Source organism: Pseudomonas sp. NFIX10 (assembly GCF_900111955.1).
GTDB lineage: Bacteria > Pseudomonadota > Gammaproteobacteria > Pseudomonadales > Pseudomonadaceae > Aquipseudomonas > Aquipseudomonas fluorescens_AA.
On sequence record NZ_FOKH01000005.1, the window covers coordinates 57672 to 250177 of the forward strand.

Below are 192506 nucleotides of genomic sequence, written 5' to 3' on the forward strand. Positions count from 1 at the left end.
AATCGGCGGCAACTCTTCCAGGCTGATGGGCGGCTGATGGAAACGCTTGGGGCCGACCCATTGCACCGGTGAAGCACGTTCGGAGAACACCGGGTCGGTCAGCCAGAACTTGTCCCGCAGCTTGAGCAACACGGTGGAGTGGCCGAGACGGAAGACGCTGTGATTGGGCGCGGCCAGCAACGCGGCGCGCGTCAGCGGTTGAACCTCTATGGCGCCCGCGGGCCGGGTAGCGCGCGGCTTGTGGAAGGTCATGTTCCAGATGATGCGCAGGGTCGTGCCGAACCCTTGCCGCGGAGTGAAGGCGTGATTGCGATACTTGCCCTGTTCGTGCCGGGATAAATGTTGGGCAGCCGGGCTATCGGTCGGAAAAGAGGGAATGGTCATGGTGCGATAACTCCAAGGACGTCGTCGCAATTGCGCTTCGCCGTTGTGGGACGCTGGATGGCCGTTGCATGCACGCTCAGCCGTTCGACACAGAAACTACACCATTCGGTGTAGTTTCTAGATTGCATGAATGCCGGAAGCAAGTAAACTGCCGAGTGTAATTTCTCTCCTCTCAACCGACGAATGCCCATGACCGTACCGCAGCGCCTTACCGAGCGAAAACGCGAAGCCATCCTCCAGGCCGCGATTGCTGAATTTCGTAGCAGCGGTTTCGAGATCACCAGCATGGACAAGATCGCGGCGACTGCCGGCGTATCGAAGCGCACGGTGTATAACCATTTCCCGAGCAAGGAAGAACTGTTTGCCGAAATTCTGAATCGGTTATGGAACAGCATTACCGCAGAACAGGACATGCCCTACAGCTCGCAAACGCCGCTACGGGAGCAGCTTCAAACGTTGCTGCAAGCCAAACTGCACCTGCTGGCGGACGAGAATTTCCTCGATCTGGCGCGCATCGCCATCGCCGCAACGATTCACTCCCCGGAGCGGGCCCAGGACATGGTGTCGCGCATGGGCCAGCGTGAAGAAGGCCTGACGGCCTGGATTCGCCAGGCCCAGGCCGATGCTCGGTTGAAGCCCGTGGAGCCGGCATTTGCCGCCCAGCAAATGCATGGGCTACTCAAGACGTTCGCCTTCTGGCCGCAGGTTTCGATGGGGCAACCGAGCCTGACCCAGGAGGAGCAGGCCCGGGTGATCGAATCGGCCCTCGACATGTTCCTGAGTCGTTACCAGGCCTGATTGGCTGGCGCATCCCGCTGGATGGGGGGCTATTGCAGCGATGGGTTGTGCACAACCTTCTGGTGCATTTCGGTGGTCAAGCTGTCGATTCGCTCGGTCAACGCCTTGGTCATTTCCGTCAAGCGGGTGTTCTGCTCCAACAATTGGAGCAACTGCGCCGTGTTCTGCGCGGCCTGGGCCTGGCGCTCGCTGTTGGCGACGGCCAAGGCTTCGCGATGTTGCGCATCGGCTTCCGCCTGGGCCTTGTCCCGAGCGGCCTGCCGGGTTTGCGCCAGCAAAATCAGCGGGGCGGCATAGGCCGACTGCAGGCTGAACGCCAGGTTCAGCAAGATGAACGGGTAAGCATCAAAGTGAAAGACCCCCATCAGGTTCAGGCTGACCCATAGCAGCACGATCAAAGTCTGCGCACCGAGGAACATCGGCGTCCCGAAAAAACGCGCGAACGCCTCCGCCCTCAGCGCAAAGCGATCATTGCCAAAAGTCGGCGCCAGATGAGCGTGAGGACGATGAAAACGCAAGTGGTCAACAGGTGCGGAGGGCGTGGTTTGGGAAGACTTCGTCATCGTGATGTTCTCTGCCAGGGGCTGGTGCTCAAGGCACTATAACCGTTGGGGGATCATCATCCATTGGGTCATGCACAGCCTGCACGTTAAAAGTCAGCGCCACCGCAGATTGCGCCCCAACTCATCGAACAAGGTCACCACCGAACGCAGGGCCCGGCAGTCCGGACGGGTCAGGAGCCACAGAGCCGTGTCATAGCCCTGCAACGGTTCACCGAGTGGCATCAGGCCCTGGCTTTCGTCGATCAGAAAGTCCGGCAGCGCCGCCACCCCCAAACCCGCCCGCACCAGTTCGGTGACCGAAAGCATGCTGTTGCAACGATAGGCGGGCACTACGCCGGGTAAATGCTGACGACGCCAGGCCACGGTGGGGTGATCAGGGAGAAAATCGTCCGGCGCGATCCAGGTCATGCCGGCCAGGTCATCCACATTCGCCGGGCGCAGGTACGTGGCACCGACACATACCCGGAACGTCACATTGCCGAGGTTGCGACCAACCAAGTGCTCCGGCGGCGTACGGGTCAGTCGCAACGCAATGTCGGCATCGCGGCGGCTGAGGTTGGCGAAGTCATTCGAGGTGCTCAACTCGAGGCTCAACGCCGGATAAGCAGGCATGAAACGCGCCAGCGCCGGCAGCAACAACGCTTGCAGGACTGAATCACTGCACGTCAGGCGCACCGTCCCGCTGATGACCTCGCCGCCCTGCTCCACCCCCACCCGCGCCGCCTCCAAAGCCTGCTCGGCGCGCTCGGCTTGTTCGGCCAATGCCTGGGCCAGGCTCGTGGGCAAGTACCCGGAACGACTTTTCTCGAACAAGGGCTGACCCAGGGCTGCCTCCAGCCGACGTACCGAACGAAACACCGTGGACACGTCCACCTGCAGCAGCCGAGCGGCCCGGGCCAGCGAGCCGCCACGGACTAGCGCCAGGATCAGGGACAGATCGGGATAGTCCAGACGATAGTGCGTTGCTGCATTGTTCACTTGGATAAACGCCAATATTGATTGCGTGAACGCCAATCTATAGTGGCCACCAGAAATCAACAAGCGGCGAGCCTCCCATGGAAAAACAGCATCCGTTAAACATCGCCCTGGTCGGCGACCACGACCCACGCATCACCGCTCACCGGGCGATCCCCCTCGCACTTGAGCTGGCAGGCAAACAAACCGGCCATGCCATTCGCCTGCAATGGCTGGCAACGCCGCTCATTACCGACAACGCTGTGCTGGAGGGTTTCGACGGTGTCTGGTGCGTGCCCGGCAGCCCCTACCAAAACGAAGCCGGCGCCTTGCAAGCCATTCGTTTTGCCCGCGAACAGCGTCGTCCGTTCCTGGGTACCTGCGGTGGTTTTCAGCATGCCGTGCTGGAATATGCCCGCCACGTGATGGGCTGGGTCGACGCCGTCCATGGTGAAACCTCTCCCGAGGCTGAACGGGCGTTGTTGACGCCGCTGAGCTGTGCCTTGGTGGAAACCATCGACAGCCTTCAGCTCGAGGCGGGCTCATTGATCGCCAAGGCCTATGGCCTACAGACGGCGTTCGAGGGTTACCATTGCCGCTTCGGGGTCAATCCGGATTTTGAAAAAGACTTGCTGAGCCAGAGCCTGCACGCCGTCGCCCGGGATTCGGCCGGCGGCCTGCGAGCGGTGGAGCTGCAGGGCCATCCGTTCTTTGTCGCCACGCTGTTCCAGCCTGAACGAGCTGCGTTGGAAGGCCGGGTGCCGCCACTGGTCCGCGCGTTTGTCGAAGCCTGCGCGAGGAAAATGTCATGAGCGCCCACTATTACGCCGTGATTTTCACCTCCCTGCGTACCGAGGGGGACCGGGGCTACGCCGAAGCCGCCGAGCGCATGCTGGCCCTGGCCCGGGAGCAGCCCGGATGACACAACCCCTTGTGGGAGCGAGCTTGCCCGCGATGGCGGCATGCCAGTCACAGTGATGTTGGCTGGTCCACCGCTATCGCGAGCAAGCTCGCTCCCACAGGGTTTCTGTTCAGTTCAAGATCGAGGCTCAGCCTTCCACCAACTGCCGCACCGCCACGATTTCCGGCAGATCGCTGCGGGCCATGTACACCCGCAACGGTTCGGTGAGGTTGATGCGGTCGTCGATGTTCTGGTCCAGCAGCAGCTGGATTCGCTCGCGCTTGAGGGCCATGGTGCCGTCTGCCACCGCAGCCCAGACAAACTCGCTGGTGGGGATGATGCCGTCGTCGGCCACGTCCATGCCGAAGGCGTCTTCGCTGAATCGCACGATGTACTGGCCGGTCTTGCGGTTCAGGCCGACAAAACCCTTGAGCTGGTCGGCGGCCTGGCAGATGAATGTCGAAGTGGTGCGCATGGTAAACCTCATGGATGCGTCCCTCGGGACGTCTGATCGATGGTTTACACGCAGGGCAAGCGAATGCTGGAGTTAAGGTTTCCCTCTGCCGGGGAAACTGGTGCGGCCAAGGGTACTGCAAAGCGACCTGGAAATGCGTGGGAAAAATCTGCTTTACACAGGTTTATGTCGGTGTAGCGATAGCGCCAACCGCGTTCAATTGTTAAAAGATAGGTTTTTGCCTCCTGCGAAAGGATCTCGAGCATGCCTGTCACCTTCACCCGCAGCGCCTTGGTGCTGAGCCTGTTGCTCGGCTTTGGTCAGACACAAGCCTCCGAAGCCCCGAGCCCCAAGGCCCTGGCAACCCTTCAAGGCATTCCGCATCCGGCGGTCATTGCCCACCGAGGTGCCTCGTTCGACGCGCCGGAATCCACCGCCGCCGCCTACAAGCTGGCCCGCGACCTGGGCGCCGATTATCTGGAACTGGACCTGCAACGCAGCAAGGACGGAGTGTTGTTCGTCCTGCATGACGACAGCCTGCTGCGCACCACGGATGTCGCCACCAAGTTTCCCGACCGCAAGGACAGCACCGCCAACGAGTTCACCATGGCGGAACTCAAAACCCTCGATGCCGGCAGCTGGTTCAACACCGCCTACCCGGACCGCGCCCGCCCTTCGTTCGCTGGCCTGAAAATCCTCACCCTCGATGAAGTGATCGACATTGCCGAGGGCAACCCACGGCACAAACCGGGGCTGTACATCGAAACCAAGGAGCCGAAGCTGTTTCCCGGCATCGAACGTGACCTCAAGGACAAATTGCAGGACCGTGGCTGGTTGAGCCCCTCCGGCTCCAAACTCGCAAAAAGCGCCACCGGGGTCGGTCAAGGCAAGGGCAAGGTGGTCTTGCAGACCTTCGAGAAGAGCAGCCTGGAACTGTTGCACAAAGAGATGCCGAAGGTGCCGAAGATCCTCTTGCTGTGGGTCGGCGAGGGCAACATCGAGCCCAAGTCCAAGGTGCCGTTTGCCGAATCCGGTGAAACGGACAAGGCGGCCTACTATGCCAGGCAGGAACCCAAGGACAGGGCGGAATTCGAGAAATGGGTCCAGTACGCCAAGGCCCAGGGCGCAGTGGGCACCGGTCCGTCCGCAGCCTTGACCCATGGCGGCAGCCAGAGTTACTCGGATCTCGTGAAGCCGTGGATGAACCAGTACACCCATGCCCAGGGTTTGCTGGTGCATGTCTACACCGTGGATGAGCCGGTGGACTTCAAGAAAGTGATGGACGCTGGCGTCGATGGCATTTTCACCAATCGGGCCAGTGAATTGCTCAAGTATTTCAAGCGTCCCGAAACAGGCAGTGTGACGCAGCTGTTGGAGAAGAACGGCTACTGAGTCGAAAGACGCTTCCAGGAAACGTGCTTCAAGTTTTTTCGAATTAAGGGTGAATTAAGTTGCCAGAGATAATCTGAACCCACTTAAACGACTCACCCTTTAACGACACCAAGGAAAGACATATGAAAACTTTGACTGCCCTGTTCACCGCTGCCGCCCTGACCCTCACCGCTGGCCTGGCCCAGGCTGACGTTCGAATCGACCAAGTTCCGCAACTGGTCAAGGAAGGCAAGATCAAATCCCTGGAATCGATGAACGAAGATGCCCTGAAGTTGCACCCAGGCGCCACCATCACCGACACCGACTTGGATAACCACTTCAACGGTTATGAGTATGAAGTGGAACTGAAAACTGCCGACGGCAAAGAGTTTGACGTGGACTTCGATGCCACAACGGGCAAAGTCCTGACCAACAAGCAAGACACTTGATCCATCGATTAAAGAAGCCGCGCAACTTTCAAGTTGCGCGGCTTTTTTGCGTACGCCGTGTATAAACCGCCACCGATCTGACGACACCGCGCAACTGTCACAAAACCTTCAAGAAAGCTTGCAATGATGCCGCTCAAGTGAACCTGTTGTCGCCGCGACAGGCACTCCCCGCAGCGAGCCCTCATGAACCACAGCATCGACCAAAGCCATCGCGATCCTGACCTGTTCGGCCTGCTCTACGGCTTTCGTTTCCGCCCCGGCGAGCGTGGCCGGGAGATCGATTCGGCCCAGGCCCTGCGAAGCCTGCAACAACCGCAAGACCCGGATGAGTTTCTCTGGCTGCACCTGAACCTGGCTCACGCAGCGTGCGAACGCTGGATGAAAAGTCACCTGGCCCTGCCCGAGGAATTTTTCGAGGCCTTGCACGAAGGTTCACGCTCGACCCGGATCGAACATGTCGACTCGGCATTGCTGGCCGTGGTCAACGATGTGGTGTTCAACCTCAGCAACCTGGTGTCTTCGGATGTCTCCACGTTGTGGGTTTGCGTGCACAGTCGGTTGATCATCAGCGCGCGCCTGCAACCTTTGCATTCGGTCGACAAGCTGCGCTCATCGGTCAAGGCCGGCGAGTGCTTTCGCTCACCGCTGGAACTGCTCGTGCATCTGCTACGCGACCAAGGCGAAGTGCTGACTCAGATCGTGCGCAAGACCAGCCTCAGCGTCGACCAGATCGAAGACCAATTGCTCTCTTCGCGACTGTCCACCAACCGCTCCGAGTTGGGCGCCCAACGTCGCGTGCTGGTGCGCCTGCAACGCCTGCTGGCCCTGGAGCCAGGCTCGTTGCTGCGCTTGCTCAACCGCCCACCGCAATGGTTGCAGAAGGAGGACGTCAAGGAGCTGCGCAAGTCCACCGAGGAGTTTGCCCTGATCATCAACGACCTCACCGCCCTGGGCGAGCGGATCAAGCTGCTGCAGGAAGAGATCGCTGCCAACCTCAACGAACAAAGCAACCGTACGCTGTTCACCCTGACCGTGGTCACGGTCCTGGCGCTGCCCATCAACATCATTGCCGGCTTCTTCGGCATGAACGTCGGCGGCGTACCGCTGGCCGGTGATCCCGAGGGCTTCTGGATCCTGGTGGCGCTGGTGGCGACCTTTACCGTGATTGCAGGTCGATGGGCGTTTCGCAAGCGACGCGATTATTGAAATCGTTCCACCTCGGGTTCACATAAGCTTCTGTGGTGAGGGAGCTTGCTCCCTCACCACAAGCCGTCAAGCACTCAACCGCGCCGTCACTTCATTCAACTGCCCGGACAACCCATGCAAATCCCGACTGGCCGCTTCGGTGCGCTGCACATTGTCGAGATTGGTGCTGGCGATGCAGGTGATTTCAGTGAGGTTGCGCGAGATGTCTTCGGCCACGGAGGTCTGCTCCTCCGCGGCGGTGGCGATCTGGCGGTTCATGTCGCGAATCGCTTCCACCGCCTGGGTGATGCGTTCCAGCATGGCGCCGGCCTGGGTCACCTGCTCGACACTTTCTTCACTGCGCGACTGCCCGCTTTCGATGGCCTGGGCGGCGTCCACTGCACCAGTCTGCACGGTCTGGATGATCTGGTTGATTTCGATGATCGATGATGCCGTGCGCTGGGCCAGGTTGCGAACCTCATCGGCGACCACCGCGAAACCGCGACCGGCCTCACCCGCCCGTGCCGCTTCGATGGCTGCGTTGAGTGCCAGCAGGTTAGTCTGCTCGGCGATCCCGCGAATCACTTCAAGCACTTTACCGATGCGCCCGCTGTCGGTTTCCAGACGACGGATCACCGTGGCCGTGTTGACGATTTCGCCACGCATCTGGGTGATGGTGTGGATAGTGCCCTGCATCACTTTCTCGCCCTGCTGCGCCGAATGATCGGCATCATCGGCAGCCCGCGCCGCATCGGCGGCATGGCGGGCAACTTCCTGGGCGGTGGCGGACATCTCGTTCATGGCCGTTGCCACCTGATCGGTGCGTTCGAATTGTTCGCTGGTACCTTGGCTCATCAGGCTGGCGATGGCATTGAGCTCACCGCTGGCACTGTCCAACTCCGTGGCACTGCGTTGCAGGCGCGTGAAGGTTTCGGCGAGGAAATCGCGCAAGGTATTGGCCGCCAGGGCGAGATCGCCCAGTTCGTCCTGGCGATTGCTGACGACCCGCTCGGCGAAACGGCCGCGACTCAATTGGGTCACGTATTCGATCAGGTTGCGGATGGGCTGCACCAGATTGCGGTTGACCAGCCACAGGCTGAACAACCCGATCAGCAGGCCCGAAACCAGCATCACTACGGTGCCCAACATAATCGTGCGATCCGCCCCGGCACTGATCGACACCGATTGCTCGCTGCCCATCTGGTGCAACTCAGCCACCAATGCACTCATCTGCTCGCTGGCAGCACGGTCGACGCCCTTGACCGCCGCATCACCGGCCGCCGCGTCAGCACCGGCCGCCACAAACGCGTCCCGGCCCTTCTGGTATGCCGAACCCAACTGACGGTGTTCGTCCCTCAGGCGCTCAATGCGTGCCTTGATTTGGGCTGGGAGGTCCTTGTGCCCGATCAACTCACCCAGAATGCCCTGGACATCGTGCTGGCGCTCTTCGAATTGCTTCCAGTACTTGTCCAGGTCCGCTGGCTGCTTGCCGCGCAACAGGACGTTTTTCCACTCCTGGACCTGCACCTTGAATTGCAGGTTGGCCTCGTCGATCAACTGCGAGGCGCGCAACGGGCCATCAATCAGGTGGCGATAATTCTGGACACCCTCGGACAGGAAATGAAAGGACGCCAGGGCGATCAGCAGCATCGCCAGCAAACTGCCGCTGAGCAGAGCAAGGATCTGGGCTCTTAAGGATTTTCGTAGAAACATGGTGGGAATCTCATGGAAGTAAAAGAGCCGAACTCACGGAGCGACATGCCCCGACCTCCATGTCCGGTGTCACGACCGAATGCAGCGGCATATACACACACCATCGGCCCTGCGGGCGCACTCTTGAGCCTCGCCGACTACCGGTAACTCCCTGGTGTCGGCCACCAGGAAAACTCGCCCAAGCCACCGTAAAGCGAGATTGGTCATGACTTGTCCAGACAACCCCTTTTATCGGCACACCAGGATTTAAAAGTCTTTTTGTCATTTCTCCTGGGGTATCCTGCCCACGCTTTGTAAAAGCGCGGATCTACCAGATCTATCCACAGACTTTGCGAGGAGCGCGATATGCACGAGATCCCTAATCTCCCCTTCCCAAGCCTGCACGACACTGAGCAGACGACCACGCTACAAGCCGGGGGGCAACCTGATGCCCAGCAACCCGAGCCCAAGGAAGCCACTGAACGCCGCCAGGCCGACAGCGAAGACTGATTGACCCGCACCACCAGACCGTGTGGAAAGCGCTAAGATGCGCTTTCCACACTGCCTGAACCCGAGCGCCCCATGACCGATGACACCCCTCCCTTCAGCGAAACCCAGGCCAGCGTCCTGATCGGCACCGCCGAGAGAATGGTCGAGATCTGGACCCGCCTTCCCGCCGAGAAACAAGCGGCCCTGCTGGCCCGTTTCGGCAGCGAAGAAAACGCCATCGCCGCGCTGGTCACCACGCGCCTGGTCAGCGGACAGCACGACCGCTGAACCACCATTGGGCAAATAGTTTTACTTTTCCACGCCGGGACGCCGCGCTCGCCGTTATCATAAGCAGCCTATCTATCCCGCTGCTCCGTGGACCTCTTATCCCATGTCAGATTCCCAGCGCCCCCTGGCGGTCACGCTGCAAGTCGTTTCCATCGTCCTGTTCACCTTCATCGGCTACCTGAATATCGGCATTCCCCTGGCCGTGCTGCCCGGTTTCGTCCATGGCGAACTGGGTTTCGGCGCGGTGATCGCCGGGCTGGTGATCAGCGTGCAGTACCTGGCCACCCTGCTCAGTCGCCCTTACGCAGGGCGAATCATCGACAACCTGGGGAGCAAGCGCGCGGTGATGTTCGGCCTCGCCGGCTGTGGGCTGAGCGGTGTGTTCATGCTCGTGTCGGCCTGGACGCCCCACCTGCCGACACTCAGCCTGATCAGCCTGTTGATCGGTCGCCTGGTGCTGGGCAGCGCCGAAAGCCTGGTGGGTTCGGGTTCGATTGGCTGGGGCATTGGCCGGGTCGGTGCAGCGAATACCGCCAAGGTGATTTCCTGGAACGGTATCGCCAGTTACGGCGCGCTGGCGATCGGTGCGCCGCTGGGGGTATGGCTGGTCAACGCGTTGGGGCTGTGGAGCATGGGCGTCAGCATCATCTTGCTGGGGTTGCTGGGGCTGGCATTGGCCTGGCGTAAAACCGCGGCGCCCATCGTCGCTGGCGAACGCCTGCCATTCATGCATGTGTTGGGACGTGTACTGCCACACGGCTGCGGCCTGGCCCTGGGCTCCATCGGGTTTGGCACGATCGCGACCTTCATCACCCTGTACTACGCCACGCAGCACTGGGACAACGCCGTGCTGTGCCTGAGCCTGTTCGGCGCCAGCTTCATCGGCGCGCGCCTGCTGTTCGGCAACCTGATCAACCGTCTGGGCGGCTTTCGCGTAGCGATTGCCTGCCTGTCGGTGGAAACCCTTGGCCTGTTGCTGTTGTGGCTCGCACCGGATGCCCACTGGGCCCTGGCGGGCGCGGCGTTGAGCGGTTTCGGCTTTTCCCTGGTGTTTCCGGCGCTGGGCGTGGAAGCGGTCAACCTGGTGCCGGCCTCCAGTCGTGGGGCGGCGGTGGGCGCCTATTCGCTGTTCATCGATTTGTCGTTGGGGATCACCGGGCCACTGGCCGGTGCCATTGCCGCCGGCTTCGGCTTTGCCTCGATCTTCCTGTTCGCCGCCCTGGCAGCCCTGGGCGGGTTGGCACTGAGTGTCTACCTGTACCGGCAGGCGCCCCGGTACCGTGAAGCGCGGGAGAAGGACTAGAAATCCACCTTGCCGCGCCCGGCCTTGATCGAGCCGCGCTTGGTCTTGGATTCCAGGCGACGCTTTTTCGAACCCAGGGTCGGCTTGGTCGGGCGGCGCTTCTTTTCGACCTTGGTGGCGCTGAGGATCAGTTCGGACAAGCGCTCCAGCGCGTCGGCACGGTTCTGTTCCTGGGTGCGGTACTGTTGGGCCTTGATGATCAGCACACCGTCGCTGGTAATGCGACTGTCGCGCAGGGCCAGCAGCCGCTCCTTGTAGAACTCGGGCAGCGACGAGGCCGGAATGTCGAAGCGCAAATGCACGGCGCTGGAGACCTTGTTGACGTTCTGCCCCCCGGCCCCCTGGGCGCGGATAGCCGTCAGCTCGATCTCGGCATCCGGGATGTACACGGTGTTGGAAATCGCCAGCATGGGAAAAGGGTCCGCAATCAGGACCCACAGAATACCCCGAATCCCCCCGACAACGCCTAACCCTGTGGGAGCGAGCTTGCTCGCGATTGCAATGCGTCAGTCACCCTTGATATTGCTGACCCACCACCATCGCGAGCAAGCTCGCTCCCACAAGGTTTCGTGCTTACTTGGCAGCCGCCACAGCCAATTCCTGGCGGGCACTGCGCTTGTTCTTGATCACGTAGCACACCCACATGAACACCACCCACACCGGAATCGCATACACCGAGATCTGGATGCCGGGGATCAGCAACATCACGCCCAGGATGAACACCACGAACGCCAGGCAGATGTAGTTGCCGTACGGATACCACAGCGCCTTGAACAACGGCGTCTGGCGAGTCTGGTTCATGTGCTGGCGGAATTTGAAGTGCGAGTAGCTGATCATCGCCCAGTTGATCACCAGGGTCGCGACCACCAGTGACATCAGCAACTCCAACGCATGCTGCGGGATCAGGTAGTTCAACAGCACCGCCACCAGCGTGACCGCCGCCGACGCGAGGATCGAACGTACCGGCACGCCGCGCTTGTCGATCCTGGACAAGGCCTTGGGCGCATCGCCCTGCTCGGCCATGCCCAGCAACATGCGGCTGTTGCAGTAGGTGCCGCTGTTGTACACCGACAGCGCGGCGGTCAGCACCACGAAGTTGAGGATATGCGCAGCGGTGTTGCTACCCAGCATCGAGAACACCTGCACGAACGGGCTGCCGCTATAGGCATCGCCGGAAGCGTTAAGGGTGGCCAGCAGGCTGTCCCAAGGCGTCAGGGACAACAGCACCACGAGCGCGCCGATGTAGAAAATCAGAATACGGTAGATCACCTGGTTGATGGCCTTGGGAATCACGGTTTTTGGTTTGTCGGCCTCAGCGGCGGTGAAACCGAGCATTTCCAGGCCACCGAAGGAGAACATGATGATCGCCATGGCCATCACCAGGCCGCTCACGCCGTTGGGGAAGAACCCACCGTGGGACCACAGGTTGGTCACCGACGCCTGCGGGCCACCATGACCGCTGACCAGCAAATAGCTGCCCAAGGCAATCATGCCGACAATCGCCACGACCTTGATGATCGCGAACCAGAACTCGGCCTCGCCGAAGACTTTGACATTGGCCAGGTTGATCGCATTGATCAGGATGAAAAATGCCGCCGCCGACACCCAGGTCGGGATGTCCGGGGCCCAGTAATGGATGTACTTGCCGACCGCGGTCAGCTCGGACATGCCCACCAGGATGTAGAGGATCCAGCAGTTCCAACCCGACAGGAACCCGGCGAAACCGCCCCAGTACTTGTGGGCGAAGTGGCTGAAGGACCCGGCGACGGGCTCTTCGACGATCATTTCGCCCAACTGGCGCATGATCATGAAAGCGATGAAGCCGCAGATGGCGTAGCCGAGGATCATCGACGGGCCGGCTGATTTCAGCACCCCGGCCGAGCCGAGGAACAGGCCGGTGCCGATCGCGCCACCAAGGGCGATCAATTGAATGTGGCGATTTTTCAGGCCGCGTTTCAGCTCGCCCGAATGCGAGTTTTGTCCACTCATGAAAAGGGTCTCACGCAAGGTTTGATGATGTTCGTTAGACGTTGCCGCTCGAATCGGATCTCAAGCAGCGCCGATCAAACCCCAGCGCAGGCACCAGGACTTCAGCGTTTTTACAACGGTCATGCGTCACCTGTTTGTTTTTATCTGTGACGAAATCGAACCCGACACGCTTGTGGCGTGGCGGAGTGAACAAGGTGGATAACCTTGAAAGTGCGTGGGTACGCGAAGGGTCACAGTAAAACGCGGCGCATTGTACACCGCTGCCCCCCTGCTGCCAGACACCACCGGATCAGCGTGTCGTTTGCCGGGATTGCATGGGTCCGCCTCGAACGTGCCGGGCGGCTGCAAAAAAGTGTCCAGGCCCTTGCGAGCCCGTGAAGGATGTAGCGCTAAAGACGCCACGACGGGAGAAATGCACTTGAGCTGTGGCGTTCATTGCGCCTCCTTCTTGTTATTCACCTGCACAACAGGCATAGGGCGCATCTCACCCTGCCCATCGATTCGAAACAAGCGGGCCAGAGCCTTGGAAAACCCTGCAGGGCGGGGCTTACGGAAGTTTTTTCTTACGCTTCGGGGAAACGACGTTTCAGGCCCTCTGGGCCGGCCTTTTTCGTCAGCATTTCTTTACAAACTGTCACGCAAACTTTCCAAGTAGGAATTTTCCGTAGGCTGACTGCAAATTGACGGTAGGTAGCTACCTATTTAAAAAAAACACCCAGGCAGCTGTTTTTGAATGAGTAATGCTGTCGGTGAAAATGGAACAAAAAGTTCAAACGAAAAAAAATAAATTATTTTTTTGCAATCCAAAAAACCCTCGACTAGGTTTTCAGCGACTTGCCAAGGCATCGTGCCGACAAGTTCTGCGGTGCCGTTGTCGGCCTGTTTCCACTCGCCGAATCGGTCCGCTGATTTCCGTAAAAGTCATCTAGGAGATTCACTATGCAAGCACTGGACAAAGACTTGGAAACCGAACTGCAACTGGACGAATGGTTTGAAGCTCCGACCCATGAAGCCGCTGTTGAAATGATGCAAGCCGACGCCGTCGTTCCGTTCGGCACGGCGATGTGGCCTCTGTAGGCACCGCCCGGCGGAGGCGATCCGGCCGGTCGACTCCGCCACTTTTTGCCGGTTGTCAGGGAAGTCAAATGAACTTGTCAGGGAAGAATAAGCATGGACACACAACGAGCCATCTCACATTTCCTTTACTACCTCGAACACCACCCCGCCCTGGCCGGCATTCAGCCCGCCAAGGTGTTGCTCGGTCATACCGCTGACTACGAAGCGCTGACCGGCGCCATTGCCGAGCAGGCGGACAGCGGCTCGCCCTTCCGGTTCAGTGCCATGCGACTGGACCTCGAATCCACGGAGCGCCTGTCCAAGGCCATTGCCGACAGCGATCTGTATATTTTCTTCTACGACTCTTCCACTCTGGCCAACCCACGTCCCGACGGCCCGGACTTTGTCCGTGCGCTGCAAGGCGTGATGGCCGACAACTGGAAGAAATCGCTGCTGTTCAAGGACTACGGCGATTATTTCTACGACACCTTCAGTGTGATTCCCCAGCGCATCGCCGGGCTCAACAGTCACCTGATCCGGCGCATGTCCCAGGCGACGACCCTGAGTTTCCAGGATGACCACGGTTCATATTTCGACACCGCCCTGGGCGGCGTGAAGAAATGGACCGACATCAACGGGGTCGGCAACTACGACCTGGCCCCCGGCGAAATCGCCACCCACAGTGACACTATCAACGGTCGGGTGAAGTTCGTTGGCACGTTCCTGAGCACCATCCCGTTCGCACGTAAATACGGCGTGTTGCAATCGCCGCTGGAGCTGTGGATCGAAGACTCCACCATCCAGAAGATCGCCACCGATGTGCCGGGCCTGGAACACGACTTCAACAAGTACCTGGACGCCAACCCGTCCAATCGCCGCATCGAGGAACTGGGAATCGGCACCAACGAAGGGGTCAAGAGCCTGTACGCCCGCAATGCCGGTTTCGAGGAGCGCCACTGCGGCTTGCACCTGGGGCTCGGCGGTGGGGCCAAGGGCAGCCACCATCTGGATCTGATTTTCGAGAGCGGCGTATTGGCGCTGGATAACGAGCCGATATTCGATGGGCGGTTTGTGCTTTAGGTTGGGATTTCTTCAAGGCTGATGCCGCCATCGCGAGCAAGCTCGCTCCCACAGTGGGACGGCGTTGAATGTAAATCTTCCATTCGCTGAAGACCCCTGTGGGAGCGAGCTTGCTCGCGATGGCGGACTCACCGGCACCGAATCAATAAAAGCCAGGCAAAAAAAAAGCCAACTCGAAAGTTGGCTTTTTTCATGGGCGGCTGCCGATCACTCCGGCTTACGACGCCCGAACCCCGGACGCTGTCCCGAACCTGCCGGTGCACCACGGCGCTTGCCCGATGGCGCGTCGCGGTCGGCCAGGACGATACCCGGACGCTTTTTCGGCGCCGGCTTGGCCGGACGCTTGGTGTCGGCCGGGCGATCTGCGACTGGCGTGCCGCGGCCTGCCGGAGCACCGCGACCTTCACCGCGCTCGGTCCGACCATTGGCCGGACGCGGCGTACGTGGGCCACGCTCACCGTCCTGACGAGGCGCAGGCTTGCGGGCCGGGCGTTCGCCTTCGATCTGCGGCTCGCGGGAAGGGCGCGGACCGGTCGCCACACCTTCAGCAGCCGGACGCAGCGTACGCACGCGCTCGGTCTTGCCCATCGGGCGCGAGGATTTACGCTGCATCCGCTCCAGCTTGTCCTTGCTCTTGGCGGTCATCTGCGGCATCGCCACCGGCTTGAGACCCACTTCGGCGGCCAGGATGTCGACTTCGTACTGGCTCATTTCGCGCCAGCGGCCCATCGGCAGGTCGGAGTTGAGGAACACCGGGCCGAAACGCACGCGCTTGAGACGGCTGACCACCAGCCCCTGGGATTCCCACAAACGCCGTACTTCACGGTTACGGCCTTCCATCACCACGCAGTGATACCAGTGGTTGAAGCCTTCGCCGCCGGGCGCCTGCTTGATGTCGGTGAAACGCGCCGGGCCGTCTTCCAGCACAACGCCGGCCTTGAGGCGCTCGATCATCTCGTCGTCGACTTCGCCACGCACACGCACGGCGTATTCGCGGTCCATCTCGTAGGACGGGTGCATCAAACGGTTGGCCAGCTCACCGTCGGTGGTGAACATCAGCAAACCGGTGGTGTTGATGTCCAGGCGACCGATGTTGATCCAGCGGCCTTCTTTCGGACGCGGCATCTTGTCGAACACGGTCGGACGGCCTTCCGGGTCGTCACGGGTGCAGATCTCGCCGTCGGGCTTGTTGTACATGATCACGCGGCGCACCGTTTCGGCGGCCTCTTCGCGCTTGATCACCTTGCCATCGATGGTGATGGCGTCGTGCATGTCGACACGCAGGCCCAAGGTGGCATCTTTGCCATTGACCTTGATCCGGCCCTGGGTGATCCAGGCTTCCACGTCACGGCGCGAACCGACGCCGATACGGGCGAGGACTTTTTGCAGCTTCTCGCCTGCTGGGCCGATTTCCTGGCTGTCGTTCTGGTCTAGGTCTTTCATTCTGGGCACCTCCCGGTGTGGTCGGGTCAGGCGCTGGGCCTGACGCTTTGAAAACGGGTCTTGGACGAAGGGATCGCCAAAGGGTCGCGAATCATACGCCTGTTGAGGCGATTGCGCATCAGAGATTAGCTGATCAATCCAGGCCCAGCGCTTTTTCCGCCGACCGGTGGCGCAATGCAGAGGCTCTTGGTGGAGTTCATGATGCACCGCATGACCCCCTGTGGGAGCGAGCTTGCTCGCGATAGAGGTTTAACTTTCAACGATGATGTTGGCTGTCAGACCGCTATCGCGAGCAAGCTCGCTCCCACAGGGGTAGTGGGGTTTCAGCATTGTTTTTCCAGCACGCGGGATCAATCGTCGAACTGGCGCCGTTCGTTCTCGATCGCCTCGGCCAGGGCCCGGGCTTCGGCTTCTTCGTCGCTCAGTTCGGGTTCCGGCGGCTGGAGGGCGGCAACGGCGGCCAGCAGTTTTTCCCGGGCCTCGGCAACGCCGAGGATGTCCTCTTCCGGTTCTGCTTCTGGCTCTGGCTCTGGTGCAGGCTCCACCTCGCTATCGGCCTCGGGTGGCTCATCCCCAGGACCAGGCCCCTCACGCAGCAGGTCGTCGAAATCGGTCTTGAGGCCTTCTTCCATGGTGTCCAGCTCCAGCAACAACGAGTGGAAACTGGTCTCTTCCTTCGGCTCCTCAGGCTCGGCGCTGGCATCCGCCAGTTCCTGCAAGCCCTGGGGCACCGGCACGTCGTCGAACTCCAGCACCGGCTCGGGCTCCAGCTCCCGCAGTTCGGCCAGGGGCGGCAGGTCATCCAGGTTCTTCAGGTTGAAGTGATCGAGAAAGGCCTTGGTGGTGGCGAACATCGCCGGTTTGCCGGGCACATCGCGATAGCCGACGACGCGGATCCACTCGCGCTCCAGCAACGTCTTGACGATATGGCTGTTGACCGCCACGCCCCGTACATCCTCGATCTCGCCCCGGGTGATCGGTTGGCGATAGGCGATCAACGCCATGGTTTCGAGCATGGCGCGGGAGTAGCGCTGCGGCCGCTCCTCCCACAGGCGCCCGACCCAGGGCGCGAACTTCTCGCGGATCTGCAGGCGATAACCGGACGCCACTTCCTTGAGCTCAAAAGCCCGTCCCTCGCAGGACTTGCCCAGCAGCGTCAGGGCTTTCTTGAATACGGCCGGCTCGGGTCGCTCGCCTTCTTCGAAGAGTTCGAACAGGCGCTCCATCGATTGCGGCTTTCCCGAGGCCAACAGGAAGGCTTCAAGCAATGGGGCCAGCTCGCGGGGTTCAGTCAGATTCATTGATTTGCTCGTTATTCGGCTCGTGCCCGCACGTGGATCGCTGCGAACGGCTCATTCTGCACCAGCTCGACCAAGGATTCCTTGACCAATTCCAGGATCGCCATAAACGTCACCACCACCCCCAACCGCCCTTCCTCGGCGGTGAACAGCTCGACGAACGGCACGAAGCCGCCGCCCTTGAGCCGCTCCAGCACATCGCTCATGCGCTCGCGGGTGGACAGCGCTTCGCGGCTGACCTGATGACTTTCAAACATATCGCCTCGGCGCAGGACCTCGGCCATGGACATCAGCAGTTCTTCCAGGCTCACATCCGGCAGCAACTTGCGCGCCCGCGCTTCGGGCGCATCGAGCTTGGGCACCACCACATCGCGGCCCACCCGGTTCAAGCCATCGAGGCCTTCGGCGGCGACCTTGAAGCGTTCGTACTCCTGCAAGCGCCGGATCAACTCGGCCCGCGGGTCGTCCTCTTCCGCTTCGACCTCCGCCGAGCGCGGCAGCAGCATCCGCGACTTGATCTCGGCCAGCATGGCGGCCATCACCAGGTACTCGGCCGCCAGTTCCAGGCGTACCGACTGCATCAACTCGACGTAGCCCATGTACTGGCGGGTGATTTCCGCCACGGGGATGTCGAGGATATTGATGTTCTGTTTACGGATCAGGTACAGCAGCAGGTCAAGCGGGCCCTCGAAGGCTTCGAGGAACACTTCCAGCGCATCCGGCGGAATGTACAGGTCCAGGGGCATTTCCATGACCGCCTGGCCATAGACCATGGCGAACGGCAACTCCTGCTGCGCGCCGGCCTGGCTGTCGGCATTGTCCACGGCGGTTTCCACGGCGGACATTCAGGCCTCGACCATGAACGGCGTCGGATCGCCGCACCCGACGCGCACCACCTGGGGCTCGCCATCGGCCAGGTTGATCACCGTGGACGCCGACATGCCGCCGAAACCGCCGTCGATGATCAGGTCCACCTGATGCTCGAGTATCTGGCGCATCTCATAGGGATCGGTCAACGGCTCGGTCTCGCCGGGCATGATCAGCGTCACGCTCATCAGCGGCTCACCCAGTTCCGCCAGCAGCGCCAGGGCGATGGGATGGCTCGGCACCCGCAGGCCGATGGTGCGTTTTTTCGGGTGCAGCAACAGCCGCGGGACTTCCCGGGTGGCATTGAGAATGAACGTGTAGGGCCCCGGCAAATGCGCCTTGAGCAAGCGGAAGGTGCCGGTGTCGATCTTGGCGAACAGGCCCAACTGCGAAAGGTCGCTGCAGATGAGCGCGAAATTGTGCTTGTCGTCCAGTTGACGCAGGCGTCTGACACGCTCCACGGCATTCTTGTCGCCGATCTGGCAACCGATGGCGTAGGACGAATCGGTGGGATAGACCACCACGCCACCGCCACGAATGATTTCCACGGCCTGTTTGATCAGGCGCGCTTGCGGGTTTTCCGGATGAATCTGGAAAAATTGACTCACGTGTTCTACCTGTTCAGACGGCGGCGGTAACGGGATCATGTTTGAATCTACACCATAGTGGTGGCAGATCTTCCGGCAACGGGCGGTATTCGCCGATCTCGGACCAGCCCCCAGGGCCATGGAAATCACTGCCGGCGGTGACCAGCAGGCCGAACTCACGGGCCAGGATCGCCAGGCTGCCCACTTGCTCGGCAGGCTGATGGCCGTTGACCACCTCGATGGCATGACCCCCCGCTTGAATATAGTCGGCAACCAGGCGGCGGCGCTTGCTGCGGGTGAAATCATAGTGCCATGGATGCGCCAGGCTGACCCAGGCGCCAGCGGCCCGCAGGGTCTGGACGGTTTCTTCCAGGGTCGGCCAGTGCTGCTTGACGTCCCCCAGCTTGCCGGCCCCCAACCATTTGCGGAACGCTTCGGCGCGATCCTTGACGAACCCTTCGCGCACCATCCAGTCGGCAAAGTGTGGCCGGGCCGGGGCGTTGCCGCTGTCGCCCAGTTCCTGCTGGATCTGCCGGGCGCCGTCCAGCGCACCGGGCATGCCCTTGAGGGCCAGCTTGCGGCTGATCTCTTCGGACCGCAGCCAGCGCCCGTCGCGCAGTTGTGCGATGGCCTGGACCAGCGCCGGCGCATTCACATCGAAACCATAGCCCAGCACATGGATGGTCGCCCCGCCCCAGGTACACGACAACTCGACCCCGTTGACCAGCTGCATGCCCAGCGCGGTGGCGGCGCTGCGGGCCTCGTCGAGGCCCTCGAGGGTGTCGTGATCGGTCAGGGCCAGGACTCGCACGCCGTGCTCGAACGCCCGCGCCACCAGAACCGCAGGCGCCAGGGCGCCATCGGAGGCCGTGCTATGGCAGTGCAAATCAACATTCACGAGAGTTTGTGACCTCAAATCAGCTGGCCCTATCGCGGCCAAGGATGTTTGTTATTATGCCGCCACATCCTGCTTCTGGCTGCCACTGTGAAACAATTCATCGACTTCATCCCGCTCCTGCTGTTTTTCATCGTCTACAAACTTGATCCCCGGGCCGTCGATTTCGCCGGTCACTCCTTGACTGTAGGCGGTATTTACAGCGCCACCGCCGTGCTGATCATCAGCTCCCTGGTGGTCTACGGCGCGCTGTTCGTGTCCCAGCGCAAGCTGGAGAAGAGCCAGTGGCTGACCCTGATCGCCTGCCTTGTCTTCGGCAGCCTGACCCTGGCGTTCCACAGCGAAACCTTCCTCAAGTGGAAGGCCCCGGTGGTCAACTGGCTGTTTGCCCTCGCGTTCATCGGCAGCCACTTCATCGGTGACCGACTGCTGATCAAGCGCATCATGGGCCATGCCATCAACCTGCCGGAACTGATCTGGACCCGGTTGAACATCGCCTGGATCGCGTTTTTCCTGTTCTGCGGCGCCGCCAACCTGTTCGTTGCGTTCACGTTCCAGGAGTACTGGGTCGACTTCAAGGTCTTCGGCAGCCTGGGCATGACGCTGCTGTTCCTGATTGGCCAGGGCATCTACCTGTCCCGTCACCTGCACGATGCCGACCCCACCACGCCTAAAACCGAGGACTGACATGCTCTACGCAATCATTGCCACCGACGTCGCCGACTCCCTGGAAAAACGCCTGGCCGTGCGCCCGGCACACCTGGAGCGCCTGCAACAGCTCAAGTCCGAAGGTCGCATCGTGCTGGCCGGCCCGCACCCGGCGGTGGACAGCAATGACCCGGGCGCCGCCGGTTTTAGCGGAAGCCTGATCGTGGCCGAGTTCGACTCCCTGGTCGCCGCCCAGGCCTGGGCCGAGGCCGATCCGTTCGTGGCAGCCGGCGTCTACGCCAATGTCGTGGTCAAGCCGTTCAAGCAAGTCCTGCCGTAAATCCTCCCTGGCGCGATGGGCCTTCACGGCTCATTGCCGCCGTTGCTCATCTTTCTCATTTGCCTGCCGACAACCTGTCCAATCTCGATTGGAATTCAGGAGTTGCAATGCGCAAAGGTCCGTTGTGCCTGTTGTTGGTCTCGTTGGCGATCGGAGCGCCCGCCCATGGCGAGGAAAGCACCGAGGGCAGTCATTCGGCGCCCTTGTCCTTGAGCGCCAGCGGCCAGATCGCCGAATTGCAGCAACGCTTGAAAGACAGCGAACGCCAGCGTGAAGAGCTGAGCAGACAACTGCAAAATGCCGAAAGCGCTGTGCTAGCCCGGCTGCGCCAGGAGAACCAGCGCCTGAAGCTGCAACTCAAGGAAGCCCAGGCCAGCCCGCTGCCACGCCTGTTGACCGATCAACAGCAATGGTTCGTCATTGGTGCCGGGGTAGCGCTATTGGCCTTGCTCTGCGGTATCTTTGCCAGCGGTGGACGTAGACAACGTCGGCAATGGCTAAATTGAGTGAGTCATGAGCGAGCTGTTACTGATAGATGATGACCAGGAGCTGTGTGAGCTCCTCGTGAGTTGGCTGAGCCAGGAAGGGTTTCAGGTCCGCGCCTGTCACAATGGCCAGAGTGCCCGCAAGGCCTTGGCCGAAACCGCCCCGGCTGCCGTGGTCCTGGACGTGATGCTGCCCGACGGCAGCGGCCTGGAACTGCTCAAGCAACTGCGCAACGATCATCCGGAGCTGCCGGTGCTGATGCTGTCGGCCCGGGGTGAGCCGCTGGACCGTATCCTTGGCCTGGAACTGGGCGCCGACGACTACCTGGCCAAGCCCTGCGACCCACGGGAACTGACCGCCCGCCTGCGCGCCGTGCTGCGCCGCAGCCATCCGGCGGCGGTGTCCAGCCAGATCGAACTGGGTGACCTGACTTTCAGCCCGGTGCGTGGCGTAGTCAGCATCGACGAACAGGAACAGACCCTTACCGTTTCCGAAAGCCGCCTGCTCGAAGCACTGCTCAAGCAACCGGGCGAGCCGCTGGACAAGCAGGAACTGGCGCAGATCGCCCTGGGCCGCAAGCTGACCCTGTACGACCGCAGCCTCGACATGCACGTGAGCAACCTGCGCAAGAAAATCGGCCCCCACCCCGACGGTCGCCCGCGCATCGTGGCGCTGCGTAGCCGGGGTTATTACTACAGCCTTTGAACACTGCCCCGATTCCGTGCTTGGACCGGGGGAAATGATCCCCCTGTGGCGAGGGGATTTATCCCCGCTGGGGTGCGAAGCGCCCCCAGATGTGTCTGCCACCGCGGTGCATCAGATAAAACCATGAGGGCCGCTGCGCGGCCCAGCGGGGATAAATCCCCTCGCCACAAATAATCTCCTCGCCGCATTTTCTGCGTCCACTGTTTTGTAAGCTCGTCATCAAACCGTCTTTACCCAAGCTTTACGCCCCCCTGACCGCCGCTGACCTTGATCTCCGTAATCTGCACACATCCGGAACTGACCGGGAATGAGACAAGGAGACACACCATGCGCAAGACCCTTATCGCTCTGATGTTCGCTGCCGCCCTGCCGACCGTCGCCATGGCCATGCCCGAAGGCCCCGGCCCGATGGGTCCGATGGGGCCGATGGACGGCCCGCGTCACGGCGGCCAGATGCACGACAGAGGCCCCTACGGCCAACTGGACCTGAGCCCCGAACAACGCCAGCAGATTCGCCGGATCATGGGCGAGCAGCGCCACGAACAACGGGAACTGATCGACAAGTACCTGGCCAAGCTGTCGCCAGCCGACCAGAAAGCCATGCAGGACGAAATGCAGGCCCGGCATCAGAAGGTCGATGCCCAGATCCGCGGACTGTTGAAGCCTGAGCAGCAGAAGGAATTCGACGCGATCCAGAAGAAACAGGCCGAACGTCGCGCCGAGTGGGCTGAGTTCAAAGCCTGGAAAGCGCAACAACCGCAAAAAGCGCAATAATGCACTGAGGCTTGCCCAGCCCAACGGCCAATCACCGTTGGGCTTTCTTTGTTTTCGAGGATTTATCGTGCGTTCATTGTTCTGGCGCATCCTGGCCAGTTTCTGGCTGGCCATCGCCCTGGTTGCAGGGCTTTCCATCCTGATGGGCCATATGCTGAACCAGGACGCCTGGATCCTCAGCCGTCACCCGGGCCTCAATACCCTGCCCGAAGAGTGGACGCAAACCTACGAAACCCAGGGCGAGGATGCCGCCCAGGAGATCCTGCAACAGCGCAAGCGCCAGTATCACATCGACGTCCAGGTGTTCAACGAAAGCGGCGACCCGGTGGTACGCGGCACCTTCCCCCATCGTGCCGCGGCCTTCGAGGCCCGGCAGAACAACGACGACCGACGCCTGCCCTGGCGGCGGCTGACCGACGAGTTCACCAGCGCCAAAAGTGGCGACACGTACCTGTTCATCTACCGCATTCCCCATCCCGAACTGGACGCCTGGCACCGCGGCAGCCTGCTCTGGCCCCTCAGTGCACTGGGCATCGCGCTGGTGGTGCTGACCTTGTTCAGCCTGTTGGTGACGCTTTCCATCACTCGTCCACTGAATCGACTGCGCGGCGCGGTGCATGACCTGGGCCAGGCGGCCTATCAGCAGAACAGCCTCGCCAAGCTGGCCAACCGGCGAGACGAGTTCGGCGTGCTGGCCACCGACTTCAACCGCATGGGCGCACGCCTGCAAAGCTTGATCGCCAGCCAGCGCCAACTGCTGCGCGACGTGTCCCACGAACTGCGCTCGCCCCTGGCCCGGCTGCGCATTGCCCTGGCATTGGCTGAACGGGCCAGCCCCGAGGAACGTGAAAAACTCTGGCCACGCCTGACCCGCGAATGCGATCGCCTGGAAGCGTTGATCAGCGAAATCCTGGTCCTGGCCCGGGTCGACGCCGACAACGCCAGCGCCGAAGAGATGGACCTCAACGGTTTGCTGTTCACCCTGCAAAAAGATGCGCAACTGGCGTCACCGGAGCAAACCGTGCAGTTTGAAACCGAGGCAGACCTGACCCTCAAGGGCTGGCCGACCATGATCGAGCGAGCGGTGGACAACCTGCTGCGTAACGCCCAGCGCTTCAATCCGACCGGGCAACCCATCGAGATGCGCGCGGCGCGCCAGGGCGAACGGATCCTGATCAGCGTGCGCGACCACGGGCCTGGCGTGGAGGCCGAACACTTGGGGCAATTGGGCGAGCCGTTCTACCGCGCCCCCGGCCAGACCGCCGCCGGCCATGGCCTGGGCCTGGCGATTGCGCGTCGTGCCGCCGAGCGCCATGGCGGTGCGCTGGTGCTGGGCAACCATCCTGACGGTGGGTTCGTCGCGACCCTGGAACTGCCGCTGGTGCCGGGGGCTGTTGTCCAACCGTAATCTTCATCTAACTGGTAGGACCGGGCACATGGTAGATCTGTGGCGAGGGGATTTATCCCCGCTGGGCTGCGAAGCGGCCCCTGAGCTGCCTGATAGGACGTGGGGACCGTCACATTTTTGGGGGCGCTGCGCGCCCCAACGGGGATAAATCCCCTCGCCACAATGGATCAAACTATGCCTCAAACCAAACGATAATTCCTCTTATTCAAACTCCCCGGCCCTGTTAGACTTTGCGCCCTCTTTTCACCTCTCTCCCAGGTCGCCCGATGCCGTCGTTGCCTCTTCGTTTATGTGCACTGTTCATGGCCTTGGGCCTGAGTGCCTGCGATGACGCCCCGCGTTTTACCCAGGCCGAACCGGGTGAAGCCCGCTCCGGTGGCGCCGCGACGGTTCGCAAGAGCGATCAGAACGCCTTTTCCCTGCCCTCGGCCAACCTGCCACCTTCGCGGCGCGTGGATTTCAGCGTCGGCAACAGTTTCTTCCGCAGCCCGTGGGTGATCGCCCCCTCGACCACCACCGCCCGGGACGGCCTCGGCCCGTTGTTCAACACCAACGCCTGCCAGAACTGCCACATCAAGGACGGTCGCGGTCATCCGCCAGCGCCGGACGCCGCCAGCGCGGTGTCGATGCTGGTACGCCTGTCGATTCCCGATGCCCCGCCCTACGCCAAGGTCATCGAACAACTGGGGGTGGTGCCGGAGCCGGTTTACGGTGGGCAGTTGCAGGACATGTCCGTCCCCGGTGTCGCTCCCGAAGGTAAAGTCCGGGTCGATTACAGCCCCGTCCCGGTGCGCTTCAAGGACGGCACCGTCGTGGAACTGCGCAAGCCAAACCTGCACATCACCCAATTGGCCTATGGGCCGATGCACCCGGACACGCGTTTTTCCGCCCGTGTCGCTCCGCCCATGATCGGCCTGGGGTTGCTGGAGGCGATCCCCGACGAAGCCATTCTGGCCAACGCCCAAGCCCAGGCGCGGGAAAACAACGGCATCGCCGGTCGCCCCAACCAGGTCTGGGACGATGCCCAACAGAAAACCGTACTTGGACGGTTTGGCTGGAAAGCCGGGCAGCCCAACCTCAACCAACAGAACGTCCATGCGTTCTCCGGTGACATGGGGCTGACGACGAGCCTGCGGCCCTTCGACGACTGCACCGAAACCCAAGTCGATTGCAAGCGCGCCCCCAGCGGCAACGGCCCGGACGGCGAGCCGGAAGTCAGCGACAACATCCTGCGACTGGTGCTGTTCTACAGCCGCAACCTCGCCGTGCCGGCCCGCCGCGAGGTGAATTCTCCCCAGGTACTGGCGGGCAAGAATCTGTTTTTCCAGGCCGGTTGCCAGTCTTGCCACACACCGAAATACACCACGTCCGTCCATGCTGCCGAACCGGAGCTGGCGAACCAGGTCATCCGCCCCTACACCGACCTGTTGCTGCACGACATGGGCGAAGGCCTGGCCGACAATCGCAGCGAATTCAAGGCCAGCGGCCGTGATTGGCGAACCCCACCGTTGTGGGGCATTGGCCTGACCGAAACCGTCAATGGCCACACTCAGTTCCTGCATGACGGTCGTGCCCGCAACCTGCTCGAAGCCGTGCTGTGGCATGGCGGCGAAGCACAAGCGGCGCAACGCCAGGTTTTAGCGTTCAATGCCGAGCAACGCGCTGCGTTGCTGGCCTTTCTGAATTCCCTTTAAATGCCTTTTCCAGAAATGGGAGCCTGACATGTTCCGTCCCAAGCTGTTGTTCACCAGCCTCGCCGCCCTCGCCCTCGGTGCCTGCTCGCCCCAGGACCCGCAAGCCGTCACCTCGGCCGCCATCGCCAAGCAAGTGATCCTGCCGACCTACAGTCGCTGGGTCGAGGCCGACCGGCAACTGGCGACCAGCGCCCTGGCGTTCTGCCAAGGCAAGGAAACCCTGGACACCGCCCGCGCCGACTTCCTCAAGGCGCAAAAAGCCTGGGCCGAGTTGCAACCCCTGTTGATCGGCCCGCTGGCCGAGGGCAACCGCGCCTGGCAGGTGCAGTTCTGGCCGGACAAGAAAAATCTGGTGGGCCGTCAGGTCGAGCAACTGGTCAACAGCCAGCCACAGATCGACGCCGCCGGCCTGGCCAAGTCCAGCGTGGTCGTACAAGGGCTCTCGGCCTACGAATACCTGCTGTTCGACGCGAAAATCGACATGGCCGACAGCGCCCAGAAAGCCAAGTACTGCCCGCTGCTCACCGCCATCGGCGAACGCCAGAAACAACTGGCCGAAGAGATCCTGTCGGGCTGGAACGCCAACGACGGCATGCTCGCCCAGATGAGCAAGTTCCCCAACCAGCGCTACGCCGACTCCCATGAGGCGATCGCCGATCTGCTGCGCGTGCAGGTCACGGCCCTGGACACGCTGAAGAAAAAACTCGGCACGCCGATGGGCCGCCAGAGCAAGGGCGTACCTCAGCCATTCCAGGCCGATGCCTGGCGCAGCCAGTCGTCGTTGCAAGGGCTGGAAGCCAGCCTGAGCGCGGCCAGGACCGTCTGGGCCGGCGTGGACAACAAGGGCCTGCGCGGCCTGCTGCCAAGCGACCAGAAACCGTTGGCGGACAAGATCGACGCCGCCTACGATGCCTCCTTGAAACTGTTCGCCAGCAGCCAGCGCTCGTTGACCGAAATGCTCAACGACGATGCCGGGCGCCAGCAACTCAACGATTTGTACGACAGCCTCAACGTCGTCCATCGCCTGCACGAAGGCGAACTGGCCAAGGCGCTGGGCATTCAACTGGGCTTCAATGCCAACGACGGTGACTGATCATGTTTCGACGTCAGGTCCTGGCACTGGGCAGCTTGCTGCTCGGCGCCGTCACCCTGGGCGGCTGGACGCTGTTCAAGCAAAAGGACAAGCACCCACTCTTGCTTTCGGCACGGGACGATAGCGACGGCAAGCATTACGCCGTCGGCTATCGACTGGACGGCACGCGGGTGTTCGCCACCCAGGTCGGCCAACGCTGCCATGACATCATCCATCACCCGACGCAACCGATTGCGCTGTTCGTCGCCCGTCGTCCAGGCACCGAAAGCTACTTGATCGACCTGCGCGACGGGGCGCTGCTGCAAACCATCGCCTCGTTGCCGAACCGGCATTTCTACGGCCACGCGGTCATCCATAACAGCGGCGAATGGCTGTACGCCACCGAGAACGACACCACCGACCCGGGGCGCGGCCTATTGGGCGTGTACCGTTTCGAAGGCGAGCGGCTGGTGCACAGCGGCGAGATGTCCACCCATGGCATTGGTCCTCACCAGGTGTCCTGGATGCCCGATGGCGAGACGCTGGTGGTGGCCAACGGTGGCATTCGCACCGAGGCCGAAAGCCGGGTCGAAATGAACCTCGACGCCATGGAGCCAAGCCTGGTGCTGATGCAACGCGATGGCACTCTGCTGAGCAAGGAAACCCTCGCCCAATCGATGAACAGCGTGCGCCACCTCGGCATCGCCAGTGACGGCACCATCGTTTCCGGCCAGCAGTTCATGGGCGCTGCCCACGAATCGTCGGAACTGGTGGCGATCAAGCGGCCAGGGCAGCCGTTCCAGGCATTCCCGGTGCCCGAAGAACAATTGCAGGCCATGGGGCACTACACCGCCAGCGTCGCTGTGCACAGCGACCTGCGCCTGGTGGCCCTGACCGCCCCACGCGGCAACCGCTTCTTCATCTGGGACCTGGACAGTGGCGAGGTCCGCCTGGATGCCCCCTTGCCGGACTGTGCCGGTGTCGGCGCGGTGACCGACGGTTTTGTCGTGACGTCGGGCCAAGGACGTTGCCGCTATTACGATTGCCGTCAGACACAACTGGTTGCAAACCCCCTGGATCTGCCGGCAGGTCTCTGGGACAACCATTTACATCTGGCCTGAGCAAGGGAGCGAAGCGCTATCGGCGCCAAGCTCCCTGTTTTTTCGGAAAAGTCCCACGCGCCACGGGCCCGCCAGCATCTGGAATAGCCCGCACACTCAGAGTAATGTGCCCGCCTATCTGTATTTTCTCTCAGCTCTTTCCAAGGAAGTGGAACATGCTGCGACGCCGCATGCTGATCATGTTGGGTGTTGTCCTGCTGGTAGTGCTATTGCTCGCTGGCTACAAGGCCTTCTCCGTTTACCAGCAGATCCAGTCGTTCTCCAAGCCGAAACCTCCGGTCAGCGTCGCCGTGGCCACGGCCACCCAGCAACCCTGGCAGGCTCGCCTGCCCACCGTCGGCAGCCTGAAGGCGCTGCAAGGAGTGGACCTGAGCCTGGAAATCGCCGGGACCGTGCAGAAGGTGCAGTTCCAGTCCGGGCAAAAGGTCAAGGCCGGTCAGCCGCTCCTGCAACTGGACAGCGAAGTCGAAAGCGCCCTGCTGGAAACCGCCGAGGCCGACCTGGGCCTGTCGCAAGTGGATTTTGGTCGCGGCCGACAACTGGTGGGCAGCCAGGCGATCTCCAAGGGCGAATTCGACCGGCTCTCGGCGCAACTGAAGAAGAACCAGGCCACGGTCAACCAGCTCAAGGCGTCGCTGGCCAAGAAACACATCCTGGCGCCGTTCAGCGGCACCATCGGCATTCGCCAGGTGGATGTCGGCGACTACCTGGCCAGTGGCACGGTGATCGCCACCCTGCAAGACCTCAGCAGCCTGTACGTGGACTTCTACGTGCCCGAGCAAAACGTGCCCCGGCTCGCTGTTGCCCAATCGGTCAACGTCAGCGTCTCGGCCTATCCCGGGCAGACCTTCGTCGGCACCATCAGCGCGATCAACCCCAAGGTCGAGGACAGCACCCGCAACGTCCTGGTACGCGCCACCCTGGCCAACCCCGACGGCAAGCTGCTGCCCGGCATGTTCGCCAACCTGCAGGTGGTCCTGCCGGACGTGGCCGCCGGAATCGTCGTGCCGGAAAGCGCCGTGACCTACACCCTCTACGGCAACTCCATGTACGTGGTGACGCAAAAGAAAGCCGCCGACGGCACAGTCGAGAAAGACGGCAAGGGCCAGCCGGTGCTGATCGCCGAACGGCGTTTCGTTGAAACCGGCGAGCGACGCGACGGGCAGGTGCTGGTTTCCGAAGGCGTGCAGAGCGGCGAACAAGTCGTGATCGCCGGCCAGATCAAGCTCGATAACGGTACGCCGATCGCCATCAGCGACGACAAGACCCTGACCGAACAGAACAGCCCGCCGCGCGCGGACTGATCAAGGAACCCCCATGGCTTTTACCGATCCGTTCATCCGCCGCCCGGTGCTCGCCACCGTGGTCAGCCTGTTGATCGTACTGCTGGGCTTCCAGGCCTGGAGCAAGCTGCCCCTGCGTCAGTATCCACAAATGGAAAACGCCCTGATCACGGTGACCACCGCCTACCCCGGGGCCAACGCCGAGACCATCCAGGGCTACATCACCCAACCGATGCAGCAGAGCCTGGCCAGTGCCGAGGGCATCGACTACATGACCTCGGTCAGTCGCCAGAATTTCTCGGTGATTTCGGTTTATGCCCGCATCGGCTCCAACAGCGACCGGCTCTTTACCGAACTGCTGGCCAAGGCCAACGAGGTCAAGAACCAGTTGCCCCAGGATGCCGAGGACCCGGTCCTCAGCCGCGAGGCCGCCGATGCCTCGGCGCTGATGTACATCAGCTTCTTCAGTAAGGAACTGAACAACCCGCAGATCACCGACTACCTGTCACGGGTGATCCAGCCCAAGCTGGCGACACTGCCCGGCATGGCCGAGGCGGAGATCCTCGGCAACCAGGTCTTCGCCATGCGCCTGTGGCTGGACCCGGTCAAGCTCGCCGGCTTCGGCCTGACCGCCGCCGACGTGACCAATGCCGTGCGCCAGCACAACTTCCTCTCCGCCGCCGGTGAAGTGAAAGGCGAATACGTCGTCACCAGCATCAACGCCAACACCGAACTCAAGTCCGCCGAGGCCTTCGCCGCGATCCCGCTCAAGACCGACGGCGACAGCCGCGTGTTGCTGCGGGACGTGGCCCGCGTGGAGATGGGCGCCGAGAACTACGACACCATCAGTTCGTTCGGCGGCACGCCCTCGGTGTACATCGGGATCAAGGCCACGCCGGGTGCGAACCCGCTGGATGTGATCAAGGAAGTGCGCAAGATCATGCCGGAGATGGAGGCGCAACTCCCGACCAACCTCAAGGCCGAGATCGCCTACGACGCCACCCTGTTCATCCAGGCGTCCCTCGACGAGGTGGTGAAAACCCTGTTCGAGGCGGTGCTGATCGTCATCGTCGTGGTGTTCCTGTTCCTCGGCGCCCTGCGTTCGGTGATCATCCCGGTGGTGACCATCCCGCTGTCGATGATCGGCGTGATGTTCTTCATGCAGTTGATGGGCTACTCGATGAACCTGCTGACGCTGCTGGCCATGGTGCTCGCCATCGGCCTGGTGGTGGACGACGCCATCGTGGTGGTGGAGAACATTCACCGGCACATCGAGGAAGGCAAGACCCCGTTCGACGCCGCGATAGAAGGTGCCCGGGAAATCGCCATGCCGGTGGTCTCGATGACCATCACACTGGCGGCGGTGTATGCACCGATCGGCCTGCTCGAGGGCCTGACGGGCGCCTTGTTCAAGGAGTTCGCCTTGACCCTGGCCGGGGCGGTGGTGATCTCCGGGATCGTCGCCCTGACCCTGTCGCCCATGATGTGCGCCCTGCTCCTGCGCCACGATGAAAACCCCTCGGGGCTGGCCCATCGGCTGGACATGCTCTTCGAACGCTTGAAGAGCCGTTACCAGCGCATGCTCCATGGCACGCTCAACACCCGGCCGGTGGTGCTGGTGTTCGCGGTGATCGTACTGCTGCTGATCCCGGTGCTGGTCATGTTCAGCAAGTCCGAGCTGGCCCCCGACGAGGACCAGGGCATCATCTTCATGATGGCCAACGCCCCGCAGCCCACCAACCTCGACTACCTGAACACCTATACCGATCAGTTCATTACCATATTCAAGGAGTTCCCGGAGTACTACTCCTCGTTCCAGATCAATGGCTATAACGGCGTGCAGTCGGGCATCGGTGGCTTCCTGCTCAAACCCTGGAACGAACGCGACCGCACCCAGATGGAAATCCTGCCCGAGGTCCAGGCCAAGCTGGAAAGCGTGCCTGGCTTGCAGATCTTCGGCTTCAACCTGCCCTCGCTGCCGGGCACCGGCGAAGGCTTGCCGTTCGCGTTCGTCATCAACTCCCCGAAGGACTACGCAACGCTGCTGGAGGTTGCCGACCGGGTCAAAAAGCGCGCATTGGATTCCGGCAAGTTCGCGTTCATGGACATTGACCTTGCGTTCGACAAGCCAGAAGTCGTGGTGGATATCGATCGCGCCAAGGCCGCCCAGATGGGCGTTTCCATGCAGGACCTGGGCGGCACCCTGGCGACGCTGCTGGGGGAGTCAGAAATCAATCGCTTCACCCTCGAAGGCCGCAGCTACAAGGTCATCGCCCAGGTCGAACGACCGTTCCGGGACAACCCGGACTGGCTGAACAATTACTACGTGAAAAATGCCAAGGGTGAATCGCTACCGCTATCGACCCTGATCAAGGTCAGCGACCGGGCGCGACCGCGGCAACTGAACCAGTTCCAGCAGCTCAATGCGGTGACGATTTCAGGCTTCCCCATCGTGAGCATGGGCGAGGCCATCGAGACCGTCCGCCAGATCGCCCGGGAGGAAGCGCCGGTGGGGTTCGCCTTCGATTACGCCGGGGCTTCACGCCAGTTCGTACAAGAAGGCAGTGCGTTGTGGGTGACCTTTGCCCTGGCCCTGGCGATTATCTTCCTGGTGCTGGCCGCGCAGTTCGAAAGCTTCCGGGACCCGCTGGTGATCCTGGTGACCGTGCCGTTGTCCATCTGCGGTGCCCTGATTCCGCTGTTCCTCGGCTGGTCGAGCATGAACATCTATACCCAGGTGGGCCTGGTGACGCTGATCGGCCTGATCAGCAAGCACGGGATCCTGATTGTCGAGTTCGCCAACCAGTTGCGCAGGGAACAGAACCTGTCGCCGCGCGAAGCCGTGGAACAAGCCGCGTCGATTCGTCTGCGACCGGTGCTGATGACCACCGCGGCGATGGTGTTCGGCATGGTGCCGCTCATCTTCGCCACAGGCGCCGGGGCAGTGAGCCGCTTCGACATCGGCACGGTGATCGCCACGGGCATGTCGATTGGCACCTTGTTCACCCTGTTTGTGCTGCCCTGCGTCTACACACTGCTGGCCAGGCCCGATAAACCCTGAAGGCGGCCAGAAGGGAACTGGATGGTTTTTGTGGCGAGGGAGCAAGCTCCCTCTCCACAGGTTTTAGTGTTCGACTGGAGATTGCGGCAGGAAAAAAAAGGCCTCGCACAGGCGAGGCCTTTTTGGCTTCGTGATGTTCAACTCTGAGGCCTCATCCCTTGGGACAGGCTGAACATGAACAGCAGCAGATCATCGTCCGGTCGGATCGCCTCGCTCGCCTTTGCCACACGCGGCAGGGGACAATGCGCACCCGCACTGGAGGCACTGAGGATCTGCGAGCGTGGCTGTTCCCACACAGCCACCGCCATCGACGTAACTGCCAGGGCTCCGACTAAAAACAAACCTCTAGCAATTTCTAGTTTCATCGCTATAAACCTTTGATAGCGCTGCCAAACGCCGTCTCATAAAAGTAGACGAGTTTTTTCCAGTCGGCATCGCTGAACGACGAATGGCGCCGCAGTTGCTTCAGGTCATGGGAGGCCGCACGCCGGGCGGTCAGACGCTGGCGACACTTCTCAAAATCCAGCAGGGCTACTTCGGCCTTAGCCGCCTCGCCCTCCCCGGTCACGCGCACAAAGACATGCTTGATATAGATGCAGCCATGCTGCCAGCGTCCCTTGTGCATGTGGGCCAGGTTTTCAGCCAGCGCCAGGAGGATTTGATCATGCACCGCTTCGCCATGACGCTCGCGCCCACCACCGGCATACCAGTGCTCGATTTCTTCAAAGCCGTCGAGCGACTTCGTTACCAGCAGCGCACGCCACTTATGGACCGGGTCCCGTTGGGCACCGCAGAACACGAGCTGAGGCACGCGGACACCAAGCCGAGTCAACGCCAAGAGCGCATCCTGCTCACGCAGTACGGTCGGTCGACCGAGCGGGTGCAGCCAGCCGCGATAAATGTGTCCGGTCTGACGCTTGGTATACAGCACCTCGCCGTCTTTGCCTTTAATCCGCTGCACACCGCTTTCACCGCCACGACGAACATTGGGTTCTTCCACCCATTCGCCCTGCTGACTCCAGAAGTAATCGAAGTCATTGGGAGAAATCATTGATGCTTCTGCTGCCTGTACACCCATGCCCTTACCTCTTGCGTAATACATAAACTCGCCACATGGCATAGAGCGGTAGAAAATCCAGTCGTTCCTGAATACGGAACCCGGCCTGCCGAAACTCCTCCTCTACTGTAGCAACCGGTAACACAAATCGATTCTGGTAGCTTTTCTGCCCACGAATTCGTTCCTGGCGCTTGCGTTTCCAGGCCTTGAAATTGCCATCAACCCACAAGGAAACGATCACGCTGTCACGGCTGACACGCTCGAATTCCTTCAGAATCGCCAGTCGATGCGCGGGTTCACCGATGTGGTGCACCAGGCGCATGCAAAAAATGCTGTCGACGGCGTTATCAGGCAAGGCGATGTCGAACGCAGAAGTGTGCAAGGGTTGTACCCGTTTCACGACATCGGTCGGTTGGGCCTCGACTGCGGTCTTGATCATGGCCTCGGAGTTGTCCGCACCGATGATCACCCGATTCGGTTTTTCGGCCAACAGCGACCAGAAACGCCCTGCCCCGCACGGCAGGTCCAGGACCAGGCTGGGGTCGCCCGCAAGCGTCAATGCGCGACGGGCCAGTTGTTGGTCTCGCAGGTTGGACAGACGGCGACTCAAGCCGCTTCGATGCTTGTGGAAATACCTTCGAGCATGCTGCTCGTCGTACTTTTCGGAAAAATCAAGCTTGATGGGTTTGGACATTGTTGGGGGCCTCAATAACTGATCGCCCCCACCTTATGAATCCACTTGTCATCGCTTTGTGAAAAAAAAGTTATGCAGCCTACCCAATAGTTACAAGACTTTTCCAGCCCCAACCTCTATCCCTTGGGATTCAGCTCGACTTCAAAATGACAACCGTTGGGCTCCATCGTGCTGAGACTCACCGTCCAGCCCTGGTTTTCGCAAATCCGTTGCACCAAGGAAAGCCCCAGACCCAGTCCCTCGCCGCGCTGTTCATTACCGCGCACGAATGGTTCGAACATCGCCTCACGCTTCTCCTCCGGGATGCCCACACCACTGTCCTCGACCAAAAATCCAGTCGCGGTCAACGTGAGACGGATAAATCCCTGGTCGGTGTAGTGCAAGGCATTACGCAACAGATTGCCCATCACGGCCGTCAGGAACGTGGCGTTATACAGGGTGTCGACGGTTTGCCCGGGTTCGAAGATCAGCGTCAGGCCTTTGGATTCGATGGGTGCACGCCATACGCCAAGGAGGTTCTCGGCCACCTGCCCCAGGGTCAGCCGAGGCGACATGCCGCTGTCCTCCCGCTCGGCCCTGGCGAGCATCAGGAAAGTCTGCACCAGCTCGCGCATCTCTTCACTGGCCCGATTGATGCGCTCGACCTGGGTACGACCGCGCGGGTCCAGCGCCGGGTTTTCCAACAGCAACTCACAAGAAGTCGCCAGGACCATCAACGGTGTGCGCAACTCGTGGCTCACGTCGCTGGTAAACAACCGCTCGCGGGTCAAGGCCTGGCGCAAACGCCCCAGTGTGGCATCGAACGCCACCGCCAGTTCTCCCACCTCATCGGCGGCATAATCCGGGGCCAGCGGCGGCGCGAGCCCCAGAAGCTGGTCGCGATGACGCACTTGCCGGGCCAGGCGAACCACGGGCGCCATCACCCGGCGTGCCAGGACCCAGCCCAGAAATACCGCCAGCGCCAGGCTGAGTACGAACCCCACCAGCACCACGGCGAACAGCACCCGTTCGCGCTCTTCGAAGTCGCTCTGGTCTTGCAGCAACACGTAGTGCCGGCCGTCAACGATCTCGACCATGGCGTGATAGGACAACTGCTCGCGAAACACCTCGTGGAAACCGCGCTCCAGATGGCGCAGATCCTTGGGCAACTCGAAATCCCCCGGGCCGCCGCTGAAATAAAACAACTGGTCGGGTTCCGGCCGATGGTTCCAGTCCGAGACACTGTCCATCAACAGCAGGCGTTGCAAATCACCGCCAAGCCCGGCGGAGATCAGTTTCTCTTCAACCAGATGGACCGTCGCCACGATGCCCATGGCGAACGCACCGGCCACCAATGCGCTCATCAGCGCAAACGCGATGATGATCCGTTGGGCGAGACTTTGCTTAAACTCCATCGCGGCCCTCGGCCAGGCGATAGCCGACGCCGTGCACGGTATGCAACAACGGCTTTTCGAACGGTTTGTCGATCACCTGGCGCAGTTGATGGACATGGCTGCGCAAGCTGTCGCTGTCCGGGCAATCGTCGCCCCACAACGCTTCCTCGAGGATTTCGCGGCGCAGCACATGGGGACTTTTCTGCATCAGCACCGCCAACAGCTTCAGGCCGACGGGGTTGAGCTTGAGCAGCTTGCCTTCGCGTGTCACTTCGAGGGTATCGAGGTCGTAGCTCAGGTCGCCGACCTGCAAGGCCCGCCGGCCACCGCCCTGGGCACGACGCATGACGGCTTCGATTCGCGCCGCCAGTTCCGACAAGGCGAACGGTTTGATCAGGTAGTCATCGGCACCGGACTTGAAGCCCTGCAAGCGATCGTCCAACTGATCCCGGGCGGTGAGCATGATGACCGGCGTATCGCGCCGGGCGTCTTCGCGCAGGCGCTTGCACAAGGTGTAGCCGTCGATGCCTGGCAGCATGATATCGAGCACGATCAGGTCGTAATGTTCGGTCGCCGCCAGGTGCAACCCCGACAAACCGTCCTGGGCGCAATCGACGGTGTAGCCCTTGAGTCCCAGGTAATCGGCCAGGTTGGCCAGGATGTCACGGTTGTCTTCGACCAATAGAATTCGCATGGGCACCTCTGCGTACACAGTTAACGGCTGGCTTGGCCCGCGCAGCTTACGGCCAAGCGTGGCTCACGGCTAGGATTGTATCCGCCGTAGCAGCGCGGGTCCCCCTGTGGGAGCGAGCTTGCCCGCGAATGTGGTGGATCAGCCACCATCCATGTTGAATGTGTCGACGCTTCGTGAACAAGCTCGCCCCCACAAAGATCAAATGCACTCAGGAACAGGACTGCGCGATCATTGACAAGTTTTTCACCCAACATTCACACCGCCCCAACGCAGCGCAAGCCAGACTGCGCAACGCGCTGCTTACGAAAACTCCCATCAAAGGTATTGCCATGGTCTCCACCGCCAACCGCCCCGCTTCCAGGCCGCTGAATTTCCGGGTTGCCTTGGGCCTGCCTGCCGTTGTCGCAGCCATTCTGGTACTGCTGGAACTGACCACCCTGGACATGGACGTGGCCAAGCTGTTTTACGACCCGATGGCGGGTGATTTTATCGGTCGGCACAGTTTTTTTCTGGAGGACATCCTGCACGATCGAGCCAAGGAGGTGGTGATCGCGTTCTCCGTGCTGGCGATCCTCGGGTTCATTGGCACGTTTTTCATCACCCGGCTCAAACCATTCAAACGCGAGCTGGGTTGCCTGGTGCTGTCCCTGGCACTGGCGACGTCTTTCGTCACCCCGATGAAAGCCGTGACGGCTGTGCAATGCCCCTGGAGCCTGAAGGAATTCGGCGGCAAGGAAACCTACAGTGAACTGCTCAGCCCGCGCCCGGCCACCGACAAGCCCGGCCGCTGCTGGCCCGGCGGTCATGCCGCCACCGGGTTCACATTGTTTGCGCTGTTCTTCGTCCTGCGCGACCGCCGCCCGCGCCTGGCCCGCCGGGCCTTGGTACTGGCCTTCACCCTGGGCACGGTGTTTTCCCTGGGGCGGATGATGCAAGGGGCGCACTTCTTTTCCCATAACGTGTGGACGGCGGTGTTCTGTTGGCTGATTTGCCTGGGGTGTTACTACTACATCCTGTACCGACCGGCCGCCACGGCTGATCGCGTAGCTGTAACCCGTCCCGCCAATGCCTGAACTGAACCGCATCCCAATGTGGGAGCGAGCTTGCTCGCGATAGCGGTGGGTCAGTGCCGGATATATGAGCTGACACTCTGCTATCGCGAGCAAGTTCGCTCCCACAGGGGATTGGCGTCGTTCATAAATCCAAGGCAATAAAAAACCCCGCTTGCTTTCGCAGGCGGGGTTTTTCGCTACAGGGGTAAGGCTGGCTTACATCATGCCGCCCATGCCACCCATGCCGCCCATGTCTGGCATGCCGCCGCCAGCTGGAGCGTCTTCCTTGATTTCAGCGATCATCGCCTCGGTGGTGATCATCAGGCTGGCAATCGACGAAGCCGCTTGCAGAGCCGAACGAGTCACTTTGGCCGGGTCCAGGATACCCATTTCGATCATGTCGCCGTATTCGCCGGTAGCAGCGTTGTAACCGTAGTTACCCGAACCCTGCTTGACCTTGTCGACCACAACGCTTGGCTCGTCGCCGGAGTTGGCAACGATCTGGCGCAGCGGTGCTTCTACAGCGCGACGCAGCAACTGGATGCCCACGTTCTGGTCATCGTTGTCGCCTTTGAGTTCGCTGATGGCTTGCAGGGCACGAACCAGTGCCACGCCGCCGCCAGGTACCACGCCTTCTTCGACGGCTGCGCGGGTAGCGTGCAGGGCATCTTCAACGCGGGCTTTCTTCTCTTTCATTTCAACTTCGGAACCGGCGCCGACCTTGATCACTGCAACACCGCCGGACAGCTTAGCCAGGCGCTCTTGCAGTTTTTCACGGTCGTAGTCGGACGAAGTCTCGGCCACTTGTGCGCGGATCTGGGTCACGCGAGCCTGGATGTCAGTCTCGACGCCGGCACCGTCGATCACGGTGGTGTTTTCCTTGGACAGGATCACGCGCTTGGCGTTACCCAGGTGCTCCAGGGTGGTGCTTTCCAGGCTCAGGCCGATCTCTTCGGAGATCACGGTACCGCCGGTCAGTACGGCGATGTCCTGCAGCATGGCCTTGCGACGGTCGCCGAAGCCTGGAGCCTTGACGGCTGCGACTTTGACGATACCGCGCATGTTGTTCACAACCAGGGTCGCCAGGGCTTCGCCTTCGACGTCTTCAGCCACGATCAGCAGTGGGCGGCCGGCTTTGGCAACGGCTTCCAGCACGGGCAGCATTTCGCGGATGTTGGAGATCTTCTTGTCCACCAGCAGGATCAGCGGGCTGTCCAGCTCGGCGGTCATGGTGTCTGGCTTGTTGACGAAGTATGGGGACAGGTAGCCACGGTCGAACTGCATGCCTTCTACGACCGACAGTTCGTTTTCCAGGCCCGAGCCTTCTTCGACGGTGATCACGCCTTCTTTACCGACTTTTTCCATGGCTTCGGCAATGATGTCGCCGATGGAGCTGTCGGAGTTGGCGGAGATGGTGCCGACCTGGGCGATCGCCTTGGAGTCAGCGCAAGGCTTGGCCAGACCCTTCAGTTCCTTGACAATGGCGATGGTCGCCTTGTCGATACCGCGCTTGAGGTCCATCGGGTTCATGCCGGCAGCGACGGCTTTCAGGCCTTCGTTGACGATTGACTGAGCCAGTACGGTCGCGGTGGTGGTGCCGTCACCGGCGTCATCGTTGGCACGGGAGGCAACGTCTTTGACCAGCTGCGCGCCCATGTTTTCGAAGCGGTCCTTCAGCTCGATTTCCTTGGCTACGGAAACGCCGTCCTTGGTGATGGTCGGAGCGCCGAAGCTCTTCTCGATGATCACGTTACGGCCTTTCGGGCCCAGGGTCGCTTTTACTGCGTCAGCCAGGACGTTGACACCGGCGAGCATTTTCTTGCGGGCGGAATCGCCGAATTTAACTTCTTTAGCAGCCATGATCGATATTCCTTAAATACTTTGTAGTCGCGGAAAAATGAGCGGGGAAATCAGCCTTCGACAACAGCGAGAATTTCGCTCTCGCCGATAACCAGCAGGTCTTCGCCATCAACTTTCACAGTGTTGCTACCGGAGTAAGGGCCGAACACAACCTTGTCACCCACTTTCACGGACAGCGCACGTACTTCACCGTTTTCCAGTGCCTTGCCTGGGCCTACAGCGAGGACTTCACCCTGGTTTGGCTTTTCAGCAGCCGAACCTGGCAGGACGATACCGCCAGCGGTTTTCTTTTCTTCTTCGCTGCGACGGACGACGACGCGGTCATGCAGAGGACGAAGCTTCATTGTCGATCTCTCCTAATTGTGGTTTTCATCGGCCGGTGTAGTCCCGGCGGGTTTAACGAATCCGGCTTTGCCGGGTGCGGTTCGTCAAGCGAACCGCGGAAGTCTGTCCGGTGTTGCCACCGGAAACCTTGCGGTGACCCATACATAAGGGCGCACAAGGCGATTACAAGGGCAGGGTATGAAATTTTTTACTTCTCGGAGCCAAAAACGAACACGGCACCCGAAGGTGCCGTGTCGCGGTTTTTTACTTGGGGTCGCGATGTTCGAATTCGCCCTCGATCACGTTGGGCTCACGGCCCAGGGGTTCTCGCGGAGCCGGCCCGCCACGGGGCTGCAGGTCATCGGCGAAGGCCCGCTGGCGCATCGCCTGCTCTTCGGCGCGCTGGCGCATTTTATTGGCCAGCAGCCGACGGGTGAATGGCAACAGCATGACCAGGCCCAGCACGTCGCTGATAAACCCTGGCAGGATCAACAGGCCGCCACCCAATGCCAGCATCAGGCCTTCGAGCATGGTCTGGGCAGGCAGCTCGCCACGGTTCAGGCTTTCCCGGGCACGCAATGCCGTGGCGAGGCCGGCGATGCGCAGCACGAACACGCCGAGCATCGAGCCGAGAATGACCAGCAACAGCGCCGGGAAAAACCCGATCGCACCGCTGACTTTGACGAATACGAACAGCTCCAACACCGGAAACAGCAGAAAGAGCAACAAAAAAGGGCGCATCAAATGGTTCCTCAACGCAAGAATGCCTTGCTATGAAACCCTAAATGACGTCGCCCTTTCGTGAATTCAAGCGTCGGCCTCGGCATTTTTTGGCCATTGCTCGGCGTGAGCCAAGTAAACCAAGGCTTCGCGCACTTGTGTCGGGGTGTTGCAAGGTGTCGCAAACGCCAGCCAGTGCAGGCCCTGGCCAATGCGCAGGTGCATGCCTTCGCTGTCGATGCCCACCAGTTGCGCCGGCTCGCTTTTCGGCAGGCCGGCCAGCTCCACGTAATGGGCGATGGCTTTGGCGTGATCGGCGTTCATGTGCTCGATCATGCTGGCTTCGGCTTTGCCGGCGAAGGGGTTGGCCAGGGTGAGTCGGTCGACCCAGTGAATGGCGCCAAAGCCGCCGATGTAGCGATGGCGCACCGGCTCGAGCACCCAGAAATCGAAATCATGGGCCTTGTGGTAGTTCTGCGAGTCAGGGAAATAGCGGTAATAACGCTCGGCGGCCGCTTCGATGACGGCGCTGTCTTCGAGCTTCCGGGCTTCGGCCAGATAGGTCAGGCGCCCCACGGCCTGCACATCCTCGGCACCGCGCTCGCCCACCAGCATCGAACACTTGGGGTCTTTTTGCAGATTGTGAGTGTGCTGGGCAATGCGGCTGATCAGGATCAGCGGCCAGCCCTGCGCGTCCAGGCAATACGGGACGACGGAGCCGAACGGAAAGCCGGGCATGGATTTGGAATGAGTGGAGAGCATTCCACGGTACTCCTTGAGCAGCAGTTCCCGGGCATGCTTGGCAGCTTCAACGCTCAATTTATGACTCCTTCTATAAAATCCGTCTAGAAAACGGTCAGGCGACTGGAGTAATGTTCCGATACACCTGGGGGACAGTTCTCGTGTGCAGTCGGGCTAACCGTCGCAAATCGAGAGGCCACCCAACAGCTCCCCCCAAACCGCTGCGCCACCTGGACATGAGAATGCAACTCACTGACAAAGTAATCATTATCACTGGCGGTTGCCAGGGCCTGGGTCGCTCCATGGCCAAGTATTTCGCCGGTAAAGGCGCAAAGCTGGCGCTGGTGGACCTCAACCAGGAAAAACTCGACCAGGCGGTGGCCGCCTGCGCAGCCAAGGGCGTCGAGGCCCGTGCCTACCTGTGCAATGTCGCCAATGAAGATCAGGTCATCGACATGGTTGCCCGGGTGGCCGAGGACTTCGGCGCGATCCACGGCTTGATCAACAACGCCGGGATCCTGCGCGACGGCCTGCTGCTCAAGGTCAAGGATGGCGAAATGACCAAGATGAGCCTGGCCCAGTGGCAGGCCGTGATCGACGTCAATCTCACCGGCGTGTTCCTGTGCACCCGTGAAGTGGCGGCGAAAATGGTCGAGCTGAAGAACAGCGGCGCCATCATCAATATCTCGTCGATTTCCCGCGCCGGCAATGTCGGCCAGACCAACTATTCGGCCGCCAAGGCCGGTGTGGCCGCCGCCACCGTGACCTGGGCGAAGGAACTGGCGCGCTACGGCATCCGTGTCGCCGGCATCGCACCGGGCTTCATCGAAACCGAGATGACCCTGGGCATGAAACCCGAAGCCCTGGAGAAAATGACCTCGGGGATTCCGCTCAAGCGCATGGGCAAGCCCGAGGAGATCGCCCATTCGGCGGCGTATATCTTCGAAAATGACTACTACACCGGTCGGATTCTGGAGATGGATGGCGGGTTGCGCATCTAAGGTCACCGCAAACCAAATGTGGGAGCGAGCTTGCTCGCGATAGCATCAGTTCAGTCAGCCTTGATGCGACTGATACGCCGCTATCGCGAGCAAGCTCGCTCCCACAGTGGATAGGGTTTCAGTCGATCAATCGTCGCTGACGGTGATGTTCGGCATCGCCGGTGAAGCGGCCTCCTGCAACACGATCCGCGCGCCCACGTGGCGGGCCAGTTCCTGATAGACCATGGCGATCTGGCTGTCCGGTTCGGCGATGACCGTCGGCTTGCCGCCGTCGGCCTGTTCGCGGATCACCATCGACAGCGGCAGCGAAGCCAGCAATTCGACGCCGTACTGGGTCGCCAGTTTTTCCCCGCCACCTTCGCCGAACAGGTGCTCGGCATGTCCGCAGTTGGAGCAGATGTGCACGGCCATGTTCTCTACCACGCCCAGCACAGGGATGTTCACCTTGCGGAACATCTCCACGCCCTTGCGCGCGTCCAGCAGGGCCAGATCCTGGGGGGTAGTGACGATCACCGCACCGGCCACCGGGACTTTCTGCGCCAGGGTCAGCTGGATATCGCCGGTGCCCGGCGGCATGTCGATCACCAGGTAATCCAGGTCGCCCCACGCGGTTTGCGTGACCAGTTGCAGCAAGGCCCCGGAAACCATCGGTCCGCGCCAGACCATCGGCGTGTTGTCGTCGGTCAGGAAGGCCATGGACATGACTTCCACCCCATGGGATTGCAGCGGCACGAACCACTTCTGGTCCTTGATCTGGGGCCGGGTGCCCTCGGCGATCCCGAACATGATGCCCTGGCTCGGACCGTAGATGTCCGCGTCGAGAATCCCGACCTTCGCCCCTTCACGGGCCAGGGCCAGGGCCAGGTTGGCGGCGGTGGTGGACTTGCCCACGCCGCCCTTGCCCGAGGCCACGGCGATCACGTTCTTGACGTTGGCCAGCCCCGGCACCTGCGCCTGGGCCTTATGCGCAGCGATCACGCTGGTGATCTGGACCGTCGCGGCTGTCACGCCGTCCAGGCCTTCGATCGCCATTTGCAGCATCTGTGCCCAGCCGCTCTTGAACAGGTCGGCGGCGTAGCCGATTTCCAGCTGGACACTGACGCGATCGCCCTGGATGTCGATGGCGCGCACGCATCCGGCGCTGACCGGATCCTGGTTCAGGTAGGGGTCGGTGTACTGGCGAAGGACGGTTTCCACCGCTGCGCGGTTGACAGCGCTCATGGGCAACTCCGATAGCAAGACTTGAAAAACAGGCCGCTATCCTACGCCGAGCGCTCCCGCGTGGCGACCCGATTACAGCAGGGCGAACACCTTTGTGGCGAGGGGATTTATCCCCGCTGGACTGCGCAGCAGTCCCAAAACATTCGAACCTGATCAGCCTGACTCACCGAGGTGCCAGGTTTTGGGGTTGCTTCGCAACCCAGCGGGGATAAATCCCCTCGCCACAGATTGTGCCTGGCTCAGGCCCCCCACCGATGCATGCGGAAACAGGCCGGTGGGGTGAAATATATTTCCCGGCGCTTTATAGTGGCCGACCTCCGTTTCATCAAGTAGCCGAGCCCCATGTCCGAGCCACGCAAGATTCTCGTCACCAGCGCCCTGCCCTATGCCAATGGTTCGATTCACCTCGGCCATATGCTGGAATACATCCAGACCGATATGTGGACGCGCTTCCAGAAACATCGCGGCAACCAGTGCATCTATGTCTGCGCCGACGACGCCCACGGTTCGGCCATCATGCTGCGCGCGGAAAAGGAAGGCATCACCCCGGAACAACTGATCGCCAACGTCCAGGCCGAACACAGCGCCGACTTTGCCGAGTTCCTGGTGGACTTCGACAACTTCCACTCCACTCACGCCGAAGAAAACCGTGAGCTGTCGAGCCAGATCTACCTGAAGCTGCGTGACGCCGGGCACATCGCCACCCGTTCGGTCACCCAGTATTTCGACCCGGAAAAAAACATGTTCCTGGCCGACCGCTTCATCAAGGGCACCTGCCCGAAATGCGGCACCGAAGACCAGTACGGCGACAACTGCGAAAAATGCGGCGCCACCTACGCACCGACCGACCTGAAGGACCCGAAATCGGCGATTTCCGGCGCCACCCCGGTGCTCAGGGACTCCCAGCATTTCTTCTTCAAGCTGCCGGACTTCCAGGAGATGCTGCAAGCCTGGACCCGCAGCGGCACGTTGCACGACGCGGTGGCCAACAAGCTCGCCGAATGGCTCGACGCCGGCCTGCAGGAGTGGGACATTTCCCGCGATGCGCCATACTTCGGCTTCGAAATCCCCGGCGAGCCCGGCAAGTATTTCTACGTGTGGCTGGATGCGCCCATCGGCTACATGGCGAGCTTCAAGAACCTTTGCGACCGCACGCCTGGGCTGGACTTCGACGCGTTCTGGGGCAAGGACTCCACGGCCGAGGTGTATCACTTCATCGGCAAGGACATCGTCAACTTCCACGCGCTGTTCTGGCCCGCCATGCTCGAAGGCGCCGGTTTCCGCAAGCCGACCGGCATCAACGTCCACGGCTACCTGACCGTCAATGGCCAGAAGATGTCCAAGTCCCGCGGCACCTTCATCAAGGCCCGGACCTACCTGGACCACCTGTCGCCGGAATACCTGCGCTACTACTACGCGGCCAAGCTCGGCCGCGGCGTCGACGACCTGGACCTGAACCTCGAAGACTTCGTGCAGAAGGTCAACTCCGACCTGGTGGGCAAGGTCGTCAACATTGCCAGCCGTTGCGCCGGGTTCATCCACAAGGGCAACGCCGGGGTCCTGGTCGCCGGTAACGCCGCGCCGGAACTGACCGACGCTTTCCTGGCGGCGGCGCCCAGCATCGCCGATGCCTACGAGAGCCGCGACTTTGCCCGCGCCATGCGCGAAATCATGGCCCTGGCCGACCGCGCCAATGCCTGGATCGCCGACAAGGCCCCGTGGTCGCTGGCCAAGCAGGAAGGCAAGCAGGACGAAGTCCAGGCCATCTGCGCCTTGGGCATCAACCTGTTCCGCCAGTTGGTGATCTTCCTCAAGCCGGTGCTGCCGTTGCTGGCCGCTGATGCCGAAGCGTTCCTGAACGTCGCGCCGCTGACCTGGAACGACCACCAGACACTGCTGAGCAACCATCAACTGAATGCGTTCAAGCCGTTGATGACCCGTATCGATGCCACCAAGGTCCAAGCCATGATCGACGCCTCCAAGGAAGACCTGGCCGCCAGCCAGACCGACACCGGCGGCCCGACCGGCAACGGTGAATTGACCAAGGACCCGTTGTCGCCGGAAATCGACTTCGACGCTTTCGCCGCCATTGACCTGCGCGTGGCACTGATCGTCAAGGCCGAGGCCGTCGAAGGGGCCGACAAGCTGCTGCGCCTGACCCTGGACATCGGCGATGAGCAACGTAACGTGTTCTCCGGCATCAAGAGTGCCTACCCGGACCCGGCCAAGCTCGAAGGCCGGTTGACGATGATGATCGCCAACCTCAAGCCGCGCAAAATGCGCTTCGGCATCTCCGAAGGCATGGTGATGGCGGCGGGCCCCGGCGGCGAGGAAATCTACCTGTTGAGCCCTGACAGCGGCGCCAAGCCGGGCCAGCGGATCAAGTAACGCGACCGCGTGCTGCATCGATCCCACAGTCGCCTTGCAGGTGGCTGTGGGATTTTCATATCTGGCCCGCATTTCCGGCGTGCCGGATAATGCCTAATCTTGTAACAGGCCCTTTGTCGCCCCTACGCCCATGACCGAAATCGTCCTCACGCTGTTCAGCGCTGCCCTGATCAACAACCTGGTGTTGCATTGGCCGCTGGGCGTCGATCCGCTGCTGGCGGCCAACGGCAGAAGGCAGGTGCACGCTCTGGGCCTGGCAACGGCGTGCCTGATGCTGATCGTCGGCACCCTGGGTTATCTGGTCGACCATGGGGTGCTCGTGCCAACCAATCTGACATTCCTGCGCCTGTTGGTCTGGCTGTCCTTGAGCATCTTGCTGATCGGACCCTTGCTGCGCTTGCTGACACGCTGGCTGCCAGCAATGCCGTTCGATGGATTGTGGCCGCTGCTGCTCGGCAATGCCGGCATCCTGGGCGTCACGCTGCTCAACGGTCAGGAAGACCGAGGCCTGGGCCACGCCATGGCCCTGAGCCTGGGTGCCGGGCTGGGCTTCTGGCTGGTGCTGGGCCTGTTCGACGACCTGCGCCAGCGCACCTTCGATCACGCTATTGCCTTGCCCTTTCGGGGACTGCCGATTCAGTTGATCAGCGCCGGGCTGATGGCGGTGGCCTTTCTCGGATTGCGCGGGCTGGTCAAAACATGAGCCTGATTCAACGTATCGACGCCCTGTTGCCGCAGACCCAATGTGGCAAGTGCGGCCACCCCGGGTGCAAGCCCTACGCCGAAGGCATCGCCCAGGGCGAGCCGATCAATAAATGCCCGCCGGGCGGGCGCGAAACCATCGCGGCCCTGGCCGAGCTGATGAAAATACCGGTGCTGGAACTGGACACCAGTCGCGGCGTGGCTCCGGCGCAAATCGCCTTTATCCGCGAAGCCGAATGCATCGGTTGCACCAAGTGCATCCAGGCCTGTCCGGTGGACGCGATTGTCGGCGCGGCCAAGCTGATGCACACCGTCCTCATCGACGAATGCACCGGCTGCGACCTGTGCGTGGCGCCCTGCCCGGTCGACTGCATCGAAATGCGGCCCCTGCCGACGGCAAGCGTATTGCCGATTGTCGGCGGCCTGGCCTTCAGCGCCGCCGAGCAACAGGCGCGAACAGCCAAGCGCAACCACGCCCGGCGCCGCTTCGAACAACGCAATGCGCGCCTGCGCCGCGAAGAAGAACAGCGTCAGGCAGAGCGCTTGGCCCGTACCCAGCGCACGGCCCAGGCCAAGGAACAGGAACAGCCGCTCGATCCCGTACAAGCCGCACTGGAACGCGTGCGCGCGCAAAAAGCCGCCACCGCCGATGCCGCCTTGAAAAAAGCCAAGGTTGACCTGGCCATGAGCCGGGCGCAGTTGAACAAATCCTTGAAAGCGTTCGGCCATCCGCCAACCTTCGAGCAGCAGTCGCAACTGATCCTGCTGCAACGCCAGTTCGAAGCGGCCGAGCAAGCCCTGAGCCAACTGGAAAACGCCGCGCCAGCGACCACCCCAGCCCCGGCTCCGGCACAAAGCGCCGAACTGAAGCGGGCCAAGATCCAACTGGCGATGCGCCGCGCCGAACTCAGCAAAGCCCGTACGGCAGCGGCATCGGATGAACAACTGCAGGCGTTGGAGCAAGCGGTGAAGGATGCCGAGCGCCAGGTGGACATCCATGCCGCTTCCTGAGCCCGTGGACGAACGGCTGCGGCCAGCGATGACGCGGGTGTTGCTGGCGACACTGCCCGGCGTGCTGGCGTTGCTGTGGTTCCAGGGCTGGGGCGTGGCACTCAACCTGCTGTTGTCCGGCCTCACCGCGCTGGCAGTCGAAGCGTTGATGCTGCGTTTGCGTCGACGGCCGCTCAAACCCGAGCTGAACGATGGCAGCGCACTGGTCAGTGCCACGCTGTTGGCCCTGGCCTTGCCGGCGTATTGCCCCTGGTGGCTGACCGTCACCGCGGCCGCCTGCGCCTTGCTGTTCGGCAAGCACCTGTGGGGCGGCGTCGGCAGCAACCCGTTCAACCCGGCGATGCTCGGGTATGCCCTGGTGCTGGTGGCGTTTCCCGCCTATATGAGTCCCGCGTCCCACGGTTTGGGCCTGTTTGAAGGCTTGCAACAGGTGTTCGGCACTCATCCGGCGCCCGACGCCTGGGCCGGGGCCACCGCGCTGGACAGCCTGCGGACCAATACGAGCCTGACCATCGATGAACTGTTCGCCAGCGATCCGGCGTTCGGGCGTTTCGGTGGCCACGGTGCCGAATGGGTCAATCTGGCCTTCCTGGCGGGCGGTCTGTTTCTGTTGCAACAACGGGTGTTCAGCTGGCATGCGCCGGTGGGCCTGCTGGCGAGCCTGTTTATCGTCAGCCTGCTGTGCTGGAACGGGTCGGGCTCCGATTCCCATGGCTCACCGCTGTTTCATCTGTTCAGCGGCGCGACCATGCTCGGCGCGTTTTTTATCGCGACCGAACCGGTCTCGGGCGCCAAGACTCCTCTCGCCCGCCTGCTGTTCGGGGCGGGCATGGGGCTGCTGGTCTACCTGATCCGCACCTGGGGCGGCTACCCGGATGGCGTTGCGTTCGCGGTGTTGCTGATGAACCTCGGCGTGCCGGCACTGGACCGGTTTGCCGAGGCGCGACAACGGCGGCCACTGCCATGAAGAATCCTGGCGGCGTGGCAATCCTGATCCTGTTGATCGGCCTCGGTAGCAGTGCCACGTACCTCACGCACCTCGGCACCGCTGGGCGCATCGAGGCCCAGCGGCAAGCGTTGGCGAACAGGACCTTGCTTGAGGTACTGCCCACTGACCTCTACGACAATCAGCCATTGGCGCACCCCGTTTTCACCGCCTCGGTGACCTTGGCCCATAGCACGCTGCTGGGCGGTTATCTGGCGACCCGCAATGGCCAGCCCAGCGCTGTGCTACTGCTCAGCCAGGCGCCGGGCTATGAAGGCAGCATCGAATTGCTGGTCGCCATCGATCCACAGGGCCGGCTGCTGGGCGTCAAGACGCTGCGCCAAGCCGAAACACCCGGGTTGGGCGCGGCGATTGCCGGCTGGCCGAACGCCTGGATGCAGGTCTTCACCGGCAAATCACGCCAGGCGCCTGACGACAGCGGCTGGGCCCTGAAGAAGGACCAGGGACAGTTCGATCAACTGGCCGGCGCAACGGTGACGTCCCGGGCGGTGCTCCAAGCGGTTCACGACGCGTTGCGTTACTTCGACGAGCACAAGGCTCGGTTGGGAGTGCCTGCCAATGAATAAGCCATGGGGCCTGACACACGGCCTGTTGCTCGTCCCGCTGGTCGGCGCCAGCGACTCGCTGATGGCCGCACTGGTGCTATGGCTGGCCTGGGCCTTGATGTTCTTCTGCCAGGGCTTGGCGATGGGGTTTGTCCGACAACACCTGACAACCACGCAACAACTGCTCGCCGCCATCGTGCTGGCCGCTACCTTGACCACCTGCATAGGTTTTGTCGTCCAGGCCTGGGCATTGGAACTGTATCGACCGCTGAGTCTTTACTTGGGCTGGATCGCCTTGAGCTGCGTGGCGCTGGAGCATGCGGGCTTCTTCGTCGAGTCTCGCTTGCCTGGACGCCTCAGGCTGGCTGGGGTGTTCGGTCTCTTGATGGTCAGCCTGGGCGCCCTGCGTGAGCTGATCGGCAGCGGCCTCCCCCTGGCCTTGCTCGCCCCGGGCGGGTTCATTCTGCTCGGGCTGCTGCTGGCGGCCCGACAGGCCTGGACGGCAGCCAAATCCCCTTCAACCACCGAGGAAACGCCGCGCCCATGAACGCCGCAAAACGCCTGGAAATATTCCGTCGCTTTCACGAGGACAACCCGGAACCGAAAACCGAACTGGCCTATTCCTCGCCGTTCGAATTGCTGATCGCGGTCATCCTGTCGGCCCAGTCCACCGACGTCGGCGTCAACAAGGCCACGGCTAAACTGTTCCCGGTCGCCAACACCCCGGAGGCGATCTACGCCCTGGGCGTCGAAGGGTTGTCCGAGTACATCAAGACCATCGGCCTGTTCAACAGCAAGGCCAAAAACGTGATCGAAACCTGCCGCCTGCTGATCGAGCGCCACGGCAGCGAAGTGCCGCAGACCCGTGAAGCGCTGGAAGCCCTTCCAGGCGTCGGCCGCAAAACCGCCAACGTCGTGCTCAATACCGCGTTTCGGCAGTTGACCATGGCGGTCGACACCCACATTTTCCGCGTCAGCAACCGTACCGGGCTGGCCCCCGGCAAAAACGTGGTGGAGGTGGAGAAGAAGCTGATGAAGTTTGTGCCCAAGGAATACCTGCTGGACTCCCATCACTGGCTCATTCTCCATGGACGCTACGTCTGCCTGGCGCGCAAGCCCCGCTGCGGCAGCTGCCGAATCGAAGACTTGTGCGAATACAAGCACAAGACCTCGGACGATTGAGGCGCTATTGCTTTTATCGATCTATCGATTGAAAAAATCTTTTTTACCAGCCCGTGGTTTATCGATATAAGGAGCGCCAATGGCAGTCTTAGCCTGGAGTCGAACCCATGAGTGCTGGCAAAGAACAACTGGATGTAGAAGACGAATTCATCGCCGTTGAGGCCGACGACGGTGAACCTGCGGTCGTGCCGGAAGTAGCGAAAACCAACCTGAGCAAGCGCCGCACCATCGATAACCTGCTGGAAGAGCGTCGTTTACAGAAGCAACTGGCCGATTACGACTTTGACCTCTGACACGTAAAAGCCTCCCCGACGGAGGCTTTTTACTGAGTACGCGTGAAGCAGCCTCACACCAACCCATTGCGCTGCGCCAGCTCGATCAGGTCGACCAGCGAACGGGCATTGAGCTTCAATAACAGACGGGTCTTGTAAGTACTGACGGTCTTGTTGCTCAAGAACATTCCATCGGCGATTTCCTTGTTGGTCTTGCCGCGCGCCAGTTGCTGCAAGACCATCATCTCCCGCCCCGACAACCGATCGACCATATCGGACTCACTGGCATTACCCAGGCTCGATCGCACCGTATGCAATGCCTGGTTGGGAAAGTAACTGTAGCCGGACAGCACTGCCTTGATTGCACTTAATAATTCGGTAAGGTCCTGTTGCTTGCAGACATACCCGGCCGCCCCTGTCTGCATGCAGCGCATTGAAAAATGCCCAGGCGCCTGGGAAGTCAGTACCAATACCTTCATTGACGAAGGTATGGCCGTCAAACGGGCAATGACCTCCAACCCGTCCAGTTTCGGAATACCGATATCGAGAATGACGATATCGGGCATAAGTTCACGAGCAAGTTGTAACGCATCGACGCCGTTGTCGGTTTCGGCAACGACCTCATAACCATGACGCTCCATCAGCAAACGTACAGCAAGACGAATGACGGGATGATCATCCACGATCAGCACTTTATTCATGGGCAAATCCAACTTCGCTGTTCGAATTTTTAGAGCACGCACAATAGCCTAGTCATTTCTACCTTGGCATGCCGCCCCCCCCTGACCGCTCGCACCGAGAGACAGATCCTACAAGCTATACAGAAAACTCCTACAAATCCCGCCGGGAAAAATGTGTCCTCAATTTTTTACAGAGAAGGACCGACCGCCCTTGAGCATCCGGTACCCCTATGAATAATGCGCTCTTTCACCGCCATGCCTGCCTGCGGACCGGTCATCGGAAGGCACTTCACTCATAAAGAGTAACTGAATTATTTACTGTTAAAACTGGCGCCCCTCACTTCAGCAGCGGAATTTCCTATATAAGAGACGTTCAGGCAGCCGATATAAAACATCGACGGCCCTGATTGTTTTAGCGACACCTTATTAGTCACCGATATTATTTTTCCAACCCACTCACGAGCATGAATATTCCATGAGCATTAACCATGAACAAACCTTTGAAGACCATCACCAACCCCATGACCCTTATCGCCATATTCGCAACTTTATCCGAAACGTCCGCGGCTGTTTCCCTGCCTTTTCTGGATGATCAGGACCGTGAGTATTATCTCTGGTTCCTGATCAGCTTTCCCTTTTATTTATTGCTGCTTTTTTTCATCACCCTCAACTTCAATTATCGTTCCTTGTATTCGCCTTCGGATTTTCGCAAGAGCAAACACTTCATAAAGACCATGGATGACGCGACCTGTCGGCGCAAACGAATGCTACGCCGGACGGCCAAGGACCAGCGGCGGCGACGGATAAGCCTTCATCGCCCCAGGCATGAACCGCCGGACACCCTTTGCATCCTATGCCGCCAATCCCGCCGCCTGATCGAGACTTGCCGACCGGAGCATTTGAAACACGCCGGCATCGTTGTGTACGTCATTTACCACCACGCAGGCCCTGCAACCCGCGGACAGGATGAATGAGCTATCAGGAGACAGCGCTGCAGCAAACAGGCTGCGCGCGCAAAACAGAGGGCAAAAAAACGGCCTGCTCAAGGCAGGCCGTTTTTTTATCGCCAGGGTCAGAACAACTTGCGACCCTTGTTCGCCGCGATGCGCATGCGCAGGGCGTTGAGCTTGATGAAGCCGGCCGCGTCGGCCTGGTTGTAGGCACCGCCGTCTTCTTCGAAGGTCGCGATGTTGGCGTCGAACAGCGACTCGTCGGACTTACGCCCGGTGACGATCACGTTGCCCTTGTACAGTTTCAGGCGTACCACGCCATTCACGTGAGCCTGGGAGGCGTCGATCATCTGCTGCAGCATCAGACGCTCAGGGCTCCACCAGTAGCCGGTGTAGATCAGGCTGGCGTACTTGGGCATCAGCTCGTCCTTGAGGTGAGCCACTTCGCGGTCCAGGGTGATCGATTCGATCGCCCGGTGAGCGCGCAGCATGATGGTGCCACCCGGGGTTTCGTAGCAGCCGCGGGACTTCATGCCGACATAGCGGTTCTCGACGATGTCCAGACGACCGATGCCATGTTCGCCGCCGATGCGGTTCAGGGTCGCCAGCACGGTGGCCGGGCTCATTTCCACGCCGTCCAGGGCGACGATATCGCCATTGCGATAGGTCAGCTCCAGGTATTGCGGGGTATCCGGGGCCTTCTCAGGGGAGACGGTCCAGCGCCACATGTCTTCTTCGTGCTCGGTCCAGGTGTCTTCCAGCACGCCGCCTTCATAGGAGATGTGCAGCAGGTTGGCATCCATCGAGTACGGGGATTTCTTCTTGCCGTGACGCTCGATTGGAATCGCGTGCTTCTCGGCGTAGTCCATCAGTTTTTCACGGGACAGCAAGTCCCATTCACGCCACGGGGCAATGACTTTCACGCCTGGCTTGAGGGCATAGGCGCCCAGCTCGAAACGCACCTGGTCGTTGCCTTTGCCGGTAGCGCCGTGGGAAATGGCATCGGCGCCGGTTTCGTTGGCGATTTCGATCAGGCGCTTGGCAATCAACGGACGGGCGATGGACGTACCCAGCAGGTACTCGCCTTCGTAAACGGTGTTGGCGCGGAACATCGGGAACACGAAGTCGCGGACGAACTCTTCGCGCAGGTCATCGATGTAGATCTCTTTGACGCCCATGGCCTGGGCCTTGGCGCGTGCAGGCTCGACCTCTTCGCCCTGCCCCAGGTCAGCGGTGAAGGTCACCACTTCGCAGTTATAAGTGTCCTGCAGCCACTTCAGGATCACCGAAGTGTCCAGGCCGCCGGAATACGCCAGAACGACCTTGTTTACGTCCGCCATGCCATCACTCCACGGGTTGTACGGAAAGCCGTGAAGTCTAACGTCCAGCGCGGATAATTTACAGGGGCGCGACAGCTTATGACGACGAAGCGACAGATTATGTCGAACGCGCGACGGTCAAAATCGAATCAGGAGGTCCGCGCGGTCGTCCCGGCGGGCGTGGGTGTCGGGGTCTTGGCCGGCGCCGCGGTGGGCGCCGGCACCTTGGCAGGGGCCGCAGCGGGTGCAGGCTGCGCGGCGGGGGCCTGGGGTGCCGGTGCTTCGCTAGCCGCCACGCGCTCGAGGCGCACGGCCACCCGACGGTTCTTGGCCCGGTTGGCGGCGTTGGTGTTGGGCACCAAGGGATAACGCTCGCCGTGGAAGCGCAGGGTAATCTGCGACTCCTGGAAACCATTGGCCTTGAAGAAGTCCTGGACCGCCAGGGCCCGGCGGCGCGACAGCTCGCGGTTGGTCAGGCGATTGCCGCTGTTGTCGGAATGACCGTCAAGCTCGATATGATTGACGCTCGGGTCGGCCTTGATGAAGTCGAGCATCACCTGCAACTGGGCCTTGGCCCGGGCATCGAGTTCGACCTCTTCGCCGGGGAAGCCGATCTGGGTCTGCTTTATCTGCTCGAAATTCTTCGGCAACAACTTGGCCACACAGCTCTGATAATCACTGAAGGCTTTGTTGAAACGCACCGGCAGCAACCGGACTTCCGACACTCGACCGTCCTCGGTGTTGCGCCGAACCACCGGGCTGCGACCGTCCATCAGCCCACTGATCAAGCGCCCGGCCTGGACCTGGGAGCTGTTGAACAATACATCGCCACTGCCAATGCTGACCGAGCCCAGGTTGATATCGCCGCGCCCCGGCTGCCACGGTGCGGCGGCCGCCAGCAAGGTGGCCGAACCGCCGCCCAGCATCGGGTTATAGCTCTTGAGGCGGAACGTGGCCTGCTCGCCCGCCCGGCGCACGAATTCGCCAGTGCCGAAATCGGTGATCGGCTGGCTCAGCCGGCACTCGAACTTGTCGCCTTCGACCGTCCACTCGATGCTCTCCAGACGGGTCTGGAAAGTGAGCGCCATGGCGGGAAGGCTGGCAAACACACTGAGCAAGGCTAGATAACGCTGGCGCACGGGAGGCTCCACTGACTTTTATACAAAGATCGACGCATGCTTGGGGGCATGACGCCTGTCCGGGGCACTGCACGGATTCGTGGCACACCTGTAGGAGCTATCGGTAAGTTGTGGCAGAACTTGATAGCGGGTGCCTGAATCGGTCTTTTCCGGTAGCATTCCCCAGAGTTTGACCCGCCTGGAAGCCCCCCAATGTCCGACCGCCTGACCCTGCTGCGTCCCGACGACTGGCATATTCATCTTCGCGATGGTGCTGTGTTGACCCATACCGTCGCCGATGTCGCGCGCACCTTCGGGCGCGCAATCATCATGCCTAACCTGGTTCCGCCCGTGCGCAACGCCGCCGAGGCCGATGGCTATCGCCAGCGTATCCTCGCCGCCCGCCCGGCTGGCAGCCGCTTCGAACCGCTGATGGTGCTTTACCTCACCGACCGCACCCAGCCCGAAGAGATTCGTGACGCCAAGGCCAGCGGTTTTGTCCATGCCGCCAAGCTGTATCCCGCCGGCGCGACGACCAACTCCGATTCCGGTGTCACCAGCATCGACAAGATATTCCCGGCGCTGGAGGCCATGGCCGAAGTCGGCATGCCGTTGTTGATCCATGGTGAGGTTACCCGGGGCGACGTCGATGTGTTCGACCGCGAGAAGATCTTCATCGACGAGCACATGCGCCGCGTCGTGGAGCGCTTCCCGACCCTCAAGGTGGTGTTCGAACACATCACCACCGGCGATGCCGTGCAGTTCGTCAACGAGGCCCCGGCCAACGTCGGCGCGACCATTACCGCCCACCACCTGCTGTACAACCGCAACCACATGCTGGTAGGCGGGATCCGGCCGCACTTCTACTGCCTGCCGATCCTCAAGCGCAATACCCACCAGGAAGCCTTGCTGGATGCCGCCACCAGCGGCAGCGCCAAGTTTTTCCTCGGCACCGACTCGGCGCCCCACGCCCGTCACGCCAAGGAAGCGGCCTGCGGTTGCGCCGGCTGCTACACCGCCTATGCCGCCATCGAGATGTACGCCGAGGCGTTCGAACAGCGCAATGCGCTGGAAAAACTCGAAGGCTTCGCCAGCCTGCATGGCCCACGCTTCTATGGCCTGCCGGTGAACACCGACCGTATTACCCTGGTCCGTGACGAATGGACCGCCCCCGTCAGCCTGCCCTTTGGCGAGCAGACCGTCATCCCGCTGCGCGCCGGTGAAAAACTGCGCTGGCGCCTGCTGGAGGAAAACGCGTGAGTGAAGATCATTTCGACGACGAACTGGACGGCAACGGTGGTTCGGGCGGCGCCCGTCACCCCATGGCCGCGCGGTTCCGTGGTTATCTGCCGGTCGTCGTCGATGTAGAAACCGGTGGTTTCAATTCCGCCACCGACGCCTTGCTGGAAATCGCCGCGACCACCATCGGCATGGACGAAAAAGGCTTTGTGTTCCCTGACCACACCTATTTCTTCCGGGTCGAACCGTTCGAAGGCGCCAACGTCGAAGCGGCGGCGTTGGAGTTCACCGGGATCAAGCTCGATCACCCGTTGCGCATGGCGGTCAGCGAAGAAACGGCCCTGACCGACATCTTCCGTGGTGTGCGCAAGGCGCTCAAGGCCAACGGTTGCAAGCGCGCGATCCTGGTCGGGCACAACAGCAGCTTCGACCTGGGCTTCCTCAACGCCGCCGTCGCGCGCCTGGACATGAAGCGCAACCCGTTCCACCCGTTCTCCAGCTTCGACACCGCGACCCTGGCAGGCTTGGCGTATGGCCAGACCGTCCTGGCCAAGGCGTGCCAGGCCGCCGACATCGATTTCGATGGCCGTGAGGCGCACTCGGCCCGCTACGACACCGAGAAGACCGCCGAGCTGTTCTGCGGCATCGTCAACCGGTGGAAAGAGATGGGTGGCTGGCAGGATTTCGACGACTAAAGAGCAGAGCCATTGTGGCGGTGCCACTCCGTGGGAGCAAAGCTTGCTCGCGACACAGGCGACTCGTTTTTTGGAAGACCGCATCGCTGCCATCGCGGGCAAGCCTTGCTCCCACAGGTAAATCCCCTCGCCACAAAGCGCTATGTTTCAGCCGATGATTTGGTTGAAATCCCCATAAAAAACCGGCCCATCGAAGGCCGGTTTTTTTATGCCTGAATGCGCTTACAGCTTATCGCCGTGCTCGCCCAGGTAAGCGGCAACGCCTTCAGGCGATGCGGTCATGCCCTTGTCGCCTTTTTTCCAGTTGGCCGGGCAGACTTCGCCGTGCTCTTCGTGGAATTGCAGCGCGTCAACCAGACGGATCAGCTCTTCCATGTTACGGCCCAGCGGCAGGTCGTTGACGATCTGCGAACGGACAACGCCCTTGTCGTCGATCAGGAAGGCGCCACGGAAGGCCACGCCGCCTTCGGACTCAACGTCGTAGGCCTTGGCGATTTCGTGCTTCATGTCGGCAGCCATGGTGTATTTCACCTGACCGATACCGCCATTGTTGATCGGGGTGTTGCGCCAGGCGTTGTGAGTGAAGTGCGAGTCGATCGAAACAGCGATCACTTCAACGTTGCGTGCCTTGAAGTCATCCATGCGGTGATCCAGTGCGATCAGCTCGGACGGGCAGACGAAGGTGAAGTCCAGTGGATAGAAGAACACTAGGCCGTATTTGCCTTTGATGGCCGAGGACAGGGTGAAGCTGTCGACGATTTCGCCGTTGCCAAGCACGGCTGGCACGGTGAAGTCAGGGGCTTGTTTGCCTACGAGTACGCTCATTGGATATCTCCTGATGTAATTAGCGTGAAAACAGAGTCCGGGCCAGCCTGCCACCCTCAGGCGACAGCCCTGTGACACGAACCCGCTTGCAAGGGCCGACCATCATACACCGCGCATTTGGACTGTCTTCAAGGGTTTTTCGGTGGTATCGAAAAATCGCCGCCCCGCTGCGTGCCGCCTTTGTTGCCCAAGGAAAAAACCGTTCGTCAGCCTGGCATCGCTCTGGCGCAAGTCCTTGATAAACCACTTTGACAATCATTCTCGTTAACATTAAGATCCGTCTCAATTGAGTCACAACCAGCGACGGTTCTCACTTATGTATGTATGCCTCTGCACTGGCGTCACCGACGGACAAATCCGCGAAGCGATCTATGAAGGTTGCTGCAGCTATCGCGAAGTCCGCCAGGCCACCGGCGTAGCCAGCCAATGCGGCAAATGTGCCTGCCTGGCCAAGGAAGTGGTGCGTGAAACCCTCGCCAAGGTGCAAACGGCACAGGCCTCGATCCCCTACCCGGTAGAATTTACTGCCGCATAAAGACAGCTTTTCAAGGAACCGGACTCGATGTCCGGTTTTTTTATGCCTGTAAATCAAATGCTTAGCGTCCAGACGCGGAACACAAACATTCTTATTCCGATTAATTTTCATTTATTATTCAACAACTTAGGTTTGACACTGATAAATGCGCGGCTCAAACTCCGCCCTATACACAGCTATTACAGGGCAGGCCTCATCATGAAAGGCGACATTACAGTCATCCAGCATCTCAACAAGATCCTTGCCAATGAGCTGGTCGCGATCAACCAATACTTCCTGCATGCGCGCATGTACGAGGATTGGGGCCTGAACAAGCTGGGCAAGCACGAGTACCACGAGTCCATCGACGAGATGAAACACGCGGACAAACTGATCAAGCGCATCCTGTTTCTCGAAGGCCTGCCGAACGTCCAGGACCTGGGCAAGCTGCACATCGGCGAACACACCCGGGAAATGCTCGAGTGCGACCTGCGCATCGAGCGCACCGGCCACGCCGACCTGAAGGCCGCCATTGCCCATTGCGAAAGCGTTGGCGACTTCGGTAGCCGTGAACTGCTGGAAGACATCCTCGAATCCGAGGAAGAGCACATCGACTGGCTGGAAACCCAACTGGGCCTGATCGACAAAGTCGGTCTTGAGAACTACCTGCAATCGCAGATGGGCGAAGAGTAACCTTCCCCGGCAGACAGCCACTAAAAAGCCCCGCCCTCTTTCGAGAGGCGGGGCTTTTTATTGCCTGGATTCCCAGGCCCTACTCAAAACCACTGTGGGAGCGAGCTTGCTCGCGATGGCGGTGGATCAGATATAAAAATGCTGACTGACACACCGCTATCGCGAGCAAGCTCGCTCCCACAAGGTTTCCCGTTCACCACAACCAGTGTGGTGAACAGGCTTCCATGGATCAGGCTTCGGTCTTGTTCGCCGCTTTTTCTACCGCTGCCTTGATCGTGGTCTGCAAAGAACCGTCGGCGGCCATCTCGGTCATGATGTCGCTGCCACCGATCAGCTCACCGCCCACCCACAATTGCGGGAAGGTTGGCCAGTTGGCGTACTTGGGCAGGTTGGCGCGGATTTCCGGGTTCTGCAGGATGTCCACGTAGGCAAACTTCTCGCCACACGCCATCACCGCCTGAGCAGCCTTGGCCGAGAAACCGCACTGTGGCGCGTTCGGCGAGCCTTTCATGTAAAGCAGGATGGTGTTGTTGGCAATCTGGTCTTTAATCGTTTCGATGATATCCACGGAGCACCTCGGCTTAAACTTTGCGACGTCAGTTGTCGACACGGTGGCGCATTGTAACGGAAAGCAGAACGTGCTGCTCAGAGACAATTCTACGCAGCCGCCACCTTCACCGGTACACCGTTGAGCGCCGCGTTGCCGGACAACTCATCGAGCTGGCAATCATCGGTCAGGTCATTGGCGCTGGAGCCCGGCTGTCCGCTGGCAATGGTCATCTGCACGCCCGGCCGGGCATGGCCCCAACCGTGGGGCAGGCTGACCACGCCTTTCATCATGTCCAGGCTGCCCAATACCTCGACTTCGATGGCCCCTACCCGCGAACTGACCGTCACGCGCTGCCCGTCGGCAAGGCCGCGGGAGGCGAGGTCATCCGGGTGCATCAGCAATTGATGACGCGGCTTGCCCTTCACCAGTCGATGGAAGTTATGCATCCAGGAGTTGTTGCTGCGCACATGGCGGCGGCCAATCATCAGCAACTCATCCGGTTCTGGCGCCTGCAACGCGGCAAAGCGCGCAAGGTCGGCGAGAATCACCGCCGGCGCGGTCTGCACCCGTTGGTTTTCGGTTTTCAAGCGTGGGGCCAGGTTGGGCTTGAGTGCGCCAAGGTCGATGCCATGGGGATGGTCGAACAAGGTCGCCAGAGACAGTTTGTGCGGCGAGGCGTCGCCATACGCCCCGCTGCGCAGGCCAAGATCGATCATCTGCGCCGGCGGCATGGTCGGCTTGAGTTCTTTGCCGGTCCGGGCAGCGAAGGCCTTGGCCAGGCCGACAAAGATTTCCCAGTCGTGCAGCGCCCCCTCGGGCTTGGGCAGGATCGCCCGGTTGAAACGGGTCACGTTGCGCACCGCGAACAGGTTGAAGGTGGTGTCGTAATGATCGTTTTCCAGGGCCGAGGTCGAGGGCAGGATCAGGTCGGCGTAACGGGTGGTTTCGTTGATGTAGAGATCGACACTGACCATGAACTCCAACCCATCCAGGGCCTGCTCGAGCTGCCGCCCGTTGGGTGTAGACAACACCGGGTTGCCGGCCACGGTGACCAGCGCCCGAATCTGGCCTTCGCCTTCGGTCAGCATCTCCTCGGCCAGGGCCGACACCGGCAGCTCCCCTGCGTACTCGGGACGTCCGGAGACCCGGCTCTGCCAACGATTGAAATGCCCGCCCGAGGTGGTCGCCACCAGGTCCACCGCAGGCTCGGTACACAGTGCACCGCCCACCCGGTCCAGATTGCCGGTCACCAGGTTGATCACCTGGATCAGCCAGTGGCACAGCGTACCGAACGCCTGGGTCGACACCCCCATCCGCCCGTAGCACACCGCTGTTGGGGCGGCGGCGAAGTCCCGGGCCAATTGCCGGATCTGCGCTGCCGGCACCGCACAGAGCGGGCTCATCGCTTCGGCCGTGAAAGAAGCAACGGCCGCGCGTACCTCGTCCAGGCCGTCCACCGGCAGGTGGCTGTCACGGGTCAGGCCTTCGCTGAACAGGGTATTGAGCAAGCCAAACAGCAGCGCGGCATCGCCCCCGGGACGCACGAAGACATGCTGGTCGGCAATGGCCGCCGTTTCGCTGCGGCGCGGATCGACCACCACCACTTTGCCGCCACGGGCCTGGATCGCCTTGAGGCGCTTCTCCACGTCCGGCACGGTCATGATGCTACCGTTGGAGGCCAGTGGGTTGCCGCCCAGGATCAGCATGAAATCGGTGTGATCGATGTCCGGAATCGGCAGTAGCAAGCCGTGGCCATACATCAGGTGGCTGGTCAGGTGATGGGGCAACTGGTCCACCGAGGTTGCCGAGAAGCGGCTGCGGGTCTTCAACAGGCCCAGGAAATAGTTGCTGTGGGTCATCAACCCATAGTTATGCACGCTGGGGTTGCCCTGGTAGACCGCCACCGCGTTCTGGCCGTGGCGTGCCTGGATATCCGCCAGGCGCGCGGCCACCAACGCGAAGGCATCGTCCCAGGCGATGGGGTGCCATTCGTTGCCGATGCGCTGCATGGGTTGGCGCAGGCGGTCCGGATCGTTCTGGATATCTTGCAGGGCCACTGCCTTGGGGCAGATGTGACCACGACTGAAGGTGTCCAGCGCATCGCCCTTGATCGAGGTGATCGCCAGGCCCTGGCCGTCGGTTTCGGTGGTTTCGAGGGTCAAGCCACAGATGGCTTCACACAGATGGCACGCACGGTGGTGGAGAGTCTTGGTCATGGCCAGTCTCTGTTTTGTTCGTGGCGGGCACTTTCGGCCGCGGGAACAAAACTATGGCCCGTGCTTCCCGGCGGCACCAGCGACGTTCGTCCTGTGAATTGCCGGGCATCAGGCCCGCCGATGAAGTGCCATCAAGGGCCCTCGGGAGGCGGTGCCAGGAGTTGGATTTCCTCGACGGTTTCCACTTCCTCCTGGGCGATGGGTACGCCAGTCAGTTCGCCAATCAATCGCCAATGCTCGTCAAGGCCGCTGCTGATCGTGGCCATGCGATCGATCATCCGGCGGCCGGCGGCCTTGGTCACTTCATCATCGCTGCGCAGCAATTCGAATGACATGGACGTCACCGATGCCGTCAGGTGGGTCAGCGAGCGTGCGGTCAGCCCCAGCAATTCCATCAATTGTTGCTCTTTCGAATCCATTTCGGGCTCCTGTGCCGCTGAGGCTCATTTATAACCCAGGCCTTTGCATTAGGAAATGTTTCACAACCACCAGCAGACAGGCGCAAGAATCGGAGGACACGGCACAAGACCGCCCCCATCCATGGCGCGCCCGCCGCGCTTGATTGCCAAGCCGAGCAGCGCCAGTGTACAAATGGGCCGCTGCAGTCAGGAAACCGGCTTCAAATACGCCATCGCATCCGCGTGATGGCTTCGCTGAAATCCCCAAAAACCGTAGCCCTATTGGTAAGACGCGACATTTAATTATAAGATCGCGCCTTCCCCTATTTCGTCGCCCCGTGCGGCTTTTGCCGCAGGTCTCGCCCGTTTTTTCATTAAACAAGGCTTTGAGCATCTGCGGTCAGTTACAAAAAGGTAGTCAATCATGAGCGCAAGGCACTTTCTCTCCCTGATGGATTTCACGCCCGATGAGTTACTCGGCGTGATCCGTCGAGGCGTGGAGCTCAAGGACCTGCGTAATCGCGGCGTACTGTTCGAGCCCTTGAAAAACCGCGTGCTGGGGATGATCTTCGAGAAATCATCGACCCGCACCCGCATCTCTTTCGAAGCCGGCATGATCCAACTGGGCGGCCAGGCGATTTTCCTGTCGCCCCGCGACACCCAACTGGGCCGTGGCGAACCCATCGGCGATTGCGCCATCGTCATGTCGAGCATGCTGGACGCGGTGATGATCCGTACCTTTGCCCACAGCACCCTGACCGAGTTCGCGGCCCATTCCCGCGTACCGGTGATCAACGGCCTGTCCGACGACCTGCACCCTTGCCAGTTGCTGGCCGACATGCAGACCTTCCTCGAGCACCGTGGCTCGATCCAGGGCAAGACCGTGGCCTGGATCGGCGATGGCAACAACATGTGCAACAGCTATATAGAAGCGGCGATGCAATTCGACTTCCAACTGCGCATCGCCTGCCCCGAAGGTTTTGACCCCAATGCCGAGTTGCTGGCCAAGGCCGGGGACCGGGTGTCCATCGTCCGTGATCCGAAACAGGCCGTGACCGGTGCGCACCTGGTGAGCACCGACGTCTGGACCTCCATGGGCCAGGAGGAAGAAACCGCCAGGCGCCTGGAGTTGTTCGCGCCATTGCAGGTCAACCGGGCTCTGCTCGACTTGGCGGATGCCGACGTGTTGTTCATGCACTGCCTGCCGGCCCACCGTGGCGAGGAGATCAGCATGGACCTGTTGGATGACCCGCGTTCGGTAGCCTGGGACCAGGCCGAGAATCGCCTGCATGCGCAAAAGGCCTTGCTCGAGTTCCTGGTCGAGCCGGCGTATCACCACGCATGAGCCATGCCCTGCTGCTGAACTTGCACAACCTGGCCTGCGGTTATCAGGACCAGCGGGTCGTGCAGAACCTCAACCTGCACCTCAATGCCGGTGATATCGGTTGCCTGCTCGGTTCGTCCGGGTGCGGCAAGACCACGACCTTGCGTGCCATTGCCGGCTTCGAACCGGTGCACGAGGGTGAAATCCAGTTGGCCGGGGAAACCATCTCACGCGCCGGCTTCACCCTCGCCCCGGAAAAACGCCGCATCGGCATGGTGTTCCAGGACTACGCCCTGTTCCCCCACCTGAGCGTGGCCCAGAACATTGCCTTTGGCATTCGCAAGCATCCGAACAAGGACCGCGTCGTCGAAGAGTTGCTGGAACTGGTCAACCTGAAACACCTGGGCAGCCGTTTTCCCCATGAACTGTCCGGCGGACAACAGCAGCGCGTGGCCCTGGCCCGTGCGCTGGCGCCGGAACCGCAGTTGCTGTTGCTCGATGAACCGTTCTCCAACCTCGATGGCGAGCTGCGCCGCAAGCTCAGCCATGAAGTGCGGGACATTCTCAAGGCCCGCGGCACCAGCGCGATCCTGGTCACCCACGACCAGGAAGAAGCCTTCGCCGTGAGTGACCATGTCGGCGTATTCAGGGAGGGTCGCCTGGAACAGTGGGACACGCCCTACAACCTGTATCACGAACCACTGACGCCATTCGTCGCCAGTTTCGTTGGCCAGGGCTACTTCATTCGCGGCCAGCTCGACAGCCCGGAATCGGTACAGACCGAGCTGGGCCTGCTGCGCGGCAACCGGGCCTATACCTGGCCCATCGGCGGCGCGGTGGATGTGTTGCTGCGGCCAGACGATATCGTCTACGCCCCGGACAGCCCGCTTACTGCCAGAATCGTTGGCAAGACCTTCCTGGGCGCTTCAACCTTGTATCGCCTGCAATTGCCCACAGGGGCGCAACTGGAATCGATCTTCCCTAGCCATGCCGACCATCAGGTCGGAGCAGCCGTCGGCATCCGCGTAGCGGCTGAACACCTGGTGCTGTTCCAGGCCTCGGGCAGCACCGCGGCGCATATCCCATCCGTGGACAGCGGCGTGCGACGCTACAGCGCGGCCAGCTAATCACTGTGGGAGCGGACACATTCGGCATCGATGCAGGCTGAACCACCGCTATCGCGAGCAAGCTCGCTCCCACATGGGAAATTGCAACAGGCACAAATCGACTGTCATCCACACATCCTGTGGGAGCGAGCTTGCTCGCGATGACATAGCCACATTCAGCACCAGTGCAGGCTGAACCATCGCTATCGCGAGCAACCTCCCACATTTGATGTCATTGGCTTGAGTGCAGCATCAACGTCCCACTGGCCACCAACGTCGCATTCCCGCCGATCTTCACCCGCTCTCCCTCCAACCGGCAAAACAACGCCCCGCCCCTGGCCGAACACTGATAAGCCGTCAGTCCGTGCTTGCCCAGGCGCTTGGACCAATAGGGAATCAGGCTGCAATGGGTCGAGCCGGTCACAGGGTCTTCGTTGATGCCGATCGCCGGGGCAAAATAGCGCGAGACAAAATCATGCTTGCTCCCCGGCGCGGTGACGATAGCGCCGGGCCAGGGCAGTTTCGCCAGGGCCACCATGTCCGGCTTGCAATCGAGCACCGCTTGCTCCGACTCCAGCACCACGAACAACTCGTTGGAACTCAGCACATCCACCGCTTCGACGCCCAAGGCACTCTGCACGGCCAGGGACACGCCCAACTCGGCAGGCACGACGGCCGGAAAATCCAACCACAGCCGATCACCCTCGCGCGTCACGCCCAACGAACCGGACCGGCAGATGAAATCCAGGCGCTCGACAGTTTCGTGATAGACCTCGAACAGCACATAAGCGCTGGCCAACGTGGCGTGGCCACACAGCGGGACTTCGGTGGTGGGGGTGAACCAGCGGATATGCCAATGCTGCCCCTCACGCACCAGGAACGCGGTTTCAGCCAGGTTATGCTCGGCGGCGATCTTCTGCATCAGCTCGTCGGCAAGCCAGCCGTCGAGCCGATAGACCATCGCCGGATTACCACCGAACGGCCGGTCACTGAACGCATCGACCTGATGAAACGCAAGCTGCATGGCACTTCTCCTTATTTTTCTGATGCCCAGCATGGGGTGTAGCGGCACGGATTATCCAGTGACAGATCAGCAGAATTTTCACCCTACAGGCTGCGCAGCGGCCACCCTGCTCTATCAAGCACGCCCGATATCAGCAAACACCGCCCCGGTGTGCTCCTTCAATACCGAAGGCGCCAACTCGACTTCCAACCCACGCCGCCCCGCACTGACGAACATACTGGCGAGTGGCTGTGCGGAATTGTCGATAAACGTGCGCAAACGCTTCTTCTGTCCCAGCGGGCTGATACCGCCGAGCAAATAACCGGTCGAACGCTGTGCGGCGGCCGGGTCGGCCATCTCGACCTTCTTCACGCCAGCGGCGTGGGCCAGGCCTTTCAAATCCAGGCTCCCGGCCACGGGCACTACCGCCACCAACAGCTCGCCTTTTTCACTGGCCGCCAACAACGTCTTGAACACTTGGGCCGGATCCAGCCCGAGCTTTTCCGCCGCCTCCAAGCCATAGGACGCAGCCTTGGGATCGTGTTCATAACTGTGGATACGATGTTCGGCGCGCACTTTCTTAAGCAGATCCAACGCGGGTGTCATGACCGCTCCTGATAAGGAAATCAAAAAAGAGTGAGCGGATTCTAAGCCATCGTCTGCGAAAAGGCTTTGCGGCTGCACGGCCCATACCGCTGCTGCCTCTCTTGGGTCGGAGTCATTCACAGCACGAATAGTTGAAATGTGACCAGTGGTTCACTTTCGACCTTTGACACCAGCGTTTCTTGTCTATATTTTTTCGAAACTGAAAGCCACATTGCATGTCTCAAGCAGCAACCCGAGATCAGGATGGGGATCCTGCCTCGGTGGAAATCGCGCAATCGTGCTGTATCGAATGCGCTGCAGAACAACAAAAAACCGAGGTTTGAATGACAACTGCTTTACAACAGCCGTCCCTGGCCAGCCAATGCCTGGCCGAATTCCTGGGAACTGGCCTGCTGATCTTTTTCGGCACCGGCTGCGTCGCAGCGCTCAAGGTCGCGGGTGCGAGTTTCGGTTTGTGGGAAATCAGCCTCATCTGGGGCGTCGGTGTCAGCATGGCAATCTATCTGAGCGCGGGCATTTCCGGCGCCCACCTCAACCCCGCCGTGAGCATCGCCCTGTGCATGTTCACCGACTTCGAAAAGCGCAAGCTGCCCTTCTATATAATTTCCCAAGTGGCCGGCGCTTTCTGCGGCGCCCTTCTGGTCTACACGCTGTACAGCAATCTATTCTTCGATTTCGAACAGTCCCGGCACATGGTTCGCGGCACCGAAATGAGCCTCGAACTGGCTTCGGTGTTCTCCACCTACCCGCACGCGGCACTCTCCACTGGCCAAGCCTTCCTCGTGGAAGCGATCATCACCGCCATCCTGATGGGGGTGATCATGTCCTTGACCGATGACAACAACGGCTTGCCCCGTGGCCCACTGGCGCCGTTGCTGATCGGCCTGCTGATTGCCGTGATCGGCAGCTCCATGGGGCCGTTGACGGGCTTTGCGATGAACCCGGCGCGGGACTTCGGTCCTAAACTGATGACTTTCTTCGCAGGCTGGGGTGAAATTTCCCTCACGGGTGGACGCGACATCCCGTACTTCCTGATTCCGATTTTTGCGCCGATCGTGGGTGCATGCCTCGGTGCTGCGGCCTATCGCGGGTTGATTGCCCGCCACCTGCCCAGCGCCATGACAGCGACAAAGGATGCAGAACCGGCCATTGACGGCAAGCCCAGAACATCCTGAAACAGTCGGCGCAGGCCCTGCCATTCGAAGCCTGCGCCGTGGCTTCTTCTTACGTCTCCCTTTATGAAAGACCCGAGGCAATCGAAATGACCGATATCCAGAACAAGAACTACATCATTGCCCTCGACCAGGGTACGACCAGCTCCCGCGCGATCATCTTCGACCGTGATGCCAATGTGGTCTGCACCGCCCAACGCGAATTCGCCCAGCACTACCCGCAGGCCGGCTGGGTCGAACACGACCCGATGGAAATCTTCGCCACCCAGAGCGCGGTCATGGTCGAAGCCCTGGCCCAGGCCGGCCTGCACCATGACCAGGTGGCCGCCATCGGCATCACCAACCAACGGGAAACCACCGTGGTCTGGGACAAGACCACCGGCCGTCCGATCTACAACGCCATCGTCTGGCAGTGCCGCCGCAGCACCGAGATCTGCCAACAGCTCAAGCGCGACGGCCACGAGCAATACATCAGCCAGACCACCGGCCTGGTCACCGACCCGTACTTTTCCGGCACCAAGCTCAAGTGGATCCTGGACAACGTCGAAGGCAGCCGCGAGCGTGCGCGCAACGGTGAGCTGTTGTTCGGCACGGTCGATAGCTGGCTGATCTGGAAATTCACCGGTGGCAAGGTCCATGTCACCGACTACACCAACGCCTCGCGCACCCTGCTCTTCAACATTCACTCGTTGGAATGGGATGCGAAGATGCTCGAGATCCTCGACATCCCCCGGGAAATGCTCCCGGAAGTGAAGTCGTCCTCGGAAATCTATGGCCGTACCAAAAGCGGTATCGCCATCGGCGGCATCGCCGGCGACCAGCAGGCAGCCCTGTTCGGGCAGATGTGCGTGGAGCCGGGGCAGGCGAAAAACACCTACGGCACCGGCTGCTTCCTGCTGATGAACACCGGGAAAAAGGCCGTGAAATCCAATCATGGCATGCTCACCACCATCGCCTGCGGCCCCCGTGGCGAAGTGGCCTACGCCCTGGAGGGCGCTGTATTCAACGGCGGCTCCACTGTCCAATGGCTGCGTGATGAACTGAAGATCATCAACGACGCCCTGGATACCGAATACTTTGCCAACAAGGTCAAGGACAGCAACGGTGTGTACCTGGTGCCCGCCTTCACCGGCCTGGGCGCGCCGTACTGGGACCCCTATGCCCGTGGCGCACTGTTTGGCCTGACCCGCGGCGTACGGGTCGATCACATCATTCGCGCAGCACTGGAGTCGATCGCCTACCAGACCCGCGACGTGCTCGACGCCATGCAACAGGATTCGGGCGAACGCCTCAGGGCCCTGCGGGTCGACGGTGGCGCGGTGGCGAACAACTTCCTGATGCAGTTCCAGGCCGACATCCTCGGCACCCAGGTCGAGCGGCCGAAAATGCGTGAAACCACAGCCCTGGGTGCGGCATACCTGGCCGGCCTGGCGTGCGGCTTCTGGGGCAGCCTGGAAGAGCTGCGCGGCAAAGCGGTGATCGAGCGCGAATTCGAACCGCAACTGGACGAGGCGGCGAAAGAAAAACTCTATGCCGGCTGGCAGAAAGCGGTCAGCCGCACCCGCGATTGGGAGCCCCACGAAGACGCTGAATAAGCCTGATAAGGTTCTGAAACTGGTCGGGATCGGATTCCTGCGGCATCATGGGCAAATTTTGTACGGCAGCCCAAAGGAAGCCCCATGAATCTGCCTCCCCGCCAGCAGCAAATCCTCGAACTGGTCCGCGAACGCGGCTATGTCAGCATCGAGGAAATGGCGCAGTTATTCGTCGTCACCCCGCAAACCATCCGCCGCGACATCAACCAACTGGCGGAAGTGAACCTGCTGCGCCGCTACCACGGCGGCGCCGCCTACGATTCAAGCGTGGAAAACACCGCCTACGCCATGCGCGCCGATCAGATGCGCGACGAAAAGCAACGCATCGCCGAAGCCATCGCCGCCCAGATCCCCGATCACGCCTCGCTGTTCATCAACATCGGCACCACCACCGAATCCATCGCCCGGGCCCTGCTCAATCACAACCACCTGAAGGTCATCACCAACAACCTGCACGTGGCTTCGATCCTCAGCGCCAAGGACGACTTCGAAGTCCTGATCGCCGGCGGCAACGTACGGCGTGACGGCGGCGTGGTGGGCCAGGCCAGCGTCGACTTCATCAACCAGTTCAAGGTCGACTTCGCCCTGGTGGGCATCAGCGGTATCGACGAAGACGGCAGCCTGTTGGACTTCGACTACCAGGAAGTGCGGGTGTCCCAAGCCATCATCGCCAACGCCCGGCAAGTGCTGTTGGCAGCGGACTCCAGCAAGTTCGGACGCAATGCCATGGTCCGCCTGGGCCCCATCAGCCTGATCGATTGCCTGGTGACCGACCAGCAACCGGTGCCGGCCCTGGCGCAGCTGTTGAGCCAGCACAAGATTCGGCTGGAGGTGGTCTGACTGCCATCCATCCGCCCAGCGTTACGGGCTTGAAAACTCTGCTAGCTTGAAATTTAGCCAAGCTGTCGAATACCAGATTTGCTGACAGACCCTGACATTGGGTTTGTGCCTTCTCAATCCTGCGTTCGTTTGGGGATCCGCTGCGCACCAGTCGAGCGGGCGTTAACCAAATGACCACGGCACGTAGTAGCTGCCATAACTTGAGTGTATGGAGTTACTACCATGACCGATTTGCCAAAAGACCTGTATTACCTTCCTGGTGCCGACGTACTGGATCTTCCGATGGTCATGGAGCTTTCGCCGGAGAGTGGAAGTCTTGATTTGACGGCGGTTGCCGAGTCAGGAGCCGTCGTCCGCATAGCGGTCTATCCAGGCATGACTACAAACGATACTGTCCAGCTTTCATGGCTGGGCGGGGATGAGGCGAGCAGCTATTACGCAAAGTCGTCGGTACGGGATCCCGAGCGGTTTCTCGATTTCGTTGTACCAAAGAACGTTCTGCGCGCAGACCCTGGGTCACCTCCGGGAGGGTATTACGCCCGTCCTCATGTCAGCTATCAGGTTTTTCCAGCCTCTGGGGAAAACAAGGAATCAGCCGTCAACGCCCTGTCTTTCCATCGAAACGAACGCTTATCGAACCCGCCAGCCGAGGTGCCAGCTGCCATCGGAGGCCAATTCGATCCTGACAAAATCCCCGATCCAGGACTCACTGTTATTTTTCCCCGATTCGTTGCCCTTTGGGCTAGGTGGACAAGCTACGGACGCGACGGCAGGGTGATCTATATGGAACGCTTTGGGGTAGGCGATGACCTCTCTGTGGTCATTTTTCGCCCTGTCCTGAACCTGACCGAGGATGGTGGCGAGGTACGCATCGTCTATTACACGGGCGATGATGAAAATATCCTGGGGACATCTCTTCCAGCCGTGCTGAAAGTCACGCGCGATTGATAGCTGTTCAAGCCCCGACGACGCGCTTGCAGCGTCGCCGATTGAGTCTCTGAACTCATTCCCAGAATCGCATGCGGCCGCGCCGACCTGCCCGCCCGCTCGATTGCTGGGTCGAGGAGTTCCTCAAATGACTACGGCACGTAGTAGCTGCCGCGACTATTACGTGTACGGAGCTGACATGACCGATTCCATGAAAGATCTACGCCCTCTTTCAATTGCCAACATCCTCGATCGTCCGATGGTCATGGACGTCCCTCCAGAGTCAGGGGTGCTGGATTTGCCCGCGACTCCTGACTCAGGGGTTGTGGTCCGCGTAGCGGTCTATCCGGAAATGGCAAAAAACGACACAGTCCAGCTGTTATGGCGAGGCAGTCATGAAGCGAGCAGTTACTACACGAAGTTATCCGTAAGAGACACGGAGCGCTTTCTGGATTTCATTGTGCCCAAGAGCGTTCTACTGGCAGACCCAGGCACGCCTCCAGGAGATGATTTAGCGCGGCCCCAGGTCAGCTACGAAGTTTTTCCGGCTTCCGGTGGTCCGAAGAAGGACTCGGCGATTACGGGACTGTATTTTGTAGTCTCCTGGGCATCAACCCCGTCGAACCTCCCTCCTACGGTGCCCGCGGCAGCTGATGGCCTGCTGGACCCGGACCAGATCGCCGGCCCCGGACTCACTGTTCTCTTCCCCCGACCTGTGGTTATTGACGCTCGATGGACAAGCTATGGACGCGACGGCAGAGTGATCTATATGGAGCGCTTTGGGGTAGGCCCCGATCTCTCCGTAGTCATTGTTCGCTCTGTCCTGGACCTGACCGAGGATGGCGGAGAAGTACGCATTACCTACTACACGGGTAATGATCAAAACGTTCTCATACATTCGCTTCCCGCCGTCCTACAAGTGAGCCGCAGTTGATACCAAGCAAGCGCCGGCGATGCGCTATCCGTGTCGCCGGTGCCAGCTTCCCTCCCACCCCTCTTTTCTTCGAAAATTTTCCTTTCGCTTTCCTTTGATCAGTATTTTCAATTGAAGACGACTGGCTGTGGCTGTATTTATGGGCTAGTATTTTCGCAAATGAACATTTATGTTCGAATTCAAATATTACGAAAAGAACCCGAGGCCAGCCGATGCCCACTTCTACCTTGCCTACGCCCCCTCTCGCCGAGATCTATGACGTCGCCGTCATTGGCGGCGGTATCAATGGCGTGGGGATTGCCGCGGACGCTGCCGGTCGCGGCCTTTCGGTGTTCCTTTGCGAAAAGGACGACCTGGCCAGTCATACCTCGTCGGCCAGCAGCAAGCTGATCCATGGCGGCCTGCGCTACCTTGAACATTATGAATTCCGCCTGGTGCGTGAAGCACTGGCCGAACGCGAAGTGCTGCTGACCAAGGCCCCGCACATCGTCAAGCAGATGCGCTTTGTGCTGCCCCACCGCCCGCACCTACGCCCGGCCTGGATGATTCGCGCCGGCCTGTTCCTCTACGATCACCTGGGCAAACGTGAACTGCTCGCAGGCTCCAAAAGCCTGAAATTCGGTGCCGACAGCCCACTGAAAAGCGAAATCACCAAAGGTTTCGAATATTCCGACTGCTGGGTCGACGATGCGCGACTGGTGGTACTCAACGCCATGGCCGCCCGGGAAAAAGGCGCACATATCCACACCCGCACCCGCTGTGTGAACGCCCGCCGCAGCAAAGGCCTGTGGCACTTGCATCTGGAACGTGCCGACGGCAGCCTGTTTTCGATCCGCGCCAAGGCGCTGGTCAATGCCGCCGGCCCGTGGGTCGCCAAGTTCATTCGCGATGACCTGAAGCTGGAATCGCCCTACGGCATTCGACTGATCCAGGGCAGCCACCTGATCGTGCCGAAACTCTACGAAGGCGAGCATGCGCACATTCTGCAAAACGAAGATCAGCGCATCGTGTTCACCATTCCGTACCTGAACCAGTTCACCCTGATCGGTACGACGGACCGCGAATACACTGGCGACCCGGCCAACGTGGCGATTACCGAAGGTGAAACCGATTACCTGCTGAAGGTGGTCAACGCCCACTTCAAGAAGCAGATCAGCCGTGACGATATCCTGCACAGTTATTCCGGCGTACGGCCGCTGTGCAACGACGAATCCGACAACCCGTCGGCCGTCACCCGGGACTACACCCTGGCGCTTTCCGGTGGCGGCGAAGAAGCGCCCTTGCTGTCGGTGTTCGGCGGCAAACTCACCACTTATCGCAAATTGGCCGAATCGGCCATGGCGCAACTGGCGCCCTACTTCACGCAGATGCGCGGAAGCTGGACTGCCGTAGAGGCCCTTCCCGGCGGCGAAAACATGACCACCCCGCAAGCGCTGTGCTCGGCGTTGCGTGACAAGTTCGACTGGCTGCCGACCGACATCGCCCGCCGCTGGGCCACCACCTATGGCAGCCGTACCTGGCGCATGCTCGAAGGCGTGCATGACCTTGGCGGCCTGGGCGAACACCTTGGCGCCGGCCTCTATACCCGCGAAGTCGATTATCTGTGCAGCGACGAGTGGGCCGTCGATGCCCAGGACGTCTTGTGGCGCCGCAGCAAGCTGGGCCTGTTCACCACCCCGGCCGAGCAGGAGAAGCTGCGGCAGTACCTGGATAAAGTCGAGCACAACCGTCGCAAGATCGAAGCGGCCTGACCAATACCCCGCAACCCCCAAAGCCCCTGGATCCAGCGATTCAGGGGCTTTTTGCTATCTGGCGTCCACCGCTGCCCCCTGTGGGAGCGAGCTTGCTCGCGATGAGGCCGGCACATTCAACATCCATGGAGCTGACACACCGCGATCGCGAGCAAGCTCGCTCCCACAATGGATCGAGGTAGGCCCAAGCCATTCGGTTTTCCGAACACGACTCGCCAGTCAGTTCGGCTAACCGGATAAAGCAGCCGGCATAAAGCCTGAAACAACACATGAATAACCATCTAAAACAACACGTTAAACAGGCTGGCCTGGCCTGGCACGAGTCATGCTCTACACTTCTGGAGACGAATGCCTGCACGCCAACACACCAGGAGCTGCCAGGCATCTCGAAGTACTCAGGGCCGACGAACCGGCCGAAATAAAAAAAACAATGTCGAGGAAACATCGATGCGTATCGTTCCCCATCTCCTGGGCGCAGCCATTGCTGCCGCTCTGATCAGCACTCCGGTTTTCGCAGCCGAACTGACCGGCACACTGAAAAAGATCAAAGAGTCCGGCGTCATTACGCTTGGGCATCGCGACGCTTCCATTCCGTTCTCCTACATCGCGGACGCTTCCGGCAAGCCGGTCGGCTACTCCCACGACATCCAGCTGAAAGTCGTCGAAGCGATCAAGAAAGACCTGGACCTGCCCAACCTGCAGGTCAAGTACAACCTGGTCACCTCGCAAACCCGTATACCGCTGGTGCAGAACGGCACCGTGGACCTGGAATGCGGCTCCACCACCAACAACGTCGAGCGTCAGCAGCAGGTTGACTTCTCCGTTGGCATCTTCGAGATCGGCACTCGGCTGCTGACCAAGAAAGATTCCAAGTACAAGGATTTCGACGACCTCAAGGGCAAGAACGTCGTGACCACCGCCGGCACCACGTCCGAGCGCCTCCTCAAGTCCATGAACGCCGACAAGCAAATGGGCATGAACGTCATCTCCGCCAAGGACCATGGCGAGTCCTTCCAGATGCTCGAAGGCGGCCGTGCCGTCGCTTTCATGATGGACGATGCCCTGCTGGCCGGCGAAGCCGCCAAGGCCAAGAAAGCCGACGACTGGACCGTGACCGGTACACCACAGTCCTACGAAATCTACGGCTGCATGATGCGCAAGGGCGACGAGCCGTTCAAAAAGGCTGTGGATGACGCCATCAAGGCCACCTACGCTTCGGGCGAGATCAACAAGATCTACGAAAAATGGTTCATGCAGCCTATCCCGCCAAAAGGCCTGAACCTGAACTTCCCGATGAGCGACGAACTCAAGGCACTGATCGCCAAGCCGACCGATAAAGCGGCTGACGACAAGAAATCCTGATTTCTGACTAACCTTATCTCCTGAAGGGGCCCGGCCCTTTCAGGGGATGGTCACTCCCTGCTGGCAAATCTGGAAACACTCGAACCGGTGGCTGTCGAGCCGATCGCGTGTGCCTGGCCTCCAAGCCGGGCGGGAACGGAGTTTCCCCAGGCGGGCACTTGTATATCGAACGATCTGAGGGGAGACCCTAATGAATTACAACTGGGACTGGGGCGTGTTCTTCAAGTCCACCGGCGTGGGCAGCGAGACCTATCTCGACTGGTACGTTGCCGGCCTGGGCTGGACCATCGCTATCGCCGTCGTGGCCTGGATCATCGCCCTGCTGCTGGGCTCGGTGCTCGGCGTGATGCGCACCGTGCCGAACCGGCTGGTGTCGGGGATCGCCACCTGCTACGTGGAACTCTTCCGTAATGTGCCGCTGCTGGTTCAGCTGTTCATCTGGTACTTCCTGGTGCCGGACCTGCTGCCCGCCGATATGCAGGAGTGGTACAAGCAGGACCTGAACCCGACCACCTCGGCCTACCTGAGCGTCGTGGTGTGCCTGGGCCTGTTCACCGCCGCCCGGGTCTGCGAACAGGTGCGCACCGGCATCCAGGCGCTGCCGCGCGGCCAGGAATCCGCCGCCCGGGCCATGGGTTTCAAGCTGCCGCAGATCTACTGGAACGTGCTGCTGCCCCAGGCCTACCGGATCATCATTCCGCCGCTTACCTCGGAATTCCTCAACGTCTTCAAGAACTCCTCCGTGGCGTCGCTGATCGGCCTGATGGAGCTGCTCGCGCAGACCAAGCAGACCGCCGAGTTCTCCGCCAACCTGTTCGAAGCCTTCACCCTGGCGACGCTGATCTACTTCACCCTGAACATGAGCCTGATGCTGCTCATGCGCATGGTCGAGAAGAAGGTCGCGGTGCCCGGCCTGATCTCCGTGGGGGGTAAATGATGGAATTCGACTTCACTGGCGTCATACCGGCCATTCCCGGCTTGTGGAACGGCATGGTCATGACCCTCAAGCTGATGGCCCTGGGTGTCGTCGGCGGGATCATCCTGGGGACGATCCTGGCGCTGATGCGCCTGTCCCACAACAAGCTGGTGTCCAATATCGCGGGCGCCTACGTCAACTATTTCCGTTCGATTCCGCTGCTGCTGGTCATCACCTGGTTCTACCTGGCGGTGCCGTTCGTGCTGCGCTGGATCACCGGCGAGGACACCCCGATCGGTGCGTTCGGCTCCTGCGTCGTGGCGTTCATGATGTTCGAGGCCGCGTACTTCTGCGAAATCGTGCGGGCCGGCGTGCAGTCGATCCCCAAGGGCCAGATGGGCGCGGCCCAGGCGCTGGGCATGAACTACGGCCAGACCATGCGCCTGATCATCCTGCCCCAGGCGTTTCGCAAGATGACCCCGCTGCTGCTGCAACAGAGCATCATCCTGTTTCAGGACACCTCGCTGGTCTACACGGTCGGCCTGGTGGACTTCCTCAATGCTTCGCGAGCCAATGGCGACATCATCGGCCGCTCCAATGAGTTCCTGATCATCGCAGGTCTCGTGTACTTCACAATCAGCTTTGCCGCCTCGCTGCTGGTCAAGCGTCTGCAAAAAAGGTTCGCCGTATGATCTCTATCAAGAACATCAACAAGTGGTATGGGGACTTCCAGGTACTGACCAATTGCAGCACCGAGGTCAGCAAGGGTGAGGTTGTGGTGGTGTGCGGGCCATCGGGTTCGGGCAAATCCACGCTGATCAAATGCGTGAACGCCCTGGAGCCGTTCCAGAAAGGCGACATCGTGGTCGATGGCACCTCCATCGCCGACCCAAAGACCAACCTGCCGAAACTGCGTTCGCGGGTGGGCATGGTGTTCCAGCATTTCGAGCTGTTCCCGCACCTGACCATCACCGAAAACCTGACCATCGCGCAGATCAAGGTGCTAGGCCGCAGCAAGGAAGAAGCCACCAAGAAAGGCCTGCAACTGCTCGAGCGGGTCGGCCTCTCGGCCCACGCCCACAAGCACCCGGGCCAGCTCTCCGGCGGCCAGCAGCAACGCGTGGCGATTGCCCGTGCCCTGGCGATGGACCCGGTGGTGATGCTGTTCGACGAACCGACCTCGGCCCTTGACCCGGAAATGGTCAACGAAGTGCTCGACGTGATGGTGCAACTGGCCCATGAAGGCATGACCATGATGTGCGTGACCCACGAAATGGGCTTCGCCCGCAAAGTGGCGAACCGGGTGATTTTCATGGACCAGGGCCAGATCATCGAAGACTGCAAGAAAGAAGAGTTCTTCGGCGACATCAGTGCCCGCTCCGAACGCGCGCAGCATTTCCTCGAGAAAATCCTGCAGCACTAAACAGCACCGTTCCAATCCTGTGGGAGCGAGCTTGCTCGCGATAGCAGACTGTCAGTCAACATTAATTGTCGGCTGGTAAGCAGTCATCGCGAGCAAGCTCGCTCCCACAAGGATCCAGTGTTGGCTTGTCGATTGTGTTGTGGTTGACCCAAGGCTTCTGTGATGAAATGCGACCCCACCCTTTATCGCGCCGCGCCGCCATCACTCGCCGTGAAACCCCGCCTGATCCGCCATCTGTTCCTACCGCCGCTGGTCATTGCGCTGATGATCGGCCTGGGTTACCTCGGCTTCTGGATCAGCGAGCACTATGGCGTACGTGGCCTCGCCGAGAATGGCGAGCGCCAGTTGGAGCTGCACGCCCGCGCGGTCGAGAGCGAGATCAGCAAATACACCTACCTGCCCAGCCTGCTGGAGCTTGAATCGAGTGTCTCGCAACTGCTCGACGACCCCACGCCCGAGCATCGCAAGACCGTCAACGAATACCTCGAAGGCCTGAATCGCCGCAGCCGCAGCCGGGCCATCTACGTAATGGACACCACCGGTCGGGTGCTGGCCACCAGCAACTGGCGCGATGTCGACAGTTACCTGGGCGAAGACCTGTCCTTCCGCGCCTATTTCCAGAACGCCGTACGCGGCCAGCCGGGACGGTTCTACGGCATCGGCAGCACCAATGGCGAACCCGGTTACTACCTGGCCCATGGCCTGGAGCAACAGGGCAAGATCATTGGCGTGGCGGTGGTCAAGGTGCGCCTCGAAGCCATGGAAGAGCGCTGGCAGCGAGCGCGGCTGGAGGCGTTCGTCAGTGATGAGAACGGCATCATCATCCTCTCCAGCGACCCGGCGCGACGGCTCAAGTCGGTGCGGCCCCTGAGCGACGAGACCAAGGAACGCCTGGCCCGCAGCCTGCAATATTATTGGTTCCCGCTCAATGAATTGGTGCCCCTGGCCCGGGAACGCCTGGCCGAAGGCATGGAGAAGCTGACCTTCCCGGCCAACACCGAACTGGTGTCCGACGATCGCGCCATCAGCTACCTGTCGCAGACTCGACCCTTGAGCGATACCCCGTGGAATTTCACCCTGCTGACGCCCCTTGAAGACCTGCGTCGCCAGGCGATCAACCAAGGCATCCTGGTGGCCGTGGCCTTCGCCCTGGTGGCGTTCCTGCTGATCGCCTGGAACGAACGACGCAAGGTCATCGCCACCCGCCTGGCGGCCCGGGAAGCCTTGCAGGAAGCCAACAACCAGCTCGAGCGTCGGATTACCGAACGCACCACCGACCTGCGCGCCAGCAACGAACGACTCAAGGGCCAGATCCGCGAGCGGCGCCAGGCCGAAGAGACCTTGCGCCGGGCCCAGGACGAACTGGTCCAGGCCGGTAAACTGGCGGCCATCGGCCAGATGTCCACCAGCATCGCCCATGAGCTCAACCAGCCGCTGGCGGCACTGCGCACCTTGTCCGGCAATACCGTGCGCTTCCTGGAGCGCGGCCAGCTGGACATCGCCAGCACCAACCTCAAGACCATCAACGAATTGATCGACCGCATGGGCCGGATCACCGCCAGCCTGCGCGCCTTCGCCCGGCGCGGCGACGACCAGGGCCGGGCGAGCCTGGGCAAGGCCGTCGAGGCCGCATTGCAATTGCTGGGTGGGCGCCTGGAAAACCTGGACATCCAGGTCCACAGCGGTTTCGATGACGTCCAATTGCAAATCGACCAGACCCGCCTCGAACAGATCCTGGTGAACCTGATCGGCAACGCCCTGGACGCCATGCAAACGCAACCCGAGCCGAAACTGTGGCTCGACGGCCAGGCCGCCGATGGCAAATATCGCCTTCGGGTGCGGGACAATGGTCACGGCATCGATCCTGAAGCCCGCAAGCATTTGTTCGAACCGTTCTTCACCACCAAGCCTGGCGAACAGGGCCTGGGCCTGGGCCTGACGCTCTCGGCGAGCCTGGCCGCCGCCGCGGGTGGGCACCTGGGCGTCGAGTACCCACTCGAGCGTGGCACTACGTTTGTCCTCAATCTACCGTTGGTCAGCCTTTCACCTGCCGAGCCGCTATGAACCACGACCTGAGCGTACTGATCGTCGAAGACGACCCCCACGTCCTGCTGGGCTGCCAGCAGGCCCTGAGCCTGGAAGACATTCCCTGCATCGGCGTGGGCAGTGCCGAAGAGGCCCTGGAGCGAGTCGACGATGACTTTGCCGGCATCGTCATCAGCGATATTCGGCTGCCGGGCATCGACGGCCTGGAACTGCTGACGCGTCTCAAGGCGCGGGACCGCAGCCTGCCGGTGGTGCTGATCACCGGCCACGGCGACATTTCCATGGCCGTCGGGGCCATGCAAAAAGGCGCCTATGACTTCATGGAGAAACCCTTCTCCCCTGAGCGCCTGGTGGACGTCGCCCGTCGCGCCCTGGAACAGCGCAGCCTGGCCCGGGAAGTGTCATCGCTGCGTCGGCAACTGGCCGAACGCGACTCCCTGGAAGGCCGGATCATTGGCCGCTCGCCGGCCATGCAGCATCTGCGCGCACTGATCGCCAACGTCGCCGACACCTCGGCCAACGTCCTGATCGAAGGCGAAACCGGCACCGGCAAGGAACTGGTCGCCCGCTGCCTGCATGATTTCAGCCGACGCCACGACAAGCAGTTCGTCGCGCTGAACTGCGGCGGCCTGCCGGAGAATCTGTTCGAAAGCGAGATTTTCGGCCACGAGGCCAACGCCTTCACCGGGGCCGGCAAACGCCGGATCGGCAAGATCGAGCACGCCGATGGCGGCACGCTGTTTCTCGATGAAGTGGAAAGCATGCCCCTGCCCTTGCAGATCAAGTTGCTGCGCGTGTTGCAGGAACGCACCCTCGAACGCCTGGGCTCGAACCAGAGCGTGGCGGTGGATTGCCGGGTGATCGCCGCCACCAAGTCCGACCTGGACGAAATGGGCCGGTCCGGGCAATTCCGCAGCGACCTGTATTACCGCCTCAACGTGGTGACCCTGGAACTGCCGCCCCTGCGCGAGCGACGCGAAGACATCCTGCAATTGTTCGAGCATTTTCTCCAGCAGTCGTCCCTGCGCTTCGACCGCACGGTGCCGGAGCTGGACAACCAGACCCTGTCGAACCTGATGAGCCACGACTGGCCGGGCAATGTGCGCGAACTGCGCAACGTCGCCGAGCGCTACGCCCTCGGCCTGCCGGCGTTCAAGCGGTCTGGTGCCAGCAGCGGCAGCCAGGGCCTGGCCTTCGCCGAAGCGGTGGAAGCGTTCGAGCGCAACCTGCTGGTGGACGCCCTGCAACGCAGCGGCGGCAACCTGACCCAAGCCAGCCAGGAGCTGGGCATGGCCAAGACCACGCTGTTCGACAAAGTCAAAAAATATGGCCTGAGCCACTAACCGAATGGTGAACGTGTGGACCTGATTTTCAAGGCGGCGCTGGGTGCAGCCGTGGTGGTCATCCTGGCGATGCTGGCCAAGACCAGGAATTACTACATCGCCGGGCTGGTGCCGCTGTTCCCCACCTTCGCCCTGATCGCCCACTACATCGTTGGCAAAGGCCGCTCGGTGGACGATCTGAAGACCACCATCGTGTTTGGCATGTGGTCGATCATTCCGTACTTCGTCTATCTCGCAACGCTGTACGTCATGGTCGACCGCCTGCGCCTCGAAGCCTCATTGGCCGTGGCGGCCGTCGCCTGGCTGATGGCAGCGACGGTGCTGGTCACCGTCTGGGTGCGGGTTCACGGCTGATCCCTGTAAAAACCTACGGCTCAATAACCGACGGTAAACCGCGTCCGCGAAAACTGCGGCGCTTCCACTTCATCGATCATCGCAATGGCGTAGTCGGCGAAGCTGATCCAGCTACGCCCGTTGGCGTCGAACAGCAGGTGATCCTTACCGACACGGAACTGGCCCGTGCGCTCGGTTTCCACGAACTCCGCCGAAGGCGAGAGGAACGTCCAGTCCAGGTCCTGTTCCTTGCGCAGCACATCCAGGAACAATGCACCGGCGCTGGCTTCGGCCAGGTATTCCTCCGGGAAGCCGTCGCTGTCGATCACCCGACTGTTATCCGGCAGCAGCAACGAACCGGCCCCGCCGACCACCAGCAAGCGCTTGACCCCGGCGGCTTTCACCGGTGCGATGACCTTGTCGGCCGGCACGCTGGCAAAGTGCGTGGCACTGATCACCACGTCATGCCCGGCGATGGCGGCGATCAGCGCCTCGCTGTCCAATACGTCCAACTGCTTGCTGACCACCCCGGCCCTTTCGCCGATTTTCGCGGTGTTGCGGGCAATGGCCGTCACGCTGTGACCACGGCGCAAGGCCTCTTCCAACAGTTGGCTACCCGCACGCCCGGTGGCGCCGATGATTGCGATTTTGCTCATGGTGTTCTCCAGTGATTAGCGATGTTGAAATACATGCGTTTGTGCTCTGATCAAAGATCGGTATTCACCACTTCATCTCGCCCTTCGCTACCTTGGCACTGAGCTCCAGGGAGCTGTCTTCACCCAGGTCCGGATAGCGTAGTTTCATGGCACGGATCAGCGCGGCGGAATCCTTGGCCTTGGCGGTTTCTTCGTCGAAAGCCTTGATGTAACCGGCGGTGAAACGCACCGGGGCCAGGGAACGGGCGCTTTCGCCCAGGTAATGGCCGGGGATCACAGTGGCCGGTTGCAGCTTTTCGATAGTGTCCAGCGTCGCCAGCCAATCCTTGTGAGACTGCGGCGTCTGGGTATCGGCCATCCACACATGAAGGTTCTCGGCCACCACGACACCGCCAACCACCGCCTTGATCGATGGAATCCACACGAAACTGCGGTCCGGCTGCGGACCATCGAGGCCGACGACCTGCAAGCGCTGGCCTTCCAGGGTCAGGCTGTCGCCCTTGAGCACCTGGGGCACGATGGCTTTGGCCGGCGCATCGGTCTTCAGGATCGGCCCCCAGTATTTCAGTTTGCCGTCCATGGTGTGCTTGATGTGCTCGACGGTCGGCGCCGACGCCAGCACCTTGGCCTCAGGGAACGCGGCGGTGAGGGTCTCCAGACCAAAATAGTAGTCTGGGTCGCCATGGCTGATGTAGATCGTGGTCAATCGCTTGCCACTGGCGCGGATTTTTTCCACCACCTCGGCGGCCTGGGATTTGCCGAATTGGGCGTCCACCAGAATCGCCTCTTTTTCACCGCTGACCAACACCGAAGTCACCGGGAAAACCGCCGCCGCGCCAGGGTTGTAGACATCCAGCGTCAAGCCGGCGGCCCAGCTCTGGGCAGTGAAAGCCAGGGCGGCAGTTGCCAGCAGCAGGCGCTTGAGTGGGATAAAGCCGGTCATGTGTGCTCCGTTATCGAAAAACCCGCCAGGGGAATGAGACGGAGCTTAGTTACCTGACTCGTTACAAAAAATGCGATGCTGAAACATAGTTTGTTTCTGAAATCGGGCAAATCATGGATCGTCTACAAGCAATGCGGGTGTTCGTCACGGTGGTCGACCTGGGCAGCCAGTCGGCGGCGGCCGAGCATCTGGACCTGTCGCGGCCAGTGGTATCGCGCTACCTGGCGGAGCTGGAAGATTGGGTCGGTGCCCGGCTGATGCACCGCACCACCCGCAAGCTGAGCCTGACGGCCGCAGGTTCCGAGATCCTGCCGCGCTGTCGGCAGATGCTGGAGCTGTCCGGCGACATGCAAGCCGCCGTCGGCGCCCCGGACGATGCGCCACGGGGCCTGTTGCGCATCAGCGCCAGCACCTCGTTCGGCCAGGCTCAACTGGCGAGCGCCATGGCCGACTACGTCAAGCGCTACCCAGGGGTGAGCGTCGACCTGCAGATGCTCGACCGCACCGTGAACCTGGTGGACGAGCGCATCGACCTGGCGATCCGTATGAGCAACGACCTGGACCCGAACCTGATCGCCCGCCGCCTGACGGTCTGCCGTTCGGTGATCTGCGCTTCGCCGCGGTATCTGCGTGAGCATTCGACACCGCTGCGCGTGGAAGACCTGAGCCGGCACAACTGCCTCACCCACTCCTACGTCGGCAAGAGCCTGTGGCATTTCGAGCAGGACGGCGAGCAGGTCTCGGTGCCGGTGCAAGGCAACATCAGCGCCAACGAAGCCAGCACATTGCTTCAAGCCACGATAGCCGGCGCAGGCGTGGCGATGCTGCCCAGCTACCAGGCCGGCGCCCACCTCAAGAACGGCGAACTGATCCGCCTGCTGCCCCATGCCGAACCGCGCCGGATGAACATGTACGCGGTGTACGCCTCACGCAAGCACATGCCCTCGGCGCTGCGCAGCCTGCTGGATTTTCTGGTGCTGAAGTTTCCCGAGACGCCGGAGTGGGATGTGGGGTTGTAGAAAACATTCGCCTCACCACTGTCCCCCTTGTGGGAGCGAGCTTGCTCGCGATAGCGGTGTGACAGCCAGTAGAGATGTTGACTGACATTCAGCTATCGCGAGCAAGCTCGCTCCCACAAGGGCCAAGGTAGTTTTCTCAAGTACCGTCCCAGGATTTCACCAACAGCCCGCCCCAAGGCATACTGGCCACCCTCCGCAACCCAGAACCCAAAACCGCCCCATGCGTATCCACGTCAGTTTCATCGACCGCGTCGGCATCACCCAGGAAGTCCTGGCCTTGCTCGGTGGGCGCAATCTCAACCTGGATGCGGTGGAAATGGTGCCGCCCAACGTCTACATCGATGCCCCGACCCTCAGCCCGCAAGTGCTCGACGAGCTGCGCGAGGCGTTGTTCAGCGTGCGCGGCGTGCAGGCGGTCACCGTGGTGGACATCTTGCCAGGCCAGCGTCGGCACCTGCAGCTCGATGCCTTGCTCGCCGCCATGACCGACCCCGTGCTGGCCTTGGACAGCGTCGGCAAGGTGTTGCTGGCCAACCCGGCGCTGATCGCCCTGTATGGTCGTGAACCGGCCGGGGAAAGCGTGGCCGAGCTGTTCAGTGACGAGGCATTGCTCGGCGCCCTGCTGGAAAATGGTTTCCGCCTGCCATTGCGGGAGGTCACCCTCAATGGCCAGACCTTGCTACTGGACGCCACCCCCATCACCGACGCCGGCGCGCTGCTGACGCTCTATCAGCCCAATCGCATCGGCGAGCGTCTGTCAGCCCTGCACCACGACCACGCCGAAGGTTTCGACGCGCTGCTGGGCGAATCCCCGGCGATCCGCACCCTCAAGGCCCGGGCCCAGCGGGTCGCGGCCCTGGATGCACCGCTGCTGATCCAAGGCGAAACCGGCACCGGCAAGGAACTGGTGGCCCGGGCCTGTCACGCCATCAGCGCCCGTCACAGCGCGCCGTTCCTGGCCCTGAACTGCGCCGCGTTGCCGGAGAACCTGGCGGAAAGCGAGCTGTTCGGCTACGCCCCCGGCGCCTTCACCGGGGCGCAACGGGGCGGCAAGCCAGGGCTGATGGAGTTGGCGAACCAAGGCACGGTATTCCTCGATGAAATCGGCGAGATGTCGCCGTACCTGCAAGCCAAGCTCCTGCGTTTCCTGAACGATGGCAGCTTCCGCCGGGTGGGCGGCGACCGGGAAGTCAAGGTCAACGTGCGGATCCTCAGCGCCACCCACCGCAACCTGGAGAAAATGGTCAACGAAGGCTCGTTCCGCGAGGACCTGTTCTATCGCCTGAACGTGCTCAACGTCGAAGTCCCACCGTTGCGTGAACGCGGCCAGGACATCCTGCTGCTGGCGCGCTACTTCATGCAGCAGGCCTGCGCGCAGATCCAGCGCCCGGTCTGCCGCCTGGCTCCCGGCACGTATCCGGCGCTGCTGGGCAACCGCTGGCCGGGCAACGTACGGCAATTGCAGAACGTGATCTTCCGCGCCGCCGCCATCTGCGAAAGCAGCCTGGTGGACATCGGTGACCTGGACATCGCCGGCACCTCCGTGGCGCGCCAGGGCGACGTGGAAGTCGAAAGCCTGGAACAGGCCGTGGAAACCTTCGAGAAGCACCTGCTCGAAAGCCTCTACGCCAACTACCCCTCCACCCGCCAGCTCGCCAGCCGCCTGCAAACCTCCCACACCGCGATTGCCCATCGGTTGCGCAAGTACGGGATTTCCGGAAAGCCGTAGGCCCCTTGTGGGAGCGAGCTTGCTCGCGATAGCGGTGGTTCAGTTTGCACTGAGGTGACTGGCAGTCCCCGATCGCGAGCAAGCTCGCTCCCACATGGGGCCGGCGTTGCGTTCAGAATCAAGCCAAAAACGACCTCCACCTGTACTGAAAGCGCTACAGCGGAACGATATCGATACACTTACCGCTAACCGGCACTGTACAAGGCTTTGATCCCACAACGATTTTATCCAGGCGTACGACTGTAGCGATTTCGCTACAGTCGAGTTGAATCGAGTCTCGATAAAATCAATCAATCCGTTGATTTATAAGCACTTATAAACATTGGCCGCGTTCTTGCTATGGGTATAGCCATTCGGCCGGGCCAAGCCCCGCGCCTTTCTTCGCGTCCACCAGACGAGTCTGGCCCCAGGAGTTTCCATGAGCGAGTTGCGTTTCACTGAAGATCACGAATGGCTGCGCACCGAAGCCGACGGCAGCGTCACCGTAGGCATTACCGCTTTCGCGCAAAACGCATTGGGCGACGTGGTTTTTGTGCAACTGCCTGAATTGCAGGCCTATGACAAAGGCGCCGAGGCCTCTACCGTGGAATCGGTCAAGGCCGCCAGCGGCGTGTACATGCCCCTGGACGGTGAAGTACTCGAAGTGAACGACAAACTCGACGCCAGCCCGGAACTGGTCAACGAAGATCCGATGGGCGAAGGCTGGTTCTTCCGCTTTAAACCGACCGACGCCGATGCAGTGGCTAAGCTGTTGGATCAAGACGCCTACGATCGCCTGATCAAAGCCAACGCCGAAGCCTGAGGAGCGCACCATGACCGTTAATCTCGGCACCGCCAACGAATTCATCGCCCGCCACATCGGCCCGCGTTCCAGCGACAAGCAAGCCATGCTCGAGCGCCTGGGTTACGACTCCCTGGAAGCGTTGAGCGCCAGCGTCATCCCGGAAAGCATCAAGGGCACCAGCGTGCTGGACATGGGCGACGGCCAGAGCGAAGCCGACGCACTGGCCTCGATCAAGGCCATCGCCAGCAAGAACCAACTGTTCAAGACCTACATCGGCCAGGGCTACTACAACTGCCACACGCCAGCACCGATCCTGCGCAACCTGCTGGAAAACCCGGCCTGGTACACCGCCTACACCCCGTATCAGCCAGAGATTTCCCAGGGCCGTCTCGAAGCGCTGTTGAACTTCCAGACCCTGATCAGCGACCTCACCGGCCTGCCGATCGCTAACGCCTCGTTGCTCGACGAAGCCACCGCCGCCGCCGAAGCCATGACCTTCTGCAAGCGCCTGAGCAAGAACAAGGGCAGCAAGGCCTTCTTCGCCTCCGTGCACAGCCACCCGCAAACCCTCGACGTGCTGCGCACCCGTGCCGAGCCCCTGGGCATCGACGTGGTGGTGGGCGATGAGCGCGAACTGAGCGACGTCAGCGGTTTCTTTGGCGCGCTGCTGCAATACCCCGCCAGCAACGGCGACCTGTTCGACTACCGCGAACTGACCGAACGCTTCCACGCCGCCAACGCCCTGGTGGCCGTTGCCGCGGACCTGCTGGCCCTGACCTTGCTGACCCCGCCGGGTGAGTTCGGTGCCGATGTGGCCATCGGCAGCGCCCAGCGCTTTGGCGTGCCGCTGGGTTTCGGCGGCCCACACGCGGCGTACTTCTCCACCAAGGACGCTTTCAAGCGCGACATGCCGGGCCGCCTGGTCGGTGTTTCCGTGGACCGTTTCGGCAAGCCGGCCCTGCGCCTGGCGATGCAGACCCGCGAGCAACACATCCGCCGCGAGAAAGCCACGAGCAACATCTGCACCGCCCAGGTGCTGCTGGCCAACATCGCCAGCATGTACGCCGTGTACCACGGCCCCAAGGGCCTGGTGCAAATTGCCAATCGCATCCATCACCTGACCGCGATCCTCGCCAAGGGCCTGGGCACGCTGGGCCTGAGCGTCGAGCAAGAGAGCTTCTTCGACACCCTGACCCTGCACACCGGCGCGCAAACCGCCGCCCTGCACGACAAGGCCCGCGCCCAACGCATCAACCTGCGCGTGGTGGACACGGAACGCCTGGGCCTGTCCCTGGACGAGACCACCAGCCAAGCTGACGTCGAGGCCCTGTGGAGCCTACTGGCCGACGGCAAGGCCCTGCCGGACTTCACGGCGCTGGCCGCCACCGTGCAAAGCCGCATCCCGGCCGAGCTGGTGCGCCAATCGGCGATCCTCAGCCACCCGGTGTTCAACCGCTACCACTCCGAAACCGAGCTGATGCGCTACCTGCGCAAGCTCGCCGACAAGGACCTGGCCCTGGATCGCACCATGATCCCGCTGGGTTCCTGCACCATGAAACTCAACGCCGCCAGCGAAATGATCCCGGTGACCTGGGCCGAGTTCGGCGCCCTGCACCCGTTCGCTCCGGCCGAGCAAAGCGCTGGCTACCAGCAACTGACCGACGAGCTGGAAGCCATGCTCTGCGCCGCCACCGGCTATGACGCGGTGTCGTTGCAACCCAACGCCGGTTCCCAGGGCGAATACGCCGGCCTGCTGGCGATCCGCGCCTATCACCGGAGCCGTGGCGAAGACCGTCGCGACATCTGCCTGATCCCGTCCTCGGCCCACGGCACCAACCCGGCCACCGCCAACATGGCCGGCATGCGCGTGGTCGTGACCGCCTGCGATGCCCGTGGCAACGTCGACATCGAAGACCTGCGGGCCAAGGCCATCGAGCACCGCGAACACCTCGCCGCGCTGATGATCACCTACCCGTCCACCCACGGCGTATTCGAAGAAGGCATCCGCGAAATCTGCGGCATCATCCATGACAACGGCGGCCAGGTGTACATCGACGGCGCCAACATGAACGCCATGGTCGGCCTCTGCGCCCCGGGCAAGTTCGGCGGCGACGTGTCGCACCTGAACCTGCACAAGACCTTCTGCATCCCCCACGGCGGTGGCGGCCCGGGCGTCGGCCCGATTGGCGTCAAGTCGCACCTGGCACCGTTCCTCCCAGGCCACGCCAACATGGCACGCAAGGAAGGCGCGGTGTGCGCGGCGCCGTTCGGCAGCGCGAGCATCCTGCCGATCACCTGGATGTACATCCGCATGATGGGCGGCGCGGGCCTCAAGCGCGCCTCGCAACTGGCCATCCTCAACGCCAACTACATTGCCCGTCGCCTGGAAGAGCACTACCCGGTGCTCTACTCCGGCAGCAACGGCCTGGTGGCCCACGAGTGCATTCTCGATTTGCGTCCGCTCAAGGACAGCAGTGGCATCAGTGTCGATGACGTGGCCAAGCGCCTGATCGACTTCGGTTTCCACGCGCCGACCATGTCGTTCCCGGTGGCCGGCACGTTGATGATCGAACCGACCGAAAGCGAATCCAAGGAAGAACTGGACCGTTTCTGCGACGCCATGATCTGCATCCGCGAAGAAATCCGCGCGGTGGAAAATGGCAGCCTGGACAAAGACGACAACCCGCTGAAGAACGCCCCGCACACCGCGGCGGAACTCGTCGGCGAGTGGACCCACCCCTACAGCCGCGAACAGGCGGTGTACCCGGTGGCGTCGTTGATCGACGGCAAGTACTGGCCGCCGGTGGGCCGGGTCGACAACGTGTTCGGCGACCGCAACCTGGTCTGCGCCTGCCCGTCGATCGAAAGCTACGCTTGACCTGTGGGGGGCGGTTTGCTCGCCCCTCTCAACAACACCGCGAACCTTGTGGAAGGTCACTTTCTCAAGGAAACCACATCTCCCTGTGGGAGCGAGCTTGCTCGCGATAGCGGTGTGACAGCTGACAGAAATGTTGACTGACACTCCGCTATCGCGAGCAAGCTCGCTCCCACAAAGGAGCCTGTGCCCCATTTCATAACCGTCGATCCTCATAAAAAGAAACCGGAGAAACACCATGTCGTTAAGCGTGTTCGACCTGTTCAAGATCGGTATCGGCCCTTCCAGTTCCCATACGGTCGGCCCGATGCGTGCCGCTGCCCGTTTCGCCGAGGGGCTGCGCCGTGACGACCTGCTTGAAAGCATTACCAGCGTCAAGGTCGAGCTCTACGGCTCCCTCGGTGCCACCGGCAAGGGCCACGGCAGTGACAAGGCCGTGCTGCTGGGCCTGGAGGGCGAGCATCCCGACACCGTGGACACCGAAACGGTGAACGCCCGGCTCCAGGAGATCCGCAGCAACGGTCGCCTGAACCTGCTCGGCGAACACGCCATCGAATTCAACGAAAAACTGCACTTGGCGATGATCCGCAAGCCGCTGGCCTTTCACCCCAACGGCATGATCTTCCGCGCCTTCGATGCCGCCGGGCTGCAAGTGCGCAGCCGCGAGTACTACTCGGTCGGTGGCGGCTTTGTCGTGGATGAAGACGCCGCCGGCGCCGACCGCATCGTCGAAGACGCCACGCCCCTGACCTTCCCGTTCAAGAGCGCCAAGGACCTGCTGGGCCATTGCACCACCTATGGCCTGTCCATCAGCCAAGTGATGCTGACCAACGAAAGCGCCTGGCGCCCCGAAGCCGAGACCCGCGCCGGCCTGCTGAAGATCTGGCAGGTGATGCAGGATTGCGTGGCGGCCGGCTGTCGCAACGAAGGGATTCTGCCGGGCGGACTGAAGGTCAAGCGCCGGGCCGCGGCGTTGCATCGCCAGTTGTGCAAGAACCCCGAAGCCGCTCTGCGTGACCCGCTGTCGGTGCTGGATTGGGTCAACCTGTACGCCTTGGCCGTCAATGAAGAAAACGCCTACGGCGGGCGCGTCGTCACCGCCCCGACCAACGGCGCGGCGGGCATCGTCCCGGCTGTGCTGCATTACTACATGCGCTTCATCCCCGGGGCCAGCGAGGATGGCGTGGTGCGGTTCCTGCTGACCGCCGCCGCCATCGGCATCCTGTACAAGGAAAACGCCTCCATCTCCGGCGCCGAAGTCGGTTGCCAGGGTGAAGTCGGCGTGGCCTGTTCCATGGCCGCCGGCGCCTTGTGCGAAGTACTCGGCGGCACTGTGCAGCAGGTGGAAAACGCCGCCGAGATCGGCATGGAACACAACCTCGGCCTGACCTGCGACCCGATCGGCGGGCTGGTGCAGGTGCCGTGCATCGAACGCAACGCCATGGGCTCGGTGAAGGCCATCAACGCGGTGCGCATGGCCATGCGCGGCGATGGGCATCACTTCGTCTCCCTCGACAAAGTCATCCGCACCATGCGCCAGACCGGCGCCGACATGAAAAGCAAATACAAGGAGACCGCCCGCGGCGGTCTGGCGGTCAACATCATCGAATGCTGACGCGCGCCACTCTCATTTTCCAGGAGCTGATATGTCCACCGAACAACTGTTGAAAACCCCGCTGCACGCCCTGCACCTCGAACTCGGCGCCCGCATGGTGCCGTTCGCCGGCTACGACATGCCGGTGCAGTACCCACTGGGCGTGATGAAGGAACACCAGCACACCCGCGATCAGGCCGGGCTGTTCGACGTGTCCCACATGGGCCAGATCCGCCTGAGCGGCGCAGGCGCCGCCAAGGCCCTGGAAACCCTGGTGCCGGTGGATATCATCGACCTGCCGGTGGGCATGCAGCGCTACGCCATGTTCACCAACGAGAACGGCGGCATCCTCGACGACCTGATGGTCGCCAACCTGGGCAATGACGAACTGTTCCTGGTGGTCAACGCCGCCTGCAAGGAACAGGACCTGGCCCACCTGCGTGCGCACATTGGCGATCAGTGCATGATCGAGCCGCTGTTCGAGGCCCGTGCCCTGCTCGCCCTGCAAGGCCCGGCCGCCGTCACCGTGCTCGCCCGCCTGGCGCCGGACGTGGCGAAGATGACCTTCATGCAATTCCAGCGCGTCACGCTGCTGGGCGTGGATTGCTTTGTCAGCCGTTCGGGCTACACCGGTGAAGACGGTTTCGAAATCTCCGTACCCGCCGCCGACGCGGAAAAACTCGCCCGCGCCTTGCTGGCCGAGCCGGAAGTCGCGGCCATCGGCCTCGGTGCTCGTGACTCCCTGCGCCTGGAAGCCGGCCTGTGCCTGTATGGCCACGACATGAACACCGAGACGACGCCGATCGAAGCCAGCCTGTTGTGGGCCATTTCCAAAGTACGCCGTGCCGATGGCACCCGCGCCGGTGGTTTCCCCGGCGCCGAGAATGTGTTCGCCCAACAACAGGGCGGCGTGAAGCGCAAACGCGTCGGCCTGCTGCCCCAGGAACGCACACCAGTGCGTGAAGGCGCGGAGATCGTCAACGAAGCCGGCGAGAACATCGGCTCTGTGTGCAGCGGCGGTTTCGGCCCGACCCTGGGCGCTCCGTTGGCGATGGGTTACCTGGACAGCGCCTATGTGGCGCTGGATACGCCGGTCTGGGCCATCGTGCGTGGGAAGAAGGTGCCTTTGCTTGTAAGCAAAATGCCATTCGTCCCACAGCGCTACTACCGCGGCTGATTGGTTGTTTCTATAAGTAACGCGGTTGCGTTATACGTGCACTAATGTGTCACGCAACCGCCATAAAAAGGTGCATATCTTTAGACATTCAACCGACCTTATAACGGTCGTAAACAATTGAACTAGCCTATCGAATAAGCCCTGCTCCGCAAGCGGCGTAAATGCGGGCAAGCTGAGCAAATACGGGCCCTTCCGGGGGGGTTGTTTTTTTATTCGAAGTTGGCGTAGAGTTTGGTCACTGTGTTTGCATGGGTCGCTTGGAATCGTGACCTGGGCAGTAGCTTATGAAGTTCGCTACATCCCGTTCGACGTCTCTTACTTTCCTGCAACCCAGCCCAGTACTCTTTCATGCGAAAGAGGCTGTCATCAATTTTAGCGTCAAAGGAAATAAGAAAATGTCTCAACGTCAGAGCGGTACCGTCAAGTGGTTCAACGACGAAAAGGGTTTTGGTTTTATCACGCCTGAAAGCGGTCCGGACCTGTTCGTGCATTTCCGCGCCATCCAGGGCAACGGCTTCAAGAGCCTGAAAGAAGGCCAGAAAGTCACTTTCGTTGCCGTGCAAGGCCAGAAAGGCATGCAGGCTGACGAGGTTCAAGCCGAGGCCTGAGGCTTTCGCACACTAAAAAGCCCCTGATTGATATCAGGGGCTTTTTTATGGGCGTAAATCCGTAAAATGGCTTCTTTTTTCAGCCGAGGCCGTCATGCCGAAACACCTGCTCACGCCCCAGGGCGACTTTCCCCCCGCCGGCCTGGGCCGTCGCCTGGCGGCGATGTTTTATGACTTTTTGCTGTGCACAGCGCTGCTGATCGTCACCAGCGGTGCCTACAAAATGATCCAGATGGCGATCATCGGCGAAGAAAAAATGCGCGCCCTGACCGAAGCCGGTGCGCTGGACGGCGACCCACTGCTGTCCACGGTGCTGCTGTTCGTGCTGTTCGGCTTCTTCGCCAAGTTCTGGACCCACAACGGCCAGACCTTGGGCATGCAAGTGTGGTGCATCCGCGTACAGAACGCCGATGGCACGGCCATCAGCCTGTGGCAGGCGCTGTTGCGGTTCGTGGTGTCGATCGCGTCACTGCTGCTGGTGGGGTTGGGTTTCATCTGGGCGCTGTTCGACAAGCGCCAGCGCAGCTGGCATGACATCTACTCGGAAACGCAGCTGGTGCGGATTCCCAAGAAGACCAAGTAATTCCCCATTTTGATCGTTCCCACGCTCTGCCTGGGAACGCAGCCCGGGACGCTCTGCGTCCCAGAAAGCCGAACGCGGAGCGTCCGTAGAGGCATTCCCACGCAGAGCGTGGGAACGATCAAAGCTCGAAGCTGCCCTTAGGCATTGCCCGCCAGCTTCATCCGCGCCGCCTGGGTGAAGTCCAGCATGCGCTTGAGCGGGCGAATCGCCTGGGGGATCAGCGCCGGGTCGACGAAGATCTCGTTGGCACCTTCCTGCAGGCTCTTGAGGGTGCGCTCCAGGGTGTTCATGGCCATCCATGGGCAGTGCGCGCAACTGCGGCACGCCGCGCCGTTACCGGCGGTAGGGGCTTCGATGAAGACCTTGTCCGGGCACAGCTGCTGCATCTTGTAGAAAATGCCCCGGTCGGTGGCGACGATCAGCGTCTTGTTCGGCAGGGTCTGGGCCGCGGCGATCAACTGGCTGGTGGAGCCCACGGCGTCCGCCAGCTCGATCACCGACGTCGGCGACTCCGGGTGCACCAGGATCGCGGCGTCCGGGTACAGCGCCTTCATGTCCTCCAACTGCTTGGACTTGAACTCTTCGTGGACGATGCAGGCACCGTCCCAGAGCAACATGTCGGCGCCGGTCTTGCGCTGGATGTAAGTACCCAGGTGCTTGTCCGGCCCCCAGATGATCGTCTCGCCGTTGTCCATCAGGCTCTCGACGATTTCCAGGGCGCAACTGGACGTCACCACCCAGTCAGCCCGGGCCTTGACCGCCGCCGAGGTGTTGGCATAAACCACCACGGTGCGCTCCGGATGCTGGTCGCAGAACGCCGAGAACTCGTCCACCGGGCAACCCAGGTCCAGGGAGCAGGTGGCCTCCAGGGTGGGCATCAGCACGCGTTTTTCGGGGTTGAGAATCTTGGCGGTCTCGCCCATGAACTTGACCCCGGCCACCACCACGGTCTTGGCCGGGTGGGCATTGCCGAAGCGGGCCATTTCCAAGGAGTCGGACACGCAGCCACCGGTCTCTTCGGCCAGGGCCTGGATGATCGGGTCACAGTAGAAATGCGCGACCAGCACCGCGTCCTGAGCCTTGAGCTCGGCGGCGATGGCGGCGCGGTACCAGGCTTCTTGCTCGGCGGTCAGCGGCTTGGGCTGCTTGGCGTCGAGGTGGGCCTGGACCAGAAGGCGTTCGGAAATTTGCGTCATGTTCGCAAGACCTGCAAGCGCGTTTAGCGCGAAAGTCGAGTATACACCCGGCTCCGGACCACTCGGGTACCGCCGGGAAAGTGGGTATCAATCAGGCACGGGACAGCATGAAGCCGGCAAGGCTACAGAATATCCCGCCGATGCAAAAGATCATTCTGACCTGTGCCCCGCCAGGCGACTTCGCACCCCGCCAAGCTGACTGAAATGTAATCACTCGCCTCGTCCGCCTGTGTCATCTTTCGCTCAAATCTGCACGGGGTGCCGCCCCCCATACACGCAGCGAATCGACTGACGGACTTTCATCGCATGCAAACAAAAACTTCCCGCCGAACCTTCGTAAAGGGCCTGACGGCCGGCGGCATCCTCGGCGGCCTGGGTTTGTGGCGCGCGCCCGTCTGGGCAGTCACCGGCCCGGGCCAGCCCAACGTACTGAGCGGCACCGAGTTCGACCTGTTCATCGGCGAAAGCCCGGTCAATTTCACCGGCAAACCCCGCACCGCCCAGACCATCAACGGCGGCATTCCCGGCCCGTTGCTGCGCTGGCGTGAAGGCGACACCGTGACCCTGCGGGTGCGCAATCGCTTGCAGGACACCACCTCCATCCACTGGCACGGGATCCTGCTGCCGGCCAACATGGACGGCGTTCCGGGGTTGAGTTTCAAAGGCATCGAGCCCGGCGGCCTGTACGTGTATCAATTCAAGGTCCGGCAGAACGGCACCTACTGGTACCACAGCCACTCCGGTTTCCAGGAACAGTCCGGGGTCTACGGCCCGCTGGTGATTGACGCCAGGGAGCCCGAGCCCTTCCAGTACGAACGGGACTATGTGGTGATGCTCACCGACTGGACCGATGAAGACCCCGCCAACATCCTGCGCAAGCTCAAGAAACAGTCGGACTACTACAACTACAACAAACGCACCGTCGGCGACTTCATCGAGGACGTGGGCAAGAACGGCTGGGCCAACACCGTGGCCGACCGCAAGATGTGGGCCGAGATGAAGATGAACCCCACGGACCTGGCCGACGTCAGTGGTGCCACCTACACCTACCTCATGAACGGCCAGTCGCCGGCCATGAACTGGACCGGCCTGTTCAAGCCTGGCGAACGCCTTCGCCTGCGCTTTATCAACGGCTCGTCGATGAGCTATTTCGACGTGCGCATTCCCGGCTTGAAGATGACAGTGGTGGCGTCCGACGGCCAATACGTCAAACCGGTGAGCGTCGATGAGTTCCGGATCGCCGTGGCCGAAACCTATGACGTCATCGTCGAACCGACCCAAGAAGCCTACACCCTGTTCGCCCAGTCCATGGACCGCACCGGGTATGCCCGCGGCACCCTCGCCACCAGGGCCGGATTGTCGGCAGCGGTACCGCCCCTGGACCCTCGGCCCCTGGTGACCATGGACGACATGGGCATGGGTGGCATGGACCACGGCGGCATGGGGCAAATGAGCGGCATGGACCACGGCTCGATGCAGGGCATGGCGGGAATGGACGACAGCTCGATGCAAGGCATGGATCACAGCCAGATGCAGGGCATGGGCGACATGGCCGGCATGGATCACGGCGGCATGCAGGGCATGGGCAGCACGCTCGCGCACCCCGACACCGAGAAAGACAATCCCCTGGTGGACATGCAGGCCATGAGCGTCAAGCCCAAGCTCGATGACCCGGGCATGGGGCTGCGGGACAACGGCCGCAAAGTGCTTACCTACGCCGACCTGCGCAGCACCTTTCCCGACCCCGACGGCCGCGAGCCAGGCCGCACGATCGAGCTGCACCTGACCGGGCACATGGAGAAATTCGTCTGGTCGTTCAACGGCGTGAAGTTCGCCGACGCCGCGCCGCTGCTGCTCAAGTACGGCGAGCGACTGCGCATCGTGTTGATCAACGACACCATGATGACCCACCCCATCCACCTGCACGGCATGTGGAGCGACCTGGAGGATGAGAACGGCCAGTTCATGGTCCGCAAGCACACCATCGACGTGCCACCGGGTGCCAGGCGCAGCTACCGGGTCACCGCCGATGCCCTCGGGCGCTGGGCGTATCACTGCCATCTGCTGTTTCACATGGAGATGGGCATGTTCCGTGAAGTTCGAGTGCAGGAATGAGGAGCCGACCATGACCACTGTTTTTCAATATTCCACGGCACTCATTGCCAGCCTGGCCCTCGGCACCATCACCCCGACCTGGGCGGCCAGCAACGACATGCCCGGCATGGATCACAGCCAGATGCCGGGAATGGACCACAGCCAGATGCAAGGCATGGACTCAATGCAAGGCATGGAACCCATGCAATCGGCGCCGACCAGCAGCCGTACGCCGATCCCGGCACTGACCGCCGCCGACCGCGCCGCCGTCTACGAGGATCATGGCGGACACGCGGTGCATGACAGCGCCATTAATTCGTTTTTCCTCATCGACCAACTGGAATGGCAGGACGCCAATGACGGTAGTGCCCTGAGCTGGGATGCATCGGGCTGGATCGGCGGCGACATCGATCGTTTGTGGCTGCGCTCCGAAGGTGAACGCCTCAACGGCAAGACCGAAGAAGCCGAATTGCAGGCCCTGTGGGGCCACGCCGTCAGCCCCTGGTGGGATCTGGTGGCCGGCGTGCGCCAGGACTTCAAGCCAGGCGATCCGCAAACCTGGGCCGCCTTCGGTGTGCAAGGCATGGCGCTCTACAACTTCGAAGCCGAGGCCACCGCGTTTATCGGCGAAGGTGGCCAGAGCGCGGCGCGCCTGAAGGGCGACTATGACATCTTGCTGACCAACCGCCTGATCCTGCAGCCCACCGCCGAAGCCAACTTCTATGGCAAGAACGATCCCGCCCGTGGCGTCGGCTCGGGGCTGTCGGACACCGAGCTGGGCCTGCGGCTGCGCTACGAAATACGCCGCGAATTCGCGCCCTACATTGGCGTCACCTGGAATCGGGCCTACGGCAACACCGCCGACTACACCCGGGAAGACGGCGAAGACCGCAGCGAAGCGCGCCTGGTGCTGGGCCTGCGCCTGTGGTTCTGACCTGTTTCACTCAAACTAAAAACCGAGCTGTAGGAGTCCTTGCATGTCATTCATCAAAACCGCCGTCGCCTTGTCCGCCGGCCTGTTGCTCAGTGGCCTGGCCCAGGCCCACCCGAAACTGCTGTCCTCTTCCCCGGCCGAAGGCGCCGAAGGGGCGGCGCCGACGAAGATCGAGCTGCACTTTTCCGAAAACCTGATGACCCAGTTTTCCGGCGCCAAGCTGATGATGACCGCGATGCCGGGCATGGCGGCGCATTCGCCGATGCCCATGCCGGCCAAGGTGTCCGGCAGCGATGACCCGAAAACCATGGTCATCACGCCGAATGCCCCGCTTGCCACCGGCACTTACCAAGTCCAGTGGCGCGCGGTGTCGTCCGACACTCACCCGATCACCGGCAACGTCACGTTCAAGGTGAAGTGAGTTGATGAGCGACTCGATCAACATCGCGCTGCGCTTTGCCTTGTACCTGGATTTGATGTTGCTGTTCGGCCTGGCCGCGTTTGGCCTCTATAGTCTGCGAGGCCAGGAGCGGGTCTCGGGGGTGCAGTTGCCTTTCGCGCCGCTGCTGTTGATCACGGCGGTGCTGGGAGGCTTGCTTTCCCTGGCGGCCATGGCGTGCATGGCCTGGGCCATGAGCGGTGTTTCGGCGTGGGCCGAACTGTGGCCGCACATTGAAATGATGGTCGTGCAAACCGATGTCGGCTTGAGTTGGACGCTGCGCATGGCGGCGCTGCTGCTGGCCGGTTTCGCCGTGACCCTCAATCACCGTTGGCCGAGCGCCAGCCTCGGCCTGGTCACACTGACCGGGGCCGTAGCGCTGGCGACACTGGCTTGGGCAGGTCACGGCGCCATGGACGAAGGCAGCCGTCGCAACTGGCACTTCATCACCGACTTCCTGCACCTGTGGGCCGCGGGTGGCTGGGTCGGTGCCTTGGCCGCGTTTGCCCTGCTCCTTCGCCAGGCCGAACCTGCGTTGGCGGTGCTGGCCCGGACATTGACCGGATTCGAAACCGCCGGAGCGGTGATCGTGCTGGTCATCGGCGTGACGGGGGTGGTGAACTATCTGTTTATCGTCGGCCCGAGTGTCGAAGGGCTGCTGGACAGCACCTATGGTCAGTTGCTGGCGCTCAAACTCATCTTGTTCGCGGCCATGCTGGTGTTCGCCGCGTTGAACCGTTTTCACCTGAGCCCGCTGCTGGAACAAGCCCGACAGAGTGGCGAGCCCGGGGGTGCGGTGAAGGCCCTGCGGCGCAGCATGATCCTGGAGTTCTGTGTGGCGGTGATCATCCTGGGATTGGTGGCGTGGTTGGGCACGCTGAGCCCGGCGATGGAATAAGAGGCTGTGAACTACAGGGTGGCGAGGGAGCTTGCTCCCTCACCACAAAAGCCCTGGATCTTGACTGATTGCGCGCCGCATTTAATTTTTCAATACCCCCCGCCAGTTTTCAGTTTGCCCATAACAGGCCGCCCCAGCCTAAATGACGCTTTGTCAACCAAGGCTCTGTTATGGAAAACGTTCGAACATCAAGCACCCACGCCGTCTGGCTGATGGTCAGCATCGTGTTGGTGGCGCTGAACCTACGGCCCTCGATGGCCGCGGTCGGGCCGTTGCTGTCAGCCATTCGCGGCGAGGTCCCCCTGAGCTTCAGCACGGCCTCGCTGCTGACCATGTTGCCGGTCATGGCCATGGGCCTGGCGATGTTCCTGGGCATGCGCATCGCCCTGCGCATCGGTGAGCACCGCACCATTGTCCTGTCGCTGTTGATCATCGGTATCGCCACCGCATCGCGCTTGTACCTGGACAGCGCCGCCGAGCTGATCGTCAGCGCAGTGCTGGCCGGACTCGGCATCGCGCTGATCCAAGCGGTGATGCCGGCGCTGATCAAGTCACGCTACGCCGACAACGTCTCGTTGTTCATGGGCCTGTATGTCACGTCGATCATGGGCGGCGCGGCGCTTGCCGCGTCGTTTTCGCCGTTTGTCCTGGCACAGACCGGCAGCTGGCGCATCGGCCTGGCGATCTGGGCGCTGTTGGCGTTGGTCGCCCTGGGTTGCTGGTACGCCCAGCGCTCAGCCGTGACCCCGTTACCCGCAGCCCCTGCCCAGCAGCAAGAGTCATTCTTCAGCAATTCCCGGGCTTGGTTGCTGGCGATTTTCTTCGGCCTGGGCACCGCCTCCTACACCTGTGTACTGGCCTGGCTGGCCCCGTACTACGTGGAAAAGGGCTGGAGTGAACAACACGCGGGCCTGCTGCTGGGGTTCCTCACGGCCATGGAAGTGCTGTCCGGCCTCGTCACCCCGGCGATCGCCAACCGCAGCCAGGACAAGCGCGTGGTCCTCGCCGTGTTGCTGGTCCTGATCATGGGCGGCTTCTGCGGTCTGATCCTCAGCCCGGAACGCTTCAGCCTGTTGTGGCCTTGCCTGCTGGGCCTGGGCATCGGCGGCCTGTTCCCGATGAGCCTGATCGTGTCCCTCGACCACTTGGACAACCCGCGACGGGCCGGTGGCCTGACCGCGTTCGTGCAAGGCATCGGCTACCTGATCGCCGGGCTCTCGCCATTGATTGCCGGGATGATCCGCGATCAGTTGGGCAGCTTCGAATGGGCCTGGTGGTCGCTCACCGCCGTCATGGCGTTGATGCTCCTGATGGTCCTGCGCTTCAATCCCAAGCAATACGCGCGGCATATTGACTAGGCAGCGCTTGCCGCGAGCCCAGCACCCTGCTTGAAGGATAAAAAACCCAGGCTCATGTATAAATGGAGACTTTCGTCAGGACAAAGAGAGACGCAGGGATGACGCCGAGAATAGCTGATGCTGGTCAGTAACCTGCTCAGAAAGCTGGACATGCAGGACCTGATGGTATTTGTGGCGGTGTACGAACAGGGTAGCGTCACCCAGGTCTCCGAGGCCTTATGCGTCAGCCAGTCAACCGTGAGCTACTGCCTGAAGAAACTGCGCACCAGTTTCGAAGACGATCTGTTCATCAATACCCGCTCCGGCATGAGCCCCACTCATAAAGCCACCGCCATGTACGGCCAGATACTGGGGGCTCTCGAGGCTATCAACAAATGCCATTCCGGTTTCCAGACATTCGATCCGAATCAGGAAGAAATCACGTTCAACCTCTGTGCACCGGAATACTTCGAACTGCTGATCCTGCCCAAATTGATCAAACGCTTCATTGGCAAGCGCTTTGCGGTAGTCATCAACACGACGAAATTTAAACGGGATATCCCAGTTGATGCACTGCGAGACGATCGCTTCGATCTTATCGTCTGTTTCGGGCCGAACTTCCATGGCGACGTCAAAGGTCTGCGCTCGCAGGTGCTGCTCGAAGACGAGTTGGTGTGCGTCCTAGATAAAAATGCCCCAGCGCCGCAAGAAGACTTCAGCCTGCAAGCGTTTACCGTCCGCCAGCACGTATTTCCGACACCGTGGACGTCTGACACCAACATGATCGATGGCTGGCTCGCTCGACAGGGTTATAGCCGCAAGATAATCGCAAGAGCCAACAGCTACGTAGCAGCGTTAAACCTGATCGCCGGAACCGACTTTATCCTGACATTGCCCCGGCGCATCCAGGCATTGATTTGCGATAAAGAACGATTCGGCGAACGCCAGCCACCTACGGGTCTACCGAACTTTACGCTGGACATGATGTGGAGCGAGAAAGCGAGCCAGGACAGCGCAAACATCTGGCTTCGCGAGCAGATCATGAAAGTATGCGCCGAGGAGGGCCTGCTCTGAGGGCCACTTCGGTTGGTGGACTTTTTCGCGGGCAAAAAAAAATCCGGAAATCCTCACTTTCGTGGGCCTTCCAGACTTTTAAAACAGCTAAAAATGGTGGGTCGTGTGGGATTCGAACCTACGACCAATTGGTTAAAAGCCAACTGCTCTACCAACTGAGCTAACGACCCGCTGTGTGGTGGCGCGTATAATACTGATTTCTAAGGACTATTCAACACTTAATTTGAAATAAATCAAAAATAACGGGTGGGATCGCTCACACCCGCCGCGGCGAAGCCTTCCGCACGCAGGCGGCAGCTGTCGCATTTGCCGCAAGCGCGGCCCTGATCGTCGGCCTGATAGCAGGAAACGGTGAGCCCGTAGTCCACGCCAAGCTTCACGCCCGCCTTGACGATGTCGGCCTTGCTCAGATTCTGCAACGGCGCCTGGATGCGGAAACCCTGCCCTTCCACGCCGGCCTTGGTCGCCAGGTTGGCCATGCGCTCGAACGCCTCGACGAACTCCGGGCGGCAATCCGGGTAGCCGGAATAATCCACGGCATTGACGCCAATGAAAATGTCACGGGCGCCCAGCACTTCGGCCCACCCCAACGCCAGGGACAGGAACACCGTGTTACGCGCAGGCACATAGGTCACCGGAATGCCCTCGCTAGGCGCCTCGGGCACGTCGATGGAACTGTCGGTCAGGGCCGAGCCACCGATGCCGTTGAGGTTCAGGCCGATCACCTTGTGCTCCACCACGCCCAAATCCCGGGCAACCCGTTCCGCGGCGTGCAACTCAGCGCGGTGGCGCTGGCCATAGTCGAAACTCATGGTGTAGCAGCGGTAGCCTTCGGCACGGGCCATGGCCACGACCGTGGCCGAATCCAGCCCCCCGGACAACAGGATGACCGCACGTTTTTCAACCATGTTCGAATGTTCAGTCATCTCAGCGCCCCGGCTCGTCGTTCCAAAGATATTTATGCAGCTGCAGTTGCAGGCGCACCGGCAAGTTATCCGCCACCACCCAATCCGCCAGATCCCGCGCGTTCAAATCGTGATGACTCGGCGACAACAACACTTCGCCGGCCCGCTGGTCGAGCCCGTGCTGGATCAACTTGGACACGGCCCAGTCGTAATCCTCCCGCGAACAGATCACGAACTTGACCTGATCGTTGGGCGTCAGCAGTTCGATATTCTCATAGCGGTTGCGGTGCGCTTCCTTGGAGCCTGGGGTTTTCAGGTCCACGACGCGGCTGACGCGCGGGTCGACGGCCGAGATATCCAGGGCGCCGCTGGTTTCCAGCGAAACCTCGTAACCGGCATCACACAACTGCTTGAGCAAGGGGATGGCGTTGGGTTGCGCCAAGGGCTCGCCGCCCGTGACACAGACATAACGCGGACGATAACTGGCCACTTGCTCCAGGATATCGTCGAGGGTTCGCACGGTGCCGCCGCTGAAGGCGTAGGCGCTGTCACAGTATTGGCAACGCAACGGACAACCGGTAAGGCGCACGAATACCGTGGGCAGCCCAGCCGTTCGCGTTTCACCCTGCAACGAGTAAAAAACTTCGGTGATTCTCAATGTGTCTTGCATAGTCGCCACGGGCGTAACAGCTAAACAGGCTGTCCGCCTCCGTCAGGCACTTCAAGGAACCCCGCCAACGCGCAGATCCCAAAAAGCGTGTTTCATAAAAAGGGCGTGAATTCTAACGAAAAAACCCGCGACAGGCGCGGGTTTCTTCAAAACAGGTCAAACCGGCTTACATGCGTTGTAGATCACGCTGGGCCAACTGAGCCGCGGATGTACCCGGATATTGGGCCACCACCTGCTGCAGAATGCCTTTCACCTTGTCGGCGTGACCGAGACGGCGCTCCACGTCAGCCAGCTTGTACAGCGAATCCGGCACCTTGGCATGCTTGGGATACAGTTGCGAAACCTTGGCGAACGCCTGGCCGGCACCTTGCAGGTCGCCCTTGGCCAGGTTCACTTCGCCCAGCCAGTATTGGGCATTGCCCGCGTACTGGCTGTTTGGGTATTTGCGCAGGAAAGCGGCAAAGGCCTGGCTGGCCTTGTCGAAATCCTTGGCCTTGATCAGGTCGAAGGCAGCATCGTAGTAGAGCTTTTCCTTCGCCGGATCAGCCGGCTCGCCACCGGCGGCAGGCGCTGCTGGAGCAGCTGCCCCCGCGCCTGCGGCTGCACCGGGGGCATTCAAGTCGCCACCGGCTGGAGAATTCTCAGGAGTCGCGGCAGGTGCAACGCCGGATCCTATGCGCCGATCAAGATCCTGGTATCGCTCCAGGTTTTCCTGCTTCATGCGCGAAATATCATTTTGCAGTTCTTCGATCACACCCTGTTGGCGCGAGATCTGATCCTGCATTTGCTGCAGTTGGTTGAACAGCTGGCCCTGTGCCGAGACAGGGGCCGAAACCCCTCCCCCGGCATAGGCGCCGTTCGTACCGTAACCTGCAGGCGGATAACTGCTCCCGCTATTGTTATAGCCGGCATCGTTATCGACCACAGGAACCGCAGCCCACGCCGCAAGCGGCGCGAGGCTGAGAGCCAGAACAGTTACAGCACGACGGCACGTTCGCATGACGAATTACTTACGCAGTTCGACGCGACGGTTTTGAGCCCAGGACTGCTCGTCGTTGCCGGTGGCAACTGGACGCTCTTCGCCGTAGGAAACCAGTTCCAGCTGAGCTGGGGAAACACCTTGCAGTACCAGGTAGCGCTGAACGGCTTTCGCACGACGCTCGCCCAGTGCCATGTTGTACTCACGAGTACCACGTTCGTCGGTGTTGCCTTCCAGAACAACACGAGCGCCGTTCGCTTTCAGGTCCTTGGCGTGAACGTCCAGAGCGCGCATGGCTTCTGGCTTCAGGTCCGAGCTGTCGTATTCGAAGTAGAAGGTGGTGATTGCGCGCAGAGCAGCTTCTTCGCTCAGGGAGCCGTCAACGGCACCAGTGTTAGCGCCGTAACCAGCGTTTGGATCAACAGCGCCTTCACCGGCATTGTCGCCGCCTTTGGACGAGCAACCTACAGCTACAGCCATGGCCAGAGCCAGCGCAGCAAATTTACCAAACTTCAGCATTTCCATCGTGAAACTCCTAATGAACCCCAGTGTGTTAAGTAAAACGTATTGCGCCGCGTCAGTTCAGGTAAGGGGACCAGGACGGTTCTCTGACTTCGCCTTGTGCGGTAGGAAGCGGGAGCCTCACGCGTCCGTTAATGGACACGAGCATCAAGACTCCCCGGCCCTGCTGGCGGGTGGCGTAGATTACCATGGTGCCGTTGGGCGCAACAGTGGGTGACTCGTCCAGAGTGCTATCAGTGAGGATTTTTACACTTCCGCGCTGCAAATCCTGGGCCGCCACCTTGAAATTGGTGAAACCGTCCTGGCGATGGATCATCACCAGGGTCTTTTCGTCCGCCGACAGTTTAGGGTTGGCATTGTAGTTACCGACGAAAGTCACGCGCTCGGCGCCACCGCCACCGGCGCTGGTCTTGTAGATCTGAGGCTTGCCGCCACGGTCGGAGGTGAAGTAGATGGTCGAGCCATCCTTGCCCCAGAACGGTTCGGTGTTGATGCCCGGGCCGTTGGTGACGCGGGAGATCGAGCGCGAAGCCAGGTTCATCACATAGATGTCCGGGTTACCGTCCTTGGACAGCACGAACGCCAGGCGCGAACCGTCCGGCGACCAGGCTGGCGCGCCGTTCAGGCCTTCGAAGTTGGTGATCTGCTCACGACGACCGGTGTCGATGTGCTGCACGAAAATACGCGGACGCTTCTGCTCGAACGAGACATAGGCGATGCGCTTGCCATCGGGGGCGAAGCGCGGCGACAGGATCGGCTCGCGCGATTGCAGCAAGGTCACCGCACGCGCGCCGTCATAGTCGGAACGCTGCAGGGTGTAGCGGGTGTTGTTCTCGGAGAAACGCTCGGCCGTCACGTAGAGCATGCGAGTGGAGAACGCCCCCTTGATACCGGTGAGTTTCTCGAACGACTGGTCGGCGATGTAGTGCGCCATGTCGCGCAACTGATCGACGCTGCCCGACACGCTGCCAGTCAGCACCTGCTGCTCGGTGGCGACATTGAACAGGGCGTACTGCACCTGCAGGCGACCGCCGGCCGGAACGATGCTGCCGACCATGATGTACTGGGCACCCAGGGCCTTCCAGTCACGGTAGATGACTTCGCTGGCCTGGGTTGGCAGGCTGATCATGTTCTGCTTCGGAATCGGCGCGTAGTAACCCGAGTTGCGCAGGTCGTTGCCGATGATTTCCGCCATGTCGTCCGGCAGGACGTTACCGCCCTGCCAGCCGAACGGTACGACGGCGATCGGGGTGGCCCGGTCGCTGCCGCTGGTGACCAGAATGTTCTTTTCCTCTGCTACCGCTATCCCTGCCAGGCAGCAGATAACGACCAGCATTGATCGAAGAAGGTTTCTCACAAGGCTAGATCCTCAGGTGTGAATGTCATCTTGAATGAACGATAGGGAGCAAAGTCGCTCGGTTTCATTCCTTGCATTTCCGTCAAACGCCCAATGTTCTTGACCGCCGCGACCGCCGAAGCGTCGAACGGACCATCACCACTGGACTTGGCGACGCTGACCGAGGTAACCGTACCGTCGGGCAACATGCCGATTTGCAATACTACCGTCATGCCTTTGCGCGCCGAAGGTGGACGAGCCCAGCCTTCTGCCGCTCGGGCCCGAATCAGATCATCGTAGCTGCCGGCAACTTCATCACCCTGCTCATCGGCCAAGGCCTGCTGGCGCTCCGGCGTGTCGGAAAGCAAATCTGCCAAGGCCTGGGCCTTCTTGTCTTCGGCGGACTTACGCGCTGCGTCCTGGGCCTTTTTCTTGGCGGCGTCGGCGGCGGCTTTCTTCTTCGCGTCTTCGGCGACTTTCTTTTTCGCCTCTTCAGCTTCAGCTTTTTTCTTGGCGTCTTCGGCCGCTTTCTTCTTGGCGTCCTCGACGATCTTTTTCTTCGCTTCTTCAGCGGCCGCTTTCTTGGCTTCTTCTTCAGCGGCTTTCTTGGCTTCTTCTTCGGCTTTCTTCTTGGCTATATCAGCCAATTGTTTCTCTTCTGCCTTTTTGGCCTCGGCGGCTTTCTTCGCATCGTCGGCTTTCTTGGCTTCGTCAGCCTTTTTCGCCTCGTCCGCTTTCTTCGCCTCATCGGCCTTCTTGGCTTCCTCGGCCTTTTGAGCCGCTTCCTCTTTCTTTTGTTCCGCGGCCTTTATCGCTTCCTGCTCGACCTTCTTCTGTTCCATCTGCTCGACTTCAGTCTGGCGCGCGGCGGATTTCTTCGCCTCACCGGCAAGCTTCTGGTTCGTCTGGGTCGTCGCCTGGCTTTTCGACTTGAGCTGGTACAACGTCGCCTGCACGATCGGCTTGGCCGGCGGCAACTCCGGGGTCATGGCAAAACTGACGAACAGCATGCCGAACACCAGCACATGCAGGCCGATGGCCAGGACACTGGGCCAGAAGTAGCTTTCCGAGGCGGACGGCTCTCGCTGTTGCTGCATCAGGGGGCCTCGGTGATCAAGCCAACATTACCGACCCCGGCTTTCTGCAGGCCGCCCATGGCGCCCATCACGGCACCGTAGTCGACGGTCTTGTCGCCGCGAATGAAGACTTGCGTGCGCTTGCCGGCATCGTTGCCGACACGAATGATCTTGGTCACCGCATCGGTCATCTGCGGCAAGGTCATGGCCCGGTCCTGCTGCTTCTCGGTGTCCACTTCACTGCCAAGGTTCCAGTAGTAGGTCTTGTCAGCTTTGATCGAAATGGTCAGTACCTGGGTGTTGTTGTCCTGCGGCAAGGCTTCGCTGGAAACCTTGGGCAGATCGACCTTCACGCCCTGATTGAGCATGGGCGCGGTCACCATGAAGATGACCAGCAGCACCAACATCACGTCGATGTAGGGCACCACGTTCATCTCGGCGACCGGCTTGCGCTTTTTTCGGGCTCGAGCGATTAAAGCCATTGGGAAATACCTGCTTATTCTTCGCTGGTGTGCACTTTACGGTGCAGGATCGCCTGGAATTCATCGGCGAAGGTGTAGTAACGGCCAGTCAGCATTTCGCTGCGGGCAGCGAAGCGGTTGTAGGCGATCACGGCCGGAATGGCCGCGAACAGACCGATGGCGGTGGCGATCAGTGCCTCGGCGATGCCCGGGGCCACGGTGGCGAGGGTCGCTTGCTGGGCGGAAGCCAGGCCACGGAAGGAGTTCATGATCCCCCACACGGTACCGAACAGACCGATGTACGGGCTGACCGAACCAACGGTGGCCAGGAACGACAGGCCCTGTTCGAGCTTTTCTTCCTCGCGGGAAATGGCGACGCGCATGGCACGGGCCACACCTTCCATCACCGCCTCAGGGTCGACGCCCGGCTGCTGGCGCAGGCGAGAGAACTCCTTGAAGCCGGCACGGAAGATCTGCTCGACGCCCGAGTCCGGGTCCGGGTTGCTACCGGCCTGGCGATAGAGCTTGGACAGGTCGATGCCGGACCAGAAGCGCTCTTCGAAGCTCTCCAGGGCACGACGACCGGCGCGCAGCATGTTGCTGCGCTGAAAGATCATGATCCATGAGGTCACCGATGCGGCTACCAGGGTCAGCATTACCAGTTGCACCACGACGCTGGCATTGCTGACCAGGCTCCACATGGAGGAATGGTCGACGACGTTAGCTTCCACGCTTTATCTCCTGCTCTGAGTGTGTACCCGCGCCGCTCACGCCGGCAAAGGCCGCACGTAGAGCTTCGGGAATGGCCCGGGGTTTCAAACTATGGGTGCGCACACAGGCCACCAAAAACTGCCCTTCGCAGAGCAGCACGTTATCCGTAGCCCGCCTGACCTGCTGCTTGAAGCGCAGGCTGACACGGTTCAATTCGATGACATCGGCACTTACCACCAGTTCGTCGTCCAGTCGCGCCGGCGCGTGGTAACGCGCTTCGCTGGAATGCACGACGAATAACAGGTCCTCCCCTGCCAGCGCGGATTGGGCAAAACCCAGTTCCCGCAGCCGTTCGGTTCGAGCCCGTTCCATAAACTTGAGGTAATTGACGTAGTAGACGATGCCGCCGGCATCGGTGTCCTCGTAATAAACGCGACAGCGATGTGCGAACGACTCCAGCCCGTTTTGCGCGCGCATACTCTAGTGCTTACTCCTCAGGTTGCCAATCGGCCAGGCAACTGTTTTTTCATTCTCGAACGCATTGACGCTCCGGGCTTCGTCTGGGACAGCACGAACCGGAAAAAAGTCGGCGTACAGAGCTCGTTCAATCGTCCACGGCATCGAGGAATTCGTCTACCACCGGCATCTCGCCCATTCGTGTCGGGATGTTTAAGCCAAAGTGCAGATAAGCATGGCGGGTCACCACGCGCCCGCGAGGCGTGCGCATGATATAGCCCTGCTGGATCAGGTACGGTTCCAGCACATCTTCAATGGTGTGGCGCTCTTCGCTGATGGCCGCCGCCAGGCTGTCCACGCCCACCGGGCCGCCGTCGAACTTCTCGATCATGGTCAGCAGCAGGCGCCGGTCCTGGTGGTCGAAACCACGCTCGTCGATGTCCAGCAGGTTCAGCGCCAGGTCGGCAATCGGCTTGGTGATGTGGCCCTTGGCCCGGACTTCGGCAAAATCCCGGACCCGGCGCAACAAGCGGTTGGCGATCCGCGGCGTCCCCCGGGCGCGCCGGGCGATCTCATAAGCACCGTCCGGGTCCAGCGGCAAGCCGAGGATGCCCGCCGAACGGCTGACAATCGTCGCCAGGTCGGCGTTGTTGTAGAACTCCAGGCGCTGGACGATACCGAAACGGTCCCGCAGCGGGTTGGTCAGCATGCCGGCGCGGGTGGTGGCGCCCACCAGGGTGAAGGGCGGCAGGTCCAGCTTGATGGAGCGCGCCGCCGGTCCTTCGCCAATCATGATGTCGAGCTGGAAATCTTCCATGGCCGGGTACAGCACTTCCTCGACGATCGGCGACAACCGATGGATTTCGTCGATGAAGAGTACGTCATGGGGCTCAAGGTTGGTCAGCAACGCCGCCAGGTCGCCCGGCCGTTCAAGCACCGGCCCCGACGTGCTCTTGATCGAGACGCCCATTTCCTGGGCAATGATGTTGGCCAGGGTGGTCTTGCCCAGGCCCGGCGGGCCGAAGATCAAGGTGTGGTCCAAAGACTCGCTGCGCCCACGGGCCGCCTGGATGAACAGCTCCATCTGCTCGCGCACGGTCGGTTGGCCGATGTAGTCGGCCAGGCTGACAGGACGAATCGCGCGATCCTGGATTTCCTCGCGGTCACGGGGTGCGCCCGTGGCGGCGATCAGACGATCAGCTTCAATCACTTAAATCATTCCCTTCAGGGCACGGCGAATCATGTCTTCGGTGCTCAGGCCTTTTTCCTTGATGGCGGAAATCGCCTTGCTGGCCTCCTGCGGCTTGTAGCCCAGGGAGATCAACGCGGTGACCGCATCGTTTTCGGCGCTGACCGCCGGCACCGGCGCGTCCGGCTGGTTCGGCACCAGGGCGAACATCGCCGGCACCGCCTCCCAGGCCTTGAAGCGGTCCTTGAGTTCGACCAGCAGGCGCTCGGCGGTTTTCTTGCCCACCCCCGGCACCTTGGTCAGCGCCGAGGTGTCCTGGGACTGCACGCAGCGCACCAGTTCGTCGACTTCCAGGCTCGACATCAAGGCCAGGGCCAGTTTCGGGCCGACACCATTGAGACGGATCAACTCGCGGAAGAAATCCCGCTCGCGCTTGCCGACGAAACCATAGAGTAACTGCGCATCCTCGCGCACGACCAAATGGGTGTGCAGGGTCAGCGGCTCGCCGACCGACGGCAAGCGATACAGCGTGGTCATGGGCACTTCCAGCTCATAACCCAGGCCATTTACATCCAGAATCAGGTGCGGCGGCTGTTTTTCAGCCAGGGTGCCGCGCAAGCGTCCAATCACGTTTCAGATCCTTGGGTGTTGGCCAGCCCGCGGGCTGGCGAATAACAGCCCGGGCAGGAAGGCCGACGACACAGGCGCAAGATGCTCGGGCTCACGAAGATTGCGCTGATGCTATCAGAGACGCAGGCGCCCGCCACGACTGCGTGCAGTCCCCAGGCCATGAGGCAACAGGCTGGAACGGGTGTGGGCATGGCAAATGGCGATGGCCAGGGCGTCGGAGGCGTCGATTTGCGGCTTGCTGACCAGTTTCAACAGGTGCATCACCATCATTTGCACCTGCTCCTTGTTCGCCGCCCCTGTGCCGACGACCGCCTGCTTGACCTGGGTCGCGGTGTACTCGGCGATCTCCAGGTTTTCCTCGGCACCGGCCACAATGGCCGCGCCCCGGGCCTGCCCCAGCTTCAGGGCCGAATCGGCGTTGCGCGCCATGAAGACCCGTTCGATGCCCATGGTCACCGGGCCGTAGGTCTGGATGACTTCGCGCACGCCGCGATAAACGATCTGCAAGCGCTCATGCAGCTCGCCCGCGCCGGTGCGGATGCAACCGGAGGCGACGTACACGCAGCCGCGCCCGGTATCGCGAACCACACCGTAGCCGGTGATGCGCGAACCAGGGTCGATACCAAGGATTAAAGTCATAACGCCTGCGGTTTGAAGAGGATTGACCAGACCTGTGGGAGCGAGCTTGCTCGCGATGGCGTCGGGTCAGCAAGCACAGTGTTGACTGAAGTATCGCTATCGCGAGCAAGCTCGCTCCCACATTGGTATTTAAATAGACGCCATCAGCCCAGCTGTTCAGCCACCGACTCCGGAATATCGGCGTTGGAATAAACGTTCTGCACGTCATCCAGGTCTTCCAGCATGTCGATCAGCTTGAGCACCTTCTCGGCGCCTTCCAGGTCCAGTTCGGCACTGGTGGTCGGCTGCATGACGATTTCCGCGTCGGCGGGCTTGAAACCGGCCGCCTCCAGGGCATTGCGCACGGCATAGAAGCTGGCGAACGACGTGAACACGTCGAACGAGCCGTCTTCATGGCTGACCACGTCATCGGCGTCGGCCTCCAGGGCCGCTTCCGTCAGGGCATCTTCATCGAGGCCCGGGGCGAAGCTGATTTGCCCTTTGCGCTCGAACAGATAGGCCACCGAGCCGTCGGTGCCCAGGTTGCCACCGCATTTGCTGAACGCGTGACGCACGGCGGCAGCGGTACGGTTGCGGTTGTCGGTCATGCATTCGACCATCACCGCCACGCCGCCCGGGCCATACCCTTCGTAGGTCAGTTCCTCGACGTTGTCGGCCTCGGTCGCACCCGCGCCACGGGCGATGGCCCGGTCGATGATGTCGCGGCTCATGTTGGCACCCAAGGCCTTGTCCAAGGCCAGGCGCAGACGCGGGTTGGAACCCGGATCGCCGCCACCCTGGCGGGCCGCGACCGTCAGCTCACGGATCCACTTGGTGAAGATCTTGCCTCTCTTGGCATCCTGACGTTCTTTGCGGTGCTTGATGTTCGCCCACTTGGAATGACCTGCCATAACTCGCTCCGTTTCTCTTTGGAACATTGCCCGCCCCGCGCGTGGGCAGTGGCCGGCAATCAGAAATATCGACCCCAATGAAAAGGCGCATCCGAAGATGCGCCTTCTCAGGTGCCAGCCTTACTCAGCCTTTGGCTGTTCACGCAGACGGATGTGCAATTCGCGCAACGCCTTGGCGTCCACCACGCCCGGCGCCTGGGTCATGACATCGGCCGCGCTCTGGGTTTTCGGGAACGCGATCACTTCACGGATCGACTGGGCGCCGGTCATCAGCATCACCAGGCGATCCAGGCCGAAAGCCAGGCCACCGTGGGGCGGTGCACCGTACTTCAGCGCGTCCAGCAGGAAGCCGAACTTCTCTTCCTGCTCGGCTTCGTCGATGCCCAGCAGGCGGAACACCGCCTGTTGCATTTCCTTGCGGTGGATACGGATCGAACCGCCACCCAGCTCGGTACCGTTCAGGACCATGTCGTAGGCGCGGGACAGAGCGGTGGCCGGGTTGGCCTCCAACTCTTGCGGCGAGCACTTCGGCGCGGTGAACGGGTGGTGCAGCGCGGAGAAGCTTCCGTCGTCGTTTTCTTCGAACATCGGGAAGTCAACGACCCACATCGGTGCCCACTCGCAAGTTAGCAGGTTCAGGTCGTGGCCCAGCTTGATGCGCAGCGCGCCCAGGGCTTCGCTGACGATCTTGGCCTTGTCGGCACCGAAGAACACGATGTCGCCGTCAACCGCACCCACGCGATCGAGGATCACATTGAGGTTGGCTTCCGGGATGTTTTTCACGATGGGCGATTGCAGGCCGTCGACACCGGCGGCGCGCTCGTTGACCTTGATGTACGCCAGGCCCTTGGCACCGTAGATACCGACGAACTTGGTGTAATCGTCGATCTGCTTGCGCGGCATGCTGGCGCCGCCTGGAACACGCAGGGCGGCGATACGGCATTTCGGGTCGTTGGCCGGGCCGCTGAACACCTTGAACTCGACGTCCTTGAGCTGATCGGCCACGTCCACCAGTTCCAGCGGGTTACGCAGGTCCGGCTTGTCGGAACCGTAGCGGCGCATGGCCTCTTCGAAGGTCATGTGCGGGAACTCGCCGAACTCCAGACCCAACACTTCCTTGAACAGGTTGCGGATCATGCCTTCGGTCAGGCCCATGATGTCTTTTTCGTCGAGGAAGCTGGTCTCGATGTCGATCTGAGTGAATTCAGGCTGACGGTCGGCACGCAGGTCTTCGTCGCGGAAGCACTTGGCGATCTGGTAGTAGCGATCGAACCCGGCCACCATCAGCAGTTGCTTGAACAGCTGTGGCGACTGCGGCAGGGCGAAGAAGCTGCCGGGGTGGGTACGGCTCGGCACCAGGTAGTCGCGGGCGCCTTCCGGCGTGGCGCGGGTCAGGATCGGCGTCTCGACGTCGAGGAAGCCGTTTTCGTCCAGGTAGCGACGGATGCTGGTGGTCATGCGCGAACGCAGGCGCAGCTTCTCGGCCATTTCCGGGCGACGCAGGTCGATGAAGCGGTAGCGCAGGCGGGTTTCCTCGCCCACGTCGGAGTATTCGTTGAGCGGGAACGGCGGGGTTTCCGACTCGTTGAGCACTTCCAACTCGTAGCCCAGCACTTCGATCATGCCCGACGCCATGTTGGCATTGCCGGCGCCGGCCGGGCGCAGGCGCACCTTGCCGGTGATCTTGACGACGTATTCGCTGCGCACGCGGTCGGCGGTGGCGAAGGTTTCAGCGCGATCCGGATCGAACACCACCTGGGCCAGGCCTTCACGATCACGGATATCGAGGAAAATCACCCCGCCATGGTCACGGCGACGATGGACCCATCCGCAAAGAGTAACTTCCTGACCTTCCAGGCTTTCGTTCAGTTGGCCGCAATAATGGCTGCGCATCATGGTAGTGGTTTCACTTCTCGTAATTCGACATTCGGTTGGAGGCCCTGCCCGTGCAAGAACTCGCGCGTATTCAACTCAATCGGCTTTGTCGCCACCGGCCAGGTTTTTCTTGGCGCCGGTCTTGAAGTCGGTTTCATACCAGCCCGTGCCGCCGAGGCGGAAACCAGGCATGGAAAGCATCTTTTTCAGTTCCGGCGCCCGGCAGGCAGGGCAGTCGACCAGCGGTGCCGCGCTGATCTTTTGAATGGCTTCCATCTGATGACCACAGGAAGCACATTGATAGTCGTACATCGGCATGGGGTTGTCTCGGCGATCAGGTTACACGCGCAAAGGCGGGGCTTTGCGGCAAAGAGCGGGATTATATCCATTAAATGCGGCCTGTGCAGCCGTAAGACCGCACAGCCATTGCCGAGTGAACGCCATGCAGGAGTTGACGAGTGCAACGAGGCTGCGATCTTGCCCCAGACACTTGAGTCCCAAGCGCAAGATCAAAAGATCGCAGCCTCCGGCAGCGCCTACGCCGCACCATGATCCATCCCGGTTTCCTTCAAACTGTGCACCACGCAGACCACGCGCACCAACCCGCTGAAATTGCGCACCCCGCCATGGCGCAGGTGCACTTCCCTGTCCACATGGGACAGCAACGTGCTGATGGAGCAGCGGTTGAGCTCGGCCATGTCACCGAGGATATCCCAATAGACCTGTTCCAGCCGCAGACAGGTGGCGAACCCGTTCAGGCGAATGGATCGGGCCAAGGGCCGGGCCAGTTGCATATCGAACCCCCGGATGAACGGGTCGACGCTGATAGGCTGAAAACGCCCCAGCCGCCCTTCCCCGGGTTCTTTTCCTTGAATCATACCGTTGACACTCCTTTGCCATACGAGCCTCTGGGTTGGAACAACCCATCTGTGGCTCTATGGAAGCTCAACGGCATCGCCAGTTCCAGACGACTTTATGACCATGGACGTAGGACAAGCCAACAGCAGGTCGGCGACGAATTACGCCGTCCTACACCCAGCGTGCAGGCGATATCGCCCTTGTGGCGAGGGAGCTTGCTCCCGCTGGGCTGCGCAGCGGCCCAAACCCGCCAGACACAGGTCTTGCGACTGCTGCGCAGCCGAACGGGAGCAAGCTCCCTCGCCACGATACAACGCGCGCCTTATTAGTTTTCCAACAGCGCCCGCAGCATCCACGCGGTCTTTTCGTGAACCTGCATACGCTGGGTCAGCAGGTCGGCCGTGGGCTCGTCACTGACCTTGTCCAATAAAGGAAAGATGCCACGGGCCGTACGCGTCACCGCTTCCTGGCCCTCGACCAGTTGCCGGATCATGTCTTCGGCAGCAGGCACGCCTTCCTCTTCCTTGATAGAGGACAGGCGCGCATACACCGAGTAGGCACCCGGGGCCGGGAAGCCAAGGGCGCGGATTCGCTCGGCAATCAGGTCCACCGCCAGGGCCAGCTCGTTGTATTGCTCCTCGAACATCAGGTGCAGGGTCCGAAACATCGGCCCGGTGACGTTCCAGTGAAAATTGTGGGTCTTGAGGTACAGCACGTAGGTATCCGACAGCAGGCGCGAAAGCCCGTCGACGATGGACTTGCGGTCTTCTTCACTGATACCGATATCAATTGCCATGGGGTAGATCTCCTTAGGGTGATGAATTCGACAACGGCCCTACCACTCTAGTGGTTCTGGCCGCCTACGGCCTGCGACAGATTGCCAGCCCTCCAGAACCGACCAGCCAAGGCAGCCGACGGTTCCGACACCCGGGAAATTCAACGCCGCTTGCCAGGCGCGTTCAAGCAGCCGCGGGGCTTTTCTGGCCGACGAACAGCGCGGTGCGCGCCCGTAACGGGTTTGAGAAGGCCCGAGCTTTGCTGTTAAATAGGCAGTGTGTCGCTACGCCTAATTTTCCCGGGCGTAACGCATAGGCTGATTCGGGTACGTGTCCAACGCCTCTCATTGTTTCGAAGCGAACCGTGCCCGACCCGCTCTTCCTTGTGATCTGTCTTAACCGTGAGCCAATCAAAATGTTGAAAATCGTCCACTTGCTAATGGGCGCAGCTGCCCTGCTGCTGTCCTTCATCCCTAGCCTGGGTTCCGAAGCCACACCTTACCTGCAACACCCCGATGCACTGTACCTGGCCTTTTTCGGCCTGCTCAACCTGACCCTTGCCCCCGTCATCCCTTACTGGAACAAAGGTCCACGCCACCAACTGCAAAACCTTGTCAGCGCCTTGCTGGTGCTGGCCGTTGCCCTGCAAACCCTGGCCCTGCTGGCGCCCATGCCGGAAATTGGCGGTCAACCGGCCATTCTGTTCAGCCTGGGCGCGGCACTGCTCGCCGTAGCACTGCACCTGGCCGTCAGCTTCTACAAGAAGTCGTCGCCGGCCGCCGCTGCGCAGAACTACGACATGTCCAACCGCGATACCGGCACGGTGAAGTGGTTCAACACGTCCAAAGGGTTCGGCTTCATTTCCCGCGACTCCGGCGATGACATCTTCGTCCATTTCCGGGCCATTCGTGGCGAAGGCCATCGCGTCCTGGTGGAAGGCCAGCGCGTGGAATTTTCCGTGATGAACCGCGACAAGGGCCTGCAGGCCGAAGACGTGATCGCTGCGCTGCCGCGCCGCTGATCCAAGCGTAAAAAACCGCGATGCAGCCCTGGCTGCTCGCGGTTTTTTATTGCCTGCCAATCGGCCAGGTCAGTAATGAGGAGGCGGGGCTTCTTCTTCGAAGGATTCGAACTGCCCGGCCATTTCTTCCTGGCGCTTGAGCAGCGCCGCCATTTGCAGCTGCAAACGTTCGACGATTCGTTGCTGCTCCACCAGTACGTCATTCAACGCCTGGATGGTGTCATCCTGAAAGGCCAGGCGGCTTTCCAGGTCGGTTACGCGTTCTTCAAGGTTCATGGTTCAGCCCTCCAGAAACTTGAAATCATCGGCCAGCGCCATGCGCAAGCGTTCGCGAATGGCCGTTACCTGTTCTTCATTATAAGGCTGGGCCGGATGCTTGCCCCAGACCGGCGCCGGCCAGGCGGCATCATTACGCTTGCGCACGATGACATGCATATGCAATTGACTGACGACGTTACCCAAGGTTGCAACGTTGAGTTTATCGGCGTCGAACGAATCCTTGAGGGTTTCGGCCAGTGCGGTGGTTTCTTTCCACAGCTGCAATTGATCGATGTCATCCAATTGAAACAATTCACTGATATTTTCCCGCCGCGGTACGAGGATGAACCACGGGTAATTGGAATCGTTGGACAAGAGCAACCGACACAGCGGGAAATCACCGATGGGCAATGTGTCTTGTTGCAGTCGTGGGTCTAAGGCAAACACCGCGCGTACTCCTCGCTAATGAATTCTGCCCGGCGGCCCGCAGGCCTGGATCGGGCACAGACCCGCAGCATACCCGCGAACGCCGGATCGATCACGGCGAACCGCCCCCGGCTCACCCCGACGGCTATTTTTTTGACTCAACGGCTCGGCCTGGCATGAACAAGTGCAGCCCCACGCACCAACACGGCGCAACGACTAGGCAAAGCCCTGACATCGCCGCCCCAGAGGTCAGGCGATTCCCTAGGCGCTGTAAGATTTCCGTACAAGACACAAATTTTTTGCACCAAAACAGCACAGTACGTCTACGCTCAGTGCACAAAGCATCCGGGATTTACTCACTGTGCAGGGTGAACCGGTAACGTTTTTGGTTGTCGCGTCATTTTTATCGTCTCCAAACACGGCGGCTGTACGCAGTCAACCCTATTTAAAACAAGGCCTTTGGAGCCCGGTTTCATGAGGTTTCACCGCGACAGACGCCAGAATGTGAAAAAAATGTAAACGAAATCCGGGTTTGTGCATGCTTGTTGCATTCATCCCCACATCGTCCACAGGACCACGCCGGAAGCGAGTACCTGCGGACTACAAAATTAAAGTGGCAAGGCTGCCCCAAGGAGCTTCAAGCGCAGTAATGACGGACTCTTTACACCGATGCAGGAACAGAAAACACAACACTTAAGTTGTGAATCCGATTGCATTGGATCAGCCCAAATACGACATGGATCGAGCCATTGGCGACATGGTCGTAAAGAAGCTGAAAGGTTGAATGGGCAAGTATCGCCAAAGAATGTCGGCGTGATATAAGTTTGCGCCGACACAAAAAGAAAGAGCCGCCCAGATAATAAAACAGGTGGGACGGCAGTACTCTTAAAACCAAAGGAGCAAATCACGATGCGCGTGATGAAGTGGAGCATGATCGCACTGGCCGTTGCTGCAGCAGCCAGTACTCAAATGGCCTCGGCCGCACCTTTCGTAAGTGACCAGGCTGAAGCCAAAGGCTTTGTTGAAGATGCCAGCGCCAAACTGCTGCTGCGCAACTATTACTACAACCGTGACCGCAAAGACGGCTCTACCGACCAGAAAGACTGGACCCAGGGTATCTGGGGTAACTTCAACTCCGGTTACACCCAAGGCACCGTAGGCGTCGGTATCGATGCATTCGGTTACCTGGCGGTCAAACTGGACGGCGGCGATGGCACTGGCGGCACCGGCAACATGAGCCGCGACATCCCTGGCGATGGTGATGTCAACGACAGCCAGGGCAAAGCTGGCGCAGCCATCAAGTTCCGCGTATCCAAGACCGAGCTGAAAATCGGTGACCAGCAGCCAAGCACTGCTCCAGTGTTCGCGGTTGGCGGCTCCCGTATCCTTCCTCAAACTGCCAGCGGTTTCCAACTGCAGAGCAGCGAAATCAAAGACCTTGACTTGGAAGCCGGCCACTTCTACTCGGCGACCAGCCAGGACAAAAATGCTCGTAACGGCGGCCTGTATGCGACTTATGCCGGTGTCGAAGCCAACAGCATCGACTACGCTGGCGGCAAATATGCCTTCAGTGAAAACCTGTCCGCATCGTTGTATGGCGCCCAGTTGGAAGACATCTGGAACCAGTACTACGCGAACCTGAACTACACCATCCCAATGGGTGGCGATCAGTCGCTGAACCTGGACGGTAACATCTACCGCACTACCGACACCGGTAGCGCCAAAGCCGGCGACATCAGCAACACCGCGTACTCCCTGGCTGCTGCCTTCTCGTTCCTGAAAGCGCACACCATCACCGTGGCCTTCCAGAAAATCAACGGCGACACCCCGTTCGATTACATTGGTGTGGGCGGTCACAGTGGCTCCGTTAACCGCGGCGGCGACTCGATCTTCCTCGCCAACTCCATCCAGTACTCCGACTTCAACGCGCCTAACGAGAAATCTGCCCAGATCCGTTACGACATCAAGATGGCTGAGTACGGCGTTCCTGGTCTGAGCTTCATGACCCGCTACGTCAAAGGTTGGGACATCGATGGCACCCACCTGTCTGCCAACAGCCAGTATCGTGATAGTTTGGGCAACCCGCTGTACGGAAGCGACGGCAAGCACAACGAAACCAACTTCGAAGCCAAGTACGTTGTTCAGTCTGGCCCGGCAAAAGATCTTTCCTTCCGTGTTCGTCAAGCCTGGCACTACGCTAACGCTGATGAAGGCGAAGGCGACATCAAAGAGTTCCGCCTGATCGTCGACTACCCGATTTCGGTTCTGTAATTGCCGAAAGTCTGTTTGCGGTAATCAAGAAAAGGCCCATCTTCGGATGGGCCTTTTTATTGGATCAACTTTATTACGCAAGGCCTGACTTGAAGGTCAGACCATAATCGATCGGGATTACGTCGGTGTCGATTCCTGAACGACCCGAATCACGCGTTGTGGAAACGGAATATCAATGCCCGCGTCCTTCAAGCGATCCCGCGCTTGTTCATTGAGCATGAACATCACGCTCCAATAATCCGCTGTCTTCACCCAGATGCGCAGCGACACCGTGATGGAACTGTCGCCCAAGGTGGAAATCACCGCTTCAGGCGCCGGATCCGCCAGCACACGCTCATCCTTGGCCAGCTCCAGCAACACTTCCCGGGCCTTTTGCAGGTCAGCCTGGTAATCCACGCCGACATCAAACACGACCTTGCGGGTCGGCTGGCGGTTGGTGTTGGTAATGATGCCGTTGGAGAGATTGCCGTTAGGCACGATGACGGTCTTGTTGTCACCGGTGCGCAACACGGTGTGGAAGATCTGGATGCTATCGACCGTACCGGCCACACCCTGGGCTTCGATCCAGTCACCGATGCGGAACGGGCGGAACAGCAGGATCAGCACGCCACCGGCGAAGTTCGCCAGGCTGCCTTGCAGGGCCAGGCCAATCGCCAGGCCGGCGGCACCGATGGCGGCGACGAACGAAGTGGTTTCCACGCCGATCATCGAAGCGACGCTGACGATCAACAATATCTTCAGAATGATGTTGGCCAGGGTACTGATGAACCCTTGCAGCGCCAGGTCGGCGTTACGCAGGGCCAGCAGCGCACCCAGTTTCTGCGTGACTTTGTTGATCAACCACCAGCCGATGGCCAGGGTGATGACCGCCAGCAGCACCCGGCTACCGTACTCCATGATCATGGGGATCCAGGTCTGGGAAGCTTTGACCAGGTTGTCCACTTCAGCATTCAAGTCCATCTCTCTCTCCTTTGTTCCTGTTACCGCGAAAGACCAATCGAAACACATTGTGGCGAGGGGATTTATCCCCTCGCCACATGCAGACAACCAGGGGGTCAGTCGCGGAAGTTAGTGAATTGCAGGGGCATGCCGAATTCTTTGCCGCGCAAGGCCGCAATGGCTTCCTGCAGGTCGTCACGCTTCTTGCCGGTAACCCGCACCTGCTCGCCCTGGATGGCGGCCTGCACCTTGAGCTTGGCGTCCTTGATATGAGCGACGATTTTCTTCGCCAGTTCCTTGTCGATGCCTTCCTTGAGCACGGCTTCCTGCTTCATCAGCTTGCCCGAGGCATAGGCGTCCTTGACCTCGAGGCACTGCACGTCGATCTTGCGCTTGACCAGCGCCAGCTTGAGGATCTCGATCATCGCCTCGAGCTGGAACTCGGCCTCGGCGGTCAGGTTCACGGTCAGGTCTTTTTCCTTGAACTCGAAACTGCCCTTGCCCTTGAGGTCATAACGACGGTCGAGTTCCTTGACGGCATTTTCAACCGCGTTGGTGACCTCGTGTTTGTCCAGTTCGGATACCACGTCGAATGACGGCATGTAGTGTTCTCCAAATAAAAAGGCGCGCCAGTATCAACGGCGCGCGCTTGGCTTGTGGTTAAAATCGGGCTCATTATAACGGCTCTTTTCGTGCCGACACTGCGAGCCCTCTGATGCCTGCGCCAATCCGAGTAAAAAACTGATGCCCACCACCTGGCATGTCCTCGGGGCCGGCAGTCTCGGCATGTTGTGGGCCACGCGCCTGGCCCGGGCCGGATTACCGGTACGGCTGGTGCTGCGCAACGAAGCGCGCTTGCAGGCCTACCGCGGCGCCGCGGGCCTGACGCTGGTGGAACAAGGCCAGGCGCAGTGCTACCCGGTGCCGGGCGAAACGGCGGACAGCCCGGAGCCGATCAAGCGCCTGCTGCTGGCTTGCAAGGCCTACGACGCGCAAGCGGCGGTGACGTCGGTGGCCCATCGCCTGGACGCAGAATCGGAACTGATCCTGTTGCAGAACGGCCTCGGCAGCCAGGACGCAGTGGCCAATTGTGTGCCCCAGGCTCGTTGCATCAGCGCCTCCAGCACCGAAGGCGCGTTCCGCGACGGTGACTGGCGCGTGGTATTCGCCGGCCATGGCTACACTTGGTTGGGCGACCCGGCTCACCCGGTGGCGCCGTTCTGGCTGGACGACCTGGCCGCCGCCGGCATTCCCCACGAATGGAGCGCCGACATCCTCACCCGTCTCTGGCGCAAGCTGGCACTCAACTGTGCAATCAATCCACTGACCGTGCTGCATCACTGCAAGAACGGCGGCCTGCTGGAACATCACTGCGAAGTGGCGACCCTGTGCGCGGAGCTCACGGATGTGCTCGAACGGTGCGGCCAGCCCGCGGCGGCCGAGGATTTGCAGCCGGAAGTCGAACGGGTGATCCAGGCCACGGCCGCCAATTACTCTTCGATGTACCAGGATGTGGCCAATCGGCGTCGTACCGAAATCAGCTATTTGCTCGGCTACGCCTGCAAGGTCGCCCAGCGCCATGGGCTGACCGTGCCGCACCTGGAACAACTGCGCCAGCGACTGATTGTCCACTTGAACAACCTCGGATTGCCCAGCGACTGAGCAGCGGCTACGCTGGCCCTCGTGTTCCTTTCTTAGCGACGAGTCTGATGCCATTGCGCCAGCGCCTTGAAAACCTTCCGGTCGGCCAGAAACTGCTGGCCGCCCTGTTGGTGTTGTTGACCACTGTCCTGCTGGTAGCCAACCTGACCTTTATCAGCGCCGCCTACTACATCTCCCAGGAAAGCATGGCGCCCCAGGCCCTGCAGACCATTGGCCGACTGGTCGCCAACCCGAGCCTGATCTCTGACGCCCTGCAGTCGCCACAAAGTGCCCAGCGCCTGCTCGACGAGCTCAACAGCTACGCACCGCTGCGGGCGGCGGCGTTGTACGACGGCCAGGGCGACCGCCTGGCACAGCTGCAACAGGGCGAAAAGCTCAAGCTGCCGGACCATTTCCGCAATATACAAGCCTGGCAAGCGAGCGAGTTCCGCAGCAACCAGGTCATTACCCTGCCCCGCCCCGGCACGACGCCGGGGCACCTGTTGCTGGTGGCCAGCAGCGAATTGCCCACGGCGTTCTACACCGGCACCCTGACCGCCAGCCTCGGCATCCTGATTTTCAGCGTGTTGCTCTGGCTGGTCATCGCCCAGCAAATCAAACGCCTGATCACCCAGCCGATCCATCAACTCGAAGAACTGTCGCGCCAGGTCACCCGCGAAGAGAACTACTCCCTGCGCGCCGCCCGCGGTAATCACGACGAGATCGGCAGCCTGGCCGAAGCGTTCAACACCATGCTGTCGCGGATCGAAGCCCGGGAGCAGCAACTCAAGCGGGCGCGGGACGACTCCCAGGCCGCCTACGACCAGGCCCAGGGCCTGGCGGAAGAGACCCGCCATACCAATCGCAAGCTGGAGCTGGAAGTCCAGGTGCGCAGCAAGATCGAGAAAAAACTCACGGGCTTCCAGAACTACCTCAACAGCATCATCGACTCCATGCCGTCGGCCCTGATCGCCCTCGACGAGCAACTCTACGTCACCCAATGGAACCAGGAAGCCAGCGCCCTCTCCGGCACGCGACTGGACGAGGCCCTGAACCAACCGATCTTCCTTGCCTTCGAACCGCTCAAGCCGTACCTGCCCCAGCTCAAGCAGACCGTCGAGCAACATACGGTGGCCAAGATCGAACGCGTCACCTGGACCAAGGACGACGAGGCACGGCATTACGCCCTGACCTTCTATCCGCTGATGGGCGGCGCCGGGCGGGGCGTGGTGATCCGCATCGACGACATCACCCAGCGCCTGTCGCTGGAGGAAATGATGGTGCAATCGGAAAAAATGCTCTCGGTCGGCGGCCTCGCGGCGGGCATGGCCCATGAGATCAACAACCCCCTGGGCGCCATCCTGCACAACGTGCAGAACATCCGCCGACGCTTGTCGCCGGAATTGCCGAAAAACCTCGAACAGGCCGAGCAACTGGGAATCGAATTGCCGGTGGTCAACCGCTACCTGGAAAGCCGGGAAATCCCACAATTGCTCGACGGTATCCAGCAGGCCGGCGCCCGGGCGGCGAAAATCGTCACCCACATGCTCAGCTTCAGCCGGCGCAGCACGCGGCAGATGGCGCCCTGCGACCTGCCGGCGCTGATCGACCAGGCGGTGGAAATCGCCGGTAATGACTTCGACCTGACGATCGGCTTCGACTTCAAGGGCCAGGCGATCATCCGTCAATTCGACCCGAACCTGGGCCCGGTGCCCGGCACGGCCAACGAACTGGAACAGGTGCTGCTCAACCTGCTGAAAAACGCCGCCCAAGCCATCCACCAACGCCAGGACGACAGCGAACCCGGGCGCATCATCCTGCGTACGCGGTTGAATCCGCCGTGGGCGGAAATCCAGGTCGAGGACAATGGCATCGGCATGAGCGAGAACGTGCGCAAGCGCACCTTCGAACCCTTCTTCACCACCAAGGAGATCGGCCAGGGCACCGGCCTTGGGCTGTCGGTCTCGTATTTCATCATCACCAACAACCACAAGGGCCAGATGGAAGTGCAGTCGGCGCCAGGCCAAGGCACCTGCTTCACCTTGCGCCTGCCCCTGACGGGCCCCTCGATGGTGGCGCAGGAAAACAAACCACTGGAGCGTTGAGCATGGGCTTTCGCCTGTCGAAGATTTACACCCGCACCGGCGACAAAGGTGAAACCGGGTTGGGCGATGGTCGCCGCGTGGCGAAGGACCACCCACGGGTCGAGGCCATCGGCGAAGTGGACACACTGAACAGCCAGTTGGGCTTGTTGCTGGCCGGGCTCGCCGCCGAAACGGCCCGGTACCCGGCACTCAAGGAAGTCAGCGAAGTGCTGGGGCCTTGTCAGCATCGATTGTTCGACCTGGGCGGTGAGCTGGCGATGCCGGCCTACCAAGCCTTGAACGTGGCGGAAATCGAGCGGCTGGAAGCGGCGATCGATGTGTGGAACGAGGAATTGGGGCCACTGGAAAACTTCATCCTGCCCGGTGGCTCGACGCTGATCGCCCAGGCCCACGTCTGTCGCAGCCTGGCCCGCAGCGCCGAGCGGCGTTGCCAGCAATTGAACGCGCTGGAGCCGCTGACGGGGCCGGGGTTGGCTTACATCAATCGGTTGTCGGACCTGTTGTTCGTGGCGGCGCGGGTCATTGCCCGGCGGCAAGGGGTGGCGGAGGTGCTGTGGGAAGCGGCGGCCAAGCCTGGGGGCTGAATCGTTCTTGAGGCCGCCATCGCGAGCAAGCTCGCTCCCACACGGGATCTTCGGCGTTCACAGAATCCCTGTGGGAGCGAGCTTGCTCGCGATGGCGTCATCTGCTGCACCACATTCTCAAGCTGCTGGCCAAAAAGCCCGAATCCCCGCCACACCCTGAGCCCCGACCTCCCAGGCTTTTTGTCGCTCACCAGGCCCGACCCCGCCCAACAGATAGACCGGCCGGTCGAAGCCATCGATCAACCGCGCCGCCTCTGCCCACCCCAACGGCTGTGCATCGGGATGGGTCTGGGTCGGCTGTACCGGCGAAAGCGTGACGAAGTCCACGTCCATTTGCTGCGCCAGGGACAGCTCCTCGGCGTTATGGCAGGAAGCCGCCAGCCAGCGGTCCTTGCCGAACGGTCGACCGGCCGCGGCATGCTTGCGCAGTTGCGCGGCGGTAATGTGCCAGCCAGCGGAAGGAAAATCCCCCAGCCATTCGAACGGCCCCTTGAGCATCAGTTGAGCCTTGCCGGCACACAACCCCGCCGCATCCACCGCCAGGTCGCGGTATTGCGGATCGTAGCCGTTGGGGGCGCGTAGCTGGACCAACTTGATCCCGCCGGCAATCGCTTTCTGCATGCCGCGCAGCAAGGCCGGCGTCTCAAGGCCTTCGGGAGTGATCAGGTATTCGCCCGGCAAACGGGCCGCCGCGACGATCGGCTGATTGGCCGCCGGGAACTCATGGTTCGTCAGGTCGCGGGCCGTCACCCAGGCCAACGGTTGCCCTTCGGCGCCATGGGGTTCGCCGGTGAACGCCGAGACTTCCCAGACATCCAGCAACACCTGCTTGTCCGGGTAATCGTGACGCACCTTGATCAACGGCCGGGCGGCGTCGACGACAATGCCCAGCTCCTCGTGAAGTTCACGGGCCAGGGCGGTTTCGACGGATTCGTCGGCCTCGACCTTGCCGCCAGGAAATTCCCACAGGCCGCCCTGGTGCTGGGTGTCGGCCCGTCGGGCGATCAGGATTTTACCGGCGGCATCGCGGATGACCGCTGCCGCCACATGGACTCGTTTCACCGCGCAGTGTCCTCCAGGCCAGCCTGTTGCCACGCCTTGAACGCTGGCCATTGATATAGGGTTTCGACGTAGGCCTCATCGACCTCGGACAGTTTCACCTGATAAGTGCGCAAGCGCACGGCAACAGGGGCAAAAAACGCGTCGGCCAGGCTGACGCGGCCAAACAGGTAGGGACCGGCCTCGGTCGCCGCGGCGCGGCATTCGGCCCACAGCGCCAGCATCCGCTCGATTTCCACTTGGACATCAGCCGGCATGGGCGACAGCGGTGCATCACGCAGCAGGTCAAACGGCATGTGGCTGCGGATGGCGAAAAAACCGCTGTGCATTTGCGCACAGGCCGAGCGTGCCTGGGCCCGGGCGGCCACCTCCTTGGGCCAGAGACCGGCCTGCGGGAACTGTTCGGCCAGGTATTCGGCAATCGCCAGGGAATCAGCGATCACGCCGAACTCTGTCTTGAGCAACGGGACCTTCGCCGTGGCCGAATGCTTGAGCAGCTTTTCGCGGGTGTCGGGCTGGTCGAGCCTGACCAGTTCTTCGGAGTACTTCGCGCCGGTCAGCGCCAGGGCGAGCGCGCCGCGCAGGGACCAGGAAGAAATGCGTTGGTCGCCGATGATCAGGTGCAGGCTCATGTCTGGATTCCTTTCTTGTGATTTTTTAGGGGCTGTACCGGCGCCATCGCGAGCAAGCTCGCTCCCACAGGGGATCGCCCGAAAATTCCTGTGGGAGCGAGCTTGCTCGCGATGGCAGCAACTCGGTCCCGAACCTGTTAAGTCCGATACTCAGCGTTGATCTTGACGTACTCGTGGGACAGGTCGGTGGTCCAGATGGTTTCGCTGCAATCCCCTCGTCCCAATTCGATACGGATGGTGATTTCTTCCTGCTGCATCACCGCCGAGCCCTGGGCTTCAGTGTAGGTGGCAGCACGAGCGCCTTGGCTGGCGATGCAGACGTCACCGAGGAACACGTCGATCTTGCTCACGTCCAGTTCAGGCACGCCGGCCCGGCCGACAGCGGCGAGGATGCGGCCCCAGTTCGGGTCGGAGGCGAACAGTGCGGTCTTGATCAGCGGCGAGTGGGCCACGGTATAGCCCACATCCAGGCATTCCTGGTGATTGCCCCCGCCATTGACCTGCACGGTCACGAACTTGGTCGCGCCTTCGCCGTCACGGACGATGGCCTGGGCCACGTCCATGCACACTTCGAATACCGCCTGCTTCAGGGCAGCGAACAGCGGGCCGCTGGCCTCGGTGATCTGCGGCAGGTTGGCCTGGCCGGTGGCGATCAGCATGCAGCAGTCGTTGGTGGAGGTGTCGCCGTCGATGGTGATGCGGTTGAACGACTTGTTGGCCCCGTCGAGCATCAGGTCTTGCAGCACCTGGCGCGAGACCTTGGCGTCGGTGGCGATGTAGCCGAGCATGGTCGCCATGTTCGGCCGGATCATGCCAGCGCCTTTGCTGATACCAGTGACGGTGATGGTCACGCCGTCGTGCTCGAACTGACGGCTCGCACCCTTGGGCAGGGTGTCGGTGGTCATGATGCCGGTGGCGGCGGCGGCCCAGTTGTTTTCCGACAGGTCGTCGAGGGCGGCTTGCAGCGCACCTTCGATCTTCTCGACCGGCAGCGGTTCGCCGATCACGCCGGTGGAGTACGGCAGCACCTGGCTGGCGTCGACGCCGGTCAATTCCGCCAGCTTGGCGCAGGTGCGCTCGGCGGCGGCCAGGCCAGGCGCGCCGGTGCCGGCGTTGGCGTTACCGGTGTTGGTCAACAGGTAACGCACCGGCCCCTGCACGCGTTGCTTGGCCAGGATGACCGGGGCGGCGCAAAAGGCGTTGAGGGTGAACACACCCGCCACCGTCGAGCCTTCGGCGCAACGCATGACCACGACGTCCTTGCGCCCGGGGCGCTTGATGCCCGCCGAGGCAATACCGAGTTCAAAACCGGCAACCGGGTGCAGCGTGGGCAACGGACCAAGACCAACAGCCATGAATGCGCTCCTAAATTAGATGTCTATCGACGCCGCTCCCATTGGGACGGCGAATCAAAATGGCAAAACGCCGCGACGGATAGAATCCGGTCGCGGCGCAGGTGGTTCAGCCTTGAAACGGGTTTATTGGATCTGCCCGTGGCAATGCTTGTATTTCTTGCCCGAACCGCAATAGCACAGTTCGTTACGGCCCAGCTTCTGCTCGTTGCGCACCGGTGCGGTCGCCAGGGCGACATCCACATCGACGCCCTCTTCGGCGACCACTTCCAGGCCAGGGGCTTCGGCGTGCTCGAACTGCATGCGCGCAGCCAGGGCTTCGGCTTCCTGGCGCAGGCGGGCTTCTTCCTCGGCTGGGTCTTCGCGGCGAACCTGTACGTGGGACAGCACGCGAATCGAGTCGCGCTTGATCGAATCGAGCAACTCGGAGAACAGCGTGTAGGACTCGCGCTTGTACTCCTGCTTCGGGTTCTTCTGAGCGTAACCGCGCAAATGGATACCGTGGCGCAGGTGGTCCATGGTCGACAGGTGGTCTTTCCACAAATCGTCCAGTACCCGCAGCACAATCTGCTTCTCGAAGGAGCGCAGTGCCTCGGCGCCCGCCTGGTCTTCCTTCTCGTTGTAGGCGGCGATCAGCTCGGCCAGCAGTTTTTCACGCAGGGTTTCTTCGTACAGGTGATCGTCTTCGTCGAGCCATTGCTGGATCGGCAAGGCCACGCCGAAATCGCTCTGCAAGGCGGCTTCCAGGCCGGCGACGTCCCACTGTTCCGGCAGCGACTGCGGCGGGATGTGGGCGCTGACGGTGGCGTTGAGCACGTCCTGGCGGAAATCGGCGATGGTTTCGCCAATGTTTTCGGCGGCCAACAAACTGTTACGCATGTGATAGATCACTTTACGCTGTTCGTTGTTGACGTCGTCGAACTCGAGCAGTTGCTTGCGGATATCGAAGTTGCGGCCTTCGACCTTGCGCTGGGCCTTCTCGATGGCGTTGGTCACCATGCGGTGCTCGATCGCCTCTCCAGGCTGCATGCCCAGGGCCTTCATGAAGTTCTTCACCCGGTCAGAGGCGAAGATGCGCATCAGGCTGTCTTCCAGGGACAGGTAGAAACGGCTGGAACCGGCATCGCCCTGGCGACCAGCACGGCCACGCAACTGGTTGTCGATACGACGCGATTCGTGACGCTCGGAGGCGATCACCTGCAAACCGCCGGACTCGAGCACCTGCTGGTGACGCTTCTGCCAGTCGGCCTTGATCTGCGCGATCTGCTCGGGGGTCGGGTCTTCCAGGCTGGCGACTTCCACTTCCCAGTTGCCGCCCAGCAGGATGTCGGTACCACGGCCGGCCATGTTGGTGGCGATGGTCAGCGCACCCGGGCGACCGGCCTGGGCGATGATCTCGGCTTCCTTCTCGTGGAACTTGGCGTTGAGGACCTTGTGCTCAATGCCTTCCTTGTTGAGCAAGGCGGACATGTGCTCGGAGGTCTCGATGGTGGCGGTACCCACCAGGATCGGACGGCCCTGGGCCATGCCTTCCTTGATATCGTTGATGATCGCCGCGTACTTCTCTTCGGCGGTCAGGAACACCAGGTCGTTGTAGTCCTTACGGGCCAGCGGTTTGTTCGGTGGGATCACCACCACTTGCAGGCCATAGATCTGGTGGAATTCGAACGCCTCGGTGTCGGCGGTACCGGTCATGCCGGACAGCTTGCTGTACAAGCGGAAGTAGTTCTGGAAGGTGGTCGAGGCCAGGGTCTGGCTCTCGGCCTGGATGTTCAGGCCTTCCTTGGCTTCAATGGCCTGGTGCAGGCCTTCGGACAGGCGACGACCCGGCATGGTACGGCCGGTGTGTTCGTCCACCAGCACGACCTGGCCGTCCTGGACGATGTATTCGACGTTGCGATGGAACAGCTTGTGGGCACGCAGGCCGGCATAGACGTGGGTCAGCAGGCCCAGGTTATGGGCCGAGTAGAGGCTCTCGCCTTCGGCCAGCAAGCCGACGCGGGTGAGCATTTCCTCGATGAACTGGTGACCGGCTTCGTTGAGTTCGACCTGGCGGGTCTTCTCGTCGATGGTGTAGTGCCCGGGCTGGGTCACTTCGCCTTCGACTTCCTCGACGTGCAACTTGAGCTGCGGGATCAGTTTGTTGATCTCGATGTACAGCTTGGAGCTGTCCTCGGCCTGACCGGAAATGATCAGCGGGGTACGGGCTTCGTCGATGAGGATGGAGTCGACTTCGTCGATCACGGCAAAGTTGAGTTCACGCTGGAATTTTTCTTCCATGCTGAACGCCATGTTGTCGCGCAGGTAGTCGAACCCGAATTCGTTGTTGGTGCCGTAGGTGATGTCGGCGGCGTAGGCGGCACGCTTCTCTTCCGGCGGCTGGAACGGCGTGACGACGCCGACGGTAAGGCCGAGGAATTCGTAGAGCGGGCGCATCCAGTTGGCGTCGCGGCGGGCCAGGTAGTCGTTGACCGTCACCACGTGCACGCCCTTGCCGGACAGTGCGTTGAGGTACACGCCCAGGGTCGCCACGAGGGTCTTGCCCTCACCGGTACGCATTTCGGCGATCTTGCCTTCGTGCAAGGTCATGCCGCCGATCAACTGAACGTCGAAGTGGCGCATGCCCATGATCCGCTTGCCGGCCTCACGGGCGACCGCAAAGGCTTCGGGCAGGAGCTGGTCAAGGGTTTCCCCCTTGGCGATGCGGTCCTTGAATTCGGCAGTCTTGGCGCGTAACTGATCGTCCGAAAGGGCCACCATTTGCTCTTCGAAGGCATTGACAGTCTGTACCGTCTTGAGCATGCGCTTGATTTCACGCTCGTTCTTGCTTCCAAAAAGTTTCTTTAACAAAGGCGCAAACATATCGGCAGGATCTTCCACACTAAAGGGATGGAGGGCGGCCCCATGAGTCGCCCGTGCAGCCCTCATGGCCGCATGCGAACGAGCATTCTACCCGGAAACGATGGAGAGGAAAGTGGCGTTATTCCACGATGCTGGCACAGCGCTGTGACGGGGCCACCCTAAAATAAGGGCTTTTGCGCGAACTTCAACCCACAAAGCGCAGAAGTTCTCACTGATTGTGTAGCCGAAAGCCGCTGGGCGAGAGGGTCGAGGCGCGTCCGGCGCTTTCTGCTACCATGGCGCCTCTGTCACTTGCGGTATTCATTCATGGCCTTCCGCCCTCTTCCAGCCAAGGCGCCCGCCGTTCTGCTGCGCGAAGCCAAGCCGCTGAAAGCCATCTTCGGCCACGCCAAACGCCTGGGCCACTTGCAGCGCCTGCTGGACAGCCAGTTGCAACCGGCCGCCCGCGAGCATTGCCACGTGGCGTCCTGGCGCGAAGGCAGTTTGTTGCTGATCGTCACCGACGGCCACTGGGCCACGCGTTTGCGCTACCAGCAAAAACGCCTGCTGCGCCAACTCCAGGCGTTCGAAGAATTCGCCAACCTGACGCGGATCCTGTTCAAGGTGCAGCCACCCACCGTCCAGGTCGGCGCCAAGGGCCATACACTGGATCTGTCCACCGACGCCGCGGCGACCATCCAGGCCACCGCCGATGGCATCAGCGATCCTAACCTGCGGGCGGCGTTGGAGCGGTTGGCGGCGCATGCGCGGCCCAAGGATTGAGATTTTCGGCGTCGGCTAGATAGCGATCGCGAGCAAGCTCGCTCCCACAGTGGATCTGCAGCGGCCACCTATTTTGTGTACGACACCAACCCCTTGTGGGAGCGAGCTTGCTCGCGATAGCAGCAGCTCAGCCAGCACACTTTTCGCCTGCCAAACCGCCTTCGCGAGCAAGCTCGCTCCCACAGGGGATCTGCAGCGGCCACCTATTTTGTGTACGACACCAAACCCGTGTGGGAGCGAGCTTGCTCGCGATAGCGGCAGCTCAGCCGGCACACTTTTCGCCTGCCAAACCGCCTTCGCGAGCAAGCTCGCTCCCACAGGGGAACTGCAGCGGCCACCTATTTTGTGTACGACACCAAACCCGTGTGGGAGCGAGCTTGCTCGCGAAGGGGGCAACTCGGTCTCGACTACCGGCGCCGCTTGCTGCCCCCCAGCAACGACCCCATCAACCCGCGCACCAGCTGCCGGCCCAGTTGATTGGCCGCCTGGCGCATCGCCGATTTGAGCGCTTGGCCGGCTGCCGTGCCAAGGAACTCGCCGGCCTGTTCGGTGAAGCTGGGTTCTTCGGCCGTGGACTTGCCCGGCCCCGCTTCGGCTTGGGGCTCCAGCCCCTTGCGTCCCATCAGCACTTCGTAGGCCGATTCGCGATCAATGGGCTTGTCGTAGCGCCCTTGCAGCGCCGAACTGGCGATCAACCCGGCGCGCTCGGCCTCGCTCAGCGGCCCGATGCGCGATTGCGGGGGTGCCACCAGCACGCGCTGGACCATTTCCGGCGTGCCTTTTTCCTGCAAGGTGCCCACCAGGGCTTCACCGATGCCCAGCTCGGTCAGCACCGCCAGGGCATCGAATTGCGGGTTGGGCCGGAAACCGTCGGCCACCGCCCGCAGGGATTTCTGTTCCTTGGCCGTGAAGGCCCGCAAACCGTGCTGGATGCGCAACCCTAACTGGGCGAGCACATCGTCCGGCAAATCGCCCGGCGACTGGGTCACGAAATACACCCCCACGCCCTTGGAACGGATCAGGCGCACCACTTGCTCCAGGCGCTCCTGCAGAGCCTTGGGCGTACCGGCAAAGAGCAAGTGCGCCTCATCGAAGAACAGCGCCAGCAGCGGCTTGTCCGCATCGCCGCGCTCGGGCAACTGTTCGAACAGCTCGGCCAAAAGCCACAGCAGGAACGTCGCGTAGACCTTCGGCGCTTCGTGGACCAGGCGGCTGGCGTCGAGCAAGTGGATGCGGCCACGGCCGTCGCTGGCCGGTTGCAGGATGTCTTCGAGCTGCAACGCCGGTTCACCGAACAACGCGTCCGCGCCCTGCTGTTCCAAAGTGGACAGCCGCCGCAGCAGCGCCTGACTGGAGCCGGTGGTCATCAGCGCCGCGTCGTCCCCCAGCAGCGCGGGGTTGTCCTTGAGATGATTGAGCAGCGCCTTCAGGTCCTTGAGGTCCAGCAACAACAGGCCTTCACGGTCGGCCACCTTGAACGCGGCGTAGAGCGCCGACTGCTGGCTGTCCGTGAGTTCCAGCAGGCTGCCGATCAACAACGGGCCCATCTCACTCAGGGTGGTGCGCAGTGGATGCCCGGACTGGCCGTGGATATCCCACAAGGTCACCGGATAAGCCTGGGGCTTGTGGTTGAGCCAGGGCATGCCGGCGATGCGCTCGGCGATCTTGCCCTGGGGGTTGCCGGCAGCACCCAGGCCGCACAGGTCACCCTTGATATCAGCCGCGAACACCGCCACGCCGGCATCGCTGAACATTTCGGCCAGGCGCTGCAAGGTGACGGTCTTGCCGGTCCCGGTGGCACCGGCCACCAGGCCATGACGGTTCGCCAGGCGCATGGCCTGGGCGATGGGCTGGCCGCTGAGGTCGGCACCGATAACGAGTTGCGATGAGTCAGGCATGTGGTCACCCGTGGTGTTTGCGATATGACGCCATTTTGCACGCTTATATAAAAGCATGCCTGGCGCATCAAGGCCCTGGCAGCAGGAATAATAGCTGCGAACCTGGGCTGGCCCTATCGCGAGCAAGCTCGCTCCCACAGAGATTTGGGGCGAGGCACAGATCCCATGTGGGAGCGAACCTGGGCTCGCGATGAGGCCCTGTCAAACTCAGCAATACTCCACTGGCGGTACACCCGCCCCACAACCCCAACCGAACATCTATTCTTCATAAAGGTCAACACAGGAGAACACAGACCGGAGGGACGTTCATCGTGCATATAGCGGACATAACCATGTTCTACGCCCCCGCCAGTGGAGGCGTGCGCACTTATCTGGATGCCAAGCACCGGCGCCTGGGCGATCGGCCCGGTATTCGCCACAGCCTGTTGATCCCCGGCGCGCATTTGAGCGAGCACGACGGAATCTACAAGGTGCCAGCTCCTGCACTGCCGTTCGGCAAGGGCTATCGCTTTCCCCTTCGCCTGGCGCCGTGGCGCAATGTCCTGCGCGATCTGCAACCGGACCTGATCGAGGTCGGCGATCCGTACCTCACCGCCTGGGCCGCATTGGATGCCCGCCGTCAGCTCGACGTGCCCGTCATCGGCTTCTATCACTCCGACCTGCCGCTGTTGGTGAGCAACCGCATGGGCAACTGGTTCACCCCCAATATCGAAGCCTATGTCAGCAAGTTGTACGGCAATTTCGACCGGGTCCTGGCGCCAAGCCAGGTCATGGCCGACAAACTGACCGGGCTGGGGGTCAAGAACGTCTATGTGCAACCCTTGGGCGTTGACCTGCAAACCTTCACCCCCGCCGCCCGCGACCCGGAACTGCGGGCCGAGCTGGGTATCGCCGAAGACGCGCGCCTGCTGATTTTCGCCGGTCGCGGTTCCAAGGAAAAAAACCTGCCGGTGCTGCTCAAGTGCATGAAACGCCTGGGTGAGCGCTATCACCTGCTGTTGGTGGGCTCATCGATGCCCGCCTTGGTGCCGGACAACGTCACGGTGGTCGACGAATTCTGCCCGGCGCCGCAAGTCGCCCGGCTCATGGCCAGCGCCGATGCCCTGGTGCACGCCGGCGACCAGGAGACCTTCGGCCTGGTGATCCTCGAAGCCATGGCCAGCGGTATTCCCGTGGTGGCGGTGGCGGCCGGGGCTTTCACCGAAATCGTCCACGAGGACTGCGGCCTGTTGTGCACACCCAACAATCCGCAGGCCATGGCCAATGCCGTGCGGCAACTGTTCAGCGAAGGCTGCCAACGCCGTGGCCTGCTGGCGCGCCGGCATGTGGAGCGTCATTACGCCTGGGACACCGTGGTCAACAGCTTGCTGGGGCACTACTACGCCGTGCTCGGCGAACAAATGCCGTTGCTGGCCAATGGTTGAGGCGAGGAGCGTGTCGATGAGTTCTTCGCCCAGCGTGCTATTGGTGTTGCACGACGTGGCACCGCAAACCTGGCCTGACTACCAGCCCTTCGTCGAAGCCGTGGATGCCCTCGGCCAGGTGCCGATGACCTGGCTGGTGGTGCCGGACTTTCACCGTACCAATGCCCTGGAGGCTCACCCCGACTTTCGCCGCCTGCTCGACCGCCGGGTCGAGCGCGGCGACGAGTTGGTGCTGCATGGCTACTACCATTGCGACGACGGCCCTATCGCCCGCCACCCCAAGGAGTGGTTCATGCGCCGGGTCTATACCCATGAGGGGGAGTTCTACAACCTGTCCGAGGCCGCCGCCCTCGCCCGCCTGCGCGCCGGGATCGCCACCTTTGAGCGCTACCATTGGCCGCTGGAAGGTTTCGTCGCCCCGGCCTGGCTGATGAGCGAAGGCACGCGCCAGGCCTTGCGCCAGTTACCGCTGAGCTACACCAGTGACACCCAACACCTCTATCGCCTGCCCGACTTCAGCGCCATTGACGCGCCGGGCCTGGTCTGGAGTGCCCGCAGTGCCTGGCGCCGTGGCCTGTCGAAGGTCATCAGCGACCAGCGTGAACAGCGCTGGCGCCAGGCCCCGGTGATTCGTCTGGGCCTGCACCCGGTGGACATGCGCCACGGGTTTTCCCGGGACTATTGGCTGCGCACCCTCGAACGCCTGCTCAACGACGGTCGCGTGCCGATGACCAAGGTCGGCTGGCTGGCAACCCAGGGGCTGCGGGCCCGCAGCGCCGCATGAAACGGCTGATCTGGCTGGGCGCCGCCCTGCTCACGGCGCTCTTGGTGCCGCTGCTGGTCGGCGGCGGGGAAATGTGGTCGCGGGTGCAGCGCTTTCCCCTGTCCCTGCTGCTGACCATGCTCGGCATGATCGTGCTGTGCTGGGGCTTGAATTCCGTGCGCCTGCGCCTGTTGCTGGGTGAATACCGTGGGCGCATCGGCGGGTGGAAAAGCATGGGTGTGGTGATGTCCACCGAGTTCGCCATGTGCGCGACGCCTGGAGGCAGCGGCGGCCCACTGACGCTGATGGCCCTGCTGGCGCGCAACGGTGTGCGCCCGGCCCATGGCAGCGCGGTGTTCGCCATGGATCAACTGAGCGACTTGCTGTTCTTCCTCTGCGCCCTGGTGGGCATTCTGTTCTACGCGCTGTTCCAGAACCTCAGCCAGCGCCTGGAATGGATGCTGGCGTTGAGCGCGATTTCATTGTTTGGCGGGCTGTTCGGCTGCGTGCTGGTGGCCCGTTATCACCGCCGGCTGATTCTGCTGGGCGCTCGCGTGCTGCGGCACTTACGTGTGAAAACCGCCACCCGCCGACGCTGGGGCCGCAAGATCCTGAACTTCCTCGCGGCCTTCACCGACACCTTGAAATTGCCACGACAGACGCTGTTCCAGGTCTTCGGCCTGACCTGCCTGCATTGGGCGCTGCGCTACAGCGTGTTGTACCTGGCATTGAAGGGGCTGGGCGCGGACCTGCAGTGGGCGTGGAGCTTCCTGATCCAGATGCTGTCCTTGAGCGCGGGGCAGTTCAGCCTGCTGCCGGGCGGTGCCGGGGCGGCCGAGCTGACGTCGGCGGCGCTGCTGGCCCCCATGGTGGGCAAGTCCACCGCAGCGGCGGCGATCCTGATCTGGCGGGCGGTGACCTATTATTTTTACCTGGTGGCCGGTGGGCCGGTGTTCTTCCTGATGGTCGGGCGGCCGTTGATCAAGAAGCTGATCAGGCTCAGGCAAGCCTGACCGGTCACGGCGTCTGTTCGGGCGCGTCCTGGGGATGCAATTGCTCCCACAATTGCGCGGCGTCGGGGAACTCGGTGCCATCCTCCGGGCTCAACGCGTCGGGGTCATAGCGGCTGAGGCAGCCCTCGCCCAGAGTGGCTGGCGCCTTGGAGGTGGCTTTGTCCAATGGATCGGTCATGGCGAACCTCATGAAAAAAGGCCTGGCGATCGCTCGTCCAGGCCCTTGGCAGTCTAGTCAGAAGACTACGGTCTTGTTGCCGTGCACCAGCACCCGGTCTTCCAGGTGATAACGCAGGCCCCGGGCCAATACCATCTTCTCGACGTCACGGCCGAAACGCACCATGTCTTCGATGCTGTCGCTGTGACTGACGCGCACCACGTCCTGCTCGATGATCGGGCCGGCATCCAGCTCTTCGGTCACGTAATGACAGGTGGCGCCGATCAGCTTCACACCGCGCATCGACGCCTGGTGGTACGGCTTGGCCCCGACGAACGACGGCAGGAAACTGTGGTGGATGTTGATGACCTTATGGGCGTATTCGCTGCACAAGGCCGGCGGCAGGATCTGCATGTAGCGAGCCAGTACCACCACCTCGGCGTCGTGCTGCTTGACCAGTCGCGAGACCTCGGCGAACGCCGGATGCTTGTCCTGCGGGTCGACCGGCACGTGGTAGTACGGGATGCCGTGCCATTCCACCATGCTGCGCAAATCATCATGGTTGGAAATCACACAGGCGATGTCGCAATCGAGCTCATCGCTGTGCCAGCGGTGCAGCAAGTCAGCCAGGCAATGAGACTCGCGGCTGGCCATCAGCACCACACGTTTTTTCTGCGCGGTGTCGGTGATACGCCAGTCCATCGAGAACTCTTCGGCAATGGGGGCGAACGCTTCACGAAAGGCTTCGATGCCGAAGGGCAGCGAGTCGGCACGAATCTCGTGACGCATGAAAAACCAACCGCTTTGATTGTCCGAGTGATGGCTCGCTTCGGTGATCCAGCCGTTATGGGACGCCAGAAAGTTACTGACTTTAGCAACGATGCCGACGCGGTCCGGGCAAGCAATCACCAGACGAAAAGTGCGCATTAGGGGAACTCCAGAACTTCGCAAAGGCGGCCATTCTAGCCATTGCGCGGCAAAACTGCAGTATCGATGACACGCCGGATCCTGGGCGACAGCCCCAGGCCATGGCCGGCGAGGCCCGGGAAGGCAGATTATATGTGAACGGATGTGAAGACACTGTCGCGGTATTTAACTGCAACAGGCGTTTTTGTGGCGCGGCACTAATTAATTAAATAAAACACCGGTTAAATGTTTACTTGATGAAACTGTCTGATTACTATTGTCGCACTGTCTCCTTGTCACCCGCGTCCTACATAAGGTAGTCCACATGTCCTTGATCAATGAATACCGCGCCACAGAAGAAGCCATCAAAGAACTGCAAGCTCGCCTGAAAAACCTGTCGCAAGACGACAAACTGCAAACCGAGCTTGAATTCGAAGGCAAACTGCGCACGCTGATGGGCGAATACTCCAAGTCGCTGCGCGACATCATTGCCCTGCTGGATCCAGAAGCCAAGTCGAGCAAAGCCCCACGTGGCGCCGTGAAAACTACCGGCACCAAGCGCGCTCGCAAAGTTAAGCAATACAAGAACCCGCACAACGGTGAAGTCATCGAAACCAAAGGTGGCAACCACAAGACGCTGAAAGAGTGGAAAGCCAAGTGGGGCGGTGACGTGGTAGAAGGCTGGGCAACCCTGCTGGGCTAAGCCTCACCGCGGCGCAAGCTTCTTTGCGAACAAAAAAACGCCAGTGATTACTGGCGTTTTTTATGCTTGTTATCTGTTCATTTCATTGCGATACAAGGCTTAAACGTTTGCGCAATTGCTGGCTGTAGCCCTGCCATTCCACGAGTACTTCTCGCTGCATCGGCGTAGACAGGGCCAGCCACTCTCCCATCGCCTCGTCAAAACTTTGCAAGGTATTAGGCGCTCCCCATTCCGGGGCGGACAGACGTTGTTGACAGAAAATTCTCCAGCGCTCCTGCTCTTCGGGATTCAAGGTGTCTGGAAAGTTGCGTGCACGATATCGGAACAATAGTTCCGGCAGACGCTCATCATCGAAAGGCCATTGCGCTTGCGCCAATTGCACCGGGTCCGCCATGCGCACTTGTTCACATAAACGCCGATCGCGATCGCCCAAGAAACCCGCGTATAACTGTTGCTCGGGATCCTCGCTGGCGGTGAAGTCCTCGCGGCCATAAATAGCCTGAAGTTTGTCCTGCCAAACTTTCTGTGCGTCAGTTAGCCGCAATGCGCGCTGTCGATAGCCCTCCATATCCAGCTCCAGCCGCTGCTGGTCCTCGACGCGCAGCACCGACAACGGCGCGACCACCGGGCATTTGTTGATATGGATAAGCTTGAGCGGCACCGGCAGCTCACCTTCGAGCAGTTCTTCGCGGCGGGTATACAAACGCTGGCGCAGGCTTTCGGCGTCATGGTCCAACAGGCCCTGGGGGTCCAGGTGCAGGTCGCAGACAATCAGGGCGTTGCGGTTTTTCGGGTGCCAGGCCAACGGCAATACCACGCCGATGTAGTTGCGCGCCGCCGAGAAGCGACCGGAAATATGCACCATCGGCTGCAGCAGGCGGATCTGGTCCATCACTTTCTGTTTGCTGCGCAACTGGAACAGCCAGTCGTAGAGCCGCGGCTGCCGCTGACGGACCAGGCGGGCCAGGGCGATGGTCGCGCGCACGTCCGACAACGCATCGTGGGCCTGGCCATGATCGATGCCATTGGCGGCGGTCAGGCGTTCGAGCTTGAGGCTGACGCGACCGTCCTCTTGCGGCCAGACAATGCCTTGCGGGCGTAGCGCATAGGCCGCGCGCACCAGGTCGATCAAGTCCCAGCGACTGTTGCCGCCCTGCCATTCCCGAGCGTACGGGTCGAAGAAATTCCGATAGAGGCTGTAGCGGGTCATTTCATCGTCGAAACGCAGGGTGTTGTAGCCGGCGCCACAGGTACCGGGTGCGGCCAGTTGCCCGTGGACACGGGTCATGAAGTCGGCTTCGCTCAAGCCTTTTTCGGCCAGGCATGTCGGGGTGATCCCGGTAATCGCACAGGCCGCCGGATGCGGCAGGATGTCATCGCTGGGCCGGCAATACAGATTCACCGGTTCGTCGATTTCATTGAGCTCGAAATCGGTACGGATACCCGCCACCTGCAAGGGCCGGTCGCAACGCGGGTTGATGCCGGTGGTTTCGTAGTCGTACCAGAAGATGGAAGTCACGGGCTGTTCCTGAACTGAAGACTGGCGAAGTCTAGGCGCTCGAACCCGCCTGCGACCAGCAGTGCTGTAACTTTTGAATACCAATGTGCGAGCGGTGTCGGACACTGGATCTGTGAACACTCTAGAATTCTTGTGGGAGCGGGCTTGCTCGCGAAAGCGGTGGGTCAGCGACATCAATGTTGAATGTACCGCCGTCTTCGCGAGCAAGCCCGCTCCCACAGGGATCTGTGAACACTGAGAGGTCGCAGAATGATGCAGGCAGTGTTCGCCTTCTCAATCCTGTTGCAAACCATGAAATGACCTGCACAGTTCTATCGTTTGCCCGCACGAAGACTGCTAGCATCGGGGCCGAGATTGAATGTTCGGATCGGCCCATCACAGGTTGCCCATGCTCGAGACACCAGCACTGCAAAGGAACGCGACGCTGCCCGCGCCCCTGGACACGCGTTATCAGGTGGAAACGCCGGAGGGCATCGACCTGCCACTGCGCCCGGCGGGGCTGATGCCGCGTGCAATCGCCTTCACCATCGATTTGGGTATACGCGGCTTGGTCCTGGGTGTTTTTTTCCTGGTCCTGGCGTTTTTCGGCGAGCTGGGGCTCGGCCTGGGGTCCATCCTGCTGTTTGTCGTCAGTTGGTGGTACATGGTGCTGTTCGAAGTACTCAACCAGGGGCGTTCTCCCGGCAAGCAGATCATGGGGCTGCGCGTGGTGCAGGACGATGGCCGGCCCATTGGCTGGTCGGCGTCGTTGATCCGTAACCTGCTGCGTTTCGTCGACATGCTGCCCTTCGGCTACACCTTCGGGGCCATCTGCTGCCTGCAGCATCCGGCGTTCAAGCGCCTGGGCGATCTCGCGGCCGGTACGCTGGTGGTCTATCGCGAACAACCGGTCAAGCGCCCCGCATTGCCCATGGCCCCGCCGATACGCGCGCCTTTCACCCTGAACCTGCATGAGCAACGCGCCGTGCTGGACTTCGCCGAACGCCAGGTCGAACTGTCCCAGGCGCGGGTCAACGAACTGGCCGCGATCCTGGCCGCGCCACTGAACGTCCAGGTGCCGAACGCCACCGCCGAACTCAATGGCATCGCCCGCGGCCTGCTGGGGCCGACATGAAGCAGAGCCTGTTCGAAAGCCGCCACCAAGGAGAATGGGAGCACCTGGCCCAGCAACTCGATCAATTGGAGCGCAGCCGCAACATGCCCCAGAGCGGTGACTTCCCTGCCGCCTACCGACGGCTTTGCCATCACCTGGCATTGGCCCAGGCCCGGGGCTACAGCAGTTTGCTGGTCGACACCCTGCAACAACTGGCGCTGCGCGGTCACCAGCAACTCTACCGGGATCGCAGCCGACCATCGGCCAGCCTTTCGGCCTTTATCCTGGTCGGTTTCCCTCGACTGGTGCGTGAACAATGGCGCTTCGTGCTGGCCGCCAGCCTGATGTTCCTGGGCAGCCTGGTCGGCATCGGGCTGCTGGTCTATCTGTTTCCGGAACTGGTCTACAGCGTGCTGGGCGCCGACGAAATCAGCCAGATCCGCAGCATGTATGACCCGGCCTCCGGGCACCTGGGGCGCTCGGTCGAACGGGCCGCCAGCGAAGACTGGGTCATGTTCGGTTACTACATCATGCACAACATCGGCATTGCCTTTCAGACGTTCGCCAGTGGCTTGATGTTTGGGCTGGGGAGCGCGTTCTTCCTGTTTTTCAATGGCCTGACCATTGGCGCGGTGGCCGGACACCTGACGCAGATCGGTTCCGGTGCAACGTTCTGGTCGTTCGTGATCGGCCACGGCGCTTTCGAACTCACCGCCATCGCCCTGGCCGGTGCCGCGGGCCTGCAACTGGGCTGGGCGTTGATCGCCCCGGGACGCCTGACCCGTGGCGAGGCCTTGCGGCTCGCGGCGGGTAAAAGCGTGCTGATGATCGGCGGCGTGATGCTGTTCCTGCTCATCGCCGCGTTCATCGAGGCCTACTGGTCTTCCAGCGCGGTAACGCCCGCCACCAAATACACCGTGGGCGCCTTGTTGTGGCTATTGGTCATCAGCTATCTGTCGCTTGCCGGACGGGCCCGCCATGCGCCTGAGTGATGCCACCGTCGTCATTCGCCCACGCACCACCTGGGAAGCCATGGACCTTGGCGTGTTGATGAGCCAGAAGCATCGACGCTTGCTGATGACCAGTTGGGCGATCATCACCCTGCCGGTGTACCTGTTGCTGACCCTGCTGCTATGGGACTCACCGTCCCTGGTGGTGATGCTGTTCTGGTGGTTGAAACCGGCCTTCGACCGTCTGCCGCTGTACATCCTGTCCAAGGCGCTGTTTGGCGAAACCCCCACCTTGAGGCAGGCCTTGCGCCAATGGCCGGCGCTGCTCAAGCCCCAGTTGCTGGCCAGCCTGACCTGGCGCCGACTGAGCCTGAGCCGCAGCTTCCTGCTGCCGGTGGTGCAACTCGAAGGGCTCACCGATGAGGCACGGGAGCAACGCATACGGGTATTGCAGCAACGCAACCGCGGCGCGGCACAATGGTTGACCATCATCGGCATGCACCTGGAAACCGCCCTGTGGTTCGGCCTGATGGCCCTGTTCTATCTGTTCGTGCCGCAACAAGTCGAACTGCAATGGGACTGGGAGACGCTGGTGTCAGCAGCCGAGCACGACTGGTTGTGGTTCGAACACCTGGTCAACTTCCTCTACCCGCTGCTGCTGATCTTGTGGGAGCCGGTGTACGTCGCCTGCGGCTTCAGCCTCTACCTGAACCGGCGCACGATCCTCGAAGCGTGGGACATCGAACTGGTGTTCCGGCGCCTGCGCCAGCGCCTGAGCGGCGTGGCCCCGGTATTGTTGCTACTGGCCCTGGTGATGCTGCCGCTGGCGCCCCCGGCATGGGCCGACGAAGAGCCCAACGCCCCCGACAGCCCGCGGCTGCTCAACCAGCCCCTGACCAGCGAAGCCTCCCGGGCCGGCATCAAGGCGATCCTCGAGGCCGCGCCGTTCAAGAACCCGCAGACCGTCACCCGTTATCGTTTCGGCGAAGAAACCGCCGAACCGACCGACGAGACCGAGGCAAAACCGAGTTGGCTCAAGGCCCTGCTCAAATGGCTCGGCGGCCAACGCTTCGACATCGCCGCCGCGCTGATCCAGGTCGCGCTGTGGGCCTGCCTGGCAGGTGCGATCGTCTGGCTGGCCTGGCACTACCGGAAACGGCTCAAAGCCCTGGTCAATCGGCGGCCGACGCAACGCCTGCCCGTGGAACGAGCGGCACCGGCGCACATGTTCGGCCTGGATATTCGTGAAGAAAGCCTGCCGACCGACGTCGCCGCCAGCGTCGAACAGCTGTGGGCCACGCAACCCCGTGAAGCCTTGGGCCTGCTGTACCGGGCACTGCTCAGCCGGTTGCATCATGACTTCAAGATCCCCTTGAAACCGTCCGACACCGAAGGCCAGGTGCTGCAACGCGTCGAACGGCTCGAGCAGGACAACCTGCTGGGCTTCAGCAAAAGCCTGACCCTGCATTGGCAGAACATTGCCTATGGGCATCGTCCGCCGCCGCCCCACCTGCAACAGGAACTGTGTGACGGCTGGCGCGGGTTGTTCGGGCCGGGAGCGTCTCGATGAGCCGGCAGGCGGGGTGGCTGGTCGGCGCCGTGCTGGCCGCCGTGGTGTGCGCATTCGGTTTCTATCTCTACACCCAGGCCGTGCCCTATGAAGAGGTCGTCGAGCATGGCCCCTCCCCGGAAGTACAGGCCAACCCTTACCTGGCCGCCGAACAGTTCCTGCGCCAGCGGGGGATCAACGTCGAGCACGCCAACAGCCTGGAGGTGCTGCCCACCCTGGAGCCACGCCAGCACAGCCTGCTGTTGCTGGGCGAGCGCACCCACATGACGCCACGGGAAGTCGAACAGTTGATGAACTGGACCCGGGCCGGCGGACGCCTGGTCTTTGTGGCCGAAGCCTTGTGGGACAAGAGCACCGGCAGCAGCGGCGACCTGCTGCTCGACCGCGTGCGCCTGCGCCAACTGCTGAGCGAAGACCTCAAGGAGCCCGCGCCCGAACTGATCAAGGACCGTTACCCGGAACTGACCAAGCTCTACCTGGAAGACGAAGAGGCGCCGGCATATGCCAGCTTCGACACCGACTTCCACCTCGAAGACCCGTACAACCTGGCCCAGGCCTGGGCCAACAGCGCGGTGTCGACCCACATGATGCAATTGAACCTCGGCCTCGGCTCGATCACGGTGATCACCGACGCCGAGCTGTGGAAGAACGACGCCATCGACCAGTACGACAACGCCTGGCTGCTCTGGTATTTGAGCGCCGACACGGATGTCACCCTGCTGTTCAACACCGACCACGACACCTTGCTGACCCTGTTGCTGCGCTATTTCCCCCAGGCGCTGGTGGCACTGCTGGCCTTGGTTGCCCTGTGGTTCTGGCATTCGGCGGTGCGCCACGGCCCGCTGCAACCACCGGCCTCCCAGGCCCGGCGCCAGCTGGAAGAACACGTACAGGCCAGCGCCGGTTTCCACCTGCGCCACAACGGCCAGCAGCACCTGTTGCACGCCTTGCAACAAGACGTGCTGCGCCGGGCCCGCCATCTTCACCCAGGCTTCGAACAACTGGCCGTCGCCGAACAATGGCAAGTACTCGCCCGCCTGACCCGGCAACCCACGCGAGCCATTAGCCAGGCCTTGAGCCCACGGCCGAAACAGCGTATGTCCAGCGCAGAGTTCTGCCGCCAGGTCGCCCATTTGCAAACCCTCAGGAATGCCTTATGACTGAACAGAACGAACCTACCGACGGCCAGGCCCACGCCGCCCAACAGCGCCAGCGCGCCAGTCAGTTGGCCCAGGCGATCCGCACCGAGCTGCGCAAGGCGGTGGTCGGCCAGGCCAGCGTGATCGACGATGTGCTCACGGCACTGATCGCCGGCGGCCACGTGCTGCTCGAAGGCGTTCCGGGGTTGGGCAAGACGTTGCTGGTGCGCGCCTTGGCTCGCTGCTTCAACGGCGAGTTCGCGCGCATCCAGTTCACCCCCGACCTGATGCCCAGCGACGTCACCGGACACGCGGTGTATGACTTGCAGACCGAGCAGTTCAAGCTGCGCAAGGGCCCGGTGTTCACCAACCTGTTGCTGGCCGACGAGATCAACCGCGCGCCGGCCAAGACCCAGGCCGCGCTGCTCGAAGCCATGCAGGAACGCCAGGTCACCCTCGAAGGCCGCGCCCTGCCCATCAGCCAGCCGTTCATGGTGCTCGCCACCCAGAACCCCATCGAACAGGAAGGCACCTACCCGCTGCCGGAAGCCGAGCTCGACCGCTTCATGCTCAAGGTGCGCATGGACTACCCGGACGCCGACCAGGAGCTGGACATGGTGCGCCAGGTCAGCCGCTCGACCCGTGCCGACATGCTCGACGTACAACCGCTGCGCATGGTGCTGCAGGCCAAGGACGTGCAAGCGTTGCAACGCATCGCCAGCGACCTGCCGATGGACGACCAGGTGCTCGACTACGCCGTGCGTCTGGCCCGCACCACCCGCAGTTGGCCGGGCCTGACCCTCGGCGCCGGGCCCCGTGCTTCAATTGCGCTGGTGCGGTGCGCCCGGGCCCGGGCGTTGTTGCGCGGCGGCGAGTTCGTGGTGCCGGACGATATCAAGGGCTGCGCCCTGGCCGTCCTGCGCCATCGGGTACGGTTGGCGCCGGAACTGGACATCGAAGGGCTGTCGGTGGATCAGGTGCTGGGGCAACTGCTCGATCAAGTGCCGGCGCCGCGGTTGTGAATACGCACTTCGTGGTGGAGAGACTCATTGTGGCGATGGGATTTATGTGGGAGCAAGGCTTGCCCGCGATGGAGGCGACGCGACCTCGCAGAAATCGAGGCGCCTGTGTCGCGAGCAAGCTTTGCTCCCACATAAATCCCATCGCCACAAAAGCTCGCTTTGCATTTCTCCCAAAGGGTATGTGTCGATGAAACCCTCGCGCCTGCTCTTGATCTGGCTCGCGCTGCTGCTGGCCCTCGGCATTGTGCTGGGCGCGCTGCAGGCACTCGGCGTGGCGGTGCCGGCGACGCTGCTGTCGATCAACTGGGGGTTGCTGTTGGCCGTACTGGCCCTGGCGCTGCTCGACGCGGTGCGCGTCCGGCGCCTGCCCTCGCCCCGGCTGCAACGGCAAATGCCCGGGAGCCTGGCCCTGGGCCGCTGGGGTGACGTGCGGTTGGACATCAGCCATGACTTTGCCCAGCCGCTGCACGTGCAGCTCTTCGATCATGTCCCCGACGGCCTGGACTTCGAAAACCTGCCGCTGTCGGTCGAGCTGCAACCCGGCCAGCACAGCCAGGTCAGCTACCGCCTGCGCCCGCTCAAACGCGGTCACTTCACCTTCGCCCAGTGCGAAACCAACCTGCCAAGCCCGCTGGGCCTGTGGACCGACAAACGCCTGCTGGAGGCCGTCGACCACACCCGTGTCTACCCAGACTTCGCCAGGCTCTACGACGGTCAACTGCTGGCGGTGGACAATTGGCTCAGCCAACTCGGCATCCGCCAGCGTCAACGTCGTGGGCAGGGGCAGGAATTCCATCAACTGCGGGAATTTCGCGAGGGCGACAGCCTGCGCCAGATCGACTGGAAAGCCACCGCCCGCCACCGCACGCCGATTGCCCGGGAATACGAAGACGAGCGCGACCAGCAGATCATCTTCATGCTCGACTGCGGCCGGCGCATGCGCAGCCAGGACGGCGAGCTGGCGCACTTCGACCACGCTCTCAATGCGTGCCTGCTGCTCAGCTACACCGCCCTGCGCCAGGGCGATGCCGTGGGCCTGAGCACGTTCGCCAGCGAACAAAGCCGCTACCTGGCCCCGGTCAAAGGCACCGGCCAGCTCAATGTGCTGCTCAACACCGTGTACGACCTCGACAGCAGCCAACGCCCCGCCGACTATCAGGCCGCCGTCACTGAACTGTTGGCCCGGCAAAAACGCCGGGCCTTGGTGGTGCTGGTGACCAACCTTCGGGATGAAGACGATGCGCAACTGCTCGCCGCCGTGAAACGGCTGGGGCAACTGCATCGGGTGCTGGTGGCCAGCCTGCGGGAAGAAGCCCTCGACCGCTTGCGCCAGGCGCCGGTGCAAAGCCTGCCTGAAGCCTTGGCTTATTGCGGGACGGTGGACTATTTGAACGCCCGGGCCGAGATGCATAAGCAGTTGGCTGCCCACGGTGTGCCAACCCTGGATTCGCGCCCCAGTGAGTTGGGAGCGGACCTGGTGACCCAATACCTGGCCTGGAAAAAGGCCGGCACCGCCTAGGTCCTACAGCGAGCCAGCGAAGCTCCAGCTGACTACAGCGCCTTGCGCAACGGACTACAGATCCGCCAGAATCCGCCGGCTTGTGCACCTTGGCCTTGCCCCGTAACTTGATTCGCGTCGCTGATATCCAGCGATCGGGTTTAGTCGCCCGGGAGGTTAACGAAGTGCATGAGCATCATCGAGTCGGGTTCCCCTATCCCCGTACTTAATGGTGGCTGTGCGCAGGGCGCCCTTGGGCGCGCCGGTTTTTCGTTTTCCTCCCGGTCGACTAACCTGCGTTCAGCCGCCACCCCTCGTTTAGTCGCGAGTAGGTGGCAGCTCCATTCAGAGGATTACGATTATGTTCAAGGCTACTCCCAATCCCCCGAAAGCCGACCCGCTTTCCCCCCACGAAACCCTCGATCCCGAAAAGCTCGACGAAGCGGCTCAAAGAGCCCTGGACTACTACCTCAAGCCCAACAACGGCCAGCCCGACCAGAAAACCGCCAAACACCTGGACTACTTCATCGTCGCCCCCGACGCCGACCCCGAAGGCATGCTCGCCCACACCTACGAAACCTTCTGCTCGGTGAGCACGCTGATCCTGGATTTATCCGAAGACCTGGAAGGCGCCCCGCGCAACCTGGCCCTGGCGATTCACCAGATGGGCGAGATGGGGGTGTTGTTGCTGGAAAGACTGCTGGATAACGAAGCGAGGATTCAGCGCTGAAGGCCGAATGACCTGTAGGAAACAGGAAGCCCTGTGGGAGCGAGCTTGCTCGCGATAGCGGTGGATCAGCTTGCGGCAATATTGAATGTACCGCCGCCATCGCGAGCAAGCTCGCTCCCACAAAGTCGGTAGCCCGTAATGCTCAAGCCGATTCCGGCAACGGATAGAAACTGAAATATTGCCGCAACGCATTGACCAGTTGCCCGTACTCCGGCGGCGCCCACGTCACGCTGAAGCCGGCGTCGAAATGCATCGGCGTCACGTCTTCCTGGCACCACAGGCACCTGGCTTTCAACTTGACGTTTTGCTGTGGCCCCTCATCAGCGGGGATTTTCAGGTGCAGGTCAAAATCCGCACCGATCATCAGCGGAAGCTGGCTGATCAGCATCAGCCCATTTTCAGAAACATTGCCCAAAAAACCGATAGGCTTGTCGTTGATACCGTTGAATACTTTGAGGAAATACGGCAACTGATGCCGTTCGATCCGACGCTCTTTGTACATGTCTTGTATCGCTTTTTTAGCGGCCACGCACAGGGCCGACCGGTCACTTCGGAACGAGCCCAAGCGAGCCCGCTCTCCCCAATCCCGGTGCCAGACGCTATCAAACGCCTTGAGCCTACTTCTGCCGGTCTCAGGTGCTTCTACAGTAGAGATCTAGCTCTAATTACGACTTGTACAAATATAGCCCAAGGTCGGATGGCAACCAGTCCCATGTATTAATTTTCATAAACACGGTGGGCAGAGGCAGAGTGGCCAGGATTGCGCCTGACCACGAGAGGGAGAATCAAGAAGCTGGACGGATGGCCGAGGCGCTACGGGTCGGGTAGTGGCCCAGGCTCTGCAGGGTTTCGAGCCGGGCGCGGGCGCGGAACGCGTATTCGCTGTTAGGGTATTGGGCGATGATGAACTGGTAGGTCTGCGCCGCATCGACAAACAGCTTCTGCCGTTCCAGGCACTGGCCGCGCAGCATCGAGACTTCCGGCTGCATGTAGCGGCGGGCGCGACTGGCGCGGTCGACCTTGGACAACTCGAGCATGACCTGCTCGCAATTGCCACGATCGTAGGCCTTATAGGCCAGGTTCATGTGGTGGTTCATCGACCAACGGGTGCAGCCCGTGACGCTCAGGGCCAGGGCAACAAAAAGCACGAATCGCATGGGAGGTTCTCCTGTCTTGAGCCCTGTATCGACCTGGCTGGGAAAATCTTCAGCCTGAAAACGCTTACCATGGCTGGCACACCCCCTGTGGCGAGGGAGCTTGCTCCCGCTGGGGCGCGAAGCGGCCCTGTTCTGGGGCTGCTGCGCAGCCCAGCGGGAGCAAGCTCCCTCGCCACAAGAGCAGCGCTAGGCGTTCATATATGCTGTTCATAAAGGCGTGAAAATTTTCAAGAATGTTCATTTCGAAAAACAAACGAAAAAGTAGTGCATATGAACAATGACTACACCCAAAGAGCATAGTAGCCTTCGCTGGCGCTTGAACTTGAGGAGTCTTGCATGTCCGTCCGTCGCACCAAAATCGTCGCTACCCTTGGCCCGGCCAGTAATTCGCCGGAAGTTCTCGAACAGCTGATTCTGGCTGGCCTGGACGTTGCCCGTCTGAATTTCTCCCACGGCACGCCCGAAGAACACAAGGCGCGTGCCAAGTTGGTGCGCGACCTCGCCGCCAAGCACGGCCGCTTCGTTGCCCTGCTGGGTGACCTGCAAGGGCCGAAGATCCGTATCGCCAAATTCGCCAACAAGCGCATCGAGCTGAAGATCGGTGACAAATTCACCTTCTCCACCAGCCATCCACTGACCGAAGGCAACCAGCAGGTGGTGGGCATCGACTACCCGGACCTGGTCAAGGACTGCGGCGTGGGCGACGAACTGCTGCTCGACGACGGTCGCGTGGTGATGCGCGTCGAAACCGCCTCCGCCACCGAACTGAACTGCGTCGTGACCATCGGCGGCCCGCTGTCGGACCACAAAGGCATCAACCGTCGCGGCGGTGGCCTGACGGCGCCGGCCCTGACCGAAAAAGACAAGGCCGACATCAAGCTGGCCGCGGAAATGGAAGTCGACTACCTCGCCGTGTCCTTCCCCCGTGACGCCGCCGATATGGAATACGCCCGTCAACTGCGCGACGAAGCCGGCGGTACTGCCTGGCTGGTGGCCAAGATCGAACGCGCCGAAGCCGTGGCCGACGACGAAACCCTCGATGGCCTGATCAAGGCGTCCGACGCCGTGATGGTGGCCCGTGGTGACCTCGGTGTGGAAATCGGCGACGCCGAGCTGGTGGGCATCCAGAAGAAAATCATTCTGCACGCACGCCGCCACAACAAGGCCGTGATCGTCGCGACCCAGATGATGGAGTCGATGATCCAGAACCCGATGCCGACCCGCGCCGAAGTGTCCGACGTAGCCAACGCCGTACTCGACTACACCGACGCCGTGATGCTCTCGGCCGAAAGCGCCGCCGGCCTCTACCCGCTCGAAGCGGTGCAAGCCATGGCGCGTATTTGCATCGGCGCTGAAAAGCACCCGACCAGCAAGACCTCCAGCCACCGCATCGGCAAGACTTTCGAGCGCTGCGACGAAAGCATCGCCCTGGCGACGATGTACACCGCCAACCACTTCCCGGGCGTGAAGGCGATCATCGCCCTGACCGAAAGTGGCTACACGCCGCTGATCATGTCGCGCATCCGCTCCTCGGTGCCGATCTACGCGTTCTCCCCGCACCGCGAAACCCAAGCCCGCGCCGCCATGTTCCGTGGCGTCTACACCGTGCCGTTCGACCCGGCCGCCCTGCAACCGGGCGAAGTCAGCCAGGCGGCGGTGGATGAGCTGGTCAAGCGCGGCGTCGTGCAGACCGGTGACTGGGTCATCCTGACCAAGGGCGACAGCTACCACACCATCGGCGGCACCAACGGGATGAAAATCCTGCATGTTGGCGACCCGATGGTCTGAGTGACCGAGCGCTGAAAAACAAAAGCCCCGCCATGTGAATGGTGGGGCTTTTTGGTTTTTGCCTTGAAGCCTGTGCTGTCTGGTCTGCCGCCATCGCGAGCAAGCTCGCTCCCACAGGAGTTTCATGAACACCACAGACCTACTGTGGGAGCGAGCTTGCTCGCGATGGGGCCAAGCCAGGCCCTACAGAACTTATTGCCTGTTGATAAACCCCATCAACGCCGCCACCGCCTCGGGCGCGCGCAGGCGTTGGGTGAACAGCTTGCCCTCTTCTTCAATCACCTTGCGCAACAGTTCCCGGTCCGGCGCCCTCATCAGTTGCTTGCTGATGCGCACCGCGTCAGGTGGCAGCGATTCGAAGCGCAGCGCCACCTCCCGCGCCTTGGCCAGTGCCGCTTCACCGCTGTCCAGCGCCTCGGTGGCAATGCCCCATGCCACCGCTTGTTCGCCACTGAAGCCCTCACCCAACAGCAACAATTGCGCAGCCCTGGCCTGGCCCAGCAGCCGCGGCAGGATCAGGCTGGAACCGAATTCCGGACACAGCCCCAGGTTGACGAACGGCATGCGCAGCCGCGCGTCTCGGCTGACGTAGACCAGGTCGCAATGCAACAGCAACGTAGTACCAATGCCCACCGCCGGCCCGGCCACGGCGGCGATCACCGGTTTGCGGCAATCGAGCAGGCTGAGCATGAACTGGAATACCGGGTTATCGAGATCGTTCGGCGGCTGTTCGAGGAAGTCGACGATGTCGTTGCCGGCAGTGAAACAGTCGCTGGAACCGCTGAGCAGCACCGCGCGAATCTGCGGATCGCTGTCCGCCATCGCCAGGGCTTGGGCCAATTGACGGTATATGGCCCGGGTCAGGGCGTTTTTCTTGTCCGGGCGGTTCAAGCGCACGGTCAGCAGGCCGCGTTGACGGTCGAGCAACAGGGTTTCGGTCATGATCGGTCTCGCGTCTGGAAATCAGCGCTCAACCACGGGGCAGGAAGACGTCGGCCAGCAGTTGATTGCGCGGCAAGCCAGCCAGGTACAAACGCTTGGCAAAGGCCTCGACCCGGTCGGGATGGCCGCAGAGTAAGGCCTGGGTTTGCCGGGAAACAAGCCGCAGTTGCGCCAAGGCGGACGGCGCCTCGGCCGCGGTCAGCAGCTCCACCGAGAGGTTTTCATGCTTGGCCGCCAGCGCCGCCAGGGGTTTGGCCAGATAATGCCCCGCCGTATCATGGGCCACATGAATAAGGCGAATCGCGCCTTGGTGATGCTGGCGCAAGGCTTCGCGCAGGAGGCCGAACAACGGCGCCAGGCCCGTGCCAGCGGCGAGCAGCCACAGCGGCCTGTCGTGCCAGTCGGCGTCGTAGTGCAAGGCACCGCCACGCAGTTCGCCCAGGCGGATCGGGTCGCCGGCCTTCATCTGCCGGGCCGCGTCGATGAACAGCCCGGGCTCGCGACAATCGAGGTGGAACTCCAGGAAACGGTCTTCTTCGGGCAGGCTCGCCAGGGAATACGGCCGGGCCACCTCACCGGCCCACAGCACCAGATGCTGCCCGGCCCGATACCGCAGCGGCCGCTCGGGGGTGAGGCGCAGACGCAGCACCTCACCGCCCAGCCAATCCACCGCCATCACCTGGGCGGCCTGGCCGTCGCGTTGCGGGTCGAAGGTGTGGATCCGCACATCCTCGACCACCTGGCACTGGCAGGCCAGCCGCCAACCCTGGTCGCGCTGCGTCGGGCTCAAGGCGTCGGGGCGGCTGTCGCGCACATCGCCCCCCACGCACTGCACCAGGCAGGCGTGGCAGCTCCCGGCGCGGCAACTATAGGGCACCGCCACGCCAGCGCCATTCAAGGCGTCCAGCAGGTTACTGCCCGCCGCCACCGTCCATTGCCGGCCGGCGACTGTCAGTTCAGGCATCGACGTTCTCCCAAGCGGCGGCGCAACGATTGCGGCCGTCTCGCTTGGCACGGTACAGGGCCTGGTCGGCACGCTGCAACGCGTTGTCCAGGTCATCGCCCATGTCCAGCATGGTCATGCCCGCCGAGAGGCTGAGGGCGCCGACCTGCAGGCCGATCAGCTCGACTTCGGTGAACGCCAGCCGCAGCCGCTCGCAACAGGCCGTCAGGCGATGGGGGTCGCAAGCGGGCAGCAGCATGACGAATTCCTCGCCACCGTAACGGGCCAGTACGTCGCCCTCGCGCAGGCACGCCGTGGCGACCGCGGCAAACGCCTGCAGCACCTGGTCGCCCGCGGCATGGCCATGCAGGTCGTTGATGCGCTTGAAATGGTCGAGGTCGATCAGGGCCAGGCCATGGGCGACGCCAGGCCTGAGGGTGTTGAGTTCGCGGGAGGCCAGGCGCAGGAAGTGCCGGCGATTGAACAGCCCGGTCAGTTCATCGGTGGCCACCAGGTCTTCGAGCTGGCGCATCATCCCGCGCAAGGTGTCCTGGTGCGCCTGCAAGGCAAACCGCCGCTGGCGCATGCGCTGGCGTGAGGTCTGGACGTAGCGGGCGTAAAACACCAGCCACACCAGCACAAGAAACAGCACGGCCACCTGCAACCCGGCCAGGGTGGGATCGGGAAGCCTGAAGAAGTAACCGTCCCAGAGGGTAATCGCGGTGAAACTGAGGAACACCAGCGACGCGCAGCGCACAAAGGCCCGGCGCGACAGATGGAACAACCCGAACAGCAGGATCAGCACATAAAACACCAGGAACACGCCCCGGGCCTGGTCCAGGTGCGCCATCATCCAGCTCTGCCAGCCCAGGCCGATCAACACCTGCACTTCGGTGAGGCTGGGGTCGGCGAAGCGCAGGTTGCGGTCGGTGATAAACAGCGCGAACAGCCCGGCCTGGCACAGCACCACCAACACGCTGCCGATGATGACACCGCGCAACGAGTCCAGGTAATGCCCACTGAAAAATGCCAGCCACAACAAAACCAGTGCCAGCGCGTACGTCGCGGCCGCCAAAGCGAAGCGTTTCAGCAAAAGACGTTGAATGGCGTTATGGGTCAATCGTTGACTCACCATGGGAAAGGAAACTGACAGGAGGCGTCCTACGCTACAGGCCAGACGCCACTTTAGTGGCGTGTAGGGCAAATGACCATTCAATTCTGGAGCAGAAAAATGGCGTCAAAGCAATGGCCCAATTGACGCATTGTTGAGTGCTGGCAGATGCCCCCTGTGGCGAGGGGATTTATCCCCGCTGGGCTGCGAAGCAGACCTGAAAGCTGCCACTGCGGTGGGTCAGGTTAATGCCCATCTGTCTTTTGGGGCTGCTTCGCAGCCAGCGGGGATAAATCCCCTCGCCACAGATAAATCCCCCTCCATACAGGCCGCTCGCTCCCACAGGGTGCCGGCCTGCGATATACTGCCGCGCCTTTTTAGCGTCGCGCCAGCATGCCCGGCGTGCCTTAAAGAGGTGTCGTCCGTCGACCGATGCACCCAAACGGGCGGCACCTTATTGAATGTTCCCGTCTTTAGAGAGGAGCGCGACTCATGACCGTGATCAAGCAAGATGACCTGATACAGAGCGTTGCCGACGCCCTGCAGTTCATTTCCTACTACCATCCCGTGGATTTCATCCAGGCGATGCACGAGGCCTACCTGCGCGAAGAATCGCCGGCGGCCCGTGACTCCATGGCGCAGATCCTGATCAACTCGCGCATGTGCGCCACCGGCCATCGGCCGATCTGCCAGGACACCGGCATCGTGACCGTGTTCGTGCGCGTGGGCATGGACGTGCGTTGGGATGGCGCGACCATGAGCCTGGACGACATGATCAACGAGGGCGTGCGTCGCGCCTACAACCTGCCGGAAAACGTCCTGCGCGCTTCCATCCTGGCCGACCCGGCCGGCGCGCGTAAAAACACCAAGGACAACACCCCGGCGGTCATCCACTACTCCATCGTCCCGGGCAACACCGTGGAAGTGGACGTGGCGGCCAAGGGCGGCGGCTCCGAGAACAAATCGAAGATGGCCATGCTCAACCCGTCCGACTCCATCGTCGACTGGGTGCTGAAAACCGTTCCGACCATGGGCGCCGGCTGGTGCCCACCGGGCATGCTCGGCATCGGCATCGGCGGCACCGCCGAGAAAGCCGCGGTCATGGCCAAGGAAGTCTTGATGGAGTCCATCGACATCCACGAGCTCAAGGCCCGCGGCCCGCAGAACCGTATCGAAGAGATGCGCCTGGAGCTGTTCGAGAAGGTCAACCAACTGGGCATCGGTGCCCAGGGCCTGGGTGGCCTGACCACCGTGCTCGACGTGAAGATCATGGACTACCCGACCCACGCCGCCTCCCTGCCGGTGTGCATGATCCCCAACTGCGCCGCCACCCGTCACGCCCACTTCGTGCTGGACGGCACGGGCCCGGCGTCGCTGGAAGCGCCACCGTTGGACGCCTACCCGGAAATCGTCTGGGAAGCCGGCCCGTCGGCTCGTCGCGTCAACCTCGATACCCTGACGCCAGAAGACGTGCAAAGCTGGAAGCCGGGCGAAACCGTGCTGCTCAACGGCAAGATGCTCACCGGTCGCGATGCGGCGCACAAGCGCATGGTCGAGATGCTGAACAAGGGTGAGACCTTGCCAGTGGACCTCAAGGGCCGCTTCATCTATTACGTCGGCCCGGTCGACCCGGTCGGCGATGAAGTCGTCGGCCCAGCCGGCCCGACCACCGCCACGCGGATGGACAAGTTCACCCGCCAGATCCTCGAGCAGACAGGCTTGTTGGGCATGATCGGCAAATCCGAGCGCGGCCCGACCGCCATCGAAGCGATCAAGGACAACAAGGCCGTCTACCTGATGGCCGTCGGCGGTGCCGCTTACCTGGTGGCCCAGGCGATCCGCAAATCCAAGGTCCTGGCGTTCGCCGAACTGGGCATGGAAGCGATCTACGAGTTCGAGGTCAAGGACATGCCGGTGACCGTTGCGGTCGATAGCCAAGGCGAGTCGGTGCACATCACCGGTCCTGCCATCTGGCAGAAGAAGATCAGCGACAGCCTGGCGGTCGAAGTGCAGTAACACTTCAGTGCCATGAACAAGGCCGGTGAGCGACAAGCCCACCGGCCTTTTTTTGTGTCCATGTCAGTGATGCTCACTACAGGTACCTGTGGTAATCCTGTGGGAGCCGAGCTTGCTCGCGATAGCGGCCTGTCAGCCAATATCATCTCTGGATGACCCACCGTCATCGCGAGCAAGCTCAGCTCCCACAGAGCAACCGCCATGCTATCGTGCCCGCCCGACTTTCCACTGGTTTACGCCAGCATGCTGCCGACCACCCGTACCTTGCGCCTGTCGTTGTACACCTTGCTGATCCTCGCCGGCGCGGCGGTTGCCGCTACCCTCGCCGTGCGCCACGCCGAACGCGAGGCCTTGAAGGAAGATGCCAGCCGTGCCAGCCAGCAGTTGACGCTGTACGCCAATTCGTTGCACACCCTGATCGAACGCTACCGCGCCCTGCCCGCCGTGCTGGCGCTGGATCCGGAGTTGCGCTCGGCCCTCAAGGGACCGATCAGCGCGGCGCAGCAGGATGCGTTGAATCGCAAGCTCGAACAGATCAATGGCGCCGCCCAGTCATCCACACTGGAACTGCTCGACCACAGGGGCCTGGCCGTCGCGGCCAGTAACTGGCGACTGCCCAGCAGCTATGTCGGGCACAACTATGGCTTTCGCCCCTACTTCATCCAGACCCGCACCCAGGGCACCGGGCGGTTTTATGCGGTGGGCGTGACCAGCGGCATCCCGGGGTACTTCCTCTCCAGCGCCGTGACCGGCGACAACGGCGAGTTCCTTGGTGCGATGGTGGTGAAGCTGGAGTTTCCGGAGCTGGAGCGCGAATGGCGCCAGGGCAGCGACACCCTGCTGGTCAGCGATGCCCGGGGCATCATCTTCATCGCCAATCGCCCGGGCTGGCGTTATCGCCACTTGCAACCGCTGACCGACAGCGACCGCGCCGAACTCAAGGCCACCCGCCAATACGACAAACAACCGTTGCAAGCCCTGGCCCATGAACCGCTGCGCCGCTTCGACGACAACAGCCACCTGGCCCGGGTCGAGGCCCCCGATGGCTCGGCGGATTACCTGTGGGAATCCTTGCCATTGACCGCCGAAGGCTGGACCCTGCACTTGCTGCGCCGTCCGCAGATCGCCTTCGAGGACCTGCGCAACGCCGGGCTCGCCGCCGCCGGGTTGTGGCTGGCGCTGGTGTTCCTGTTGCTGTTTCTCAACCAGCGCTGGCGCCTGGCAAAGTTGCGCCAGCGCAGCCGCGAAGAGCTGGAACGGCTGGTGGAGGAGCGGACCCGGGACCTGCGCACCGCCCAGGACGGGCTGGTGCAATCGGCCAAGCTGGCGGCGCTGGGGCAGATGTCGGCGGCCCTGGCCCATGAAATCAACCAACCCTTGACCGCCCAGCGCATGCAATTGGCAACCCTGCGCTTGCTGCTGGATCACGGTCGGGTCGATGACGCCTACAAGGCCCTCAAGCCGGTGGACGACATGCTGACCCGCATGGCCGCCCTCACCGGCCACTTGAAGACGTTCGCCCGCAAAAGCCCCAGCGGCCTGCGCGAACGCCTGGACCTGGCGGCGGTGGTGGACCAGGCGCTGCAACTGCTGGACACGCGCCTGCGGGACGAGCAGGTCAGCACCGTGCTGCACCTGACCCGCCCGGCGTGGGTGCGCGGCGATGCGATCCGCCTCGAGCAAGTGTTGATCAACCTGCTGCGCAACGCGCTCGACGCCATGGCCGGCCAACCTCTCAAGCGCCTGGAAGTGCGCCTGGAGACCGATGATCAATTGTGGCGCCTGACCGTCAGCGACAGCGGCACCGGCATCGCCGAGGAACACCTGGCCCAGGTGTTCGATCCGTTTTTCACCACCAAACCCGTGGGCGATGGCCTGGGCCTGGGGCTGGCGGTTTCGTTTGCAATCATCCATGAGTCCGGCGGGCGCCTGAGCGCGGACAACCACGAGAACGGCGCGGTATTCTGCATGACCTTGCCCATCGATCAGGAGGCGCAACTGCATGCTTGATTCAGTCATGGTCGTGGATGACGAAGGCAGCATCCGCAGTGCCGTCGAGCAATGGTTGAGCCTGTCGGGGTTCCAGGTGCAACTGTTCAGTCGAGCCGACGAATGCCTGGCCCGGTTGCCGGAGCATTTTCCCGGGGTGATCCTCAGCGACGTGCGCATGCCCGGCCTCAGCGGCCTGGAACTACTGGCCGAAGTACGCCGCCGCGACCCGGACCTGCCGGTGATTCTGTTGACCGGCCACGGTGACGTGCCCATGGCCGTCGAGGCCATGCGCGACGGTGCCTACGACTTCCTGGAAAAACCCTTCAGCCCCGAAGCCCTGCTCGGCAGCCTGCGCCGGGCCCTGGACAAGCGCACCCTGGTCCTGGAAAACCGCCGCCTGCATGAGCAGGCCGACGCCCGCGCCCGCCTCGATGGCACGCTGCTAGGGGTTTCCCGTGCGCTGCACACTCTGCGGCGCCAAGTGCTGGACTTGGCGGCACTGCCGGTCAATGTATTGATCCGCGGCGAAACCGGCAGCGGCAAGGAATTGGTCGCCCGCTGCCTGCACGATTTCGGCCCGAGGGCGAACAAACCCTTCGTCGCGTTGAACTGCGCGGCCATCCCCGAACCGCTGTTCGAGGCGGAGCTCTTCGGCCATGAAAGCGGTGCCTTTACCGGCGCCCAGGGCAAGCGCATCGGCAAGCTCGAATACGCCGACGGCGGCACGCTGTTTCTCGATGAAATCGAAAGCATGCCCCTGGCCCAGCAGGTCAAGTTACTGCGAGTGTTGCAGGAACAGAAGCTCGAACGCCTGGGCTCCAACCAGAGTATCGCCGTGGACCTGCGCATCATCGCCGCCACCAAGCCCGACCTGTTGGACGAAGCCCGGGCCGGGCGTTTTCGCGAAGACCTGGCCTATCGCTTGAACATCGCCGAGCTGCGCCTGCCGCCGCTGCGAGAACGGCGCGAGGACATTCCCCTGCTGTTCGAACACTTCACCCACAACGCCGCCGAACGCCTGGGCCGCCCCGCCGCGCCCCTGAGCGGCCCGCAGTTGGGCCATCTGCTCAGCCACGATTGGCCGGGCAATGTGCGGGAACTGGCCAACGTCGCCGAACGCCAGGTGTTGGGGTTGGATCAACTGCCCACCCTGGAGACGGAGCCGGGCCAGTCCCTCGCGGCCCAGCAGGAAGCCTTCGAAGCCCAATGCCTGCGCGCCGCCCTGACTCGGCACAAAGGCGATGTGAAAGCCGTGCTCGAAGAACTGCAACTGCCACGCCGCACCTTCAATGAAAAGATGCAGCGGCATGGGTTGAGTCGGGAGATGTTCTTGTAGATTCGCTGAACTTTCTGTGCCTGTCCCGGCCTCATCGCGAGCAAGCTCGCTCCCACAGGGTGATGTGTACACAGGACAAAAATGTGGGAGCGAGCTTGCTCGCGATGAGGCCAGAGCAGCCCCCCGGATAAGCGGATTTCCGCTCACCGCCCATCAAAAACAAGCGGATTTCCGCGCACTCAACACCGCAAACCCCTCTAGAACGGCCCTCCAGCGGCTGGCACAGCTCCTGCTATAGCCCTGTCAGGCTGCGCTCCCGCGCGCTCCACAAAAACAATTAAATGAAGGATCCTTCAATGGACAACTCCAACGCCCTACCCATTGGGTCGGCTGCCGTGCCCGCCCGTGAAAGAACCACCGCCAGCCGGATCAAATCGATCTTCAGCGGCTCGGTCGGCAACATGGTCGAGTGGTATGACTGGTACGTCTACGCCGCGTTCTCGTTGTACTTCGCCAAAGTCTTCTTCCCCAAGGGCGACACCACCGCCCAATTGCTCAACACCGCCGCGATTTTCGCCGTGGGCTTCCTGATGCGCCCGATCGGCGGCTGGTTGATGGGCCTGTACGCTGACCGCGCCGGGCGCAAACGTGCGTTGATGGCCTCGGTGTACCTGATGTGCTTCGGCTCGCTGATCATCGCCTTGAGCCCGAGCTACGAAACCATCGGCGTCGGCGCGCCGATCCTGCTGGTGTTCGCCCGCCTGCTCCAAGGCCTGTCGGTGGGTGGCGAGTACGGCACCTCGGCAACCTACCTGAGCGAGATGGCGACCAAGGAACGTCGTGGCTTCTTCTCCAGCTTCCAGTACGTAACCCTGATTTCCGGCCAGCTCATCGCCTTGGGCGTATTGATCGTACTGCAGCAGTTCCTCACCACCGAACAGCTGTACGCCTGGGGCTGGCGCATCCCGTTCGCCATCGGCGCACTGTGTGCGATCGTGGCGCTGTACCTGCGGCGCGGCATGGAAGAAACCGAGTCGTTCACCAAGAAAGAGAAGTCCAAGGAAAGCGCGATGCGCACCTTGCTGCGCCATCCCAAGGAACTGATGACCGTGGTCGGTCTGACCATGGGCGGTACCCTGGCGTTCTACACCTACACCACCTACATGCAGAAATACCTGGTGAACACCGTCGGCATGAGCATCTCCGACTCCACCACCATTTCCGCCGCCACACTGTTCCTGTTCATGTGCCTGCAACCGGTGATCGGCGGGCTGTCGGACAAGGTCGGTCGCCGGCCGATCCTGATCGCCTTCGGCATCCTGGGAACGCTGTTCACCGTACCGATCCTCACCACCCTGCACACCATCCAGACCTGGTGGGGTGCGTTCTTCCTGATCATGGCCGCGCTGATCATCGTCAGCGGCTACACCTCGATCAACGCCGTGGTGAAGGCCGAGCTGTTCCCCACCGAAATCCGCGCCCTGGGCGTTGGCCTGCCCTACGCACTGACCGTATCGATCTTCGGCGGTACCGCTGAATACATCGCCCTGTGGTTCAAGAGCATCGGCATGGAAACCGGCTACTACTGGTACGTGACGGCCTGCATCGCCGTGTCGCTGCTGGTGTACATCACCATGAAAGACACCCGTAAGCATTCGCGGATCGTGACCGACTGACAGGGTCCAACCGTCACCGCAACGGTGATGGTGATGGCCCCATCGCGAGCAAGCTCGCTCCCACAGGGTTAGCGTAAATCCCTGTGGGAGCGAGCCTGCTCGCGATTGGAGACGACTCGGTCTCAAGTCAACTCAGCAGTGCCCTGCTTGCCATAACGGTTCTGCGCATAGGTCGCGCCAGCGATCATCACGATCAATATCCCCGCAGCAAAGCCCAAGCCCGAATCGTGGTATGAAAAATCATTGAACTGGGATTAATCGCCCGTTAATGCACTTGCCACACCCTTGGGCTCACTGAATCGATGACCTGCGCGATGTTCGCTCCGACGATGGAAGCGACTGAATACGTCGCCCTTAATATCTAGTTAATCGATTGTTTTTAGCATTATTTTGCGCTTTTTAATCAATTTATTTGGCGTAGCATTCAACCCATGCAAGACACACATCGCCACGAACCCGGAGTGACAACCATGAAAACCAAACTGATCCTCGCCCTGACCCTGTCCGTGTTGGCCGCCAACACCTTCGCCGCTGACGGTTTCGACAAGACCGGTACCGCCTCCTTCGGTGCCAACGCCAACGCAGCCATCGAACGCAGCCCTGCCGGTCATTACGCCGCCGACGGCTTCGACAAGACTGGCACCGCCGACGCCATCGCCGCTGACGGCTTCGACAAGACCGGCACCGCCGAAGCAATTGGTTAACGATTGAACGTCAAAAGATCGCAGCCTTCGGCAGCGCCTACGGATTGAACACGGTCCTGTAGACGCTGCCGGAGGCTGCGATCTTTTTTTGCATCACCCAATCTGGAAATAAAAGGCCCAGCCTTGCACTATTGGCCGCCTACGAATGCCTTTCCAGGAAACGCCCGCCATGCCCGATGACATCCATTACTACGAACCCGCCAATGGTCACGGCCTGCCACACGATCCATTCAACGCCATCGTCGGCCCGCGCCCCATCGGCTGGATTTCGTCCCAGGATGGCGAAGGCCGCTTGAACCTGGCGCCCTACAGTTTCTTCAACGCCTTCAATTACATTCCACCGATCATTGGGTTCTCCAGCGTCGGGCGCAAAGACAGCCTGAACAACATCGAACAGACCGGTGAATTCGCCTGGAACCTGGCCACCCGCCCGCTCGCCGAGCAGATGAACCAGAGCTGCGCGATGGTCGCCCCAGAGGTCAATGAGTTCGAACTGGCGGGCCTGACGGCCGCCCCGTCACGGGTGATCCAGGTGCCGCGCGTCGCCGAAAGCCCGGTGTCCTTCGAATGCAAGGTCACGCAGATCATTCAATTGCAGCGGGCGGACAAAGGGCTGGTGCCAAGCTGGCTGATCCTCGGCGAAGTGGTCGCCGTGCATATCGCCCAGTGGCTGTTGAAGGATGGGGTGTACGACACCGCCGCCGCCGAACCGATCTTGCGCGGGGGTGGGCCGGCGGATTATTTCCAGCTGGGGCCTGAGGCGTTGTTCAAGATGCATCGCCCCAAATAGAAGCTTGCCCATCACACTTTGTGGCGAGGGGATTTATCCCCGCTGGGGCGCGAAGCGGCCCTAAAACAGTCCAGTCAACTCAGTGTCAGGAAAACATTGGGGCTGCTGCGCAGCCCAGCGGGGATAAATCCCCTCGCCACAGGTGTAGGTCATCCCAACAGGTGTGACGCAGGTTTCCAGACCAACCCGCCATCCTCACTGACACCCTGGAGACGGGTGAGCTGCACGGCAGCGGCTTCATCGGCTTCGGTCGCGGTCTTGAAGCTCTGGTCTTCAAGCACCTTGTTGAAACGCGGCGCACCGGAACCACCGATGGCCTTGGTGGCAATGGCGGCGTGGTAACCGCCGCCCTCCTTGGGAACAACGGCGGAAACAGCTTCAAAGGTTTCAAAGGCTTTACGTGCCATCTCTTGTGCATCCTGGCGGTGGAAAATGACGGTCATTAAACCTTCAACCGGCCAGCTTGTGTACCTGTGCCCGGCACCCTTCGGTCGCCTGGGCGGCGGAAACTTCCCTGAAGGTGTGGAAATCCAGGCTGCTCACCACCAGGTCCTGCACCAGCTCGGCGAAAATCGCCATGGCCGGTGAATTGAAGTAGGCGTCCATCGACGGCTGATTGACCCAGAGCCCGGACACCAGCCACAAATCAGCGTCGCATTGCGATTGCTGCAAGGCAAAATGCAGGCAGCCGGGCGCCTGGCGCGAAGGCGCGATCAACGTGCTCAGGCGTGCACCCAGTTGCTTGGAGCAACCACGGCGGGCCCGGACAAAAGCCATGTGGCTGACGGGGATCTGTGTAGTCATGTTCAACCCTCCCAGGTAATCCGTTGTGCAGCCGGGGACAGGCTGCGACAGGATCAAAGGTTAAGCGTCACGACGCCAGCTTCGTTAGTCGATTCCTGCCGACCCGTTGCACAATCCTGCGCATCGGTCGCACAAAATCCACTGTCCAAGCGGTTGCCAGCCGCGAAGTTGAAACAAAAGGTTTCAAGCAAGTTTTACCCGCGTTGACCCGTCATGGCCCATTGTGCCGTGCAGGATCAGGCAAGCTTTCAACAGGATGTGGCTACCGCTGTGCCTTGCACAAACATAAGCTTTGTACATCGCTCCTATCATTTCGAGGATTTCCGGCATGTCGCCACTCGATCACGCCCACGCCCCGCTGGACACGTACCTGGAACAACAGCGCGCCGAACTGGCGTCGATCATCGACCGCAATACCAGCGAAGACGGCAGCTACGCCACGGCCATCGGCTCGCTGCACCTGTCGCGCCACAGCATGCCCCAGACGTTCGCCCCGGTGTTGGCGCAACCGGCACTGTGCATCATGGCCCAAGGCAGCAAACAGGTACGCTTGGCCGAAGAATTGTTCAACTACGATCCACTGCATTACTTGGTGGTCTCGGTGTCGATGCCGTTGAGCGGCTGCATGCCCAACGCTACGCCCGAGCAGCCGATCCTGGCCCTGCGCCTGGACATCGACCCGGCGGAAATCACTGCGTTGATCGCCGATGCCGGCCCCTTGGGCGTGCCGACCCGCCCCGCCGGGCGCGGGCTGTATGTCGAACGCCTGGACACGCCGATGCTCGACGCGGTGCTGCGTCTGGCACGGCTGCTGGACACGCCGAAAGACATCGCCATGCTCGCGCCCCTGGTGCGCCGGGAAATCCTCTATCGCCTGCTGCGCAGTCCACAGGGCTATCGGCTGTATGAAATCGCCATCGCCAACAGTCAGAGCCATCGCATCAGCCAGGCGATCAAGTGGCTCAACGGCCATTTCGAACAGCCGCTGCGCATCGATGACCTGGCCCGGGAAGTGAACCTCAGCGTCTCGACCCTGCATCACCGTTTCAAGGCCATGACGGCCATGAGCCCACTGCAATACCAGAAGCAACTGCGCTTGCAGGAAGCCCGCCGGCTGATGCTGGCCGAAGGGCTGGAAGCTTCGGCGGCGGGGTATCGGGTGGGGTATGAAAGCCCTTCGCAGTTCAGCCGCGAGTACAGCCGATTGTTCGGCGCGCCGCCGTTGCGGGATCTGGCGCGGTTGCGGATGACCGTTTGACCCGGGTTTTGTGTTGGCTGGGCCGGCCTCATCGCGAGCAAGCTCGCTCCCACATCGGACCTGTTGTGAACAGAGAATCTGTGTTCAATGAAGATCCCCTGTGGGAGCGAGCTTGCTCGCGATAAGGCCAGTAGAAACACCTCAACACTTCGATGTCCAGACACCCTGGTCAATCTCAATCAGCGTCGGCCCCTGCCGCTCATGGGCCGCCAGCAACGCGGCACGCAACGACGGCACATCGTCGATGGCCTGGGCAAAGCAGCCCAAGGCCTTGGCGACACCGATGAAATCCGGGGTGTAGATGTCCACCCCCACCGGTTCGATGGCGCGGTTGAGCATGTATTTCTTGATCTCTTCGTAGCCCTGGTTATTCCACAGCAGCACGATCACCGGTGTCCGCGCTTCCACGGCGCTGGCCAGTTCCGGCAGGGTGAACTGCAACCCGCCGTCACCGATCAGGCACACCACCGCGGGGCGGCCGTGGCCCAGGTCCTTGCCGCCGAGCCAGGCGCCGATGGCCGCCGGCAACGCGTAGCCAAGGGTGCCGTAGCCGGTGGAGGCATTGAACCAGCGGCGCGGCTGCTCCGGGTTGAAGGTCAGGTTGCCGGTGTACACCGGTTGCGTGGAGTCACCGACGAACACCGCCTCCGGTAGTGTCTGCAAGACCGTGTCGAGAAACACGGTCTGAGCGCGGGTCGCGGCGTCCCAACTGCCTTGAAGCTCGGCGCGCAACCGGGCGGCACGGGCTGGCCCCCAATCGGCCTGGCGTTCGGCCAAGGGTCGCTGGTTCAATTCGTCGAGCAAGGCCCGGGCGGCGACACCGGCGTCGGCCACCAGCGCCAGGTGCGGCGGGTAGTTGCGCACGGTCTGGTCCGGGTCGATGTCGATGCGCAGCAGCGCGCCGGGAAGCTCGAAGCCGCCGGCAAAGGTAATGTCGTAATCGGTTTCGGCCAGTTCGGTACCGATGGCCAGCACCACATCCGCCTCGGCCACCAACGCACGGGTGGCCACCAGGCTCTGGGTGGAGCCGATCAGCAACGGATGGCGCGCAGGCAGCAAGCCTTTGGCATTGATGGTCAACGCCACTGGCGCGCCGAGACGTTCGGCCAGTTCGGTCAATTCAGCCGCTGCGTCAACGGCCCCGCCACCGGCCAGGATCAAAGGCCGTCGAGCCGTCGCCAGCAGGCCGGCCATTTGTTTTACCGCAGCCGGTGCGGCACCGGCGCGGGTGATGTTCACCGGCACGCTGGCGAGCAAGGCATCGGCGTCTTCGACCAGAACGTCCAGCGGGATCTCAATGTGCACCGGCCGCGGGCGCCCGGCCTGGAACACCGCGAACGCCCGGGCCAGCACGCCGGGCAATTCGGCGGCGGACATCAGTGTGTGGGAAAACGCCGCGACACCGCCTACCAACGCAGACTGGTTCGGCAGTTCATGCAGCTTGCCACGACCGCCGCCCAACTGGCTGCGCGACTGCACGCTGGAGATCACCAGCATCGGGATCGAATCGGCGTAGGCCTGGCCCATGGCGGTGGTGATGTTGGTCATGCCGGGACCGGTGATGATGAAACACACACCGGGCTTACCGCTGACCCGGGCGTAACCGTCGGCCATGAAACCTGCGCCCTGTTCATGACGCGGCGTCACATGGCGGATACTGGAACGGGCCAGCCCGCGGTACAACTCGACGGTGTGCACGCCGGGGATGCCGAACACCTGCTCCACGCCATAACCTTCGAGTAACTTGACCAATACTTCGCCGCACGTCGCCATTGCCATTGCCTTCTTCTGGTCGGGTAAAAGGCCGCGCAGCGCATGGAGCGGGCCCCTTTTGTCTTGGAGATGGCGTTATTGGAACGGGCGAGGCATGGCGACAACAATGGATAAAAAGTCATACTAGCCATGTCCTCACGTCATGGCTTGGATCGAAATGAAACGACTCCCCCCGTTGCCGGCGCTGCACACATTTCTGATCACGGCCCAATGCTGCAACTTCACCCGGGCCGCCGAACAGCTGCACATCACCCAGGGCGCGGTGAGCCGGCAGATCGCCGGGCTGGAAGACCATTTGGGTTATGCGTTGTTCCAGCGCCAGGCACGCGGCCTGAGCCTGACCGCCGAGGGCCAGGCGTGGCTGCCACGGGTGCAGCAGGTGTTCGGCCTGATCGGCGAAGCGGTCCAGCAGATCGGCGAAAAGCGCCAGACCCTACAGCTCAAGGCCCCGACCTGTGTGATGCGCTGGTTACTGCCGCGCCTGTTGCAATGGCAAAAGGAACGACCGGACGTGCCGGTGGAACTGACCACCACGGTCAGGCACGGCGTGGATTTCCAGCGCGAAGCCTTCGACGCCGCGGTGGTCTATGGCCCACCACCGGATGCCTCGCTGGCGTGCCTGCACCTGTTCGATGAGCAGCTGACGCCTGTCTGCTCCCGATCGACCCTGGAAGGACCGGTGCCGCTGCATGAACCCGCCGACCTGCAGCACCACTTGCTGTTGCATCCAGCCCTTGACGAGCGTGACTGGAATGCCTGGCTGGCGGCGGCCGATGTGCACTTGAAGCACGTCCGCAAGGGCCAGCATTTCGAAACCCTGGACCTGGCGATGTCCATGGCCTCCCAGGGCACCGGCGTGGCGATTGGCGACTGGTCGCTGATCGGCGACGACCTGAGCGCCGGCCGGCTGGTGGTGCCGTTCGAGCTGAAGGTCAAGACCGGGCTGGGTTATCACCTGGTGCACCCGCACAAGCCCCAGGCCTCGGCGCCGTTGCTGGCGTTGATGGACTGGTTGGTGGCGCAGGCTCAGGTGCGATAGAAGCCATGTGCTAAACCCTTGTGGCGAGGGGATTTATCCCCGTTGGGTCGCGCAGCGCCCCCAAAGCCTAGCGCCTCGGTGTGTCAGGCTGATCATGTTCGATAGTTTGGGCCTGCTGCGCAGTCCAGCGGGGATAAATCCCCTCGCCACAAAAAACCCAGGCATCCGCTAGAGCAGATTCGGCGCCTGCACCGGTTCGATCTGCGCCCAATGAGAGGTGTCTTCGCGGTGCTGCTGCAGGTACGGCAACACCGCCGCCAGCAACGGCGCCTTGAACGCGTCCTGGAAGCGATGGGCCAGGCCCGGGATCAGTTTCAGTTGGCTGCCTTGGATGTGCGCCGCCAAGTGCACGCCGTGCATCACCGGCAGCAACGGGTCGGCGGTGCCGTGGACGACCAGGGTCGGCACCCGCAGTTGATTGAGCAGTGCTACCCGACTCGGCTCGGCCATGATCGCCATGATCTGGCGCTTCACGCCTTCGGGGTTGAAGGCCCGGTCATAGGCCAGTGCAGCCTGATGCAGCAAGGCCTGGCGATCATCCACCACCATCGGGCTGCCCAACGCGGCCAGCAGATCGGCTTGCTGTTCGAGGGCCATTTCGCGATTCGGAGCACCGCGCCGGGACAACAGTTGCACCAGTCTTTCGCTGGGCGCGGGCAAGCCGGCGGCACTGGAACTGGTCATGATCAGGGTCAGGCTTTCAACCCGCTCAGGCGCCATGGCCGCCATGTGCTGGGCGATCATCCCGCCCATGCTCGCGCCCAGTACATGGAAGCTTTGCACATGCAACGCGTCCATCAGCCCGAGCCCGTCGTCGGCCATGTCGGTGAGGGTATAGGGCGCGGCCACGGGCAAGCCGAGTTTGTAGCGCAGAGCTTCAAAGGTCAGGTTGGCGCTGCCGGGCGCCTGGCGCCAGGTGCTCAGGCCGGCATCGCGGTTATCGTAGCGAATCACCCGGAAACCCTGCTCGCACAGGGCGACCACCACTTCATCCGGCCAATGGATCAACTGCCCACCCAGGCCCATCACCAACAGCAATGCAGGATCCGAGGCACGGCCAATGCTCTGGTAGGCCAGGCTGACCTGATCCAGATCGACCCGTTGGGTCGCAACATTGACATCGCAACGAGACGCCGCCATCGACGGCAGGCCGAAAAACAACGCGGCCAGAAAAATAAGTACACGCATGAAGAAACACCGAAACGCAGAACCCCAGTAGAGCGCGAGTCTGATGAAGTTTGTTCAAGCGCGCTGCCACAGTTGCGTGACAGTTTGATGAAGATTGCCGAGTGGTGATCTGAAGTCATGCGGGCACCCTGTGGCGAGGGAGCTTGCTCCCGCTGGAGCGCGAAGCGGTCCCAAAAGGTTTCGACCTCAAAATATGATCAAGGCATGACATTTGGGGCTGCTGCGCAGCCCAGCGGGAGCAAGCTCCCTCGCCACAAAAAAGCCCCCCTTGCCAGGGACAGGGTGCTCGCCCGCAACAGCCGGGCCTCAGGCCAACTGGCTCCGCAACTGCCGCGCCGCCGCCACCATGTTCACCAGTGCCGCTTCCGTTTCTGGCCAGCCCCGGGTCTTCAGCCCGCAGTCGGGGTTGATCCACAGCCGCTCGGCGGCGATGCGTTTCACCGCCTTGTTCATCAGCGCAACCATCTCGGCCGTGTCCGGCACCCGTGGCGAGTGGATGTCGTAGACGCCCGGGCCGATGTCGTTCGGGTAGTCGAACGCCTCGAACGCTTCCAGCAACTCCATGTCCGAACGGGAAGTCTCGATGGTGATGACATCGGCGTCCAGGTCGGCGATGGCCTTGATCACATCATTGAACTCGCTGTAGCACATGTGGGTATGGATCTGGGTGTCATCACCCACGCCCGAGGCGCACAAGCGGAAAGCCTCCACGGCCCAGTCCAGGTAGTGCTGCCATTGCCCGCGACGCAGTGGCAGCCCTTCGCGGAACGCCGCCTCGTCGATCTGCACGATTTTGATCCCGGCCTTTTCCAGGTCCAGTACCTCGTCGCGCAGGGCCAGGGCCAGTTGTCGGGCCTGGACCTGGCGCGACACGTCTTCGCGGGGGAACGACCACATCAGCATGGTCACGGGGCCGGTGAGCATGCCCTTCATGACCTTGTCGGTCAGGCTTTGCGCGTAGCGGATCCAGTCGACGGTCATGGCTTTCGGGCGGCTGATGTCGCCGTAGATGATCGCCGGCTTCACGCAACGCGAACCGTAACTCTGTACCCAGCCGAAACGGGTGAAGGCGTAGCCGTCCAGTTGCTCGGCAAAGTATTCCACCATGTCGTTGCGCTCGGCTTCACCGTGCACCAACACGTCCAGGCCCAGGCGTTCCTGGATCTGCACGGCATGGCGGATCTCGGTGTGCATGGCGTCCTGATAGTCGTTGGCCGACAACTTGCCCTGTTTGTAGGCCTGACGGGCCAGGCGTATGGCTGGGGTCTGCGGGAAGGAGCCGATGGTGGTGGTAGGAAAGGCCGGCAACGCCAAACGTGCGCGCTGGCGTTCGATGCGTTGGGCAAACGGTGAATGCCGCTGGCTGTCCTGTGGCCCGATCGCCGCCAGGCGCGCCTGGACCTCGGCTTTGTGAATGCGCGCCGAGCCGGCGCGACGGGCCTGCACCTCGCGGCTGTCGCTCAAGGCCTGTTGCACGGCGGGGGCCTGTGGATCATTCAGCGCATCGCGCAGCACCGCGACTTCACCGCACTTCTGCACGGCGAAGGCGAGCCAGCTCTTGAGTTCGGGGTCGAGCCGGTCTTCACGCTCCAGGTCCACCGGGCTGTGCAACAACGAGCATGAAGTACTGACCCAAAGGTTGTCGCCAAAGCGCTCCTGGGCCGGTTGCAATTGCGCCAGCGCCTGTTCCAGCTCGCAGCGCCAGACGTTGCGACCGTTGACCAGGCCCACCGAGAGAATCTTGTAGGTCGGCAGGCGGTCCAGCACCTGGCCCAGTTGTTCCGGGTCACGTACCGCGTCGATGTGCAAGCCGTCCACCGGCAGGCTCACCGCCAGGCCGAGGTTGTCTTGCAGGCCGCTGAAGTAGGTGGCCACGAGCTTTTTCAACGGCGAATACTGGAGGCTGTGGTAAGCCCGCTCGAAGGCGCTCCTCCAGGCCAGGGGCAGGTCCAGGGTGAGGATCGGCTCGTCGATCTGCACCCATTCCACGCCTTGGGCCTTGAGGCGGTTGAGGATTTCACCGTAGACCGGCAACAGGCGCTCCAGCAGGTCGAGCTTGTCGAACGCCCCGCCCTTGGCCTTGCCCAGCCACAAGTAGGTCAACGGACCGATGATCACCGGTTTGACCTGGTGGCCCAAGGCATGGGCCTCGTCCACTTCGTCGAACAACTGTTCCCAGCTCAGGGCGAAGGTCTGGTCGGCGGAAAACTCCGGGACCAGGTAGTGGTAGTTGGTGTCGAACCACTTGGTCAGTTCCTGGGCGTATTGCGCCTGGCCGTGCTCGGCACCGCAGCAACTGGCCGTGGCGCCACGGGCCATGGCGAACAGGGTGTCGAGGGTCGGTCGGCCCTGGGCATCCAAGGTGCCGTGGAAACGTTGCGGGACCGCGCCCAGGGTCAAGGTGTGGCTGAGCACCTGGTCGTACCAGGCAAAGTCGCCGACAGGCAGCAGGTCGATGCCGGCGTCTTTCTGCAGTTGCCAGTGCCGGGCCCGCAGTTCACAACCCACGGCTTGCAACGCAGCCGGGGCCAGGTCGCCCTTCCAGTAGGCTTCGAGGGCTTTTTTCAATTCGCGGTCGGCGCCGATGCGGGGAAAACCGAGGGTGTGGGCCAGGGCCATGGTGTGCGTCCTCCTGTAAAAGATGGCGCCATTATCGACAGCTCGACCTGCATGAGACAAACTCAACCTTTTCGTGTTGATCACAAGTTTTACTCATGGAGCAACTCCGGTGCTTGAACTCCGTCACCTCAAGACCCTGCACGCCCTGCGCGAAGCCGATAGCCTGGTCGAAGCCGCCGAACGCCTGCACTTGACCCAGTCCGCCCTCTCCCACCAGTTCAAAGAACTGGAAGAGCGCCTGGGCATGCAGTTGTTCGTGCGCAAGACCAAGCCGGTACGTTTCACCAGCGCCGGCCTGCGCCTGTTGCAACTGGCCGATGCCGCCCTGCCGTTACTGCGCAGTGCTGAACGGGACATCGCCCGTCTGGCGGGCGGCACCGCCGGGCGCCTGCACATGGCCATCGAGTGCCACAGCTGCTTCCAGTGGCTGATGCCGACCATCGACCAGTTCCGCGATGCCTGGCCGGAAGTCGAGCTGGACCTGGCCTCGGGTTTCGCCTTCGCCCCCTTGCCGGCCTTGGCCCGGGGCGATCTCGATTTGGTGGTGACCTCCGACCCGCTGGAACTGGCCGGCATCACGTACGTGCCGCTGTTCACCTACGAAGCGATGCTCGCCGTCGCCAACCAACATCGGTTGGCGGGCAAACCCTACATCGTGCCCGAGGACCTGATCAGCGAAACCCTGATCACCTACCCGGTGGAGCGAGACCGGCTGGACATCTTCACCCGTTTCCTGGAACCGGCCGACATCGAACCGGCCCAGGTGCGCACCTCCGAGCTGACGGTGATGATGATGCAACTGGTGGCCAGCGGGCGTGGCGTCTGCGGCATGCCACACTGGGCGCTGCATGAATACAGCTCGCGGGGCTACGTGAAGGCCAAGCGGCTGGGGGAGAAAGGTCTGTTCGCCACCCTGTACGCGGCGGTGCGCACCGACATGCTCGACGCGCCGTACATGCGCGATTTTTTGCTGACGGCCAAGGACACGTCGTTTTCCACACTGGATGGAGTCAGTGCCGTTCGGTGAAGCACATTCCTTGTGGCGAGGGGATAAATCCCCTCGCCACAAATAAAGCTCAACAGCCATGGCCGGTTGGTTTACAGCTCTAGCCACATATGGATTTTGTCGAGGTACTCGTCGTCCACGCGAATCGCCATCGGTTCGAGACCGTACAGGACGAAGCCGCAGCGCTGGTAGAGCTTGAGCGCCGGGTCGTTGCCCGCGGTGACGGTCAGTTGCACCAGGCGCAGGAAGGTGTGGCGCCGGGCTTCGTCGAGGGCCGCCTGCACCAGTTGGTAGCCGAGGCCCCGATGGCGATGTGCGTCGGCGACGTACATGCCGAACAACAGCGCCTTGTGCCGGGCTTTTTCCCGGGGTTCCAGGGCCAGGCCAACGATGCCGACCAGTTCTTGCTCGACAAACGCCCCCAACAGCACATCGAGCCGGCTGCCCAGGCGTGACTCCCACCAGTTGATGGGCAACTTCGCCCGCTCGCCGACGCTGGAGGTGAAAGCCTGGGGGTGCAAGGCGTACGCCTGGAGCATCAGCTCGCGATACACCAGGGCATCGCCGGCCCGCAGGCGTCGAATGTTCACGCCGAACGCCGTTGCTCAAGCATCAGGCGCAGCGCCAGGGCACCGAGGACAAACCCCATGAAGTAGCGCTGCACCGCCAACCAGCGCGGGTTGTGGACAAACCACGAGGCAATGCCGGCGGCGAACAGGGCGATCAGCAGGTTGACGCTGAAACTGACGCTGATCTGGGTCAGCCCGAGGATGATGCTCTGGGTGAACAGCGAGCCGTGTTCGGGGCTGATGAACTGCGGGAACACCGACAGATAGAACACCGCGATCTTGGGGTTCAGCGCACTGGTGAGAAAGCCCATGGTGATCAGCTTGCGTGTCGAGTCCGCCGGCAACTGCTGGGCCTCGAAGGGCGAACGCGCCCCCGGCTTCACCGCCTGCCAGGCCAGCCACAACAGGTACAACGCGCCGGCCCATTTCAACACTTCATAGGCCATGGGCACCGCCAGGAACACCGCCGTCAGCCCCGCCGCGGCGGCGAACATGTGCACGAAGAACCCCGCCACCACGCCCAACAGCGACGTGACGCCGGCCTTGCGGCCCTGGCAGATCGAACGGGAAATCAGGTAGATCATGTTCGGGCCGGGTGTCAGTACCATCAGCAACGCGGCGGCGGCGAAAATCAACAGGTCCGGCAATGGAATCATGGGCGTCATTCCTTGAAGCGTGAATCAGCGAGCGGCGAGGTGTGTCGCTCGATAAAACGGCAGGATCACCTCGCCTGTCAACGGTGCGAGCACAAGATCGCTGTCGCCGACCGGGTCGATCCAGCACACCTCTTCGATTTCGGCCGCCGGCGAAACCGGGGCGTCGATGTTCAGCAAAAACACCTCGGCCTGCACGATGAACCCCGGTTCGTTGGCCGCCGGCGCGCTGAACACACCCAAGTGGCAGGCCTGGGCCGGGTCGATCCGCAACCCGAGCTCTTCTTCCAGCTCCCGGGCCAGCGCCTGCACCGGTTGTTCATGGGCCTCGATCTTGCCCCCCGGTTGCATGAAGGCCCGGGTGCCGCGCTTGCGCACCAGCAGGGTTCGCCCGTCCGGCCCGATCAAGAGGGCGGCGGCGATGCGGATGAGGGAGGTGGTCATGATGAGTCAAAGCCTCGGGCAGAAAAATGCCGGGGAGATTACAGACCAAAGCCGCAGGGAGCAAAGCCTGGCGCTGGACTGAAATTCAACACATTCCCCCTGTGGGAGCGAGCTTGCTCGCGATAGCGTCCGGTCAGTCGACACTGCAGTCACTGACACTCCGCTATCGCGAGCAAGCTCGCTCCCACAGTTTGAACAGTGGCATCTTCAGAACCGTATCACCCCAAAATCGGCTTCGGCGCCGAAGGGTCGGCCAGTTCTTCGGGGATCTTGACGAACACGCTGTACCGGGCCCCTTCCATCGACTCGAAGGCGATGAGCTTTTCCACCAGCGGGCCGCTCAGGACCTTGCCGGCGTTGAGCAGCAGCATGCCGTTGTCGGCGTTGAGGTTGCGCGCCAGGATCATGCCGGCCACCAGTTCGCGGGTGTTCATGACCTTGACCGTCGGATCCGACAAAGTCACATCTTCCAGGTACTCGCCGCAGGCCTTGATGAAATCCTCGACCATGCCAGGGTCGTACAGCTTGCCGGCGTATTTACGGATGTAGACCAGCGCTTCGTCGCTGTTCATCTGTCGTTCGAGGATCAACCCGCGCTGCAGCTCGATGAAATCCACCGCCAGTTTCAACAGCCGCGAACCGAAGGGAATGGCCTCGCCCTTGAGGTGCTCGGGGAAACCACTGCCGTCCCAGCGCTCCTGGTGATGGCGGATGATCCGGGCCGCGTCCTTCATCGGGTCCAGGGTCATCAGCAGCGATTCGCTCTGTTTCGGATAGGACCGATAGAGATCGAGTTCATTGTGGTGCAGCAGGTCGGCGGGCGTGACCATCATATTGTCGGTCCAGCTCAGCTTGCCGATGTTGTAGAGGGCCGCGGCCATGGTCAGGTCGCGGTCGGTGGACTCATCGAGGAAATGCAGTCGGCTGTAGACCCTGATCAACTCGATGATCTGCCGGTTGGTCTGCTTGGCCTTGGGCAGGCGCAGGTTGGCGATCAGCGAAAACACCTCGGTGCTGGTCACATAACTGCGCTTGAGCTCGTCGTAGGCCAGGTCGAGCATGTCGGCGGTCTGCTGCAGCTCGGAGGTGCGCGAGGCCACGCGTTTTTCCAGGGTGGCGTTCAGGGTCTTGAGTTGCTGGTTCTGCTCGCGGTTCAGCGCTTCGAGGCGCTGGCGTTCGCTTTCGGAATGCTGGTGGGCCAGGGCCTGGCGCAAGGCCTGTACCAGTTCCTCATCGTTCCAGGGTTTGCTGAGGTAGCGATAGAGCTGCCCCTCGTTGATGGCCTTGGTCATCATGTCCACATCGGCATAACCGGTGAGCAGGATGCGCAACGTCGATGGGTACAGCTTGCGGATCTCGGCCAACAGCGTGGCGCCATCCATGTTCGGCATGCGCGCGTCGGTCATCACCAGGTCGACCGGCCGCTCCTTGAGAATCTCCAGGGCCTTGGCGCCACTGTCGGCCAGCAGGATCTCGTACGGCTGGCTGCGCAATAGCCGACGCAGGCTATTGAGAATCGACTCTTCGTCATCGACCAGCAGCACCACCGGCTTCTTTACCGGAACGTCCGGCGATTGATCTTCCATTTGAAACCCCCTCCTGTTCACGACAACCGTTCTACTAGCCCCGAAATACAGCCTAGTAGATTGCGAAAATTTCGACACATTTGCCATCAGTGGCCGAGCGCATCGCGATGAGGCGACTATGCTCTACCCCATGAAGGGCCATGTACAGGCCGATTACTCATGCCAGCGAAAGGGATATCAGATGTTCCCAGGGTTCTATAGTCAGCATCAAAGTGGTGCACGGACATGAGCCTGCCTTTGGATAAAACCAATCGGCGGATCCTCATCGTCGACGACACCCCGACCATCCATGAGGATTTTCGCAAGATCCTCAGCCCCCAGATGAACGCCGAAGACAACCTGAGCAGCGCCGAAGAGGCTCTGTTCGGCGCGCCGGTGGCCGTTGCCGCCATGAGTTTCGTCCTCGATTCGGCGTTCCAGGGCATGGAAGCGTTGAACAAGGTCGAGACGGCGCTGGCCCAAGGACAGCCCTTCGCCATGGCGTTCATCGACATGCGCATGCCGCCGGGCTGGGACGGCCTGGAAACCATCGAACGGCTGTGGCGCGCCGATCCCAAGCTGCAAGTGGCCCTGTGCACCGCGTACTCGGATTATTCCTGGGAAGACATTTCCGAGCGCCTCGAACTGGGCGACCGCCTGCTCATTCTGAAAAAACCCTTCGACGCCATCGAGATCCGCCAGATGGCCAGCGCCCTGACCGTCAAATGGCAGATGACCGAGGACGCGGCGCTGAAAATGGACATGCTCGAACGGGCGGTCGAGGAACGCACCCGCGAGTTGGCCGACGCCAACATCATCGTGCAGAACAGCCCGACCATTCTCTATCGCCTGCGGGGCGAGCCGCCGTTCGCGTTGATGTATATCTCCCATAACATCACCAAGTTCGGTCATTCCGCGGCGCAACTGATCAACGCGCCGGACTGGGCGCAAACCCTGATCCACCCCGACGACCAGGACAAAGTCCAGGAGGCCATGGTCCGCGTCCTCGACCGTGACACTGCCGGGGCCTCCATCGAGTTTCGCATGCGCACTGGCGACGACACGTTCCGCTGGGTGGAGAACCGCTACATTCCGGTGCGCAACGACCAGGGCCTGTTGCTGGAAGTGGAAGGCATCATCCTGGACATCACCGAGCGCAAGCTGGCCGAAGAGAAGATCGCCCTGCTCGCCCGCACCGACGGCCTGACCGGGCTGGCCAACCGCGCCACCATGATCGAGCGCCTGCACCAGGCCTTCGCCGCCGCTCGTCGGGGAGCGGCGCCGTTCGCCATGTTCTACCTGGACCTGGATCACTTCAAACGCATCAACGACACCTTGGGCCATCCCATCGGTGACCTGCTGTTGCAGGAGGTCGCCGCCCGCATCAAGTCCTGCACCCGGGAAAACGATGTGGTGGCACGCCTGGGCGGCGACGAATTCGCCCTGCTGCAACTGGACGTCCATGAAGCGACCCACTGCGCCGCGCTGGCGGGCAAGATCCGTGATGCGCTGGTGGCGCCGTACTCCCTGGACGGCAACGACATACGGATCTCGGTGAGCATCGGCATCGCCTTGTACACCCCACAAAGCCTGAGTGCCGACAGCCTGATGGCGCAATCCGACATGGCCCTGTACCGCTCCAAGGAAAAGGGACGCAACCAGTATCACTTCCACAACGAGGAAATTAACCAGGAAGTCACCGACCGGGTCGCCCTGGCCAACGATCTGCGCCAAGCCATCGAAAACCAGGAACTGCACCTGCACTACCTGCCCGAAGTCGACCTCGGCACCGGCAAGATCCTCGGCATGGGCGTGCAGGTGCGCTGGAACCACCCCCAACGGGGCTGGCTGGAACCGGAGGCCTTCATGCCAGCGGCCGAAAAGACCGGGATCATCATTGGCCTCGGGCACTGGGTGCTGGACCAGGCCTGCCAACAGATGCGCCAATGGCGCGACCAGGGCATGGCGCCGCCGGTGATCGCCATCGACCTGTCCCTGACCCAGCTCAAGACCGGCCCGGAACTGATCTACGACGTGCTGCGCACCACCGCCCGCTGGGAGCTGGCACCCTGGGACCTGCGTTTCGACGTCACCGAAGCCACCCTGGCCCAGACCAAGTGGACCCACAACGACGTACTGCCGCGCCTCTGTGAACTGGGCGTGCAGATCGCCATCGATGACTTCGGCACCGAATACTCCTCGTTCGATTACCTCAAGACCTACCGGGTCAATCACCTCAAGCTCGCCCAGCGCTTTCTCGACAGCGCCAACGCCGACCCCGAGAACGCCACGACGTTGCGGGCGATCATCAACTTCGCCCGGGACGTGGGCATCGGGATCATTGCCGAGGGCGTCGAGACCCAGGAGCAACGCACCACGCTGATGTCCAGTGGCGGCGCGATGCAGGCCCAGGGGCATTACTTCAGCACCGTGGTCGACAGCGGCCAGGCCGCCGAACTGCTCAAGGCCGGCACGATCATTCCCGCGACAGACCACTGGACCCGACCAGCGAGCCAGCTATCGGAGAACAATCCATGAACCCCATGTCGGTGCCTGCCAACCGGCGGATCCTGGTGGTGGACGACACGCCGGCGATCCACCAGGACTTTCGCAAGATCCTCAGCCCCAGCGGCGGCGGCGATGACTCGCTGGACGACACCGAAAGCCTGCTGTTCGGCACCCCGCAGGTCAACCGGCTGCAATTTCAGATCGACTCGGCCTACCAGGGCGAGGAGGCGCTGGAACTGGTCAAGCGCGCCCAGGCCGAAGGCCAGCCCTATGCGCTGGTGTTCGCCGACATGCGCATGCCACCGGGCTGGGATGGCCTGCAAACCATCGAAGAACTGTGGAAAGCCGACCCGCGCCTGCAAATCGCCCTGTGCACGGCCTTCTCGGATTATTCCTGGGAAACCATGTCCGAACGGATCGAGTTCGATGATCAATTGCTGATTCTCAAGAAACCGTTCGACACCTTGGAAATCCGCCAGATGGCCAGCGCCATGACTTGGAAATGGCAGCTGGCCCAGGACGCGGCGCGGAAAATGCGCAGCCTGGAACGTACGATCGAAGAGCGCGTCCAGGAATTGCTCAAGGTGTCCCACCTGCTGCAATACGACGTGCTCACCGAGCTGCCCAACAGCATGTTGCTCGGCGATCGCCTGACCCAGGCCATGGCCCAGTGCCGTCGGCACGACCGGCAACTGGCGGTGATGTTCATCGGCCTGGACCGCTTCAAGCGCATCAACAACGCGCTGGGCCATCCGGTGGGCGACGAGATGCTCAAGCGCGTGGCCCGGGCGCTGGCGAGCGTGGTGCGTGAGTCCGATTCGGTGTTCCGCTACGGTTCCGATGAATTCGTGGTGATCATGGGGGACATCGCCGAGGCGCAGCAAACCAAAGGCGTGGCCGAAAAACTGCTGGCGGCCATCAGCACCCCGCAGCCCATCGACGGCCATGACCTGAGCGTCACCGCGAGCCTGGGCATTAGCGTGTATCCGAGCGACGGGTTCGACGCCGTGGCGCTGATCAAGAAAGCCGAGACGGCGATGCGCAACGTCAAGGAGACCGGCCCCAACGACTACCGTTTCTTCACCGAGGACATGAACCGCCGGGCACGGCAGCAACAGACCATCGAATCGGGCCTGCGCCTGGCCCTGCAACGCAAGGAATTCGTGCTGCATTACCAGCCCAAGCTCGACCTCAAGAACGGCAAGGTGGTCGGTGTCGAGGCATTGGTGCGCTGGAACAGGCCGGAACATGGCCTGGTCTACCCGGGGGACTTCATTCCGGTGGCCGAGGACAGTGGCTTGATCGTTCCGCTGAGCCAATGGGTACTCCAGGAAGCCTGCCAGCAGGCCTGCCGTTGGCAAGCCCAGGGCATGCGGCCGCTGTGCCTGTCGGTGAACATCTCGGCCATCGATTTTCGCCAGCGCGGCTTCGTCGAAGGCATCACCCGCACCCTCAAGGAAACCGGCCTGGACCCGACACAGTTGGAACTGGAGATCACCGAAAGCGTACTGATGCAGAACATCGATACCACGGTCGCCATCCTCAAGGCCATCAAGCAACAGGGGATACGCCTGGCCATCGACGATTTCGGCACCGGTTATTCGAGCCTGAGCTACTTGCAGAAATTTCCGGTGGATGTGCTGAAGATCGACCAGTCGTTCGTCGGGGACCTGAGCATCGACAGCAATGACGCCAAACTGGTGAGCACCATCATCAGCCTGGGCAAGAGCCTGAACCTGCACATCATCGCCGAAGGGGTGGAAACCCTTGAACAGCTTGAATTTCTCAAGAAGCACCAATGCGAGGAAGCCCAGGGTTACTACTTCAGCAAGGCCGTCGAACCGCAGGCCTTTGCCGATTGGATGACCGAGTGGGAAAAACGCCAGAACCCGTTCTCGTGAACAGCTGAGTCCTCAACCAAAAGTTTCAAGGAAAACATCCCATGGCGTCACATGGACTGATTCTGGCTCTCGGCCTGCTCGTGGGAGCAAGCGTAACCGCTCACGCCGCCCCCCTGGATGAACCCCTCAAGCCCCTGCCACCGGTGCCGGCCCTGGACCCCAAGCGCGTCCAGCTGGGGCTGCGGCTGTTCAATGACCCACGGCTGTCGGTCAACAACACCCTGTCCTGCGCCAGTTGCCATCGCCTGGACAAGGGCGGCGCCGACGACAAGCCGTTTTCCCTGGGCTTCGACGGCAAGCCGGTGGAGGTCAATACACCTACGGTGTTCAACGCCGGCCTGAACTTCCACCAGTTCTGGGACGGCCGCGTCGATACGCTGGAAGAACAGGTCCACGAGGTCGTGACCAACCCGGTGGAAATGGGCAGCACCTGGGAGTCGGTGGTCAAGCGCATCGCCGATGATCCCGGCTACGCCAAGGACTTCAAGGACGCCTACCCCGACGGCGTGACCGAGCCCAATATCCAGAGCGCCCTGGCCGACTACGAACGCACCTTGCAAACACCCAACTCGCGTTTCGACCAGTACTTGCTGGGCAATACCGACGCCCTCACGCCCCGGGAAAAGTTCGGTTACCAGCGTTTCAAGGAGTACGGCTGCATCGCTTGCCACCAGGGCGTGAACATCGGCGGCAACATGTTCCAGAAATTCGGGATCATGGGTGACTACATCGGCGACCGGGGCAACCCGACCCGGGCCGACGAAGGACGCTTCAACATCACCGGCGATGAAGCGGACCGCCAGGTGTTCAAAGTGCCCAGCCTGCGCAACGTGGCCGTCACCGCGCCGTATTTCCATGACGGGTCGGCGACGACGCTGGAGCACGCGGTGGAGGTGATGTTCAAGTACCAACTGGGTCGTGAGCCGCTCAAGAACGATACGACACTGATCGTCGAGTTCCTCAAGACCCTGACGGGTGAATCGGAGGGCAAGCCCCTATGACCACTCTGCGCCGCCTCGGTCTTGCCTTCATCGGCCTATTACTGGCTTCGGTCCTGCTGTTCATGTATGTCAATTCGGGGGCCCAGCAGGCCGCCTCGTACATTGAATCCCGCGACCTGATCCGCCTGCTCAAGCAACAGGACGCCATCTGGGACAACGAAGTCCTCAAGTCGCGAATCGCCCTGACCCACAACTATGACCCGCTGGTCTCCCCCCTGCACGAAATGGCACGCCTGTGGCAGCGCCTGGACGCCATCGAATCGGAACCGGGGCGCCACGGGCCGTCGCTCTGGGACGCCCAGCGCGACGAATACCTCAAGTTGGTCAAGGAAAAAACCCGTCTGATAGAACAGTTCAAGTCCCATAACGCGGTGTTGCGTAACTCCCTGGCCTTTCTGCCCACCGGCGAGGACGACATCCAGGGCCAGTTCGCCCGGCTGCCCGACACGTACAAACTGGCGTTGCAGAACGTTGCCATCGACACTTACGATCTGTTGCTCAGCAGTATGGAATTCGCCCAGGTCAGCTCCCCGGAGATCGCAGCCGAGGTCCTGCTGGGTTTGAACCAGTTGGATGTCAACAAGGAGCGGCTGCCTGAGGGGTTGCTTAACTCCATCGAAGTCCTGCGCAGGCACATCGGGGTGATCCTGCGCGAACAACCCAAGGTGAATGAGTTATTGCTGGGCATCGGAGCGATCCCCGTGGCCGATCGCCTGGACACCATCAGCCACCTGCTCGAGACGGACCAGGAAAAAGCCGCCGCCCAGTACGAGCGCAACCACATTTACCTGTTGGTGTTCGCCACGCTCCTGGTCTTGATATTGATCTGGCTGGCGATCCGGTTGATACGCAGCTTCGCCGAAATCAATCGGGTCAACAGCGCCCTGCAAACCGCCAACGATGAGTTGGAACAACGGGTCGAGGAGCGTACCCGCCAGCTCAAGGACACCCAGAGCGAATTGATGGACACCGCCCGCCAGGCCGGCATGGCGGAAATCGCCACCAACGTGTTGCATAACGTCGGCAACGTCCTCAACAGCGTGAACATCTCCGCCGACCTGGTCAGCCGCAAACTGCGCAGCAGCAAGGCCCTGGGGCTGGGCAAGGCGATGCAACTGATCAACGAACACACCGATGACCTCGGGCACTTCCTCACCGAGGACGCCAAGGGCAAGCTGCTGCCCGGCTACCTCAACCAACTGGTCGAGGCCATCGCGTCGGAGCAGCAGAGCCTGACCGATGAACTGGCCCAATTGAGCAAGAGCGTGGACCACATCAAGGACATCGTCTCCACCCAGCAATCCTACGCCGGGGCCAGCAGCCTGCTGGAACCTTTGGTGGTCAGCGAACTGCTCGAAGACGCTTTGCGCATGAACTCCGGCGCCCTGACCCGCCATCATGTTACGGTGATCAAAGAGTACGGCGACGTGCCGCGGATCATGGGCGACAAGCATCGCTTGCTGCTGATCCTGATCAACCTGATCAGCAATGCCAAGTACGCCATGGCCGGGGTGTCCAACGATGCGCGGAACCTGACCCTCAAGGCCGCCGTCGTCGATGGCCAGACCCTGCAAATCAGCGTCAAGGACGAAGGCGAAGGCATCCCGGAGGAAAACATGACGCGCATCTTCGCCCATGGTTTTACCACGCGTAAGGAGGGCCACGGCTTTGGCCTGCACAGCTGCGCATTGGCGGCCATCGAAATGAACGGCCACCTCACCGCCCACAGTGAGGGGCCAGGCAAAGGGGCGACATTCCAATTGCAGGTGCCCCTGAAACTTGCAGAAGGTGAACCATGAACAGCCTGAGTAACCGCCGCATCCTGTTGATCGACGATACACCCGCCATTCATGAAGATTTCCGCAAGATCCTCACCCCGGAGGATGACGGCAACACGGATTTGCAGGACATGGAAAGCGCGCTGTTTGGCGAAGCGCCGAAACCTGCCACCACCGTGTTCGAACTCGACTCGGCCTACGGTGGGCAGGAAGGCCTGAACAAATTGCTGGAGGCCATGGCCAAGGAGCGTCCCTATGCCCTGGCCTTTGTCGACATGCGCATGCCCGAAGGCTGGGACGGCGCCAAGACCATCGAAGAACTCTGGAAGCGCGACCCGCAGTTGCAAGTGGTGGTTTGCACCGCCTATTCGGATTATTCCTGGGATGAATTGCTCGACCGTCTGAATGGCCACGACCGCTTGCTGATCCTGAAGAAGCCGTTCGACAACATCGAAGTCCAGCAGATGGCCAACACCCTGACCACCAAATGGGAAATGACCTCGCGCGCGCAATTGAAAATGAACAAGCTCGAAGACCTGGTAGAACAACGCACCCAGGCTTTCAAACAGGCCAGCGAGCTGCTGCAGATGGAGATCGACGAACGCAAGATGCTGGAAACCCAGTTGGTGCAATCGGAAAAGCTCGCCTCGCTGGGCCAGTTGGCGGCCGGGGTGGCCCACGAGATCAACAACCCGATCGGCTTCATTTCTTCCAACCTGGGGGCGCTGGACGGCTACTTCGGCAAACTCCAGGAAATGCTCACGGCCTACGGCAGCGCCGAGGAAGCCATCGCCTCGCCGGAGCTGGTGGTGAACTTGAGAAAGCTGCGCGAACAGGTGGAGCTGGATTTCCTGGTCGAGGACATCCCCCTACTGATCAAGGAGTCCAAGGATGGCATTGGCCGGGTCGGGCAGATCGTCAAGGACCTGAAGGATTTCTCCCGCGTTGATTCCAGCCAGGAATGGCAGATGGCCAATTTGCAGCAGGGTATGGATTCGACGTTGAACATCGTCGCCAATGAAATCAAGTACAAGGCCGACGTGGTCAAGGAATACACACCCTTGCCGGAGGTGGAATGCCTGCCATCGCAGATCAACCAGGTGATCATGAACCTGATCGTCAACGCCGCCCAGGCCATCGGCCCCGAACGCGGCACCATCACCCTGCGCAACGGGGTCGGTGAAGAAACCGTCTGGATCGAAGTGGCGGACAACGGCTCGGGCATTCCCCCCGAGACCCTGCAGAAAATCTTCGACCCGTTCTTCACCACCAAACCCATCGGCCAGGGCACGGGGCTCGGGCTGTCGTTGTCCTACGGCATCGTGAAAAAACACAACGGCGAGATCACCGTACGCAGCGAAGTCGGCGTGGGCACCACCTTCCGTGTGGAATTGCCGTTGCGGCAGATGAAGCAGGCGAGCTGAGCCACCCCGGCGGTTCAAACGGTGGAAGCGAGTTCCCTCACCACAACTGCCGAGCATCGCCGCCAATCCAATTGTGGGAGCGAGCTTGCTCGCGATAGCGGTAGGTCAGCCAATGCGAGTGTCGAGCGGACGACTGCCATCGCGAGCAAGCTCGCTCCCACAGGTTTTCTGGCGCTCGTTTTTCATCCAACACACAGCCCCTGTGGCAAGCTCCCTCACCACAACTGCCGAGCGTCGCCGCCAATCCAATTGTGGGAGCGAGCTTGCTCGCGATAGCGGTAGGCCGGCTGCTTCGCAGCCCAGCGGGAGCAAGCACCCTCGCCACAAGCTGAATTCCAAGCTAATGTCTCGCCAATCGCTCCCCCAAGGAAACCGTATGAGCCTGTCTCTGCTGAGTCGTTACGCCTTCTTTGCTGGCTGTGTCATCTTCACCCTCGCCAGCCTGCCATTCCTGCAACACGACTGGCTCTGGCCCATTGCGCTGGTGACCGGGCTGCTGAGCCTGTTGGGAGTGTTCGACCTGCTGCAAAGCCGTCATGCCGTACGGCGCAACTACCCGATCCTGGGCAACATCCGCTATCTGGTCGAAGGCATCCGCCCGGAGATCCGCCAGTACCTGCTCGAATCCGACAGCGACGCCCTGCCCTTCTCCCGGGCCCAACGCTCGCTGGTGTACTCCCGGGCCAAGAACGAAAGCGCCGACAAGCCGTTCGGCACCTTGATCGACGTGTACCAGACCGGCTTCGAATTCATCGGCCATTCCATGCGCCCGGCCCCGCTGAGCGACCCCAGCGGTTTTCGCGTGATCGTCGGCGGCCCGCAGTGCACCCAGCCGTACTCGGCTTCGGTGTTCAACATCTCGGCCATGAGCTTCGGCTCCCTGAGCGCCAATGCCATCCGGGCGTTGAACCAAGGCGCGAAGCTGGGCAACTTCGCCCATGACACCGGCGAAGGCAGTATCAGCCCCTACCACCGCGAACACGGTGGCGACCTGACCTGGGAACTGGGCAGCGGCTATTTTGGCTGTCGCACCAGCGACGGGCGCTTCGACCCCGAGCGCTTCGCCGCCCAGGCACAGAACCCGCAGGTGCGGATGATCGAAATCAAGATGAGCCAGGGCGCCAAACCCGGCCACGGCGGGATCCTGCCCAAGCACAAGGTCACCCGGGAAATCGCCGAGACCCGTGGCATCCTCATGGGCGAGGATTGCGTGTCCCCGTCACGTCACAGCGCGTTTTCCACCCCCATCGAACTGATGCAATTCGTCCAGCAACTGCGTGAGCTGTCCGGGGGCAAACCGGTGGGCTTCAAATTCTGCCTGGGCCATCCCTGGGAATTCATGGGCATCGCCAAGGCGATGCTGGAAACCGGGATCCTGCCCGACTTCATCGTGGTGGACGGCAAGGAAGGCGGCACGGGCGCGGCGCCAGTGGAGTTCACCGATCACATCGGCGTGCCGCTGCGCGAGGGGCTGTTGTTCGTGCACAACACCCTGGTGGGCCTGAATCTGAGGGACAAGATCAAGCTCGGTGCCAGCGGCAAGATCGTCAGTGCCTTCGACATCGCCAGCGTCCTGGCCATCGGCGCCGACTGGGCCAACGCTGCGCGCGGCTTCATGTTCGCTATCGGCTGCATCCAGTCCCAAAGCTGCCACACCAACAAATGCCCCACCGGCGTCGCCACCCAGGACACCTTGCGCCAGCGCGCCCTGGTCGTCCCGGACAAGGCCCAGCGGGTCTACAACTTCCACCGCAACACCCTCAAGGCCCTGGCCGAAATGCTCGCCGCCGCCGGGCTTGAGCATCCTTCGCAGCTGCAACCCAAGCATTTGGTTCGGCGGATGTCGGCTACCGAGGTCAAGTTGTTCTCTGAGTTGCACGTGTTTCTGAAGCCGGGGGAATTGCTGACCGGCGAGGTCAATGGGGCGTTTTATTCGCGGATGTGGCAGATGGCGCGGGCGGACAGTTTTGAGCCTTTGGAAGCGGGGGCTGCGTAACCGTGAACGGAGGGCCCGAAAACCTCGAATGACCGAGGTGTCGGCGCTTCCCACCTGTCAACTCTGACAGTAGACGGCTATGTCCCTTCAATTGAACATCCCTTCAGAGTTCAATTGCAGGGACGATACTATGTTGACGCGCCGCGATCTGGTGAGCATCACATCACTCTGTGCAGCATTGGCCTCGTTGCCTCTGCCTATCTCGGTATTGGCCAGCGACGTGAAGCCCGACACCCCGCTCCCCTTCAGCTTTGACACACTGATCCAGCTCGCCGAAGCAACGGCGCTCAAGCCCTACGTCAAGTCGACCGCTGTCCCCGAGCACCTGCTGGCGAACATCGATTACGAGGTGCTGGGCAAGGTTCGATTCGACAGCGCACGTGCGCTTTTTGCCAACGGGCCCGGCCAGTACCCCGTCACCTTCTTCCATATGGGAAAGTTCTTTCGCACCCCGGTCAAAATGCATGTCGTCACCGACGGCGTCGCCCATGACATCCCTTATGACAAAACGCTCTTCGATATGCCCGCCGACAGCCCGGCCCAGGCACTCGCGCCCAATAGCGGCTTTGCCGGTTTGCGCCTCCAGGAAAGCCGGCTGGGCAAGCAGAAGAATCTCGACTGGAAGCAGAACGATTGGGTGGCATTTCTCGGCGCCTCCTATTTTCGAGCCATAGGAGAACAGTACCAATACGGCCTTTCTGCGCGGGGGATCGCATTGAACGTCGCACAAGCGGGTATGGCCGAAGAGTTTCCCACCTTCACCGATTTCTGGATCGAGACACCCGCCGACAATCGCCAGCCGAGCATGACCCTGTACGCACTGCTCGACGGTCCCAGCCTGTGTGGTGCCTATCGCTTCGTGATCAACCGCACCAAAGGGGTGATCATGGACATCGAAACGGCCCTGTTCCTGCGTCAGAACGTCGATCGCTTCGGCATCGCCCCGCTGACCTCCATGTACTGGTTTAGCGAAGCGGCCAAGCGTACCGCGGTCGACTGGCGCCCAGAAATCCACGACTCCGATGGCCTGGCGTTATGGACCGGGACGGGTGAGCATATCTGGCGCCCGCTCAACAATCCTCCGCGCACCATGGCGTCGGCGTTTTCGGACAAGCAACCACGAGGTTTCGGGCTCCTGCAGCGCGACCGCAATTTCGATCACTACCTGGACGGCGTGAATTATCAGCGTCGCCCCAGTTTGTGGGTCGAGCCGCTCGGAGACTGGGGGGAAGGCAGCGTCCAACTGGTGGAAATTCCCACTGACGATGAAATCCACGACAACATCGTCGCGATGTGGGTACCCAAGGAACCCGCCGAGGCAGGTCATCAATACCGGTTGAAATATCGCCTGCACTGGCTGGCCGACGAGCCCTATCCCTCCGATCTGGCACGTTGTGTAGCGACACGGCTAGGGAACGGAGGCCAACCTGGCCAGCCACGTCCCAAGGGTGTGCGTAAATTTGTCGTGGAGTTCGCGGGCGCTCCGCTGAAAAAGCTGCCCTTCGGCGTGAAACCCGATGCCGTGCTCTGGGCTTCCAGGGGAACGTTTTCAAACGTGTTCACCGAACCCGTGCCGGATGACGAGGCGGGCCATTGGCGTGCTCAGTTCGATCTGAATGTCGAAGGTGGCGACCCTGTGGAAATGCGCCTGTACCTGGGTCTGCAGAGCGAAACGCTCTCAGAGACGTGGCTTTATCAATATCACCCGTTCGAGCCGTCATAAGCTGCGGTGACGCAGCCAGTGCTCAACCTGACGTGCATACGAAGGGTCTGACACCATGAATCTGATGCGCCTTGCCACAGCCGTCCTGCTCGGTACGCTGGCTGCGTTGCTCTGGCTCGAGTCTACGACCGACGCCGATGGCGGCTTGGTCAGGCATAAAAACGCCTTTATAGAACAGTTGATCGGGCGGATGACCCTCGAAGAGAAAGCCGGTCAGCTGACTCAAATGGGTATGCAACCCACCCCCACCGGCCCGGTGGTGGATAACAAAAGTTCGCGACCCCTTGCCCTCACTGATGTCGGTTCTGTGCTGGGCGTGTATGGCGCCGAGGACACCCGAAAACTGCAACGCGAAGCCGTCGAAGGCTCGCGCTTGCATATCCCACTGCTGTTCTCCTTCGATGTGATCCACGGCTTCCGAACCCTCTTCCCCGTGCCGCTGGCCGAGGCATCGGCCTGGGACCCTGACTTATCACGACGCACCGCAAGGGCCGCCGCCGCCGAAGCAACGGCAGCAGGCGTACACTGGACCTACGCGCCCATGGTGGACATTGCGCGAGATCCCCGCTGGGGCCGGGTGGTAGAAGGCGCCGGGGAAGACCCGTTTCTGGGTGCGGCGCTGGCCGCTTCACGCGTCCGCGGTTTTCGTGGCGACGGAGCTCCCGACACCTCGAAGATGCTCTCTACCGCGAAACATTTCGTCGGTTACGGTGCGGCCGAAGGGGGGCGCGACTACAACACCTCTGATATGTCCGAACGCACACTGGAGGAAGTTTATCTCACGCCATTTCGTGCAGCCGTGCAGGCCGGCGTCGATGCGATCATGCCCGGATTCAACGAAGTAAATGGCGTGCCGATGCATGCTAATCAATCGTTGCTTAAGGATAAGTTACGCAACGACTGGGGGTTTCAGGGAGTTATCGTCAGTGATTACAGTGGCATCCACGAACTGATTCTGCACGGTATCGCATCGACGTCCCGAACCGCCACGTTGCGGGCATTCGACGCGACGGTCGATATCGATATGGTGGGCGGCGACTACGCTAGCGAGCTACCGACATTGGTGCGCAACGGTCAACTTTCAGAACGCCAACTGAACGATGCAGTACGACGAATCCTCCTGGTCAAGCAGCGGCTGGGGTTGTTCGAGGATCCCTATCGCTACAGCGATCAGGCGCGTGAACGGGCGTTGCTGCTGACCCTCCCCACCCGTGCGCTGGCCCGGGAAGCCGCGCAAAAATCCATCGTTCTATTGAAAAACGACCACTCGCTGCTGCCGCTGTCCAAGCAACTGCGCAAGCTTGTCGTAGTCGGGGCCTTGGCGAACGATGCGTCATCCACATTGGGCCCCTGGTCAGGCGTGGGGCGGGCCGAAGAGTCGATCACCGTGCTGGAAGGCATAAAACGCGCCGTAGCATCCACAACCCAGATCGTCTACCGACCTGGAGCCTCCCCCGACGACACCAACCTTGTGGATATCGACCAGATCCAGCGCGACGCCAGGGACGCCGATGCGGTGGTTGCCGTACTCGGCGAAACAGCACAGATGAGTGGCGAAGCCCGCAGCCGCGCCTCCCTTGGCTTGCCTGGCGCGCAGAACGCACTGCTCGCTCAGTTGCTCGAAACCGGCAAACCGTTGGTGGTCATCCTGATGAATGGCCGCCCACTGGCCATACCCTCCCTCGACGAACAGGCACCGGCAATCCTCGAAACCTGGTTTCTGGGTTCGGAAATGGGCCATGCGGTAGCCGATGTGCTATTTGGCGATTTCAATCCCAGCGGCAAACTTCCCATCACCTTTCCACGCTCGGTCGGACAGATCCCTCTTTACCAGGGTCACAAGAACACCGGTCGACCACCGAGCAAAACCAGTGTCTTTTCTTCCAAGTACATGGACGAACCCTGGACCCCGCTCTACCCGTTTGGTCATGGCTTGAGCTACACCACCTTCACCTATGGAACGCCAACCCTCAGTAGGCAGCGCCTGGCCTTCGACGAAACGCTGACGGTACAGGTGACGGTCCGCAACAGCGGTCAACGAGCAGGTGACGAAACAGTTCAGTTGTATTTGCGCCAGAACACCGCAAGCGTGACGCGCCCCGTGCGGACATTGCGTGGTTTTTCCAAGGTTCGACTGGTGCCCGGCGAATCGAAGACCGTCGAGTTTTTACTCGATCAGGACGACTTCGCGTTGCTGGGCACCGATTATCTGCGACTTGTCGAATCCGGGACATTCACTGTTTTCGTCGGGGGTAGCTCCACCACGGACAATCAGGCCAGTTTCGAGGTGACCAAAGGCGCCCAACTGATGGGGCGCGGCTCGGCCATTCCGCGGTGGTTACGCGACGATACGCCCGTGCGTTAAGTCTTCACTGCCGCTCGAAACGACCAAACCACATATCAGGTGCCGAAGCGTTATGCCTTGAGAGCGTCGTGCGCCCCAACCGGACAGTCTGCACATCCGCACGCCTGAACTCATCCAAGGGCTCATCGACTTCATCGCTCGAACCCGGCCGATGAAAAGATACTTGCGAGACATCGGCATTATCAGCGGCAACGTACATGGAACGGACAGCGGCGAAAGGCCTGTCCAGAGTCGATGGCCGGTTATGGGAATAATCCAGCACGGCACGTTGCTGATTGATTTCGACTATTTTCATGCTGCCGTGAGAGCCGTCTCGATAGTCGAGCTCAAACGTCCAGGTTGCCGGTACGAACTCAACCTTTGCCAAATCGACTACAGGTCGAAGAGCCTCTTCGATCGGGCCAACGAGAAAAGACGTGCCATATGCGCCCGTTTTGAGATGAGGTGCCGCAAGCGGCTTGAGACGCCAATACCCATCCGTGGGGTAAAATACCAGGAACTCCTCGGGAGCTTGTTCCGGCCGGTGCTTGTCTTTAAGGAACACCTGAACCAGATGCACGGTGCCTTGTTGCTCGCCCAGGACATTGACATCGACGGATTGAGCACGCCAGAAACGCTCCAGCGTAATCCCGTTGACCAGGAGCTCATCCGATTCCCAAAGCACCCTGCGCCAGGGGGTGAAGGTAAATACCGGGTCCTGTGCATTGGCGCTTCCATCGAAAGAGCAACCGGAAAAATCCGGGGCCGACCGATCTGATCCCAGCGAGTCGATGTAGGCCGGATGCAACGCTTCGATTCGGAACGTCTGGATGGCGTTTCCGACCAGTTTCACATAAACGTTGTCCTCCTCCGCACAGCCCGTCGGATACGTAGCGTTGATGACTGTTACCCAATCATCGCCACTGCGTATCGTCGCACATCCGATCAACAGCGCAGCGAAGACAATCCCCCATGCTATCCGCTTCAGGGTCTTTTCCGGTGCACGGGTTAAAGCGCAAAACGGCTGGCCTAATGAGAAATACATCGGGAGTTACCGTGATTTCGGAAGTATCCCCCGACCATAACCCTCATGATTTGAACGACGCTACTGTCAAACCTGACAGTAGCGTTGCCGCTACAGGGCCTGAGGGACCGCAGCTATGAAACCGAACCCACCGAGCCCTGCGCCTCCCCCGTCGGCTGCAACTTGAAGGTGTAGAACAGCACCGTCAGCAGCACCAGAAACGCCGGCCCCACATACAGCGCCACGCGGGTATCCGGGAAGTACGCCATCAACCCCACTACCAGCACCAGGAACGCCAGTGCCAGATACGAGCTGACCGGGTACAGCCACATGCGGTATTTCAACGCCGCACGCTCCGAAGCACTCAAGCTTTTGCGGAATTTGAGCTGGGCCAGCAGGATCATTACCCAGGTCCAGATCGCGCCGAAGGTGGCGATGGAGGTCACCCAGACGAAGACCTTTTCCGGCACCAGGTAATTGAGCAACACGCCCAGCAGCAACGCGGCGATGGATAGCAGCAATGCTCGACGCGGCACGCCGTTGGTCGAGGTCTTGGCGAAACCGGCCGGGGCCTGGCCGTTCTGCGCCAGGCTGTAGAGCATCCGCCCGGTGCTGAAGATGCCGCCGTTGCAGGACGACAGTGCGGCGGTGATCACCACGAAGTTGATGATGCCGGCGGCGGTCTTGATGCCCAGACGCTCGAAGGTCATCACGAACGGGCTGCCCTGGGTGCCGATCTCGTTCCACGGGTAGATCGACAGAATCACGAACAGCGCGCCGACGTAGAACAGCAGGATCCGCCAGAACACCGAACCGATGGCGTTGGGGATGGTTTTCTGTGGGTTCTTCGCTTCACCGGCGGTCAGGCCGATCATCTCCACGCCCAGGTAGGCGAACATGACCATTTGCAGCGACATCAACACGCCGGACACGCCGTTGGGCATGAAGCCGCCGTGGGCCCAGAGGTTGGAAATGCCCAGGGCCACACCGTCGTTGCCGAAGCCAAAGGCGATGATGCCGACGCCGCCGATGACCATGGCAATGATGGTGACGATCTTGATCAGGGCGAACCAGAATTCGAATTCGCCGAAGGCCTTGACCGCGATCAGGTTGATCGAGCCCATGCTGACCAGTGCCGCCAAGGCCCAGATCCAGCGTGGCACGTCGGGGAACCAGATGCCCATGTACACCGCCACGGCGGTGATCTCCGCCACACAGGTCACCAGCCACAGGAACCAGTAGTTCCAACCGGTCAGGAAACCTGCCAGTGAGCCGAGGTAATCCTGGGCATAGCGGCTGAACGAACCGGCCACCGGGTTGTGCACGGCCATTTCACCGAGGGCGCGCATGATCACCAGGATCGCCAGGCCGCCAATGATGTAGGACAGCATGATCGCCGGGCCGGCCATTTCGATGGCCTTGGCCGAACCGAGGAACAGCCCGACACCGATGCAGGCGCCAAGCGCCATCAGGCGGATATGCCGCTCGCCGAGTTCACGTTTGAGCGGACCGCCCTGAGCGGTCTCGCCATGGGGCAGATGATTGCCGACAGGCATAGGGATACAACCTCGTCTTGTTATTGGATTAGCCACCGAGTGTCCAAAGCCACAGGCCGGTAAGCCTGCCGCCTTGCCGAAACCGGGTCTGTCTTGTGGGCAGACCGTCCTGTGGAACGACAACCTCAGGATCAGCGGGTCGTGCAGTATAAAAAGCCAGGGATAGAGAGATTCACTGTAAAACCAGGGAAATTCAGGGATAAGCCTGCGCCAGAATCGGCTTTTAGAGAGGTGTTGTCTGGTATTCAGGTCATTCGGAAACGCCGCGGAGTATTGCACAGTGGTGGTGCAGCGTCATGTTTTGGCATGGAGCGATGGCTCTAGCGCAAGGCTTTCAGACATCACGTCCCTCGCCGAGCCACACTGTGTCCCACAGTGGATAATTGCCAATGCGATCCACCAAACCTGCACGAAGCGGATTGGCAATGATGTAGCGTGCGCAAGGCCGTAGGTCCTCGTTGTCCCGGATCGCGCGGTCATGGAAGCCGCTTTGCCAGAACGCGCCCTTCCTGTTCATTGCTCGGTTGATTGTGAGCGTGCTGCGGGATTTGACCATCTGCATCACATGAGTGAGCTGAGCCTGCTCTAGCTGCACCAGCCAATGCAGGTGATCCGGCATCACAACCCAGGCCAGCGAATTGACCTGGCCTCGCTCATGGGCCAAGCGCATTTCTGCCACCAATAAGCGGCCCAACTGCCAGTTCTTGAAGATAGGTATGCGTCGGTGAACGACCGTAGTGACGAGGTAACCTCGCCCCGGTTCCGAAGAGCGTCCGCGACGCAAGCGATGGGAGTTTGGGCGTGGAGGATGCATGCCTTGGCTTCCTGTGGTTGGGAGACCTACTTACGGTAGCCTCTCCCACGACGATCCGATGCGATGATGGTTGAGCGACTTTTCCGAAAACGACGTAGTACCCGTGGCGAGGGAGCTTGCTCCCGCTGGGGGCGAAGCCGCCCTCGCTTTTCAACCGCTGAAAACACTTCAACCATGCCGCCGTTGCGTCTGCTGCACAGCCGAGCGGGAGCAAGCTCTTATCAAACAAAAAATAACCCATTGTTTTTGCTTCTAAAAATCATGCTGCTTTGACTAATTGCATGCCCAACTTGCGGGCCTTGCGCTCCAGAGCCCGCAATTGGCGTCCCCGGCTTTTCTCCTCAAACTCTTCTATCCCTTTCTCAACGTAGGGCTGGCCTTTGGTGAGCATGGCGTAAATCAATCGCGCCAGTTGATGAGCCGTCGCCTTGATCGCACAACTGGTGTCCATCCGCGTCAGGCGGGCACGGTGACTGGCGCCAATAAAACTTTTGTCCTGCCGGGCGTTTGAGGCCGCTTGCTTGAGGGCTTGGGCGGCTCGATTGATGACTTTAG

180 protein-coding genes, 1 tRNA gene and 3 pseudogenes (1 of these 184 only partly in view) are annotated in these 192506 nt (G+C 61.5%); 101 read left to right on the top strand and 83 right to left on the bottom strand.

The window, feature by feature from the left end:
• Positions 1 to 384, bottom strand: partial view of an MBL fold metallo-hydrolase gene (locus BM321_RS06255; RefSeq protein ID WP_092441912.1) — the 5' end (the start) only. 675 nt of this gene lie to the left of the window's left edge; only the first 384 of its 1059 coding nucleotides appear in the window; the start codon lies at positions 382 to 384; its stop codon lies off the left edge, out of view.
• A 189-nt stretch (positions 385 to 573) separates the two neighbouring features.
• On the opposite strand from BM321_RS06255, the gene BM321_RS06260 reads away from it, so the two are divergent.
• Complete coding sequence (locus BM321_RS06260; protein WP_092333527.1) at positions 574 to 1182, top strand: TetR/AcrR family transcriptional regulator; 609 nt, start codon at positions 574 to 576, stop codon at positions 1180 to 1182.
• Between the two features lie 29 nt (positions 1183 to 1211).
• On the opposite strand, the gene BM321_RS06265 is transcribed toward BM321_RS06260, so the two are convergent.
• The gene (locus BM321_RS06265; protein ID WP_092252094.1) at positions 1212 to 1745 is read right to left on the bottom strand and encodes a DUF1003 domain-containing protein; all 534 of its coding nucleotides are present in this window, start codon (positions 1743 to 1745) and stop codon (positions 1212 to 1214) included.
• A 93-nt stretch (positions 1746 to 1838) separates the two neighbouring features.
• The gene (locus BM321_RS06270; RefSeq protein WP_092441913.1) at positions 1839 to 2786 is read right to left on the bottom strand and encodes a LysR family transcriptional regulator; all 948 of its coding nucleotides are present in this window, start codon (positions 2784 to 2786) and stop codon (positions 1839 to 1841) included.
• Positions 2787 to 2800: 14 nt separating this feature from the next.
• On the opposite strand from BM321_RS06270, the gene BM321_RS06275 reads away from it, so the two are divergent.
• Together BM321_RS06275 and BM321_RS06280 are read left to right on the top strand one after the other, a co-directional pair.
• Positions 2801 to 3511 (top strand): CTP synthase C-terminal region-related (seleno)protein, encoded by a 711-nt coding sequence (locus tag BM321_RS06275; RefSeq protein ID WP_092441914.1) that lies wholly within the window; start codon positions 2801 to 2803, stop codon positions 3509 to 3511.
• Positions 3508 to 3618, top strand: a pseudogene (locus BM321_RS06280) (antibiotic biosynthesis monooxygenase); the annotation flags it as partial. The gene BM321_RS06275 and the pseudogene BM321_RS06280, both read left to right, overlap by 4 nt.
• A 130-nt stretch (positions 3619 to 3748) precedes the next feature.
• Here BM321_RS06280 and BM321_RS06285 read toward each other — a convergent pair.
• Both BM321_RS06285 and BM321_RS29535 read right to left on the bottom strand, forming a co-directional pair.
• Positions 3749 to 4075 (bottom strand): DUF2025 family protein, encoded by a 327-nt coding sequence (locus tag BM321_RS06285; RefSeq protein ID WP_092441915.1) that lies wholly within the window; start codon positions 4073 to 4075, stop codon positions 3749 to 3751.
• A gap of 44 nt (positions 4076 to 4119) precedes the next feature.
• Positions 4120 to 4320, bottom strand: coding sequence for a hypothetical protein (locus tag BM321_RS29535; protein WP_139230463.1), 201 nt, complete (start codon positions 4318 to 4320; stop codon positions 4120 to 4122).
• On the opposite strand from BM321_RS29535, the gene BM321_RS06290 reads away from it, so the two are divergent.
• The 3 genes from BM321_RS06290 (at position 4319) to BM321_RS06300 (ending at position 7080) form a co-directional block, all read left to right on the top strand.
• Complete coding sequence (locus BM321_RS06290; protein ID WP_092441916.1) at positions 4319 to 5446, top strand: glycerophosphodiester phosphodiesterase; 1128 nt, start codon at positions 4319 to 4321, stop codon at positions 5444 to 5446. The genes BM321_RS29535 and BM321_RS06290 overlap by 2 nt on opposite strands.
• Positions 5447 to 5568: 122 nt before the next feature.
• Complete coding sequence (locus BM321_RS06295; protein ID WP_092441917.1) at positions 5569 to 5874, top strand: PepSY domain-containing protein; 306 nt, start codon at positions 5569 to 5571, stop codon at positions 5872 to 5874.
• A 183-nt stretch (positions 5875 to 6057) separates the two neighbouring features.
• Positions 6058 to 7080 (top strand): transporter, encoded by a 1023-nt coding sequence (locus BM321_RS06300; protein WP_072408633.1) that lies wholly within the window; start codon positions 6058 to 6060, stop codon positions 7078 to 7080.
• Positions 7081 to 7146: 66 nt separating this feature from the next.
• Here the strand turns inward: BM321_RS06300 and BM321_RS06305 are convergent, their stop codons facing one another.
• Positions 7147 to 8772, bottom strand: a complete 1626-nt coding sequence (locus BM321_RS06305) for a methyl-accepting chemotaxis protein (protein ID WP_092441918.1) — start codon at positions 8770 to 8772, stop codon at positions 7147 to 7149.
• Between the two features lie 345 nt (positions 8773 to 9117).
• Between BM321_RS06305 and BM321_RS30450 the strand changes: the two genes are divergently transcribed.
• The 3 genes from BM321_RS30450 to BM321_RS06315 all read left to right on the top strand — a co-directional run bounded on the left by BM321_RS30450 (position 9118) and on the right by BM321_RS06315 (position 10831).
• A complete protein-coding gene (locus BM321_RS30450) occupies positions 9118 to 9261 on the top strand; it encodes a hypothetical protein (RefSeq protein WP_162893862.1) in 144 nt (47 codons plus the stop codon).
• A 72-nt stretch (positions 9262 to 9333) separates the two neighbouring features.
• The gene (locus BM321_RS06310) at positions 9334 to 9528 is read left to right on the top strand and encodes a hypothetical protein (RefSeq protein ID WP_092441919.1); all 195 of its coding nucleotides are present in this window, start codon (positions 9334 to 9336) and stop codon (positions 9526 to 9528) included.
• Between the two features lie 103 nt (positions 9529 to 9631).
• Entirely contained in the window at positions 9632 to 10831 is a 1200-nt protein-coding gene (locus BM321_RS06315; protein ID WP_060740977.1) for an MFS transporter, read from the top strand.
• On the opposite strand, the gene arfB is transcribed toward BM321_RS06315, so the two are convergent.
• Positions 10828 to 11241 (bottom strand): alternative ribosome rescue aminoacyl-tRNA hydrolase ArfB, encoded by a 414-nt coding sequence (gene arfB, locus BM321_RS06320; RefSeq protein ID WP_092441920.1) that lies wholly within the window; start codon positions 11239 to 11241, stop codon positions 10828 to 10830. The two genes, BM321_RS06315 and arfB, sit on opposite strands and share 4 nt — an antisense overlap.
• A gap of 163 nt (positions 11242 to 11404) precedes the next feature.
• On the bottom strand, positions 11405 to 12820 hold the full coding sequence (locus tag BM321_RS06325) for an amino acid permease (RefSeq protein WP_092441921.1): 1416 nt from the start codon (positions 12818 to 12820) through the stop codon (positions 11405 to 11407).
• A 939-nt stretch (positions 12821 to 13759) separates the two neighbouring features.
• Between BM321_RS06325 and BM321_RS30455 the strand changes: the two genes are divergently transcribed.
• Positions 13760 to 13897: a hypothetical protein gene (locus BM321_RS30455; RefSeq protein WP_003178782.1), complete on the top strand. Its 138-nt coding sequence runs from the start codon at positions 13760 to 13762 to the stop codon at positions 13895 to 13897.
• Positions 13898 to 13990: 93 nt separating this feature from the next.
• On the top strand, positions 13991 to 14956 hold the full coding sequence (locus BM321_RS06330) for a M29 family metallopeptidase (protein WP_092441922.1): 966 nt from the start codon (positions 13991 to 13993) through the stop codon (positions 14954 to 14956).
• A 207-nt stretch (positions 14957 to 15163) separates the two neighbouring features.
• Here the strand turns inward: BM321_RS06330 and rluB are convergent, their stop codons facing one another.
• The 5 genes from rluB to BM321_RS06355 form a co-directional block, all read right to left on the bottom strand.
• The gene (gene rluB / locus BM321_RS06335) at positions 15164 to 16399 is read right to left on the bottom strand and encodes a 23S rRNA pseudouridine(2605) synthase RluB (protein ID WP_003178780.1); all 1236 of its coding nucleotides are present in this window, start codon (positions 16397 to 16399) and stop codon (positions 15164 to 15166) included.
• A 350-nt stretch (positions 16400 to 16749) separates the two neighbouring features.
• Positions 16750 to 17700: an SMC-Scp complex subunit ScpB gene (gene scpB / locus BM321_RS06340; RefSeq protein WP_092333503.1), complete on the bottom strand. Its 951-nt coding sequence runs from the start codon at positions 17698 to 17700 to the stop codon at positions 16750 to 16752.
• An 11-nt stretch (positions 17701 to 17711) separates the two neighbouring features.
• The gene (locus tag BM321_RS06345) at positions 17712 to 18410 is read right to left on the bottom strand and encodes a segregation and condensation protein A (RefSeq protein ID WP_175459510.1); all 699 of its coding nucleotides are present in this window, start codon (positions 18408 to 18410) and stop codon (positions 17712 to 17714) included.
• A 132-nt stretch (positions 18411 to 18542) separates the two neighbouring features.
• A complete protein-coding gene (locus tag BM321_RS06350) occupies positions 18543 to 19172 on the bottom strand; it encodes an L-threonylcarbamoyladenylate synthase (protein WP_053124883.1) in 630 nt (209 codons plus the stop codon).
• A gap of 13 nt (positions 19173 to 19185) precedes the next feature.
• Positions 19186 to 20049: a PHP domain-containing protein gene (locus BM321_RS06355; protein WP_060740970.1), complete on the bottom strand. Its 864-nt coding sequence runs from the start codon at positions 20047 to 20049 to the stop codon at positions 19186 to 19188.
• Between the two features lie 87 nt (positions 20050 to 20136).
• Here BM321_RS06355 and BM321_RS06360 point away from each other — a divergent pair, with 87 nt between their 5' ends.
• The 11 genes from BM321_RS06360 (at position 20137) to BM321_RS06410 (ending at position 32638) form a co-directional block, all read left to right on the top strand.
• Entirely contained in the window at positions 20137 to 20733 is a 597-nt protein-coding gene (locus tag BM321_RS06360) for a septation protein A (RefSeq protein ID WP_003204874.1), read from the top strand.
• Position 20734: 1 nt separating this feature from the next.
• Positions 20735 to 21034 carry a YciI family protein gene (locus tag BM321_RS06365; protein WP_060740968.1) on the top strand — a complete coding sequence of 100 codons (300 nt, stop codon included), beginning with the start codon at positions 20735 to 20737 and terminating at the stop codon, positions 21032 to 21034.
• A gap of 107 nt (positions 21035 to 21141) precedes the next feature.
• A complete protein-coding gene (locus BM321_RS06370) occupies positions 21142 to 21540 on the top strand; it encodes an SH3 domain-containing protein (RefSeq protein WP_092441923.1) in 399 nt (132 codons plus the stop codon).
• Between the two features lie 7 nt (positions 21541 to 21547).
• Entirely contained in the window at positions 21548 to 22225 is a 678-nt protein-coding gene (locus BM321_RS06375; RefSeq protein ID WP_092333493.1) for a response regulator transcription factor, read from the top strand.
• A 327-nt stretch (positions 22226 to 22552) separates the two neighbouring features.
• A complete protein-coding gene (locus tag BM321_RS06380; protein ID WP_092441924.1) occupies positions 22553 to 22999 on the top strand; it encodes a Spy/CpxP family protein refolding chaperone in 447 nt (148 codons plus the stop codon).
• Between the two features lie 67 nt (positions 23000 to 23066).
• A complete protein-coding gene (locus BM321_RS06385) occupies positions 23067 to 24407 on the top strand; it encodes a sensor histidine kinase (protein WP_092441925.1) in 1341 nt (446 codons plus the stop codon).
• A 266-nt stretch (positions 24408 to 24673) separates the two neighbouring features.
• Complete coding sequence (locus BM321_RS06390) at positions 24674 to 26101, top strand: di-heme oxidoreductase family protein (protein WP_092441926.1); 1428 nt, start codon at positions 24674 to 24676, stop codon at positions 26099 to 26101.
• A 28-nt stretch (positions 26102 to 26129) separates the two neighbouring features.
• Positions 26130 to 27194 (top strand): imelysin family protein, encoded by a 1065-nt coding sequence (locus tag BM321_RS06395; protein ID WP_092334313.1) that lies wholly within the window; start codon positions 26130 to 26132, stop codon positions 27192 to 27194.
• A gap of 2 nt (positions 27195 to 27196) precedes the next feature.
• Positions 27197 to 28294 (top strand): DUF1513 domain-containing protein, encoded by a 1098-nt coding sequence (locus BM321_RS06400; RefSeq protein WP_092441927.1) that lies wholly within the window; start codon positions 27197 to 27199, stop codon positions 28292 to 28294.
• 155 nt (positions 28295 to 28449) lie between these two features.
• Positions 28450 to 29598: an efflux RND transporter periplasmic adaptor subunit gene (locus BM321_RS06405; protein ID WP_092441928.1), complete on the top strand. Its 1149-nt coding sequence runs from the start codon at positions 28450 to 28452 to the stop codon at positions 29596 to 29598.
• Positions 29599 to 29611: 13 nt separating this feature from the next.
• Positions 29612 to 32638, top strand: a complete 3027-nt coding sequence (locus tag BM321_RS06410) for a multidrug efflux RND transporter permease subunit (RefSeq protein WP_092441929.1) — start codon at positions 29612 to 29614, stop codon at positions 32636 to 32638.
• A gap of 137 nt (positions 32639 to 32775) precedes the next feature.
• Here the strand turns inward: BM321_RS06410 and BM321_RS30765 are convergent, their stop codons facing one another.
• The 5 genes from BM321_RS30765 to colR form a co-directional block, all read right to left on the bottom strand.
• Complete coding sequence (locus tag BM321_RS30765) at positions 32776 to 33003, bottom strand: hypothetical protein (protein ID WP_092201589.1); 228 nt, start codon at positions 33001 to 33003, stop codon at positions 32776 to 32778.
• Positions 33004 to 33005: 2 nt separating this feature from the next.
• Positions 33006 to 33716, bottom strand: coding sequence for a lipopolysaccharide kinase InaA family protein (locus tag BM321_RS06420; RefSeq protein WP_092441930.1), 711 nt, complete (start codon positions 33714 to 33716; stop codon positions 33006 to 33008).
• Between the two features lie 4 nt (positions 33717 to 33720).
• Positions 33721 to 34389, bottom strand: a complete 669-nt coding sequence (locus BM321_RS06425) for a class I SAM-dependent methyltransferase (RefSeq protein WP_092441931.1) — start codon at positions 34387 to 34389, stop codon at positions 33721 to 33723.
• A gap of 116 nt (positions 34390 to 34505) precedes the next feature.
• Positions 34506 to 35783, bottom strand: coding sequence for a sensor histidine kinase (locus BM321_RS06430; RefSeq protein WP_092441932.1), 1278 nt, complete (start codon positions 35781 to 35783; stop codon positions 34506 to 34508).
• Entirely contained in the window at positions 35773 to 36456 is a 684-nt protein-coding gene (gene colR, locus BM321_RS06435; RefSeq protein WP_024779529.1) for a two-component system response regulator ColR, read from the bottom strand. The genes BM321_RS06430 and colR overlap by 11 nt, the downstream gene beginning before the upstream one ends.
• 329 nt (positions 36457 to 36785) lie before the next feature.
• Here colR and BM321_RS06440 point away from each other — a divergent pair, with 329 nt between their 5' ends.
• Positions 36786 to 37529 carry a phosphatase PAP2 family protein gene (locus BM321_RS06440; protein ID WP_092442009.1) on the top strand — a complete coding sequence of 248 codons (744 nt, stop codon included), beginning with the start codon at positions 36786 to 36788 and terminating at the stop codon, positions 37527 to 37529.
• Between the two features lie 195 nt (positions 37530 to 37724).
• Here the strand turns inward: BM321_RS06440 and groL are convergent, their stop codons facing one another.
• The 4 genes from groL to BM321_RS06460 form a co-directional block, all read right to left on the bottom strand.
• Entirely contained in the window at positions 37725 to 39368 is a 1644-nt protein-coding gene (groL, locus tag BM321_RS06445; RefSeq protein ID WP_092252066.1) for a chaperonin GroEL, read from the bottom strand.
• A gap of 50 nt (positions 39369 to 39418) precedes the next feature.
• Complete coding sequence (locus BM321_RS06450; RefSeq protein ID WP_024619193.1) at positions 39419 to 39712, bottom strand: co-chaperone GroES; 294 nt, start codon at positions 39710 to 39712, stop codon at positions 39419 to 39421.
• A 244-nt stretch (positions 39713 to 39956) separates the two neighbouring features.
• Positions 39957 to 40433: an FxsA family protein gene (locus BM321_RS06455; RefSeq protein ID WP_060740954.1), complete on the bottom strand. Its 477-nt coding sequence runs from the start codon at positions 40431 to 40433 to the stop codon at positions 39957 to 39959.
• Positions 40434 to 40499: 66 nt separating this feature from the next.
• A complete protein-coding gene (locus BM321_RS06460) occupies positions 40500 to 41231 on the bottom strand; it encodes a HugZ family pyridoxamine 5'-phosphate oxidase (RefSeq protein WP_092441933.1) in 732 nt (243 codons plus the stop codon).
• 164 nt (positions 41232 to 41395) lie between these two features.
• On the opposite strand from BM321_RS06460, the gene BM321_RS06465 reads away from it, so the two are divergent.
• Positions 41396 to 42154 carry an SDR family oxidoreductase gene (locus BM321_RS06465; RefSeq protein ID WP_092441934.1) on the top strand — a complete coding sequence of 253 codons (759 nt, stop codon included), beginning with the start codon at positions 41396 to 41398 and terminating at the stop codon, positions 42152 to 42154.
• A 126-nt stretch (positions 42155 to 42280) separates the two neighbouring features.
• Here the strand turns inward: BM321_RS06465 and apbC are convergent, their stop codons facing one another.
• Complete coding sequence (gene apbC / locus BM321_RS06470) at positions 42281 to 43375, bottom strand: iron-sulfur cluster carrier protein ApbC (protein ID WP_092332128.1); 1095 nt, start codon at positions 43373 to 43375, stop codon at positions 42281 to 42283.
• A gap of 342 nt (positions 43376 to 43717) precedes the next feature.
• On the opposite strand from apbC, the gene metG reads away from it, so the two are divergent.
• The 8 genes from metG to BM321_RS06510 all read left to right on the top strand — a co-directional run bounded on the left by metG (position 43718) and on the right by BM321_RS06510 (position 50502).
• A complete protein-coding gene (metG, locus tag BM321_RS06475) occupies positions 43718 to 45763 on the top strand; it encodes a methionine--tRNA ligase (protein WP_092441935.1) in 2046 nt (681 codons plus the stop codon).
• 130 nt (positions 45764 to 45893) lie between these two features.
• Entirely contained in the window at positions 45894 to 46466 is a 573-nt protein-coding gene (locus BM321_RS06480; protein WP_092441936.1) for an Rnf-Nqr domain containing protein, read from the top strand.
• Positions 46463 to 47476, top strand: a complete 1014-nt coding sequence (rsxB, locus tag BM321_RS06485) for an electron transport complex subunit RsxB (protein WP_092441937.1) — start codon at positions 46463 to 46465, stop codon at positions 47474 to 47476. The genes BM321_RS06480 and rsxB overlap by 4 nt, the downstream gene beginning before the upstream one ends.
• The gene (locus BM321_RS06490) at positions 47463 to 48443 is read left to right on the top strand and encodes an RnfABCDGE type electron transport complex subunit D (RefSeq protein WP_092441938.1); all 981 of its coding nucleotides are present in this window, start codon (positions 47463 to 47465) and stop codon (positions 48441 to 48443) included. The genes rsxB and BM321_RS06490 overlap by 14 nt, the downstream gene beginning before the upstream one ends.
• Positions 48440 to 49048, top strand: coding sequence for an RnfABCDGE type electron transport complex subunit G (locus BM321_RS06495; protein WP_092441939.1), 609 nt, complete (start codon positions 48440 to 48442; stop codon positions 49046 to 49048). Before BM321_RS06490 ends, BM321_RS06495 begins: the two co-directional genes overlap by 4 nt.
• The gene (locus tag BM321_RS06500; RefSeq protein WP_092441940.1) at positions 49041 to 49574 is read left to right on the top strand and encodes an Rnf-Nqr domain containing protein; all 534 of its coding nucleotides are present in this window, start codon (positions 49041 to 49043) and stop codon (positions 49572 to 49574) included. Before BM321_RS06495 ends, BM321_RS06500 begins: the two co-directional genes overlap by 8 nt.
• Positions 49571 to 50209: an endonuclease III gene (nth, locus tag BM321_RS06505; protein WP_092332110.1), complete on the top strand. Its 639-nt coding sequence runs from the start codon at positions 49571 to 49573 to the stop codon at positions 50207 to 50209. Before BM321_RS06500 ends, nth begins: the two co-directional genes overlap by 4 nt.
• A 107-nt stretch (positions 50210 to 50316) precedes the next feature.
• Complete coding sequence (locus tag BM321_RS06510) at positions 50317 to 50502, top strand: PA3496 family putative envelope integrity protein (protein WP_072408699.1); 186 nt, start codon at positions 50317 to 50319, stop codon at positions 50500 to 50502.
• Positions 50503 to 50555: 53 nt separating this feature from the next.
• Here BM321_RS06510 and BM321_RS06515 read toward each other — a convergent pair whose 3' ends face one another.
• Entirely contained in the window at positions 50556 to 51182 is a 627-nt protein-coding gene (locus tag BM321_RS06515) for a response regulator transcription factor (protein WP_053124532.1), read from the bottom strand.
• Positions 51183 to 51649: 467 nt separating this feature from the next.
• On the opposite strand from BM321_RS06515, the pseudogene BM321_RS30460 reads away from it, so the two are divergent.
• Positions 51650 to 51907, top strand: a pseudogene (locus BM321_RS30460) (hypothetical protein); the annotation flags it as partial.
• A 326-nt stretch (positions 51908 to 52233) separates the two neighbouring features.
• Here the strand turns inward: BM321_RS30460 and BM321_RS06525 are convergent.
• Complete coding sequence (locus tag BM321_RS06525; protein WP_003204943.1) at positions 52234 to 53451, bottom strand: argininosuccinate synthase; 1218 nt, start codon at positions 53449 to 53451, stop codon at positions 52234 to 52236.
• 128 nt (positions 53452 to 53579) lie between these two features.
• On the bottom strand, positions 53580 to 54569 hold the full coding sequence (locus BM321_RS06530; protein ID WP_092441942.1) for a flagellar protein MotY: 990 nt from the start codon (positions 54567 to 54569) through the stop codon (positions 53580 to 53582).
• Positions 54570 to 54761: 192 nt separating this feature from the next.
• Between BM321_RS06530 and pyrC the strand changes: the two genes are divergently transcribed.
• Together pyrC and rnt are read left to right on the top strand one after the other, a co-directional pair.
• The gene (pyrC, locus tag BM321_RS06535; protein ID WP_060740940.1) at positions 54762 to 55808 is read left to right on the top strand and encodes a dihydroorotase; all 1047 of its coding nucleotides are present in this window, start codon (positions 54762 to 54764) and stop codon (positions 55806 to 55808) included.
• The gene (rnt, locus tag BM321_RS06540; protein ID WP_003204947.1) at positions 55805 to 56482 is read left to right on the top strand and encodes a ribonuclease T; all 678 of its coding nucleotides are present in this window, start codon (positions 55805 to 55807) and stop codon (positions 56480 to 56482) included. The genes pyrC and rnt overlap by 4 nt, the downstream gene beginning before the upstream one ends.
• Before the next feature lie 222 nt (positions 56483 to 56704).
• Here rnt and BM321_RS06545 read toward each other — a convergent pair whose 3' ends face one another.
• Positions 56705 to 57307: a peroxiredoxin gene (locus BM321_RS06545; RefSeq protein ID WP_092201553.1), complete on the bottom strand. Its 603-nt coding sequence runs from the start codon at positions 57305 to 57307 to the stop codon at positions 56705 to 56707.
• Positions 57308 to 57623: 316 nt separating this feature from the next.
• Between BM321_RS06545 and BM321_RS06550 the strand changes: the two genes are divergently transcribed.
• On the top strand, positions 57624 to 57842 hold the full coding sequence (locus tag BM321_RS06550) for a bacterioferritin-associated ferredoxin (protein WP_003178704.1): 219 nt from the start codon (positions 57624 to 57626) through the stop codon (positions 57840 to 57842).
• A gap of 198 nt (positions 57843 to 58040) precedes the next feature.
• Entirely contained in the window at positions 58041 to 58514 is a 474-nt protein-coding gene (gene bfr / locus BM321_RS06555; RefSeq protein ID WP_003178701.1) for a bacterioferritin, read from the top strand.
• A gap of 229 nt (positions 58515 to 58743) precedes the next feature.
• Here bfr and grxD read toward each other — a convergent pair whose 3' ends face one another.
• From grxD to BM321_RS06570, 3 genes are all read right to left on the bottom strand, one after another.
• Positions 58744 to 59082: a Grx4 family monothiol glutaredoxin gene (gene grxD, locus BM321_RS06560; RefSeq protein WP_092176255.1), complete on the bottom strand. Its 339-nt coding sequence runs from the start codon at positions 59080 to 59082 to the stop codon at positions 58744 to 58746.
• 89 nt (positions 59083 to 59171) lie between these two features.
• Entirely contained in the window at positions 59172 to 61280 is a 2109-nt protein-coding gene (locus BM321_RS06565; protein WP_092441943.1) for a molybdopterin oxidoreductase family protein, read from the bottom strand.
• A gap of 131 nt (positions 61281 to 61411) precedes the next feature.
• The gene (locus BM321_RS06570; protein WP_092332092.1) at positions 61412 to 61699 is read right to left on the bottom strand and encodes a hypothetical protein; all 288 of its coding nucleotides are present in this window, start codon (positions 61697 to 61699) and stop codon (positions 61412 to 61414) included.
• Between the two features lie 403 nt (positions 61700 to 62102).
• On the opposite strand from BM321_RS06570, the gene argF reads away from it, so the two are divergent.
• Both argF and BM321_RS06580 read left to right on the top strand, forming a co-directional pair.
• On the top strand, positions 62103 to 63023 hold the full coding sequence (gene argF / locus BM321_RS06575) for an ornithine carbamoyltransferase (protein ID WP_092441944.1): 921 nt from the start codon (positions 62103 to 62105) through the stop codon (positions 63021 to 63023).
• Positions 63020 to 64129 (top strand): ABC transporter ATP-binding protein, encoded by a 1110-nt coding sequence (locus BM321_RS06580; protein WP_092441945.1) that lies wholly within the window; start codon positions 63020 to 63022, stop codon positions 64127 to 64129. The genes argF and BM321_RS06580 overlap by 4 nt, the downstream gene beginning before the upstream one ends.
• A gap of 211 nt (positions 64130 to 64340) precedes the next feature.
• On the opposite strand, the gene BM321_RS06585 is transcribed toward BM321_RS06580, so the two are convergent.
• Both BM321_RS06585 and ybaK read right to left on the bottom strand, forming a co-directional pair.
• Positions 64341 to 65132, bottom strand: coding sequence for a PhzF family phenazine biosynthesis protein (locus tag BM321_RS06585; RefSeq protein WP_092441946.1), 792 nt, complete (start codon positions 65130 to 65132; stop codon positions 64341 to 64343).
• 114 nt (positions 65133 to 65246) lie between these two features.
• Entirely contained in the window at positions 65247 to 65717 is a 471-nt protein-coding gene (gene ybaK / locus BM321_RS06590) for a Cys-tRNA(Pro) deacylase (RefSeq protein WP_092201538.1), read from the bottom strand.
• Between the two features lie 323 nt (positions 65718 to 66040).
• Here ybaK and BM321_RS06595 point away from each other — a divergent pair, with 323 nt between their 5' ends.
• The 13 genes from BM321_RS06595 to BM321_RS06655 all read left to right on the top strand — a co-directional run bounded on the left by BM321_RS06595 (position 66041) and on the right by BM321_RS06655 (position 80380).
• On the top strand, positions 66041 to 66892 hold the full coding sequence (locus BM321_RS06595; RefSeq protein WP_092441947.1) for an MIP/aquaporin family protein: 852 nt from the start codon (positions 66041 to 66043) through the stop codon (positions 66890 to 66892).
• A gap of 86 nt (positions 66893 to 66978) precedes the next feature.
• A complete protein-coding gene (glpK, locus tag BM321_RS06600) occupies positions 66979 to 68484 on the top strand; it encodes a glycerol kinase GlpK (protein ID WP_060740931.1) in 1506 nt (501 codons plus the stop codon).
• Between the two features lie 84 nt (positions 68485 to 68568).
• A complete protein-coding gene (locus BM321_RS06605) occupies positions 68569 to 69324 on the top strand; it encodes a DeoR/GlpR family transcriptional regulator (RefSeq protein ID WP_003204973.1) in 756 nt (251 codons plus the stop codon).
• Positions 69325 to 69546: 222 nt separating this feature from the next.
• Positions 69547 to 70272 (top strand): hypothetical protein, encoded by a 726-nt coding sequence (locus BM321_RS06610; RefSeq protein ID WP_092441948.1) that lies wholly within the window; start codon positions 69547 to 69549, stop codon positions 70270 to 70272.
• 178 nt (positions 70273 to 70450) lie between these two features.
• Complete coding sequence (locus tag BM321_RS06615) at positions 70451 to 71185, top strand: hypothetical protein (RefSeq protein ID WP_139230464.1); 735 nt, start codon at positions 70451 to 70453, stop codon at positions 71183 to 71185.
• A gap of 212 nt (positions 71186 to 71397) precedes the next feature.
• Complete coding sequence (glpD, locus tag BM321_RS06620; protein WP_092441950.1) at positions 71398 to 72936, top strand: glycerol-3-phosphate dehydrogenase; 1539 nt, start codon at positions 71398 to 71400, stop codon at positions 72934 to 72936.
• A 447-nt stretch (positions 72937 to 73383) separates the two neighbouring features.
• Positions 73384 to 74298 (top strand): glutamate/aspartate ABC transporter substrate-binding protein, encoded by a 915-nt coding sequence (locus tag BM321_RS06625; RefSeq protein WP_092332069.1) that lies wholly within the window; start codon positions 73384 to 73386, stop codon positions 74296 to 74298.
• Between the two features lie 190 nt (positions 74299 to 74488).
• Positions 74489 to 75235 (top strand): amino acid ABC transporter permease, encoded by a 747-nt coding sequence (locus tag BM321_RS06630; RefSeq protein WP_014339891.1) that lies wholly within the window; start codon positions 74489 to 74491, stop codon positions 75233 to 75235.
• Positions 75235 to 75906, top strand: coding sequence for an amino acid ABC transporter permease (locus BM321_RS06635; RefSeq protein WP_092166460.1), 672 nt, complete (start codon positions 75235 to 75237; stop codon positions 75904 to 75906). Before BM321_RS06630 ends, BM321_RS06635 begins: the two co-directional genes overlap by 1 nt.
• Entirely contained in the window at positions 75903 to 76637 is a 735-nt protein-coding gene (locus BM321_RS06640) for an amino acid ABC transporter ATP-binding protein (RefSeq protein WP_003204983.1), read from the top strand. Before BM321_RS06635 ends, BM321_RS06640 begins: the two co-directional genes overlap by 4 nt.
• 162 nt (positions 76638 to 76799) lie before the next feature.
• A complete protein-coding gene (locus BM321_RS06645) occupies positions 76800 to 78701 on the top strand; it encodes a two-component sensor histidine kinase AauS (protein WP_092441951.1) in 1902 nt (633 codons plus the stop codon).
• On the top strand, positions 78698 to 80026 hold the full coding sequence (locus BM321_RS06650; RefSeq protein ID WP_092252042.1) for a two-component response regulator AauR: 1329 nt from the start codon (positions 78698 to 78700) through the stop codon (positions 80024 to 80026). The genes BM321_RS06645 and BM321_RS06650 overlap by 4 nt, the downstream gene beginning before the upstream one ends.
• 24 nt (positions 80027 to 80050) lie before the next feature.
• Positions 80051 to 80380: a GlpM family protein gene (locus BM321_RS06655; RefSeq protein ID WP_170842284.1), complete on the top strand. Its 330-nt coding sequence runs from the start codon at positions 80051 to 80053 to the stop codon at positions 80378 to 80380.
• 20 nt (positions 80381 to 80400) lie between these two features.
• Here BM321_RS06655 and BM321_RS06660 read toward each other — a convergent pair whose 3' ends face one another.
• A complete protein-coding gene (locus BM321_RS06660; protein ID WP_092441952.1) occupies positions 80401 to 81015 on the bottom strand; it encodes an NAD(P)-dependent oxidoreductase in 615 nt (204 codons plus the stop codon).
• A 64-nt stretch (positions 81016 to 81079) separates the two neighbouring features.
• Positions 81080 to 81958, bottom strand: a complete 879-nt coding sequence (locus BM321_RS06665; RefSeq protein ID WP_092441953.1) for an MBL fold metallo-hydrolase — start codon at positions 81956 to 81958, stop codon at positions 81080 to 81082.
• 113 nt (positions 81959 to 82071) lie between these two features.
• Here BM321_RS06665 and BM321_RS06670 point away from each other — a divergent pair, with 113 nt between their 5' ends.
• From BM321_RS06670 to BM321_RS06705, 8 genes are all read left to right on the top strand, one after another.
• The gene (locus tag BM321_RS06670; RefSeq protein WP_092441954.1) at positions 82072 to 82977 is read left to right on the top strand and encodes a LysR family transcriptional regulator; all 906 of its coding nucleotides are present in this window, start codon (positions 82072 to 82074) and stop codon (positions 82975 to 82977) included.
• Between the two features lie 220 nt (positions 82978 to 83197).
• The gene (locus BM321_RS06675; protein WP_092441955.1) at positions 83198 to 84706 is read left to right on the top strand and encodes a sigma-54-dependent transcriptional regulator; all 1509 of its coding nucleotides are present in this window, start codon (positions 83198 to 83200) and stop codon (positions 84704 to 84706) included.
• Positions 84707 to 85124: 418 nt separating this feature from the next.
• Complete coding sequence (gene gcvH / locus BM321_RS06680; protein WP_092252034.1) at positions 85125 to 85508, top strand: glycine cleavage system protein GcvH; 384 nt, start codon at positions 85125 to 85127, stop codon at positions 85506 to 85508.
• 10 nt (positions 85509 to 85518) lie between these two features.
• Positions 85519 to 88368, top strand: coding sequence for an aminomethyl-transferring glycine dehydrogenase (gcvP, locus tag BM321_RS06685; protein WP_092441956.1), 2850 nt, complete (start codon positions 85519 to 85521; stop codon positions 88366 to 88368).
• Between the two features lie 235 nt (positions 88369 to 88603).
• Positions 88604 to 89980: an L-serine ammonia-lyase gene (locus BM321_RS06690; RefSeq protein WP_092441957.1), complete on the top strand. Its 1377-nt coding sequence runs from the start codon at positions 88604 to 88606 to the stop codon at positions 89978 to 89980.
• A gap of 31 nt (positions 89981 to 90011) precedes the next feature.
• A complete protein-coding gene (gene gcvT, locus BM321_RS06695; protein WP_092441958.1) occupies positions 90012 to 91136 on the top strand; it encodes a glycine cleavage system aminomethyltransferase GcvT in 1125 nt (374 codons plus the stop codon).
• 395 nt (positions 91137 to 91531) lie between these two features.
• Positions 91532 to 91744 carry a cold-shock protein gene (locus BM321_RS06700; protein ID WP_003175786.1) on the top strand — a complete coding sequence of 71 codons (213 nt, stop codon included), beginning with the start codon at positions 91532 to 91534 and terminating at the stop codon, positions 91742 to 91744.
• Positions 91745 to 91838: 94 nt separating this feature from the next.
• A complete protein-coding gene (locus BM321_RS06705) occupies positions 91839 to 92327 on the top strand; it encodes an RDD family protein (RefSeq protein WP_060740916.1) in 489 nt (162 codons plus the stop codon).
• Positions 92328 to 92464: 137 nt separating this feature from the next.
• Here the strand turns inward: BM321_RS06705 and nadA are convergent, their stop codons facing one another.
• A complete protein-coding gene (gene nadA / locus BM321_RS06710; protein ID WP_003205010.1) occupies positions 92465 to 93523 on the bottom strand; it encodes a quinolinate synthase NadA in 1059 nt (352 codons plus the stop codon).
• A gap of 306 nt (positions 93524 to 93829) precedes the next feature.
• On the opposite strand from nadA, the gene BM321_RS06715 reads away from it, so the two are divergent.
• The 6 genes from BM321_RS06715 to BM321_RS06740 all read left to right on the top strand — a co-directional run bounded on the left by BM321_RS06715 (position 93830) and on the right by BM321_RS06740 (position 100299).
• Positions 93830 to 95638 carry a copper resistance system multicopper oxidase gene (locus tag BM321_RS06715; protein ID WP_092441959.1) on the top strand — a complete coding sequence of 603 codons (1809 nt, stop codon included), beginning with the start codon at positions 93830 to 93832 and terminating at the stop codon, positions 95636 to 95638.
• 10 nt (positions 95639 to 95648) lie between these two features.
• On the top strand, positions 95649 to 96551 hold the full coding sequence (locus BM321_RS06720) for a copper resistance protein B (RefSeq protein ID WP_092441960.1): 903 nt from the start codon (positions 95649 to 95651) through the stop codon (positions 96549 to 96551).
• A 43-nt stretch (positions 96552 to 96594) separates the two neighbouring features.
• Positions 96595 to 96972 carry a copper homeostasis periplasmic binding protein CopC gene (copC, locus tag BM321_RS06725; protein WP_092441961.1) on the top strand — a complete coding sequence of 126 codons (378 nt, stop codon included), beginning with the start codon at positions 96595 to 96597 and terminating at the stop codon, positions 96970 to 96972.
• A 4-nt stretch (positions 96973 to 96976) separates the two neighbouring features.
• Entirely contained in the window at positions 96977 to 97888 is a 912-nt protein-coding gene (gene copD, locus BM321_RS06730; RefSeq protein ID WP_092441962.1) for a copper homeostasis membrane protein CopD, read from the top strand.
• Positions 97889 to 98058: 170 nt separating this feature from the next.
• Complete coding sequence (locus BM321_RS06735) at positions 98059 to 99246, top strand: cyanate transporter (RefSeq protein ID WP_092441963.1); 1188 nt, start codon at positions 98059 to 98061, stop codon at positions 99244 to 99246.
• Positions 99247 to 99363: 117 nt separating this feature from the next.
• The gene (locus BM321_RS06740; RefSeq protein WP_092441964.1) at positions 99364 to 100299 is read left to right on the top strand and encodes a LysR family transcriptional regulator; all 936 of its coding nucleotides are present in this window, start codon (positions 99364 to 99366) and stop codon (positions 100297 to 100299) included.
• 94 nt (positions 100300 to 100393) lie between these two features.
• Here BM321_RS06740 and BM321_RS06745 read toward each other — a convergent pair.
• The 18 genes from BM321_RS06745 to BM321_RS06830 all read right to left on the bottom strand — a co-directional run bounded on the left by BM321_RS06745 (position 100394) and on the right by BM321_RS06830 (position 114292).
• Positions 100394 to 100469, bottom strand: a tRNA-Lys gene (locus tag BM321_RS06745).
• A gap of 63 nt (positions 100470 to 100532) precedes the next feature.
• Positions 100533 to 101207 (bottom strand): 7-cyano-7-deazaguanine synthase QueC, encoded by a 675-nt coding sequence (gene queC / locus BM321_RS06750; RefSeq protein ID WP_175459489.1) that lies wholly within the window; start codon positions 101205 to 101207, stop codon positions 100533 to 100535.
• Between the two features lie 19 nt (positions 101208 to 101226).
• Positions 101227 to 101874 (bottom strand): 7-carboxy-7-deazaguanine synthase QueE, encoded by a 648-nt coding sequence (queE, locus tag BM321_RS06755; protein ID WP_092441965.1) that lies wholly within the window; start codon positions 101872 to 101874, stop codon positions 101227 to 101229.
• A 166-nt stretch (positions 101875 to 102040) separates the two neighbouring features.
• Positions 102041 to 102874 carry a tol-pal system protein YbgF gene (gene ybgF / locus BM321_RS06760; protein WP_092201474.1) on the bottom strand — a complete coding sequence of 278 codons (834 nt, stop codon included), beginning with the start codon at positions 102872 to 102874 and terminating at the stop codon, positions 102041 to 102043.
• 6 nt (positions 102875 to 102880) lie between these two features.
• The gene (gene pal / locus BM321_RS06765) at positions 102881 to 103378 is read right to left on the bottom strand and encodes a peptidoglycan-associated lipoprotein Pal (protein WP_003178634.1); all 498 of its coding nucleotides are present in this window, start codon (positions 103376 to 103378) and stop codon (positions 102881 to 102883) included.
• Between the two features lie 52 nt (positions 103379 to 103430).
• A complete protein-coding gene (gene tolB / locus BM321_RS06770) occupies positions 103431 to 104732 on the bottom strand; it encodes a Tol-Pal system beta propeller repeat protein TolB (RefSeq protein ID WP_063324614.1) in 1302 nt (433 codons plus the stop codon).
• A complete protein-coding gene (tolA, locus tag BM321_RS06775) occupies positions 104729 to 105808 on the bottom strand; it encodes a cell envelope integrity protein TolA (RefSeq protein ID WP_053186763.1) in 1080 nt (359 codons plus the stop codon). The genes tolB and tolA overlap by 4 nt, the downstream gene beginning before the upstream one ends.
• Positions 105808 to 106260 carry a protein TolR gene (tolR, locus tag BM321_RS06780; protein WP_161798348.1) on the bottom strand — a complete coding sequence of 151 codons (453 nt, stop codon included), beginning with the start codon at positions 106258 to 106260 and terminating at the stop codon, positions 105808 to 105810. The genes tolA and tolR overlap by 1 nt, the downstream gene beginning before the upstream one ends.
• 23 nt (positions 106261 to 106283) lie before the next feature.
• A complete protein-coding gene (gene tolQ / locus BM321_RS06785) occupies positions 106284 to 106979 on the bottom strand; it encodes a protein TolQ (protein ID WP_014339916.1) in 696 nt (231 codons plus the stop codon).
• Complete coding sequence (gene ybgC, locus BM321_RS06790) at positions 106969 to 107436, bottom strand: tol-pal system-associated acyl-CoA thioesterase (RefSeq protein WP_003205037.1); 468 nt, start codon at positions 107434 to 107436, stop codon at positions 106969 to 106971. Before ybgC ends, tolQ begins: the two co-directional genes overlap by 11 nt.
• Positions 107437 to 107563: 127 nt before the next feature.
• A complete protein-coding gene (ruvB, locus tag BM321_RS06795; protein ID WP_003178599.1) occupies positions 107564 to 108625 on the bottom strand; it encodes a Holliday junction branch migration DNA helicase RuvB in 1062 nt (353 codons plus the stop codon).
• Complete coding sequence (ruvA, locus tag BM321_RS06800; protein ID WP_053124616.1) at positions 108626 to 109234, bottom strand: Holliday junction branch migration protein RuvA; 609 nt, start codon at positions 109232 to 109234, stop codon at positions 108626 to 108628.
• 114 nt (positions 109235 to 109348) lie between these two features.
• Positions 109349 to 109873 (bottom strand): crossover junction endodeoxyribonuclease RuvC, encoded by a 525-nt coding sequence (ruvC, locus tag BM321_RS06805; protein ID WP_014339919.1) that lies wholly within the window; start codon positions 109871 to 109873, stop codon positions 109349 to 109351.
• Between the two features lie 143 nt (positions 109874 to 110016).
• Positions 110017 to 110763, bottom strand: coding sequence for a YebC/PmpR family DNA-binding transcriptional regulator (locus tag BM321_RS06810; RefSeq protein ID WP_018614256.1), 747 nt, complete (start codon positions 110761 to 110763; stop codon positions 110017 to 110019).
• Between the two features lie 120 nt (positions 110764 to 110883).
• On the bottom strand, positions 110884 to 112659 hold the full coding sequence (gene aspS / locus BM321_RS06815; protein ID WP_092166408.1) for an aspartate--tRNA ligase: 1776 nt from the start codon (positions 112657 to 112659) through the stop codon (positions 110884 to 110886).
• A 75-nt stretch (positions 112660 to 112734) separates the two neighbouring features.
• Complete coding sequence (locus tag BM321_RS06820) at positions 112735 to 112956, bottom strand: FmdB family zinc ribbon protein (protein WP_092441966.1); 222 nt, start codon at positions 112954 to 112956, stop codon at positions 112735 to 112737.
• Positions 112957 to 113174: 218 nt separating this feature from the next.
• Positions 113175 to 113516 carry a ribbon-helix-helix domain-containing protein gene (locus BM321_RS06825; RefSeq protein ID WP_060740898.1) on the bottom strand — a complete coding sequence of 114 codons (342 nt, stop codon included), beginning with the start codon at positions 113514 to 113516 and terminating at the stop codon, positions 113175 to 113177.
• A 305-nt stretch (positions 113517 to 113821) separates the two neighbouring features.
• Complete coding sequence (locus BM321_RS06830; RefSeq protein ID WP_060740897.1) at positions 113822 to 114292, bottom strand: Dps family protein; 471 nt, start codon at positions 114290 to 114292, stop codon at positions 113822 to 113824.
• A 395-nt stretch (positions 114293 to 114687) separates the two neighbouring features.
• Here BM321_RS06830 and BM321_RS31135 point away from each other — a divergent pair, with 395 nt between their 5' ends.
• Positions 114688 to 115293 carry a cold-shock protein gene (locus BM321_RS31135; protein ID WP_003205048.1) on the top strand — a complete coding sequence of 202 codons (606 nt, stop codon included), beginning with the start codon at positions 114688 to 114690 and terminating at the stop codon, positions 115291 to 115293.
• A 69-nt stretch (positions 115294 to 115362) separates the two neighbouring features.
• Here the strand turns inward: BM321_RS31135 and BM321_RS06840 are convergent, their stop codons facing one another.
• Complete coding sequence (locus tag BM321_RS06840) at positions 115363 to 115569, bottom strand: SlyX family protein (RefSeq protein WP_030140808.1); 207 nt, start codon at positions 115567 to 115569, stop codon at positions 115363 to 115365.
• Between the two features lie 3 nt (positions 115570 to 115572).
• The gene (locus BM321_RS06845; protein WP_092441967.1) at positions 115573 to 115998 is read right to left on the bottom strand and encodes an HIT domain-containing protein; all 426 of its coding nucleotides are present in this window, start codon (positions 115996 to 115998) and stop codon (positions 115573 to 115575) included.
• Between the two features lie 888 nt (positions 115999 to 116886).
• Between BM321_RS06845 and BM321_RS06850 the strand changes: the two genes are divergently transcribed.
• Positions 116887 to 118248 carry an OprD family porin gene (locus tag BM321_RS06850; protein WP_092441968.1) on the top strand — a complete coding sequence of 454 codons (1362 nt, stop codon included), beginning with the start codon at positions 116887 to 116889 and terminating at the stop codon, positions 118246 to 118248.
• A 117-nt stretch (positions 118249 to 118365) separates the two neighbouring features.
• Here the strand turns inward: BM321_RS06850 and BM321_RS06855 are convergent, their stop codons facing one another.
• Both BM321_RS06855 and BM321_RS06860 read right to left on the bottom strand, forming a co-directional pair.
• Positions 118366 to 119208 carry a mechanosensitive ion channel family protein gene (locus BM321_RS06855; RefSeq protein WP_092441969.1) on the bottom strand — a complete coding sequence of 281 codons (843 nt, stop codon included), beginning with the start codon at positions 119206 to 119208 and terminating at the stop codon, positions 118366 to 118368.
• Positions 119209 to 119303: 95 nt separating this feature from the next.
• Entirely contained in the window at positions 119304 to 119789 is a 486-nt protein-coding gene (locus BM321_RS06860) for a YajQ family cyclic di-GMP-binding protein (protein WP_092166399.1), read from the bottom strand.
• Positions 119790 to 119931: 142 nt separating this feature from the next.
• Here BM321_RS06860 and BM321_RS06865 point away from each other — a divergent pair, with 142 nt between their 5' ends.
• Genes BM321_RS06865 through BM321_RS06875 form a run of 3 tightly spaced genes read left to right on the top strand, consistent with a single transcriptional unit; the run spans position 119932 to position 123517 of the window.
• Positions 119932 to 120849, top strand: coding sequence for a putative 2-dehydropantoate 2-reductase (locus BM321_RS06865; protein ID WP_092441970.1), 918 nt, complete (start codon positions 119932 to 119934; stop codon positions 120847 to 120849).
• Positions 120850 to 120896: 47 nt separating this feature from the next.
• Positions 120897 to 122933, top strand: coding sequence for a sensor histidine kinase (locus tag BM321_RS06870; protein ID WP_092252012.1), 2037 nt, complete (start codon positions 120897 to 120899; stop codon positions 122931 to 122933).
• Positions 122934 to 122935: 2 nt separating this feature from the next.
• Positions 122936 to 123517 (top strand): cob(I)yrinic acid a,c-diamide adenosyltransferase, encoded by a 582-nt coding sequence (locus tag BM321_RS06875; RefSeq protein WP_092441971.1) that lies wholly within the window; start codon positions 122936 to 122938, stop codon positions 123515 to 123517.
• Positions 123518 to 123634: 117 nt separating this feature from the next.
• Here the strand turns inward: BM321_RS06875 and BM321_RS06880 are convergent, their stop codons facing one another.
• From BM321_RS06880 to secA, 4 genes are all read right to left on the bottom strand, one after another.
• Positions 123635 to 124579, bottom strand: a complete 945-nt coding sequence (locus BM321_RS06880; protein ID WP_092441972.1) for a Nudix family hydrolase — start codon at positions 124577 to 124579, stop codon at positions 123635 to 123637.
• Positions 124576 to 125208, bottom strand: coding sequence for a glutathione S-transferase family protein (locus BM321_RS06885; RefSeq protein WP_092441973.1), 633 nt, complete (start codon positions 125206 to 125208; stop codon positions 124576 to 124578). The genes BM321_RS06880 and BM321_RS06885 overlap by 4 nt, the downstream gene beginning before the upstream one ends.
• Positions 125209 to 125345: 137 nt before the next feature.
• Positions 125346 to 126563: a bifunctional glutamate N-acetyltransferase/amino-acid acetyltransferase ArgJ gene (gene argJ, locus BM321_RS06890; RefSeq protein ID WP_092441974.1), complete on the bottom strand. Its 1218-nt coding sequence runs from the start codon at positions 126561 to 126563 to the stop codon at positions 125346 to 125348.
• A 123-nt stretch (positions 126564 to 126686) separates the two neighbouring features.
• Positions 126687 to 129422: a preprotein translocase subunit SecA gene (gene secA / locus BM321_RS06895; protein ID WP_092441975.1), complete on the bottom strand. Its 2736-nt coding sequence runs from the start codon at positions 129420 to 129422 to the stop codon at positions 126687 to 126689.
• A gap of 306 nt (positions 129423 to 129728) precedes the next feature.
• Here secA and BM321_RS06900 point away from each other — a divergent pair, with 306 nt between their 5' ends.
• Positions 129729 to 130184 carry a DUF721 domain-containing protein gene (locus tag BM321_RS06900; protein ID WP_018614283.1) on the top strand — a complete coding sequence of 152 codons (456 nt, stop codon included), beginning with the start codon at positions 129729 to 129731 and terminating at the stop codon, positions 130182 to 130184.
• 407 nt (positions 130185 to 130591) lie between these two features.
• Here the strand turns inward: BM321_RS06900 and BM321_RS06905 are convergent, their stop codons facing one another.
• Entirely contained in the window at positions 130592 to 132082 is a 1491-nt protein-coding gene (locus BM321_RS06905; protein WP_092441976.1) for a helicase HerA-like domain-containing protein, read from the bottom strand.
• A 332-nt stretch (positions 132083 to 132414) separates the two neighbouring features.
• Between BM321_RS06905 and BM321_RS06910 the strand changes: the two genes are divergently transcribed.
• The 3 genes from BM321_RS06910 to BM321_RS06920 are packed head-to-tail and all read left to right on the top strand — an operon-like array spanning position 132415 to position 135282.
• Positions 132415 to 133506 (top strand): N-acetylglucosaminyl phosphatidylglycerol synthase, encoded by a 1092-nt coding sequence (locus BM321_RS06910; RefSeq protein ID WP_092441977.1) that lies wholly within the window; start codon positions 132415 to 132417, stop codon positions 133504 to 133506.
• 16 nt (positions 133507 to 133522) lie between these two features.
• Positions 133523 to 134290 (top strand): N-acetylglucosaminyl phosphatidylglycerol deacetylase, encoded by a 768-nt coding sequence (locus BM321_RS06915; RefSeq protein ID WP_092441978.1) that lies wholly within the window; start codon positions 133523 to 133525, stop codon positions 134288 to 134290.
• Positions 134287 to 135282, top strand: coding sequence for a glucosaminyl phosphatidylglycerol flippase (locus BM321_RS06920; RefSeq protein ID WP_092332384.1), 996 nt, complete (start codon positions 134287 to 134289; stop codon positions 135280 to 135282). The genes BM321_RS06915 and BM321_RS06920 overlap by 4 nt, the downstream gene beginning before the upstream one ends.
• Before the next feature lie 4 nt (positions 135283 to 135286).
• On the opposite strand, the gene BM321_RS30465 is transcribed toward BM321_RS06920, so the two are convergent.
• Positions 135287 to 135460 (bottom strand): hypothetical protein, encoded by a 174-nt coding sequence (locus tag BM321_RS30465; protein WP_175459486.1) that lies wholly within the window; start codon positions 135458 to 135460, stop codon positions 135287 to 135289.
• Between the two features lie 57 nt (positions 135461 to 135517).
• Positions 135518 to 136366, bottom strand: a complete 849-nt coding sequence (gene purU, locus BM321_RS06925) for a formyltetrahydrofolate deformylase (RefSeq protein WP_060740880.1) — start codon at positions 136364 to 136366, stop codon at positions 135518 to 135520.
• Positions 136367 to 136670: 304 nt separating this feature from the next.
• On the opposite strand from purU, the gene mvaT reads away from it, so the two are divergent.
• Positions 136671 to 137048 (top strand): histone-like nucleoid-structuring protein MvaT, encoded by a 378-nt coding sequence (mvaT, locus tag BM321_RS06930; RefSeq protein WP_003205091.1) that lies wholly within the window; start codon positions 136671 to 136673, stop codon positions 137046 to 137048.
• A gap of 82 nt (positions 137049 to 137130) precedes the next feature.
• Here the strand turns inward: mvaT and sbcB are convergent, their stop codons facing one another.
• Positions 137131 to 138567 (bottom strand): exodeoxyribonuclease I, encoded by a 1437-nt coding sequence (gene sbcB, locus BM321_RS06935; RefSeq protein WP_092441979.1) that lies wholly within the window; start codon positions 138565 to 138567, stop codon positions 137131 to 137133.
• 388 nt (positions 138568 to 138955) lie between these two features.
• Between sbcB and BM321_RS06940 the strand changes: the two genes are divergently transcribed.
• The 7 genes from BM321_RS06940 (at position 138956) to BM321_RS06970 (ending at position 146569) form a co-directional block, all read left to right on the top strand.
• Entirely contained in the window at positions 138956 to 139681 is a 726-nt protein-coding gene (locus tag BM321_RS06940; RefSeq protein ID WP_092441980.1) for an RDD family protein, read from the top strand.
• Positions 139678 to 140652: a stage II sporulation protein M gene (locus BM321_RS06945; RefSeq protein ID WP_092441981.1), complete on the top strand. Its 975-nt coding sequence runs from the start codon at positions 139678 to 139680 to the stop codon at positions 140650 to 140652. The genes BM321_RS06940 and BM321_RS06945 overlap by 4 nt, the downstream gene beginning before the upstream one ends.
• Complete coding sequence (locus tag BM321_RS06950) at positions 140639 to 142180, top strand: DUF4129 domain-containing protein (RefSeq protein WP_092441982.1); 1542 nt, start codon at positions 140639 to 140641, stop codon at positions 142178 to 142180. Before BM321_RS06945 ends, BM321_RS06950 begins: the two co-directional genes overlap by 14 nt.
• Positions 142177 to 143340: a DUF4350 domain-containing protein gene (locus BM321_RS06955; protein WP_092441983.1), complete on the top strand. Its 1164-nt coding sequence runs from the start codon at positions 142177 to 142179 to the stop codon at positions 143338 to 143340. The genes BM321_RS06950 and BM321_RS06955 overlap by 4 nt, the downstream gene beginning before the upstream one ends.
• Positions 143337 to 144341 carry an AAA family ATPase gene (locus BM321_RS06960; protein ID WP_092332372.1) on the top strand — a complete coding sequence of 335 codons (1005 nt, stop codon included), beginning with the start codon at positions 143337 to 143339 and terminating at the stop codon, positions 144339 to 144341. Before BM321_RS06955 ends, BM321_RS06960 begins: the two co-directional genes overlap by 4 nt.
• Positions 144342 to 144528: 187 nt before the next feature.
• Entirely contained in the window at positions 144529 to 145860 is a 1332-nt protein-coding gene (locus BM321_RS06965; protein ID WP_092441984.1) for a DUF58 domain-containing protein, read from the top strand.
• A 340-nt stretch (positions 145861 to 146200) separates the two neighbouring features.
• Positions 146201 to 146569: a DUF6124 family protein gene (locus BM321_RS06970; RefSeq protein WP_092441985.1), complete on the top strand. Its 369-nt coding sequence runs from the start codon at positions 146201 to 146203 to the stop codon at positions 146567 to 146569.
• Between the two features lie 142 nt (positions 146570 to 146711).
• On the opposite strand, the gene BM321_RS06975 is transcribed toward BM321_RS06970, so the two are convergent.
• Together BM321_RS06975 and BM321_RS06980 are read right to left on the bottom strand one after the other, a co-directional pair.
• Positions 146712 to 147071 carry a PilZ domain-containing protein gene (locus BM321_RS06975; protein ID WP_092441986.1) on the bottom strand — a complete coding sequence of 120 codons (360 nt, stop codon included), beginning with the start codon at positions 147069 to 147071 and terminating at the stop codon, positions 146712 to 146714.
• A gap of 283 nt (positions 147072 to 147354) precedes the next feature.
• Complete coding sequence (locus tag BM321_RS06980; protein ID WP_092332363.1) at positions 147355 to 147726, bottom strand: tetratricopeptide repeat protein; 372 nt, start codon at positions 147724 to 147726, stop codon at positions 147355 to 147357.
• Between the two features lie 336 nt (positions 147727 to 148062).
• On the opposite strand from BM321_RS06980, the gene pyk reads away from it, so the two are divergent.
• Entirely contained in the window at positions 148063 to 149514 is a 1452-nt protein-coding gene (pyk, locus tag BM321_RS06985) for a pyruvate kinase (RefSeq protein WP_092166364.1), read from the top strand.
• 192 nt (positions 149515 to 149706) lie between these two features.
• Here the strand turns inward: pyk and BM321_RS06990 are convergent, their stop codons facing one another.
• Genes BM321_RS06990 through BM321_RS07000 form a run of 3 tightly spaced genes read right to left on the bottom strand, consistent with a single transcriptional unit; the run spans position 149707 to position 152519 of the window.
• Positions 149707 to 150456 (bottom strand): enoyl-CoA hydratase-related protein, encoded by a 750-nt coding sequence (locus tag BM321_RS06990; protein WP_092441987.1) that lies wholly within the window; start codon positions 150454 to 150456, stop codon positions 149707 to 149709.
• A 28-nt stretch (positions 150457 to 150484) separates the two neighbouring features.
• Positions 150485 to 151420, bottom strand: a complete 936-nt coding sequence (locus BM321_RS06995) for an iron-sulfur-binding ferredoxin reductase (RefSeq protein WP_092441988.1) — start codon at positions 151418 to 151420, stop codon at positions 150485 to 150487.
• Positions 151413 to 152519 (bottom strand): GGDEF domain-containing protein, encoded by a 1107-nt coding sequence (locus BM321_RS07000; RefSeq protein ID WP_092442010.1) that lies wholly within the window; start codon positions 152517 to 152519, stop codon positions 151413 to 151415. Before BM321_RS07000 ends, BM321_RS06995 begins: the two co-directional genes overlap by 8 nt.
• Positions 152520 to 153002: 483 nt before the next feature.
• Between BM321_RS07000 and BM321_RS07005 the strand changes: the two genes are divergently transcribed.
• The 6 genes from BM321_RS07005 to BM321_RS07030 all read left to right on the top strand — a co-directional run bounded on the left by BM321_RS07005 (position 153003) and on the right by BM321_RS07030 (position 160964).
• Positions 153003 to 154526, top strand: a complete 1524-nt coding sequence (locus BM321_RS07005; protein WP_060740866.1) for a fumarate hydratase — start codon at positions 153003 to 153005, stop codon at positions 154524 to 154526.
• A gap of 243 nt (positions 154527 to 154769) precedes the next feature.
• Positions 154770 to 156536, top strand: a complete 1767-nt coding sequence (locus tag BM321_RS07010; RefSeq protein WP_092442011.1) for a sensor histidine kinase — start codon at positions 154770 to 154772, stop codon at positions 156534 to 156536.
• A complete protein-coding gene (locus BM321_RS07015; protein WP_092441989.1) occupies positions 156529 to 157854 on the top strand; it encodes a sigma-54-dependent transcriptional regulator in 1326 nt (441 codons plus the stop codon). Before BM321_RS07010 ends, BM321_RS07015 begins: the two co-directional genes overlap by 8 nt.
• 296 nt (positions 157855 to 158150) lie before the next feature.
• A complete protein-coding gene (locus tag BM321_RS07020; protein WP_092332353.1) occupies positions 158151 to 159470 on the top strand; it encodes an MFS transporter in 1320 nt (439 codons plus the stop codon).
• Positions 159471 to 159940: 470 nt separating this feature from the next.
• Positions 159941 to 160174 carry a hypothetical protein gene (locus tag BM321_RS07025; RefSeq protein WP_092441990.1) on the top strand — a complete coding sequence of 78 codons (234 nt, stop codon included), beginning with the start codon at positions 159941 to 159943 and terminating at the stop codon, positions 160172 to 160174.
• A gap of 169 nt (positions 160175 to 160343) precedes the next feature.
• Complete coding sequence (locus tag BM321_RS07030; protein ID WP_092441991.1) at positions 160344 to 160964, top strand: flavin reductase family protein; 621 nt, start codon at positions 160344 to 160346, stop codon at positions 160962 to 160964.
• A gap of 149 nt (positions 160965 to 161113) precedes the next feature.
• On the opposite strand, the gene BM321_RS07035 is transcribed toward BM321_RS07030, so the two are convergent.
• Together BM321_RS07035 and BM321_RS07040 are read right to left on the bottom strand one after the other, a co-directional pair.
• Positions 161114 to 161371, bottom strand: a complete 258-nt coding sequence (locus BM321_RS07035) for a hypothetical protein (RefSeq protein ID WP_092442012.1) — start codon at positions 161369 to 161371, stop codon at positions 161114 to 161116.
• 43 nt (positions 161372 to 161414) lie between these two features.
• Complete coding sequence (locus tag BM321_RS07040) at positions 161415 to 161768, bottom strand: putative quinol monooxygenase (protein ID WP_092251976.1); 354 nt, start codon at positions 161766 to 161768, stop codon at positions 161415 to 161417.
• 328 nt (positions 161769 to 162096) lie between these two features.
• On the opposite strand from BM321_RS07040, the gene BM321_RS07045 reads away from it, so the two are divergent.
• Positions 162097 to 163026, top strand: a complete 930-nt coding sequence (locus BM321_RS07045; RefSeq protein ID WP_092332342.1) for an AraC family transcriptional regulator — start codon at positions 162097 to 162099, stop codon at positions 163024 to 163026.
• Positions 163027 to 163167: 141 nt separating this feature from the next.
• Here the strand turns inward: BM321_RS07045 and BM321_RS07050 are convergent, their stop codons facing one another.
• Complete coding sequence (locus BM321_RS07050) at positions 163168 to 164799, bottom strand: 5-guanidino-2-oxopentanoate decarboxylase (protein WP_092441992.1); 1632 nt, start codon at positions 164797 to 164799, stop codon at positions 163168 to 163170.
• A 157-nt stretch (positions 164800 to 164956) separates the two neighbouring features.
• Between BM321_RS07050 and BM321_RS07055 the strand changes: the two genes are divergently transcribed.
• Positions 164957 to 165838: a LysR substrate-binding domain-containing protein gene (locus BM321_RS07055; RefSeq protein WP_092442013.1), complete on the top strand. Its 882-nt coding sequence runs from the start codon at positions 164957 to 164959 to the stop codon at positions 165836 to 165838.
• Between the two features lie 168 nt (positions 165839 to 166006).
• Here BM321_RS07055 and BM321_RS07060 read toward each other — a convergent pair whose 3' ends face one another.
• Positions 166007 to 167026, bottom strand: a complete 1020-nt coding sequence (locus BM321_RS07060) for an alpha/beta fold hydrolase (protein WP_092441993.1) — start codon at positions 167024 to 167026, stop codon at positions 166007 to 166009.
• A gap of 306 nt (positions 167027 to 167332) precedes the next feature.
• Complete coding sequence (gene metE, locus BM321_RS07065) at positions 167333 to 169645, bottom strand: 5-methyltetrahydropteroyltriglutamate--homocysteine S-methyltransferase (protein WP_092441994.1); 2313 nt, start codon at positions 169643 to 169645, stop codon at positions 167333 to 167335.
• A 109-nt stretch (positions 169646 to 169754) separates the two neighbouring features.
• Here metE and metR point away from each other — a divergent pair, with 109 nt between their 5' ends.
• Positions 169755 to 170672 (top strand): transcriptional regulator MetR, encoded by a 918-nt coding sequence (gene metR, locus BM321_RS07070; RefSeq protein WP_060740854.1) that lies wholly within the window; start codon positions 169755 to 169757, stop codon positions 170670 to 170672.
• Positions 170673 to 170743: 71 nt separating this feature from the next.
• Here the strand turns inward: metR and BM321_RS07075 are convergent, their stop codons facing one another.
• From BM321_RS07075 to BM321_RS07090, 4 genes are all read right to left on the bottom strand, one after another.
• Positions 170744 to 171241 (bottom strand): GNAT family N-acetyltransferase, encoded by a 498-nt coding sequence (locus tag BM321_RS07075; protein WP_092441995.1) that lies wholly within the window; start codon positions 171239 to 171241, stop codon positions 170744 to 170746.
• Entirely contained in the window at positions 171238 to 171876 is a 639-nt protein-coding gene (locus BM321_RS07080) for a LysE family translocator (RefSeq protein WP_092441996.1), read from the bottom strand. The genes BM321_RS07075 and BM321_RS07080 overlap by 4 nt, the downstream gene beginning before the upstream one ends.
• Before the next feature lie 24 nt (positions 171877 to 171900).
• Complete coding sequence (locus BM321_RS07085) at positions 171901 to 172317, bottom strand: NUDIX hydrolase (protein ID WP_092441997.1); 417 nt, start codon at positions 172315 to 172317, stop codon at positions 171901 to 171903.
• A gap of 218 nt (positions 172318 to 172535) precedes the next feature.
• Complete coding sequence (locus BM321_RS07090) at positions 172536 to 173903, bottom strand: response regulator c-di-GMP phosphodiesterase, NosR family (RefSeq protein ID WP_092441998.1); 1368 nt, start codon at positions 173901 to 173903, stop codon at positions 172536 to 172538.
• Between the two features lie 225 nt (positions 173904 to 174128).
• Between BM321_RS07090 and BM321_RS07095 the strand changes: the two genes are divergently transcribed.
• The 8 genes from BM321_RS07095 (at position 174129) to bglX (ending at position 188578) form a co-directional block, all read left to right on the top strand.
• Positions 174129 to 176420 carry a GGDEF/EAL domain-containing response regulator gene (locus BM321_RS07095; RefSeq protein WP_092441999.1) on the top strand — a complete coding sequence of 764 codons (2292 nt, stop codon included), beginning with the start codon at positions 174129 to 174131 and terminating at the stop codon, positions 176418 to 176420.
• Positions 176417 to 178291, top strand: coding sequence for a GGDEF/EAL domain-containing response regulator (locus tag BM321_RS07100; protein ID WP_092442000.1), 1875 nt, complete (start codon positions 176417 to 176419; stop codon positions 178289 to 178291). Before BM321_RS07095 ends, BM321_RS07100 begins: the two co-directional genes overlap by 4 nt.
• Positions 178292 to 178332: 41 nt before the next feature.
• Positions 178333 to 179292, top strand: coding sequence for a cytochrome-c peroxidase (locus tag BM321_RS07105; RefSeq protein WP_092442001.1), 960 nt, complete (start codon positions 178333 to 178335; stop codon positions 179290 to 179292).
• Positions 179289 to 181091 carry a DAHL domain-containing protein gene (locus BM321_RS07110; protein ID WP_092442002.1) on the top strand — a complete coding sequence of 601 codons (1803 nt, stop codon included), beginning with the start codon at positions 179289 to 179291 and terminating at the stop codon, positions 181089 to 181091. Before BM321_RS07105 ends, BM321_RS07110 begins: the two co-directional genes overlap by 4 nt.
• Positions 181088 to 182494: an ATP-binding protein gene (locus BM321_RS07115; protein ID WP_092442003.1), complete on the top strand. Its 1407-nt coding sequence runs from the start codon at positions 181088 to 181090 to the stop codon at positions 182492 to 182494. The genes BM321_RS07110 and BM321_RS07115 overlap by 4 nt, the downstream gene beginning before the upstream one ends.
• Before the next feature lie 376 nt (positions 182495 to 182870).
• Complete coding sequence (locus tag BM321_RS07120) at positions 182871 to 184490, top strand: FMN-binding glutamate synthase family protein (RefSeq protein ID WP_092332314.1); 1620 nt, start codon at positions 182871 to 182873, stop codon at positions 184488 to 184490.
• 130 nt (positions 184491 to 184620) lie between these two features.
• Complete coding sequence (locus tag BM321_RS07125) at positions 184621 to 186213, top strand: OpgD/OpgG family glucan biosynthesis protein (protein WP_092442004.1); 1593 nt, start codon at positions 184621 to 184623, stop codon at positions 186211 to 186213.
• A 55-nt stretch (positions 186214 to 186268) separates the two neighbouring features.
• Positions 186269 to 188578, top strand: a complete 2310-nt coding sequence (gene bglX / locus BM321_RS07130; RefSeq protein WP_092442005.1) for a beta-glucosidase BglX — start codon at positions 186269 to 186271, stop codon at positions 188576 to 188578.
• A gap of 4 nt (positions 188579 to 188582) precedes the next feature.
• Here the strand turns inward: bglX and BM321_RS07135 are convergent, their stop codons facing one another.
• The 4 genes and pseudogenes from BM321_RS07135 to BM321_RS07150 all read right to left on the bottom strand — a co-directional run.
• The gene (locus BM321_RS07135; protein ID WP_092332306.1) at positions 188583 to 189602 is read right to left on the bottom strand and encodes a hypothetical protein; all 1020 of its coding nucleotides are present in this window, start codon (positions 189600 to 189602) and stop codon (positions 188583 to 188585) included.
• A gap of 113 nt (positions 189603 to 189715) precedes the next feature.
• Positions 189716 to 191137, bottom strand: coding sequence for an amino acid permease (locus BM321_RS07140; protein WP_092442006.1), 1422 nt, complete (start codon positions 191135 to 191137; stop codon positions 189716 to 189718).
• A 334-nt stretch (positions 191138 to 191471) separates the two neighbouring features.
• On the bottom strand, positions 191472 to 191951 hold the full coding sequence (locus BM321_RS07145; RefSeq protein WP_092442007.1) for an REP-associated tyrosine transposase: 480 nt from the start codon (positions 191949 to 191951) through the stop codon (positions 191472 to 191474).
• A gap of 259 nt (positions 191952 to 192210) precedes the next feature.
• Positions 192211 to 192506, bottom strand: a pseudogene (locus BM321_RS07150) (IS110 family transposase); the annotation flags it as partial.

What these genes read in the sequence shown, in the direction of transcription:
- BM321_RS06260 (WP_092333527.1), top strand. Translation starts at nt 574, where the DNA reads ATGACCGTACCGCAGCGCCTTACCGAGCGAAAACGCGAAGCCATCCTC.
- BM321_RS06265 (WP_092252094.1), bottom strand. Translation starts at nt 1,745, where the DNA reads ATGACGAAGTCTTCCCAAACCACGCCCTCCGCACCTGTTGACCACTTG.
- BM321_RS06275 (WP_092441914.1), top strand. Translation starts at nt 2,801, where the DNA reads ATGGAAAAACAGCATCCGTTAAACATCGCCCTGGTCGGCGACCACGAC.
- BM321_RS06285 (WP_092441915.1), bottom strand. Translation starts at nt 4,075, where the DNA reads ATGCGCACCACTTCGACATTCATCTGCCAGGCCGCCGACCAGCTCAAG.
- BM321_RS06290 (WP_092441916.1), top strand. Translation starts at nt 4,319, where the DNA reads ATGCCTGTCACCTTCACCCGCAGCGCCTTGGTGCTGAGCCTGTTGCTC.
- BM321_RS29535 (WP_139230463.1), bottom strand. Translation starts at nt 4,320, where the DNA reads ATGCTCGAGATCCTTTCGCAGGAGGCAAAAACCTATCTTTTAACAATT.
- BM321_RS06295 (WP_092441917.1), top strand. Translation starts at nt 5,569, where the DNA reads ATGAAAACTTTGACTGCCCTGTTCACCGCTGCCGCCCTGACCCTCACC.
- BM321_RS06300 (WP_072408633.1), top strand. Translation starts at nt 6,058, where the DNA reads ATGAACCACAGCATCGACCAAAGCCATCGCGATCCTGACCTGTTCGGC.
- BM321_RS06305 (WP_092441918.1), bottom strand. Translation starts at nt 8,772, where the DNA reads ATGTTTCTACGAAAATCCTTAAGAGCCCAGATCCTTGCTCTGCTCAGC.
- BM321_RS30450 (WP_162893862.1), top strand. Translation starts at nt 9,118, where the DNA reads ATGCACGAGATCCCTAATCTCCCCTTCCCAAGCCTGCACGACACTGAG.
- BM321_RS06310 (WP_092441919.1), top strand. Translation starts at nt 9,334, where the DNA reads ATGACCGATGACACCCCTCCCTTCAGCGAAACCCAGGCCAGCGTCCTG.
- BM321_RS06315 (WP_060740977.1), top strand. Translation starts at nt 9,632, where the DNA reads ATGTCAGATTCCCAGCGCCCCCTGGCGGTCACGCTGCAAGTCGTTTCC.
- arfB (WP_092441920.1), bottom strand. Translation starts at nt 11,241, where the DNA reads ATGCTGGCGATTTCCAACACCGTGTACATCCCGGATGCCGAGATCGAG.
- BM321_RS06325 (WP_092441921.1), bottom strand. Translation starts at nt 12,820, where the DNA reads ATGAGTGGACAAAACTCGCATTCGGGCGAGCTGAAACGCGGCCTGAAA.
- BM321_RS30455 (WP_003178782.1), top strand. Translation starts at nt 13,760, where the DNA reads ATGCAAGCACTGGACAAAGACTTGGAAACCGAACTGCAACTGGACGAA.
- BM321_RS06330 (WP_092441922.1), top strand. Translation starts at nt 13,991, where the DNA reads ATGGACACACAACGAGCCATCTCACATTTCCTTTACTACCTCGAACAC.
- rluB (WP_003178780.1), bottom strand. Translation starts at nt 16,399, where the DNA reads ATGAAAGACCTAGACCAGAACGACAGCCAGGAAATCGGCCCAGCAGGC.
- scpB (WP_092333503.1), bottom strand. Translation starts at nt 17,700, where the DNA reads ATGAATCTGACTGAACCCCGCGAGCTGGCCCCATTGCTTGAAGCCTTC.
- BM321_RS06365 (WP_060740968.1), top strand. Translation starts at nt 20,735, where the DNA reads ATGCTCTACGCAATCATTGCCACCGACGTCGCCGACTCCCTGGAAAAA.
- BM321_RS06370 (WP_092441923.1), top strand. Translation starts at nt 21,142, where the DNA reads ATGCGCAAAGGTCCGTTGTGCCTGTTGTTGGTCTCGTTGGCGATCGGA.
- BM321_RS06375 (WP_092333493.1), top strand. Translation starts at nt 21,548, where the DNA reads ATGAGCGAGCTGTTACTGATAGATGATGACCAGGAGCTGTGTGAGCTC.
- BM321_RS06380 (WP_092441924.1), top strand. Translation starts at nt 22,553, where the DNA reads ATGCGCAAGACCCTTATCGCTCTGATGTTCGCTGCCGCCCTGCCGACC.
- BM321_RS06390 (WP_092441926.1), top strand. Translation starts at nt 24,674, where the DNA reads ATGCCGTCGTTGCCTCTTCGTTTATGTGCACTGTTCATGGCCTTGGGC.
- BM321_RS06395 (WP_092334313.1), top strand. Translation starts at nt 26,130, where the DNA reads ATGTTCCGTCCCAAGCTGTTGTTCACCAGCCTCGCCGCCCTCGCCCTC.
- BM321_RS06400 (WP_092441927.1), top strand. Translation starts at nt 27,197, where the DNA reads ATGTTTCGACGTCAGGTCCTGGCACTGGGCAGCTTGCTGCTCGGCGCC.
- BM321_RS06405 (WP_092441928.1), top strand. Translation starts at nt 28,450, where the DNA reads ATGCTGCGACGCCGCATGCTGATCATGTTGGGTGTTGTCCTGCTGGTA.
- BM321_RS06410 (WP_092441929.1), top strand. Translation starts at nt 29,612, where the DNA reads ATGGCTTTTACCGATCCGTTCATCCGCCGCCCGGTGCTCGCCACCGTG.
- BM321_RS30765 (WP_092201589.1), bottom strand. Translation starts at nt 33,003, where the DNA reads ATGAAACTAGAAATTGCTAGAGGTTTGTTTTTAGTCGGAGCCCTGGCA.
- BM321_RS06420 (WP_092441930.1), bottom strand. Translation starts at nt 33,716, where the DNA reads ATGGGTGTACAGGCAGCAGAAGCATCAATGATTTCTCCCAATGACTTC.
- BM321_RS06425 (WP_092441931.1), bottom strand. Translation starts at nt 34,389, where the DNA reads ATGTCCAAACCCATCAAGCTTGATTTTTCCGAAAAGTACGACGAGCAG.
- BM321_RS06430 (WP_092441932.1), bottom strand. Translation starts at nt 35,783, where the DNA reads ATGGAGTTTAAGCAAAGTCTCGCCCAACGGATCATCATCGCGTTTGCG.
- colR (WP_024779529.1), bottom strand. Translation starts at nt 36,456, where the DNA reads ATGCGAATTCTATTGGTCGAAGACAACCGTGACATCCTGGCCAACCTG.
- BM321_RS06440 (WP_092442009.1), top strand. Translation starts at nt 36,786, where the DNA reads ATGGTCTCCACCGCCAACCGCCCCGCTTCCAGGCCGCTGAATTTCCGG.
- groL (WP_092252066.1), bottom strand. Translation starts at nt 39,368, where the DNA reads ATGGCTGCTAAAGAAGTTAAATTCGGCGATTCCGCCCGCAAGAAAATG.
- BM321_RS06450 (WP_024619193.1), bottom strand. Translation starts at nt 39,712, where the DNA reads ATGAAGCTTCGTCCTCTGCATGACCGCGTCGTCGTCCGTCGCAGCGAA.
- BM321_RS06455 (WP_060740954.1), bottom strand. Translation starts at nt 40,433, where the DNA reads ATGCGCCCTTTTTTGTTGCTCTTTCTGCTGTTTCCGGTGTTGGAGCTG.
- BM321_RS06465 (WP_092441934.1), top strand. Translation starts at nt 41,396, where the DNA reads ATGCAACTCACTGACAAAGTAATCATTATCACTGGCGGTTGCCAGGGC.
- apbC (WP_092332128.1), bottom strand. Translation starts at nt 43,375, where the DNA reads ATGAGCGCTGTCAACCGCGCAGCGGTGGAAACCGTCCTTCGCCAGTAC.
- metG (WP_092441935.1), top strand. Translation starts at nt 43,718, where the DNA reads ATGTCCGAGCCACGCAAGATTCTCGTCACCAGCGCCCTGCCCTATGCC.
- BM321_RS06480 (WP_092441936.1), top strand. Translation starts at nt 45,894, where the DNA reads ATGACCGAAATCGTCCTCACGCTGTTCAGCGCTGCCCTGATCAACAAC.
- rsxB (WP_092441937.1), top strand. Translation starts at nt 46,463, where the DNA reads ATGAGCCTGATTCAACGTATCGACGCCCTGTTGCCGCAGACCCAATGT.
- BM321_RS06490 (WP_092441938.1), top strand. Translation starts at nt 47,463, where the DNA reads ATGCCGCTTCCTGAGCCCGTGGACGAACGGCTGCGGCCAGCGATGACG.
- BM321_RS06495 (WP_092441939.1), top strand. Translation starts at nt 48,440, where the DNA reads ATGAAGAATCCTGGCGGCGTGGCAATCCTGATCCTGTTGATCGGCCTC.
- BM321_RS06500 (WP_092441940.1), top strand. Translation starts at nt 49,041, where the DNA reads ATGAATAAGCCATGGGGCCTGACACACGGCCTGTTGCTCGTCCCGCTG.
- nth (WP_092332110.1), top strand. Translation starts at nt 49,571, where the DNA reads ATGAACGCCGCAAAACGCCTGGAAATATTCCGTCGCTTTCACGAGGAC.
- BM321_RS06510 (WP_072408699.1), top strand. Translation starts at nt 50,317, where the DNA reads ATGAGTGCTGGCAAAGAACAACTGGATGTAGAAGACGAATTCATCGCC.
- BM321_RS06515 (WP_053124532.1), bottom strand. Translation starts at nt 51,182, where the DNA reads ATGAATAAAGTGCTGATCGTGGATGATCATCCCGTCATTCGTCTTGCT.
- BM321_RS06525 (WP_003204943.1), bottom strand. Translation starts at nt 53,451, where the DNA reads ATGGCGGACGTAAACAAGGTCGTTCTGGCGTATTCCGGCGGCCTGGAC.
- pyrC (WP_060740940.1), top strand. Translation starts at nt 54,762, where the DNA reads ATGTCCGACCGCCTGACCCTGCTGCGTCCCGACGACTGGCATATTCAT.
- BM321_RS06545 (WP_092201553.1), bottom strand. Translation starts at nt 57,307, where the DNA reads ATGAGCGTACTCGTAGGCAAACAAGCCCCTGACTTCACCGTGCCAGCC.
- BM321_RS06550 (WP_003178704.1), top strand. Translation starts at nt 57,624, where the DNA reads ATGTATGTATGCCTCTGCACTGGCGTCACCGACGGACAAATCCGCGAA.
- bfr (WP_003178701.1), top strand. Translation starts at nt 58,041, where the DNA reads ATGAAAGGCGACATTACAGTCATCCAGCATCTCAACAAGATCCTTGCC.
- BM321_RS06565 (WP_092441943.1), bottom strand. Translation starts at nt 61,280, where the DNA reads ATGACCAAGACTCTCCACCACCGTGCGTGCCATCTGTGTGAAGCCATC.
- BM321_RS06570 (WP_092332092.1), bottom strand. Translation starts at nt 61,699, where the DNA reads ATGGATTCGAAAGAGCAACAATTGATGGAATTGCTGGGGCTGACCGCA.
- argF (WP_092441944.1), top strand. Translation starts at nt 62,103, where the DNA reads ATGAGCGCAAGGCACTTTCTCTCCCTGATGGATTTCACGCCCGATGAG.
- BM321_RS06580 (WP_092441945.1), top strand. Translation starts at nt 63,020, where the DNA reads ATGAGCCATGCCCTGCTGCTGAACTTGCACAACCTGGCCTGCGGTTAT.
- BM321_RS06585 (WP_092441946.1), bottom strand. Translation starts at nt 65,132, where the DNA reads ATGCAGCTTGCGTTTCATCAGGTCGATGCGTTCAGTGACCGGCCGTTC.
- ybaK (WP_092201538.1), bottom strand. Translation starts at nt 65,717, where the DNA reads ATGACACCCGCGTTGGATCTGCTTAAGAAAGTGCGCGCCGAACATCGT.
- BM321_RS06595 (WP_092441947.1), top strand. Translation starts at nt 66,041, where the DNA reads ATGACAACTGCTTTACAACAGCCGTCCCTGGCCAGCCAATGCCTGGCC.
- glpK (WP_060740931.1), top strand. Translation starts at nt 66,979, where the DNA reads ATGACCGATATCCAGAACAAGAACTACATCATTGCCCTCGACCAGGGT.
- BM321_RS06605 (WP_003204973.1), top strand. Translation starts at nt 68,569, where the DNA reads ATGAATCTGCCTCCCCGCCAGCAGCAAATCCTCGAACTGGTCCGCGAA.
- BM321_RS06610 (WP_092441948.1), top strand. Translation starts at nt 69,547, where the DNA reads ATGACCGATTTGCCAAAAGACCTGTATTACCTTCCTGGTGCCGACGTA.
- BM321_RS06615 (WP_139230464.1), top strand. Translation starts at nt 70,451, where the DNA reads ATGACCGATTCCATGAAAGATCTACGCCCTCTTTCAATTGCCAACATC.
- glpD (WP_092441950.1), top strand. Translation starts at nt 71,398, where the DNA reads ATGCCCACTTCTACCTTGCCTACGCCCCCTCTCGCCGAGATCTATGAC.
- BM321_RS06625 (WP_092332069.1), top strand. Translation starts at nt 73,384, where the DNA reads ATGCGTATCGTTCCCCATCTCCTGGGCGCAGCCATTGCTGCCGCTCTG.
- BM321_RS06630 (WP_014339891.1), top strand. Translation starts at nt 74,489, where the DNA reads ATGAATTACAACTGGGACTGGGGCGTGTTCTTCAAGTCCACCGGCGTG.
- BM321_RS06635 (WP_092166460.1), top strand. Translation starts at nt 75,235, where the DNA reads ATGGAATTCGACTTCACTGGCGTCATACCGGCCATTCCCGGCTTGTGG.
- BM321_RS06640 (WP_003204983.1), top strand. Translation starts at nt 75,903, where the DNA reads ATGATCTCTATCAAGAACATCAACAAGTGGTATGGGGACTTCCAGGTA.
- BM321_RS06645 (WP_092441951.1), top strand. Translation starts at nt 76,800, where the DNA reads ATGAAATGCGACCCCACCCTTTATCGCGCCGCGCCGCCATCACTCGCC.
- BM321_RS06650 (WP_092252042.1), top strand. Translation starts at nt 78,698, where the DNA reads ATGAACCACGACCTGAGCGTACTGATCGTCGAAGACGACCCCCACGTC.
- BM321_RS06660 (WP_092441952.1), bottom strand. Translation starts at nt 81,015, where the DNA reads ATGAGCAAAATCGCAATCATCGGCGCCACCGGGCGTGCGGGTAGCCAA.
- BM321_RS06665 (WP_092441953.1), bottom strand. Translation starts at nt 81,958, where the DNA reads ATGACCGGCTTTATCCCACTCAAGCGCCTGCTGCTGGCAACTGCCGCC.
- BM321_RS06670 (WP_092441954.1), top strand. Translation starts at nt 82,072, where the DNA reads ATGGATCGTCTACAAGCAATGCGGGTGTTCGTCACGGTGGTCGACCTG.
- BM321_RS06675 (WP_092441955.1), top strand. Translation starts at nt 83,198, where the DNA reads ATGCGTATCCACGTCAGTTTCATCGACCGCGTCGGCATCACCCAGGAA.
- gcvH (WP_092252034.1), top strand. Translation starts at nt 85,125, where the DNA reads ATGAGCGAGTTGCGTTTCACTGAAGATCACGAATGGCTGCGCACCGAA.
- gcvP (WP_092441956.1), top strand. Translation starts at nt 85,519, where the DNA reads ATGACCGTTAATCTCGGCACCGCCAACGAATTCATCGCCCGCCACATC.
- BM321_RS06690 (WP_092441957.1), top strand. Translation starts at nt 88,604, where the DNA reads ATGTCGTTAAGCGTGTTCGACCTGTTCAAGATCGGTATCGGCCCTTCC.
- gcvT (WP_092441958.1), top strand. Translation starts at nt 90,012, where the DNA reads ATGTCCACCGAACAACTGTTGAAAACCCCGCTGCACGCCCTGCACCTC.
- BM321_RS06700 (WP_003175786.1), top strand. Translation starts at nt 91,532, where the DNA reads ATGTCTCAACGTCAGAGCGGTACCGTCAAGTGGTTCAACGACGAAAAG.
- BM321_RS06705 (WP_060740916.1), top strand. Translation starts at nt 91,839, where the DNA reads ATGCCGAAACACCTGCTCACGCCCCAGGGCGACTTTCCCCCCGCCGGC.
- nadA (WP_003205010.1), bottom strand. Translation starts at nt 93,523, where the DNA reads ATGACGCAAATTTCCGAACGCCTTCTGGTCCAGGCCCACCTCGACGCC.
- BM321_RS06715 (WP_092441959.1), top strand. Translation starts at nt 93,830, where the DNA reads ATGCAAACAAAAACTTCCCGCCGAACCTTCGTAAAGGGCCTGACGGCC.
- BM321_RS06720 (WP_092441960.1), top strand. Translation starts at nt 95,649, where the DNA reads ATGACCACTGTTTTTCAATATTCCACGGCACTCATTGCCAGCCTGGCC.
- copC (WP_092441961.1), top strand. Translation starts at nt 96,595, where the DNA reads ATGTCATTCATCAAAACCGCCGTCGCCTTGTCCGCCGGCCTGTTGCTC.
- copD (WP_092441962.1), top strand. Translation starts at nt 96,977, where the DNA reads ATGAGCGACTCGATCAACATCGCGCTGCGCTTTGCCTTGTACCTGGAT.
- BM321_RS06735 (WP_092441963.1), top strand. Translation starts at nt 98,059, where the DNA reads ATGGAAAACGTTCGAACATCAAGCACCCACGCCGTCTGGCTGATGGTC.
- BM321_RS06740 (WP_092441964.1), top strand. Translation starts at nt 99,364, where the DNA reads ATGCTGGTCAGTAACCTGCTCAGAAAGCTGGACATGCAGGACCTGATG.
- queC (WP_175459489.1), bottom strand. Translation starts at nt 101,207, where the DNA reads ATGGTTGAAAAACGTGCGGTCATCCTGTTGTCCGGGGGGCTGGATTCG.
- queE (WP_092441965.1), bottom strand. Translation starts at nt 101,874, where the DNA reads ATGCAAGACACATTGAGAATCACCGAAGTTTTTTACTCGTTGCAGGGT.
- ybgF (WP_092201474.1), bottom strand. Translation starts at nt 102,874, where the DNA reads ATGCGAACGTGCCGTCGTGCTGTAACTGTTCTGGCTCTCAGCCTCGCG.
- pal (WP_003178634.1), bottom strand. Translation starts at nt 103,378, where the DNA reads ATGGAAATGCTGAAGTTTGGTAAATTTGCTGCGCTGGCTCTGGCCATG.
- tolA (WP_053186763.1), bottom strand. Translation starts at nt 105,808, where the DNA reads ATGCAGCAACAGCGAGAGCCGTCCGCCTCGGAAAGCTACTTCTGGCCC.
- ybgC (WP_003205037.1), bottom strand. Translation starts at nt 107,436, where the DNA reads ATGCGCGCGCAAAACGGGCTGGAGTCGTTCGCACATCGCTGTCGCGTT.
- ruvC (WP_014339919.1), bottom strand. Translation starts at nt 109,873, where the DNA reads ATGACTTTAATCCTTGGTATCGACCCTGGTTCGCGCATCACCGGCTAC.
- BM321_RS06810 (WP_018614256.1), bottom strand. Translation starts at nt 110,763, where the DNA reads ATGGCAGGTCATTCCAAGTGGGCGAACATCAAGCACCGCAAAGAACGT.
- aspS (WP_092166408.1), bottom strand. Translation starts at nt 112,659, where the DNA reads ATGATGCGCAGCCATTATTGCGGCCAACTGAACGAAAGCCTGGAAGGT.
- BM321_RS06820 (WP_092441966.1), bottom strand. Translation starts at nt 112,956, where the DNA reads ATGCCGATGTACGACTATCAATGTGCTTCCTGTGGTCATCAGATGGAA.
- BM321_RS06825 (WP_060740898.1), bottom strand. Translation starts at nt 113,516, where the DNA reads ATGATTCAAGGAAAAGAACCCGGGGAAGGGCGGCTGGGGCGTTTTCAG.
- BM321_RS06830 (WP_060740897.1), bottom strand. Translation starts at nt 114,292, where the DNA reads ATGGCAATTGATATCGGTATCAGTGAAGAAGACCGCAAGTCCATCGTC.
- BM321_RS31135 (WP_003205048.1), top strand. Translation starts at nt 114,688, where the DNA reads ATGTTGAAAATCGTCCACTTGCTAATGGGCGCAGCTGCCCTGCTGCTG.
- BM321_RS06840 (WP_030140808.1), bottom strand. Translation starts at nt 115,569, where the DNA reads ATGAACCTTGAAGAACGCGTAACCGACCTGGAAAGCCGCCTGGCCTTT.
- BM321_RS06850 (WP_092441968.1), top strand. Translation starts at nt 116,887, where the DNA reads ATGCGCGTGATGAAGTGGAGCATGATCGCACTGGCCGTTGCTGCAGCA.
- BM321_RS06855 (WP_092441969.1), bottom strand. Translation starts at nt 119,208, where the DNA reads ATGGACTTGAATGCTGAAGTGGACAACCTGGTCAAAGCTTCCCAGACC.
- BM321_RS06860 (WP_092166399.1), bottom strand. Translation starts at nt 119,789, where the DNA reads ATGCCGTCATTCGACGTGGTATCCGAACTGGACAAACACGAGGTCACC.
- BM321_RS06865 (WP_092441970.1), top strand. Translation starts at nt 119,932, where the DNA reads ATGCCCACCACCTGGCATGTCCTCGGGGCCGGCAGTCTCGGCATGTTG.
- BM321_RS06870 (WP_092252012.1), top strand. Translation starts at nt 120,897, where the DNA reads ATGCCATTGCGCCAGCGCCTTGAAAACCTTCCGGTCGGCCAGAAACTG.
- BM321_RS06875 (WP_092441971.1), top strand. Translation starts at nt 122,936, where the DNA reads ATGGGCTTTCGCCTGTCGAAGATTTACACCCGCACCGGCGACAAAGGT.
- BM321_RS06885 (WP_092441973.1), bottom strand. Translation starts at nt 125,208, where the DNA reads ATGAGCCTGCACCTGATCATCGGCGACCAACGCATTTCTTCCTGGTCC.
- argJ (WP_092441974.1), bottom strand. Translation starts at nt 126,563, where the DNA reads ATGGCTGTTGGTCTTGGTCCGTTGCCCACGCTGCACCCGGTTGCCGGT.
- secA (WP_092441975.1), bottom strand. Translation starts at nt 129,422, where the DNA reads ATGTTTGCGCCTTTGTTAAAGAAACTTTTTGGAAGCAAGAACGAGCGT.
- BM321_RS06900 (WP_018614283.1), top strand. Translation starts at nt 129,729, where the DNA reads ATGGCCTTCCGCCCTCTTCCAGCCAAGGCGCCCGCCGTTCTGCTGCGC.
- BM321_RS06905 (WP_092441976.1), bottom strand. Translation starts at nt 132,082, where the DNA reads ATGCCTGACTCATCGCAACTCGTTATCGGTGCCGACCTCAGCGGCCAG.
- BM321_RS06910 (WP_092441977.1), top strand. Translation starts at nt 132,415, where the DNA reads ATGTTCTACGCCCCCGCCAGTGGAGGCGTGCGCACTTATCTGGATGCC.
- BM321_RS06915 (WP_092441978.1), top strand. Translation starts at nt 133,523, where the DNA reads ATGAGTTCTTCGCCCAGCGTGCTATTGGTGTTGCACGACGTGGCACCG.
- BM321_RS06920 (WP_092332384.1), top strand. Translation starts at nt 134,287, where the DNA reads ATGAAACGGCTGATCTGGCTGGGCGCCGCCCTGCTCACGGCGCTCTTG.
- BM321_RS30465 (WP_175459486.1), bottom strand. Translation starts at nt 135,460, where the DNA reads ATGACCGATCCATTGGACAAAGCCACCTCCAAGGCGCCAGCCACTCTG.
- purU (WP_060740880.1), bottom strand. Translation starts at nt 136,366, where the DNA reads ATGCGCACTTTTCGTCTGGTGATTGCTTGCCCGGACCGCGTCGGCATC.
- mvaT (WP_003205091.1), top strand. Translation starts at nt 136,671, where the DNA reads ATGTCCTTGATCAATGAATACCGCGCCACAGAAGAAGCCATCAAAGAA.
- BM321_RS06940 (WP_092441980.1), top strand. Translation starts at nt 138,956, where the DNA reads ATGCTCGAGACACCAGCACTGCAAAGGAACGCGACGCTGCCCGCGCCC.
- BM321_RS06945 (WP_092441981.1), top strand. Translation starts at nt 139,678, where the DNA reads ATGAAGCAGAGCCTGTTCGAAAGCCGCCACCAAGGAGAATGGGAGCAC.
- BM321_RS06950 (WP_092441982.1), top strand. Translation starts at nt 140,639, where the DNA reads ATGCGCCTGAGTGATGCCACCGTCGTCATTCGCCCACGCACCACCTGG.
- BM321_RS06955 (WP_092441983.1), top strand. Translation starts at nt 142,177, where the DNA reads ATGAGCCGGCAGGCGGGGTGGCTGGTCGGCGCCGTGCTGGCCGCCGTG.
- BM321_RS06960 (WP_092332372.1), top strand. Translation starts at nt 143,337, where the DNA reads ATGACTGAACAGAACGAACCTACCGACGGCCAGGCCCACGCCGCCCAA.
- BM321_RS06965 (WP_092441984.1), top strand. Translation starts at nt 144,529, where the DNA reads ATGAAACCCTCGCGCCTGCTCTTGATCTGGCTCGCGCTGCTGCTGGCC.
- BM321_RS06970 (WP_092441985.1), top strand. Translation starts at nt 146,201, where the DNA reads ATGTTCAAGGCTACTCCCAATCCCCCGAAAGCCGACCCGCTTTCCCCC.
- BM321_RS06975 (WP_092441986.1), bottom strand. Translation starts at nt 147,071, where the DNA reads ATGTACAAAGAGCGTCGGATCGAACGGCATCAGTTGCCGTATTTCCTC.
- BM321_RS06980 (WP_092332363.1), bottom strand. Translation starts at nt 147,726, where the DNA reads ATGCGATTCGTGCTTTTTGTTGCCCTGGCCCTGAGCGTCACGGGCTGC.
- pyk (WP_092166364.1), top strand. Translation starts at nt 148,063, where the DNA reads ATGTCCGTCCGTCGCACCAAAATCGTCGCTACCCTTGGCCCGGCCAGT.
- BM321_RS06990 (WP_092441987.1), bottom strand. Translation starts at nt 150,456, where the DNA reads ATGACCGAAACCCTGTTGCTCGACCGTCAACGCGGCCTGCTGACCGTG.
- BM321_RS06995 (WP_092441988.1), bottom strand. Translation starts at nt 151,420, where the DNA reads ATGCCTGAACTGACAGTCGCCGGCCGGCAATGGACGGTGGCGGCGGGC.
- BM321_RS07005 (WP_060740866.1), top strand. Translation starts at nt 153,003, where the DNA reads ATGACCGTGATCAAGCAAGATGACCTGATACAGAGCGTTGCCGACGCC.
- BM321_RS07010 (WP_092442011.1), top strand. Translation starts at nt 154,770, where the DNA reads ATGCTGCCGACCACCCGTACCTTGCGCCTGTCGTTGTACACCTTGCTG.
- BM321_RS07015 (WP_092441989.1), top strand. Translation starts at nt 156,529, where the DNA reads ATGCTTGATTCAGTCATGGTCGTGGATGACGAAGGCAGCATCCGCAGT.
- BM321_RS07020 (WP_092332353.1), top strand. Translation starts at nt 158,151, where the DNA reads ATGGACAACTCCAACGCCCTACCCATTGGGTCGGCTGCCGTGCCCGCC.
- BM321_RS07025 (WP_092441990.1), top strand. Translation starts at nt 159,941, where the DNA reads ATGAAAACCAAACTGATCCTCGCCCTGACCCTGTCCGTGTTGGCCGCC.
- BM321_RS07030 (WP_092441991.1), top strand. Translation starts at nt 160,344, where the DNA reads ATGCCCGATGACATCCATTACTACGAACCCGCCAATGGTCACGGCCTG.
- BM321_RS07035 (WP_092442012.1), bottom strand. Translation starts at nt 161,371, where the DNA reads ATGGCACGTAAAGCCTTTGAAACCTTTGAAGCTGTTTCCGCCGTTGTT.
- BM321_RS07040 (WP_092251976.1), bottom strand. Translation starts at nt 161,768, where the DNA reads ATGACTACACAGATCCCCGTCAGCCACATGGCTTTTGTCCGGGCCCGC.
- BM321_RS07045 (WP_092332342.1), top strand. Translation starts at nt 162,097, where the DNA reads ATGTCGCCACTCGATCACGCCCACGCCCCGCTGGACACGTACCTGGAA.
- BM321_RS07050 (WP_092441992.1), bottom strand. Translation starts at nt 164,799, where the DNA reads ATGGCGACGTGCGGCGAAGTATTGGTCAAGTTACTCGAAGGTTATGGC.
- BM321_RS07055 (WP_092442013.1), top strand. Translation starts at nt 164,957, where the DNA reads ATGAAACGACTCCCCCCGTTGCCGGCGCTGCACACATTTCTGATCACG.
- BM321_RS07060 (WP_092441993.1), bottom strand. Translation starts at nt 167,026, where the DNA reads ATGCGTGTACTTATTTTTCTGGCCGCGTTGTTTTTCGGCCTGCCGTCG.
- metE (WP_092441994.1), bottom strand. Translation starts at nt 169,645, where the DNA reads ATGGCCCTGGCCCACACCCTCGGTTTTCCCCGCATCGGCGCCGACCGC.
- BM321_RS07080 (WP_092441996.1), bottom strand. Translation starts at nt 171,876, where the DNA reads ATGATTCCATTGCCGGACCTGTTGATTTTCGCCGCCGCCGCGTTGCTG.
- BM321_RS07085 (WP_092441997.1), bottom strand. Translation starts at nt 172,317, where the DNA reads ATGACCACCTCCCTCATCCGCATCGCCGCCGCCCTCTTGATCGGGCCG.
- BM321_RS07090 (WP_092441998.1), bottom strand. Translation starts at nt 173,903, where the DNA reads ATGGAAGATCAATCGCCGGACGTTCCGGTAAAGAAGCCGGTGGTGCTG.
- BM321_RS07095 (WP_092441999.1), top strand. Translation starts at nt 174,129, where the DNA reads ATGAGCCTGCCTTTGGATAAAACCAATCGGCGGATCCTCATCGTCGAC.
- BM321_RS07100 (WP_092442000.1), top strand. Translation starts at nt 176,417, where the DNA reads ATGAACCCCATGTCGGTGCCTGCCAACCGGCGGATCCTGGTGGTGGAC.
- BM321_RS07105 (WP_092442001.1), top strand. Translation starts at nt 178,333, where the DNA reads ATGGCGTCACATGGACTGATTCTGGCTCTCGGCCTGCTCGTGGGAGCA.
- BM321_RS07110 (WP_092442002.1), top strand. Translation starts at nt 179,289, where the DNA reads ATGACCACTCTGCGCCGCCTCGGTCTTGCCTTCATCGGCCTATTACTG.
- BM321_RS07115 (WP_092442003.1), top strand. Translation starts at nt 181,088, where the DNA reads ATGAACAGCCTGAGTAACCGCCGCATCCTGTTGATCGACGATACACCC.
- BM321_RS07120 (WP_092332314.1), top strand. Translation starts at nt 182,871, where the DNA reads ATGAGCCTGTCTCTGCTGAGTCGTTACGCCTTCTTTGCTGGCTGTGTC.
- BM321_RS07125 (WP_092442004.1), top strand. Translation starts at nt 184,621, where the DNA reads ATGTTGACGCGCCGCGATCTGGTGAGCATCACATCACTCTGTGCAGCA.
- bglX (WP_092442005.1), top strand. Translation starts at nt 186,269, where the DNA reads ATGAATCTGATGCGCCTTGCCACAGCCGTCCTGCTCGGTACGCTGGCT.
- BM321_RS07135 (WP_092332306.1), bottom strand. Translation starts at nt 189,602, where the DNA reads ATGTATTTCTCATTAGGCCAGCCGTTTTGCGCTTTAACCCGTGCACCG.
- BM321_RS07140 (WP_092442006.1), bottom strand. Translation starts at nt 191,137, where the DNA reads ATGCCTGTCGGCAATCATCTGCCCCATGGCGAGACCGCTCAGGGCGGT.
- BM321_RS07145 (WP_092442007.1), bottom strand. Translation starts at nt 191,951, where the DNA reads ATGCATCCTCCACGCCCAAACTCCCATCGCTTGCGTCGCGGACGCTCT.